This window comes from Brevibacillus laterosporus LMG 15441, assembly GCF_000219535.2.
GTDB lineage: Bacteria > Bacillota > Bacilli > Brevibacillales > Brevibacillaceae > Brevibacillus_B > Brevibacillus_B halotolerans.
This window is the reverse complement of sequence record NZ_CP007806.1, coordinates 3,942,501-4,173,186: the sequence shown is the minus strand read 5'-3', so window position 1 is coordinate 4,173,186 and position 230,686 is coordinate 3,942,501. Positions and strand designations below refer to the sequence as shown.

Here is a 230,686-nt window from a genome sequence, read left to right as displayed (position 1 = left end):
GTCGTCCTCATATTGCTTATTTTGATTCCGTTGTTTACATATGCGCAATACCAATCAGTAGAGGTGGCCCGGGCACAAATTGGTACCGATGACTGGCGCACCATTCTTCAACAAAAGATAGTAGATACCCAAAATAGATTGGCTTCCACTCGCATCCCTCCCGAATGGAAGGATTTTCTGAAAACCCAATTACAGTTGCAACAGTATTATTTAGATCATGATATTGATCCGTCAGCGCCAGGGGCCGTTACATTTGCACGTGGATTTATGGATCAAGCTGTTGGACTGTTTCTACCGATGATTATTGTGATTTTAGCAGTTGATCTCGTATCTTCAGAATTTAGTGAAGGGACAATTAAACTGTTGCTGACAAGGCCAGTCAAACGTTGGAAGATCCTAACGAGTAAATATATAACACTCCTTTTGTTCACTTCCTTGACCTTATTGTTATCTCTGGTACTAGCGTATCTTATCTCAGGAGTTGTCTTTGGTTATGGAGGGTGGACGATGCCCGTTTTAACCGGCTTTAAAGCGACAGGAGAAGTCTTACAAACCTCACAGGTATTTGTATTAGATCAATGGAAATATATTTTGATGCAATATGGATTAGGCTGGTTCGTTTGTGTAGTGGTAGGTACAATATCGTTGATGATCTCTGTCTTGGTGAGAAGCACAGCGGCTGGCATGGGGATTATGATGGCTGCTCTTATTAGTGGGGCTATTTTAACTCAAATGGCCTCTACGTGGGAACAAGCGAAGTACTTGTTTAATGTAAATTTACAGCTTACGACGTATTTAGCGGGGAGCTTGCCACCTATTAAAGGCATGAGCCTACCCTTTTCTCTTGGAGTATTATCTGTTTGGGGAGTTGCTTCTTTAGTGATTGCCTATGTAGTGTTTACTAGACAAGATGTTACGTAATGTAAGATATAATCAAAAACCCTCTAACCATCGTTTTATCTTTGGCTAGAGGGTTTTTGATTGTTTTGGGTAGACAGCATCAAGCTATGACCAATTCATAGTTTTTACAGTATCCATTAAATCCTGTAAGCTCATTCCTTTTGCTGTTGCAATTACATAGAGCTGTTGGGAGGATTTCGTGGTAATAAGGTGAACTGCATGCTGCATTGTATTTTTTTCTTGAGAGTCGAAAGTTACTCCGATTGCTTTATCAGTACCGACATAGAAAATTTGTGGAGATCCAGCAAAGGTTCCTGGAATGGACAAAGTACGTTTTTGCGTGTCATTGCGCAGTACCTCTAGCTTAAGCTGAGCATCACCATGTCGATAGATAGCTGTTTGAGAAGTGACATGTTTACTTGTTTCTGATTCGTAATGAATAGCAACAGAAGCAAGCTTAAAATCTGCTTTAACTATACCTGCGAGCGGCATATCCGAGGCTTGTTTTGCCTTTTCCAAGGAGGTAAAGCTGGAGAAGGTTTGAGGTTTCTCTTTTTCCTTCTCTGTCTCTTGGGTGAACATTTCGCTTGTTGCTTCACCAATTGACTCTACCTCGGATTCGTCTACGGATGGTGTTTCAGTCGCCGTTAAGGATTTATTTAGACTTGCTGCGCCTCCTTGATTTTCAGAGGGTGCCACTGCTATGTCATGTAATTTTTCGGATTGATCAGAGGATGTAGACTTTGAGCCTGAATCTTGATCAGCTTTGTTCTCTGTTGTCCCAGAAGCTGTTACCGTATGCTCCTTGGATGCTGCTTGCATTGGAGATAGCGAGCGTGAAGCGAGCAGAGAAGGCGAAGCTGGCTTATTATTTTGTGCTTGTTGAACGGGTTGTTTACCATTATCAAGCATAGCGATTGTTGAGTCTGCGGAAGGGGCTTGGGATTTCTTTGCTTGAGCTACCGCAGTATCTTTGTCGCTTCTAGCTGGCTTGGTGTCTTGTCTCTCAGGTGTTCCTTCGGCTTTTTTCATGCTAGGTGGAGTTGCTTGTAATTTTTCTTGAGATGCAGCTTTTGGCTCGGCTGCTTGTGCTTGAGTCTCAGGTGATCCGCTCTCGATAGGAGCTTGCTTATCGTTACTTTGAGGTGTCTTTGCCATGTAGGAGGTTGACCCCTCAGACATTGGTGCATAAGCTACCTGTGGAGAAGGCAATTGCTCCGTACCAGTATTATCAGCGCTACCTGTAAAACCTCCATTTAGAGCCTGAACGCCTACAAGTCCCATGACCAAAAGGACACTAGCGGCTCCCAAGACAGGATACGAAAAGAATCGAAAGCGTTTTGCTTTGGACGGTTTGCTACTTTCTGGTATTTCATTAGCTACTGCAAGCGGAATGATCCCCGGCTCTGTTTTTTCAGATTGACTAGAACCTCCATGGTGTTGGGGAGCGGCATATATTTTATTCATAATGTTATCTTCTAGGTCAATGGAAGGTTGTGGAATCTCTTTTAGGAACAGGTTTTCCTCTATAGATGACCATTCATTCTCTAGCCAAGCCAAGCATTCATCACAGGTTTCTAAATGGGAAAGAGCGATATCGTCGTCAACAGTGTTAGTCCATTTTGCCTTAAATTCCTGGCAATTCATGTACGAGTCCTCCTTCCATTTTCGTTAACACTTTGGCAAATTCTTGCCTTGCTCGTAAATATCGAACCCGTGCTGTAGACTCTGCTACCCCAAGCAGGGAAGCTATTTTATCAAAGGGATATTCGTGCGTACAACGAAGCACAATAACTTCTTTATAGGAGTCAGATAGCTGTTCGAAAGCTTCGGCGATGGTCTTCTGTTGTTCTTTTCGCAAAAGCGATTCCTGTGGTAATTCATTCTGTACTCCTGAAGGGACGAAAGCCAATTGTTCATCCGTATCATGGAACTTCCGGCGCCGGAGAAAGTCAATGGTACGATTCCTTGCTAAAGTATGGAGCCATGTTGATAGTTGACTTTCACCTCGATAGGTGTTCAGCTTTTCGTAGGCTTTGATAAATACCTCTTGGGTCAGGTCTTCAGCGTCTGCCTTGTTGTTTACCATCTTATATATGAAGATATAGATCATATGCTGGTATTTTTGAATAATGTCACGAAAAGCTTCGACGTCCCCTTGCAAAACCTGTTGTACAATTTCACTGTCGGCTTGCATCGAAGTATTGCCTCCCTTCACTTCATCTGACGATACGTTGTTTTCAAACGTTTCAGTTAGTCTTTTTGAATTTTATCCATAAATATTTCCAGTGTTCTTCCATGATTAAACGGTATGGATAGTCATAGTAAAAAGCTGATGCATGTAAAGATTCCATCCCATTCTAACATTTTTTAAAGAAAAAAAACGTTACAAAAACTAGGAAAGGATTGGGACATATCTTACGCTTTACCCTCCAAGATTTTCAGGCTCTTCATCAGATTCTATGATTTGATAGTGATAACCTTGTTCTAATAGAAACATTTGGCGTTTACTCGCAAATTCCTGTTCACGGGTATCCCGTGACACCAGTGTATAAAAATAGGCTTGGTTGGTTGCCTTAGGACGCAAGATACGACCCAATCGCTGAGCTTCCTCCTGTCTAGAACCAAATGTACCTGAGATTTGAATCGCAACATTAGCATCAGGTAAGTCTACAGCAAAGTTGGCGACTTTAGATATCACTAGCTGTTTGATTTCTCCACGCTTAAACATCTCATAATAACGACCCCGGTCTTCCTCAGGTGTTTTACCTGTAATGAGCGGTAAGCCTAGCGTGTTGGCCACCAATTCTAATTGTTTGATGTACTGACCAATAATGAGGATATGATCGTCTTTATGCTGCCTCAGCAATTTTTGCACCCAGTTCACCTTAATCGGATTCTCTGCTGCTAGTCGATATTTCTCACGTGTGCCAGAAAAGGCGTAGGCCTCGCGATAAATAGAAGGAAGTGGTAGTCTGACTTCCTTACAGAAGGCCGTTGCGATCCAGCCCTGAGCTTCTAACGCTTTCCATGGCATTTCGTATTTTTTGGGGCCGATCAGGGAAAAGACTTCATCTTCTTTTCCATCCTCACGTACTAGAGTAGCGGTTAATCCTAACCTCCGTTTGGCCTGAATGCTTGAGGTCATCTTGAAAATAGGAGCAGGGAGCATGTGAACCTCGTCGTAAATGATTAGTCCCCAGTTATAATCCGTAAATAAATTCATATGGGGAAACTCTTCTGAGCCACGCTGTCTTGAAGTCACCATTTGATAGGTGGTAACGGTAACAGGTCGCACCTCTTTTTGTTCACCAGTATATTCGCCTACCATGTCAGCGGTCAGAGTGGTTTTCGTTATGATTTCGTTGATCCATTGTCGGACAGATGTTGTACTTGTTGTTAAGATGAGAGTCGCCGTCTCAAAGCGTGACATGGTACCAATTCCAATAATGGTTTTCCCGGCTCCACAGGGCAAGCACAAAACACCACTGCCACCGTAAGCAGTACCATTGGCATAAAAGGCATCCACGGCAGCTAGCTGATAGTCTCGCAGGGCAAAAGGAGTTCCTGTGTTATCGCAGGGGACAAGCTCCATCGGGCACGGTTCGCCCTCCTGATAGCCGGCTAAATCCTGCACGGGATAGCCAAGCTTAATAAGAGCCTGTTTTACTAGTCCACGTGAGTACGGCTTCAGTATATACAGACTCTCCGAACGTTTTTCTTCTATATAAGGCTGCATAGATTGATAGCCCATAACTTCTGCCAGAATAAGAGGGTCTACACTTGTCAGTCCGATTTGATCCTCGTAGGTATGCATCTGGATCAATCCGTATCTCGAAAAGGCTCTTTTAACCTCATCTGCAACAGAAGGGGGCAGTCCATATTTACTGTAGCGGCTGAGTGTTTCAAGGATTTGCTCTGCTTGTAGCTGACTTGCCGCTGCATTCCACAAAGAAAGTGGAGTTAGACGGTAAGTATGTATATATTCTGGGCTTTTAATAAGCTCAGCAAAGCCACTAATCGCTTGTCTTGCTTCATCAAATAAGGGATTCTCCACTTCTACTAAAATGCTCCGATCACTTTGTACAATTAGTGGTAAATGGGGTTGAAAAGACACGGTCGTCACCTCATAGCGGTATCAATATTGCCAATGGTACCATATTTGGGGACGAAAGGGAAAAGCAGGGGAGAGCTATCATTTTGATTCAAAATCAGGGGCTCAGGTTACAATAGAAATACCTTTATAGAGAGAGGAGGGAAGAATGTGGCATCAGGTAGCATTCTTGGGACAAGCATTAATTTATTGTTTGTTCTATTTCTTGTTTTCCTTAATGGGTTCTTTGTAGCCACCGAATTCGCTCTGGTAAAAATACGTGAATCTCGAATTACTCAGCTTGTAGCAGAAGGCAATGTAAAGGCTAGATTAGTTGATACATTATTACATCAGCTAGATGCTTATTTATCCGCAACTCAATTGGGAATTACGCTTGCTTCTCTAGGGTTAGGCTGGATTGGAGAGCCAGCGATCGCGCACTTATTGCATCCCGTTTTTTCATATGCAGGGATTACAGAGCCATGGAAGAGCTCGATTTCCGTTGTGATTGGATTTTTGATCATTACATTCTTACATATCGTATTAGGAGAGCTGGCACCTAAATCATTGGCTATACAACGTCCTGAACAAATTTCTTTATTTGTAGCACGTCCCATGCAGTTGTTTTATAAGGTAATGTTTCCCTTTATTAAGCTGTTAAATGGAGCAGCCTCCAAAATTTTACGTTTGTTTGGTATTGAACCGGTATCTGAGCATGAAGCGGCACATACAGAAGAAGAAATTCGGATTTTAGTCAATGAAAGCCACAAAAGTGGGTTAATTGATAACACCGAATTAATGCTAGTAGACAATATCTTTGAATTCTCGGAAACAACAGCTCGCGAAATCATGGTACCTCGAACAGATATGGTTGTTCTCGATATTAGAGACAGCTTTGAGGATAATTTAGATATTGTGAGTACAGGGAGATTTACCCGTTATCCAGTGGTAAATGGGGATAAGGATCATGTGGTTGGAATTTTGCATATTAAAGACATTTTAACCTATGCTTTAAAGGAAATAGAGAAGGAACGCCATTTGAGTGATTTATTACGTCCTGTTTTATCTGTACCAGAGACCATTTCTATTAGTCATTTGTTAACCATGCTACAAAAACAACGGAGTCAAGTCGCCATCCTAATAGATGAATATGGTGGGACTGCTGGATTACTTACACTTGAAGACATTGTGGAGGAAATTGTTGGAGACATTCAGGATGAATTTGATGATGAGCGACCTGAGATCGAGCAATTTAAACAGAAGGAGGAAAGCATCGTTTCTTTTGATGGGCGTATGTTGCTCGAAGAAGTAAACGCATATCTCAACATACAGCTAGATACCGCAGAAGTAGATACGATCGCTGGTTGGATTTACACAAAAATCACCCATCCTCCGACCTTAGGCATGAAAGTGATAGAGGAAGGGTATGAATTTGAAGTTGGAGAAGTGAATCATTTACGTATTACTCGTGTCTTTGTTAAAAAAATGATAAAAGATAACAAAGAAGCATAAGCCATCAAGCAGGTCCCTGCATAGGATATCAAATAGACATGATATTCGTGGAGGGGCTTTTGTGTATAAGATTATTTCATTTCCCAAAACGCTTGGTTATAGTATCTGTGCCAAAAAATTAAAAGAAAATCAATCCATCATGCCCTCAGTTAGGCATTGTGAATCTGTTGGTTGCTTCTTAGTGGCGCAGGACGAGTTTGAAAAATTAACCAAATTAATTGGCCGTGAAGGATATACCGTATCAAATGAAGTCCAGGTGCGCTTACACAGTAAGGAAAGTAAGAAAAGTAAGAAAAACAAGGAAAGCAAGGAAAGCAAGGAAAGCAAGGAAAGCAAGGAAAGTAAGGAAAGTAAGGAAAGTAATAGGAGTAAGGTAAGTAAGAAAAGTAAGGAGAATAAGGAGAATAAGGATCATAAGGAGAATAAGGATCATAAAGAAGAAATTCCATGGGGGGTAGAGCATATAGGGGCTCCTGCCCTGTGGCATGTAACAAAGGGTAAGGGAATTAAAGTTGCCGTGATTGATACTGGTATTTCATCGTCCCATCCAGATTTGAAGGGACAGATAAAAGGAAAAGTGTCAGTGATAGCTGGGGCGGAACGGTTTAATATGGGAGGACACGGTACGCATGTGGCGGGAACTATAGCGGCTGTAGCCAATAATCGGGGGATTGTTGGCATTGCTCCCGAGGTTGATCTTTATGATGTGCAAGCGTTTGGAGCGGAAGGAACAGCTAATATCAGTGACATCATAGCCGGGATCAATTGGGCTATCGAGCAGAAGGTGGATATTATTAACATGAGCTTTGGAACGAGTGAGGATCATCCTGCTTTCCATCAAGCCTTACGTGTAGCCTCCAGAAATGGAATCATACTCGTAGCGTCCGCAGGGAATAATGGTAGGGGCCTGGAATATCCCGCTGCCTATCGTGAAGTAATCGCGGTAGGTGCGATCAACCAACAAGCAAAGCTAGCTGAATTTAGCGCGAGAGGCAGAGGAATGAATACAGTTGCCCCTGGTGTTGGCATTAAATCTACTTGGCTCAATAAAGGATATCGTACGTTGGACGGTACTTCTATGGCGGCTGCTCATATTTCGGGACTATATGCTCTACGTCTAGCGCAACAACGTACCAGAGCCATGAATCGCTTCAACAAAAGAGCGAATAATCGTTCGAATAAGCAAATAACTTATCCGGGAGAAGGAATTGAAAAAAATCACGTAAAGAAACATAAAAAGAACCTTGAAAAGAACTTTGAAAAAGACCATGAAAAGAACCATGAAAAGAACCATGAAAAGAACCAAGCACATACCTTCGAGAATGAATCTGCACCCATCCGTCAAAACAGATTCGATCTTCTTTCTCTGTTTAAGAGACGCTGATATGCAAGGAAGGGATGGAAAAAATGAATGCATTATGCGCTTGATTATTATGTAAAAACAGCTCCTTCTTATCAAACAGCAACTTCTATTTTTAAAGATGAGTGGATTAGTATTTTTCCTGCACAATATCAGATTGAGGGGGGCTTTGCTCCTTTATTTGAAGATGCTCGTGCTATCTGGGCGATTGATAAATTAGGAGGAGTAGCAGGTAAATCGGTACTGGAGTTAGGACCGATGGAGGGGGCACATAGTTATCTGCTGGAAAAAAAGGGGGATGCCGCTAGCATTCTTGGAATTGAAGCCAATACGAAGTGCTTTTTACGTTGCTTGGTAACAAAAGAAGTAACTAATTTGCAACGTGTGCGTTACCTATGCGGAGATTTTGTAGAATTTTTAAAACAGACAGATCAGACTTTTGATGTTTGCTTTGCCTCTGGTGTCTTGTACCATATGGTCAATCCGATTATGGTGCTGGGGCTATTAAAGGAACGATGCAAGAAAATGTACTTATGGACGCACTATTTTGATGAAAATATCTTACAGCATTCAGTTGATTATCGTCTGCGATTTAGCGGGAGCCAATCTGCTTCAGAATATGGCTTTGCTCACACATTATATCAACATAATTATTTGCAAGCACTCGATAGCAAACTGTTTATTGGGGGCACACTTCCTTTTAGCAACTGGCTCAGTAGACAGGATTTACTTGCAGGCTTAAACCATGTTGGTTTCCAGATAGACGCAATCAGCTTTGACGATCCGATCTATCCTAACGGGCCGGCTCTTGCCATAGTGGCAAGTGTTCGGGAGTAACGAAATGAATGAACAATTCAAATTAATAACCGGGGAAAATAGCATAACTCGTATGGTAGTAAGGCATCATACGAGAGGGCTTACTTCCTCGGTTTTTTATATGAATGAAAGCAGGGAGGAGAGGTGAAACTTTCCAGTCGTTTTGTTACAATTACTAGATCAGATGGTTAAAGGAGATTGGTATCATGCGTATTCTACTTACAAATGACGATGGCATTGAAGCATTAGGTATACGAACCCTTGCGGAAGCCCTTCTTCCTTTACAGGACCTTGAAATTTATGTGGTTGCCCCAAGCGAAGAGAGAAGCGGAGTGGGTCACGGTGTTACATTTCGTGAAGCATTAGCTCCTGCACCGCATGATTTTTATGGGTTACCAGTAAAGGCCTGGAGCGTAAATGGCAATCCTGCCGATTGTGTAAAGGCGGCCTATTACCTCTTATTTAAAGATCAGGAGCGTCCTGATCTTGTGTTATCAGGAATTAATGTAGGGGCTAATTTAGGAAAAGATGTTTACTATTCAGGGACATGTAGTGCAGCTCGTGAGGCAGTAATTTTAGGCATCCCGGCTGTTGCTTTGTCCTATGATAATTATCATAACCCGACAAGCTTTGGAGAAGTGGGAAAGATTATTGAACCTCTGCTAAAGCAATTTATGGAGCAAACGAAGCAAAAACAAATGCCTCCGAAAGTGTTCTGGAATGTAAATGTACCTGATTTGCCTAAAAGCCAGATAAAAGGCATCACTCCCGCTGTGTTAGCCTTTGATTTTTATCACGACGTCTACAGTCCTTCAGATTCTGGTTATTTTCTGGGGAGAGAGTATCCCGAACGCTTGGAAAAACAAAGTACAGAAGAGGATTTTCAACTAGTAAAACAAGGATATACGACAGTTACTCCTATTCATATTGATTCCACGGATCGTAAATTATTGGAGCAAATGAAAGAGTGGCCACTTTTAAAAAATAACCTAAGGGGAGAGTAAAACATGGCAGAAATGCAGATGCAATCCTTACTTTCTTTCCCTGGACCGTCTCCTGATGCTCAAACATCAGGGGAGGTTCTCTCTACAGATTTTTATGTTTCCCTATATCAAGTTGTTCATGAGGAAGGCTATCCCTGTTTCGGGCGATTAAATGATCAGGGGGTAGCAGAGCTTTATCTGGTGTTTGAAGATATTGACGCTTTTAGTCAAGCGGTGGAGGGACTTAGTACGGTCGAGTTTCGCACGTATAAGGAGCAATTGCTTCTGATCGTATGGACAAAATATGATGAAAGTACTCCACTAGGATTCCCGCTTTCGTTTCTTCCGCATGTACCTGTTGAACGTACTTGGATTCATACATTGCTAGAGCAGCCCGATCTGGAGCTGTTTTTTTTAGCAAGGGAACAAGATCTGCTGGTTCACATCTTCACGGAAGTACTTACTCTTTCATCTACTGAAAGATCAGATGTGTATCAAATGCTACAGGAGCTAGATGCGCGCACTCACAACCCCCTTATATTAGAAGGAGCAGATGAACAAGAAGGTAGGCATGAGATAATTTCAAAATCTGCACTAGAGTTACCAGATGATCTATTGCTACAACAGGGAGAAGCATATGATTTTCTTTATCAGATTCATCTGCAAAAGCATCAGGATCAAGCAGAGCATGTCTTAATGGAGAGCTTGTATCAGGCCCTGCATATGCTAAGTCGGCATCCTGTCAGTCATATTCGAGAAGCGGACCTTCTTGTTTGGGTCTATGGGAATGAGCAAACGTTCTCGATCTATACAAGCCCTTCCTTACGTTCCATGTACCATACGCAGCAGGATGATCCGTTTTTGGAATTATTTCGTCGGTTTCCTGCTTTTCAAAGCATTCGGGAAATATCTCCATTAAAAGAGGGCGCGTTTCCGATTTTTCAACGAGAAGCGGGATGCTTTTACCATCTGGAATTAAATCATGAGATGCAAAATAAGCTTGCTCGACTTTTTTCTCATATAGATCAAACAAGCGCGAATCCATTTGTCTAAACATACAGAAAACTAGACATGTTTCAACAAAGGATTAGACAAGCCAAAATGCGAAAAAGAGAAAGATAAAAAGTGATGGGGGTGTAGGTAGTGAATTCTTCCCAACAAGGTAGTATCGCACTTATTTCCTTTCAGGGTCTACAAAAAGAGGTGGAGCAAATCGCTCAAGCCTTGTCTCTTCGCACAGAGGGAGGAGTACGACTTTCTATGCCAGGAGAGACGTTTGCAAATACCTTTTGTGCTGACTTTACTCTTTGGGATTTGGCTGGCGTCATTACGCTGAAAAGCAAGCCGGGTAGATATGGTTTCAATCGTGACAATAGGCAAGACATTCCGCTAATTATGAGATTTTCAATCTCTTACAATTCGCCTAGGGATGCAGAAACCATTAAACAGAGGATTAACGAATATTTCTCATATGAAGCAGAGGTTCACTGGAATGTCGCTTCGACCGAGCAAACGAAGCAGATGGATTTAGCGGTTCATTTCGAGTATCAACCGCAACATGATATTATAGATGCATATATTCGTTATGTGTTGGGCATGATAACGGGACGAAATACGGCTGCCTAATTGTGGGCTGGAAAAAAGGGCGCTCTCTGAGAGGGTCCTCTTTTTTACGGATAGGAATAAGAAAGGACTGAATCTATTGGTAAAACGCCTATTTATTGCCTTGCATGTTCCGACCGATGTAATTTCATATATTGAGGCTGCTCAACAACAGGTGAAGCAGGAGCTTAAAGCTGAGCGATGGCAGCCTTTACATAATTTACATTTAACCTTGCATTTTCTCGGAGATGTTGATGAACAAAAAATTCCGGAGCTTAAGAAGGATATCCAGATTGTTAGTTCCATTATCCGTCCTTTTTCCTTGTCTATTGATCATTTTGGTTCGTTCCCCAAGGGAGGAAAGCCACGAGTATTGTGGCTAGGACTGCAAGGGGATATAGAATCCTTGCAACAGATGCATCTCCTGCTGGGAAAACGCCTAGATCGTCATGAAAGCCTTCCGTATGACAAACGACCATATGAGCCACATGTAACCATAGCCCGCAAGCCAAAGTTGCATGAAGAGCGTTCCCTTCCATTAGCAGATTGGTCACAACGTTTTTTACCTCATCCCAAGCCTAGCTGGAAGGTAGAGGGAATTACCCTATTTCAATCGGAGTTACGCCCAGAAGGAGCTATTCATACTCCACTATTCACCAGTTTATTAGGCGAAACAACGAATTTATAGAAAAAAACGCCGTTTTGCCGTTCAAATTTTCTCACCATCTGAATAAACTTAATAAAAACAGAAGATCACGAATGTGTGCGATCACAATGAGATGTCAGATGCTGAGAAAGCGGTGGAAATTCAAAATGAGTGAGTTTACTACCGGGGTGTTATATCCAAGACGATACGAAAGCAAACTGATTAAACAACTACCTGACTCAAAGCAACCGTATTTTCATAAGCGGCTAAACGATGAATGGAATGTATTTTTTCTGGAAGATGAGTGGGTACAGACGGCGGAAACCCTTCAATACCTATTGGATTTATCCAAGCTTGGAGTGGCTCTGCTGTGGTTTCATGATGCGGAGGACAGCGGTTGGGGCTTCCGATTATTTGAAGGCGGCTACGAGGTATCGTCTGCTACGATTAGCTATATTTTAGATATGGAATTAGCGGAGATAGAAATGAAGCGGAGATATCCAGATCTAATAGATCCAGATGATTATATGAAAGAAGAAGACCTACGCAAAGAGTACGATGAACTAATTGATACAATTATTACCTCACAGATATATCGCCAGGAAGTGCAGAAGGGATTATCTCGCTGTAAGCCACAGTTGTTCCGTTCCTTCTTGTCTCCCAAGCAAATTCAGCAACTCCATTCATTGTTTGACACAAACATTCTAGTCGAAATCGATTATGAAACGGGTAGCAGTCTACTGTATGATTCAGTGGATTTGTTTAAGGAAATCTTAGGGATTGAAGAAATGATGTGGGTTAATTATTCGTATTTAGCAAGCGGCGGAAGAGATAGTGGGTTGGCATGATGCTGTGTAAAAAAATAGGGATGAAGCTGATAATCTACCCAGTAAAAAGCAAGGAACAAGAGGCTTTGCCGAGCAATGATGCAGGCAAGGCCTTTGTTGCGTTCACGTTTAACAACTACGGCGACCCATTGATGAACAAATGAGCCGCCGATAATCGTTTACGCCTCTGATGCAACAGGTTGAATCCATTGGGCAAAAATAGTAGGCAGATTAAGCATGAGGAGTAGACGTTCTCCTTCTTGGGCAATTCCAGCTAAATTGGAACCATCTAAGCCTGCAACTACTGGTGGAGCCGCTTTTATGGAGGAAGGTGCAATTTTGGCTACTTCTGATACACCATCCACAACGATACCTGCTTCAAAGCCGTCTATTTTAAGTACGATAAAACGACTATCTTCAGTAAGCTGAATGGATGGTAGTCCAAACATTTTACGGATTTGTAAGATAGCAAGGATATTCCCACGTAGATTAATGACACCTTCTACATACTCTGGTGATTTAGGAACCTTTGTAATAGGCATTGGCTTAACAATTTCGAGGACATTCTCCAATGGAAAACCGAACGTTTCATTACCCATGGTAAATAAGATATAAGAAAGGGCCTCGACATCGCTCTGAGATTGGTTGAGGCCTAGTTGATCTTGATTTAATTCCATGAGGCTTCCCCCTTTCTATTTTTCCTTCTAAAAGTATGTTTATTATATCATCTCAGATGGAATCTGGAATCGTTGCTTTTAGAAAAGCACAGTTTCATGGGCCGTGTATGATGTTCGATTCCATTAGAATTAATATTTGTAGGATTGATTAAATAAATAATAATAAATATATATAAATATTTTTTAACGCAATGAAAAAGTTGGTTTTCCGGTCTACGAAAAGATTGTCGTGAAATAGCCAAATCCAATGTTTTTGTGGATTTCAGATAGAGAAATTACCGAAAAATACATTATTTTCCTAATCCATTGAAAATGGCATGGAGTTTTTTTACAAGCATCAAAAGTTGCGAGATTCTGGCTGAAAAAGATACTAGTAGCTATTTTTCGCCGATCATTATTGTCGAAATATTTAAATATAAATAAAAGTTAATAAAGAATAAGCAAATCCCATTTTTTTGAATTACAATATATGTATAATTAAATTATAAGATGATTGAAAAGTTAAAAGTGTTAGTTTTATTCTAGCGTAAAAATAAGGAGGGGAATTATGAGAAAATCGTAGCATTTTGTCTATTTTGCAAACAATGAATTGGAAAGCCCCGAACAAACAATCATGAGTGAAACGTTCAAAATTGATTTAGGAGGGACTACTAGAATGTTTATAAAAAAGAATTACGTGCGAGGAGAGAGGGAGCAACATTCACCTGACCAACAAGCCCTTGAGCTAACGAATGCAGAAAAATCTCTTTGGATCGCACATCAGATGAATCCAGCGTCATGCAATGAACCGCTTGGAGTTAAATTGAAAGGGGAAGTTTCTCTAATCCTCTTGCAGGAAGCTTTAGATCGAATTGTTCAACGCCATCCGGCTTTGCGAATGATCTTTATTTGTCAGGATGGAGAGAATCCTCAAAAACTAATTTTACCTCAAGTGAATGTTCCAATCACTCCGCACGATTTTACAGCGATTTCACCGATAGAGAAAGAAAATATGATTCAGGACACGTTAGAACTTTTACGTATAGAGCCATTTTCGTTGGAGGAAGGACCATTATTACGCCCTCATTTACTTAAAATAAGTGATGAAGAATATCTATTTTATGTTGTTTTCCACCATATCATTTATGATGGCTGGAGCTCAGGTATTTTCTTGCGAGAACTATCCGCCTTCTATACAGCTTTAAAAAAGAAGGAACAAATTGCTCAAGCCAAGCAGGAAGATACAGGAATTGCTAAACTGATACAAGCTACTGAAATAGGAGCATTAGCTCATCATGAATCCGATACATACTGGGCAAATAAGATGCAAGGCTCTATTCCTTATGTGGGATTTTCCTCAGATCAATCTCCTGCTAAAGGCTTGACCTATCAAGGAGATTACATAAGCTGTATCATTGACTCGGCATTGATGCGGAAGGTTGAAAAATTTTCAACAGACATGCAAATAAGTGTCTATCGTGTTATGCTAACGGCTTATTTTATCCTTTTGCATCAAATGACTTTGGAAGAAGATATCGTGGTTGGTATGCCTGTGAATCTGAGACCGAGAAAAGGCTTTGGGGAAATTTTTGGCTATTATATTAATACTCTTCCTATCCGTCTTTCTTTAGCTGATGTACAAGGTTATAATCAATTGCTCAAGCAAGTTGATCAACATGTTAGAGAGGCCTTGCAGCATCAACATTATCGAAGTGAATCTCTGATCGAAAACACCGATTCAACCGAAAAGGGAGATAGACGAATCGTTTCTACGGTATTTAATATGGTAGGTCTTCCTACAATTGAATTTGAAGGACTTGAAGCAGAGGTAACTTATCAATTTAAACGTACCACTCTTTTTGATATTGTATGGCGAGTAGTTAAAAGCGAAGAGAAGCAATATATGATAGAGATAGATTTTAATACGGATTTATATCATTCGAATACAATTGAAAACTTACTTCAACGCTATATTCATGTATTAGAAACCTTGCTTCAAAATCCCGAAGCATCACTACATACATTGCCATTTCTTATTGAAGAGGATTATGAAATTTATAAGAAAATAAATCGCAATTATTTGGATTTTCCGACTGCAAAAACGTTGGATCAGCTTATCGATGATCAAGCTTCTCAATTCCCAGACCGCCTAGCCATTACTATGGGAGAGGAAGCTATTACCTATAAACAATTGCAGGATCGGACTAATCAGCTTGCTCATTATCTTCTTCAACATCATCTGAAGAAAAGTGAGCGGGTTGCGTTATTAATGGATCGTCATATTGATACTATTATCGCCATGATAGCGATCTTAAAGGCAGGTGGAGCCTATGTTCCTATTGATCCAGATTTTCCTGCCGAGCGTATACAGTATATGGTTGCGGATAGCGAAGCAACCCATCTCATTACTAGAAAGAAATGGGCTCATAAGCTTCCGAATGATTTTGGATGCTGTTTATTGTGGGAAGAGATTCCAACAGATCTTCCTGTTGATTCAGTTGAAGCGTGCCATACTCCCGAGGATATTGCTTATATGATCTATACCTCAGGCTCAACCGGTAATCCAAAGGGTGTATTATTGTCCCATATTGGGGTTGTAAACTTAATTTATTCCTTAAAGGATAAGTATAAATATACAGAAAAAGATGTTTATTTACAGTTTGCTTCCCTTATTTTTGATGCCTCTGTGTGGGAAATTTACTCTAGCCTATTATGTGGTGGAAGACTTCACCTGCTTTCAGACCTAGATCGAACATCTCCAGAAAATTTTGTCCAGACCGTAAACAGCACCAAAGCAAATTATTGTGTACTTCCTGTCATTTACTTTAAACAGCTATCGCAACTGCCTGAGGAGACTTTAGAGCAATTACATTCGCTTAAGGCTATTTTTATTGGCGGTGAAACCTTATCCCCAGAAGCAGTACGTATGTGGCAGCGTAAGGTAGGAACGAGGATTCTAATAGCTAACGCTTATGGACCTACAGAGGCTACCGTTTGTAAAACGATCTATGATATTACAGAATTGTTGCCAGAGGAGCAACAAAGCATCCCAATAGGTAAGCCTTTGGCAAACAGTGAAATCTTTATTTTGAATAAACATGGCATGCTCTGCCCGCTAAATGTCCCAGGAGAAATCATTCTTGGAGGTGTAGGACTAGCAAAAGGGTATTTAAATCAAGCCGAACAAACAAAGACGGCTTTTGTTTCACTTGCTCTTCCTAACCAACCTGAGAAAAGGTTTTATCGCACCGGGGATATAGGGCGTATTCTACCAGATGGTAACTTGGAATTTATGGGGCGCATAGATCATCAGGTAAAAATTAGAGGCTATCGAATAGAACTAGACGAAATTGAAACCGTCTTATTACAACATCCTAAGGTAAAGGATTCGGCTATTGTTGTCTACAAGGATGATCATGATCGTTCCAGATTAGTAGCCTTTTATATGACTGCTGATTCTGATGGAGACGTACCTGTGGATGAATTAGTGACCTATCTGAATCAAAGGCTACCTGTATATATGGTACCGGAGCATTTCTATACTCTGTCATCAATGCCTCTCTCACCTAGTGGAAAAGTGGATCGTAAGTCATTAGCTCAACAAGCTAGATCACTTATGACCACGGAGAGTAGAATATATCTCTCACCCAATACGCCTACAGAAAAAGCTGTAGTAAAAATATGGGCGAAAGTGCTTCAAATAGAAGAAGCGAGAATCAGCATTAATGATGACTTTTTTGCACTGGGAGGTCACTCATTAATAGCTATTAAGGTAATCAATCAGGTACAAAAGCAATTAGAAGCGAAAATCGAGCTTAAGGATTTATTCCAGTATCGTACGGTAGAACGCTTGGCAGTATTTATCGACGAGCAGGCTACTACAAATACTGCTTATCAAGTAAGTAAGGATATAGATAAATTGCCGCACGTTATTGAACAGGAGCATTATACATTATCGAATGCTCAGAAAAGGCTATGGTTCTTGGAAAAATGGAATAATAGTGTAGGCGTGTACCATGTTCCGTTACAGATGAAAATCAAACCAGGCCTTGATCCTGATTTGTTCAGACAAGCTCTAGAAATATTGATCAATCGACATGAGATTCTGCGTACTACATTTGTGGAATTTCAGGGCGAACCTAGACAGGTTATACACAATTCTTTTGAGTTAGCACTTTATCATAAGGACTTGTCTCATTTACACGAAGAACAACAGAAAGCCTTAATCGAAGAAGAGATAAGAAATGATATGAAAGAGCCATTTGATTTGTCTAATGGACCTTTATTTAGAATCTCGTTATATTCGCTTTCGGATGAGCTAAGCCATCTCTATTTAAATTTTCATCATCTCATCACGGATGAATGGAGTATACAGCTACTCCTGCAAGAGTGCATGGAGGTTTATCAGGCTCAGGAACAAGGGAAGAAACCAAGCTTACAGCCTATTGAGCGTCGATATATTGATTATGCAGAATGGCAGGAACAAAAGCTTAGAGAGGGCTATTGGAAAGCGGAAGAGGCATACTGGCTTGAACAGCTAAAAGGACCTTTGCCGGTTCTAGAACTGCCTTTGGATTTCATTCGACCTAAGGAACAGACCTTTGAGGGCGAAACCGTTGATTTTCCTCTTACTAAAAAGCTCACTCAGCAGTTAAAAGAAGTAGGGAAAGCTGAAAGTGTTACGATGAATATGCTATTATTGTCTGCTTATTTCAAACTATTAAGCCATTTCTCTGGACAAGAGGATATTATTGTTGGTACCCCTATCGCTGGGCGAATACATGAAGCGGTAGAGCATATTCAAGGCTTTTTTGTAAATACATTAGCTATCCGGATGAATTTCCAAGGTGTGGATACTTTACACCAGCTTATCCAAAAGGTAAAGGAGACCACCTTAGCGGCTTATCATCACCAGGCGTATCCTTTTGATAGTCTAATAGAGCTAATCAATCCTGATCGAATGGAAAATCAAACACCTATCTTTTCAACGTTGTTTACCTACGAAAATGATCTGAATCTACAGCAGAGTGACTATCAATTAGAAGTGCTTCCATGCGATATCAATACGAGTAAATTTGATCTTTCTCTTGCCGTATATGAGAAGAATCAGCAATTACATCTAGCGTTTGAATATAACAAGGATTTATTTACACAAGATACCATTTCTCGATTTGCTGGTAGTTTGGAAAAAATCCTAGAAGCATTCATCAACCAGCGTCTGTCTGCTCCACATCTGCTGGATTTATTGACAGATGAGGAGAAACAACTGTATCAGGAAGTAAACGGTACAAAAGCTGCATACCCTTTTGAGCAAACGATTCAGGAACGATTTTATGAACAAGCAAGCAAGTATCCTAGTAAAATCGCAATTTCAATGGGAGAGCAGTCTCTCACTTATGAAGAGGTAAACCACGCATCCAATCAGGTAGCTCATTATTTACGTTTTACCGGGATGAGACCGCAAGAGAAGGTAGCTATATTACTTGATAGAAGCATCGAGAGCATTATTGCTATGTTAGGTATCTTAAAGGCAGGAGGAGCTTATGTTCCAATTGATACGGGCTATCCAAAGGATCGTATTGAATATATCTTAGAGGATAGTCAAACCTCATACATGATTACAAGAGATGCTCACATGAAGGGATTATCACGTTATACAGGTGTCATCGTGCGCATGGAAGATGTGTATGAGCTTGGACAAACCAATCATGTGGAAACCTTAAATACCGCAGAGGATATAGCTTACGTCATTTATACATCTGGCTCGACAGGGAAACCAAAGGGCACATTACTGCGTCATCGTGGGGTTCTTAATCTGATTCAATGGAGGAAGGATCAATTTCAGGTAAATTGCGAGGATACTTTTGTTCAGTTTGCTTCCTTTAGCTTTGACACCTCTGTTTCTGAGATCTTTTCAGCCTTGTTGCATGGAGCTAGATTACACATTTTATCTGAAGATGAGAGATATTCTGTCAGTGCCTATGCTCTTGCAGTTCAAAAGGTTCAGGCTACAATCACGGATGTGCCAATTGTATTTTTCCATAACGTAATTGCTTCCCTGAGTAATACAGAAGCAGAAATGGTAAAAACGCTGCGTATGATGATGGTTGGAGGAGAAGCTCTGCCTGCTGAATCTGTACGAGCATGGCATAATAGATTTGGTCAGCAGACGTTGATTATCAACGAGTACGGCCCGACTGAGGCTACTGTTTCTGCAACGTTTTATCCAATTCATCGGATCGAGCCTGAGCAAAAAAATGTTCCGATTGGAAAGCCGCTTGCCAATACCAAGATTCACATTCTCCATTCTCAAAAAACGCCGTGCCCGATTGGAGCAATTGGTGAGATTTATATCGAGAGTGTTGGACTTTCACCAGGCTATTGGAATCAAGAGAAGAAAAATGAAGAAGTATTTATCTCAAATCCATTTACTCATCAGTTTGCAGATAGACTATATCGCACAGGTGATTTAGCTAGATGGTTACCTGACGGCAATATTGAATTCGTGGGTAGAAGAGATGATCAAATTAAAATTAGAGGTTACCGTGTAGAATTAGGTGAAATAGAAGAAACGCTTTTACAGCATCCATTGATCCATCAATCTGTTGTGCTGGCAGTAGATTCTGGAGCAGAGAAAGTTCTTGTATCCTATTACACTACGAATAGTCAACAAGAAATCCAAGCCAGCGAGTTAAATTCCTATTTATCTGGAACGCTTCCAGAATACATGCTTCCAAGGCATTATATTTATCTGGAGGAACTACCGTTAACTCCAAATGGTAAAGTCGATCGAAAAAGCTTGATGCAGAACTCCCCGCATTTCGTGAAAAAAGAAAGAAGCTTTACTAAGCCTGAGACGGAGTTGCAAATAGAAATTGCGCAAATTTGGGAGCAGGTATTGGATGTGAAGCCTGTTGGACTAGAGGATGATTTTTTTGAGTTAGGTGGACACTCCTTAAAAATCATGCCAGTTCTGGTACAATTAAAGCCTAAATATCCGATGATTCGAATTCAGGATTTTTTCAAATTCCGTACAGTTGCTAAGCTTGCTCAGTATTTAGAAGAAAAGCAAGAACAAAGCACCAAAAGCACACAAAGCACAGAACAATCTCCAATAGCTACCAAACCTGTAACGAATCAGATACAGAAGAAACGCGAAAAAGTGTCTAACATCACTGTAAATGTACCAAAAGGAGTTTTCCTTACAGGTGCTACTGGTTTCTTAGGTGCCTATATTCTAAAGGAATTGCTTGAAATACCTTCAATTCCTATCCACTGTCTCGTACGTAAAACGGGCGATGCCTCGATTGATAGAAAACTAGAGGACAAAATGGTGTTCTATTTTGGACAAGACGTTCTATCACAAATGAAGGGTAGAGTTTTCACGGTGGAAGGTGACCTAAGTAGCAAGGGCCTAGGGATGGATTCTTTGGTATGGGATCATATAGCTGGAAAGATTGATTCGGTTATTCACTGTGGAGGAGAGGTAAGACATTATGGAGATCGTGAGCATTTTCATAAAGTAAATCTTGAGTCTACAAATGAACTAATTCAACTATCGAAAAAATTAAAAGCGCGGTTCCATTACATTTCCACATTAAGCGTGGTTGGGCATTCTATCCACGATCCAGCAGAATTTATGTTTTATGAAACAGATTTTGACCGTGGTCAAGAGATAGAAAATGTCTATGTCGAAAGTAAGTTTTTATCAGAGAAAAGTGTAAGACAAGCGATGGAAGAGGGATTGGATGCAACCATTTACCGAGTAGGTAATCTGGTTGGACATTCTGTGACAGGTAAGTTTCAATATAACATTCATGAAAATGCATTTTACCGATTGCTGAAAGCCATCTTCTTATTACGAGTTGCGCCCTCAATATCTGGCTACATGGATTTAACGCCTATTGATTATGGAAGCAAGGCTATTGTACAACTTTCGTGCCAGCTAGAGACAATCGGTGAGACGCTGCACATATGTAATCCAGCTCAAATTACCTGGGAGGATTTTATCCGTAATATACAACAAGCTGGATATCCGGTTTCTCTCATTCAGGCGGAGGAGTATATTCAAACTCTTTATCAGGGAGATCTTTCTGACGAGCAACAGCAGGCATTAGAGTTGATTCTGCCTTCCTTGGAAGCTAGTGAAGGCATGTCTATTTCGATACCTGACTGTGCGCTTGTACAAGAATTTTTACAAAATACCGCCGTTGTTTGTCCAAAACCGACAGAACAACTTATAAGAAGTATGATCGAATATGCTGTAGAAGTAGACTTTTTTCCTGCAATACAGGAGACTATCTTAAAGTAGCAGTAGCAGTAACATAGTCACTTTTTGGCCAATAAAAAGCGTGTAGACCTTTTTATCTGAGGGTGTCTACACGCTAAAGGCTTATCCATTTTTAGAAAAAGGATAAGCCTTTTCTTTTTCTCTATAAATAGAGATTAGGCTCCACGGCAAAATCGAAGTCCTCAATATCATAAAATTGAATCGGAATCACATATTCCAGCAAACGATCCTGCCATTCGGTTTGATCAGTAATCAGAGGAACGTCCCATTTCATTGCTGTTAAAATTAATTCTGTTTCAATGGGGTCAAAAATCTCTCCCCACATGGCGGTATCCTCCGCTTTTACAACGGTAAAGTGAACAGTATCACTATGTTCAAAGGTAACAGTAGACCATGGTGCTACCAATGATTTTTCCATCATTTTACGTCGAAACGGATTGCTGAAATATTGGAGCATGTCACCAATAATTTCCCTTACCCGTTGCTCTTCTTCCGGGTCATGCATGATGGGACTAGAATTTCCGATAAATTCGTCCAGTTCACGGAGAGTAGAAGAAGGGATGAGATATTCGACAGGCTCGCTTGGCACTAGTAAATTGCCATATATAGCTAGCATGATGGCTTCAATCACAAATGGTTTCTTCACTTTTGTCTCCTCCTCCTTACTCATCCATCATACTGAAAAGGATGCTTGACAACAAGTGGAGTTACTCGTATGATGACAATATAAAACTTAAAAGAACGCAACTCTCAGTCAAAGGGGAGTAGCTTTTACAGCAAAGTCGTCATTACAGGATGTATATCCTCGGCTTTGTTGGCAACTGATCGTTGTTAGCAAGACCTTTGCCTATGTACAGGATATGTACGTAGGTAAAGGTCTTTTTTGTTGTCAATCATGACGTTTTCATGAAGAACCAGCAAAAGATCAAAGTAAGGCGTTCAAGGGTAAGATGAGCCCACGTGAAGGGCAGGGAGGGAAGAAATTATGTTTGAGACAGAATTTATTATTCAGTTACTGATGATCATTGCTATTGACATTTTGCTTGGTGGAGACAATGCAGTAGTCATTGCCATGGCAAGCCGAAACCTGCCGTTGGAGCAAAAGAAAAAGGCGATTTTCTGGGGAACAGGGTTAGCTGTAGTTGTTCGTGTAATTGCAACGATTGCAGCAGCTTATTTGTTACAAATTCCATTCTTATTTGTTATCGGAGGTCTCTTGCTGGTTTGGATTTCTTATAATCTATTGGTGGAAGATGGGCATGAAAAGGATATCAAAGCTGGAAATTCGTTAATGGCAGCGATTCGAACGATTGTGATCGCTGATGTAACAATGGGAATTGATAACGTTGTAGCAATTGCCGGCACTGCTCATGGTAATATGTTGCTCATTATTATTGGCTTACTAATTAGTGTACCAATCATGGTATGGGGAAGCACATTAATCCTCAAGGCGATGGATCGCTATGCATGGATTCCTTATGTAGGGGCAGGAATTCTAGCCTTAGCAGCAGCTAAAATGATTACGCATGAGGCTCATCTACAACCGTTCTTCGATGCGAATCCTTGGATAAGCTATCTACTGAAAGGCGTAATTATTGTAGGGGTAATCGTAGCTGGTTACTGGCAACGTAATCGGATGGCGAAAAAAGCCAGGGCCAACCAAATTATGCATGAAGAAAAGAGTTCTCATCATGAAGTAAATATCGGATCGTAAAAAGAATGCCGGATCGTAAAAAGTAGCCACAGGAGCAGTCATGCTCCGTGGCTCTTCTATTTTTTGAAAAAGGGAGTGTTGTCTAGGGGGTCCGAGCCTGCCATTCACTGCGTAACATCCCCATTTTGATAGAATCATAATATGCACCACGGACGATTCTTGCTTGTCGTATTCGCCCTTCCTCTTGCATCCCGCATTTTTGGGCTAGACGCATCATCCGTTCGTTGCCTGACCATGTCGAGATTCCGAGACGAACCACATCCATTTCGGTAAACAAATAATCAATCCACGATTGAAAAGCAACGGTTCCGTAACCGCCAGACCAATAAGATGAATCATAAATGACAATGCCTATCTCGCACCAATTAGTCGCTTTGTCTACCCAGTAACGACCTACCGTACCTTTTAGCTCTCCATTGATTTCAATCACTAGATTCCTGCGGGGAATAGTTGTGTTTACTAGGAGTAAATCCTCATGATACCGTTTTTCGTATTCCTCTACAGGTACATAGTCAACAGGCTGATAAGGCCCATTCCAATTTTGAAACTCCCGGTCAATAGCCGCATAGTTATAGTGCCAGATGAGGGGGATATCCTCTGGTTGAAGATCGCGAAGAATCATATTTTGGAGGGCAGGATTTTTTATTTGTACATACATGTTTGTTCCTCCTATCCAGCATTCGGAAAAATATTTTTGCAAAAGTGATAATCTTTTATCATTATAAGATAGAGAGCTAATAGAGCAAAGTCAAAAAAAATACCGGCTTATGCCGGACCTGAATAAAGACAAGGGTCTCTACTCTGAAATGACACTATGGTTGTTACTGCGGGTAAACCAGCGAAAAGGATTAAGTGACCATCTGCTTTCATAGCGGTTGGAGCGTTGCTTACGACGTGTCAGGCGCTGATGCATGAGATCCATTTCAAACGTCACACGGCGCATTTCCAAACGAAGAGCCTCTTGTTTCTCTTCAATTTCAGCGATTTTTTCTAATATAGAAGCCTGCAGCTGTGGCAGCGTGGATAGTTGACTTATTTCTTTTTGGAATTGAAGAAGTGTATCTTGTACGGTTATTTCAACCTCTCGAAGGGCATTTGTAAGAGGCTGACTAGGTAATGCTTTCGATCCGCTAACCTGTGTCTCCCCGTTTGCTGCTACTTCATTATCTAAGATTTCAACAGGAAGGATGCCTTCCTCCAGCATGTCCCGCTGAATCTCTTTTAGGGAGCTGTTCCCGGAATCTTTGCGTTTTTTTGCTTCTTGCAGCAGCGTGAAACCATCTGTGCTAATTAAATAATGTCCCTGTGGATTTTTTTGTCGTTGGCTTGTCGGTACGAATAAGTCTAGCCAATTACGCAAGGTGCGAACATGCAGGTCTAACTTTTCCGCTACTTCTTTAGAAGCCATCCAAGTATGCAGCATTTGCTTCATGTGATCACTCTCCAATCGTAATTCCTCAAAGCAGATTTTAGACATTTGTGACCAGCCAAAATACAACAGGACAAAGACGTGCTGAATAGGTGTTGGTTCCATTTTCTACAGGTATTATAGCACCTATTTTTCCCGGAAAAAGGCAATCGACAAAGGTTCTAAAAACTAGTGATCTTTCGGCGAATTTGGACAAGTATAGGGATGGATGTCTAGCTTTGACAAGAACAGAGGAGCATAACTATCTATCAGTAAGCGTAAAATGAATCAGATCAACAGTTTGTCCGATTGTGGATAAGGAAGGCAGGGCATGAAATAATGTGGCATCCTCCAATATCAATTCTGTTGTTACTGGTTTGCGCTGCTAGTTTGCTTGGCAGTTTTACCATCTGTTTTCGCAAACAGTGGTCCGAGCAGGCATTATTTGTGATGATTAGCCTAGGAGGCGGCATTTTACTTAGTTTAACCGTTTTGGATCTTCTGCCACATGCAATGGTAGAAGATGCACATCAATTTCTGCCACTGGTATTGGTAGGCTTTATGCTACTATTCCTACTAGAAAGCATTCGACACGACCAAGGAAGGCCACATACGAATAACCTGATCGGCATAAGCTTTGGATTTTTTATGCATGCCTTTTTTGAAGGTTTTTCGATCGCAGCAGGATTGGATAAGGATGCAGGTCTTGCTTTTCCATTACTCATAGCGCTTATCCTGCACCGATTGCCTGATGGAATTACAGTATCCTCACTATTGCTAGCAGCTACAGGTAAACGTGGAATGGCCTTGCTTGGGGGACTTGGTTTATGTGGGGCTACCATTCTTGGAGCTATGACCTTGCGTCTGGCCGGACATTGGATTTCCGAAGCATGGACGAGTGCAGGACTAGCTTTGTCAGCTGGGGTATTTTTATATGTAGCAGCGAGTCACCTAGTCCCTCTAATACAAAACCGAAATTATCCTAAATTAAGCCTTTATTTTTGTGTATCTATGCTACTTTACATGGTTTTTTCACTTTTTTTTCATACACATCCTCACTAAATGACGAATCAAACTACTAGCGAGAACTCGTAGAACAAGCTAATATAAGTTATAATGTTTGGAGTATGTTGGGAAAGAAAGGGGTTTTTACATATGAATTTATTGCAAGGTAAAAATATTTTGGTTATGGGTGTAGCGAATCATCGCAGTATCGCGTGGGGAATTGCCCAGTCCTTGTCGAAAGCGGGAGCGAACCTGATTTTCACATATCAGGGAGAGCGATTGAAAAAGAATGTAGAGGATTTGGCTGCAACGTTGGATCAGCCTGAGCAGCTATTGTACAACTGCGATGTGACCAAGGATGAAGAGGTAGCAGCATTATTCCAATCTATTAAAGAAAAAGTAGGAGTATTGCATGGCATCGCTCACTGTATCGCATTTGCTAAAGGGGAAGATCTAAGCGGTGAATTCGTTGATACCTCCCGTGACGGATTTGCGTTAGCACATGACATCAGTGCGTATTCTCTGGTAGCGGTAGCTCGCGAAGCTCGTCCGTTAATGACAGAGGGCGGTAGTATTGTTACGTTGACATATCTTGGCGGTGAGCGTGTAATCTCCAATTACAACGTGATGGGTGTAGCTAAAGCGGCTCTCGATATGAGTGTACGTTATTTGGCAAGTGATCTTGGCAAAGATAACATTCGCGTAAATGCGATCTCTGCTGGTCCAATCCGTACATTAGCTGCAAAAGGGATTAGCGGCTTTAATGCGATCATCAAAGAAATTGAAGAAAAGGCTCCTTTACGTCGTACGATTGATCAAACAGATGTAGGCGACACTGCTTTATTCTTAATGAGCCATATGTCTCGTGGTATTACTGGTGAAGTACTACATGTTGACGCTGGCTACAATATCATCGGTCGTTAAGCTAGACTACTAAAGAACCCCCTACGGATTGCCGTGAAAATAAAGTTCAGTTCTGCGCTTAGAACAAAACCTTATGCCGGCAAGCATAGGGGGTTTTCTTTATCGTACATGGTTCTATTCTGGTTCTTTTTTTCCTCGCCCCATCTCCGAAACAAAGCGGGACATACGTGTTTTACGACCGAATCTCTCAGTAGGTACACCAATAAATAAATCATGTCTTGCACGTGTAACAGCTACGTACATGAGGCGACGCTCTTCCTCAATAGCGTCCTTGTTCCCTTGGCGTGCTTGATCCATAGCAAAATCATGAGGGATTGCCCCTTCTACCACATCCACTAAGAAGACAGTATCGAATTCTAAGCCCTTTGCTCGATGAATACTTAACATCTGTACGGCATTGTGATTGTTTTGTGGCTGCTTGCGCCATTCAGCTTCCTTTTTTATCATCTCATCAATATAAATGAGGAAATCTTGAATGCTAGTATGACGTTTCGCTGACACCAATAACTGACGCAATTCATCTGTGGAGCGTTCCTGATCCCGTTCTGGACGATCTTTATCACGCTTTTTTACGTAATCACGTAGCTTAAGGTCCTCATAAATCGTTTCAAGTGCATGAACGGGAGTAGCGTTATATAAGCTATGTAACGTATCTATTACTTTACGCATTTGCGCCCGTTGAAAGGTTTTTAGATGGGTTAATTCGGGAAGCACGGTTAACTGCGAACAATTATTTAAGATCGATTGACTTCGAATATCGTTCCAAACGGTTGGTGATAGATAAAGCGTAGGCAATATTTCTCGCAGCGCCGATTCATTTTCACGATCTACCACCAGTCGCAGGTAACCGAGTGCCCAGCGAACCACTTGTTTGTTATAGAAAGGCTCATCCTCTCGTGTAAAGGAGAATGGAATATCTGCCTCGCTCAGACGTTCTAGTAAAGGGCGTGTAGACTCGTAGGTACGAAACAACAGCGCAAATTGGTGAGGCTCAGCTCCATTTTCTATGCGCAGCTTAATTTCATCCACGATCCGGGATGCTTGTTCCTCTTCATCCGCTGGCTGGAAGAGGTAGCAAGAGCCTTCTTCTCTGTGAAATGACTTTAGTTCCTTTTTCCAGCGAGTACGATTGTTCCCGATCAGGGAGTAGCCAAGACCCACGATAGAAGAGCGAGAACGATAGTTTACTTCTAATGAAATGGTCTTTGCATTAGGATAGTCAGCGGTAAAACCAAGAATATAGCGTGGATCACTGCCCCGAAAGCCATAAATAGACTGATCATCGTCTCCAATTACGCAGAGATTGTTTTCAGGAGCAGCCAGTAACTTTACTGTTTCATATTGAACGCGGTTAATATCTTGGAACTCATCAATCATAATGTATCGGATGCGCCCCTGATACAACGACAAGATATGCGGATCGTCTTTTAGCATTTCATAACAGCCAATTAGCATATCATCAAAGTCAAACCAACCGTGCTGTTTTTTTAGCTTTTCGTAGAGAGGGTATAGTTCCTGTGCTTGCTTTTCTTCCGGACTGTCCGCTAACAATAGCTGGGCATCGGAAGTGGTGATATATTCATTTTTCCAACGGCTTATGATACTCAAGACTGCCTCAAAATCCGACTCCTTGACTATCGGATTCTCCATCTGTGCAATAGCGCCAGTTTCACGTAAAAATTTACGCTTTTGCCATTCTTGCTTTAACAAACGTTGCTGGTCCCAGCGTTCAGGCTGATGAAATAATAGCATTCGGTAAAATAAGCTATGGAAGGTACCTGCAATCAAAGCTGATGCCTGATGGGAAGGCAAAGATTTCATTAAACGATGTTTAATTTCTCCGGCTGCTTTGGTAGTAAAGGTGACCACCATGATAGAGCGTGGGTCAATATTCAGCTTTGTAATTAAATGGGCAGTACGGGCAGTCATAACACGAGTTTTGCCACTGCCAGCACCTGCGAGAATTAATAAGGGCCCCTCGGTACAAGTAACAGCCTGCTCTTGTGCGGGATGTAGATCTGAATGATAATGTTCTTCCAATACCTGCGTGCGTTGTTTTGGTGCAATCAGGGTACGGAAGCTTTTAACAGGTGTAGTGGGTGCCTGTGTCACAGCCGTTGCTGGAGGTGTAATGCTGCGTCCTTTAGGTAAGCGAAAACCACCGACTATTGAATCATTGGATTGATCATGATTAGCAGAGGCTTGTACAGATTCCAGACCTGATGCTGATGTAGACTGTTTTGCTTTAGCTGTACTATTGCTGCTCGCAGATGCTAATTCTGTCGTGACCAACGCTTGTTGTAAGTAGCTATCCAGTTCGTCTAGTGAACAGGGAGCAGTATGTACATGAGTAAAAAATGGCTTACGGCTTATGCCAGCAACGATCTGAACAGGTTGTCCACAAACAGGGCATGAGAGTTCCCCTTGCTTCGCATACATGCGCCAAGTGGGAATTTTTGCATAGTTGTCTTTGCGTAACAAAAGCAACTCATCATTGTACTTGGCAATATTCAATATAGATTCACTCCTATACAAACGGAAATGTCCCTCAATGATAGAGGGACATTCCAGTTATCAGGCTTGCAATAGGATATCGCCAGACGAATCTTCTTGTGCTGGCTCTACTTCAAGCTGTTCAATGGCAATTCTATTTATTCGGTGGTTATCGAATTCTGTAATCGTAAACTTAAAGTTATTATAGAGAACAGACTTTCCAGCCGTCACTTCTTCACTTAATTGGCTGTATACCCAACCTGCAATTGTATCCACATCATCGGAAACCAGCTCGATCGGCAAGATATCATTCAAGTCGGTGAGCAATGTTTTACCAGATACCGATAAAATATTTTCCGCTTTGGTTTCGATTTCAGGACGCTCAAATGCATCAAATTCATCCTGAATTTCGCCTACGATCTCTTCTAGGATATCTTCCATGGTAATGAATCCGGCAGTACCACCATATTCATCAATGACGATCGCGATCTGTGAACGGCGCTTTTGCATCAGTCGCAGAACGTGGCTCACTTCCATGGACTCTGGTACCGTTAAGATAGGACGCAAAAAGTCATGCAAATTAGCTTTTCCTTCTGTGAGAGCTGCTAGATAGAAGTCTGAAGTATGCACAAAACCAATGATTCTGTCTTTGTCGTTATGAGCGACAGGAAAACGCGTATGACGTTGATCACGAATCATTTGCAGGTTTTCCTCAAAGGTATTGTCATCATATAAGCAGATCATGTCAATTCGTGGAATCATGATTTCACGTGCAAGACGTTCGGAGAAATCAAAAACATTATCCACAAGCTCCATTTCTTCGACATCAATGTGACCGCTTTTGTGACTTTCATTTACCAACAAACGAATTTCTTCTTCTGTATGGGCCGTCTCATTTTCAGAAACTGGCTGAATGCCCAAACGGCGCAATAAAAAAGTTGCTGCACCATTCAGTACCCAAATGATTGGATAACTGATTTTGTAGAAGAACATGAGCGGAGCAGCCACCAGTAGTGAGGTTGATTCCGCTTTTTGGATGGCGACCGACTTTGGTGCCAATTCTCCAAGAACGATGTGCAAAAAGGTAATAATACCGAATGCAATCGCAATGGAAATAGAGTGTAAAAGAGCCTCAGACGCAATCCAGTGACCAAGGAGTGGTTTGACAATCAGATTGCCAATCACTGGTTCCCCGACCCAGCCAAGTGCCAAGGATGCGAGTGTAATCCCCAATTGGCAAGCGGATAAATAAGCGTCTAGTTGTTGTGTTACCTTTTGCGCGTAAACGGCGCTTTTGCTACCTTCGTTAACCAATTGGGTTAAGCGCGTTTGACGCACTTTTACCAAGGAAAACTCGGCTGCAACGAAAAATCCGTTTAAAAGAACCAACAGGATAGCTACAAATACTTGGCCTGCTATTAACAGTAGGTTCGACGGATCTATCGGTATACTGTCCAAATGGTTTCTCCACCTTCTAGCTTGTAGAAAGGGAGAACTCACCTCCATCTTTCGTTGAATTTATATATGATGTTGTAGATTATGAACGTTTGGACAAAAGATGACATATTTAAATGCCAAGGAAAATAGAAAGTTTATATAAATTGTTTACACATTAGTATACCAGCAGGTGAATTGGATAGTCAAAACCAGATATCTCTAATCTTGGCAGGAAAAAGCTGCAAGCATCGCTGTGGCTCCTTTTTTCTGGAAATCATGCATGTATTCATTCATTCTGCCCCATTTTTATGCATGGAAAGCAAATGCTCCAGCTATGGTGAGCAAACACCCTAAATGCCTGTAGAGTGTATTAGCATTGGCACCATGATAGCAGGGAACAGATCAGGACTGACTGATGTAGTCTTGGATATACTATGGTAAAAAAGCAAAGAAAGGGTTGGACGAATTGTCGCAGCCCTTGTATGGCATTATACAAACATATTCACATGCAGCTCAATTTGGGGCAAGCATGATTGGCAGCAATGCCCTCATTTAATATTGTCGACTTCAGCTTTATAAAGGAGCTATTATTCGAAAACGAACGGTTAGAATCTATTTACCTACAGATAGGGTCAATTGCATACCTGAACTGTGTAAGAAATGAAAGAGGTTACCTACAGATTTGTGAAAAGGAAGATTACCATACAAAATAAGTCTACCTAGGTACTTCGTATGACTTTCTGGAGACTGGACGGGTCTTTTATCCACAGGGAAGGCTTGAGTATTCTTTCGTAGGAAATCAATTTGGTATATTACTTCAAAATGGATACATATTTGCTTGCTAAAATAGATGTGAAATGTGCTAAAAATCACCCCGCCTATGTAGAGTGAAATTCGTTTATGTTATGATAAAAGAGCTGGTTGAATGCCTTATTTACCAGTTTGTTGATGAGGTTTGCTTAAATAATCGGCGATTTCAGCTAATTTATGTTCCGCTGCCGCCTTTATTGCCCGGGGAATCAAGAGATCTTCTTGGGATGTTCGTAAGGCCGTCTTCAATTTTAAATAGGGGGAACCAATTTTTATCGTTTCCTCGTTTTCACATTCCTTGGGGACTGTATGGCGGGTGGGAATCTGGAGATTATAGGTCATCCCTGTTGATGAATCGTAGATCCTTGCGTTATAGGTGGGTGAATCTTGGCTCTTGCTCCGATGAAAACCTTGCTCTAAAAGCGTCTTTTCTACATACCACAATGGCTGGATCATACCTACTAGAGTGTTACATTCAAGTTGCACGAAGACTCCCTCCTTGCTTACTTTCCGGTTATAACTTCAGTTATATGTAAGCGCTCATTTTTTCAGACTGCTTTTTCTATAGATTAGGAGCCATTTGGGATTTTATCTATAGAAGTAAGTAAAACCAAGTTTAAGTTTTCTAAAATTGGGGTGATTGATGATGGAGATTTCATGTGATTTACATACCCATACGTTGGCATCTGATGGAACAACGACACCAGCGGAAAATGTTCAGCTCGCGAAAGAGGCAGGCCTTAACGCCGTTGCTATTACAGACCACGATACAATAGCAGGAATAGCAGAAGCGATTCAAAAAGGGATGGAGCTAGGAGTAGAAGTGGTGCCCGGTGTTGAAATTAGTACTGCTCACGAGGGAAAAGACATTCATATCCTTGGCTATTTTATTCCGTTTGAAGACCCAGCCTTCCATGAAGCATTAGCACAGCTACGTGATGTGCGTCATCTGCGTAATCTGAAATTGATTGCGCGTCTTCAGGAGATTGGAGTAGATATTACGGTAGAGGATGTCTATCGACGCAAAACCTCTGATGATAAAAATATAGGTCGTCCGCACATTGCAGAGGAATTGGTCATAAAAGGGCTTGCTACATCCATTGATGATGCATTTCGGAAGTATTTGGGAGAAGGTGGCGCCGCTTATGTAAATGTAGAGCGGATCGAACCATTGGAAGCAATCAACATGATTAAGAAAGTTGGTGGTGTGGCAGTTATTGCTCATCCTGGCTTATATCAGAACAACGATTTGGTAGAAGAGCTAATTGTGTATGGGCTAGATGGCATCGAGATCAACCACCCTGACAATTCAGAAGAAGATAAGGCAGTGTATCGACAATTTGCAGAGGAATATGGATTGATTGTGACGGGTGGCTCTGATTTTCATGGATACCGTGGGAATCAGACATTTCATGCACCACTGGGAGCCTATGGCACATCTAGTGATGCTGTTGATAAAATGCGAAGACTAGCAGCGTTACGACAACAAAAATAAATCATATCCGCTATGAAAATAAAAACACGCAGGAGAACAGAGGATTGTCCCGCGTGTTTTTTGTTTGGATAGTTCACTATCTATTCAACTGTTTCTTCATCATGATATGATCGATGCCGGCGTCATCAAAAATTTCACCGTAACCCTCATACCCCAATTTCTCATAAAATGGCTGGGCTTGTAACTGAGCCGAAAGCTTGAGCGTTGAGTTCCCTTGCTGGACAGCGATTTTTTCCAGGTGAAGCATTAGTTCACGACCCAGGCCTGTCCCGCGGGTATCTTGTTTAACAGCAACACGTTCAATTTTTCCCACTCCTTGTTCAGGAGAACGAAGGCGTCCGGTAGCTGCCGGTTCGATATCTCGGTAGGCTATAACGTGTATGGTTGGATCAGAGAGCTGGTCGTGCTCATCAATTTCCAGATCCTCTGGTACCTGTTGTTCTTCTATAAAAACAACACGGCGCACATGCAATGCATCTTGCAATTCTTTGTCTGTGGTTACTTGGCGAATGGTATACATCTGACTTTCCTCCAAAATATAGTAAGAATAATCTATTGTCTATAGATGAGTAGATGATGTCAACATCTCAAATCTGTTTATAAAAGCAAACAAGGCCATAACGAGCAAGGCCTTGTTTATCCAATTTCATTTGAAAATAACAAGTTAGGCTAATGGAAAGCTTCTTACAATCGACCACTTACCATCAACTTCTTCTTTTAGTACATGTAGATTTGTTATTTCAGAAGGAAGATCGAATTTCATCATGCCCAACTGATCGACAACATCCTTTAATTCAGACTCACTTAAATCACGTCCTATGGTCAGATGAGGGACGAAGGCAAACTCTTCCTGATGATCACCGAAGTATCTCATAATGCTGGCATGCAAGTTTTCAACAGCTTCTTTGTTCTGAAAGGATAGAAAAATAACGTTGGTAGTAGGATGGAACGTAGAAGCCCTGTGGAAATTAATAGAAAAAGATGAGGTTGATTTTGCGATGTCTTCCAATTGAGCGGACAAGGCAGCAATCTGCGTATCATCCGCTTCAAATGCCTCTTTTAACCGGATATATGGCTGAACCAAGGCATAGGCAGGGTCGTACCGTTTACGGTATGAGTTAGCGACTTCTTGCACTTCTTTTGATGGGAAAAGTACGATACTATATTTCATGGAAAACCCTCCTCCTCATATAAAATGCCCATTAAACGCCTTTTCTCTATTTTAACAGAAAATTCTTTCGGTGTATAATGTTGCAGTTGTCTTGTATATACTTGCCTTTTTCAGGAAACCCTACTGGAAAAGGGGGTGATACATATGAAAAGTGCTGTTTTGATGACGTATGCTTTTTTAGGAATTACCATGCTACTTGTACTGCTCTTTACGATGCTTTGGGTTATTCTTAAAAGTGACAAAACCGTTATAACCAATGGATCTGCCCGCTCTCAATTACGTGACCCGACAGATCCTGCCACTAGAGAATAGAGCTATCATTTGGGCTTATCTATCTTCTTTGCTACGAGTAAAAATAACGAATAATCTGGGGCAGATGGGCTTGCCAATGCTCCCATGCATGGTCGCCTTCGCTTATTTCTAAGTGAAAGGTGGCCTTTTTTTGTTGCAATAATTCTACAAAGCGTTGGTGTGGGGTAAATAGATCAATCGTTCCGTAGCTTGTAGAGACAGCCGTTTCTTTGGTACCAATCTCCAGATAAAGAGATAATTGCTCAAAGGACTGGCTATTTGCCGCTAAGTTATAAAAGGATTCATACAGGGCCCCTGACTGAGAGGCTACATTACCAAATGTATGAGGATAACGGATAGCGGCCGCTAAGGAAACCGTACCACCTAGTGAGTCACCGATCAGTGTCCGTCCACCACTTAATGGCTCTGTAGCAAAATGCTGATCCATATACGGCGCTACTTCTTCTGCCATGAAGCGTATATAGGCATCAAATTCCTCGCCATCAGGATGATAGCGTGAGCGTCTTTTTTCCTTTTCAACGGGAATAAACACAACGATGAGATTCTGAATCTCCCTTTTATCCAGCATACGGTCAAGCAAACCTGGCAGGCGTCCCAAGCTTAAGTAATCCCGTCCGTCCTGAGCGTATAAGACTGGATAAGAATACAGCGGTGAATAAAAGGGTGGTGTATAAATAAGTAGCGTTTCCGTAGTGCCCAGATATTGACTAGCGAGAGTCACTTCTGACAAGCTACCTTTTGGAGTCTGAGAAGTAGACATGGGATAACCTCCTTTGCTAGATAATCGTATTTTACTGTATAGGGGAGGGGGACGGCAAAAGGGAAATGGGCTTAAACTTTTAGAAAAGCATGCTGTATGAAGCCAAAAAAACAGCGATTTGCTTGAACCGGGTAACCAATGAGGGCAATACGGTCTGATCGAACAGTGCAGAGAGTCGCAACCCACACAGAATGTGATACTATATAAGATGTATTCATTATTTTGCCACTCATGTGTGTAAGGAGGTTGGCTGTATGAAAATCAAAAGGGTACACAGTAAACAAGTTAGAGATGCAGCTTTAGCCAGCTTGACAGAACGAGGAGTATCCATTGAGGCTATTGCAGAAATCGTACACGCGATGCAATCGCCCTATTACCCTACTTTGGCCATGGAGGCTTGCATAGAAAGCGTTCAGGCTGTTTTAGAAAAACGTGAAATCCAACACGCCATTTTAGTGGGCATCGAACTGGATAAATTGGCTGAAAAAGGTTTGCTTTCTGAACCTTTGCAATCCATAATCGCAGGTGACGAGGGTCTTTTTGGTTGTGATGAAACATTGGCACTTGGTTCCGTTTTTGGCTATGGCAGTATTGCTGTAACAACGTTTGGGCATCTAGATAAACAAAAAATTGGCATTATTAAACAACTGGATAATAAAACAGAAGGGAAAGTAAATACCTTTCTGGACGACATGGTGTGTAGCATAGCCGCTAACGCATCAAGTCGAATGGCGCACCGCCTGCGCGATGAAGAAGAAACAGAGGCAGCGAGAAAGCAAGAAGAAGAATCCGATCAATTGCGGATCAACATTGGAATGGCAGGTCAGCAAGCAACTTCCGATCAGGCTGGATAAGCCATTACGTATTATTTTTTGAAGAGCGTAGAGATTATGAAATTTCTCCCATGAAGGATAAAAGTAGAAAGCACCTGAGCCAGTTTTTTTGGCAGGGTGCTTTTTGTTGTGAGGGCTGGCTTATTTGTTATTTTTAAGGAAGGCAGCATGGAGGTGGAAAAGGTAGATGTAAAATGATTCTTAGAAGGTAAAGCAGGATGTTTTATTTACGTAAAGCTTGTAAACATAATATTTTTTCTATGAAAGAAAAAAGAGGTTATACGAGAAAACATGAATAAAAAATAAAGAGCATGAATTTTTGATTAAATATTCAAAAAATAATTGACAATTGCACGTAAAAGGGAGAATATGTAAATTAAGGTGATATTATGAATGAGGAGTGAAAATTAATGCGCATATCTAAGCTGTATCATGCTGTAATTTGTATTACTCTAACTTCTAGTTTACTACTACCTATCCCTATGTTTTCTACCAAAGCCTTAGCCGCCGCCCCTGCTCCTACTCTGCATGACGAGAATCCCCATGGTGCTTTTGGTGATTGGTATACGGGAGCTATTCCGCCTAACGCTTCGCTGGACAAGCCTGTCATTTTATTTGTTCAAGGACTTCACGCTACCTACAAAAAGTTTTATCGAGACGGCGGCTTATATGAAGCAGCCTACAACTCGGGGTACCGCACTGCTTTTGTGCAATTAAGAGATGCTGATGGTGATGGCGGCAACATGTATACCAATGGAGAAAAGCTGGCTGAAGTGATTAAAAAAGTAGCCGATTATTACAACGTAAAACAAATCGCAATTGTAGCTCATTCTAAAGGCGGCGTTGATACACAAGCAGCCCTCATTCATTATGGTGCGGCCCCTTATGTTCATACGGTTCATCAGCTTGCTACTCCTAATAAAGGCTCTGAGCTGGCAGACTTAGCCTATTCCTCGTGGTTCTCCTGGCTCGCCGAGATTTTAGGCAAAAAAGATGATGCCGTATACTCCTTACAAACCTCCTACATGGCTAATTTCCGCAAGCAAACAGATAATCATAGGGATATCAACAAAACCAGAACCTATATGGCAGCAGGTACAGGGGATGATGGCATATTTACAAAGTATTGGTTTGCCCATGCTGTTTTACCAGGTGAAGACGATGGAGCCGTTACCGTTGATTCTGCTTTTGGCTTACCCTATGGAATTAAAACCTTTAAGAAAAATATCTCTCATACTGCTATTACCGATGCTAAACACGTATGGTCAGAGGTAGAATCCAATATACGTAAAAGCTCGAAAGAATTACAACCCAATTTTGCGCCGGAATTAGACAGAGAATATCAATTGGACGAGGAAGAAAACACTCCAGCCTCAATCGTGAGCAATACAATTGTAAGAGGCGGTAAAATTAAAGGAAAAACGCAGGATACCTTCTTGCTGGAAAGCGGAGTTAGTCAGATGATGGTAGATGTTATGACAGCGAATGAAAAGACAAAAGTTAAGCTGATTAGCCCATCAGGCAAGGAGTATACGCCAAAGAGACTAGAAGATAGTGACTTTGACTCTGAGACTGACGTGGATGGGGACGAGACTCAGGAACTATTTGCAAGTGCGATCCATCATGGATTTAAAATTGATGATCCAGAAAAAGGAAAATGGAAGCTTGTTGCGTCTGGGAAAAACGATGCCTACTTTATGTTTGCTCAGGTAGAAAGTGACCAACCAATGGAAGTAGTAAGTGAGAAAAAAATCTATGAACCAGGTGAGCGAGGAGAAATCCGAGTTGAATTACCTGAAGCTACTATTAAGAAACAGGCAATTGCTAATGTTAGCATGGTTGAAACAAAGAATCGACAGCTTTTGGCCGCGGAAGATTATCTGAAAATTAAGGAAAAAGACGATGAGATTCAAGGAACTTTTAAAGCTCCACGGGAACCAGGGGTTTACAACATTTGCTTAGAAATCACTGGGGTAAATGAATTTGGGGAAGAGTTTTCACGGTCGGTCTGGTATAATTTTGCAGTCATAGATGAGGATGCAGAGGAAGAGCTATAGGTATATTTTGTAATACATTTTTCATATTACATTGCAAAAATAGATGAATGGCACAATTATGATATTATTATTAAAAAATTAAATTCTTTATTGTATGCGTTTACATTGTGTGGTATCATTCATTATACAAAAATGAAAATCAGTTATACGGCGTGTTACTAGTACGACTAGGCATGAGCTAAAGGGTGAGTAGAGAATTCTTTCTGCTACCTGTTTAGTTCATGCTTTTTTGCTAGCCATTTTCCTTATGCATGAGGAGGATCGTGCAAAGCCGTGCTTCTGATTAACCTAACAACATAGAGCTGCTCATAAGGAGGAATTTTTTATGATGTTACGCAACAAAAAATTACTAGCTAGTGTAATTCTAGCAGCATCCCTGGTAACAACGTCTAGTGTATTCGCGAACCCAAGTACGACTACTGTAAAAAATGATGAGCCTACAAGCTACCGTATTAACCAGCTAAAAGAAACAGCGATGTACTATTACTGGCACGGTGGTGATTTAAAGAAAGCAGAAGCGGAGATTTTTAAGGGAATTACCTTAAAAGGAAAATACGATGTTGTTGAAAACGCTTACCTAGAAGCAACTATGCTTGACCCTTTTGATAATGACCTGAAATTCGGACTAGCTTCTACTCAAATCATTCAAAAGAAGCTTCCGGAAGCATTAGAGACCTATAAGCAAATTCTGAATCTTGACCCTACTAATTTTAATGCTAATTTGTTATACGGTGTTTATTCCAAGGTTAATGGTGATACAAAAACGTATGATGCTCAAATGGCCAAATTAAAGAAATTAGATGAGCAAAAAGCAAACGAGTACGCAGCAAAGCTTGCCTCTGCTGAAGCGTATATGCAGACTGTTTTTAACAAGGACGTACCAAAAGGCTTGCCACAAAAAGATCATGCCATCGTCATTCTAGGCTATGCGCTAGCAGAGGATGGAACCATGCGAGAGCCATTAATTGAACGTCTAAAAGCAGGACTTGCTCTAGCAAAGCAGTATCCAAATTCTAAAATCATCGTAAGCGGTGGTGTACCGAAAAAAGGTGTAACGGAAGCGGACGCTATGAGCAAATGGCTCATGGAGCAAGGGATTGATAAGAACCGTATTCTATTAGATAACAAAGCAACCGATACCGTTGAAAATGCGCTTTTTTCCATTGCAATCATGGAGCGTGAAGGCTTAAAGGATATGACACTGGTATCCAGTGCGAGTCATATGCGTCGTGGATTAAGTGTGTTTAAAGAAGCGAGTGAGCATTATGCGAAGCAATTGGGTAAAAAGAACGATCGCAACATCACTAATATGGTATATCTAGATTATAAATCCATGGAAGAAGCCCATAAAGTAACAAAGGATGAGCAGTTAGTTATTTACCGCGATTTATTGAGAACAAGCGGAATTTGGGCGTACCCTGGTATGCAGCGCTAGGCGTTATTTTTTACTTATTGTAAGCTATTCAGTATGATCTGAGGCTTTTGTTAGTAGAATAATGCTGATGTTACAAAACAGAATTGGACATTAAGATAGATGTAACTAGCAGAGAGCGCACGCGTTATTTTATTTCTTCAAGTAAAAAAGTCAAAAGGCTGTGGAGCCGTCTTGTCTGTAGGTTTATCTGTGGATGAGACGGTTCTTTTTACGTGTATTTTTTAGTGGGATTTCATATAATTAACTTTAATTACATACAGAGGTATATACTCACAATAATGTTTTTTAAAAGAATTTTCCTAAATAGTTACATAAAGGCTGAAAAAAACCGATGTAAGTAATAGATATAAAGTCCTAGTCAGCTATACTGTCAGGCTGATTTACTATCAAGGGAGGGCATAGGCTAATGAAATGGCTAGACATACGAAATAGTATATTTAATCGAAAGACCTTGCGGAGTAGGCTGATGTTCCTGATTATTGTTGTCCTAATATTACAGGGAATCCTCATCGGCTATTCCTCCTACTACATTTCGAAATGGCAATTGGAACAAAAATTAGAGGAAACAGCTAAATCGAATGTAAGCTTATTGAACCAAGCAATTGACCAGATTATCCAATTAGAGATTGCTAATCTCGATACTCTGGTCCTACAAATTACCTCTAGTCAAATCGACACGCAGAGTCCTGAGCTTCGAAAAATAATGGAGGACTTTGCAAAACAACATCCTGAGATCGAAATCGTAACAGTCGGGAATCAAAATGGTGCATGGATGAAAGCTCCTAACCCAGGTAAACAAGACTATGATCCACGAACGCGAGATTGGTATAAACAGGTCATGAAGGATCCGAGCGCCATCGCTATCCATAATCCTGTCATTTCGATGACAACAAAAAATTATGTATTGAATATCGGTAAAGCGCTTCCAGATGGACAGGGTGCCGTAAGTATTAGTTTAAGCATTAATAAACTTCACGAGTTAGTGGGAAGTGTAAAATTTGGTTCTGAAGGATATGCGTATCTGCTAGATCGTACGAACAAATTCATGTCCCATCCTACACAAGCCATGGGACATCAGGTAGATGGTGAGCAATACACATACATACAACAAAACGATAAGGGCTCGATCGGCTATGATTCCCCTGAGAACGGTAAAAAATTAAAAGCGGTATTTGAGACCAACCCTTTAACAGGCTGGAAGATCGCAGGGGTCCTTTCAAATGAAGAATATGCAAAGGCTTCTGCCCCGATTCTGAACCAAACGGCCTTCATTTTAGTTGTCTTTCTCGTAGCCGCTTCGATCTTAATATTTATCTGGACAAGTAAAATTACAAAACCAGTAGAACTACTGGCTGTCGCTGCTAAACGAGTAAGCGATGGTTATTTAGACGAAAAGGTGAATATTAATCAGAACGATGAGATTGGTCAATTAGCCACCAACTTCAATGAAATGGTAGGTTCTCTGAGAGGGATTGTCACAGAGATGAAGGAAACATCTAATCAATTGGCGGCGTCAAGTCAACAAATGACAGCTAGTACACTCCAAAATTCTAAAGCGGTTGAATATGTAACTGAGCTAATAGAGGAGTCGGCAAACGGATCAAAAGCACAAGCAGTAGCTACATCTGAAAGCGCTCGGACCATGGAAGAAATGTCATCGGGTATTTTTAAAATCGCCGAATCAGCAAATGCCATTGTAGATTCATCGGCTAAAACCTCAGAGGATGTACAGAATGGTAATCAAAAAGTAATAGTAGTGACAGAACAAATGGAAGCGATTCGTCAATCTGTAGAAGAATCCGCAGGTATTATGGAACAATTGCAAAAGCATAGCGGACAAATCGCTGAGATGAGTACAGCTATCGTTGATATTGCGGAGCAGACGAACTTGCTATCGTTAAATGCAGCGATTGAAGCAGCACGGGCAGGAGAGCAGGGAAGAGGCTTTGCTGTCGTTGCGAATGAAGTCAGAAAGCTTGCAGATCAATCTAAACAAACGGCAGATCGCATCCAAGAGATTATCATACAGGTAACGAGCTTGACCCAGAATGCATCAGAAGTCATGAAAAAGAAAGTTCATGCAGATGTCCAAAAGGGTATTGTGGTGACAACAGAAGCTAGAGAGGCTTTTACTAACATTCAAGCATCGACACAGCATATCGTTGAACAAATTCATGACGTATCAGCCATTACAGAACAAATGTCGGCAAGTGCACAAGAAGTCTCTGCCTCCATGCGCGAGATTGCCCAGATTGCCCAAGGCATGGCGACCTCTTCACAGAGTGTTACCGGAGCATCTGAGGAACAGCTCGCATCAATGGAGGAGATTACTTCATCTGCAACTGCACTGACTAAGATGGCAGAAGGAATGCGGCGTGCTGTCGAAAGATTTAAGATAAACGAATAAGAGAAAAGTAGAAAAGATAGAGGAGCAATATGGAGTGCCTACCTAGCAGGAAAGTCCTGTTAAGTAGGCACTATTCATGTAAAGATACCTTTTATTACCAAAAATAGGCCTAGAGTATAATGTGAGAATGAACAAAACCAGCAAAACCAGCCGAACCAACAGTGCTGGTAGAATTGGCGGATCTTGGTAGGGAAAAGCTTAGCTTAGTAAAGAAAATTGATGTGCGTAAATATTCTGATAGAAAATAAGCTATTGGGGAAAATTCACAAAAAAAAGCAGAAAAAGTTTTATTTAACTATTGAATCTTAAATGAAAATGAGTTATACTTATTTTTGTCAACAAACAATGCTTATATATGTTATACATAACCTTTTAAGCATAAGGGCCCTTAGCTCAGTTGGTCAGAGCGGTCGGCTCATAACCGATTGGTCGTAGGTTCGAGTCCTACAGGGCCCACCAAATTACATATTTCATTCCCAGAAAAATTTGATCCGGTAGCTCAGCTGGGAGAGCACCATCTTGACAGGGTGGGGGTCGCTGGTTCGAACCCAGTCCGGATCACCATATATAAGACGTGTAAACCCCTTGGGAATCAAGGGGTTTTTGTTATTTGTAGATAAACTTGTCCATATGCTTTTTGGTGCGAAAAGAAAATTTGGCGCGAATTTGGCGCGAATGAAATTTCTATTTAGCTTCTTTGTTTTCAAAGAATACTTTACCAAATGTTTCAGCAGTTTCCTTTTGAATGTTAGGTAAAACGTGAGCATAGCGGTCTATCATCTTCATATCAGACCACCCCATACGTTCAACAACAACCTTTGGATTAACGTTTGCTTTTAATAGCATGGTGGCATGTGAATGTCGAAGATCATGAATTTTTATTTTTTTTACCTGCGCTTTTTCAATCAAACGGTAAAATGACCTCATTAAATTTCTTGGAGTTACTGGAGTTCCTACAATAGTGCAAATAACTAGTCCGTTATCTTCATACATACCTGGATCAGCTTTTAATTTTTCAGCTTTGTATCTTTTTTCAACTTCCCTCATCTCTTTTACTGTTTCTGCATCAATAGCTATAGTTCTATTTCCAGAATTAGTTTTAGCTCCAATCTGTACCTCTTTTCCGTCATGACGGAAGCTACATTCTTAGGGAGCATTTTCCAACTAACTTTAATGATTCATTGATAATTGTATGTAACTTTTGAATATTTTCGTCTGAAAGTCTACCTGATTCAAACAAGGAAATTCTCTAGCCAGCTTTAATCATGCTCTTACAATTTTATCATGTGGACAAGAAAGCTCTAGAATGAAGAATCTAGGGTAAAGGTGAAACACTATCTACTCACTGAAAAATAGATTGTAACTGGTTTGCCTAAAGGGGAGTTTAAATTTGAGTGAAGTAAGGATGATTACTTCCTCGGTGCATGTGACAACCCAAATATTTTTTAAAATGAGGCTTATTTCCATATGATACAAAAGGATTAGGTACTAAAAATACTTTTGACAACAGTAATTTTTTCTATTTTTATTCTGTACAATCTATCATACAATTTCAATTGCCCTCAAGAACCGGGAACCTCACTTTAAATAACAGCTTCTATAGTTATGAAAGAGAGAAACATCTCAAGGGTGCAGACATTTGGATCTTTGTCTATAAGCTGAAACCCGGACGTGGATCAGGGGTATTTTTTATTGTTTAAAATGTCAAATAGTTTATCTCATTTTTGGGTTAAGTGATCAATTTGATGTGTCATCATTCGTAGCTTTTACTGAAGCTTAGTACTGATGTAAAGGTCGGAGTAGCATTGCAGTTAGTGAAGACCTAGCAAAAAGGGGAGCCAGACAAAACAGTTCGTCCAACCAACACAGTAACATATGTGAAAGCATCTACTTGGGTGAGCTAGACATCAAGAAACAAACAGCTTCAGAAGTACTTCCAGATGTTTATGGTTAAATGCTAGATTAGCGGCCTAAGGTCTCTTATCTTTCTAAAACATATATGTTATGTAAACAAGGGAATGAAATACTTCAATATACGATATTTGGAGGGGTTGTAAGTGAATAAAAAAGTAATCCTATCAGTGCTATCTGCAGCACTAGTAACTAGTATGGCTACTTCTGCTTATGCAGCAGATGGCGGTGTATATATTGGTGGAAAAGTAGACAGATACTATTCTGACAAAGCACTAATTAAACAAACCCATAAATTTGTAGCAGATTTATATGATTCTGGTTTAGAGAATGTTGAAAACAACGTTCTTTATGTAAATTGGGATGGGAAAGTAGCTACTTTACAAGAACTGATGGTTGCTAAATTAGCGGGAAAAGAAGTTGAATACAAAACAATAACTAGCAAAGATTTCGAAAAAATCGGTGGAGAAAAAGGTTTCTACGCTGTAGATGCTAAAGGTAACGTTTCTACTGTAAAAGAAATGCAACCTGAGCAAAAATTACTTACCACAGAAGTTATTGTTACTAATGCTACTGAGTTTAATATCGCATTACAAAATCCAAATGTGAAAACCATTATTTTGGGAACAGATATTCAAGGAGATATTACTGTAGCTCGTAGCATCATCATTAAAGGTTTAGGCAAAAAGATTATTGGCGATCTGAAGATTACGAATGTGGACAAAAATAATGTGGAGTTAAGCGATGTTACTGTTGAAGGAAAAACAATTGTAGGGTAGGTATAGATCCACAATGCTTTTTTGGAATATTAGGGAGATCGATACATTCTTTTATCGTCCTCTCCTTACATATATGAGGGAGTGAATAGTAATGAGTAAGTTTAATTTCAAAAAATTATCGGTATTAGCTGTTCTTTCTACTGCTGCATTTAGCATGATTGTAACACCTTCATTTGCAAAGGTGACGGTAACGAATTCTACATTTAATGAGGTAGTTGTCAATAAAGCTACCGAAATTGAGTTTGATAATAAAGTTAACGTTTCTAAAATACTATTTAATACATCTGATGTAACGGTCATAGGATTACCTTCTACTACAAATATCCAAGTAGGAGAGTATGTGGATACAGAAAAAATAGGTGGTTTATCGAAAGAGCAGAAAGCTAAAGCAAAACGAGTAGCTCCTCCTATCACTAATCATGTAGTAGCCCCTGTAATCGGTAAAGTTGAAAAAATTACGATCACTAGCAAAGCTAAAGGTAGTGTCGCTAGGAGTGTAAAATTAGAATTGCCAAATGTCGGTGGCAATAGCTATAAAATTTTAAAACAAAATCAGGTATTTGATACACCAAATAAAGGTACTAAGGCACCTAATAAGGCAGTAGCTTATATTTCTGGAAATGATATTACAGATGCACAAGCTAATGAATATATTGGTGTCTATGAAGTAGACGGATCGAATCACATTGTGAAGTTCATATCTGTTCAGTTGGAAGCCGGGGATATCAAAGTTGCTCCGATTGTTGCTCCGGCTATTAGTGGTCATAAGGTAGAGGCAGGTAGTGCATCTGAGACCACAAAAGTAACCTATACTGTAGGCAACGGAAATAGCCTGAAATATAAACTAGCAGATAGTGTAATCACGACACCAAAAGTAGGAGAAGCGCTTCCTGGTGGCGAGCAAGACTATATCTCTGGTAACGACATCAAGGCTACGGCAGGAAAAAATCTAGGTCTGTATGAAGTAGACGGATCGAATCACATTGTGAAGTTCATATCTGTTCAGTTGGAAGCCGGGGATATCAAAGCTGCACCGATTGCTGTTCCGACTATTAGTGGTCATAACGTAGAGGTAGGTAGTGCTACCGGGACAACAAAAGTCACTTATGTTGTAGGCAATAAAAACAGCTTAAAATACAAACTAGAAGATCATGAATTCACGAAACCAAATGTAGGTGATGTTCTTAGTGGAGGGACTAGCTACACTTCTGGTGACGACATCAAGGCAACGGCAGGACAATATCTTGGTCTCTATGAAGTAGATGGGTCGAATAACATTGTGAAGTTTGTATCTATTCAGTTGAAAGCTGGGGATATCAAAGCTGCACCGATTGCTGTTCCGACTATTAGTGGTCATAACGTAGAGGTAGGTAGTGCTACCGGGACAACAAAAGTCACTTATGTTGTAGGCAATAAAAACAGCTTAAAATACAAACTAGAAGATCATGAATTCACGAAACCAAATGTAGGTGATGTTCTTAGTGGAGGGACTAGCTACACTTCTGGTGACGACATCCAGGCAACGGCAGGACAATATCTTGGTCTTTATGAAGTAGACGGGTCGAATAACATTGTGAAGTTTGTATCTATTCAGTTGCAAGCCGGGGATATCAAAGCTGCACCGATTGCTGTTACGGCTATTAGTGGTCATAACCTAGAGGCAGGTAGTGCTACTGGGACAACAAAAGTAACCTATACTGTAGGCGAAGAGAACAGCTTGAAATACAAACTAGAAGATCATGAATTCACGAAACCAAATGTAGGTGATGTTCTTAGTGGAGGGACTAGCTACACTTCTGGTGACGACATCCAGGCAACGGCAGGACAATATCTTGGTCTCTATGAAGTAGACGGGTCGAATAACATTGTGAAGTTTGTATCTATTCAGTTGCAAGCTGGGGATATCAAAGTTGCTCCGATTGTTGCTCCGGCTATTAGTGGTCATAACGTAGAGGCAGGTAGTGCTACTGGGACAACAAAAGTAACCTATACTGTAGGCGAAGAAAACAGCTTGAAATACAAACTAGAAGATCATGAATTCACGAAACCAAATGTAGGTGATGTTCTTAGTGGAGGGACTAGCTACACTTCTGGTGACGACATCCAGGCAACGGCAGGACAATATCTTGGTCTCTATGAAGTAGACGGGTCGAATAACATTGTGAAGTTTGTATCTATTAAGTTGGAATCTGGGAATATTTCGAAGTAGACAATGGCGATAAAATTGGTAATTAAAGATTAAAGAAGAATTAAGTTTATCCGCTCAGAGTTTGTCTCTCTGAGCGGATAATTTTCTATGTGCCCAGCATGAGAAATACACGTCCAAAGTTTTGCTACAGGCACATGTCATGTTATGGGGAAACGCCTATACTTGATTAATTGAGGATGGGATGGCAGACATAAAAATCAAAAATGTTGAGGCCAATCAGAAACAACCTTTAAAAGCAAAAATTCAACTAAAAAAGGATAAAAAAGAATTTTATTCGAAATCAGAAAGTTTTGATAGAAAAAATTCGATTCAATCAATATTCAAAACGCTATTATAAGTAAATACACACTTATTTCATATGATAATAAGTATCAAGGTGCGAGGTATGCTTTAATGCTGAAACAAGAAGAACCAATCACTACAGTGACGATTGATTATTCCTATTTGGGGATAAAATGTACGGCTGTTTCATTTACTAGTACAGGCTCTTAAATACTAACTTAGAGATGGATTGGGGACGAAATTTTTTTGTTCTCTTTTTTTGTTTCCAAAAATTTGAGTTTTTTCTTCAGTAAAATATATGTGGAAAGTATTATATTTTTAAAAGATTTTCTCACTAAAGGCATTTTCATCTCTGTAAAAAGACACAAGCCGGATATCCTATCTCAGGGATTGTCTGTTTTACTTAAGTAATAGGTATAATTTAAACATAGGAATATCCTGATAGCTTAGGATAAAAAATGCCCGGAATTTTAAAACAGCTCTCTTACTAACAAGAACATATATTTATGTAATCATCATATCCTTTGCCCAAAGAAAAAGACGCCCTTTTATTTAAGAGCGTCTTTTTACGTTTATAAAGTGAAAGCTTGAGCTCTTTAAAGATTCCATTTTTATGTAGTAGTGAATGCATTTATATATGATGATTTACAATCGCTTCATTCATTAGATTTTTTGAAAAAATATATTGTTATCTAATTTGATGTATTATGTTTTATAAATGTAATAAAATGCGATATACAGGGGGCATGAAAATGAAAAAAGAGTGTTCAAAGGCTTGATAGCCGCAATGATGGTATTCGCATTAGTTCCTTCTGCACAAGCAGAGCCTAGTAAATCAGTTGAGGCTGGTCAACAACAGAAAGTGCAGCCACATGAAAATTATTTGTTTAATTTTTGCTAATAGCTATTGTAAAGATGCACCGATAAGGGCGACAGTTGGTTCTACTTTTGTGGGACGCTCAATGTTAATCAAACAACATCCGATCCTCAAAGAAGAGGCTCTTTTAGCACCTCTGTTAATATAATAGGGGACAATGGACAGATTTATTTTTTTGATGGGATATATTCAAGGGGAACCACTTCAAAACAATTTTGTCTGCAACCTGGAACATACACTGTAAAGTATATAAATAACGCAGGTTTTTCAATCAATCTTCTTGGATATTTTACCTATTGAGAATCTGATCTTTTGGCTCTGATAGGCATCTCAAAAAGTGATTCCAATGATGAGGAAAGTCCCTTTTTGAGGGCTTTTTCTTTGTATCGAGGCTAGATCCTCATCCTTGGGAGAGAAAATGGTTATTCTCCTAGCAAATTGAAATGTTCTCTATCTAAGCTCTATTCTTCCCCCGCATAAATACGTAAAATTTCCCGTGCCTGCAATCGCAATTTGTCTATTAAATCCCTTGGTTCTTTTATTTGTGCATGACCCCCCAATCTATAAAATAGCGGAGCGATATAAGAGATTTCACTTTCCTCTATCAATGAATCAATATATCCAGTTCCGTCTTCCTGTGTTGTTACATAGCCTTCTAGCTCAGGGGCACTTTTACATTGACGTACTCCTTCTCTTGAAAGGAGAACATGTAAGCGAATCGGATTTTTTACTTGATTAGAAATAAACCATTCTTCTAAATTCATAAAATCTGCTTCATTTTCATCTGTGGACAAAATAGAAAGAATACGGTCGATACGAAATAATAATATTTTTTGTTTGTTGTAATCATAAGCAGGGAGATACCATAATCCATTATGAGCATATACTCCAATGGGGTGTATGTATTTTGTCGTGGTACCCGACTTCGATTCATACTGAATATGTACATTTTTATTTGCAATAGAGGCTTCTAGCATATCGGTTAGATAGGGGGCCTCTATGCTTCTTTTGGGATTCCAAAAAGTGATATAGGAGCGAATTTTATCTACTTTTACTTTCGAATCACTGGAAAGCGAATGATAGAGCTTATGTGCAACCGAATTGATTTCAGTATCAAATGGAAGGTTACGATAATAATGGAAAGATTGAAAGGCAAAAAAAATGGAGACGGCTTCTTCCTCTGTAAATAAAACAGGGGGGAGAATGCGATCCGTTAATACTGTATATCCGCCGTTTCGTCCTTGTTCTGCATAGATTGATAGCCCCATATCACTTAAATCTAACAAATACCTATGAATGGTTCGGACTGATATGTTAAATTCGTCAGCTAATTCTTGTGCTGTAAATTTTCTTTTCGTAGTTACAAACATAAGGATATCTAATAAACGCTTGGCTTTTGACATATATCTCACCCTTCTTGTTTTACGTGTCAGAAATTGTCATGTTTTAAGGTTAGTATAAAACCTGCCTTACGTGTTTTAAGGGGAAGGACATTTTGAAAAAAGGGGACTAACGATGCCAAGGGACATTATTTTGTTTATTGCAGCAAGCTTAGATGGGTTTATTGCTAAGGAAGATGATGATTTACAATGGTTATTCGAAACAGAGGGAGAAGGTGACAATGGTTATTTGGAAATGTATCAATCGATTGATACAACGATTATGGGGAAAAACACCTATGAGTATGTAAGAAAAATAACGGAAGTGTTCCCATATTCGGATAAAAAGTGTTATGTGTTTTCAACTTCAGAACAAGGTTCAAATGAGTATGTCGAATTTGTAAACGAAAATGTAGTTGATTTCACTAAAAAGCTAAAGGAACAGGAAGGGGCTAACATATGGATGATCGGTGGAGCTGCAATTCTTGATACTTTTATGAAAGAAAATCTAATTGACGAGTACATGATTACAGTTACACCTCATATTTTGGGCTCTGGCATTCCTTTATTTACAGAAAAAAATCCACAAATAGATTTACTCTTACAGGGAACAAAACGCTATGGGCAATTTGTCCAGATCCATTATAAGGTGAAACACAAAAAAAGCTAAAATAAACGATGCATCTGGGAAGAAAATGAAATACCAGCAAGGCCCTCTTTCGGCAGTTGATAGTCGTCGGAGGGCTTTTTCTCAACTTCTTAAAGGCTTGGGGCTTTCTTGTTTTATTGAATCTTCCGAATGACAGGGGTAACAACTATGTTCAACGTATTAAACAATAGCTCCATCAGGATGCTGGACAGTCATGCTTTTTCCTGTAGGCACCTGTTTAGGCTCTGGAATAAATGAAAGACCGTTTTCTTTAAAATCGGCTGCAAATTCATCCAGAGAATCTACAACAAAGGTAGCTATTGTAGCTTTAAAAGGAGCAAGGGCTTTCTCCGATCCGGAAAGTAATAAAAAGTTCCCTACTGAAGCAATTTCCAAATTCATTTCGGGATATGTAAATCGGAGGTTACCCCTTTTACAAGAAGGATGAGTCAGCGAAGATATTGTTATTGTCCGTGCCTGGGCTTTCAGATAAGAATGAAAATGGAATGAGCAAGTGGGTCATGAAATTTTTTGCCAAGAAATAGACAAACAGTGTGTAATAATGATACAAGAGGGATTAGAATTTTGTCCGTCGTGCAATGGGGTGTGAGAGACGGGCAAAGAGAGACATGATTGGTGACGTGAGATTTGAGATTGATCGTTTTTGAGGAGGTAGGAAGAGTGAAGGCAATTACGATACATCAGCCATGGGCCACGCTTATTGCCCTAGGAGAAAAGGAATTCGAGACCCGGGGCTGGCGCACGAATTATCGAGGAGAATTAGCAATCCATGCTGGCAAGAAGGTGGATAAGGACGCATGTAAGCAGGAGCCATTTCGATCTGTTTTAGCCAAATATGGATTAACCGCGGATGACCTACCGACTGGAGCAATTGTTGGGACATGTCTGCTTACAGAGTGCTTGCAAGTGAAAGAACATACCGGCTTTTATGCTTTAGCTGGAGATTCAAAGCACCGGATAGAGGGAAATGAATACGCTTTTGGATGGTATGAACTAGGGCGATTCGCTTGGAAATTAACGAATGTAAAGCAAATAGAACGAATCTCAGTGAGAGGAAGACAAGGATTGTGGAATTGGAATGAATAAAAAAGCTTCCTTCTAATACATACTATTTAGCGGCAATAAGATGTTAAGTTCTAGTTTTTGAAAAGTCATCAAGAGAGGTGTAGCAGGTGGTTTTTTCGTTTTTTATTTCGAAAGAACCAATTTTGAAGCTGGAGTGTAACAAAATCTGTTTTGCTGAATTAATAGGGGAATAAAGACGGCACATTATAAGTGAAAAATCCAACCGCTTACATGAGGGGGAAATGGAGTTTTACTTCTTATCATAATAGATGAAAACAAGAAAGCTCTCTTTACATGTAAGAGAGCTTTTTCTATCTGACTACTGATCATACTTAATATTTCTGGAATAACTCTTATTTCCCCACCAGTACCATTCATCCTCAAACAACTGTTGATCAACAGGATCACCGTTTGCAACCGTTTGACTGTAAACCTCATTTGCATACGCATAGAAAAGATTTTTCTTATTCGTTAGAGCCGCTCCGCCTATGTTTGCCTTCTTATTTTTCACATCATACGTAACATATAAGACTCGATTATAGTTCCCTTTTGCAAAAGTGCTTATTGCATCTGAAGTAGCTTTATGATCCATATGATCCCCAGGATTATACTTACTATCGTTATCCGCCACATTTACCCAAGGATGCTTGGCTCCGACTGCATTTGTTTCATAGTCCATGATTTCCTTTAACGTAGAGGTAAAGTCTGACCAGCTAGTGTATGTGGTTGATTTATCCACTGCTGTTATTGATTTATTGCTGTCTCGTAGCTTACTTAACGATTCGTTATTATATTCTTTAGACCCAGACCCATCCATTCCATCTGGTACTCGTAAAAAGTAGCTTACGGAATTGCCGGATGTATAGCGGACGATAGGATGATCGTTAAATTGGGCGATATCTATTGTTAATGGAGTTGGCTTAAGTGCTTTTCTAATAGATGCGACTGCCCCGCGTTCACGGGCTTCCCACCAACCTTTTACAGAACCAGCGTCACCTGCTGTGGTATAAATAAATACTACTTTGGTTTGTGAGGCATGCAAATCGTTATAAGCATAATCACCGCGGAATAACTGCCAGTCATCAGGATGAGCTTGTAAATAAAAGGATATCGATTTGTAATCAGAGGCTGCAAAGGAAGCCTGATGTGGTAATACCGTGCAGATAAGAGCGAACAAAAAGAAAACTTTTAAAACGAGCTTTGACTTAACAAATCTTTTTGAATTCCGCATATAGCAATTCCCCTCCCACTAACGATTGGTAAATTGATGTATTTTTTACCATTATTTTACTCTACATAATATCATTACTTATTTTATAGGACAACAAGTATTTATATCTAATGCTCCCAACTCAGTACGGAAGAAACACCTATCTATACCGATTGATACGCACAGGTCTAAATTTTTTGAGTGTAGGCCTATTGAGATTTTCAGTCTATGGTATTTTTTTATATTGTAGTGTCACAAATCGACTGCCTCAGGGTTTATACATAGTGAGAGGAGGCAAACAAGTGGACAAAGTAGAGCTAGAGAATCTGATCGTAGAGATCAAAAACGGTTCTCTTGATAAATTCGAAATCATCATTGATCATTTTCAACAGCCCATTTTTACTTACTGCTATCATATGCTTGGTCACAAACAGGAAGCAGAAGATGCTGTACAGGATGTTTTGTTCAGGGCATATAAGAATTTGGATCGGTATACATACTCCTTGTCCTTTTCGGCATGGCTGTACAAAATCGCCTATAACTATTGTGCGAAGCAATTGAGGCGCAGGAAGCTAATTCGCTTGCTACCTTTTTTCTACAACAGGGATCAGGAAGGCCGCAACTATGTGGAGGAAGAGATCGATCATCATTACCTTGGCGAACCATTATCTAGCATCTGGAGAAGGCTATCTACGGAAGAGCGAACCCTTCTGATTCTGAGGGTGTTGGAGGAAAAGGATTATAAGGAGATTGCGGAATTGATGAACAAGAATCCTGCAACCTTACGCAAGCAATTTGAGCGGGCTTTGAAGAAATGCAAGCATTACTTTGTCAAAAAAGGAGGGATGCTCGATGAAGGACAGAGATCCATATGAGCAAATACAGGAACTGCTTACATCGCAGCCAGTCCCCAAAATTGATGTTAAAAAGAAGCTAATGAAGGCGATATATGCAGATCAAAGACAGGAGGAAAAGAAAGTGAAAAAGAAATTAGGCCTATTATTGACTGTAGGATTGCTGGTAGGAGCATCATCTGTGTGGGCGGGCATCCAGACGATTGAGCTGAAAAACGAGAAGGGTGAAGTAGTGTCCCAAGTCACAAAACGAAGTGAATATCAGCAAGAACAAATGATGAAAAATTTGCAACCAGAGGTTAAGGAAAAACTCCACAATAGATCTGAAGAGTTATATAGACAGCTTGACACTGGCAACGAGATTCTCACGAAAATGAAACCTGGATCGGCTGTTGCCATCTATTGGCCTATTACAGAACTTCAAAAGCAAAACGAGTTGAACCCACGTCCTTTTATTGACGTGAAGTCCAAACCATTCACCTTTACCACATGGGAGAACATGGAAAAAAAAGTAGGGAATCTGTTCAAGCTACCCTCCGAGCTAGGTAATGGTTTTCTTTTCACAAAGGGGGAAGCAGTCTATGATCCGAGCGATAAATATGATCAAGCATGGATGAAAGCAGAACAAGAGAAAACGAAAAAAGAATATATCGCTCAAGAAATCCCAATAACAGATAAGCTTCGTAATGCAGAGGCGGAGTATAAAGGAGAAAAAGGGAGTGTATATGTACAGGTAGATATTAGAAAGGAAGGGAAATCTAAAGTCGGAACTTTTGCCAATACTTTGGAAAAAGGAAAGGTGGAGGATAATGAAGCGGTTTACTCCGTCTTTTCCTCGAAAAATGGGGACAGCAATCACAGCCTACACTGGGTAAAAAATGGAACAAAGGTGGAATACTCTCTTAGAGCTAAGATGAATCTAGTTACGAAAGAAGAGTTGTTCAAAATGGCAAAACAGGTGAATCAGGCGAAGTAATAAGAGCAAAGTTCATCATTATCTAGCTTTCCTCAGAGGGACTTACTTACCATGCAGGGTTTGCAACATTAGAAAAGTAGAAGAAAGGGCGAAACTTGTCGTTTCGTCTTTTTTCTTTTCATTTTGTCAGCAAAAAATGTCGTAGGATGAAGGAATATGTAGATGGAACGAGAACTTCTATTCCATAGGCTGAATTTACCAGTCATAATGAATCAAATAGAGAGGAACGAGGTTCTTGTTTTTACGTGTACATACCATCTTGATAGCTGTTTGTTTCCTGCTTTTACTAATGCCTCAATCGCATGCTCAGGCGGCCACTCATGTGGAGGTAACTGTTGATAAACTAAATATTCGCAGTGCTCCAGGTACAACTAACCAGATAGTCGGAACCATCAACAGAGCTGCACGGCTACCGATCCTTACGCAGAAGAATGATTGGATACAGGTGAAGCTCGCCAATGGAAAACCAGGCTGGGTACTAAATAAATATGTGAAAAAGATTGAGATTCCGCAGGTGAAATATGTAAAAAGTAATGTAGATATGCTGAATGTTCGGGCTGAGCCGAATGCGACTGCCCAAATATTGCAGATCATCGATCAAAACGGTGTATTTTTACAAATGAAAAAACAAGGGGATTGGACTCAGATCAAGCTGTCTAATCAGGTTAGCGGCTGGGTAAATGCACGTTTCTTGACGGAAACGGCTGCCCCAACGGCCAAAACGATTCCTGATCCAGTCCCTAATCCGATAGCTGTTTCAGCTCCAGCTTCATCCTTAGCACCTTCTGAACCGATTGTTCCTTTACAGCCTTCCGTTGCAGAGGTTGGACGAGTGGCAGGGACAATTGTGTTATCGGAAAGCTATGAGGTTTATGCTGAGCCAAATGTTTTAAGCACAGTCATTGGTCAGTTACCTGTCAATACAACAATTACCCATTATGGATATGAAAATGATTGGTACAAGATCAGCTTCAACGGCACAGACGGATTTATTTTTAAACCAGCTTCACAGGAGATGGCGGTTCAGGTACAGCCTAGTGATATACCGTTTCAGGTACAACAGCTAACTGATATACCGGGGGCGCCTACTCCTAGTACAGCACAAGCTACTGAAGCAATGATACGTGTACGAAATTCCGATACTAATCTGCGATCTGGGCCTGGAACCAATTACGCGGTTGTCGGAAATATTCAGCCAGGGCAAATCTACCCGGTTGTCCAGAACGAAGGAGACTGGTATGTCATTCGATTGGCAGACAACTCGACTGCCTATATTGCTAGCTGGATAGTAGATCTTGTCCAGCCAGGCACCAATCAGCCAGTAAATGTACCTAATACTTCTGGAATAGAGTATAACACTGGCATGGTCGGGAATGAAAAAGTCTATATCTATCACACGCATAACCGTGAGTCGTGGCGAAATGTCGCCAGAAACACAAGCGGTAGCTCAGTAGATGATCCCGAAATCAATATTACATTGGTCGGAAAACGGCTAGGTGAGCTGTTGCAAGCACAAGGTATTCAGGCGATGGTGAATCAGGACGACTTTGCCAAAAGGCTAGCGGAGCAAAAGAAAAGCTATTCGCTTTCCTATGCGGAATCATACAAAGCAGTAAGCGCAGCGGCAGCAATGAATCCAAACCTACAATATATTTTTGATATCCATCGGGACAGTAACGAGCCTCGCAGTAAGGTAGCCTTGACCTTACATGACAAGTCGTATTCACGAATGTTGTTTGTCATTGGCACAGCTCACCCGAACTATTTGCAGAACAAGAAGTTCGCGGAAAATCTGCATGCCCGTTTGGAAGCGGCGTATCCTGGCTTATCCCGGGGGCTTATCCTGAAAGGTAAGAACCAAGGGAATGGCGTGTATAATCAGTCAATCTCTGAGGGAAGCCTGTTGCTCGAATTTGGCGGCACTAACAATACCTTGGAGGAATGCTACAATACGGCAGAAGCATTTGCTAATGTGCTTGTGAATTATATGTTTGAATCGCAAATGGCAGTAAAGTAAAAGAATAATGCTTACAGGGCAATGGGTAAAGAAGCCTGTTTTATGAGATATGTACCGATCAGCGGTATGATATACAGGGAGTAAGGGACTGTATCCTGTGAAAAGGTATTCATTGTCTCGTAGATATCAGAGAAATCACAAGAAAAAATCCTCCATAGTGAGGATTTTTTCATTTTTTGTTCGCTATTGCCAAAAAATTTTTAAAAAGGTGTGACACGAACCGTAGCTCATGGATCAATATAGGTGAGCGGACAAGGAGTAACGCCATGGAATTGGAATTGCATGAAACCAACGAAGCCATCATGGAAAGAATTATGAACGAATATGGAAGGAGAGTCGTACATCTTGTTTATTTAATTGTAAAAAATCGGACATCTGCTGAGGATATTGCGCAGGAGGTATTCGTAAAAGTATATCGTCACCTGCCTTCTTTTCGAGGGGAATCAAGCATTCAAACATGGATTTATCGAATCGCCATAAACGAAGCCAAGAAGCATGTCCGATCCTGGTACGTTAGAAATATCTTCCCATCTTTGTTTGGGGAAAATCTGCATACACAAAAAGAGCAGGATGAGACAGAGCCACTGGTCATGAAGCAAGTGGAACGGAAGGAATTCGTACAGCTTGTACTGAAATTGCCGCTCTCCTACCGTCAAGTCATCATTCTTCATTATTATCAGGACTTATCCATTGAAGAAGTATCCCATGTTCTGGAAACCTCTCAAGGTGCAGTGCGAAACAAGCTTTACCGAGGACGAAAAAAACTGAAACAAATGCTTGAGCGGGAGGGATTGTCATGGACATCGATCAAGAATTAAAGGAATTTCAATATAGTGATAAAGGTCCAATCCTTTCCGAGTTAACATTTACCCAGGAAATGAAAAATCATGTACGGGAGAAAATGATCATGACATCAAAACCAAAGCGTAGAATCTGGTACTGGACGACCTCCATTGCTGGATTCTTGATTATCCTGCTGGCAATAACGGGAATGCCTAGTGCGGACACCATAAAAAATCTGTTTCCCACACTTACCAATACTCCGCGTATCAGTGCCTTTGTGGCATATGGTGATGAAGAGCTGAAAGCCTTTCATGAAAAAGGGTTGACTGTTCCTTATCATGTAAGCAAAACCGATCAAGGAGTGACCGTCACAATAACCGATTTGTTCTTTGACGGACACCTATTGACCATTGGGTATCTGGTTCAAATGCCGCCGGAGAAAGATCTCAATAGGGATTTGTTTTCTGATTATCTTGCTGATTTTAAGGAACTTACTTTGAATGGAAATGGAGAATCTTTTCTTAACGGTGGAGGTGAAGACGTAACACGAATCGGGGACCATTTGTATGCAGGGATTAGCTCTACTTATTTAAAAGCAGGGGCACCCAATGATTTTAAACTTCACGCACAGATAGAACGAGTAGGTTTAGTAGGAGGAAGTGGGAAATGGCAGTGGGATCTTGAATTTAAAATGCCCGATTCTCTAAAAGCCTTCCAACGAACAGCTCCTCCACATTTTGAAAAGGATCGGAACGGATTACAATTCACAGTTGAAAACATCAGGAGGTATGCTACAGGAACAACCTTACGAATTATAGTCAATGGTCCTAGAGAGAAGCTGAAGAATCTTCATATCACCTTCTATGACCAATATATGAATAGACGACCACGTTCTTTCACGGGTCACTTTTTAAATGACAATACCAAAGAATACGAGCTTATACTTTCTAAACTAAATGGAGAAGAACCATTTATTTACATGATTCCCCGTGTAGTAGAGAAAGAGACAGAGCTGGAGAAGTCAAAAACAAAAGAAAATCCTCCAAAGGATGCAGAGATAGATCTATCACAGCCATTACCTTATGTATTGTCCGAACAACAAGGAGACTTTATTCTAAAAAAGGTAGATTTTCTTTCAACAAAAACGGTTATTCATTATGAGATTAAAAATCCCTTTAATCAATCCCGTTTTTTAAAAATAAAGGATGAAAAGAATAACGAATATTACAGTTCAACTGAAATTAGAGAGTTTACTGACACCTATTCGTTCATGGAAGAATTTCCACCCTTTCCATCTTCAAAAAATTTGAAGCTAGTCGTTCCTACAGATATTATGAACAAAGAAGAGCAAAAGATACGTGAACAGAATTTAATCAAGATTCCTTTGCTTTAAATGGTACTAGGCATGGTGAAGAGGAATTGTCATTCTAATTGGATCAGTACAGCTTGCTGGAAGAACCAGAGGGAAATTCCCACATTGTCCATACTACTAAAAATGTAAAAACAATTTGACATTTATTGTTTCTGGATTACAATGATAATGTAAAAGGTTTTTGACATTTAGAAAAAGAGTCATGGAAAATATGAATCTCGATAACAAGAAAAGCTACAGTGGTGCTTTCCTGAAAAAAAGCAGAGGAAAAAAAGCGTAATAACCTAGCTGTTGTATATAAGTGTTGAAGGAATTTATTACACGCTTGGGTTATTTCCTTTTATGAGGAGGAAAAAATATGAGAAAAGCAGATGAAATGGAAAAATCACATAATGAGAAATCAGCAAGAAATACCTTTATGTTTTATACGGTAGCTTTATTAATATGGTCTTTATATGATCTTGTTAAGACTGGAAGTACTGGAATTCAATTTACAATTTTACTTATTGGAACGGCCATATTTTATTGGACAAGAGTGTACTTAAATCGTAAAGTTCAAGAGTAGAACAGGTCATTATTGCAAATAACCTTTCAATGTTTACGTCTATCGTCTGACCGTAAGGATGCTGTAGCATCTTACGGTCTTTTTTGTTAGAGCTATAAGAGAAATCTTCACGGAAAGGCATCAAGATGCGGATACTTATGATAGGTAGTGATTAGATGAGGAAAATATTTACTTTAAATGTAAAAATTTATATAATTCAAATTGTAAGCTATGTATAGGAATAATGAGACACTATATATTTCTTTTCAGAGCTTACACATACAATGGTAAAGGGGTAGTTAGCGTGAGTAGAGCACTATTATGCAAAGCTTTCATGGCAGCAGTATTAACAATTCCACTTGCATCTTCTGTACAAGCAGCACCAGTAGAGCCTGTGAAGCAAGTAAAGCAACAAGATTTGAGATATATCGGATGGTTTAAATTTGAGAAACTCACGAGTATTATAGGATTGGAGGACTATTTAAAATTTTCAGTCAGTTCTGGTCAAACAGTCAGAATTGTACTCAACCAAACGAACCATTCTTCAAACGAGCCACTTGTTGAGTATAGATTTTACGAAATAAACGCTCAGGTTTCACCAGACAAGATTTTTGAGATATCCGGTAATGGAAGTCATCAACGATCTATTACTTTGCAACCTGGTACGTATAGCATCGCAGCTAAATTGCATCCTCTTGACCCTTCTCGAAACCCAGTTGATATCTCAGGGTCTATTTATTTTGAATAATTAAATAAATGCAAAGAGAAACAAGTCTAACATCTGCAAGTAAGTGTTAGACTTGTTTTATTTTATCTTATCTGACCTAATGATAGCTTACTAGGATACGTGTAATTGTTAGCTAAACACTGTCTGATTAGATTATAAACTGACATGGTAGCTTTTTTTATTTTTTCGAAGCTGGGGAACTTGCCAATACGTAACGATACGCCATACCCATTCCATCGGTCCCATTGTAAAAAAGTTCATCCAAATTACACTAAAGAAAATTTGAATGACATAGACAAGGACACAGAGGTACAAGGTTTGTATATAGGTAATCTGCGCAAATAAATGACATAGATGTCCAATAGCCAAAAGTATAAAGGTTTGCCCCAGATAGTTTGTTAATGCCATACGTCCATAAAGCTTCAGGGGATGAAGCAAAACCTGAGCGAATTTACTTTGCAGCGATAAGATCAGGACACCGACATAGACACTGGAGATAATTGGTCCAATCATAATGCCTATCTGTAAGAAATGATTTGTTTGTTCGATATCAGGATCTCCTGTACCACCTAAAATTATAGGGGGAAAAGGGAGGGCAGGTACCTGTGAGTATTGATACAGAATGCCAGCTATACTTATAAGCAACAAAATACCTGTACCTATAGCGATTTGCTTCGTTTTTTCTGTAAGGCGTTCAAAAAAGCGGTATTGACCGGCTGCCAAACCCAGTAGCATAAGCGGCAGAGTGATCAATGCCTTTATGGCAAAAAAACAGGAAATAGCCAATCCTATCAGCCCGATAACGATGTTTATCTGTTTCTTTACCTTGAAACAAAATAATAAAATGAATCCGTAGATGGCATATTCTCTTAATACTTCTCCACCTAGAAACAGTCCATGAACATATCCAATAGCAAATAAGGCTAGAAGTCGTCGGAAAAATAAGAGATATCCATTGTTACCTTTAGCATTTGCCCTTGTCATAAACAGATAAAAGCCAACACCAAATAAAAATGAGAAGATGGTAAAAAATCTACCTTCTACAAATAAGAATAGAAATCGTTGGTAGGAAGCATCTTTCGTGTTTGCAATCGGATCGCCAATCGTAAGTACAGCAATAATGTTAATAAGCAAAATACCTACTAAAGCAAACCCACGTACATAATCTAAAGTATCAATTCTCTTGTAGCTTTGTAGTTGCTTCATTTCTCTGTCTTTCTCCTTTGTACATAATGATCTTTATTAGCGTACAAAAAATATGCAGTGCTTAGTATCACATTACCTAACAAAAAGCTTACAGTATTGTAAGATTCCCCGAAAATTACATACCAAGAGAAGCACGAATCCACTGAATGAATGTGAACTGAGTGGTAAGTTGAAGGAGTAAAAATGAATAATGAAAATTGCTGGGGAAAAATTATTATTATTTTTGGTATCAAACAAAGATTTGGACTTTATTTGCCGGATAGAATTGCGATCAGAACTTATGGTAATTCGAGGACTATGTAGAGTCTAATTTGTTTCTGTTCTAGAAAAAGAATTTTTACAAATAAAAGGCTACATAAGATTACCAGGAACAGATGTGCAATCGAATGGATAAAGCCCGCTCACAGTGAGGAAGAGCGGGCATAGATTTTGCTTTATTTTGTTTCAATGTCTAGCGATACGAAAACATCCATTCAGCTACCATCTCAGCATTAGGCGGTGTAGAATATTCAAAGCCATAATATTTTCCGTATTTTGGTCGAAGGGTGTCGGTGGCTTGTTTAGACACAGCGTTTAACCAGGCTGGTAAGAAGGCAGAATGAGCACCTTTTTTCGGGTCAACAAAATCGCCAAATTTCTGGGTTTGTATAGCATCTCCTACGGCTTTCTTAAGATCTTTGATAAAGGCTAGATCAAAGTCAAAGTCTTTCTTTTCTCCAACGTTTCCATGACCCCCATTAACCCATTTCCATGGTAGCTTGCGTGCATCTTGAAGATTTTGCTCATGGTAAAGGAAGGTATCTGAGCCTGCAAATCTCCAAAATGGAGGTTGATCTGGGTTTATTAGGTCAGGTGCGTGAAGCACACCCTCGTCTTTAAGCAGCCAAACCGAATGATCATCCGAATGACCTGCTCGCTGGAATCCATGTAATTGAACAGTTAGATCCTCGAATTTAAATGACCCCTGTGGCCAAGAGATGACCTCTGTCGGGCGAGGAAGCTTACTCTTTAAATAGACTTGTTTGTCGAATGTAGCCTTACTTGCAATAATGCGCGGTTTTGCGCCTGATTTCTTTAATGCAGCAAGCATCTTAGAAGCATCACCTATGTGATCCGCATGGTCATGAGAATAAACAACGCTGGTAATAGGTAATTTGGTCACCTTGCGAACAGCAGCTAAGAGTTGATCTGTACGATCTTCTAATGGATCGAACAGTAATACTCCCTTTTTACCAACAAAGAAGGTTGTACTGTAAAAATTACTCTGAACCCAATAGGTACGAGAAGTAAGCCGCTGCAAGATATATTTATCTTTTAAATTTCGATTATATAGCCGATTTATTTTCTCACCAGAATGCAGTACTTTTTTTTCCGATGGCTCCACGTACCGTGCATTTACTGTTGAAGGAGCTTCCTTAATGGTTGTAGCCTTGGTAGCTCCCTTGCTCATTTGACGTACATTCGAGTGGGGATTCACTATTTTTTTGTTTTGGGTTGTCTGGTTACGTCCTACACCTTGATTTGTACCTGCGTTGTTAGAACAAGCTGTTGCAAATAATGCGATACTAATTCCTATACTCAAGATCTGAAATTTGTTCATGGTGCACCTCCTGTGAGTAGTATAGCCACTAGAAATTTCTATTATGTAGAGGCAGAGGTATGTGGCAGGGGAGTGAGCATGGAGGATGTTATGTATGGATTTTTTTATTGTCTAAGTAACTTTTTTTAATACTTGGAATAAGATAACCACGCATAAAGCGAATGAACAATGGTGCTGTCGATATGTAAAAAGATCGGCGTGATTTTGCTTATGCCAAATAAAGAATGCCAGGCTTTATTTGTAAAACAAAAAGTTCTTCAGCAGTTCATCTGTTGGGGGCTTTTTGTTCTCTTTGTGAATTTATTTGGGACAATGAGGCTATCGCTTTTAAGATAAAACCCTTTTGATCGTGTTGTTTAAGAATTGTTGCTAAAAAACTAAAAATCTTTCACCTCCTGGCACACACGCTGTAAAAACCAAAGAATAGACATTGGAAAAAAACGTGAGGTTAGCCGATGAACTTTAGAGGGTGTATTTTTTATGACAGCATACAAGGTAAAGCTTTAGCTAGTATTTTTCGAATCATTTGGAGGTGTACGTGTTGAAAAGAAACATCTTGCTAGTCATTATCATGGCTATGTTTATTCTACCCATGGGCTTGTCTGAAGCGCATCCTGGTAAGACAGATGCCAATGGTGGGCATATTTGCAAAACGAACTGCAATAAATGGGGATTAAAGGATGGAGAGTATCATATTCATCGGGATGGTAAGGTAATCCGTCCAAATCAATCGAAGCAAGCTCCAGTGTCACAAATCAAAACACAAGCTGTCCCTGCTGGTAAGCAAGCACCTGCTTCGATCGTTCCAGTATCATCAGCTACAAATGATCTAAAAGTCTACTTCCTCGATGTCGGTCAAGGCGATGCTACTTACATAAAAACACCAAAAGGTGACGATATTCTAATTGATGGTGGGAATACGGACAAGGGCGATTTAATGGTCAAATACTTAAAGGACCTCAAGGTCGATGACATCGAGGTTCTCATCATGACTCATCCAGATGCAGATCATATTGGTGGCTTGCACAAAGTCATGCAGAACTTTAAGGTTAAATCTGTATATGCACCCAAAGTAGCTCATACAACCGAGACATACGTAACCCTGTTGAAGCAAATAAAAGGACAAGGCTTATCCATTAAACCAGCAACAGCAGGCACAACGATACCCCTACAGGGCGTTTCTGCTAAATTCGTTGCTCCGGTTGGTACATACGAGAAGGAGTTAAATGAATGGAGTGCTGTTTTACACCTTACTTATGGAGCAACCTCATTTTTATTTACTGGCGATGCTGAGCACAAATCAGAGGCAGATATGCTTAAGAGCAAGCAAGTTCTCAAGGCAGACGTGTTAAAGGTTGGTCATCATGGATCAAATTCATCTACATCACCTGCTTTTCTGAAAGCCGTAGCCCCTAAATACGCAGTGATCAGCTCCGGGAAGGACAATAAATACGGGCATCCAACCCAAGGCACGCTACAAAAATTACAACAATCAAAAATCATTACATACCGTACAGATCAAAAAGGAACAATTTTAGCTGTCAGTAACGGAAAGACGATCACATGTAAAACGGCGAGGTAGAGAGGGGGAAAAATCGGCAGAATGCTAATCTATTGTTCTGCCGATATTGTAGGAGATTATCTATTGCTTTTTGCAAGTGCTAGAGTTAAAGACCTTACACCAATCGCCCTTTTTAAAAATCCATATCATTACATTCGACGTTTCTATGGTTTTGCTACTATTGACTTATAATGAATGCAAAGTCTTACTGTTACACCCCATAGTAAGACTAGTATATAAAGACTGAGAGGTAGCGAGTATGAAAACAACAAAAGGAATTATCGATCGCTTTGAAGAGAGCATGGTTGTTGTGGAGATTGATGGTCAGACGTATGATCTTCCTAGAGCTATTTTTCAGGCCGATGTGCAGGTTGGTCAAGTGATACATATTTCTACTGAAGTAGATCAAGCGGAAACGGAGGCTAGAGAAAAAGAAGCTACTGATTTGATGGATGATTTGTTTGAATAAGATATACAGGCAATATGAAGAAATACTAGGCTATAGAGCTATATTTCAGAAATTCCTTACCAAGAATGATTGAATTTAAAAAAATGTAGCAGAGGATAGTTTATAACCTAGAAGCCTTAGCACCCTATTTGCGGTGCTTTTTTTCTTGTCCAAATTACATATCAAAATAGGGAGTGGAAAGTCATAAAAAAAATGTCCCAACAGCAGTCGGGACATTCGCGTACTAATCTGGTTTTACTCGAAGAATCTTTCAGGATCGGCCGCACCTGCGAATGCGGATACAATTCGCTCGCCCACAGCCATATCGTATGTGCCTTGATCAGATTGGAATAAGGTACGTCCATGATGACTAATCTTGCATTGATGAAAGGACAGAAGCAATATCTTGCCTTCTTGACGAACGATTTCTTCCAATCTTCCTTCTACTGTGATTCCGCCTTCAAGCGTCAGCTTCACGTGTTCATTCATTCTGATGCCATGTGCTTCTAAGTCTCCATCTGTAAACAGCTCCAGTGGAAGTGACACACCTTGCAGGCGGCCAATTGGAGAAGAAAAACCATCAGCATGTGTAGATTTTCCATGTCCGTTCAATTCCTGATTATTCCAGGCAAGAGCAGTCGGACCCTCCATGCGGAAGAAAACAATCTCACTATTTTCAGCGTATACCATTGACTCTAAGGTTCCTGTTACCTGTAAACCAGAGCTGTACACTACTGTGGAGGTAGCACCTGAACGAAGGGCTTTTTCCATAGCAACCCTCCCACCTGTATGAAAGGCCATGCGATGCTTGAAACGTTCAACAGAATCAAGCAACTGGTCAAAGCTTTCACAAACAAATAGCTGCGGCTGCATTTTGGTTATGTCAAATGCTGTGTGGATGGTTTCCTCTAAAGAGAATGGCCGCTTGATTACAGCATCGGTTAAACAGTGTCTGCTCTCCTCAATAGAAGAAAGTAATCCAGCACCGTATAGCAATGGCTGTTCTAGTTTGCCGAATAATCCGTATTCTACAGTCCACCAGTATAATCGAGCAATCTCTTCTGCTTCTGATACACCTGTTACTGCGCTCTGCTTGGCATCGAGAATTTCTTTGGCTAGCTGAACCTCTTCTTGTGTCGCCAGCGGGTCCTCCATTAATTTGGAGTAGGCACGAATCGCTTCAAAAACCTCATGCTCTTCTCTAGTAGCAAATGCTTTAGCGCCAATTTGGCCAAAACGTTTAACATAATCGGCATACCACTTATCGCTTAGGATAGGAGCATGACCGGCCGCCTCATGGATAATGTCAGGTGCCGGAGTGTAGTCGATATGTTCAGGCTTACGGATATCAGTAGCGATCGGAAGAATCCCACGCGATTGAAAATCAAAGAAAACCACGGCAGGTATAAATCCGTCTATCGTAACAGCCCCCCAGCCAGATGGCTGTAAGCATTGGTTCATTTCTTCCACACGAGGAATATGATCTAGGCTTATCCCTGTTTTACGTAATCCATCTACATATGCAGGATGAGCCACATCCTTTAAAAAATTGTAATTCCGGTGCAAGACATGACGCCACACTTGTTGGTCAACTTCTGTATATTTATCATAATTTTGTTCAACGACGTAGGGTTGAAGATGTTTGGGGATAACGAATTTTGGTTTAGTAGTAGCTTGCATAATAATGTCCTCCTGTCCCATCCTAGCTCTTGTCAGCTTAAGAGTGGGTTGCTTCACTTTTTTGCTTTTAAGCTGTTATGCTTTTAAGCTTTTAAACTGTTATGCTTTTAAGTGATAAAGTATAGGGATAAGTATATGCTTGGAAAATAAGATCGTCAATATGGCTGGAAATATTCATGCAATTTAGTTAATTTGTGGTTTGTACATGCATTCGTTTGTAAAAGGCTAACGAAGGTAACCATCGCGTGGGAATTTACCGCCGATTGTGGGGAATGATATTTCGTTACATCAAGGCATGAATGACAGTAATGATGGGAAGTCATAATGCGCAAATTTATGTCATACATTATTTGATGAAAAAAGTCCCATGCTTGTAGCAGCTAAGTGAGAGGAGCGAGTGTTTATGGTAAACAGACATTTAGATGCGGATCAAGGCTCATGTGAAGGTATACCGCAGCCCATCAGAAAAGATGGTGCTGGAGCGACTGATCCCGGTCCTCGTGACATTATGCGCGATATTGAAAATCCCGATTTGCTTGTCCCGCCAATTACAGATGCAGGATTAATTCCCAATTTAAAATTTTCTTTCTCCGATACACATATGCAATTAAATCATGGTGGCTGGTCGAGAGAGGTGACTGTTAGGGAACTCCCGATTGCAACAACACTTGCTGGGGTAAATATGCGGTTAACGCCTGGCGGAGTGCGTGAGTTACATTGGCATCAGCAGGCAGAATGGTCTTATATGATAGTAGGGAGAGCGCGGATAACCTCAGTCGATCAAGATGGAAGAAACTTTATCGCCGATGTTGGACCGGGTGATCTTTGGTATTTTCCCCCAGGAATTCCTCATTCCATTCAGGGGCTAGAAGAGGGCTGTGAGTTTTTGCTTGTATTTGATGACGGAAGCTTCTCTGATCTGAATACTTTATCCATCACGGATTGGTTTGCGCATACTCCCAAGGATGTTTTATCAGCCAATTTTGGTGTACCAGAGGATGCCTTTGCTAACATTCCTTCTGATCAGGTTTATATCTATCAGGATAAGGTTCCAGGTCCACTAGACAGTCAAAAGGTCCGCTCCCCTTATGGGACCGTTCCTAAAAGCTTTACATATCGGTTGCTAGCTCAAAAGCCAATTCGTACACCTGGGGGAAGCGTTAGAATTGTGGATTCCTCTAATTTTCCGGCTTCAAAAACAGTTGCTGCTGCTTTGGTAGAAATTAAACCGGGAGCAATGAGAGAATTGCATTGGCATCCGAATAATGACGAGTGGCAGTATTATTTATCCGGTGAAGGAAGAATGACTGTGTTTGCAGGAGACGGTGCAGCACGTACATTTGATTACAGAGCTGGGGATGTTGGTTACGTGCCATTTGCCTACGGACATTATGTTCAGAATACTGGTGACCAAACATTGTGGTTCTTAGAAATGTTTAAAAGTGATCGATTTGCCGATATGTCTTTAAATCAATGGATGGCACTTACTCCCCGTGATCTGGTGAAGGATAATGTACAGGCTGATTCTGAGCTATTGAATGTATTACGCAAGGAAAAATGGCCGGTTGTTTCGTATCCGGGCTTTACTTATAATCCTAAATGATAACCTGATGCAAAATTGTAAAATAGATAAATAGATAGGTAAATAGGTAAATAGGCAAAGGTTTCCCACCGGGGGTAAATGTAACGCGGTTGGAAGCCTTTTTTTGTGTCAAGGGTGAAAACGAATTAGGGGTTTGATTTACTGTGTAAGAATGGTAAACATACACGTACAGACCTTTCAACCTTTTGAGAGCGCAAACAAATAAGTGTAATTTCCTCCAAAACTTCTTTGATATAAAATGTGAATTCTTGTATGATTAAGAACAATTCGAGAAAGAAAGAGATGGAGAAACATGCAGAAAGAACAGAGAGCAGGAATCCTTTATGCTATAGTGGCGTATGCCATGTGGGGATTCCTGCCGATTTATTGGAAAAGTGTCAGTTTTATACCACCAGGAGAGATTTTAGCTCATCGTATTTTGTGGTCACTGATTTTTTCAATTGTGTTAGTAGGATTAAGTAAGAAGTGGAGCCGAGTTTTGGAATTTATGAAAAAGCCCAAGAGTCTATTGCTATTTTTACTGGCTTCCGTCTTAATTAGTGCGAACTGGATGATTTACATATGGGCTGTCAACGCCGGTCATATTGTAGAGACGAGTTTAGGCTATTATATTAATCCTCTGCTTAATGTCGCGTTAGGTATGCTATTTTTTCGAGAACGGTTAGATTTCTGGCAACTTATCTCCTTACTTTTTGCGGCAGTAGGTGTATGCTGGATGGCGATTAATTTTGGACAACTTCCGTGGATTTCCCTTTCTTTAGCCTTGTCATTTGGGATTTATGGGGTTGTAAAAAAACTGATTCAAACAGACTCGATTACCTCATTAACATTAGAGACGGTTCCGGTTGCCTTGATTTCGTTTGTCTATATCTGCTGGTTGCAAAGCCAAGGTGTTGGGTCGTTTGGAGCGGCGGACTGGGGAACAGATTTATTGCTGATTGGATCGGGAGTAGCTACCGCTATGCCGCTTCTTGCATTTGCTTCAGCAGCGCAACGCATTTCTCTTTCTACATTAGGCTTTATCCAATACCTAGCTCCTACGATACAATTGGCGATCGCTGTATTTTTGTATAAAGAATCGTTTACAGATAGCCATCTTTTAAGCTTCGTTTGCATTTGGGTAGCGCTTATCCTATACACACTGTCCCGAACTCCGATCATGCAAGCTTGGCAACCAGCGTTTTTTAAACAGCGGATTGAAAAGCGGACATAAAAATTGTTCGCTTTCTCTACTTCCCTACTATTTATGAAGATAACAATGCAATATGACGAATCATGTAAAATATTAGGAGGGGTATTTTTGAAAAAGTATATAGCTTTGTTGGCAGTATTGTTTGGCGTAATTGGACTAGCGGTTTTCGGAAATAACGAAGAGACGAATGCTTCCATTGAAAAAAAGAATCTGTCGCTTTCTACTAGTCCGCAGTCAAATTTGAAACAAGAGGAAAGAAAAGAAGCGGGTACATTTACACATATGACCACAGACGAGTACCTCAGTCGTTATAACAAATTGAAAGCAGAGTTAGCCAGTCAAAACATTGATATTTTGCCATTTACTCTCGAAGTAGAAAAGAAGACGAATTTTTATCGATTCTATTATCCCAAACAAGAGAAGTACACAAAGGACGAAGCTAAATGGGTAAGTGTAATGCTACAGAGTGATGGAAAAACGATAGATGGGTTGATGTTTCAGGGGACTCCCGATTTACATACCACCAAGGCGATGATTCAAGCCACTGGCATCGTCTGGTCAAATCAGCTAGATCAATTGCTTACAGGTGGAAGCACTGCTAAGGCTTTTGAAGAAATAAAGGTTGGGGGAGTGAAAATTTCGATAAAAAGAGATTCTAGTGATATCACTGTGATGATTGATCCAGTTAGATTAGACCCTCCCAAAAAATTGTAGAATCAGCTAGGTCAGTTTGGAAGCTTAATAGGAGCTATTCCTATGGGGGCTGTTAAATAAATAGACTCTCTAAGAAGATGCGGAAGGACAATATCCCATTCACGTTAATCTGCCTGATAGGACAGCAATTTGTCAGCATGAACATCTGCAAGGGGGGTAGCTCATTACGGCTGATGTATGCATTTCATCACTTTTAATTTAGTTAGGATTGAAATTTTTAACATAATGTAAAATTAAGTCATAATTGCAGTTTAGTTAACTTTTTTGTAGTAGATCGGGAACGGTTATTATATAATATCTTTCGATCAGAAACTTCGATAAGGGGTGTGGTACATATTAACATTTACACCGAACCTCCGAAAAGATGCTCCATATGTAGAAACCAAAAGTTTCACAAAACAGAATCCCGCATACAGATATTCGATGATATTATAGACGGTGAACCAAGAAAAATAGAGGTAAAGCGTCAACGATATAGATGCCCGAATTGTCTGGCTAAGATATGGGATAAGGTTCAAGGAGCGTGTTCATATCGAAGGAAATCTTATGTCTTTATGGAAATGGAAAGGGAGCAATTGTCCCAAATAAGCGCAGAAAAATCGTAAATAAAGAGAGATTGTTGCGTTTATAACCCTCTAAATGATATTTAGAGGGTTTCGTTTTTTATTTGCTGCATGTTCCATTTTCTTATGCTGGAATTTGTTCCAAAACAAAATCGACATGGATTGGGAATTCATCATTGACTAGAATATGTACACTTAAGCTTTGCTCTTGCTGAGGTAAGGTATCGCCCGAATAAATATTTTTAAGTAGGCCAACATTCGTAAACTCAACTTGAGCATCGATTGCTTGATAGCTGGTAATGGCATGTCCTCGTACCATATCTGCGAATTCTTCAAGTACACTTCTTCTCATTTCGTCATCAACCATGTCTAGCGGGATACTGAAGGATTGAAGTAAAACACGAAGAGCATCCTCTTCCATGCCAATAATAATGTCCCCTGTAACATCACCCGTTATTTGGGAAACAACTCGATGGGACTGACTGTAGGTATAAGGTGATTTTTGTAGCTGCACATCTTGGCGCTGTATATTAATTCCTAATGAACCTAGTACAGTTGTCAGTCCTTTGAGATACGCATTTAATATTTTTACATCCACAATTCTCATCCTTTTCCGGTTTGTGAGTTCTTCCTTTATATATCGGTATTTTTGTGAAAAGATTAACAGCTACTTACCAAACAAAATTGCTGACCCATTTCCCAATCTTCCATTTCGCCTTCTCCTTTTTCTCTGAAGCAAGTAAGCTAGTTTTCAGATTTTTCTACGGGGTAATTTTTTCCACTAATTAGATAGCTCCGTTTCTACGATATTTATAAGGATAGAGTGAATGGCGATTGTAGGAAAAAAACATCCATTTTGTCATATGAGAAAGTCCCTAAAGGAGGAGAGACTGTGAAAATTCAAATCGCTTCTTTAAGAGCCAAGCTTACGATTTTATGCTTAACCATCTTACTAGTACCTACCTTGCTTATTGGAATCACTACCTATGGGTCTACAAAGCAGGAGCTAGATCAGGCAGGTCAGGCAGCCCTACAAAAAAATGTAAAAATGGTAATTGGTATGATTGACCTAATGAATGAGCGAGTTGAGGCAGGACAGCTAACCTTAGAAGAAGCTCAGGAAAAGGTACGTCAGGAGCTACTAGGTACAAAAAATTCTGAGAACAAGCGTCCGACTAAAAAGGAGTACACGACAGGCGAAACCGGCTATGTCTGGGCAATCAATGAGAAAGCTGTGTCTGTCATGAATCCAGCCAATGAAGGTCAAGATCTTTCCGATGTCATCACACAGGACGGTGTTTTATTGGCGAAAGAGTTAGTTGAAAAAGGAACTTCCGGCGGCGGATTTGTGAGGTACAAATGGCAGATCGCCAATTCTGATGAGGTTGAGACTAAAGTGTCTTATGTCGAGTTAGAGCCCCATTGGGGATGGATTGTGGGGTCAGGAGCCTATCTTACCGAGTTTAATAAAGGAGCTAATAACATTTTGACCTTGGTAGCTCTGATTGGTTCCGTTTCTACGGTTGTTGGGATAATTATGGTTAACTTTTTCTCAAGGCTATTTACGAAACCAATTGTTTTGGTGGCCCAGCAGTTGAACAGGGTAGCCGATGGTGATCTTACAATAGAAGAATTGAAGATTACCTCCAAGGATGAAATAGGCAATTTGGCAAAAGATTTTAATTACATGATCAATAATATACGCCATCTGATTAGTGAAGTGGACTTATCAGCACAACGAGTAGCTGGTTCCGCAAAGGAATTAACAGCTAGTGCAGAAGAGACAAGCAAGGCAAATGAACAAATTACGCTTGCTATTCAGGAAGCAGCGAGTGGTGCTGAGGAGCAACAAAATGCTCTTTATAAAACAACAAGCTCCATTGAGGAAATCTCAGTTGGTATGCAACGAATAGCAGAAAGCTCGTCCTCTATTGCAGAAACGTCTACAGAAACGAGAGAAACGGCAGAGGATGGTGGACTAGCCGTACAAAAAACAGTTCAGCAGATGAATTCCATCCATAAATCGGTTAATGAATCAGATGCTGTGATTAAGCTTCTTGATAAGCGTACAAATGATATTTCCGGAATGTTAAGTGTCATTACAGATATATCTGCTCAAACCAATCTACTAGCCTTAAATGCTGCGATTGAGGCTGCAAGAGCTGGCGAACATGGTAGAGGCTTTGCAGTAGTTGCCGAAGAGGTTAGAAAGCTGGCAGATCAGTCCACGCAGTCCTCGAACCAAATTACGCAGCTACTAGAAGAGATACAGCAAGATATGAATCAATCCATTCAGACTATGAGCAAGGTCAAAGAGGAAGTTCAGACGGGGATTGAAATTGCAAACGATACGGATCAGAAGTTTAAGAACATTCTTTCTTCAACGGGCTATATTTCTCAGCAGATCGAAGAATTAGCTAGCATTAGTCAACAGATATCAGCGAGCTTGCACGAAATTTCAGCCAGTGGAGAAAATGTGTCTCGTATTGCCCAACAGGCAACGGATCATTCGCAAAATATTGCTTCTTCAGCAGAGGAACAGCTTGCTTCGATGGAAGAGGTAACTGCATTGGCAAACTCTCTGTCTATCATGGCTGAAGAGCTGCAAAAGCTTACGCGTACTTTTACGTATTAAGCTAGGTATTCAAAATAAAAAAACACCTTCACAGTTGTGGAGGTGTCGGGCTGCCGAGAAACCTCGGCGGCTTATTTTGTTATCAGATTGATGTGCTGGCGGGTGCTACATTGCCTCTATCTTGCTAAAAAGGCTCAGAGAAAGTGAACAAAGAGAGTGCTTTCTCTAAGCCTTTTTCAATAAAGCGATCTCACTGGCTCAAGGGGTAATCTGTTAGGCCGTAATTCTCCAGCCATTCGTTTTGGTCTGAAGCTCCCACAGCTTCGCATATAACCCCGCGTTTTGGATAAGCTCCTCATGCTGCCCTTCTTCGACGATTTTGCCTTTGTCCAGCACGATAATTTTGTCTGCGTTGACCACGGTTTTCAATCGGTGAGCGATCATGATGACGGTACGTTTTTTAATCAGGCGATTGATTGCTCTTTGCATTTCCACCTCGTTTTCTGGATCGAGCGAGGAGGTGGCCTCATCAAGCAGGATCACGGGGGCATTTTTGAGTATGGCTCTGGCGATGGAAATGCGTTGACGTTCGCCACCAGAGAGCGTAGAACCACCTTCCCCGATCATGGTGTCATAACCCTGAGGCAGCTTCATGATAAAATCATGGCAGCAAGCTTCTTTAGCAGCTTCCTCAATTTCTGCTTGCGTAGCGTTCTCGCGTCCATAGCGGATATTGTTGCCGATTGTGTCCTGGAACAAGTAAACGTCCTGAAATACCATGGAGATTTTTTTCATAAGCTTTTCTGGGTCCATTTCACTTACATCGCTACCGCCAAACAGCACTTTCCCTTGTTGAGGGTCGTAAAATCGTGCAATCAGGCGCAGCAGTGTGCTTTTTCCACTTCCTGAAGGGCCAACGATCGCGGTAAGCGTCCCTTCCTTCATTTCCATAGAAACATTGTCTAGTACGATGTTCTTGTCGTAGCTAAAGGTCACGCTGTCAAAGCGGATATCATGAGCTTCGGGAGGTTCGTTTTCACCCTTCATGACAGGCTCATTTAATAGACTAACGATGCGTTCTCCAGCCATGGCATCATATTTGAACGCTGGCAGGCGCATGATAGCAACCGATAGTGGATCAAAAACACGAGTACCCACTAACAAGAATGTAGCAAACAGAGGAACTGAAATTTCTCCGCCCAATATGAGATAAACTCCCACGATGGTCATTAAAGACACGCCAGTTTGCATAAAGGCCATGGCAACTAAAAAGAATGGCCCTAGCGCACCCTCCAGCTTAATGCTTTCCTTCATATAACGATAAAAAGACTGTTTTAATCTTGTAAAGTTCTCACCGCGCAGATTGTATGCCTTGATTACTTTCATCCCTAACAGGTATTCCTGCAAACAATTTGCCAAAACGATCTTGGCAGCGGAGTGACTCTTGCCAAGTTTTCGTTCTAAACCGGAAATACTCCATAGCAACAGCACAGCTACGGGTAACCCTGCAAGCATAGCTACAGCCATTCGCCAGTCTATAAACAGCAGACCAAAGAAGGTCAAAATGGGGATAATCGCACCGCTTACAAGCTGAGGTAGAATATTTGTCGCGGCATTTTCTAAATGAGTAAAATCATTCATCATCATATGGCCAAGTTCTCCGGGGTCCTTTTTCATGAGGAATCCTAAAGGGAGCTTGCGCATATGCTCTGCTAGCTGTGTCCGTCCATCAGCAGAAGATTCGTACGCACTGCGGTAGGTAGAACGGTAAGACATCCGCTCACATAGAAACACAAGGACAAGGAAAAATAGCATGCCTCCCCATATGAGCCAGAGAGTTTGCATGTTCAAAGAGGATTGTCCTGTCGCATAGTAGGCATAAATCATACTTACTGCTGCGGCCAGGCATCCGAATGGAAATATATTGACTAAGTTGGCCAAAACAGTCCAAAGGATGGGCTTCCATATTTTCTTTGGTTCACCCGTAGTAATGTTGTAAAGCTGTTCCCTTATCACACGAATTCCCCCTCCTTCTGCGAAATGTCGATTTTCCATTCTGCTGAGGATGTATAGGCGTCCCACATGCTTTTATATAAACCATTATGAGCAAGAAGCTCGCTATGGGTTCCGAGATCGTCGATTTGCCCTTCCTTTAGGACAATGATCTGATCTGCTTCGCATATAGTTGTCAAACGATGGGCAATGATCAATACCGTTTTGTCCTTGATAAGCTCGCGTAGCGCAAGCTGCATCTGGTATTCATTTTCCGGATCTGCATAAGCGGTAGCTTCATCGAGTACAAGAATAGGGGAATTCTTCAGGATGGCTCTTGCCACAGATACTCGCTGTTCCTCGCCGCCTGACAGATAAACCCCGCCCTCGCCAATTAGCGTATCGTAACCATTTGGCAAACGCTCAATAAATTCATGACATTGCGCTGCCCTCGCTGCTTCATAGACCTCATCCTGCGTTGCAGTTGGCCTGCCCGCCAAAATATTATTGTAGAGTGTATCGGAAAACAGAAACGTATCCTGAAAGACAAAGGACAGGGTGTCCATTAGCTCATTCATTTTCATGTCGCGGATATCCACGCCGCCAATGGTGATGCTTCCTTTTTGCACGTCCCAAAACCGTGGGATTAACTGGGCGACAGTGGATTTTCCCGAACCGGATGGGCCGACCAGCGCAGTGATTTTGCCCTGGGGCGCCATAAAGCTGATTCCCTGCAAAACCTCTGGGCTGCCTTCATCTCCGTATGAAAAGGAAACCTCATGGAAGCCGATGTCATAAGACGATGGCTTTTTGCCGATTTCAGGTTCTTTGATGGTTGTTTCCTTGAACATACCGTCAATGCGGTTAACCCCTTCAACAATCGTGTTAAGGGTGGAGGCAAAGCTGTTTAATTTGAAAATCGGCGTGGAAATACCTGGTGACAAAACGAGAAAAAACAGCAATGTTGCGGCAAAGGCGATGTTATGTGGATCTGTGCTGATAAAAAACAGTCCGACAGGTAAAAAGAAAGTTGCTAATGATAAAAGGATGACTTTAAAGGAAACATAGCCGTTTTGAAAATTATCTGTATAAGTCACACTAAAATTACGGTAATGCAACATGTCTTCATGGAATTTTCGAAAAGAGTGAACGGTTTGCCCAAAGATTTTGATAGAAGGCATCCCCCGTACGTACTGGATGGATGAAGTATTAATGTTTTCTAGCGCGTCAAAATACTCCTTCAATCCCTGCTTTGCTTTTTTGCCGGCCATCATGGAGAATTGGGCGGCAAATCCAATCAGCATGGGGATGATGCAAGCCAGTGCAAGCCAAATATTAAGTGAAAACATCGTGACAATAATTGCTATGATCATGACGATCGTGTTAATCAAATCGGGTAGCTGATGGGCGATGAACAGTTCGATTTTTTCTACATCCAGCTCAACGATTTTTTTGATTTTACCTGTAGCATTTTTAGTAAAGTAGCCAAGAGGGAGCGCCCCGATATGATCTGACAGCTTGACTCTAATGCCATAGAGGATGCGAAAAGCGGCAATGTGCGAAAGCATTCCGCCGACATACATGAAGAAATAACCCAGTAGCATACCTACAATGCCCCAAATAGCCCACTGTAGGATGTACGCAGCGTTCACAGAGGAAATATCAGAAGCATGTGTTAAAAGCTCAGTCATCACATAGTAGACTGAGAGATACGGAACCAGCATCAAAAACACGCTTACGGTAGACAGAATTGCTGACCACACCATAAGTGACTTTTTTTCACCGGCAAGCTCGATTAGCCTTGAAATTCCCTTTTTTTCCTTAGCTTTCAACAGTTATCACTTCTTTCTGCCGATTCTTCAGTTCAATGACTTGATCGCAGGCTAATTCGGAAAGGATGTTGTCGTGCGTAATGATGAGGACGATTTTGCCAGCCTGCGCTAATTTTTTTACCCATGCAACAACCTTGAGTACGCTGTCGCCGTCAAGTCCGCTGGTCGGCTCGTCGAGTATGATTAATTCCGCATCTGAACAATAAGCCGCGGCCATGGTTACTCGCTGCTTTTCTCCGCCGGAAAGGGAGGCAGGGTGCCGATCTCGAAGCTCTCCTAAGCCAAAGGCATCCAATGCCTCATAGGCCTTCAAACGAAGCGAATCATCCACACGTCTGCCTAAAACAATCTCATTGCCTACACTGTCTGCATAGAGCTGATAGTCGGCATCCTGCATGACAAGATAGCTGGAGGCGCGTCGTTGGCTTGCCGATAATCGGCTTCCTTGACTGAAAATCACCCCTTTTTGCTGGCGCAGAAGACCGCACAGAACTTTGCTTAGGGTGGTTTTTCCCGTTCCGTTTTCCCCTGTCAGTGCGGTAACCTCTCCTTTCAAAAGCGTGATGTCAACGTCTGTAATCCCATCACCTTTTCTTTTGTATCGATAGGTAAGCTTCCGACCCTCCAGAGCAGGGAGGGACTTCGGCACTTCAGTTGATTTGTGTTCCGATAGGCATGTAATCATATCAGGGTGGCGCAGACCATATGGACGTACGTCTTCATAGGAAAGCTGAGCAAATTTTTCTTTCGTCCATGTTCGTGCGATCTTTCCTTTATCCATGCAGACAAATAGATCGGCAACAGGCAAGAATGGGTGTAACCGATGCTCGCTGATGAAGAGGGTAGTGCCGTTTTTCTTAAGCCTACTCAGGATTTCAATCAGATTCTGCGTAGAGTGATGATCTAGATTGGCAGTAGGCTCGTCAAGCATCAGAAGTGGTGGTGAAAGAACAGACACTGCCGCAATGGCCACCCGTTGTTTCTGTCCACTAGATAGCATATGAAGAGGACGGTCGAGCAAATGAAAGATATCTAGCTCTTTCGCTTGTTTTTCTATTCGGTTCATAATCTCTTGTGGCGAAACGCCGAGGTTTTCGGCTGAAAACGCCAGCTCGTCCCGCACGGTTTCCATGAAAAACTGGCTACGGGGGTCTTGAAACACAACACCCATGAGTCTGGTTCGTTCCTCTGGACTAAGAGAGGCAGGACTTCTTCCGCCAACATGTACCTGTCCAGTGAGGCTACCAGCATAAAAGCTGGGTGCAAGTCCGTTGATCAGGCGCATGATCGTACTTTTACCGCAGCCTGAACGGCCGCAAAGCACAACGCATTGCCCAGCCTTTACAGCTAAATTGATTTGCTTTACACCGTTTTCGTTCTCGGCTTCTCCGCCTTCATGTTCATAGCGGAAGGTGACGCTGTTTAACTCAATCACAAGTTCAGACCTCCTGTCCAATAAATCGCTGTCCCGGTCAGCGTATAAAGCACCACCGCCATGCCGTCTATGGCCCGAAAGCCTACTGGATGGATAGAGGTTCTGGCGCAGCCGCACTCAATGCCCCGCAGTTCTGCGGACGAGGCTAATTCAGTCGATAGCTTAAGGCAACGGACGATCAACGGCATAAAAAAGCACTCGTAGGCCATGGCTGGATGTAAGAGAGCGCTATACCACTGGGGAAAAATGCCTCTGGCCCTGATGCCATTTCGAATTGCTTTCATTTCAAGCCAAACAACCGGAAAAAAGCGGTTCAGAATGCAGACCATGATAAGCACAGCTTTTGGGATGCGTAACCGTTCAAAGGCACACATGATACTGCTTGGAGTCGAAATCATCAGCATTGTCCCGATCATGACCATCGGAACCGTTCTGGCAAACGTATAGAGAATAATAATGATTGTTCCTGCACCTTCTGGCAGAATTGTTAAAATCGTCATTAGAGCGATATATGACAGCACAAAAAACAGCGCCTTTCTGGGCTGTTTGTTGCAAATCAAATACAGTGCGCAAGCAAGCACCATCAAATGTGCCTGCAATGAACTGCTCACAAGCGTGGAGAGGATACTTGTTAAAATCAGCACCAATAAATGCGTTTTGGGACCAAGAATGCTCATACCAGCTTTGCCTTTTTCACATGTTTTTTCATCAGCAAATTCCCGATAAAGCAACCAACTAGCCCACCGATAGCAGAGATTGTGCACATGATCAGAATCATGCTTGGCGTATCAAAATAATAAAGCATGGCTTCAAGCTGTTCTGGAGAGTAGCTTTTCTTCAAAATAGCTAAATATTGCTCGCGGAAGAAAATAAGCGGTACAACGCCGCAAAGAGACCAGCCAACATAAAAAATAGCGTATCCAATGGCATTGCGGGCAGTGCTCTTATAGGCAGCGCCTCCCCAAAGAATTAATTCGCAGATAATTCCGATCACAGCTAGTGTAAGCAGATAATAAGCATAACCAAAAGCTACGAAATACAAGCCTGTAATGATGCACGTAAAGAACAGTACACCGCGTTTGTTAATTTTGTTGGACATAACCATATAGATCGGCCCATTAAACAGTGCAGCGGCTCCTCCTACAACCAGATAAGAAACAACCGTAAAGATTGGACAAATCGTCATAATAATGAGCATCACCACATTGAAAATGGCAAGTGTAATGAAATCACGCATTTTCCATCTGTTTTGAGAGATTTCTGTCTGTGTTTGCATGTTAAATCCTCCTGTTTTTTCACATGTAGTCGATCGGCATCCGCTGAGGCTGTTAGGCGGGATTTCCTGTACTGCCGAATTGTTTTCTTTTGCCTCCTGTCTGTTGACATGAGCCTTTATTTCAACTCAAATCGTACCCTTCAAATCAATAAAAGCCCCCTCTATTCCCTTTTTTGAAATGCAAGTGAAACAATTATGTAGCCAGTCTCACGTAAAACGTAATAAAACTGGTATAGAATTACAATATTGATAATGAGAATCATCGTCAAAGTGGAAAAGCCTATATTTTGGCAGATATTCCTGCTATTTTCGCCAAATATCTCGATGTTTCTTCGTATTTCTTGATCAATCCCCAAAATTTGGACTCCAGAAACTGGAATTTAGAAAAAGGGAGACGATAGTCGAGCCAGTAGCATGAAGCGAGAAGACAAAGAAATGACGCCCTTTTGACCCGATCATGCTTGGCGACAATCAACGTCGTTACTCAAGAAACTGGCATAATCTGCAAAAAAGTCAATCTGATGGACCTAGGACGAGATAATGGAGGAAAACTAGGTAAATTTACAAAAAATAGATCAAATGCAGATTTTGTAAATTTAGCGTTAATATGATTATGATAATCATTATCAAATGAATATTCATATCCACTATGGTCGAAGGTCGAAGTAGCACAGATCCAGTGACGCTCTCCTAAAAGAGCTTGTTAAAAAACATGGTGGAGCTTAGCGCCCGACTCGACTGATGGAAAGAATGGGGGAGTTATGTTGGAAACTGATCAAGCAGCCACTCCATGGCTGATTTCTCATCCTGAAGCGAAAGACACTATTCGTCTTTTCTGCTTGCCCTATGCAGGAGGAGGGGCATCAGCTTACCGAGGCTGGGCAAATACGCTGCCCCGGGATATTGGAGTGTACCCTATCCAGCTTCCAGGAAGGGAGAACAGGATTGGGGAACAGGCTCTATGTGACATGGAGGCGCTAGTGGAAGCAATCTCTCAGGCAATTTATCCGTATTTGGATCGCCCATTTCTCTTTTTTGGTCATAGCTTAGGAGCGCGAATTGCTTTTGAGCTTGCACGAGCTGTTCGAAGAAAATGGAAGCTCCAGCCTTGCCGCCTGATTGTTTCAGGTAGTCGAGCTCCAAACATACCAGAGCCACATCCTTTGCACCATTTGCCTGATGATGAATTTGTCAGTGAACTGCGCCGTTTTTCCGGTACTCCCGAGGCAATTTTGCAAAACAGGGAGCTCATGAACCTGTTTCTCCCGGTATTGCGAGCGGATTTTGCTGTAGACGAAACGTACGTGTATGCAGAGGAAGCACTCCTCAAATGCCCGATTTCTGCATTTTGCGGGACTGAGGATACGGAGGCGAATCGAGAGGAGATGGAAGCTTGGGAGGGTCATACCAGCTCTGATTTTACGCTTGAGATGATTGAAGGGGATCATTTCTTTTTGACAGCAAAAAGGGAGAGGCTTATGCAATCCGTTACAAAAATCATTTCACAGCAAAAAGAACGAACGCTTTCAAGAAGGGACAGCTAATGGATGGGGATCAATCGATCCAGCTAGAGAAATAAGGCGCCTTTTTTCGCCATTGGGAATAACGAAATGGCAGGGATTACAACTAACATTGTTTCAACAGATCGGGAATGGGCGGGAAGGCAAATAGCCATAAAAGCGGGATATGGGAGTGTGTACGGACTACTTTCGCGCATCTTGTTGGTATAGTGGTGCCTTTTTGTCCAGAGCGCTATCACATGCATCCCGACTGGAGAGTGTTCAAATGTCATTGAAGGAATCTTCTCAGTACTCTGGTAATACAAATGCCCGACGAACATGAAATGTAAGCCAAAAACCTGGTGGAATGAACGAAGGAAAAAGTGAGAAATTGGAAGGGAATTCAGCACCTTTTTACCAATATCAAGAAAATTTGTGGTTGAAAACTATTGACAATGATTATCATTATCAATATCGTATTGTTAGACAAACCATCACGATCTTGCAACCAGATTGACAGTACCCTGCATAATCCCGCTTTGGGTGCACAATGATTGACCCGCAGGTATTCAAGAGGAGGACATAATGAAAGCGACTACAGAATGGTTTGAGGATACTGCAAAAAATTACGAACAACTCGGATTTTGGGAGCCAAAAACGCTTGGTCAGCAATTGCGCATGTGGGCCCAACAATACCAGAATCGAGAAGCGCTAGTGGAAGGAGATAGCAGACTCACCTACAAAGAGCTTGACAGTCAGGTTGATGAGCTAGCTTCTGGTTTCATTCAGATGGGAATCAAGAAAGGGGACAATGTGGCTGTACAGCTTCCGAATCGGATTTCTTTCGTACTCACATGCTTTGCTCTCTTTCGCATTGGTGCTTTGCCGATATTGGTCTTACCTGCTCATAGAGAGGCTGAACTAGACGGAATTTTTACACTCGCCAAACCGGTTGCTTATATAATACCAACTACGTTTCTTGGCTTTGACTACACCAAAATGGCGCAACAATTGGTTAAAAAGCATCCGTCCGTCAAATTTGTCATGACTGATGGAGAAAGTGACATCGGCATCAATCTTGCTGATATCAGCGGGACACCAGCAGAGCTGGATGTGCCATCATACAAGGACACGGCTCTGTTGCTCTTATCCGGTGGAACGACCGGTACTCCAAAGCTCATCCCAAGAACCCATGCCGATTACGCATACAATGCAAAAGCAGCCGCAACGCGCTGCAAACTGACTCCGCAAAGCGTCTATCTTGCTGTTTTACCGATTGCGCATAACTTTCCTCTCTGCTGCCCCGGAATTCTTGGCACACTGTCTGCTGGAGGGAAAGTCGTGCTGTGTCAAACAACAAGTGGCGACGAAGCTTTTCCCCTTATTGAAAAAGAGCGGGTGACCATCACTGCCCTTGTACCTTCTATTGTCCATGTATGGCTTGAAGTGCTGGAATGGGATACCTCCAACGATCTCTCAAGCCTTGAAGTTCTACAGGTAGGCGGCTCCATGTTAGATGAAAATCTCGCAAAACGCGTCATTCATGAAATGAAATGTAAGCTCCAGCAGGTGTTTGGAATGGCAGAGGGTCTCATCTGCTGCACATCCCTTGATGATCCAGAGTCTGTCATCATCAGTTGTCAGGGACGTCCACTCTCCGATGCGGATGAGGTTCGAATCGTTGATGAATATGGAAATGACGTTGAGGCAGGTGCATATGGGGAACTTATCGTTCGAGGCCCCTATACAATAAGCGGGTACTACAGAGCCCCGGAGCAGAACCGCGAGAGCTTCACTCCTGATGGCTTTTATCGTTCTGGAGACAAGGCAAGGATCACACCGGAGGGAAATTTCCAGATCGGGGGACGAATCAAGGAGCAAATCAACCGAGCGGGGGAAAAAATTATGCCTGCTGAAGTAGAGGCGTACCTGCGTATGCATCCAGATATCAAGGATGCCGCTCTGATTACTCTGCCAGACCCAACACTTGGTGAAAAAAGCTGCGCTTATGTCATTACTGACAATCAGGACATCACCCTTGCTGACATTCATGCCTTTTTCCATGAAAAGGGAGTGGCGCGTTATAAGATGCCCGATCAAATCGAATTCATCGATTACTGGCCGCTTACTAGCGTCGGTAAAGTAAATAAAGCCAAACTCAAAGAATTAGCGACAGCACCAAAGAGCCATGCAACGACGTGCGAGGTCTCCTATCTGGAGGAAACGATTGCTTTTGAGGGAGACGTTCATTTGGCAGCTTCACAAATTGTTGAGCAAGGTCTTTATGAAAACTATCTGCTTTATGAAAACGGTGATGAGCTGTCGTTGGGGATGGGGATTCATGCTCTTCTAACTGTAGATGAGCAACATACAACCCTAGCCTATGACAACCAAACAATCCGTTTTGAAAATAATTTGCTAAGTGCAACCATTGACAAAGCATTTGCTTCTATACCGCTAAAAAACTGGCGTGCTTATGGAACGGTTAACTTTGGAATGGCCCGTTATTATCAGAATCTGCCATTACTGTCTGAAGCCGGTCGTCTTATTAAGCTGTTTATTCCAGAGGTGGAGATTCGTTTTACCAAAGGCTCTATTCTGTTAAGAGCTCTACGTGAAGAAAAACGAAATGAATTCGCTGATTTACTGCGAAAGCTTCGAGAGAATGGAATCGAAGACGAGAAAAATGCGCTTGTACAAAGAGTGGCCAGTCAAAAATTGGATGTTCCTGAGGCGGATACGTATGGCGCTGAAGCCTACATGCAAGGGGTAGCGGAGGCTGTTCGAGAGATTAAGGAGCACAAATACCACAAGGTGATCCTATCTAGAAAAATTCCGATCCACCAAGAGCTTGATATGGTGGCTAGCTATATCGCAGGCAGAAGAGTCAACACTCCTGCTCGTTCCTTTTTGCTCAGCCTCGATGGTTTGCACGTGGCTGGCTTTAGTCCAGAAACGGTGGTTGAGGTTGATAGCAATGGATGGGTAAGTACCTTCCCGCTTGCAGGAACGCGGTCGCGTGGACGCAACGAGGACGAGGGAGACAAGCTTAAAGATGAGCTTTTAAATGATCCTAAGGAAATCGCGGAGCATGCGGTATCTGTAAAACTTGCCTTTGAAGAGCTAAAAAGCGTCTGCGATTCTACGACGATCCTTTTAAGTGATTTCATGTCTGTTGCCAGCCGGGGAACCGTTCAGCATATTGCTTCAAGATTGAAAGGGAAAATAAAGCCTGAGTTTAACTCATGGGATGCGTTCCGTGCCCTGTTCCCTGCTGTCACTGCTTCTGGTATTCCCAAAAAAGAATCGATCGATGCCATAGGCAGACTTGAGTCTGAGCCGAGAAATCTCTACAGTGGTTGCGTCATGACCTTTGACAGCGATGGTGCAATGGACGCAGCGCTGGTGCTACGAACAATCTATCAACAAAACAACAGTGCATGGCTGCATGCCGGAGCAGGCGTGGTAGAGATGTCTTTACCAACCAGAGAGCTGGAAGAAACACGTGAAAAATTGAGCAGTTTTTCCAGGCAGCTAGTTGTATCCAGCCGTGAAGCAGAAAAAGTAAAACCAGTATAGGCATTGCCTGGGAAGGTGGTAACTCTGATGAAACATCTGCGCATTGACAGCCAATCCACAAGCCCTGCCTCCTCATTAAGCTATGAGGAGGTGCGGATGCAGATTCAGGCTATGCTGCCTGCGCCTGTCGAGTTTCATGATGATCAGAATCTGATCGAGCTAGGGTTGGATTCGTTACAAATGATGAGAATGGTCAACAAATGGCGAAAGGAAGGCGTGAAGGTTACGTTTGCTGAGCTGATCGCTTCCCCTCACCTGAGTGATTGGTGGGCGCTTCTGCAAAAAAACAGTCCAGCGCCTTCTTCCTTAATTGACAATAATATAGCAGTCCAAGAACAAACAGTCCAAGCACAAGAGGAGACGAATAGTCCTTTTGCGCTCACGGATGTGCAATATGCCTATTGGATTGGACGTCAAGATGATCAGCCGCTGGGCGGAGTTGGATGCCATGCCTATCTTGAGATTGATGGCACAGGCGTAGAGCATGGACGTCTGCAAGTCGCATGGGAACAGCTTTTCAGGCATCATCCGATGCTTCGAGTAAGATTTTTGGCTGATGGATTGCAAGAGGTGCTGAACACTCCTTATACAACAACAGTGCCTGTACATGACCTGCGTTTATATGCCGAGGATGAGCTCGCTCTGAAACTGGAGAGTATACGTGGCCGTCTGTCACATCGTCGTCTGGCGGTGGAGAAGGGAGAGGTAGCGGGTCTAGAGCTGAGTTTGTTGCCAGAGGGGCGTACCCGGCTGCATTTTGATATTGATTTGCTTGTTGCTGACGTGCAAAGCCTGCACATTCTGTTACGTGATCTAGCAGCGGCATATGCACGTGGCTGCCAACCAGCGGCACCTGCTCATTGGAGCTTTGCCAGCTATCTTCAGCATGAAATACAGCACCGGACTTCAGATAGAAAGCAAGCCGCCCACTATTGGCAGGAGAGGCTGTCCACGCTACCAGGGGCGCCGGGCTTACCACTGAAGGAAAAACCGGAAATGATTAAGGTACCTGTTTTTACCAGAAGGAACTATTTCATGAAAGCTGAGGACTGGAAGCTTTTACAAAAACGATCTGCAGCCAAACGAGTCACACCGGCGATGGTACTGTTAACGGCATATGCAGAAATTCTTGATCGCTGGAGCACCCATTCGCAGTTTCTCATTAATATACCATTGTTTGATCGTCAAACCGGTGACGCTGGCATTGAAGAGGTTGTTGCCGATTTTACCAACCTGCTTTTGCTTGCGGTTGACCTACGTACCCGTCAATCATTTTTGGACCGTGTTCATGCGGTGCAAGCACAGTTTCATCAGGATGTCGCTCACGCAGCTTATTCGGGTGTACAGCTTCAACGTGATTTGGCGAGAGTTCGCCCGGGAGAGCGGGATTTTGCTCCTGTTGTTTTCGCGTGCAATTTAGGTACACCGCTCATCAATGAGGAATGCCGTCAGACTTTAGGACAGCTCTCCTATATGATTTCGCAAACGCCGCAGGTATGGCTTGATTTCCAGTCCTATGAAATGGATGGGGGCTTATTGCTGGCGTGGGATTCCGTCGATCAGCTATTCCCGGACGGCATGATTGACCAAATGTTTGCTGCTTTTGGCCAACTTATGGACTGGCTAGTTGTCCATGACAATGATTGGCAAGCTAGGCCAAAGCTTCTCCCTAATCTGGAGCAGCAAAGGCAGAACCAGGACAGTGAATTGTTACTTGCACAACCGGGTCAATGCTTGCACAGTGCATTCTTTGCGCATGCTGCTACGAATCCGCAAGAAACGGCGCTGATTGATAGTCATACAGATACAAATATTTCGTATGGCGAACTATCTAGGTACGCGTTGCAGGTGGCGGCTTTTCTTAAGGAACAGGGGATAAAATCGGGCGATCCTGTTGCCGTTACCATGCCGAGGGGAATCAATCAAATCGCTGCGGTGCTTGGCATTATGGCACTTGGTGGCTGCTATGTTCCGATTGGCACCGGACAGCCGGCTACTCGTCGCGAGCGAATTCATAAAAAAGCAGACATTCGATACGTTCTAACCGATGATGAATGGGCTCAAGCTTTGGATTGGCCAGAGGATGCCGTTGTCTTGTCAATCACGAACGCGGTGAGCATAGCTCCTTTGAGTGAGCCTGTCTCAATTTCTGGGGATAGTCCAGCTTATATCATCTTTACTTCAGGCTCTACTGGTGAGCCAAAAGGGGTAGAAATCAGTCATTTTGGAGCATGGAATACGGTTGCTGACATTAACACGCGCTATCAGGTTGGTTCCACTGATCGTATCTTAGCGGTTTCCGCTCTTGATTTTGACCTTTCTGTCTATGACATATTTGGACTATTGAGCGTGGGCGGCTCTCTTGTGCTGATTACCGAGGAGACACGCCGTGATGCTGGCCATTGGGCTAAGCTGGTTGACAAGTATCAGATTACACTCTGGAATTCGGTCCCAGTACTACTCGATATGCTATTAATCGCCGCGGAAAGCGGACAGTACGACAGCTTGCCGATTCGCTTAACGATGCTGTCCGGTGACTGGATTGGCCTAGATTTGCCACCGCGTCTGAAACGTGTAGCCCCGCATAGCGAGCTGGTAGCGATGGGGGGAGCTACAGAAGCATCCATCTGGTCTAATTTCTTCCAGGTTACATTGCCGCTGCCAGCACATTGGACATCGATTCCTTATGGGCGTCCGCTGACCAATCAGGCGTATCGAGTGGTGGATATCAAAGGAAGAGATTGCCCCGACTGGGTAGCAGGCGAACTCTGGATTGGAGGAACCGGTGTCGCATTAGGCTATCGGGGTGATTCGGTGCTTACCGAAGAACGCTTTGTTAATTGGAATGGTTCCCGTTGGTATCGAACCGGTGATCTAGGACGATATTGGCCTGACGGAACAATTGAATTTCTCGGACGCCAGGATTTTCAGGTCAAAATCAGAGGACATCGCATTGAGCTGGGTGAGATCGAAACGGCCATGAAACAGCATCCAGGTGTACGCGATGCAGTCGTCACAGCAGTAGGTGATTCTAGGGAAAACAAGCATCTGATCGGCTATTTGGTTCCAGAACAGGCAAATGAATCATCCTTGTATGACAGTGTAAGCGCTGATCTGAAACAGACCGAGGTACTCTGGGACAATGTAATGAAGGCAGGATGCGAACAAGAATGGCTCAATGAGATTAGTCCAACAGATTTTCCTGTGTTTTGGGCCGATATGGAGCGTCTTGGTGTTCGCTATATTTGCCGCGCGCTGAAACAAGCAGGGGTAGATTTGCAGACAAATCAAAGCTACACACTCGATTCTCTGATGCAGTATTGTAGCATTCAGCCTCGTTACCGCGAGTTGATCAGACAGTGGCTTCAGATATTGGCCGACGAGGGCATTGTCAGAACAGAAGCACCGGACACATTCGTGATCGTTCAGACCATATCGGAAGAACGGCTTGAGGAGACATTGGAAAGCCATTTGCCTCCTGCATGGGAGCAGCATGCACAAGCACTTTTACGTTATCTTCAGCAAATGGACAACGCCAATGCTGCGCTTTTGACAGGAGAGCTTGATCCGCTGGCTTATTTCTTTTCAGATGAGCTGGGTTTGACCCCAAATGATCTGATGCAAGCACTTCCTGGCACAAAGCACAGAAACAGCATTGCACAATCAATCATGGAAGATATTCAACATGGCCTGCAAAACAGATCTGAACCGCTGCGTATTTTAGAAATTGGCGCAAGGAGCGGAGCGTTAACCGAATCGTTACTAGCTTTACTGCGCTCTGATGCAGCTCTTTATACATGCACGGACAACTCGACCTTCTTTACAAGTGCGGCTAAAAACAGATTCAAGGAGTATTCGTTTGTGCATTATCAGTTGTTGGATATCGATCAGAATCCACTGGATCAGGGCTATGATGCGCATCAGTATGACGTCATTATTGCCTCGGATTCTCTGCATCGTGCACGTAATATTGATACGGCTCTTTTACATATGCAATCCCTTCTTGCTCCTGGAGGCTTGCTGATTTTGCTGGAAATGACGCGCAATAGTCGTTTACAGCAAGTAAGTACAGGGTTCCTTGAGGACGGATTTATCCATTTTGAAGACGAAAGACACGCAGAACAGCGACCGCTTTTATCTGTTGAAAAGTGGCAACAATTATTGCAGGAACAAACCTTCGCGCAGGTTGCCTCCTTCCCAGAACAGAATGATCCGGCAAGTGTCTTTGGCCAGCATGTAATCGTTGCGCAGGCACCGCTTCATGTTACACAATTCAGCCCGGTTAAGCTTTCTGGTTTTTTGAGCCAAAAGCTGCCTGATTACATGGTACCATCAGCTTTCATATTATTGAGCGAAATGCCACTAACATCCAATGGTAAGGTGGATCGACAAGCATTGCCGACCCCTGACAAGCTGATCAAGGCTAAGGCGGAAAAGACTTATACAGCTCCAAGGACGCCAATTGAAACAGACCTTGCGGCGATCTGGTGCCAGCTTTTTGATATGGATCGTGTTGGTATTACGGATAACTATTTTGAATTAGGTGGAGATTCTCTTTTGGCTACCAAATTAAGTGCTCTGGTACGCAGTAGGTTTGAGATAGAGCTGTCACTGGGGCGGATTTTTGAAAAGCCTACGATTGCAGGGATGGCAGAGCAAGTCCAGACGCTTATGGACCAGAGAGGGCTGCATGACGATTCGGCGGAAGCCCTACCACAAATCGTACCGATACCACAGGATCGGAACCAGCCTTTCCCATTGACCGATATCCAGCAGGCGTATTGGGTGGGGCGAAGCGGTCTTTACGCATTGGGCAATGTTTCCACTCATTGTTATTTTGAGATTGAAGGGCGAAATTTAGATCTTGAGCAGATTAATCGTGCTTGGCAGAGACTGATTGATCACCACGAAATGATGCGGGCTGTTATCATGCCGGATGGCTGGCAGCAACGAATTTTAGAGGATGTTCCAGCCTATCTGATTCATGTCAATGACTTACGCGGCAAGGCCCCTGAAGAGGTCGAAGCCGAATTGGAGCAGATTCGGGAAGAAATGTCGCATCAGGTGCTTTCTACAGACGTGTGGCCTTTGTTTGACGTAAGGGCTTCCCGCTTTGGAGTAGAGTGCGTTCGTTTGCATATCAGCTTTGACAACCTGATTTTTGACGGGTGGAGCATGTTTCATCTTCTGAGCGAATGGACTAGGCTCTATCATGAGCCGGATGCATCGTTGGCGACATTAGAATTGTCATTTAGGGATTATGTTCTTGCCTTGGAAGAGCTTAAGGCATCTGAGCTGTATCAACGCGATCTCGATTATTGGATTGCTCGATTGCCTGATTTGCCTCCTGCTCCTCAGCTACCTTTGGCTCAAAGTCCAGAATCTCTTACTGAACAACGATTTAGTCGTTTGGAAGCAAAGCTGTCTAAACAAGCGTGGCAAAAGCTTAAAAAACGGACGGCGGAGGTTGGACTTACACCGTCAGGAATTCTACTGACAGCTTATGCTGAAACGCTTGGGGCTTGGAGCAAGAGCTCCCGCTTTACAATTAATCTGACACAATTCAACCGACTGCCGCTTCACGCACAGGTTAACGATATCGTAGGAGATTTCACTACATTAACCTTGCTGGCTGTGGAGCTTTCCAAAGGTAAGACATTGTTGGAGCGGGGACGGAATTTGCAGCAGCAGCTTTGGAGCGATTTGGATCATCCGTATGTTGGAGGAGTTCAGGTACAACGCGAATTGGCAAAGCAAACGGGTGAGCATCATGGTGTCACGATGCCGGTAGTCTTTACAAGTGCTCTTGGGGTTAACCAGTGGAGCGGTAGCGAGACAGATGGAAAGTGGCTGGGCAAGCTCATGTATAACATTACGCAAACACCGCAGGTATGGCTCGACCATCAGGTGGTGGAGCAAGATGAGGAACTGCTCCTGATTTGGGATGCGGTAGAAGGGCTGTTCCCTGAGGGAATGCTTGCTGATATGTTCAGTGCTTATTGCCAATTGCTACAGCGTCTGACTGACGATGAGGCGATCTGGCAGAAAGAGACGTCTAGTCTTATTTCTGTTCCACGTTTAGAGGCAAGGGTTGAGGCCAACGATACAGATGCGCCTGTATCTTCAGAAACACTCACTGGACGATTTGCAAAACAAGCGGTTCAGCAATCGAACCATCCAGCCGTCATTTCTGCCAATCGGACTTTGACGTATGAGGAGTTATCCCTCTCTGCCGATAAAATTGCTAATTTGTTGCAGGCAAAGGGAGCCAAGCCCAACACACTGGTTGCCGTTGTGATGGAGAAAGGCTGGGAGCAGGTTGTGGCAACGCTTGGGATTCTGAAGTCTGGTGCGGCGTATCTGCCTATCGATCCAGCGCATCCTGACGAGCGTCGTTCACAGCTATTGCGTGACGGACAAGTTCACATTGTGCTTACTCAGTCTTGGCTGGATGAGCAATTGAGCTGGCCTGAGGACGTTGAACGATTATTAGTAGATCAGATGCCAGCAAGGGTTGAGGCAATGAGCCTACTGCCGTTTGCAGGGCAGCCGGAGGATTTAGCCTACGTGATTTACACCTCAGGGTCAACAGGTTTGCCAAAAGGGGTTATGATCGACCATCGAGGCGTTGTTAACACGATTAAAGATGTGAATCAACGTTTTTCTGTAGGACCACAAGATCGAGTACTGGCCCTTTCCAATCTGAATTTTGACCTATCGGTGTACGACATTTTCGGCATGCTGGCAGCGGGTGGAACGATCATCATGCCAGAAGCAGACAAGGCCAAAGATCCTGCCCACTGGATTGAATGGATGAAGCAGGAGCAGGTGACAGTCTGGAACACGGTTCCGGCACTGATGCAGATGCTGATCGAGTATGCTTCCGGAAGAAATTTAGAACTGCCGCAAACCCTGCGTCTGGTTCTGTTGAGCGGTGACTGGATTCCATTAGATTTGCCAGACAAGATTAAGGCTTATTTCCCACAAGTACAGGTGATCGGCTTGGGTGGAGCCACAGAGGCGTCGATTTGGTCGAATCTGTATCCGATCAAAGACATTGACCCAAGCTGGAAGAGTATTCCTTATGGTCGTCCGATGATCAATCAGCGCTTTTATGTGCTTAACGAATGGATGGAAAATTGTCCGGTATGGGTGCCAGGACAGCTCTATATCGGTGGAGTCGGCCTTGCAAAAGGCTATTGGCAGGATGAAAGCAAGACGAATGACAAGTTCATCAATCATCCGCATACAGGTGAACGTCTCTATCGTACAGGCGATTTGGGTCGTTACTTACCTGATGGCAATCTAGAGTTTCTTGGTCGGGAAGACTTTCAGGTGAAAATCCGCGGTCATCGGATTGAACTAGGAGAGATTGAAACGGCTCTGAACCGTCATGACGGAGTGAAGAACGCTATCGTTGCAGTACCGGACGAATCAGGCGAGGAGAAACGCTTGGTGGGGTATGTGGTACTTGATCAGCTAAGAGGAGCGGAGTTGTTGGAAACCGAGCAGGCAGATTCGGCTGATTGTGAATCACGTTGGCAGGAAATCAGCAGTGCTGGCAAGCTACAGGCCGCCCAAGTTCCTGATTCTATGGATGCTGAGGAAATCGCGCGGTTCCTCCATGAGGCCGACCGTGTAAGCTCTGCCTTCATCTGCCGCACGCTAGATGAGATGGGGATGTTCCGAAGTCAAGGAGAGCGTTATTTTATTGATGATCTGGTGCGCCAATGCAAGGTTCATCCGCGTTACAAGACCCTGCTGCTTCACTGGCTTACTGTGCTTGTGGAAGAAGGGCTACTCGTTAAAAATGAGGACGGAACATACCAAAGTCTCCGTTCATTACGCGAGGGGCTAGCTACATTCACTCAGGATAACGCGTTGTCGGTATCACCTGTAGGTATGGAAGCAGTACAGGCTCTAGAAGATCATTTTTCGCGAGACTCTTCCTTGTTTATGAATCTTTTAACAGGCAAGCTTGATCCACTTGAGCTTTTCTTTACAGAAGATGCTTCGTTGACACCAGCAGGCCTGAAGAGGTTTGACTTTACGCGCGAGTATTACAGCAATCTTGCTAAAGAGGTGTTTTGCACCATATTGAACAGCTACCCAGCTGACAAAGAGCTACGGATGCTAGAAATCGGTACACGGGTCGGAGATTTGACACAAACGCTTGTTTCCGCTCTGCCTGTGGAGCGTACTCGATATGTCTACGCTGACGAGTCTGCCTTTTTTACAGATAGGGCAAAACAGGAGTGGGGAGAGCAGGCGCCACTTGAATACGGGTTGTTTGACATGAATACAGCGCCGCTATGGCAAGGCTATGAACCGCATTCTTTCGATGTCATTGTCGCAGATAATACTCTCCATCGCTCACGAAACCTGGATTTGACACTTGAGTACCTGAGAGGAATGCTGGCACCGGGTGGAGTTCTGCTCCTAGTAGAGTCCACTCGTAATAGCCGACTTATGCTGACCACTGTCGGGTTCTTCGAAGATGGATTCAGTCATCTAGAGGATGAGCGTAAGGGGAATTATCTTCCTTTATTAGCGCCAGATCAATGGTGCACGAGACTGGAGAGACAGGGCTTTTCACATGTACGGGCATTCCCGCAAACCAATCAGGTCGCAGCAAAATTCGATCGACATCTCATCGTGGCACAGGCACCTGAAACAGTTAAGGTGTTTAGACCAGAAAAATTGTCCGATTGGATGCAGAAGATGTTACCTGACTACATGGTGCCAACCGAGTATGTGCTGCTTGATAAGCTACCCCTTTCAGCTAATGGAAAAGTAGATCGTAAAGCACTTGCGAAGCTCGGCGGGAAGAAGGAAAGCTTGCCGAAAAAAGCACATGTTGCACCTTCCACACAGACAGAAATCAGCATAGCTAGTGTTTGGGAAGAGGTGTTGAATTGTAGCCCGATTGGGATACACGACAGTTTCTTCGCACGGGGCGGGGATTCGTTACGTGCCATTCAATGCATCAATCTCCTAAAAGAGCGATATCAAATTGAATTGTCGATGCAAACTCTTTTTGAGTATTCCACGATTTGCATGCTTGCAAAGTTCATTGACACAAGTGCTTCAGCGACGGAACAGCTTGCGGCAAATTATGACGAGGGAACTATTTGATTAACTAAAACTGACCTGCGTTGTCTTCAGGGAGAATGAACAAGGAAACAGTGACTTTTTGCCAATCGTCAGCCTTGTCTTCTCTTTGAAGGCTAGCGCACAGAGTCAGGCTGGAAAGGGAGAGAGACCATTGGATAAAAAAACGATTGGCATCCTGGGAGCTAGTGGAACCGTAGGCAAAGAAGCCGTACAGACCATTCTTGCCTTTACGAACCATCATGTTGTGTTAGGAGGCAGAAATCCTGCAAAGCTTGGTGAGCTTTTTAAGGGGATGGAAGAGAGGATCGAATGCCTGCAAGTAGATGTTTTTAACGAGGAACAGCTTCATCGCTTTTGTAGCCCATGCGATATCGTCATCAATTGTGCGGGGCCTTCCAAGCAAATTGTCGATACAGTCGCTTCTGTGTGCATAGAACATGCCGTCCATTATGTAGATGTTTCAGGAGATGAGCATCTCTATCGTCAATTGCTAAAGAGACAGAATGAGATCACTGAGAAGGGACTGCTGTTTATCATTTCAGCAGGGGTTTACCCCGGGTTATCAGAAATTTTCCCGGCCTACATCGCTGAAAACGATTTTGAAGAAGTCGATTTTCTAGAATTGTTTTTTGCGGGTCAGGGCGATTTTTCCTTGAATGCGGCCTACGACATTGTGTGTAGCATTGAGGAAGATACCGGGTTGGGTATGACCTATTGCAAGCAGGGAAAAGCGCAAAAAATAGATGGCTCGTTTCATCGAAATTATGAATTGCCACTCCCGGCAGGCAAACGTGACACTTATCCGATCTTAACTCAGGAATTCAGCCAAATGGCTAAACAAAAGAATATATCATCCGCCTATTTTTACAATAGCTTTCAAAATAATTCTGTCTTGAATCAATTTGTGATGATCAAGGCTTTGCAGCAATACACAACAGAAGAACAGAAAAAGGCTTCAGCCCAACTGTTAGTTGAGCAGTTCAATACAAAGAAACAGGGTGTTGAGGACTTCACTATGTTTCATCTGAATGCCACCGGTAACCGTAGCGGTAAAAAAATGCGGCTGGTTTCAACCCTTTTGTATTCGGGAGATTGGAATCGGTTATCGGGCATCATTGCCGGAACGGTAGCTCGTTTGATTGCAAAAGATAAGAGTGCCAACTCAGGTTGCTTCTTTGTGGCAGAAGGCGTATCGGCGACAAGTCTGATCGATGCTTTACGCGAGCAGACGATTGACCTTACGCATTCATTAATCGAAATAAAGTAGAGGTGGCATATGATAGAGAATCGTAGGTTGCGTACCGTGGTATGTGGTTCCCGATTTGGACAGTTCTATCTGGAGGCTGTTAAAGCATTGCCAGAACAGTTTGAATTGGTAGGTTTATTGGCAAAGGGCAGCGAGCGCTCCCGAAGTTGCGCAGAACGTTACGGTATTGAGTTATATACAGATATTGAGCAACTTCCTGACGATATTGATCTTGCTTGCGTCGTAGTACGCTCCACAGTCATGGGCGGCAATGGCACTGAAATGTCGCTTAAACTGCTTGCTCGCAACATTCACGTCATTTCTGAACAGCCGATCCATCACAAAGACTTAGCTCTTTGCCTCAAGGTAGCGCGACAGCATGGCGTACATTTCAAGACAGGAGATCTCTATGTACATTTGCCTGCTGTGCGCCGTTTTATTGCATGCGCCCAGACAATGCTACAACAACAACCAGCCCTATACATTGATGCTGTGTGTTCCACTCAGGTTTCTTTCCCGCTGATGCACATCCTGCAAGAAGCATTGCCGACCATTCGTCCATGGAAAATCAGTCATGTCATCAAGGATGAGGGACCGTTTCAAGTGTTAACCGGCCTGCTTGGAAAAATTCCGATTACCCTGCGGGCCCATAATGAGGTTGATCCGCATGATCCGGACAACCACCTTCATTTACTGCATCGGGTAACAATTGGCGTGGCAGGTGGCAGTTTGTCACTTACAGATACGCATGGTCCTGTTGTGTGGCAGCCGCGTTTGCATGTTCCGGATCTTCCGAACATTCATGAGCAACTGTCAGCGGAACCACCCGCACACCTACTTGGAAATAGCACGCAAATATTGGGACCAGCAGAGCCTATCAGCTATAAGGACATTCTATTGACGCAGTGGCCCCGGGCCATCGGTAGGGATTTATTAGCAATGCGGGAGATGATCTTCGGGCAGGTTGACAAGTCTGTAATGGATACACAGGCGCAACAGGAGCTTTTATGCTCCCGTCAGTGGCAGGATTGGACTCAGGCATTGGGATATCCAGTGCTACGCTCCAACAGCAGTCATCAACCGTTGTCGATAGAGTCTTTACAGGAAGCTGCCTTTCGTATTGCGGAAGATGCAGGTGATCATACCGAGTCATCAGTCGATCCTTTGACTAAAAATGATGTATTTTCTTGCACAGCATATGCTGAGAAAGAATGGAGAGGGATTGACGCTGAACAAGTGAGAATCTGCATTGAACGACTAGATGAAGCAGCTTTATCTTCCATGCTGTTTGCCTTGCAATCGCAAGGAGCGCTTATAACAGCCGAACAGGAATATAGAATGGAAGACATTTTCTCTGTCGCAAAGGTAGCATCACGTCATCAGCCTGTCATTATGCGTTGGTTACAGATATTGACGGATCGCGGTTATATAACGCAGTCCGATAAAAAGTATCAATGCTCGATTCAGATGACAGCAGATGAGGTGCAGTATCGTTGGGAGTTAGTTAAGGAAGCATGGAACGGAAAACTTGGCTCTCCGATGGTCATCGACTATCTCATGGCTAATGCCGATAAACTCCCGGAGCTGATGAATGATAGTCAACAGGCCGCATTGCTATTATTTCCCAAGGGACGCATGAATGTTGCTAATGCTCTGTATCGGGATACGCTTATAGCGCGGTATTTAAATAAATCGGTAGCAGAAGCGGTGATGCGAATCGCTGCTATCAAACAGGCTACGTCCTCTTCTTTGTCTACGTCCTCTTCTTTGTCTACTGCCTCTAAGGCTTCTCTACGCATTCTGGAGGTAGGTGCAGGGACGGGAGCAACCACGGATGTAGTTGTGGAGCGGCTGAATGCATCTGTTTCCAAACAGTTGAATCTGGATTATCTGTATACAGATGTGTCTCACTTTTTCTTATCAACAGCTCGTGAACGCTTCAAAGATTACCCTTGGATGCGATTCCAGACTGTCGATATTGACAAAGATCTGTTTGAGCAGGGATTGACACCTGAAAGCATCGATATCGTTATTGCGGCAGGCATGCTGAACAATGCTCGCGACACGGATCAGGTCATCCGCAATCTCATGCAAAGTCTTGTTCCGGGAGGATGGTTGGTCATTACAGAGCCTACTCGGGAATTTGTGGAGATGCTGATTTCACAGGCCTTTATGATGACTCCTCCTGAGGACGATCGGAAAAACACGCAATCAACCTTCATGTCTGTTCAGCAGTGGACTGATGTTATACAGGGCGCAGGTGCCAAGGAGTTTGTCATACTGCCGAATGAAGAGCATCCGCTCGCTCCCCTGGGACAAAAGCTATTTGTTGTCAGGAAGGAAGCGGATGCTGACGTATAGCAGCATTGCTGTAGCGTCATCCATCTATACCGAAATGGTCAAGCTCAAAAAATAGGAGTGTGTACATATGCCCCAAAACCTCAAGACGAATTGTGCCGAGTTGCTGACGCGCCTTCGCAATGAAGGAATTTTTCTATGGGAAGAAAATGGAAGCCTGCGCTACAGAGCACCCAAAGGAACGCTTGCAGCCGGCGATTTACAAGCGCTAAAAGAGCATAAAGAAGATATTTTGGCTCTATTGCGTGCCGAAAAACGACCAGTGACGGTCATATCTGATCCTCAAGCCCGGTTTGAACCTTTCCCGCTGACAGATGTGCAGTCAGCTTATTTGCTGGGACGCCATGATCTGTTTGGTTACGGAGGTGTGGCATGCCACATCTATTTGGAACTAGACTATCCCAAGCTCGATCATAAACGAACACAGGAAGCTTGGAATCTGCTCATAGCTCGCCATGATATGCTACGGGCAACGATCGATCAAAATGGAGAGCAGCGCGTTCTGGAGAGTGTACCGCACTTCGAAGTGGCTTATACCGACACCAGCGGCTTGACTGAACAGGAGGCAGCAGCCAGACTTGGGGACATTCGTGAAAAAATGGGGCATCGTATTTACGATACAGCTCGTTGGCCCTTGTTTGATATTGGCGTGACCAAAATGAGTGATAATACCGTGCTTCATGTATCCATGGAATTTCTCATCGCCGATTGGGCAAGTATCTGGCTACTATTGGCGGAATTTGAGATGCTCTACAAAGAGTCAGAACGAACGTTGCCTGAGCTATCCCTTACATTCCGTGATTATCTACTCGCCGAGCGCAGCTTAAAGGAAACAACGGCGTACGTCAGGGATAAAGAATATTGGCAGCAACGAATGGATACTTTGCCCCAAGCTCCAGACCTACCTTTAACTAGACAGCACGAAAACGCAGGAGAGGCCCGCTTCCAACGCCGATTCATCCGATTGGACAAAACGGCCTGGGACACGTTCAAGCAACGAGCTCAAAAACGTGGATTGACACCAACAACTGCTGTGATGACTGCCTATGCCGCTGTGATTGAGCGATGGAGTCGAAACAGTGCTTTTTGTCTGAATCTGACGTTATTAAACCGGCAGCCCTTACATGAGCAAGTCCATGATATTGTCGGCGATTTTACATCGGTCAATTTGCTTGCCGTAGATTTGGATGCGGAGCTCTCCTTCCAAGAACGAGCGCGTACCATTCAAAAACAACTATTTGAAGATTTGGATCATCGCTTGTTTTCTGGTGTAGAGGTTATGCGAGAAATGGCACGCAGACACGGACGTGAAGCTGCTTTGATGCCTGTAGTGTTTACAAGTGCGATCGGGCTTGTTGAACCCTCGGAAGGCAGCCAGCTAACAGGTAAAATCTCAGGGTACGGTATCAGCCAAACGCCGCAGGTTTTCATCGATTGTCAGGCTATGGATAGCTCAGCAGGGCTACAGGTCAACTGGGACGTGCGAGAGGGTGTCTTCCCAGATCAAATGATTGACGACATGTTTGATGCGTTTGCAGAATTGCTCCATGCGCTGGCTAGAACCGAGCAAGTCTGGGAGACAGGGGATGTGATTACGTTGCCTGTCTGGCAGATTGCAGAACGCAACAGTGTCAACGCAACAGCGGCTCCCTTGCCGGACTATTGCCTGCACGAGCAAATAGTAAAGCAAGCATTGGCAAATCCAGACCGTCCTGCCGTGTTTGATAGCGAAGGTCACATGACATACGAAGAGCTGGTGAAACGTGCTTATGCTGTGGCCAACAAATTAAAAGAGCTTGGCTGCAAAGATCAGGATCGCGTTGCTATCGTGATGGACAAATGCGCGCATCAGGTTACAGCTGTGCTGGGTGCTTTACTAGCTGGGGCTGTTTACGTTCCATTTGACATAAAGCAGCCAGAATTACGTCGTCAGGCTATGCTGGAGCAAGCGAATGTCCGCTTTGTCTTAACGATGTCCACAATACAACTGCCATTGCCAAGCAACCTGCAAACAATTGAAGTGGATAACGTTGAGCCATCTCAGGATAAGCTGATCCACTCACCAGCAAATCCAGACTTACCAGCTTATATCATCTACACCTCTGGTTCCACTGGTCAGCCGAAAGGGGTTGTCATTAGTCACCGCGCAGCAGCCAATACCATTGCGGACATCAATCGCCGCTTTACTGTCAACAATGAAGATCGCGTGCTGGGTCTTGCTCAACTAAGCTTTGATCTGTCCGTCTATGATATCTTTGGCCCGCTGTCCGTTGGTGGTGCATTAGTTTATCCGAATGCCGATCGACAGACCGACCCATCTCATTGGGCCGAGCTAATGGTTGAGCATGGGATTACCGTGTGGAATTCGGTACCAGCCTTAATGCAAATGCTGGTCACTTATTTAGATTCTGAACCTAGCATACATGTACCAGCATTGCGTCTGGCCCTGCTTTCCGGTGACTGGATTCCTCTGACGCTACCTGACATGATGCAAAAACGAATGCCTTCTGTACAAATCGTCAGTCTGGGTGGGGCTACAGAGGCCTCCATTTGGTCCAATTACCATATATATAAAGGTCTTGAAGCTGACTGGAGCAGTATTCCTTACGGTCTGCCGCTCGCAAATCAGGGATTCCGTGTGTTAGATTCACAAATGCGTGATTGCCCGGTGTGGGTGACGGGAGAGCTGTATATTACTGGACATGGCTTGGCCGAGGGCTATGCGGGTGATCCGGCACTTACTCAGGAGCGATTTTTGCTACACCATGCAGATGGAGAGCGGCTTTATCGTACCGGAGATTTAGGGCGCTACACCCCCGGCGGTGAAATCGAGTTTCTGGGCCGCGAGGATAACCAAGTCAAAATCAGAGGACATCGGATTGAGCTAGGTGAAATTGAGTCCGCTCTACTTAAGCATCCTGCCGTCGCCGTAGCTGGCGTTGTGCTAGATAGTACGAGCGATGAACAAGTATTGCTGGGTGTTGTGGAAGCCGATCGCCAAAAAGACCGGAATCCTGAAGCAGAAAATGCCGAATTTACAATGCTGGTAAACGGGATCGGCGAGCAAGCCAGCGCTGTAGCAGATCGACTGAGTAAAGCAGAAATCGAGTCGGCGATGGCTGACCTTGATCAGGCCGTGCTCCATTCCATGCTAGCCGCGCTGCAAAAGCTAGGGTTCTTTACCAATAATGAAAAATATTCAATGGAAGACATTCTGCAATCTGACGGAATCCTTCCCCGTTATCAGTGGATTGTGCGACGCTGGATCGCAAAGCTGACAGAAGCTGGCATGCTGCTTGAGCACCCTGAAAAACAATTCAGTTGCTCAATACTGCAAAACGCTAAGACGGTAGATGAGTATTGGACACAGGCAGAGACAGCGTGGACAAATATGCTTCAAACAGCGGGCTTTACCGCCTATGTGCGAAAAAATGCAGAAAAGCTGCCGGAGCTACTAAGTGGTCAGCAGGATGCGGTTTCCTTGCTATTCCCCGAGGGTAAGCTCGACCACGTACGCTCCTTGTATGTTGAGCATGTCATGGCTACCTATCTCAATCAGTGCATGTGCGCACTTTTACAACGCATCGCCCAACAGCAGACCGGCAAGACCTTGCGGGTTTTGGAAGTCGGAGCGGGTACCGGTGCAACAACAGAGAACGTCTTAAAAGCGCTAGAAGGCTTTAATGTCGAATATGTATTTACAGATGTTGCTGCCTTTTTCATTCCGGGAGCTAAAGCCCGTTTTGGACAATACCCAAATGTCCGCTTTGGAGTTTTTGATGTAGACAAGGATTATCGAGCACAGGGGTTGGCTCCTAACAGCTTTGATGTGGTGCTGGCTGCTGGGGTATTGGAAAACGCACGTGACATTCCGGCAAGCATGAACAGGCTGAAAGAACTCATTTGCCCTGGAGGCTGGCTCGTATTCACGGAACCAACTGTGGAGCACTTATGGATACTAGCTTCGCAGGCGTTTATGATGATGGAGCCGGGCGATCTGTTACGAGCCGAGACTTCTTATCTGGACCATGAAGGATGGATGCAACTGCTACAGGAGGAAGGGGACGAAAATGTTCTATCGTTACCTGAAGAAAATAACAAGCTCTCTTCTCTAGGCTTCCATCTGTTTGCCAAACGTTTTAAACAGGACAGATTGCCAGTGAGAGCGGATGAGTTGGAAAGCTTCCTTTCCTTGCATCTTCCCGCCTATATGCTTCCTTCCCATCTGCAAATTGTAGATGCACTTCCACTTACCGGAAACGGCAAGATAGATCGGCGTGAATTGGCAAAATGGCGGCCTGCATCGAATGTACAAAACACCATAGCAGAAACAGAAGAGGCTGGTCTGGACATGCTGGAAGAACAGCTTGCTCAAGTCTGGGCGGAAGCATTGGGTATTTCTAGAATCGGCAGAACGCAAAGCTTTTACAAACACGGTGCTGATTCACTCATCATGGCGCAAGTCGCAGGAAAGCTACGTGACAAATTGGCTGAGGACCCAACACACGGGGAAATTCCTTTTGATGCCCTGCTCAGACAAATGCTGAACTATCCGACCGTGGCTGCATTGGCGGAATTCATACGCTCACGCAGTTCAGAAGGAAAACAAAGTCATAATCAGGAAGTGTCTTGGCTAAAAAATCAGGGAAATTCAAGCAATGCAGTCATTATTCCATTTGGGGGCAAGGAGACAGGCCCACTGAGAGTTGTGTTCCACGCTGTCTTGGGTACAATGGACAGTTTCCGTCCACTTCTGGAACAACTAAAAGAACAGAATTTGGGGAACGTAGTGGGAATCGCCATCGCGGATATCGAGCGATATTGCGCGCTTGATCCGTCCGAACTCATCGAGGCAGTTGCGGACGATTATGCGGAGTGCCTGCTACAAAGCGGTCAAAAGCAGATGCAGCTCATTGGTTATTCCCTAGGCGGTTTAATTGCAATCGAAGTAGCCAGACGCCTTGTTGAACGGGGAATTCATCTCGCAGACCTAGTTCTAATTGACATTCCGCCGATTATCACGGAATTCGATGATGATCTGCTGGTTGAAACACTCTTCGTCCCAAATCTGAATATCACGCTTGAACAAGCTGGTTTTGGCGGAGTTCAACAGGATGATTTGGCCCGAGGTATCATGCAGCTTATTGAGAAGCACGGACATTTTATTCCACAAGGCTCTGGATGCACTATCGGCGGGGATGACGGACTTGACAAGGTGGGTGAGCTATTCCAACGATTGTCTACACTCGACAGGAGAGAACGCTTTACGGCTTATGTTGAAGCAATTGCCAAAGCTACTGGAGAGCAAATGCCTGTTGAAATGGCGGAAGGCTTGTGCAAGGTCTTTCATCAAAGCTTTAAGGCTGCCCGCTTCACACCTCCACCGTACATGGGGGACATCCGTTTGTTGTTGGCAAACGAGCCGTTTCTATTTTTACCGCGCACCAATGAGACGACCGTTGATTTCTGGACAGACATTTGTCTGGGTGAACTAGAAGTAATAGCAATCGGCGGGAACCATTTTAGTTGCATAGCGGAACCGAACGTAAGGGATCTGGCACGTCTGTTAGCAGTACCACTTGGTTAAAAATAAGCACTCCGAGGAACTAAATAGGGGAAGAAAGTATAAGAGGGATGTCTTAGGTGTACCTATTAAAGCGGGTTCACCAGTGAGGGCATCCCTCTTCTTTTGCCTTGCCATACGAAAAAACAGCCTTGGGACTGAAGCCATCCAAGTTATCCAAGCTAAATACCCTTGCAGAATCCATCTCTCTAAATAAAAACTCACAAAAGCTCTGACATTTTCGCTTTTGTGGAGTTTTTTTGCTCTTTTACATAGAAGAGTAGCTTTAATCTGAAAGCACATCCAACAATAAATAAATATTGAAAAAAATTCCTTTTCTGTCTATAATGATGACTGTAGTCATAAAATGACTGTAGTCATTTAATCAGAATGGATGGTGATGGTTACCTTGTTAAGGGATGTAAGGAAACAAGAGCTTAAGGAACACATTTTCATGCAGGCATTACAATTATTTAAAGAAAAAGGCTTCGAGAATGTGACGGTTGAGGAAATTACAAAGGCATGCGGCATCGCGAAAGGCACGTTTTATAATTATTTTCCCAAAAAAGAAGCCATTCTACTTCATCTAGGCAAAACACAACTGGAATCATTTTATCAAGGGGTAATACGCTACGCTGATGAGCCAGATTTAAAGAAAAAGCTCACGCTGCTCTTTCACAATTTGTTTGCACGTTATAGAGAGCATTCCGATTTGATTCGACTCGTTATTTTAGAATTGATGCGTTCTACCTTACATATTCAAGAGGAAATGGGTGTCGTACAAAAATTTCTAGAAGCCATTATGTCCATACTTGATGATGCCAAAAAAAGCGGTCAGCTTTCCGAGCACATGAATACGGAGGATGTTGCTGCTGTGCTTATGGGCATTTATTTTAATTCGCTGATGGTTTGGTTATCTCAAGAAGCGGACGTTGCGGAGATAGAAAACATTTTTCAGCGCCAATTTGAGATTGTCTGGCAAGGTATTTGTCATTTGGAGGATTGAGGAATAAATGGATATTCTTCTTGGGATGTCTGTCCTACTTTTGGTGAGTATTAGCTGCATGCACGTATATTGGGCGTTTGGCGGAAAGTGGGGAGGAAGTGTTGTTATACCTACCGATGAATCCCAACAGCCTACATTTGTCCCAGGCACCTTAGCTACCTTGCTTGTTGCTTTCCTGTTGCTTGGAGCGGCACTGCTTCTGATGGCACGTGCTGGGAGTTTCTTATCCATTTCCTCTCATCCAATTGTAAAGTGGGGATGCTGGATTTGTATGGCCGTATTTGGACTTAGAAGCGTGGGCGATGGTAGATACGTGGGGTTATTTAAGAGGATGAAGCATACACGTTTTTCTGCGTATGATACTTATCTGTTTACACCGATTTGTTTATGGCTATGTTTCAGCTTTTTATATGCAATCAGTCGATAGGAGGAGAAGAGATGAAAAATAAATCTTTTCTGATTATAGGTGGAGGCATTGCTGGCCTGACAGCTGCTATTGCGCTACAGCAATTAGGACTTGATGTAAAAGTGTATGAACGCTTTCCAGAGATTCGCCCTGCTGGAGCTGGAATAATGATCGCTCCTAATGCTTTAAGAGCCCTAGCACGCTTAGGCTTAGACAAAGCAGTGCAAAAGCAAGGCTATGTAAGTCCTAGAGGCATTGCTATTCTAAACAAACAAGGTTCTGTATTATCTGAAATTTCTACAAGCTCACAGCAGTATTCTACGGTATCCATTCATCGAGCGGAATTGCATCAAATCCTACTCTCAGCGCTACGACCAGGCACTGTTATTTTTGGAAAGGCATGCTCTGATACTAACCAGGATGAGGATGGTGTAACCGTTACCTTTGCAGATCAGACTGAGGTTTCGGGAGATTATTTACTTGCGGCAGACGGTATCCATTCGGTTGTAAGGAAGAAGCTGTTTCCTTCCATTAAGCTTCGATACTCGGGCTATACTTGCTGGCGTGGTGTTGCTCCATGCTGGCCAGATTCCGGGGAAAATTCGCAATTTACTGAAACGTGGGCTGCACAGGGACGTTTTGGCGTCATACCATTAACAAATGAACGAACCTATTGGTATGCCTTGGTCAATGGACCATCTGGGGATAAGCGGTATGCAGAGTATCGGATTAAGGATATTATCCAAATATTTGAGGGATATCATTCTCCAGTTGCGCAGGTATTATCAAGAACCCCTGATGATAAGATGATTCATAACGATATATTTGATTTAGAGACTCCTGAGCAATTTATTTCCGGTCGCTCGCTCCTCCTCGGTGATGCGGGACATGCGATAACGCCGAATTTGGGACAAGGGGCTTGCCAGGCAATCGAGGATGCCTTAGAGCTTGCACGTTGTTTCATACAGCATTCAACTGTCGAGTTAGCCTATCGAGCATTCGAGATGCGACGAATAGAAAGAGTAAGAGCAATCTCTCAGCTATCTCTTAAAGTAGGTAAAATTGCCCAATTAGATAACCCACTTCTTTGCGGGTTGCGAAATAGTGTCATGAGACTCACGCCAGCTTCTCTACAAAATAAACAAGTAAGCAATCTATTTCATGTAGAATTTTAAGCAAGCCGATAGAAGCAAGCTTCTCTAGCAGTACAACTAGAGAGGTTTGCTTTCTATTTTTTTATGTCTATTTCTACATTAGAAATATTCATATAATTATTATTTAATTTTATCCCAGGTTTATCCATTTTTATTGATTTAATGGTAAATTATATACAGGTAAAACAAATATATTACTTGGGAGGAAACAATTGTGTTTAAAAACCAAATGAGAAGAGTTATGGCTGTTGGAATGTTGAGTTTTGCTGTTCTGTCAGTAGGGTCCGTAGTTAGTGCTGCACCTATCTCAATAGATCACAGTAAGTACTCTATTGCTCCCGCAAGTGATTATTTACAAGGGATACTACCAAAAGAAGATTTCCCTACTATTGAAAGTATTCCGACTGAAAAAATGAGCGGAGGTTGTTATGCCCTTACTAAGTATGTTTTAGAGAAGGTCGAAGATGAGGGTGATAATTGGCTAGTTACGTATAAAAAAGTTGATGAATAAACTAAAAGATATAAATTCTTTTCTATATATCGCTGTTTATAAAAAGGCGCTTCTAGCGTCTTTTTATGTTGTTATAGCAAAAAAAAATCTGAGATTCTACGACAAGTCACTGTAGTGCCATGCATAAAAAAACGTAAAACCAGAAAGTTATGTCAAAATTTCATCCAACAATCCCAATTTTTACCCAATAATATTGCTGTTAATGCCCGTATACCCTACATTGAGACTTTCTGCCCTTGTGGTAGTAATTCATATTTTGTTATACCATGTATAGTTCTTCCTTATTAAAAGGAATACCTTTCCAATCCGGGAAGGAATGCTAGAAGAAAGGATGTGCTATGGAGCCTATGATGACCATGAAGCCCACGATGGAAACGTTGTATGAAACCGAGCTAAAAGCCCTAGTAGCTAATGACAAAGGTTCTAAACCTCCAAATTGGCTATTGTCCCCGAAATCTGTCAGAGATTTTATTCTGGGTGCAGAGGCTCCGCTAAAGCTAGGTGAGGAAGAAATCACCATCACGAAGAAATTTTACGGCGATGACGTGCTAATTGAAAGAGCCATTGTCTCATTAGCTGGTAATCGAGGGCTAATGCTAGTGGGTGAACCAGGGACGGCAAAAACAATGCTAAGTGAACTATTATCAGCGGCGATATCAGGAATAAGTACCAATACGATTCAAGGTACTGCTGGGACGACGGAGGACATGATTAAGTATTCCTGGAATTATGCCATGCTATTAGATAAAGGTCCTAGTTTTGAGGCTTTAGTTCCTTCTCCTTTATATACAGGGATGAAAAAAGGCATCATTACCCGTTTTGAAGAGATTACACGATGCCCGTTTGAAGTCCAGGATGTATTAATTAGCATTTTAAGCGACAAGGTGATGAACATACCTGAAATTGAAGATGGGATTTTGTTTGCAAAACCAGGCTTTAATATCATTGCGACGGCAAACATCCGTGATAAAGGCGTAAATGAAATGAGCAGTGCCTTAAAACGTAGATTTAATTTTGAAACGATTTTCCCTATCAACCATGTGAAAATGGAGGCGCAAATCATTGAATCCCAATCTAGGAACATGCTGCAACAAAGTGGGATTGATATTGCTGTTGACTCTTCCATTGTAGAAGTTCTCGCCACCACGTTTTTAGAATTGCGAACAGGAGAAACGCTGGAAGGCTATAAAATTGATAGTCCACAAGCCGTCATGAGTACTGCTGAAGCTGTTTCGGTCTATGTTCAGAGTGCGATGACCTCTTATTTTTATGATCATAAGCCTATTACTTTAGAACGATTGGTTCAAAATATGCTGGGTGCTGTAGCGAAGGAGAATCATAAGGATATTCATATTCTGCAAACCTATTTTTCAAAGGTTGTGAAACAACGGGCAAAGGAAGAGGGCTTATGGGGAGATTTTTACAATCAGAAGAAATGGATCAGATAACCGAGCTATGTGAGAAAAAAATTTATAATCTTGCCAATCAGGTTGTCTATTTCCCGATTCGTCATCACAGCCCTGCTTGTTCTTTTCACCTTAAAAAAACGATTGAGGCCTATAAACCAGAAATTATACTGTTGGAAGGGCCGGAGAATAGCAATCATATGATTGAAATACTGACACATGAGGATACAACGCCACCCGTCAGTATCTATTATGCCTACAGGAAAGAAGAGCATAGCTATGCCTGCTATTTTCCCCTGCTAGATTATTCACCTGAATATGTAGCTTTAAAGGAAGCGAAACGAAGAGGAATTCCCGCCCAATTCATTGATATAAGCTACGGAAGTCAGCAAGAAAGTAAAGAACATGGGCATGATGATGAGCAAGAATCCCGAAAAATCTCTTATCATGACGAAACTTTGCTTGCCAGTTCAATTTTTATTAAACAACTTTGCCAAAAACTGAACTGTCGGCATTTTAATGAGCTTTGGGAAAAGGTTTTTGAAGTGGAAGGACTCAAGAAATCTACTAAGGATTTCGTGAAGGAAGTATATACATACTGTTATTTCTCCAGAATGTGCTATGAGGAAGAGATGCTAGAGACAGAAGGGCACCTCATCCGTGAAGCACATATGAAGAACAATATTGTAAAAGCACAAAAAGAATATGCGAGAATCCTTGTCGTTACAGGAGGATTCCATACCTATGGATTACTAGAGGATAGAGATGCAATCTATAAAATCAAACAAGTAAAAAATGAAAAAGTATATCCGATGGTATATACCTTCCGTGAAGCGGATCACGTAAATGGGTATGCAAGCGGAATGCCCTATGTGAATTACTATGACACGGTCTGGAGGGCAATTCAGAAGAAGCGGGCCCAGCCTTATAACAAAAGTGCGGTTCTGTTCTTGGCCCAATTAATAAAGAGCTTGCGAGAAAAAGGAGAAACGGCGTCAGTTTCAGACGCTATTGAAGCCTATCATTTAGTACAGGGGCTTACTAGTTTTCGTTCCAAATCGGAGGGCGGGGCCTACGAGCTACTTGATGCTGTTACCTCTGCATTTGTAAAAGGCGAGTTCTCACTTGCCACATCACGGCCCTTAGATACATTACGAGAGCTACTCACGGGCGATAAAATTGGGAAAATTGCCAAGAATGATTTAGATGTGCCGATTGTACGCGATTTTAAAGAAAGAGGCAAAACATATAAGGTAAAGCTACATACAACCAGTAAAAATAAGAAAACAGTAGACCTGTATGCTAAACCGCTGCATCGAGAGACTAGTTACTTTTTTCACTGTCTACAGTTTTTAGTACCAGAGTTCTGTCAAAAAATCACGGGGCCTGATTGGCTCGAAAATCGCAATATTAATTTAGGAAGAGAAACCTGGGCCTACAGCTATTCCTCCTACATAGAAGCGAGGCTCATCGAAAATTCGATTCACGGAGGAAGCGTTCGAGAAGCGGCGATTCATAAAATCGAGGAGTGTATGAAGGAGCTTCCGGATCATCATAGCAGAGTGGCAGCTAAATGGCTTTTGAAGTCAATGCTCATGGGACTAGAGGAATTGAGCAGCAAGCTTTTCGATCTGGTTGAACAGTTTGTCAAGAAAGATGGAAGCTTTGTCTCATTGTGTCAAACTCTTCAAACACTTACAGTTCTTTCGGAACAAAAACGCTTATTTGCGCTGAAGGAAACGGACCGATTGCAAAAACTCATAGAGGAAACCTATTACCATGCAGTAACAAAAATCTATGAGATCACAAAGCCTAACCCAGATGAAATAAACCACATCGTAGAATACCTGAAATTTCTTTACATGCTTTCCTCCAAGGAGAGCTGGGGGCTTTCCGTTGATATTTTTAGAGATCAACTTGCTAGCCTCCTTGCCGTCAATGATATTTTACCTCGGCTTAAAGGCGTTATCATCGCTATTTTATGCAATCTAGACGTATTGGATCGAGAGGAAATCGCGTTAAAAGCAAGGGCGTACATGCTTGGTACTCCTGAAAACATGTTGCATACTGCAGCGTATTTACAAGGGGTATTTACAATAGCTAGTGATGTGCTTTTACACGATAAACAGTTGCTAGAGGATTTGAACAATCTAATTGGCAAGCTGTCCTATGAGGAGTTTTTGCAGATCGCACCAGAGCTGCGTTTAGCCTTTACTTATTTTACACCTATGGAGATCATGCTTATTTCAGAGAAAGTGGCCGCTATATTCCAAACTACCGCGGAGGATGTGCAAGCTCCAGTCATTGAGGAACGACTACTGCAACAGGCGAGGAAGATGGATCAGGCTATTGAGAAGGAGTTTGCAAAATGGAACCTCATATAAACAAAGAGAATCTCAATCGCTGGAGGTTATTATTGGGTGAGAATTCCAAAGAATCATTAAACCGTATTGATGGATATAAAGAGGCCGATTTTACCTACTCTGAAATAGATGACATCCTGGGCTACCTCTACAATCGAGAGTATAAAGAAGAGCAAGGGTATCGCGTAAAAGGCGGACAGGGAGGCTCCCAGCTTACTGTTCCTACCTGGATACGTAAAATCCGGACCATTTTTCCGAAGAAAACGGTTGAGATTCTTGAAAAGCAAGCGATTGAAAAGTACAACATGACCGAGCTACTCACGGACAAAAAAGTGCTTGAAAAGCTTGAGCCTAATATGACATTGCTAAAAAATATTCTTCAATTTAAAGGATATATGAAGGGCGAAGTGGTCAAAACCGCCAAGGACATGGTGCGAAGAGTGGTAGAGGAATTAAAAAAAACACTGGAATTTCAAATAAAAGCGAGTGTTGTGGGCAAGCGTAATTATCATCGCAGGGGATACATAAAGTCAATTAAAAATCTGGATTATAAGAGAACAATCAGAAAAAATCTGAAGAATTACGATAAACAAAAAAAACGACTATTTTTAGATGAAGTATATTTTCATAGCAATACCCAGCAACAAAATAAATGGAACATTATTATAGCTGTAGATGAGAGTGGGAGTATGCTGGACTCGGTAATATACAGCTCTGTCATGGCAAGCATTTTTCATCAACTGTCTTCTCTTAAAACAAACCTCATCATTTTTGATACACAGGTAGTAGATTTGACAGATCAATTAGAAGACCCTGTTGATCTATTGATGAGTGTTCAGTTAGGAGGAGGGACACATATCGCAAAGGCGCTGAAATATGGGAAGACTTTGCTTGAAAACCCCAACAAGACAATATTTATTTTAGTGAGCGATTTGGAGGAAGGCTACCCTATTAATGACATGTATCGTACAAGTAAAGAGATTATTGATACGGGCTGTAGATTCTTGGTTTTGACTGCATTGGATTTTGAAGGAAACGGAGTATATAACCAGCATGCCGCACGCACCTTGGCCGATATGGGAGCGCATGTTGCCGCCATTACGCCAGATGAGCTTGCGCGTTGGATTGGTAAGATTATCACCTCATAACCTTATTAGAGGGCATATTAAGGAGGGTTTTCGATGGTTTTAAAAAAAGTAGGAAGTAATCCGTTAATCACTCAATTTGCTGATAAATTTGTGAAAGACTACCCTGGACATTACTCCAGACATAATCCACAAAGCTATTCCATTGACTCCAATCAGTATAATCAGATCATTGCTTATGTATCTGGTGAGTCGGACAAGTTTCCTAGTATTCTCGTCCATCCAAAAGTATATGCCTACGGTTGCATGTCTCACCTAGAAAAGATGGGGAAAAACGGGACAGACGAAGCCTTCTTTAGAGCAGCAGCTATCCTCTTTAAAACGAGTGCAAATGAAAGCCATAAAAGTAATGTACTTCGTATTTGCATTGAGAATTTTATGAAAACGATCATGCTGTCACAAACCAACAAGGATGTAGAGGAACAAAAACAGATCGTCGTCCGCCAACTGTGTGATACGAAGAAATATATAGGAGATGCAGCGATTTCCTTTTATGTCGACACGCTCATGAAGAGTTATACATCAAGTATAAAAAACTCATATTCCGTCACAGAATCTGCTGTTCCTCTGTTGCTAACCCTCCATTATCTGTCTCTTATTGATAGCAGCTATCTTGAAGAGATGAAGGAGCAAATTCAACCCTTTATGTACTACCTGCTTACTGAGAATGTAGAGGGATTACAGCAAGAGATTTCGACAGCAATCAAAGCATTAGCTTCTAGTACCTTGGCGAAAAAAGATTGTGTATCTGCTATTTATTTGGATAAACAAATCCACAAGGAGAAGATAGAGGCTGTTCAAAAGCAGCTTCAACTGATTCCTGAGTCTCAACCAGAGAAAACACTCAGCCGTTCTGAGTTTAATCTATATGCAATGCTAGTTCCGGCGGCTCTGCTCTACCGAGTAAATGTACGAGGCAGCAAAGCCAATTTCTTAGAGCAACAAAATGAACTAGATCGAAAGCTATTAGGTGCAATGACCTTGCTCTATGAAATTGTCCCGCTTGATGTAATCAATTCCTTATCTTCCGGGCATCGAGAGCAGGAAGCGGACCTGTATGAAATGCTTGAAGGGATTATACCATTGACAGAACCCTATGAATTAATTATCTACGCAATTAGGGAAATGCGTGGTTATCGAGTGGAGTGGCAGACGGTAGAAAAAAGATTCCTTGTGAATACCGAGAGAGCAAAAAGAGCGATGGTACTTGTGTCGGATTGGTTAATGAAGGGATATATATTCAAGACACTTCAGGATCATGGGATTGATATGTCAAATCAGAATATCACATTACATGATATGGTGCTTGCTTCTCTCAAGGAAAATAACAGAACTCATAAGCTCTATCGCTACCTTACCGAAAAGATGTCCCTGCAAGAAATCTTGGATGAATTTACGCAACCAGCTTCATCTGCTACTAAATTTAATTCCTATGATATAAAGGATCAATTATTTTTATTCACGTTCCTACCCGTGGAGAATCCGATCATTGAACGATTTGTCGCTTTTCTCAGTCATTATGGGACCCAACAAGAGAACATGTCCCTTATTCATATGCTGTTCTCCTCATCAGCATTTGACCCTGAGAAATGGATAGCTGCGTATGTGGATCATCCACAGGTGAATATTGATCGTTTTTTACTTCATATCCTTAATTATAAAGGTTCAGTTGATTACTATAGCGAGCTGTCAGAGGATTCTTACCAAAGAATTGTTTTAGGGAATATCGAAAAAAGTCTACAATTGTATAGCCAATTAGGTGCCGAAGCAAGAACGTCCATTTTAGAAAATATTTTTGAGAAAAAGAATGAGCTAAGCCAAGATTACTACTATCAAGCCATTCAGCTAGGTCTGCAAGATACTTCTAAAAAAGCAAGCAGCATAGCGCAAGCAGAGTTTACGAATATAAAAAACAAAGACCTGTATATTCGTATCTATCAAACGGAAAAGAAAGCTAAGCTAAAAGAGCTGGCCTTAGACGCCCTGCGCGGAGTAGAGGACTATCAAAGCATTTATCAGGAGCTACTATCAAATGAGACGAGTGCTAAGTTCAAAACGTTACTGCAAAATGTAATCGATGCTGCTAACCAAAGTCCAGATAAGGCACATGCAACATTTGGAACCGTAGTAGACAAAAGAAAGCTAGCACGGTTGAAATGGCTGGTGATTGAACAATTGCCAGTACTGCTAGATAAAGAAGGCAGGGAGCTAGATGCAGAAGTAAAAGAATACATTTTGACACAATCTGTTGATTTTACGACAGCACCCAACCCTCATGTTTTAAAGGTGAAGGACTATGCTGCTCCCCATTCATTAGCTGATTTTGCAATGGAATTATACACGCTATGGCTGGCTAATCAGGCCCCTGCTAAGGAAAAATGGGTTTTGTTTGTATGCACCTCTTTAGGAGATCGAAGAATCATAGATGAGTTAAGCAAACAGATCAAGGTATGGGCGGAAGCAGGACGAGGGGCACTTGCATCAGATGCCGTTAAAGCCCTGTCCTTTATGCAAGAAATAGTGGCGTTTGTGACCATTGATCAGATGAAACGGACTGTGAAAAATAGACAGGTGAAGGCAGCGGCGGCAGAAGCCCTAACCATGGCAGCACACAACTTAAACATAACGCCTGAGGAATTAGAGGATCGATTAGTTACGACACTAGGCTTCGATCAACGTGGAAAGCGTATTTTTAGCTACGGACAGAGAACGTTTACCGTAAAAGTAAATAATGACCGTCAATTACATGTAACCAATGATGAAACGGGAAAGGTAGTTAAAAATTTACCTGCACCTGCACAAAAGGATGATGCTACGTTAGCTGAGCAAGCTAAATTGGAGTTCGCCCAATTGAAGAAGGATGTAAAAAACCTCGTTACGATTCAATCCTTACGACTTGAAGAATCGCTCTCTAAACAAAGGCTGTGGAGCACAACAGCTTGGAAAAATCTCTTTGTAGAAAACGTGATGATGCAAAAATTTGCGATTGGTCTTATCTGGGGTGTGTATGAGGATGGCAAACTAACAGATACCTTCCGTTACATGGAAGATGGTACTTTCAATACGGTAGATGAAGAAGAGTATGAATGCAAGGAAGATGCGCTTATTGGATTGGTGCATCCAATCGAGCTTACAAAAGACGATCTGCAAGCATGGCAAACACAGCTTGAGGATTATGAAATGAAGCAGCCATTTCCTCAGTTGGATCGAAAGCTTTACTTTCCAACCGAAGAACATCTAAAAACGAATAGAGTTACCGATCTGCCAGCAGAAGAATATTCACCAACTGCCTTTCCTAAAACAATAGAGAAGTATGGCTGGTATAAAGGAATGGCACAGGATGCAGGCTTCTACCATGAGTTCTATAAAGAATATGGGGATATGATTGTAGAGCTAAAATTCAGTGGTGCTAGTATTTCTTATTATGATGGCATGGATGATATTTCTTTAGAAAGCTTAGCTTTTTATACTAATAAATTTGATCGTTATTATTACTATGAAAAGTGCCAGCCCTTACCGATTTCTACTATTTCACCGCGTTTATTTAGTGAAACGATTTTCGATATCATGCGAGCTACAGGAAAATAATAGGCTACGTACTGAGGTGGGAGAAATCTCACCTCGGTGCTGAAGCTATTTTTCAATAAAGAGGTGCGTATGACAGATTTTTCAATTCAATTTGAGCAACTTATAGCGCGTTGTACAGAAGAATTTTTGATCAAGCATGCGAACAAAGGCTTATATAATCGTGCCGTGAAGGATATGGAAAAAGGGTTACAGGTGGCATTTACGTTTGAAGCTGATCAGGTGGTCTGTAAGCTAGAAGACGATATTGTATGTCATGTAAAAGCTGATATGAATAGCCATGTCTGTAGCTGTCCCTCAGAGAAAATCTGTAAACATATCATAATGGCTCTCTTATCCTATAAGCAAAATTATGAGACGAAGGTAGAAGCGAAGCCTGCCGATTTTTCGTGGCTTTTTACCAAGCCCTTGGGTGAAATATACGATCAGTTTACGGAAGCACAGGTGGAGGAGGTTCTGTTTCGGATTTCCTATGCAGAGGAGCTAGAGATAGGAGAGAGTTCGTTCCTTACCATAAAAATGAGCTGGCAGGACGTAGAGGTTTCTTTTATGGATGAGGCAGATATACGGAAGAGCATTTGTAGCTGTAAACAAAAAGAAAGCTGTATTCATAGATTAGAAGCGATTCTTAGGTATAGAGCAATACATCAGGTGATTGATGATTCGTGGTATCAAACAAATAAACAAATCAATTACTCGTTGGACGTGGTGCAGGATAGCAAGCAGATCATAACGGAAATCATTAGTCTGGGCTTGGCTAAATTACCTGAGACGATTTGTGCAAGATTAGAAGTTTTAGCCATTGCAGCGCATAATGGGCAGTTAGCACAATTGGAAAAGGATATGAGAAATATCCATGGACAAGTAACGCTGTTTTTTCAGCGGCATATCCGTTTTTCTCAAAAAGCATTTCTCGAAAAGCTAACAAGTACCTATTTACGTACGGTTGCCTTAGAAAAAGAACAAAGTCAGGAGCAACTACGACAGGTAATTGGGCGTTTTAAAAGTAGATATTACATAATTCCCAGATTGCGACTATATGCGCTGGGAGCGAATCCGTGGGCGACCCGATCCTCCTATAAAGGGATTACCTATTACTTTTACTGCACAGATGATAAAAAGATATATAGCTATACGGATTCGAGACCTGTTTATTATGAAGGAATCGAATTTCACTTTAAAGAACAGTATGGGCAGAGATCTCCTTGGGGAAGAGAGTGGAGGATGAATGATTTATCTCGATCTCAGCTTGAGCTACGAGCATGTAAAGTAAATCGGGAGCAACGCATCTCTTCAAGTGAGGAAACGCTGTTAGCATTAAAATCAAGAGAATCCATTGAGAATGTGGATTTGGGGGATTTCCTTATTCATAATTGGAACGAAAGGCACGCTAGAGATCAGCATATGGCTTTATTTCAGGGCAGACAGGAGCAATTGGCTATCATACAAGTAAGCAAGGTAAACGGCTCGACCTATGAACAAGGAACGCAAAATTTTATCTTTACTGTCAATGATCAGAAGGGCAATGAGCTTGTGATGACGATCCCCTATAACCAGGAATGGGAAAAGACGATTCCTTTTTTAGAGAAGGATAAGAAATTTTTAGAGCTTCGTGATTTTTATATATTTGCTCACGTTTATGAACAGCATATCTATCCAATCAGCTTTTTAAAAGGCGAGGCAGTGACCAATCTGAAGCTGGATTTTTAGGGGCGTGATACATGATGAATGCGCTGGAGCAGCTTGTTGATCGAATAAATCCGTGGAGTGAACGGCTTTTGTTAAAGGGTTTAGCGAAAATAAACGAGCAAGACATACAGGAAGTAAATCAATTTATCATGGCTGCAAGGCAATTGGACATGAACTTTTTGATACAGTTGCTAGAGAGAATAGAGGCGCAGGGGAGGGCATATGTGCGGAGTAGCAGAGCAGATATAGCGGATGTAACAGAAAGCTATTTTTATCTTTGTCAGTATATGGAGTTTATTAACAAAGATACCTCTCTATAATAGAATGATTTTTAGGCTTTGAAAAAACGCAGAGTCGGGTAAAATACATGAAAAGCTGTTCAGATATGTTTCGGGTGCACCTATGAATAGGGGCACTTTTTTTGTGCAAAACGAGCCAATCGTTTGGATGCTGTACATTTCCCTATGTTGTCTAGGATGTTATTCATTATTATGTTTTTGATAAAATTTATGCCCCAATTTCTGGATATTCTGCATACTTCCTTTGTTTTTTACATACTCTTGTTCAAAAGAGGTAAGACTTCCTTGAATATCAGTAATTTTTTATTGACTTCTGTATAACAAGTATTCTTCCTACATAACCATTTTAAAGAATGGGTATTCGCCTAACACAATTCATTTCCGTTTATCATTCAATATCTAGAGGGATTGATAGGAGGTGTAAATGTTATGTCTGGACACATATGTAGGTCAGATGAAAAAATTACTTATGTTACAAATGACTTTCTTCCACAAGTGATTCGTCCTGCTAACATAGTGCCTGTAGTCATCAATTTGAATAGCGCCTCAAATGCATTTGGCATTATATTTGAGCCAACAACCGACACCATTACGATTATCAAGACTGCAATTTATCTCACGCAATTTAGCATACAAATCTCTACTATTTCTTCTCCTCCCCCAGCAAATCCTACTTCTCTTCTTACATTCGAGTTACTTCAAAATGGGGACACGATTATTCCATCTCAAACAAGCTTTCATGCCAATCATCTCGATACAACTTATGTAACCTCCACTTTATTACCCCAACTCTTTCATAAAGGGGATAAAATTCAGATGGTACTGTCCTCACCAAATCCTATACCTGCTGACACATTGCTCCAGATTGATTTTGCTAGCATCACGATTTTCGATATTGATCTGTAATTTTTGCTGATCATGCTAAGATTGAAAGCGTTCACTTTTCTTCATACACCCTAAAGGGGATTCCTAGGTAGCTTGCCTTGGGAATCCCCTTGAATTTTATAGATTCCTTTTTGGATTTTCGCTATTGAGAAGTAAACATCCATGAATTCCTGTCTGAATAAAAAATATATTTTCTGGAAAACGAAAAATGGTATCATTTTTACTATCTAGCGGTAAGCCAAACAGCATGATTTGTTAAAATAGAAAATTCTAGCTTCATTTGGTAAAGTGGATGTTATGAAAAATAAAACCTGCCTTTTTCGCAATGATCAGTGTATATGCATGGAAAGCTGTAGGTAAATGATGGATATTGGTGGTGTACATAGGATGGACAACAGGATATGCCGTAGCACTGATAAATGTATGCTTGATGAGTTATCCTTCAGACTTCGATCCATTGAGGCTGTGAAGGGTGGGGCTCTTTGCCAATTGAAGCAACAACTTGCTTTTTCCTATGCCCTTATTGTCATGACCAGTGGAGAAGTGCAGCTCGTACTGGATCATCAGCAATGGGAACTGGATAAAAATTCAGTGTACGTATGTAGACCAGGACAAACCTTTGGAACACTCGCATTGAGTGAGGAGATGGAGCTCTATGTGTTATATTTCGATGTATTTAGGCACGAGCCCAATCATGTAAGCTGTATGACGATAAGCAAGGATGAACAGTTGTTTCCTTATAAGGGGAAAATCTCTGTTTACCCTTCTGATAAATTGGCATCCATGTGTGAGGATTTGAATCGTCGTTGGCAAAGCAAAGCTCGTACAGGCCGTTTTCGTTGTCAGATCGATTTTCAGGAAATCCTGTTCTATATCAATCAGAATTGTCGGACGAAGCCGGAAAACGCATATTCAGCACTCGAATATGTAAAGCAATACATGGAGGAACACTATACCGATTCATTAACGATCGATAAGCTGGCACAGGTGGCCGAAATCAGTCCGAAATATTTTGTTGATTTGTTCAAAAAAAAATACGGGATAAGCGCGATGGAGTATGTTGCTAAGCTACGAATACAGCAAGCGAAGCGACTGATGGCGCAATCAGATGCTAGGCTGCGCGATATCGCTCATCAGGTAGGCTACGCGGATGAATTCTATTTTAGCCGTAAGTTTAAGAAGGAGATAGGCGTTTCACCTAATGTTTATATGAAAAGTCGCCGTCGAAAGCTGGTGGCATACAGCCCGGCGCATGTAGGCTATTTATTACCGCTACATATTATGCCGTTTGCTGCTCCACTTCATCCCAAGTGGACGGAATATTATTATCGAGAATATCGCAATGAAATCCCTGTTCATATCAGCGCGTATCGTCAAAACCAGAACTGGCAGGAAAATATAGAGCTGCTTAAGCAGATATCAGCAGACGTCATCATTGCCAATGATAATCTTCCGAAAATAGAAAAGCAGGCCTTAGAAAAAATAGCTCCCGTGTTCTATCTCTCTGTGTCGCAAATGGAATGGCGTCAGCAGTTTCGCCTTCTAGCGGAGTTTTTGGGAGAGTCTTGGCAAGCAGAGAAGTGGCTTGAGGAATACGATCGGAAACTTCAAATGGTAAAAGAGCGATTGCAGCCTGGGCTGGAGAAGGAATCGGTTGTTGTAATCCGATTAGTACAGCAAAATATGTTTATACAAAATAATCGTGGGACCTCAGGCTTGCTGTTTGATGATTTGCAATTGAAACCAGTTAGTGTGAATAAAGCATTAGATGCTACTAAGCCCATTTCTATAAAGGAGCTGAAAGCATTGAATGCTGATCGCCTTTTCATGATGATTCGTCAGGAAAGCGAAACATTGGCTATCTGGGAAAAAATCCAAAATGAACCGCAGTGGCAAACCATGTCAGCCGTTCAGCAGAACAGAATTCATATGCTTACTTCTGATCCGTGGTTGGAATATTCCCCGCATGCCCATCTCCGAATGCTTGATCATCTTACGGAGCTATTAGCTGTAAATCGTCCATAATTGTTCTGGATATTGTCTATGGTACTGCGATGGCTAATTCGCTATGATCAATGTTGATAATGGTTATCAGTTGGGTAATTTGTGCAGGCAGCGGTGAGGAGAGGGTGAATTTGGCGATGAAACAAACAGAAAAACGTTCAGCCTTCGCCATTCCGGGGGCAGAGCAATGGACAGTAATAAGCAATCGTGGTGCATCATACCGAATTATGGTGTACAAACCAGAAGTACCAGCACCCGAGACTGGTTTTCCGGTTATATATATGCTGGATGCAAATTCAGCGTTTGGCTCGATGGCGGAGACTGTTCGCCTACAGACGCGTGGACCGCACATGCTGGAGCCAGCAGTAGTAGTTGGTATTGGATATGATACTGACCAACCCTTTGAAACGAATCGACGGTTTTATGATTACACCGTGTATGCTGATAAAACAGAGCTCCCTAATCGCAAGGACGGCTCTGAATGGCCGACAACTGGCGGAGCAGATGTATTTTTGACATTCATTGAAGAAGAGTTGAAGCCGTTGATTGAACAGGAGATTTCCATTGACCGTAATCGTCAGACGTTATTTGGTCATTCCTTGGGCGGACTGTTTACATTATATACGATGTTTACAAAGCGTCAGGCTTTTCAGGTTTATGCTGCCGGAAGTCCATCTATTTGGTGGAAAAATCAATTTCTGTTTCCATTAGCAGAACGTTTTGCTAAGGAAGCGAAGGAATCAACAGCAGAGCCTATGCAAACTAGTCTTTTGATAGGGATAGGCAGTGAGGAAAAGGCTGAGATGGTCGTGGATGCCAAAGAGATGTACGAACGTCTATCCTCCAGTAACATTCCTGGCTTGCAGGTTCAATATCGTTGCTTTGATGATGAGGGCCATCTATCCGTTCTTCTCCCATACATCGGACTCGTTATTCGATCTGCATTGGCTTGGAAATAATCGCATCGTGTGAAAAGGTACATATAACAAAAACGCATGCTTTGTTCTAACAGACAGGTGCATGCGTTTTTGTTATTGTGTTTATGAAGTTACGAATGCTGGTGCTAGTGGTTTTGTCATTTCTAAACTGGCATTGTACTCTGGAGCCAAGACAATATTGGTATAGGTACCGCTGCCAGATACTTATTTATACGTATGCTGTAAGCCGGCTGGTATAAATATAGAGGCTGGACTTCGGACCTGCTGGACCTCCCCCTCCATTTCCACTTCACATTGCAAGCCTGATCCATCCGGTTCGGTTCCCCAGAAAATAAAAGCTCCGATGCGCCTTTTATAAAAGGGTGGCCTACACGTAGAAAGTGAGATAGCTTTGGGTTTTTTCTTGAAGACATTGCTCCATCAATTCCAAGCGTTCTTGTGATGATACGAAGGACAGATGACGTTCATTTTGTAGTATGGAATCTAGCGAATTTACTCTATGACAATGTCGTACTCCATCTGTTTCGCTGTCTTTTCGGCGGTTTCTTTTCCTAGTAATCGTTTGACTAAGTAAAATGACATGTTAATGCCAGCGGAAATGCCCCCTGATGTTACGATTTTTCCTTCATCCACAAATTTTACGTCCCTCTTCACCTTTAGCTTCGGATAATCTTTTTCAAGTCGATCATATGAATTCCAATGGGTGGTCACTGTTTTGCCATTTAGCAATTCTGCTTCTGCTAGAATTAATGCTCCTGTGCATACGGAAGCCATAATATCAACGGTTTTCATTCGCTCTTGCACCCATTTGATAATGTGTTTGTTATACATTTCCGTACGGCTGCCAGGTCCTCCTGGAACGATGAGAATGTCAAAGGAGGGAGCATTGTCAAAGCTGTAATCAGGCTGAACCTTCAATCCATTTCGTGCTGTAATCATTTTTCCATCCTCTGAAACGGTTTTAACATGAAAAGGCTTACCTGACGTATCCTGTTCGGCAACAGCAAAAACTTCGAAAGGACCTGCAAAATCCAATACTTCCACATCGTTGTACAGCAAAATTCCTACCGTCCACTCGTTTTTTTCTGATTTTCCTTCTGAAGACTTGGGAGAATCGGGTACGGATGATTGTCCCCATGCACTTGTACCAAAAGTGGCAAGGAACATTGCTACCATGAGGATATAACTACACAATTTTTTCAATTTACTCAGCTCCTTTTTATTGGGAATTATTTCTTTCGCAAAAATAATATCCCAAATCTACAAACGTAAGCATGACTAATAAGGGCTAGAAAATTATGAAAATTGCAATTTGAATATTTATAAAAAACACATGCTTTGTCTGTATAGACAGTTGGTGCGTTTCGAACCCCAACAACTGTCGGGGTTCTTTTTATAAGGGAAAAAATGTTTGAGAAAAATCAAGCCTTAGATGAAAGGCTTAAAGTTGAACATGCTTTGTAGCGATATTTTTGCAAAATTCCCTGTCATGCTCCACAAACAGGATGGTTGGAGCGTATTCAAGCAATAGCTCTTCAATTTGCATGCGGGAAATCACATCGATAAAATTAAGCGGCTCATCCCAAATATACAAATGCACTTTCTCACAAAGACTTTTTGCAATCAGCACTTTCTTTTTTTGACCGCCGCTAAAAGCTGAAATATCCTTTTCAAATTGAACTCTGGAAAAACCAAGTTTTCTTAAAATAGATTTAAACAGGCTTTCATCAATCCCATTGTTTCTAGCGTAGTCCGTTAAATTTCCCTGTAAATGGGAGGTGTCTTGTGAAACATAGGATATTTTGAGCTGACTGCCCTTGTCAAAAGTCCCCGTAAAGTTGAGATGCTCACCGCAAATAAGCTTGATAATACTTGATTTTCCAGAGCCGTTTTTACCACAAAGCGCTATTCGCTCCCCTTGCTCAATTGTAAAGCTTATATCCGTGCAGACCATTTTCTCCCCATAATAAATGGAAACATTTTTAAGTTCAGCAAGCTGGTTTTTATGAAAAGCAAGCTGTGAAATTTTTAAGCTTTCAGCGTTTTCGATGTTTTTAAGGAGCTTAGACCTTTCCTCAATAGCAGATTGCTGTCTCTGCTCAATTGTTTTCGAGCGTTTCATCATTTTAGCGGCCTTGTGACCAATATACCCTTTATCTACCTTGGAACCGGAATTTCTTGTGCCATTTTTCGTTTTTTCCACTTCGTGCGACCAGTTGCTCGTTCGTTTAGCAGAATCCGACAAGCGTTTAATATCTTTTTTTAGCCGTTCGTTCTCTGCAAGCTCGAAGTTATCTTGTCTCTGCTTATTTTCCCACCAATCGGAGAAATTGCCTTTTTGTATTTCGATGTTGGTTCTATTGATTGAAAGGATATGATCTACACAGTTATCAAGGAATGACCTGTCGTGAGAGACAAGAATAAATCCGCTTTTAGTTTTGAGATAATCACTGACAAGTTTTCTTGCATGCATGTCGAGATGATTGGTTGGTTCATCAATTAACAAAAAATGATTTTCCTTGAGAAATAATGTAGCTAACAGCACTTTCGTTTGCTCCCCGTTGGACAATGAATCAAAGGGGCGATATAAAACATCCTCAGAAACCTGTAGCAATGAAAGCTCACGCATCAATTTCCAGTGAACATAGTCTGGATCAATGTCGCTGATTACATCAAGGGTATTATTTGCCTTATTTTCGACAGGGAAAGGAAAATATTCAAAGCTGACCGTAGCAGAAATATTTCCGCTGTATTCATATTTACCAAGCAATAGGTTAAGAAATGTTGTCTTCCCTTTGCCGTTTCTTCCGGTAAATCCCAATTTCCAATCCGTATCGATTTGGAAGCTTACGTTTTCAAATATGTTATCGAAACTGCCATCATAGGCAAACGTCAAGTTTGTAACATTGATTAATGACATAAGATATCCTCCTGTATAAAAAAATAAAAGCTACAAGAAAGTTACTTTCTTGTAGCTCAAATAAATACAGCAAATCCAACCCGCGATGGAGTCAGATAAGGATATATTGCTTGAGTGAAAGATGTAGTAACCTTCTTGCATATAAAGAATAAAACATACGAAAAATATCGCTTTTGTAGTTTTATTAATTTATATATTCGCAAGAAAAATTACTCCATGTTTTCAACTCCAATCATTAATTTTACACGTATCTTATCATACTCGTTTTTTGATTTCAACATATTAAATTCCGGACAAGCGAGGTTACCAATACTCGACATGTAGTCCTGTAGTCCGACTTCCGCTATGTAGTACCGCAAGGCGTGTTGGGAGAGGGATACGTTTTAGCTATTTATTTTCAGAGAACAAAAAACGCATTGATTTACCGATAGAACGGTGCTATCATTCTATTAAACAATGTTTAAAACGATGTTTAAAATCCTTGTTAAAAACCGTGATGAGGAGGTAGAAAATGACATATTCTGAAACAAATCAGGGCACCAAAGAAAAAATTCTTAAAACAACATTGGAATTGATTAAAAAAGAGGGCTTTGAGAGTGTGACCATCAGGAAAATTGCAACGAAATCAGAAACCAATATCGCGCTTATTAATTACTATTTTGGATCAAAAGAAAGACTGATAAGCGAGACTATTAAAGTTCTGCTAAACAGCTTTCAAGATACCTTTACTATTTTAGATGACCTCAGCTTATCACCAAAGGACCGTTTACAATCCTTCCTCATCCATTACGTTCGAGTCATCTTGCAATACCCAGAGCTTGTATCAAGGATTATTGCGATGGGGACTGCACCGTTTGCTTCACAGCAGGAATATGGAGAATTTCTACAAACAATGGGCTTTCAAAAGGTTCTGGCGACATTACAAGAGATCACGCAGGAAAGCGACCCAAATCAATTAATGATGATGACGACGCAGCTATTTGGTGCAATCTTTTTGCCGGCGTTAATGAAGCCAATACTGGTATCAGGAGCAGGGGTAACCTTTGCGCCAATCGAAGAGCAAGTGAAATTCCTATTTGATCACTATTTTTCTTGCAAATAAGAGAATAGAGGAGAAGTAGATATGAACTTCTTACGGAAATATTGGCAGGATTTAGGTATAGCTGTTGCTCTGATCGTCGGGCTTTCTTTGTATGTGGAATGGCAGAATATCACGGAAATACGCGCTATTTTATGGCTTAGCTTTGTGGCAATTCTTCTCCACCAATTTGAAGAATATCGCTGGCCAGGATATTTCGGAGGATTGTTCAATGTGCTGATTTTTAAGAGTGAATATCCGCAACGCTATCCATTAAACCCTCAATCGGCTATGATCATCAATCTAGTTATCGCTTATGTTTTTTATCTGCTCCCAGTGCTATTTCCAGATGTGATTTGGCTTGGTCTTGCTCCTATTCTGATGGGCTTCTTTCAATTTATCTGGCACGGCATTTTTGCCAATATAAAAGGAAAAACACTGTATAATCCGGGCTTGTTTGCTGTTATCTTGCTTCACATTCCGATTGGATGCTGGTATATCGATCATATTGTTAGTCATAGCTTAGTGACTACAGTTGATTGGGTAGCTGGTACGATTTATTTTATCGTCGCTGTGTATGTTCTGATTATTAAAGGTAATATGTGGTTGAAGGATAAAGGGGCGCGGTATAGCTTTTCTAAGCAGCAGATGAGGCCTTATGGTAAGGGGATATAGTTAGGGGAGAATAGGGACTGGGTGGCTCTATAGAAGATATATGGTACATAAGGAAAGAACGATGTTAAGCACTGGCATTTAGGTCGGTGCTTTTTGTTTTTATGGAATATCTTATCTATTACGTTCAATTATTGTAAACTTATTAGGAGGGAAAGAAATCCCAAAAAGAGAGGTTTATAAAAAATGGCGGAGAAACATGGTTTTTATGAAGAAAAACTATATGTACAGAAGACGGCCTATCCTAATAATCATAGAATTTACCCAATTGCACCAAACGAGTATGTAAACGCACTTACTAACCATCTATCAAAAAAAGTGGGGGATACCCTTACCAAATTAGCAGAAAAAGAGCAGTATGAAGAGATGCTTCAGTTAGTTATGAATTTAGAAAAAAAGTTACAAACAGGAAATCTCAGTGACAGTGCATGTAAAGAAAAAGATTTACAGATTGATACCATACATAACATATTTCCATATGATCTAGCTAGACCATTATCTAGTATTCATTATCGTTACGGTGATGATGAGAAACATATTCCGCTCATTTATCCAGAGCTATTCTTTAGTGTTCCTCATCTTGTAACTAACCAAAATAATAGAGGTCAGAATTTCTTTAATATACTACGAACAGAACTCATAACTGCTGACAGCGTGTCCTTTATGGTAAGTTTTATTCGTTGGTCAGGACTACAGCTTTTGCTTAGCTCTTTTGACGAATTGAGGAGAAAAGGTAAGCAAATTAACATTTTGACTTCTACGTATATGAATATTACTGAACCAAAGGCGCTGCGTAGATTATTAGAGATTGAAAATGTACAGGTAAAGATCTTTGATTCAGGCCATACATCTTTTCATACAAAAGCGTATTTATTTACCCGTAATTCACAGTTAAATAGTGTCATTATTGGATCATCTAATTTATCTCATTCAGCCATCCAAAAAGGGTTTGAATGGAATGTGAAACTCCCTGACGCCCCACATATCCCGATCTATAAAAATGCATCACAATTATTCTTAGAACTGTGGAATGACCAAAGAGCGGTTGATATCACTCCAGAGATGATAGATGAATATGAACGTAAGCAAAATCAAAGGAAGATAGAAAGAATAGATTCGTTTAAACCCTTAGAAATTAGGGTTGCTGAAACTCAATCTGGTTATTTTGAAAAAAATAATGAAACGGCTCTTATTCCTAACTCCATGCAAAAGTCAGCTCTTGATGCATTAAAAGAAACGCGAGAGAGAGGGAATAAAAAAGGTATAGTCATAGCGGCTACAGGTACGGGTAAAACCTATTTGTCTGCCTTTGATGCTGTCCAGATGGGGGCTAAGACAGTATTATTTCTTGCACATCGGGACGAATTACTTGAAAATGCCAAGAAAACATTCGTGGCTGTCTTGGGTTCAGAGGAGCAAATTGGCAAGGTGACAGGTCACGAAAAAGAGTGGGACAAACCATATTTGTTTTCTACTGTTCAGACTCTACACCGAGAGGATTCGCTTAAAAGGTTTGATCCAGCTTATTTCGACTATATTGTCGTAGATGAGTTTCATCATGCCGAGGCGGAGACATACCGCAAAATTATTGACTATTTCACACCAGCGTTCTTACTAGGTGTTACGGCTACTCCTGAACGTATGGATGGGAGAGATGTACTAGCATTATGTGACAATAATGTGGTGTATGAAATTAGATTACACCAAGCATTGGAGGCTGGATTATTAGCTCCGTTTCATTATTTTGGATTGGGAGATACGGTGGACTATGATAAAGTTATTCTTCAAAATGGTCAATTTGATGAAGGTGCTTTATTAAAAGCCTTAAAAACCAATGAACGTGTTGATTACATTCTTGAGATGATTGAGAAGTTTGGCTATGATGGACGGAAGAGAAGAGCTCTTGGATTCTGTGCAACTGTCGAACATGCTAGATATATGGCTGATCAATTTACGATGCGAGGATATTGTGCGAGATGTTTAACGGGGGAGGATGATCCCGTTGTGCGCAGAGAAATGATCGAAAGCCTAGAGAGCTCTACCGATCCATTAGAATTTATTTTTACTGTGAATATATTTAACGAAGGCATTGATATACCCTCTTTAAATTTGGTGTTATTTTTAAGGCCAACAGAGTCTGCTACGGTTTTTATTCAGCAATTAGGTCGTGGTTTACGTAAATCAAAGGAAAAAGAGTTTGTAACCATTTTAGATTTCATTGGTAATAATCAACGTTCTTTTATTGTTCCATTAGCTTTGTCTGGACAAAAAAATCACAAAGCGTTTGATCGAGATGCCTTACGAGTGATTGTAGAAACAGATTTTGCTCAGTTACCAGATGGGTGCTTTGTTGAATTGGAAGAGATATCAAGGCAAAAAATATTAGACAAAATTAATCTTATTCGGATGAACGACCATCAGATGCTAACTGGATTATATAAAGAGTTTCAACAAGAGCTGGGGTATTCTCCAGAAATTGAGGACTTCTTATACTCGGCTGTTGCTCCAAGCTTACATTATTTTATCCAGAAATATGGTTCTTGGGTGGAGACGAAGAAAAAGATGAAGGATACGAATTCTTTTGATCAGGATCTTTTAGCTCACCCTATGGTGCTAGAAATGGTACAGCGACTAGAACAGGCTCTTCCAATCAAATGGCCATATGAGTTTGCTGTGCTATCATTAATAACCACCCTACATAAAGTAACTTCAGCAGATGTGATTACGTTTCTTACAGACAAATTTGGGATCAATATGAAGGAAGGGTACCATGAAGCTCATATTGTGCGAGCTATGGAACGCCTAGCAAGCTCTTATAAAAAACAAAAATGGGCTTTTGGTAACTTTATAAACAATGAATTTATTTATTCATTAGATGTAAAAAATATTTGGGAGGATAAAAAATGGAAAGCCTATCTGAAAGCAAGAATAGAATACGGGATAACAGAATTTAGAAGAACCTATAATACTAGTGCTTTTCTGAATGGAGAACAAAAGGTTCAATTGTATCAAAATTACACAAGAAACGATCTGATGTATCTATTTCAGGCTAAAGCCAAAGAGGGTTCATGGCGTGAAGGGATTTATCGTGTAGACAACCACTATATATTTTTCGTCACACTAAAAAAGGATGTCAAGAATACAGCAGAACATCTGCTATACCATGATTATTTCATGGACAAAAATCATTTTCACTGGCAAAGTGCTAATCAAAACTCTCATCATACTAATAGAGGGCAGGATTATGTTAATCATCGTGAAAGAGATATTCACATTCATTTGTTTGTGCGCAAATTTAAGGAAATGCATGGGAAAACCCTTCCATTTACATATTTAGGAGAATTAGATTATGTAAGCAGTGTGGGCGACAATCCTATGAATATCACATGGAAATTACACAACGCTCTACCAGATGATTTGTATCTTGATCTGGTTCGTTAAACGAAGGAGGACGTTATGAAGCAGGTAGATGTAGTAGGAGCTGTAATTATAAATGATAATCAAAAAATCTTGAGTGCTCTACGCTCCCAACAGATGTCATTACCGGGGATGTGGGAATTTCCGGGAGGGAAGATTGAAAAAGGTGAGAAGCCTCAAGAGTCCCTTATCCGGGAGATCGAAGAAGAATTGGGATGTCAGATCGAAGTGGGAGAATTGATAAGTGATTCAGTGTACGAGTATCCTACTGTAAAGGTAAGACTAATTACATACTTTGCTAAGGTAGTGAGTGGTGAACCAATGGCTAGTGAGCATGAAGAGTTAAGATGGATAACGGCTAACGAACTACACTCACTAGAATGGGCACCAGCCGATTTGCCAACAATAGAGAAACTCTCAAAAGAACATATATTACAGTTTCGCTAAAAACATGACCCGAGTAACGGATAGACCATATGTCCGTGGCTCGGGTTTTTACTTGTATCCATATCCCTATCCTTCATTTATCAAATTCTCTACTCCCCCGCCCCACTGTAAAAAATATTTTCGTGGAACATCTTTTCCTAATTTTGTTATAATTCTACTGGGAATAAATGTTTGTTTGTGAATAAACCAAAAAAAGGGAGAAACCTGATGCAAAAAACCTATGCGCTATCGAATCCCCAAAAGAGAATTTGGTATACGGAAATGATGCATCCTGACACGGCGGTTAACATCATGGCAGGTTTTATAAAAATCACAGGGCAGTCTTCTGATTATTCAAAGCTATGTCAGGCGATAAACGCAGCTATTTATGCCCATGATGCCCTTCGAATTCGTTTAACAGATGAAGGACAAGCAGAACCACGGCAATATCTAGTAGATTATCAGGAGCGGCAGTTTCCTGTCAGGGATCACAGCAAAAGGGTAGCGCATCCTAAGCTTGCGGACGATGTATCGATCATACAAGAGTGTGAAGCAAAGTCAATGATCAATAAAGTAGTAGAATGGGCCGAAAATCAGGCAAAGACCCCTATGGAGTTGTTCCACTCTGACTTGTACGATATTTCCATTCATTTGATTGATGATGAGCAAATGTGGGTGTATTGCCGATTCCATCATTTGATTGCAGATGGTGTGTCGATTGATATGTTTTGCAATCAGTTTATGGATAACTATGTTCACTTGCTTGCAGGAAAGACAATCAAGCTGAAAGGACAACCCTCCTATCTCTCTTATTTGGACAGTGAAAGGGAATATGAGTCATCTGTTCGCTTCCAGAAGGATAAGAGCTTTTGGCAGGAGGCTTTCTCCAGTCTCCCGGACGTAAATGGAATCAAACAAGTGCCTAGCTATCAGTCGAGTACCTTGGCAAAGAGAGAATCTGTTTCTATTCCAGAGGAGCTTCAAGCATCGGTTCATTCCTTTTGTAAAAAATATCAGGTCAGCGTGAATGCCTTATTCCTAGCTGCCCTTTCCATTTATATTCAGAAAGTAACCCTGTCAGATGATAGTACGCTTGGTACGCTTTATGGTAATCGGACGAACCGCACGGATGCTAACATGTTTGGCATGCTCGTAAGCACTCAGCCGTTTCGCACACAGGTGAATGCTCAGCTAGATTTTGCCGCCTATGTCCGCCATATTACTCAGAAACAGGTCTCTATCCTACGCCATCAGAAGTATCCTTATAATTTACTCATGCAGGAATTACGGACGAAGCATCGTGGAATGGATGAGCTTTTTACGATTGTACTGGAGTATCAGCCGATGAAATGGGGAGAAAGGGGACAGCTTACATATAGCATGGAATGGCTCTTTAATGGTCATGCTGGCTACCCGTTGTATGTACACGTAAAAGAGAATCTGGACAGTGGACAGATCATGCTTACCTTGGATTATCAAATTGAAATGTTTGATAAGTCAGAAATAATGAGGGTGGCAGAGCAGCTTTTGCTTCTGTTACAGGATGGTGTAAAGGAGCCTAGCAAAAAAATCGGTGAACTACAGCTTCTATCTGAGCAGGAAAGACAACTACTCCTATCCTTTCATGATACGACAAATACGTTTCCCTTGGACAAAACGGTGCATCAATTGTTTGAGGAGCAGGTTGAAAGGACCCCTGAGCATATAGCAGTGATTTTTGAGAAGAAGCACCTCACTTATCGTGAAGTAAATGAGCAGGCAAACCTTCTGGCAAGAAGACTAAGAAAAAAAGGAGTAAGACCCGATCAGGCTGTTGCCATCATTACGGAACGATCCCCAGAAATGCTAATCGGTATTTTTTCCATTATGAAAGCAGGCGGGGCCTATTTACCCATCGATCCTGAATTTCCGGCAGAACGAATTCAGTATATGCTACAGGATAGTGGGGCGTCTTTATTGCTTGTGCATCCTTCTTTTGCTGGGCATTTCCCATTTGAGGGGGAGGAGCTTGTCATACAATCCGAGCTTTATGCGGATGAGGATGGGGCAAATCTAGAACCACTGGCAAAAGCAGATCATCTTGCGTATATCATCTACACATCTGGCTCGACGGGAAACCCAAAAGGGGTCATGATCGAACACCGATCTGTTGTCAGTCGCAATGATTGGTCGCAAAGAAGGTATCCGCTTACGGAGCAAGATACGATTTTACAAAAAACACCGTACACATTTGATGTCTCCGTTTATGAATTATTTGGCTGGTCTTTTGTAGGGGCCAAGGTCTGTTTGTTACAGCCTGGAGCAGAAAAAGACCCAGCGATGATTATTCAGACCATCCAAGAGCATCACATAACAATCATACATTTTGTCCCCTCTATGCTTCATATTTTCCTTACCTATCTTACGGAGACAGGGATAGTAGAGCAGGTCAAAAATCTCCGACGGATATTTGCTAGCGGGGAAGCGCTCAAGGCCCAGCATGTTGCCAAATTCCATGACATTCTGCAACCGTATGGCATTTCCCTCCATAATTTATATGGTCCTACAGAGACAACCATTCAAGTAACCTACTATGACTGTGATACAGCTAGCATGCCATTTGTCCCGATAGGTCGGCCTGTCGATAATGTTCAAATTTATATCGTTGGACTGTATGGTGAGCAACAGCCGGTGGGAGTGACAGGCGAACTATGTGTGTCTGGTGTAGGTTTGGCAAGGGGGTATCTCAATCTACCAGAGATGACGGCAAGTCGTTTTGTCGCGAATCCCTTTACAAATAAAGGTGAACTGATGTATAAGACAGGAGATTATGCTAGGTGGATGCCCAATGGACAATTGGAGTATCTAGGTCGCATTGATCATCAGGTGAAAATCCGGGGATATCGTATCGAGCCAGAGGAAATAGAAGCGCAGCTAGTCAAAATCGACGGCTTAAAAGAAGCAGTTGTGGTCGCGGTTGAGAATGAGTCGGGAGTGCAAGAGCTGTGTGCGTATATTGTGGCGGAGCGAGAGTATCGGATTGGGGCGTTGAGAGAGGAATTAGCAAATGTATTACCGACTTATATGATCCCTGCTTATTTCATCCCTCTTCAGAAGATACCGTTAACACCAAATGGCAAGGTTGATCGCAAAAGTCTTCCATTACCTAAGCGAGGTACAGACACACTTGGCACAGATGAGGTTTATATTGAGCCAAAAAATGAAAGAGAAAGGCTATTGGCAACGATATGGGAAGATGTGCTACGAGTGGAGAGAGTAGGAGCGAGGGATCATTTTTTCTATCTGGGCGGAGACTCTATTAAGGCCATACAAGTGATGTCTCGTCTTCGTGCCAAGGGCATGTCCTTAGAAATGAAGCGCCTGTTTCAATTCCCTATTCTATCGGATGCGGCACGAGAAATTTCCTTATTGGAACAAAAGCTAGAGCCTCGACTGTCAAAAGCTTCAGCTTCCTTAGTCTCGTTTCCAGTAGAGGAGCTTTCTTTATTGCAAAAACAAATAGAAGAGGATATTCCAATGGGGAGCATGGAACAGGCCTATCCCTTAACACCATCTCAAGAATGGATGTATGCTCACAGCTCGATGAATCAGCCCTCCTCCTTTTTTATTCAATTGGAGCTGGTACTAAAAGGGCGGGTAGACGTTGATTTGCTAGCAACTAGCCTACAGTGTGTAGTGGAGCGCCACGATGCTCTTCGTACGATTTATCGTGATACGAAAAGAGAAGTTCCTGTGCAATGTGTTCTGAAAAATCGAGATATTCCAGTGTTGCAGGCAGATGTAACTCACTTAGACGACCCAGAACAACGTCACTATTTACAAAACCTGCGGATGGCCGATCGTGAACGTGGATTTGATCTTACACAAGATGTGATGCGCTTAGCTGTGGTTACGTTATCTGCCAACTCTTATCATATTCTGGTGAGTACCCATCATATTCAACTCGATGGGTGGAGCTTGCAGATTATGCTACAGGAATGGATGGAGCATTACCGTGCTATGCTCCACAACGCCCCGGTGGACTTCGAAGAGGCTGTACCGTTTTCTACCTATATGAGATGGATTGAACAGCAGGATCAGGAGGAATCGCTTCGTTTCTGGAGCCAGTATCTTCACGGATTCGAAGACCCTACCCCTCTCCCGAACATGATGGTTAGAGGCAGGAAAAAGGAAGAAAAGGATATAGAGCCAAGAATTGATCACAGACAGGAGAGTATAGGGTACGAGCAAGCTGAGACGATCATGTACATCGAAAAAACACTCACATCACAGCTACAACGTATCGCCCGGGAATATCACTCTACGATAGGAGCTATCCTGCAAACGGCATGGGGTATCCTGTTAGGTAAATATAATGACAAGCGAGATGTTGTATTCGGAAGGACAGTTTCCGGAAGACCGTCTGAGGTGGAAGGTGTAGAACAGATCATTGGTTTATTCATCAACACCAATCCTATCAGGGTAAGCTGGGATGAGCAGAGTACGTTTTTGAAGCTGTTGAAAATAGTCAGTGAGCAGGCTGTTGAGGCTAAGGCCTATGAATATTGTTCCTTCTCAGATATCCAAGCACAAAGCCCAGTTAAGCAAGGGCTAATTGACCATCTGTTTATTTTTCAGAACTACCCATTGGATGTAGCGGGGCTCGCTCAAACGACCCAATCCCTAGGGTACACAATGGATTTGCATGCTTATTTTGAACAGACACACTATGACTTTACCGTAAAGGTGACTCCAGAGGATGGCTTGCAGTTCCACTTTATTTACAATAGAGAACGCTATGCCAAAAAGTACGTAAAACGTTTGATGGAGCATTTTCTTACGCTGTTGCAGGGGATTGTTGAGAACGTAGATAAACCGATAGATCAGCTAGAATTAACCTCGCCAAAAGAAAAACGGGAACTGCTAGAACGCTTCAATGATCCAAGAGTGACGTTTCCAAAGGATAAAACATTTACGCAGTTGTTCGAGGAGCAGGTGGTAGCTACACCTAATGAATGTGCCATCGTGTGGAAGGATCAAACAATAAGCTATCGGGACTTAAACAAGAAAGCGAATCAATTGGCGAGAACGTTGCGAGAAAAAGGCGTGATGGCAGAGGCTATTGTGGGTATTCTCATGGATCGTTCTCTTGAAATGTTCGTTAGCGTGCTTGCGGTATTAAAAGCAGGTGGAGCTTATGTGCCAATTGATCCTAGTTATCCTAGCGAGCGAATTTACTACCTGCTCAGGGATAGCGATTCCATAATTTTACTGACAACGAGAGCGACAGAGACGCATATTCAGCTAGAGAAGGAAGCATTTACGAAAAAAATCGTGTATGTCGAGGATGAATCGAATTATCACCCAGATAACTCTAATGTAGTCGCTGTGACTAAGCCCGATAACATGGCCTACCTGATTTACACCTCAGGCTCAACTGGAAATCCTAAAGGCGTAATGATTGAACACCGAGGCTACGTAAATGCGGCCTATGCCTGGATGCAGGAATACGATCTGAAGCAATCTCCTTGTCGTTTGTTGCAAATGGCTAGCTTTTCCTTTGATGTATTTGCTGGGGATATGGCAAAGGCGCTTCTTACAGGCGGTCAGCTCATTATTTGTCCAGAAGACATTCGGATTCATCCCCCCGCTTTATATGAATTCATGTGCAAGCATCAAATCAGCTTGGTTGATACAACTCCAGCTCTATTTGTACCCATTATGCGATATGTTGCAGAGGAGGGCTTGGAGCTTCCCGATCTGAAGCTAATCCTGCTTGGAGCAGACACTGTGTCGATGAATGATTTCACTTATTTATTACAGAAATTTGGATCAACCATACGTATTCTAAATACCTACGGAGTAACAGAGGCAAGTATTGAATCCAGCTATTTTGAAGAGGAAGCGGATTGGTTACATGGAAAAAGTCAGGTCCCCATTGGAAAGCCGTTACAAAATACCAGCTACTATATTGTCAATCAACAGAATCAACTATTGCCCGTAGGAATTGCTGGGGAATTGTGCATAGGAGGGGTTGGTGTAGCGCGTGGCTATTACAAGCAGCAGGAATTAACTCTGCAAAAATTTGTCCCAAACCCGTATGCGCCTGGTGAAATGATGTATAAAACCGGAGATAAAGCTAGATGGCTGCCAGATGGAAATGTAGAGTTTTTAGGGCGTCTGGACCATCAGGTAAAGGTACGCGGATATCGTATTGAAACAGGGGAGATAGAGGCGAAAATCAGGAAGCTTGAATATGTCAGAGAAGTCGTGGTTTTTGTGTGGACAAACTCTCAGGGGGAGCAAGAGCTTTGCGCTTATCTCGTCTCGGATGAAGCGTTGTCGTTTGCTAGGGTACAAGAGGAGCTAGCGGCTTTTTTACCAAGATATATGATCCCTACACATATGTGCCAGATCGATCAAATTCCTCTTACACCTAATGGCAAGATTGATCGAAAATCATTAACCATTCCTGACAGAAATGAGCTTCTCAGGCAAGAATATGTGGCTCCACGCAATGAGCTGGAAGCTAGATTGGCAATCATATGGCAGGACCTACTAGGAATCAGTCCGATTAGTATCTATGATGATTTTTTTGAATTGGGCGGACATTCTTTAAAAGTAATGATGCTGGTCGCAAAGGTCCATAAGGAGTGGCATGTTCTATTGCCAATTGAAAAAGTCTTCCAAAATCCCACAGTAGCATCGTTGGCAAAACTTCTTCCTGAAATGGAGAAAAGCGTGCAGATGAGGATTCAGCCTGCACCAAAGAGCGAATATTATCCGCTTTCCTCTGCACAAAAAAGATTGTTCCTGCTTCATCAATTAGACAAGGCTACTCTAAGCTACAATATTCCGGCTGTCATGATGTTGGAGGGAGCTGTCGATCGCGATCGCATGGAAATGGCTTTGCAGCATTTGATTCAAAGGCATGTTACATTGCGAACCTCCTTTGAAATGGTTCACGGGGCACCGATGCAACAGGTACATGATAGGGCGGATTTTACGATCCAATATGAAGATCTAAGAAATAACAACACGACAGAGCAGGATATCCAGTCACTGATTCAAGCATTTATTCAGCCGTTTGATCTAGAGACACCGCCATTACTTCGAGTTGCTCTCATTTTGCTTGCGACAGATCGTCACCTTTTACTTGTGGACATTCATCACATTATTTCAGATGCCGTTTCCATGGCTACCTTTACGGCTGAATTTGTACGGCTGTATCAAGGGGAAGAGCTACCTGCACTACACCTACAATATAAGGATTACGCTGTATGGCAACAGGCTTGGAAACAAACCTCCTCCTATTTAAAGCAGGAAGAATATTGGCTCCATCAGCTAGCAGGAGAGCTTCCTGTTTTACAGCTTCCGCTTGATTACAAGCGTCCTGAAGCTCTCACATTTGAAGGTGATCAAGTATTGATTCTCCTTGATCAAAAAACATCTCGTCTTGTGCACCAAGTAGCAGAGGAAACAAAAACAACACCCTTTATGCTGCTACTTTCGACGTACAGCTTATTACTCGCCCAATATAGTGGTCAGCAAGAAATCTTGATAGGATCACCGATTGCGGGCAGGAGAGATGACGATCTTCAACGGATCATTGGAATGTTTGTTAATACATTGGTACTACGAATGCATCCGGCGGGGAGTAAATCGTTTGCAGCTTATGTAGATGAGGTCAAAATGACTTCATTAGCGGCTTTTGAAAACCAAGACTATCAATTTGAGGAGCTAATCGAAAAGGTAAAGGCTGAGCGAGCTCCTAATCGCAATCCTCTTTTTGATGCAGTATTTGTCCTTCAAAATACAGATAGGCAAGCAGACCAAGTAGGTGAACTAACGCTAACACCCTATCCGTATACTCATCAAACAGCAAAATTCGACCTTACTTTACAGGCGATAGAGCAAGGAGACGAGTTTCATTTTACCTTCGAGTACCGAACAGCGTTATTTAAACGAGACACCATTGAGCAGATGGGACAGAACTACGTGGAGCTTCTTCGGATGGTTACAGCGAACAAGGACATGCTCATACATGAGATTCCCTTCCTTCGCACGAAAAAAATGGAGAGTGCCATAACGGAGGACTTTACGTTTACATTTTAATAGCTAAGATTTTTCTCTGATATAAAAGGGAGGGATACCTCTCTCCCTACCCGATCAGATAAGGAGAGAAAAAGGATGCGCGACACATTGAGTCAATCAGATACAATGACGACTGGAAAATGGCAAGAGGAACAGCAATACTGGCTAGACAAATTACAAGGAAATGTAGTCGCGAGTGGATTTTTAGAGGATTTGATCAGAACAGGCAAGGAGAATACTAGATGTGTCTATAAAGCGATTTTCCCTACCGAACTGTCTGAAAAAGTGAGAGCGACCAGCAATGGATCACCGTTTGGAATGTATGTTTTACTTGTGAGCGGTGTGAAGCTGTTGCTTAGCCATTATACAGGCAGTGAGGATATTCTAGTTGGCATGCCACCTTTTCATCTGAAAAGCAGGGAGGAGACAGCCAACCATCTTCTAGCTCTGCGAACCGTTGGGACGAAGAAGGACAGCTTTGCTGAATGGGCAGGAAAAATCAAACAAACAGTCATGGAGGCAGACCAGCATCCCAATCTTTCTTTTGCAGAAATTGTACGGATGCTACATCCAGAGATAGACGATTCTTCTCAGTTGAATATGCAGACGGTCGTTCTACTTGATAGCGTTCATGACGTGAAAGAGATTGATACCATACAGACTAACACGCTCTTTTTATTCCGGGATAGGGGAAACAGTCTGGAATTAGAGCTGCATTACGATTCAGAATGCTATCTGGAGGGCACGATTCAGCGAATTATTCAGCATATGCTACGGTTACTTCAGCAGGCTCTGTCTAATCCGATACAATCCAGTCAGGAGATCGAATTCTTGTCTGAGCAGGAAAAGCACCAGCTCGTCTTCGGTTTTAATCAAACGCAGTCCGGTTTTCCGCAGGACAAAACAATCGTTCAGCTATTCGAGGAGCAGGTCAAGAGGCATTCGGCACGAGAAGCCTTGGTATGTGATGAACAGCGTATGACATACGAGGAATTGAATAAACGTGCTAATCAGGTAGCGAGAGCACTGATAGATCGTCAGGTTCAGCCTACCGATATCGTTGGGATCATGGTTGAACGTTCCCTAGAAATGATTGTGGGTATACTTGGCATTTTAAAAGCGGGAGCAGCCTACCTTCCTATTGACCCGATTTATCCACAGGATCGAATTACTTATATGCTAGAAGATAGCGGGGCGAAGCTTCTGCTTACCGATAGACACGAAGCAACGGCTTCCACCTATTCGGTGGGAACAATCCTTCCTTTCTATGATGAAACCCTGCAAACGTATGCTAGTGAAAACCTGTCTGTTGAGATTTCCCCACAAGCCCTAGCGTACATTATCTATACATCAGGGACGACTGGTCATCCCAAGGGGGTCATGATTGAACACAGACATGTCGTGCGTTTATTCGTTCCAGATACTCCGTTATTTTCCTTCACCCATCAAGATGTCTGGACGTTATTTCACTCCTTTAGCTTTGATTTTTCGGTATGGGAAATTTTTGGAGCCCTGCTGTTTGGCGCAAAGCTGGTAGTGGTTCCTAAGCTGGTGGCTCAAGATACCAAGGTCTTTTTACAAGTATTACAGCGTGAGCAAGTAACGATACTTAATCAAACACCCACCGCTTTTTATCAGCTCATCAATGAAGAACTAAAATCCGCTGATCAGAAATTATATCTGAGGTACGTCATTTTTGGTGGGGAAGCCTTAACGCCAAGACAGCTACAGCCATGGCAAGCAAAATATCCTCAGACCAAACTAATCAATATGTATGGCATTACTGAAATCACAGTCCATGCTACCTTCCGTGAGCTGACCGAGGAGGATTTTCATCAGCACGCAAGCAACATAGGCCAACCGATTCCGACTCTGTCCATCTATGTCTTGGATCAGGATAGAAAGCTGCTGCCAATCGGGGTACCAGGCGAAATGTATGTATCAGGCGCAGGCGTTGCCAGAGGATATCTGAACAGACGGGAGCTGACGCAGGAGCGCTTTATCGAAAATCCTTATATAACGGGGGAACGCATGTATAAGACAGGCGACCTGGCCAGATGGCTGGCAGACGGTACCCTTGAATATAGAGGACGACTGGATCATCAGGTGAAAATTAGAGGGCATCGCATTGAATTGGGCGAGATTGAAGGGCAACTGCTGTTACTTGGCTTTGTGCAGGAAGCAGTAGTAGTAGCTAGACAGAACAAGGATGGAATCAATGAGCTATGCGCCTATTTGGTGGCTACAGAAGACATAGATGACATAGATGTACGAAAAGCGTTATCTGTTTCTTTGCCTGACTATATGCTTCCTACGTATTTTATACAGATAGAAAAAATGCCGCTAACTCCTAATGGGAAAATCGATCGAAAAGCTCTGCCTAAGCCAGAGAACAGCCTGCGCTCCAAGCAAGAGTATGTAGCACCCAGAACGTCTCTTGAAGCTAGCTTGGTTAGCATCTGGGAGGATGTTCTGGAAAGTAAGCCGATCGGAATTAAGGACAATTTCTTCGAGCTAGGCGGATATTCGCTAAAAATGCTCAAGATGATTAATCAGGTGGCGCAGGAATTAAACGTTGAGATTCCCTTAAAATTACTGTATGAAAATCCAACGATTGAATATATGGCAGAACGGGCCTTTGCTGTCTATATGGAGGAGAGTAACCATCATATGACGCTATTAAATCGAGCCGGTGATCTCAAAGTGATTTGTTTTCCTCCCATAAATGGCTTCATCTTTATCTATAAACGAATTGCGGAATTACTAGCTCAGGAAGCTACGTTTTATGGATTCGAATATATAGAACAGGAAAACCGCATCGAGCTATATGTCCAACAGATTTTGGATGCGGAGGCAGAAGGACCGTACATTTTCCTAGGTTATTCAGCCGGTGGAAATCTTGCATTCGAAGTGGCAAAAGCAATGGAAGAGAAGGGGCACACTGTATCCGATATCATCATGTTTGACACCTATATGAAAACAGAACAGATGAAAATGACTCCCGAGGAGCAAGAGGACGAGATCGAGCGCTTCCTGCAACTAGAGAATATCAGAGAAATCTTAGACTTTAGTCATGGTGATGAGGTTGTCAAAGAGCGGGTTCTCAAAAAAACGAGGGCTTATGTTGCTTACTTCCTTCAGTTGGCTCATGTAGGTCATGTACATGCGGACATTCACTTTGTACAGGCAGAGCCAGATGAGGCCAATATTGCACAGCCTGCCGATTTGCAAATGTGGGGAAAATTTACAAAAGGGGCATATAGAGAATATCAAGGTGCAGGCATGCATTACAGTATGTTCAATGGGGATTTTCTACCAAGGAACGCTACACTGATTCAACATATTTTACACCAGATGAAAAGAAAGGATAGATAGCTATGGCTCAGATCGTACCTGTGTTGAAACAAAGCAAATCGCGTGTTATTTCATTTCGTTCACCGACAGCAAAGGATGCTTCGAGGATTCGCAAGCATTACGAGCGAGTCTTTCATGACAATCCCTTTATGCTCACCTCTGGAGAGGAATTTATCGCAAATGATGAGCAAGTCGCCGCTGGTATTGATACCTTCTGGAATGATCCTAACAAAGTGGCCTTTATCGCAGAATGTGAGAAGGATTTAATAGGAATTATGACCGTCACGCCAAGAGAAACGAAGAGAGTACAGCATGTAGGCATGATTGCTTTAACAATTAAAGAAGAGTGGCGGGGGCAAAGAATTGGCGGTCTTTTTTTTGAAGTCATGCTAGAGTGGGCAGAGGCACATCCTGTAATTGAAAAGCTTTCGGGTGAAGCATTTGCACATAATGAAAGATCCCTTCGTTTACTCAAGAGCTTTGGGTTTGTAGAAGAGGGAAGGAAGATCGCAGAAGTCAAATATCCTGATGGTACATATGTAGACACGATTTTTATCGCGAAATCGGTAAAAGGCAATGAGAAAGAGTTGTGCTGTGAATCCAGTGTTGCATCATCGAAAAATCCTGTTACAATGATGCATGATAGTTTTTGATACAGGATGTGAAGTGTTTACATGGATTTTTTACATCAGAAAGTGTTGCCGGCAGTTCGGCAGATGAAGGACTTCGAGGCACTGCTTAAAAGTCGTTTTGAATATTTAGTATTGTTGGATAGCCATGTGGGGCAATTAAAGCATATCGTCCAGATGTCGAAAAAGCATCATAAAAAAATGCTTGTACATGTTGATCTTATCAATGGCTTACGAAATGATGAATATGCAACTGAATTTTTATGTCAGGAAATTCGACCAGCCGGTGTGATTTCCACGCGCAAGAGTGCCGTATTAACCGCCAAGAAAAATAAAGTCCTAGCAATCCAACGATTATTTTTGCTGGACACTACAGCGCTTGAAACAAGCTACCGTCTTTTGGAACAGACACAGCCTGATTATATCGAGGTATTACCTGGCATTATGCCGCATATTATTGCCGAAGTATATGAGCGTGTGAAAATTCCTGTGCTTGCGGGTGGGTTAATCAGAACTGTGGAGGATGCTGAGTGTGCCTTTAGTGGTGGGGCTGTTGCGGTAACAACATCGCGGAAAGAGATTTGGCACCATTATGAGAATAAATAAAACTTTTCCGATTACCTGACAATTCATTGTTGACAGAATTATCTTTTGTTTGCTTAAATGGGTTATAAAGTTAATCAGGTGATGGAGAATCGGAGACCCACAGAGGCTTCCCTATCGTATAATAGGGATTGTTTCCTGTGGGTTTTTTTGTTGTCTGTCAAGCATAAAGGGGGATACAGAGAATGTCGCCATTTGTAGGTGAATTAGTTGGGACTATGCTTTTAATTATTTTGGGGGGCGGTGTCGTAGGAGGGGTTGTCCTTAATAAATCAAAAGCTCAGCATTCAGGATGGATTGTCATCACGATTGGCTGGGGGTTGGCAGTTACGATGGGAGCGTATGCTGTTGGGGGAATAAGTGGTGCCCATCTGAATCCAGCCCTTACGATTGCGTTGGCCACCATTGACAGATTTGCATGGGCGGACGTACCGTTGTATATCGTGGCACAAATGATCGGAGCTTTCTTAGGAGCCGTGATTGTTTGGCTGCACTATCTGCCTCACTGGAAGCAAACGGAGGACAAGGGTGCGAAACTGGCTGTTTTTGCAACTGATCCGGCCATTCCAAATACGCTAGGGAACCTGTTAAGTGAAATCATAGGTACTTTTATTTTAGTTTTTGGTATTCTTGCGATTGGAGCGAATAAATTTGTAGATGGATTAAATCCGTTTGTCGTAGGACTTTTAATCATTAGCATCGGGGTATCCCTTGGTGGCACGACAGGGTATGCCATTAACCCGGCAAGAGATTTAGGACCACGTTTGGCCCACTTTCTGTTACCGATTGCTGGGAAAGGATCATCCAACTGGAGTTATGCTTGGATTCCGGTTTTCGGGCCTATTATAGGAGGAGTATTGGCAGCGCTGTTCTATAAAATCGTATTTCTTGCTTAGACTAGATTAGACTAGAGAAAAAAACTTCAATAACAGGGAAAAGGGATGAGTTTCATATGGAGAAAAAATATATTTTGTCATTAGATCAAGGCACATCTAGCTCACGTGCCATTCTGTTTAATAAGCAAGGACAGATTGTTGCCATGGCACAGCGAGAATTTCCGCAGCATTTTCCACAGCCAGGGTGGGTAGAGCATAATGGTTTTGAAATATGGGGTTCTATTTTAGCTGTCATTGCAGAGGTTCTATCCACCTCCAATATTAGCCCGAAGGAAGTAGCGGCTATTGGAATCACGAATCAACGTGAAACTACGATTGTTTGGGATAAGCATACAGGCAAGCCAGTATATAATGCGATTGTTTGGCAATCCCGTCAAACATCCGAGATATGCGAAGAGTTAAAGGCCCAGGGCTATTCAGATTTAGTACGGGATAAAACAGGCTTAGTGATCGATGCTTACTTCTCAGGGACGAAATTAAAATGGATTTTAGATCATGTAGAAGGAGCCCGTGAGAAGGCAGAGAAGGGTGACTTGCTGTTTGGAACCATTGATACATGGCTGATTTGGCGCCTATCAGGTGGGGAGAGTCATGTGACTGATTATTCGAACGCTTCCCGAACACTTCTATATAATATCTATGAGCAACAATGGGATGATGAGTTATTAGCCATGCTCGATATTCCTAAGTGCATGCTACCTGAGGTTCGACCATCATCAGAAGTGTATGCGCTTACAGCGTCGTATCATTTCTTTGGCGAACAGGTACCTATTGCTGGTGCGGCGGGAGATCAGCAGGCGGCTTTATTTGGGCAGGCATGCTACGAGATGGGGATGGCAAAAAACACCTATGGAACAGGCTGCTTCATGCTTATGAACACAGGAGACAAGGCAGTTAAATCGGAAAGTGGACTACTAACGACCCTCGCATGGGGCATCGATGGTAAAGTCGAGTATGCGCTAGAGGGCAGTATTTTTGTTGCCGGCTCGGCTATTCAATGGCTACGTGATGGGCTTCGGATGTTAAAGTCAGCGGCTGAGAGTGAGCAATATGCACAACGAGTAGAATCGACAGAAGGGGTATATATGGTTCCAGCCTTTGTTGGATTAGGTACACCCTATTGGAAGAGTGACGTGCGAGGAGCTGTATTTGGATTGACGCGCGGGACAGAAAAGGAGCATTTTATCCGGGCTATTCTTGAATCGCTTGCGTATCAAACAAAAGATGTCCTTTCTGCCATGGAGGCGGATTCAGGGATTATTTTAAAAGCCTTGCGTGTAGACGGTGGGGCCGTGAGAAATAATTTCTTGATGCAATTCCAAAGCGATATCCTTGGCGTTCCAGTAGAGCGACCTACTAATAGCGAAACGACAGCATTAGGAGCGGCTTATCTAGCTGGTCTAGCTGTTGGATTCTGGGAAAGTCGTGAGGAGATTGCCTCTGTTTGGCAGATTGATCAGCGCTTTGAGGTACAGATGGGGGAAGAGGAGAGAAGGAAATTATATCGTGGATGGAAAAAAGCAGTAGAAGCAACAATGGGCTTCCAAGTATCGTCTATCGGTTGAAGCAGGTAGCAATCTACGCTATACTTTTATTAACAAATGGAACAAGTTAATATCGGTCGGAGAATTGGAGTAGACCACAGCAGGTCCTTTTAAATAAGAAAGGATCTTGTTGTGGTCTTTTTTTATTCACCTGACGAAAAAATACATTCGTTATTATGCACAGGAGAGTGAATGAGATGACAAAGCCATTTTCAAGCTTATCTAAGAGACAAATATTGCGTGATATACAGGCGCAGGAATATGATCTGCTGGTGATCGGGGGCGGAATTACGGGAGCTGGAATAGCGCTGGATGCACAAGTACGTGGGATCAATACTGTTTTGATTGAAATGCAGGATTTTGCTGCTGGGACCTCTAGCCGTTCGACAAAGCTCGTTCATGGAGGCTTGCGTTATTTAAAACAACTAGAATTGAAGCTGGTTGCCGAGGTAGGGCGAGAACGAGCAATCGTGTATGAAAATGCGCCCCATGTCACCACGCCAGAATGGATGTTGCTTCCCATGATAGAAGGGGGAACATATGGTAAATTTGCTACATCAATCGGCTTACGAGTTTATGACGCACTAGCAGGGGTCAGGAAAAGTGAGCGCCGTATCATGCTCAACAAGGAGCAGACGCTGGCCAAAGAGCCGCTACTAGCCAAGGAAAAGCTAAAAGGTGGAGGTTATTACGTAGAATACCGGACAGATGATGCTCGCCTTACGATGGAAGTAATGAAGGAAGCGGTGCGACGGGGAGCAACAGCTATCAATTATATGAAAGCAGAGGACTTGTTGTATGAGAATGGCAGGGTATATGGAGTGATAGCTATAGATCAGTTCAGCGGTGAGAAAATTACGATTCGTGCTAAGAAAATCATTAATGCGGCGGGTCCATGGGTAGATACCATTCGAGAAATTGACGGCTCGAAAAAAGGGAAGAGACTGCATATCACAAAGGGTGTTCATCTTGTCATAGACAAAAAAAGATTTCCATTAAACCAAGCGATTTATTTTGACACACCTGATGGCCGCATGGTGTTTGCCATTCCCCGAGATAATAAGACCTACGTAGGAACAACCGATACGAACTATCAGGAAGACATTGCTAATCCCAAAATGACTGTAGAGGATCGTGACTACATTCTTCGTGCGGCTAATTTTATGTTCCCATCGCTTAAACTAACAGGAGCAGATGTAGAATCCAGTTGGGCAGGCTTACGTCCATTGATACACGAGGATGGCAAATCCCCGTCTGAGCTTTCGCGTAAGGACGAGATTTTTCTGTCTGAATCAGGTCTATTAACAATTGCAGGCGGGAAGCTGACTGGGTATCGCAAAATGGCTGAGAGAATTGTTGATCTACTAGTGGAGCAATTCAAAACAGACGGGCAAGGCAATTATCCATGTTGTACAACCGATAAAATTCGTTTATCTGGCGGCGACGTAGGCGGAGCTGACAAGTTTAAGTTATTCAAGACGGAAAAGATAAAAGAAGGCGTCTCAATCGGTCTATCTGAGGGGGAAGCAGAGCAGTTAGTTGCTCGCTATGGGTCAAATGTATCTCAGATTTTCTCACGAATAAGCGAATGTGAGGCAGAAAGAGCGGAAGCGGGATTGCCTGCACAGGTTTTTGGCCCTCTTATGTATGCGATAGAAGAAGAGATGGCAATGACTCCAGAGGACTTCTTTGTTCGTCGTACAGGAGAACTTTATTTTCATATACAAGGGGTTAGAGATTGGAAGGAGCCTGTTATTGCTTATATGGCTAAAAAGCTAGGGTGGAGCACAGAGGAAACAGCTACTCACAAAAAACGTTTAGAGCAAGTAATCCATGATGCCGTTATTCCACTCAGTGAATGACAGCAGGGCTTCGTTTTGAGTAGAAAGAGCTTAGGTAGCAACCGATTCGTTCTTTTGTCATCTCTGTGTAACATAAGATTGGTAGAGTAATAGAGAAAGGGGTGGGAATATGCTTGGAGAAATCCTTTCGCTAACCATCGTCAAATATAGCCTCTCTATTTTACTTATACTAATCATCTTAGGCGTAGCTGGTTTGATATACGCTGCATACGTGGAGCCCAAGTCCATGGTGATAACTCGTCATCAGTTAGAAATTTCAAGATTGCTCGATAAGAAGCAGGGGCTTACAATCATCCAATTTAGCGATACACACGTAGGCCCCCACTTTTCGCTAGCCCAATTAAAAGAGGTTGTTACCCTCATTAATGAACAGAAGCCTGATCTGATTGTGTTCACAGGTGATCTTTTGGATCGGGTCAGGAGCTTTAAAGAAAGCAAGGACGAATTGATAGCCATTCTAGCAGAATTGAATGCTCCCCTTGGTAAATTCGCAGTGTATGGAAACCATGATCATGGCGGTGGTGGGAGTAAATATTACCGACAAGTGATGGAGCAAGCTAACTTTGATTTACTTGTCAATGATGTGAAAACGATTGCGTTGGTAAATAAAAAAGTGATTACCATCGCTGGCTTAGATGACTTTTTACTTGGCAAACCAAAGATAGAGGAGACATTAGGACGGCTTGATCAAACAGAGCGGCTTACTTATCAGAAAGAACAGACTTTATCCACTCAATTGCCCAGTTCTACTTCACCTCTTGCAGAGAATTTCGTCATATGTCTCGTTCATGAGCCTGATGTTGCTGATCGGATCGTTAGCTATCCGGTTGATCTGCAATTATCAGGGCATAGCCATGGCGGACAAGTGCAGATTCCTCTGCTGGGGCCTGTGATCACTCCTTCTTTAGCTCGAAAGTATAAAGAGGGTCTATACCAGCTTCGCCAAGGGAATCACACGATGCAAGTATACGTGAATCGAGGCATTGGGACGACAAGATTACCAATTCGTATGGGAAGTAGACCAGAGATTGCTATTTTCAACTTGGAAATATAGCACAAATTTTTATGGGGCGCCGGGAAGAGAGCCGTGTTAGAATCAGGAATAGATATTTTCTTACTGATTCCTGAGGAGCTGTTACAATGAAGACAATACAGGTTTATCACTATGATGCCTTTAGCACGCAACCTGATAAAGGAAATCCAGCAGGTGTAGTCTTTACAGGTAATGAACTGACGGAAAAAGAAATGCAAGAGGTAGCACAAAAGGTAGGGTTTAATGAAACGGCTTTTGTACTGGCTTCAGACGTAGCTGACCTTAGAATTCGTTATTTTACACCAGGACATGAAAATAATCTCTGCGGTCACGCAACCATTGCTACGATTTATGCGCTAAAGTCTACAGGACAATTAGAGGATAAAAATCATCTAACCATTGAAACAAAAGCAGGAATATTACCAATAACAATGGAGATGGGCACAGATGATGAACGGTATATTACGATGAAGCAGGCAACTCCGCAGTTTGAGGATTTTACAGGGTCTCAGGAGGAGCTAGCAGACTCAATCGGTCTTACAATCGACGATATCGAATCTGATTTACCGATCAAATACGGAAGTACAGGTATTTGGACCCTGCTAGTACCTATAAAAAAGCTGAGTGCCTTTACAAAAATGAAGCCTGCTAATGCACGCTTTCCAGGTGTGTTACAGGAAATGCCAAAAGCATCTGTTCATCCATTTTGTCTGGAAACGTATGATTCTCAAGCACACATGCATGGACGCCATTTCTCCTCGCCGTTTTCAGGTACAAGGGAGGACCCTGTGACAGGCACGGCTTCAGGCGTGATGGGAGCCTATTATGCTCAATATATAAGCGATGATTTTGATACAAAACTACGTCTCGTGATCGAACAAGGTCAGGAAATCCAAAAGGACGGTAGGGTAGAGGTAACCATTCGTAAACATCATGAAACGTATGATGTTGAGATTACGGGTACGGCCGTTTATGTGAAAGCATTCGAAATCTCTATCTAAGACAGAGCAGTCGGGGAAGGATTATTCTCTCCCCCGACTGCTTTTTTGTGTGCATGTACGAATGTTAAGACAGCGTGAATACATACAAAGTAATCATCTGTATGGAAGTAAGCAGATGGTAACGAATCTATTAAGTACTTTTTTTGACATTACGTAAGGCGGTTGAAAAACGAGAGACAGCTTCATGAATCTGGTCATCCATCACGCGACCAAAAGTAAAGCGAACATAGCCCTTTTGTGTACCGAATACACTTCCTGGAACATACACAATCCCTTGTCTGATAGCTTCCTTGACTAATTGCTGCTCGTTAACATTCTCCTTTATTCTGCACCAAATGTGAATCCCGCCCTCAGGTGCCAGAAACTCTACCTGATCCTCAAGCTGATCATATAAGGAAAACGTCATTTTATCCTTGTTAATCGCGAGTGAGTTCCGAAGCTTGTGTAAATGGGCAGGGAAATCCTCAGACGATAAAAACTTGGTTGCAAGCCATTCCGGTATAATACTATGTCCAAAATCGATTTGCTGTTTGGCGTCTGCTAAACGTTCAATAACCGTTTGCGGGCCAAATATCCAGCCAATGCGCAGACCAGATGCAACAATTTTGCTTAGAGAACTGACATAGAGAACCGTACCGTTTTCATCAAGCGATTTTAGTGTTGTAGCTTGTGTGTTATCAAAGGCTGTTAGACTGTATGGGTCATCCTCAATGATCGGTATGCCTAAGTCAGAGGAGATTTCTAGAACCCGCTTTCGACGCTCTACGCTTAAATATGACCCATTCGGATTTTGAAAATTGGGGTTAAGAAAGACCATCTTTATACGATGCTGTTTATGTAACTCTACAATATCATCTGGATTAATCCCGCTATCATCAACAGGCAGTAGGAAGGTTCTTAGTCCTGCTGATCTAAATAACGGCAAAGAATAACAATAGGAGGGGTCTTCAATTGCAACTGCATCGCCTGGTTGCAATAAGCACTGAACAATCAAGTATAGAGCTTGCTGGGCCCCGGAAGTAATTAATATAGATGATGGTGTTGCAGAGATATTCCGCGATTCCTTTAAGTGTAAAGCGATGGTTTCACGTAGCTTCAGGTTACCCTGTGGATGGTCGTAACCTACGTGATAAGTGAAAGTTTCATTGGACATGATGCTTTGAAAATAGGAGGAAGCAGATAAATCAGGTGATAGCTCCCCGCTTGCCAGATCGATCAAATCAAGACCAAAAGTCTCTTTTCGTATCGAACGCATCATTGCTGTGTTTGGAAGAAAGGACCCTGTTTCAATCAGTTTCTCCCAGTTTGGAATGCGCTTGCGAGATGCTCCCCAGATATCCCGGCTTACAATCGTCCCTTTTCCCCGTAAGCTTTCCACAATACCGGAGGCACGCAATTCTTCATAAGCAGCTACAATGGTCGAACGATTTACATCTAATTCCTTGGAAAGTAAACGTTCGGAAGGAAGGATTGTACCTGAAGGATATTCTCCATTCGTAATACGCTGTTCAAGATATTGTGAAATTTGCTTATATATAGGGATTCGACTTTTACGATTGGGTTGCCATTCCATACAAGATTTCACTTCCTTTCAAGTCATTTAGGCGTGTGGATGGTCATAATAGGCTGGGACTGGACGGTTCCTTTCAGATCATACGTTTTTATAATGAAAAAATAGCTCTTTATGTTACTAAAACATATTATACCTATTCTTACAATTATCAGGCATGCTGAGAGGAGAGAAGATTATGAAATATCGCAAGTTTCCGAGTACAGATTCTCTAGTATCTGAGATAGGCTTTGGGGTATGGACGGTAGCAACCAAATGGTGGGGTGTAACCGATCGAGGTGTGGGAGAGAGACTTCTCCAGTCTGCCTACCACGATTATGGAATTACCTTTTTTGATACGGCGGATGTCTATGGCGATGGCTATGGTGAGGAAATCATTGCAAAGACATTAGGGAATGTGCGTGATAGGCTATTTATAGCTACGAAATTTGGATATGATATCTACCAAAACAGGGGGGAGAGAAAAGGGCACGCAGAGCTTCCCCAAAACTGGTCTACAAAGCATATTATGCTAGCCTGTGAACAGAGCTTGAAACGGCTTCACACAGATTATATTGATTATTACCAGCTTCACAATCCTCGGATGGAGGCCATCCAAAACGATGAGATCATAGAAGCTCTGGAACAATTAAAAGCTCAAGGGAAAATTCGTCATTATGGAGCGGCGATGGGACCCGATCTAGGCTGGAAAAATGAATCCGTGGAGGCATGGAAAAGAGGGTATGAAGCGGTGCAGGTCATCAACAATATAGTCGAGCAGGAGCCGGCTAGGGATTTATTACAGGTAGCAGCAGAAGAGGCACGAGCATTAATCATACGCATCCCGCATGCCTCCGGACTGTTGGATGGTACGTATGAACCTAATCAGCATTTCAGTAAATCAGACCACAGAGCCCATCGTCCTGTGGAGTGGATGAGAGCGGGCAATGAGGTAGTGAATGAAGTAAAGGCTAAAGGGATATTTGATTCTGAAAAGCGTACATTGGGACAGTTGGCGATCCAGTTTTCGCTCTATCACTCCTCTGTTCTCTCTGTAATACCGAATATGACGAGTGAAGAGCAGCTAAGAGAGTTTGCGCTAGCTTCAAAGACAACTCCTCTTTCCAAGGAAGAATACGAGCAATTGGAGCTACTCTGGGTAAACGGATATGGTGAGCGTTTACGTCAACCTCTATCCGATTCTAGTAGTAAACCGGCTCCTAAATAGTAGTAGGATACTTCATTTTTTGAACGTCTGCCTCTTCTGGTACCCGTTGTGGCGCTACATGGCGGTGGTCAGACTATCGTTATCAAAAGGATCATATAGCTTTAAAAAAAAAGTCTCAAAGATTGACGAGAGCTCTCCTCTGTCTATCTTTGAGGCTTCTTTGTCTTGTTATTGTGTTGTGAAGTAAGGGTTAGTAACGTTAAAGGTTAATTTTGTGACTATTTCTTGTCGGTATTGTTGCAAAGTATTGAACATGGATGAGGGAAATGGTTTCAGATTGGATGGCGACTTTTTAGGGTTCGTTCATTAGGATAGGAATGTGGATTGGTGGTTATCAATTTTAAAAATCAACAGGAAAGGGGTATTCGATAAAAAATGAAATGGGCTCTTTATACTTTCATTTTCGCTGCGATTTCATTGCTTACAGGCTGTGGTAACAGACTACTGGTTTTAGACCCAAAAGGACCTCAAGCCCAAACACAAGCCGACGTAATTATGATCTCCATTTGGACGATGTCGTTTATTGTTGTTGTAGTTATTGCTCTTTTCGTATTTATGGTCACAAAATATCGGGCCTCTAAACAAAAAGAAGAATATGAGCCTCCCTATATAGAAGGGAATCTGGTTGTAGAAATGGTTTGCGTGGGGATTCCAGTACTCATCGTCATTATTCTTTCTGTGATCTCTGTGAAAAGCAATTATATTGTGGAGTCAAGACCACAGGGATATGAGGATAAAAAACCGTTAGTTATTTATGCTTCAAGCTCCAATTGGAAGTGGCACTTTAGTTATCCACAAGAAAATATCGAAACGGTCAATTACCTACGTATCCCTATAAATCGACCTATTGAATTTAAGCTTTATTCCTATGGACCGATTACTAGTTTTTGGGTTCCGCAATTAGGAGGACAAAAATATGCCATGGCAGACATGGTTACAACTTTACATCTAGCCGCAGATGTACCAGGCGATTATATGGGACGAAATGCAAATTTTAGTGGAAAAGGCTTTGCTGAAAATACATTCAATGTTGAGGCAATAACGGAAGCGAAATATACGAAATGGGTGGAAGAGGTGAAAAAAACGGCTGAACCTCTTACGGAACAAAAATTCAATACATTGCTAGAGCCGGGGCATGTTGGACAATCCACCTATACGGGAACACATTTAGAGTTTAGACCAGCTCCAGAAGGTGCAAATGGCGGGCATCACCACCATCATGGTACAGCTCGGGACGAGTAGTTTCCTACGTTTTTCCACAAGACAATTATTTTCAAAAAGGAGCCACAATAGTATGGATTACTTTACGAAATTCGCTGTTCCTCATCCCAGCCCTGCGATTTATGCATCGATGGTTGCCATTATTCTGACTATGCTCGGGATCATCGGAGCACTGACCTATTATAAAAAATGGGGCTATCTCTGGCGGGAGTGGTTAACGACGGTGGACCACAAACGGATCGGGATTATGTATCTCATATCAGCTCTGTTGATGCTATTTAGAGGTGGCGCTGATGCGATCATGATGCGCGCTCAGACAGCCGTACCAGAGAATACCTTGCTCGATGCTCAGCACTATAATGAAATATTTACAACACATGGGACTGTGATGCTCATCTTTATGGCAATGCCATTCATTTATGCATTAATGAACTTTGTCGTCCCCTTGCAAATCGGGGCTCGTGATGTAGCGTTCCCAAGGTTGAATGCACTAAGCTTTTGGTTGTTTTTTATGGGTGCGATGCTATTTAACATTTCGTTTGTCATTGGAGGTTCCCCGGATGCAGGCTGGTCTGCTTATTTCCCGCTGGCAGGCAATGAATTTAGTCCATCGGTCGGTACCAACTATTATGCGCTAGCTCTCCAAATCTCTGGACTTGGTACCTTGATATCCGGTATTAACTTTATCGCTACGATTCTTAAAATGAGAGCACCTGGTATAACACTGATGAAAATGCCTATGTTTACATGGTCTGCTCTCGTCACGAACGTAATCGTAGTTTTTGCATTTCCTGTATTAACAGTGGCACTGATCATGATGACGATGGATCGGCTATTCGGAACACACTTCTTCGCATCGACGAATGGCGGTATGGATATGCTTTGGGCGAATTTATTTTGGGTGTGGGGACATCCTGAAGTTTATATCTTAGTGCTTCCTGCTTTCGGTGTATATAGTGAGATTATTTCAACCTTTGCACGCCGCAATCTGTATGGTTATAAATCAATGGTTGCTTCTATGGTGATCATTTCACTGCTTTCCTTTTTAGTTTGGACACACCATTTCTTCACAATGGGACAGGGAGCGTTAACAAACAGTATCTTCTCCATTACAACAATGGCCATAGCTGTTCCTACGGGGATTAAAATATTTAACTGGCTGTTCACTCTTTGGAGGGGCAAAATTGTTTTCACTGTTCCGATGCTGTATTCTTTAGGCTTTATTCCGATTTTCTTAATTGGCGGGGTAACTGGGGTTATGCTTGGAATGTCAGCAGCCGACTACCAATATCATAATACGATGTTTTTAGTAGCTCACTTCCATTATGTCATCATACCTGGTGTTGTATTTGCCATGATTGCTGGCCTTACTTACTGGTGGCCAAAAATGTTTGGTTTTATGCTGAATGAAAGAATTGGCAAGTGGGCGTTCTGGGTTATTGCCATTAGCTTTAACGTGGCATTTTTCCCGATGTTTCTCTCTGGTTTAGACGGACAGGCTCGACGTATGTACACCTATTCTGAATCAACAGGCTTTGGACCATTGAACTTTATTTCGTTCATTGGAGCACTTGGCCTGCTAGTGGGCTTTGTGCTACTTGTTTATAACATGTACTGGAGTATTCGCTTTGCTCCAAGAAATATAGAGGCCGACCCATGGGATGCACGTTCTCTTGAATGGGCAACTCATAATCCCGTACCAGCGTATAACTTTGCTATTACACCGCAAGCTCAGTCAATAGAAGCATTCTGGGATGCTAAGAAAAAAGGCCATCCCCTGTTTCAGGGTACCTATAAAAAGATTCATATGCCAAATAACAGTGGTGCCCCGTTTCTTTTGAGCTGTATCTTTTTTGTATGGGGCTTTGCCTTTGTATTTTCTATGTGGAATGTTGTAATCCTTGCAACCATTGGAATTTTTATTTGCCTGACTCACCGATCATTTGAGCAGGACGACGGTTATTACATCTCGGTTGAAGAAATAGAAGAGACCGAAAATAGATTGCGAGGTGCAATGAAATGAAAATAGATCACTCGCTACCGCTTGAGTACAGTACAGAACAAAACTCCTTAAACATTCTAGGATTTTGGATTTTCCTGGGGGCTGAGATTGTACTGTTTGGAACGCTGTTTGCTTCTTATTTCACCCTGGTCGATCGTACTGGCAACGGACCTACTGGAGCCGAAATTTTCGAAATTACTCCTGTGCTGGTTGAAACGATTCTGCTTTTAACAAGTAGCTTTATCATTGGCCTTGGCATTCATGCCATGCGTATCGGCAACAAAAAAGCAATGCTTACATTCTTTGCGATCACATTGCTGCTTGGGCTTGGATTTTTAGGTGTCGAAATCTATGAGTTTCTTCATTACAACCACATTGGAGCGGGCTTGCAAACTAGCGCATTTACAGCGATTCTGTTAACAACATTGGGAACCCATGGAGCCCACGTTTCCTTTGGATTAATTTGGGGCTTCTATATCATCATGCAGGTTAGGAAGCGAGGATTGACTCCTCAAACAGCGAATAAATCATTCATTTTCTCACTGTACTGGCATTTCTTAGACATTGTGTGGATCTTTATTTTTAGCTTCGTCTATCTGAAAGGAATGATGGTAACATGAGAGAATTATTCCCTCGCAAACAGGTAATCGGCTTTAGTTTCTCGCTGATTCTTACTGCATTGGCCCTGACCGTTTATTTCTTTACTATGTCATTTGCAGTTGGGATGACGATTCTGCTTGTAACGGCGTTCATTCAAGCTGCCGTTCAGCTCGTTGTCTTTATGCACACAGGTGAGACAGGAGACAAAATATCCATCTATACCAATCTCTATTACGCATTATTTATAGCGCTTGTTACAGTCTTTGGAACTCTGCTATGCATGATCTGGGGGTACCAGTGATCTGTTCGTAATCAAAACATAAAAAAGGAGCCTAATCTTGCTGGATCGGGCTCCTTTTTTCTCCTTGAACACGAGGTTGGTTGATCTGTATTGCCTTACTGCTTTTCCTTCAATCGATAGGTCTCGAAAAACTCTTGTTTAGCGATGCGATATACTTCTGAATAGTCCAATGGCGATACGAGATAGTCGCCTTCCTTAACGATCATTTTCTCTTCCCAAGCCGCAAGAAAATAAAATTCCTTGGTCGGGATGTTGGCTTCTTTTAGCAGGTCAGAGGTTACTTCAATCGCTTTAATTTCTCCGATTGCTTGATACTCTTTAAATCCATCTTTTGCTTCTCCGATTTGTTTATATCTTTTCGTGAACTTGTCCGGTTTTAAGATGTACATCTCTTTAGCTTCGGTTTGATTTTTCACAATCATATCCTTAGCTGCGGCGGTATTTTCTGTTTCGACACCATCTTTTGTGATGGTTGCAATTTTTTCGCCTCCTACTGCTTCTTTGGCAAAAACGCGAGTGAATTTTTCATAGGTAGGGGCTTTTTCTAGTTTAGGCTGTAAAAGAGAAATCATGTCCTGTTGTGAAATAGGGTCATTTTCGGTAGAACGGAGGGGGTCACAAGCAGTTAACAGAAGCATAAGGGCAAATAAGGCAACTATCATTTTTTTCATAGATGTACCTCCTAGGGTTATGATTTGTCATTTCAAGACTATCGTACCTATAAGGAATAAACAATAAGTATCGCGTACTATATTGCTACTTCTTTCCTTGCGATGTGTTCATACAGAAAGTACAATAGGTAATAACTGATAATTCTGATAAAATATAGTAGATTTTTTAGAAAAAGGAGGAGAGCCGATGCTACATCAGGCATGCACCAAATTAGAAGAACTGTATTCAGAAATGGTTGACTTACGCCGGGATTTTCATATGTATCCGGAGCTGTCTTTTCAAGAGATGGAGACACCGAGAAAAATTGCAGCTTATTTGAGAAAGCTTGGTATTGAAGTACAAGAAGGGGTTGGCGGCCGAGGAATTGTTGCTAAGATTTATGGGAAAAAACAGAAGAGCCCAGAAGAGCAAGATAAAACGGTGGCGTTTCGAGCCGATTTTGATGGGCTCCCGATTCAGGATGAGAAGCAGGTGGAATATAAATCAAGGGTCCCTGGAGTCATGCATGCATGTGGTCATGATATCCATACAGCGGCTTTGTTGGGAACAGCTACGATCATAAAAGAGTATGAGCAAGAATTTAGTGGAACAGTGGTTCTGATCTTTCAGCATGCTGAGGAATTAGTCCCAGGTGGAGCGATCTCGATGATAGAGGATGGCTGCCTGAATGGGGTGGATGTTATTTATGGGGCCCATGTATTCTCAGGGCTACCACTGGGAGTGATTGGCGTACAGGAAGGATATATGCTGGCCGCGGGCGATGAATTTCAAATTGAAATTCGGGGCAAAGGAGGACACGGTGCAAGTCCTCATGAGTCTATTGACCCCATAGTGATTGGTAGCCAGCTTATTTTGAATTTGCAGCAAGTGGTAAGCAGACGTGTAGATCCTCTGCAACCGGCCGTATTAACGATAGGCTCCTTTCAAAGCGGCGCTACTTACAATGTAATTCCAGACACTGCACAGATTCTGGGAACAGTGCGAACATTTAGTGAGGAAACCCGTACTGGTATCGAGCAAGCTATGCAGAAGATCGTCCAGCATACGGCTGAGGGCGCAGGCGCGACTGCGCAATTTACGTACCGCAGAGGCTATCCGTCTGTCTGGAATGATCCTGTAGAGACCAAGAGAGTGGAGGCGATCGCGAAGCAGCTAGTCGGGAATGAGCGAGTGATCCGTGTTCCACCACAGATGGGTGGGGAGGACTTCGCTTATTATTTACAAAAAACATCAGGTAATTTTATTGGTGTAGGAGGCGGGAATAGTGAAATAAATGCTACATATCCGCACCATCATCCGATGTTTGATGTGGATGAACGCTCAATGCTACAGATCGGCAAGCTATTTTTGGGCTTACTTGCTGAGCATTTCGTTCTTTCTGATGAAGCCTAAGGAATAGTCGCAACAACCTGAACAGCACGAAGGGACCAGAGAAAAAGTGTAGGAGGAGTCTCTGATGGCATGGGTAACGGTAGTGTTTCTATTTGTTTTATACATGATTAACTATCTGGATAAATCGATTGCTGGATATTCCGCTACCCAAATTATTCAGGAGATGACGCTTAGCCCAACAGAATGGGGATTGGTAGGTAGCAGTTTTTTCTGGTTTTTTGCTATTGCTGGTGTCATTGGGGCGGGGATATCTGACAGGATAGGCACGAAAAAAATGCTGATGATCCTAGCGATTTGCTGGACGGTTGTACAGGCTGGCTCACTTGTCATTACAAGCTTACCTATCTTAATAATGGCGAGAGTTTTGCTAGGAATCGGAGAAGGACCTACATGGCCAGTTATTGTTAGTCATCTTAGCAAGTGGTTTCCAGCCGAGCGGCGAGGTTTTATTTTTGCCTTGTTAACGCTGGGGGCGTCCATTGGTTCTAGTTTGTTTACTCCCGCTTTGGTATCGTCTATAGAACACTGGGGATGGAGATGGGCTTGGGCTGCACTGGGAGCTGTAAGCTTCGTCTGGGTCATTTTCTGGCTGGTAGGTGGAAAGGAACATCCAGATCAGATAGATGTGTCTAAAAATCCGGTATCCTCAAAGAACCATTCTGTACAAATTCCAACAATCCAGTCTGTCAGGAAAGCCCCCTCATTGCATTGGTCTGATGTTCGTCACACCCTATTATCAAAAGATTTCTTATTTTCCTTCCTGCTCTACTTTGCACAGATGTGGGGTGTGACCTTTGTCTTGGTTTGGTTACCAACGTATCTAGTGAATGTAATGAAGCTGACCTCTACTCAGATGAGCACATCTATTGCCGTGATTGGTTTACTCTCTGGACTAATCACGTTGTTAGCTTGTATGCTGGCAGACCGTTTGTTTCAAAGAACGAAGCTAATACGCCGTTCCTATGTGACAGTCGGAGGTATTTCTGTTCTGACAGGAGGTATTCTATTTAGCTTGGTTCCGTTGTTTCAATCTCCGACCATTCTTATTGCCCTTTTTTGTCTTGGAATAGGATTAACGACAACAGCAGGCAGTCTAGCTTCTGTGATTGGAAGTACGCTGTTACCTGAGCGAACAGGTTTAATCATGGGAGTCATGTCTGGACTAGTCACGTTGGCAGGAATGATTTCTCCGCTTGTGATAGGAGCCATCGTTGAAGCTGCTGGAGCTAATCTAACGACTGGATTTCATCAGGTCCTACTTCTGAATGCTTTTATTTATGCTACTAGTGGTTGTCTGTTCCTTTTATTTGTAAAACGTAAGGAGCAGGTCAAATTATCTCATAGCGCTAATGGGGAGGGAAAGTATTCGTGAATTCTATCATGACCTTCGTAGCTACAGGGGATTATCTTCAAACAAGACGGGTGCCGAGTTATCAGGAGCATAGCTTTCAGGAGATTGCAAAGCTGATTGGTCAGGCAGATGTGCGCCTGACTAATTTAGAGATGCACGTTTCTTACAATGAGGGTACCCCTAATGCGATTTCTGGCGGTACTCATGTGCAATCAACTCCTGATCGATTAAAGGACCTAGTCGCATATGGCTTTAATTTAGTGGGAACGGCCAATAACCACTCCATGGATTTTAGTCACGATGGCCTGCTACTAACCAACAAATATTTGCGAGAGGCAGAAATATTGCACGCAGGAATGGGGGCAAATTTGTTTGAAGCAGGTCGACCTGCTTATTTGGATACCCCTGCTGGTCGAGCTGCGCTCATCTCAGTGACCTCCTCCTTTCATCAAACCCATCTTGCTTCCGAACAGCGCCGTGACGGGAAAGGTCGTCCTGGTGTAAATGGACTTAGGCATGTGAAAAAACATTTAGTTTCGCAGGCTGATTTTGAGGTGTTGAAACGAATCGCTAGTCAGACTGAGGTAAATGCTTTATACGAAATGCTAGTAGAAGAGGCATTTCTGTCCCCCTTGCCAAAGGGAGTTTTACCATTTGGCTATGATATGTATGGATATCCGGCTATTTTTTATGCAGGAGAAAAAGAGAATTTGCTCACAATGCCGCATGAGCAGGATATGAAACGCTTGGAGTCTAGCATTGATGATGCCTCACGTCAATCGGATTATGTTATCGTAAGCTTTCACGCTCATGAAATGAAAGGGACAAATAAGCAGCTTCCGGCTGATTTTGTAGAGATCGCTTGTCGCAGGTTCATTGATGCAGGGGCCCACGCGGTAGTCGGGCATGGTCCGCATACGCTGCGAGGTATCGAGATTTACCAAAATCGACCGATTTTTTATAGCCTAAGCAATTTTATTTTTCAGGATGAAACACTGGAGGTTTTACCACAGGAATTTTATGATGCTAACTCACTCCCGCATGATATGACCATTATGCAGGCCATGGATTCGAAAACCGACCAAGGGACAAAAGGCTTGCTGACGATTCCTGAGGTTATGGAGTCGGTCATCGCCTCATGGAGCATGGAGAATGGACAAATAAAAGAAATCATCTTGCACCCCATTGAACTCGGATGTGGTAAAAAACGCCATCAGAATGGGTTTCCCAAGCTAAGCAGGAATGAAGCTATTGTAAAACGAGTAGCAGAACTATCAAAGCCATATGGAACAGAGATTCAAGTTTCGGATGGGATTGGAGTTGTACATATCACACCAAAAAAATTGGAATAAAAGTGTAAAGTTTTACAGAAGGATTCAAAAACATGTATTTTATATTTATAATGAAAATGGAGAGGATCATAACTCCTATGCTATGATAATTTTATCTAAAACACCGAATAAGGAGAACGATTATGGAAAAAACACTAATTTTTGGACATAAAAACCCAGACACAGATACGATTTGTTCAGCTTTGATTTATGCAGATTTAAAAACAAAAGTAGGAGAAAACGTGGAGCCTGTTCGTTTAGGAAACATGAACGGAGAAACAGAATTTGTGCTCAAATACTTTAATGTGGAGGCTCCTCGCTTAGTAGAAACAGTAGCGACAGAAGCTCAAGATGTAATCCTAGTAGACCACAATGAGCGTCAACAAAGTGCCAACGACATCGATCAGGTTCGCGTGGTTGAGGTTATTGATCATCACCGTATCGCTAATTTTGAGACAAACCACCCATTGTATTTCCGTGCTGAGCCGGTTGGATGCACGACTACTATTTTAAATAAAATGTATAAAGAAAACGGTGTAGAGGTAACGAAAACGATTGCTGGTCTTATGCTTTCTGCAATCATTTCTGACACTCTATTGCTTAAATCCCCAACTTGCACAGAACAAGATGTGAAAGCTGCACATGAACTAGCTGAGATTGCTGGCGTTGATTTGCAAAGCTATGGCTTGGAAATGTTAAAAGCAGGTGCAGACCTTAGCGATAAAACCATTAGCGAATTAATTTCTCTCGATTCAAAAGAGTTTGCTATGGGTAATTCCAAAGTGGAAATCGCTCAGGTAAACGCAGTTGATGTAAACGATGTGTTAGCTAATCAGGCTGAAATTGAAGCGCATCTAACTTCTATCATTGAGAAAAAAGGGTTAGATATGTTCCTATTTGTCGTAACAGATATCCTAAATAATGATTCCGTTGGTCTTGCGGTAGGCCGTGCAGCAAAAGCTGTCGAGCAGGCATTCAATGCGACATTGGAAGATAACAAAGTGCTTCTAAAAGGTGTTGTGTCCCGTAAGAAGCAAATTGTACCAGTATTAACAGAAGCATTCAGCAAGATGTAATTCCAAAAAACTCATTTCATCAATAAAATCAAGGCTTCCTTCGCGGTGTGATCGGCTGATCTCACAGAAAGGAAGTCTTCTTTCATTTGTCGAAAAATATAAAATTTTACATTTTTTGAGATTTTAGTAGCGAATTCTCTGAAATAAATGTAAAATATAGTAAAATATTGATATTTCGTTAAAAAGGAGTGTTTACATGGTCGGGAGTAATCATGTGATGGTGCGATCGATACGGTCGGAAATTGAATATCGCATCAAATCATATAACTACACGCTTAGTAAACTCAGTGAATTGACTAATATCAATGCCGGGCACTTGAGTGGGTTCTTGAAAGGAAACCCTATTCGGGCATTAACTATTGATCAATTAAATGCGATTGGACGAGCTTTTGGAGAACCTACCGGATGGCTGTACGAATTATATGTAGAGGAATGCTTTCAAAGAGGGAAGGTCTCAAAGCGACGAGTAAGACCCTATCTGGTGCAATGTGCAGAGCTAGGGAGACATGACTGTATACAGATGGTAATCCCGCAATTGTTGGAGGACCCTAAAAACATCGAGGTTCTCTTTGCTGTAGCAGAACAGCTTTTCTATAAGGGAAAACAGAAGGAATCCGCTTATTTTTACCAGTTGGTGGTTGATAACGAAAAAAATAGCCATTCAGAAAGGGCAGTTATCAGTCAATATCGTTTATTTCGAGCCTTACTTGGAAACAATGCCGAGGAGAATGGGAAAGCTGTTATTCGTTTCGAACCGTTTCGAAGGCGGCTCTCGGAAGGTCACCAATTAGATGCGTTATTGCATCTAGCCAATGTGAGCTTTACTTTGCATAAATGGAAAGAAGTAGAGAAATATGCAGACGAACTAAGAGAATTAGCTACCTTAGTATACGAAAATGAACGAAATAAGCAGAAAAATAATAGAAAAGGTGAGCCTCTTAAAACAGAGCGACATTTGGTTGTTTATTATGGACAAGCCTATTTATTAAAGTCAGAAGCTTTAGAAAAGCAAGGCTTATACAAAAAAGCAAATGAGTACGCTGCTGGTTATGCTGATTTAGGCTGGTTTGATAATCTTGATGAAGTGGGTCAAAAGGAGGTACAGAAGTTCCGCTTATGGGCCCGCGCAAACAGATATACCTTTGACCTGCTCATGGGACAATTAGATATTCTTCCAGATTATATTGCTTTTCTGGAGGTAAACCCAACGGAGCTTCTTGCCGGTCTAGTGACCATTGTTGAATCTGCAAATAAATATCATTTTACAATAGATAGCATCATAGAGAAATTTTCAATAGAGATAAGCTGCTTCGATGGATACAAAGACACGATTAATGTCGAACGTCATCTGCGGTTCAGGTATCAGTTAGCGATTTACCAGTTCAAAAATGAACGTTTCCATAGTGGAATAGTCGAAACTCTACGATGTCTCACTTTATCTACAGCTACGAACGATCACAAGAATTTTATACGCTGCGTAACACTTTTTGAAGCACATAGATACCACGCAACAGAGCAACAGGAACAAGAGTACAAAAAAATTATGGAGGAGGTAAGGAATGATGAAAGTCTTTTTGCTTTCGCTGGTAATGATCTTTGGGTTGTGTAGTCAGGTGACAGTAGCAGAAGCAATGGCAAAAGATAGAGTGATTCAATACGATCATGGGATTGGTGGATAAAAAATATCCATTGACCTATTTCTACAAAGCACACCTTCTATCAGTGATATTATCCCCTTTTAGTAGACAGTAAGAAGCAAGACCCCTTACTGTATTAACTAGGAGGGGAATTTTTTATGGGGAAAATTAGAAAAACATATTCAAAGAATTTTAAGCTAAAAGCCGTACAGCTTTATTTGAGCGGTGAACAAGGGTACAAAACACTTACAAGGGATCTCGGCATTAGTGACCCTTCTATTTTAAGAAGATGGGTTGATCATTATAGAAAGGAAGGTATACAGGGACTAGATGAAAAACGCGGGAGAACAAAAAATCCTCTTAGAGGAAGACCACGAACAAGGCCAGAGAGTACGGAGGAAGAGATAGTTCGATTACGTGCAGAGAACGAATTCTTAAAAAAGTGGCTAGGTCTAGAAAAGAGGTGAAACCGAAAGATAAACGCTGTTTTTTCGAGCTTATTAAAGAATTGTCTAAAAAGTATTCTATTACTTTATTGTGTAAAATTACGAAAGTATCTCGTAGTGGTTTTTACAAGTGGCTTTCTCATGAGAAACACCCCACCTCAAAACAATTGGTAAATGAAAAATTAAGAGGAATGATCATGGAGTGTTATCAAGAGGTCAAAGGCATTTACGGGTATCCCCGAATAAAAGTGTGGTTATTTAGAAGGTACGGACTAAAAGTCAATCATAAACGTGTGTATCGCATCATGAAGGAACTTGGGATACAAGCGCTAATCCGTAAAAAACGAAAATTCTTTGGGCGCAAAGAGAAGGTTGTTATCTCCGAAAACAAGCTGAATCGAAATTTTTACGCCTCACGGCCAAATGAGAAATGGGCTACAGATATTACCTACATACTATTTAATGGTCGCCGTCTTTATCTGTCGGTCATATACGACATGTATAACAACGAAGTTGTTGCCTACAAAACAAGCAAACGTAATGATTTACAGCTTGTAATGGATACCGTAAAATTAGCGCTTAAAAAGCGGGATGTAAACGGAGTCCTCCTACACAGTGATCAAGGATATCAGTACACCTCAAAGCAGTATAACCAGTTCCTTCAGAAATATAAAATCGTAGCAAGTATGTCTAGAAAAGGTAACTGTTTAGATAACGCCTGTATTGAGGGATTCTTTGGGCATTTAAAAACAGAGTGTTTGTATCTTCATTCGTTTCAAACAGATAAAGAAGTGGAAGAAGCTCTCCACGGTTACATTAATTTCTATAATCAGCAACGGTTTCAATCTCGATTAAAAAACCTGAGTCCGATAGAATACCGAACTCAGGCTGCCTAGATGGGGCTTGTTTAAAGTTGTCTACTTGACAGGGGTAAGATCAATCGAGGGAGTCTGTTCTTTTATTTGATTCATGATTACTGTTACTAGGTAAAGCTACTGAAGTAAGAGTCTAAGTCTAATTGCTCTTGGCAAAGCTATATTTTTTTAGTCCCAATCTTTTATCTTCCATTAGCGGGGTTCGGACGCAAAAATCTCACTTGAATCCTTGACTGTGATGTTATGATGTTGGGTGCCTAGCCCGTTCAATGTTTCGTTATGGTGGTCAATAATAGAGATGGCGTTCAGGGTCGGGGTATTGGCTGTCGAATGGCAATCGCCAACCAAGGTTACCTCATAGCCGTGTGAGACCGCGCTTCGGCAAGCTGTATCAATACAAAACTGAGTTTGAAAGCCAACAATAATGAGATGCTCGATACCTCGATTTAAAAGCTCCTGATGCAGAGTTGTTTCATAGAATGCGTCGCATGCTGTCTTTTTAATCACGATCTCACCCTCAAGAGGTGCAATGTTAGGATGAATCTCAGTCATATGCGCTCCTTCTTCAAAAGGAGAGCCGGCTGGACCAATATGCTGAATAAACAGAACAGGGACGTTGAGCTGACGAGCTTTTGCTTGTAATGAACTAATTTTGTCAACGATTTCTTCCCCATGATAAGAATGATAGGTAATGATGCTCTGGGTGTCTACAATAACCAGTGCTGTTTTATCAATCATATAGGTGATCATCCTTCCTTATTTTGGCTTATATAAAGTATACAACAATTAAAAGTAGCGAAATACATTTATTGCGACAAAAAAAGGAAAACAGAGAGAGCGTGACGGAAAAGGATGCTTTTACGTCAAACGATGAGAAGAGTGTAAAGGAAAAGTAGCTGGAAGCTTTCCTTTTACAAGAATAAAGGATGGGAAAAGCTTATGACTACAATCATGATTATTGAAGATGACCCGAAAATTGCAGAATTGCTGCGAGAACATATAGAGAGATATAAATACCGAGGGGTTGTCATCCGAAATTTTGATCTCATTATGGAGAGCTTTTTAGAATGGAAGCCAGATTTGGTCTTGCTAGACATTAATTTGCCCAGCTTTGATGGCTACTACTGGTGTCGTCAGCTTCGAACGATCTCCACGTGCCCCATCGTGTTTATATCAGCTCGTAGTACAGAGATGGATCAGGTAATAGCACTTGAGTATGGTGCAGATGATTTTATTACGAAACCCTTTCATTATGAGCTAGTAATAGCCAAAATTCGTAGTCAGCTACGCAGAGCCTATGGAGATTATGCCCCTAAGATGGAGGAGCGCATGGTCGAGCAAAAAGGCTTATGCCTTTATCCAGAGAGATTAGAAGTGAAATTGCAAGAAGAGAGTAGCTTACTGACTAAAAAGGAAGCGATCTTACTGGAGGCCTTGCTCACTTCTTATCCGCGCGTGTCGAGTCGGGCTAAGCTCTTAGACAAACTGTGGGATGATCAGGCATTTGTAGATGATAATACATTGAGTGTGAATATCACTCGCTTGCGAAAGAAGCTTGCTGAGTTAGGAATAGAAGATGCAATTGAGACGGTCAGGGGAGCCGGCTATCGATTACAGATCACGTGGAATCATGCAGGAGGTACAAGCTGAATGGACAGAGAGCGCAACACGAGTACCTTTGAAGGGAAATCGAAGGTACGATCAGCTAGAAATAAGTCTTTTAAAATGGATTCATCCGGCAACAAGCAGCATGTATGGCTCTTTTTGCGTGAGCATGTCCCGCTTATCTTATATTCCTACATCTTAATGCTATTTCTCTTGCTTGTTTTTTGGTTCGATGGCTATGATCATGTGCTGACAGCCTTGTATGCTATTTTTTTAGGAACTTTTCTTTTACTGATATATCTTACGTACCGATATGTGAGTCATCGTGCTTTTTATTTGCGCCTATCCCAGCCGCTTGAGGCTATGCATGAGTTCATGTCAGAATTCAACCACTCGCCGCTTCCAGAAGCTTTAGCAACCTTATTGGAAGCGCAATATAAAAGATATCAGGAGCAGATAAAGAGCTGGGAACGTCAGCATCAAGATCATATTACCTTTATGAATCAGTGGGTACATCAGATGAAAACACCGTTATCCGTCATCGAATTAATTACCCAAAAGGAAGATGACGAGCGATTTGAAAGCATTGCGGAGGAGACAGATAAGCTGCGCAAGGGCTTAGAAATGGCGTTATATATCTCAAGGCTGGAGACATTTGAACAGGATTTTAGCGTGGATCATGTCCGTTTATTACCGATTGTAAATAAGGTTGTTCATGACAATAAGAGGTTTTTTATCCGAAATTACGTTTATCCTGAGGTAAAAATGGAGTCGACATTAACAGTAGAAACGGATGCAAAATGGCTGGTCTTTATGCTGGATCAGTTATTATCGAATGCCATTAAATATTCCGCCGGCACACATGAAAAAGTAACGATTGCAGCTTTTAGGCAGGGTGAGTCTGTTGTTTTAGAAGTACAGGATAAAGGAGTAGGCATACCAACAGCCGATCTTCCCCGTGTGTTTCGTGCCTTTTTTACCGGAGAAAATGGAAGGGAGTTCAAGGAATCCACGGGAATGGGTCTGTATTTGGCTAAGGAAGTGGCAGAAAAGCTGAATCATTCGGTCGAAATTCAGTCTGAGGAGGGCAAAGGAACGATCGTACAGATTATTTTTCCATATGCTTCTCGTCGTTTCTAGCATGGGGATGGACTACATGAAATCTTACAAATTTGTAAGCAAAATGAAAGAGTGTTTTATATGAACATTCTCCCCAGTTGATTACACTAAGATAACAGAAATGAAAGGAAAGGGGAGTATGCATAATGGATATCGTAAAAGCTCGTGCACTTAGCAAAATCTATCAGGGAAAAATTTCTTATGAAGCGCTGTCCAATATTGATTTGACAATTAAAGAGGGGGAGTTTGTCGGGATCATGGGTCCGTCGGGAAGTGGTAAAACTACCCTGCTGAACATGATTTCTACCATTGATTCGCCTACATCAGGAGAAGTGCTGATTAACAATCAAAACCCGCACCTCCTTTCACCGGATCAATTGGCGCTATTTCGAAGACAAGAACTGGGATTTGTGTTTCAATCATTTAACCTTTTACACACGCTGACAGTTAAAGAAAATATTCTATTGCCGTTAACTCTTGATGGTACTAGCTTAGAGATCATGAATGAAAAAGTAGCCGCTATTGCTGACAGATTAGGCATTACTCCTATTTTACATAAACGTACGTATGAGATCTCAGGAGGACAAGCCCAGCGAACAGCGATTGCAAGGGCAATGATTCATAAACCGAAATTACTGCTTGCCGATGAACCAACAGGTAATTTGGACTCGAAGGCAGCCCGAGATGTCATGCAATTGTTATCATCCTACAATACGGTAGATCAGACTACCATGATGTTAGTTACGCATGATGCTTTCGCAGCTAGCTATTGCAATCGAGTTGTATTCATTAAAGATGGAAAGCTCTTTAATGAAGTATACTGTGGGGATAATCGTCAAGCATTCTATCAGAAAATCATGAATGTATTGTCTTTATTAGGGGGAGAAGCACATGACTTTTCAACAATACGCTCGTAATAATGTAATGCGCAACAAACGAGCCTATGCTGCCCATTTTTTAAGCTGTGCCTTCTCTGTGATGATGTTTTTCACCTATGCCCTGATCGCCTTTCATCCTCAATTACAAGGAGATTTGACAGGCTGGAGCTTAACAATGAATTCGCTTGGAAAAATGGCGATGAAATTGCCTCCCTATTTTATCTTCATCTTTTCTTTTTTCTTTGTGCTGTATTCTGTTAGTGCTTTTTTGCAAACTCGGAAAAAAGAATTTGGTATTTTGCTTATCCATGGGATGACAAACAAGCAGCTAAACAAGCTTGTTTTTATGGAGAATATGATTATTGGTGTCCTTTCAATGGTGTCAGGAATATTGGTTGGTCTGGTATTCGCTAAGCTTGTACTGCTGGTTAGTGCAGATATGCTAGCTATTGCAAAAGGGCTACCCTTTTATTTACCTTATAAAGCCATTGGAATTACCTTGCTGGCCTTTTTCGTCTTGTTTTTAGCGATTTCTTTCTTTACTTCCAAAACTATGAGAGTAAACAAGCTGGTTGAATTATTGCAAGCGGGTGAGAAACCGAAGCCGGAGCCTAAGGCTTCTATTGGGTTATCCATCCTTGCTGTGATTTTGATTGGAGCAGGCTATTTTTGTGTTTTCTGTTTTGCGACGGGCATCTATTTGTTTTCGCTATTATTTAGCGGGGTCGCACTAGTTGTCGTTGGAACCTACTTTTTCTTTACCCAGTGCAGTGTATATACCATTCGTTTTTTACAGAAGAAAGACAGCTTATTTTTTAAAAGAACCAATATCCTCACGATGTCTGAATTGGTTTACCGCATGCGAGATAATGCAAACATGTTTTTTATGGTAGCGGTTGTTTCAGCAGTAGCCTTTGTGGCAATCGGCACCTGCGCCGCTATGGGAAATCAGGGGCTGGCTAAAATAAAAAATCCATATGCATTTACCTATGTTTCCTATGCAAAAAATCCGCAGGAGAAGGAGCATGTTTCGCTAATTGGAAAAGAGCTAACAGATGCGGGCTTCTCTTATCAGCAAGCCTATGCGGAATTATTCTGGACTGACAATAATATGATCATGTCCCTTACTCACTATAACCATTTAGCGCAAGCTCTTGGCTATCCAATAGAGACTTTACATGAAGGAGAATTTCTGTGGATACCAGGGAAATATGCCCATGAGCGAGGAAGCAGTAAGCAGGATAGAGAAAGTCAGCTTCAGATTATACATGGAAATGTAAAGCTGGATTTATCAATGAAAAAAGTGGTTGATCATATGGTTATCCCACAAAGTTTTTCCGATGATTACTATGTGGCAGTAACAGATCAGGCGTACGAAAAAATCCTAGCTAGCCGTTTGACAGCCAATGCAGACTCGACCACAGAGGGGGGGCAAAGAGACGGCGACCAATCTAGTACGTCTGAGCAAGCCCTAGCCCAGAATACGCAAGAATCCTCTGAAGCAGAAACCGAATCTCATCCTATGAGAATCAATGTTTTTACGGTAGATAACTGGGAAAACACGGTAGACGTAGCAAATCATTTGAGTGATAGGTTGCTAAACTATGAATCATCATATATGTTTTCTGCTTTAAGCTTGGAGTGGAAAGAAGCAAAGCAAGAGAATGGATTATTACTGATATCAAGCGTTATGATTGGTATTGTGTTCTTCACATTTGCTTCTAGCTTTCTTTACTTCCGATTATATACAGATTTGGACAGGGAGCATGCCCAATATCAGCTCATCGGAAAGCTAGGCTTAACTGGGAAAGAATTAAGAAAAACGGTCACAAGGCAGTTGCTGATTATGTTCTTTTTACCTATCGTAATAGCGATTGTCCACAGCGGGGTTGCATTTACTGCTCTGCAACAATTGCTTCCATATTCTGTTGTAGCAAGCTCTGTGATTGTTCTAGGTTGCTTTGTGGCGGCCCAGTTTCTGTATTTCTGGCTGATTCGTTGGCGGTATCTTAAATTGCTGCACAGAGGTATAGTCTAAAACAGGAAATTCCGAGGTCCACATGAGAAAGCATAGTTTCATACATCAAATAATAGAAGAAATAAAATATAAGGCATAGGGAAGTAGGTTTCCTTATGCCTTTTCCTATGTGATGAAAAAACTAGATCGTCAAAATAAGCTTTATGGCCTGCTAGGTTGGTATATCAAATCATTTGGACTTTGCCCGCTTTTCCTTCATTCTTCGAAAAAGCTCCAAGCTTTCCTTTAGGTATTCAGCCTCTTCTGCTGTTAAAGAGTCTCCACCTGTGATAAAGGCAAGTCCGGTAGCATCTTCTGTTTCATCTGAGGAGAAGTGAGGTTCTTCTTTTGTCTGTTTGTTGAGCAAATAGTCGGTAGAGGTTTGATATATTTCAGCTAATTCCTTAAGCGAAGTAGCATCCGGCTCATAGGTATTTGATTCCCATTTTGAGACAGTGGTGTTGTCGACGCCTAGTTTGTCTGCAATCTCTTTTTGGGTCCATTTATATTCTTTGCGTTTTTCCTTTAATCGTTCTCCAAGTGTCATTCTATCACCGCCTTGTCTACCTTATGATCCATACCTAGCTTGTTTACCTCTATTATATCTATTTAGTTGAGGTATTAGCAAGTTTCGGTTGACTTTTGAGGTTTAATCAACTAATATAAAGTTATAAGTTGATTAATGCTCAAGTTTTGCGTATTCAATCAAATTGCTTCAGAAGGTTTCAGAGGAGGAAGATGAGAATGCGGTCTACAGAGATGAAACTAACACTGGACATGAATCAGGTGACAATTCCGGTCGGTAGGGAAGCTAGCATGGTTCTCATCGACCCTGTTCAAGGGAAGATTAAAATAGTGCCTCTGGTTCACCACGGTGAGACTGTAGTCAAATCTAGCCAAGGAAAGATAGCAAAAATAGCATTTCTAGAAAATGAATTATTTTAACAACTACATATTAGCCTGATACCGAGATGCGGGAGGGCGCTGGATATTTCCACGATGAGTGGGAGTTTCTAGCGTCCTTTTTTCATTTGGAAAAATAATCAAATCTGTATCGACAGCAAATCAATGAAAAAGGAGGGAGAACATGAGCAAGCCCAATCAAAAACAAAGAAGCCCACATCAAACGAGGAAAGCTTCAGTAAGACAGAAAAAACCTAGAGCAATCTCAGAGTATGAATGGAGACGCTTGATGGGTGATACCACAAGCATTCAATTTCTGAAGGATAGAGCGGCAAGCAGACGGTGAGCTTACATCAATCAGGCAGATAAGGCAATGAGCATATAGGAGAAAGCGACGATTTTGTACCGGAATGGAAAGATGCACATGTAAAAAAGTATGTAAAATCAAGGGGGATAAAAGCATGGCAAAAAGTATAAAAAAACTAATTACTTCCTACAAAGCAACCAAAAAACAACTGAAGAACATGTTAGCTGAAATAGAGAATTCCGACCAAGAAGCTAGTGCTGGCGGTGTACATGGTACAGATCAAAAAGCATTGCGCAGTAGTCTGGCCGAAAGCATTCGCGATGTGGAGTATGCGATTAAATGGCTGGAAACAGGCAGACAACCTGATAATCAACGAGGTATTCAGAGACGATCAAAGGAACAGCGAGAGATTTTATTAGACCCTTTTAAAATGCAAAGCTATGTGAGTCCGGGAACAGGAGGATGCCGTGTCGGTTTGAGTGATGCAGAACGGCAGCTAATAGATTTTTATCTTCAGTTTGTTACAGAAAAAGAAAGAGAGTGCTATCTGATGGTGCATGGGAGCGGCTTTACTCATGAGAAGGCTGCTGAAATGCTCTTTATATCCCGAGGAAACGTATCCACCTTGCTGTCTCGTGCCCAACAAAAAATTGAGTTTGCCAAGAATGTAACAGCTATCCTTGTGATGGCTGTTTTCTTTTTACTCATCGGATGCGTCAAAATCCACTTTTACGAACGTTTGTTTGTGTGGGGCAGAAGCCACCTATAAGTGTAAGGACCATTTGGCGAGGCAGTAACGGTTGAGCAAGGAGGTACGCACCAGAATGATCCTGCATCCAAGATTACTAGGAGCTGTCAGAGAACAACTGGCTCATGAAAGAAAGCCATTTATACACAAGCAGCTAGCATCTGTAAAACGATCGGCAGAACAAAAGGTCAACCAGACTAGGAAGCAAGCAACAACCTATGAGGGAAGATCACCTCCCCTAGCCACAAAGCAATGAGCAAAAGCCTTGAAAGGAGGTGCAAATAGAGATGGACAGGGATTTGTCCACGCTAATTGATTTGGTTGAGGAGGCATATCCTCAAATATCGATCATTTCCCAATTAGGAGAGTGGATGAAGGGGACGTTTCCATTACCATCCGCTTTTGTCATGACCCAAACGATCAGTGAAAAGGGAAATAGCCTGACCAGCTACAAAGTGATTTGTGAAGCAACTATTATGCTGCACTATCCCTTGGAGCAAGAAAAGCAAGTTCCGCTTTCGACAGGTGTCTTGCGAGATTTGTTACGAAAGCAACGTTATAGTTACCGAGGCAAAAATAAGCTCTTGCTTGATATCGACCCGAATACTTTTTCTGTGAATACCGAAAAAAAGGAACGGGCCGAAATAATATTTCGCTATGAGTACCTCATGCCTGTACGAAGAGAGCAGGTTGAGAAAATTGCTATCTTTGATGTGAAGGAGGATGGACATGGCTAAATCAATAGGCCAAACCAATGAAGGTGCAGTGAAAAAAACACTGCTAAAAAAGAACAACGAGCGAGCAGAGTCACAACCCCTCAACACTACTGCTCAGGAGAACAAGCGCACTCGTCTGGAATGGATTGAGAGTGCACCTCTGTTCCAAGCTGAGCGGTTTGAGGTAGCAGGAGCGTTACATGCATTTACAGATCAGCAGGTAATTAATGAAGAACAAGTACGACAATACGTATCTACATTTCGAGGAGGTAAATAGTATGACAATCCAACGTGAACGACCAGGTGTAAACGTAGAATTAAAGGCGAAAGCACAGGAGCGAGTCCTACCGAAAAGTGGTGTGGTACTAGTACCATATCTAGCTGAATGGGGAGCCCCTGATCAGGTCATTACAATGAAGGGTTATGAAGAGCGCGTAGCAGAAACCTTTGGGCAAATCGATATTTTGGAGTTGGCCGCAGAAGGTGGCGCTACGGTAGTTGGCTATCGTATGACGAACGGTAAGAGTGTTGCGGCCAGCTATTCACAAGAAGGTTCGATTGCTATTCAAGCACGTTATCCAGGCTTAGTTGGTAATGAGCTGCAAATTTCGATCAAGGATTCCACAGCAGAATTAGGTAAAAAGGAATTACAGGTCAAAGGTCCAATAAAAACAGAGAAGTTCTCGTTTGCAAATATGGACGAGCTAGTAACCAAAGCAGAACAATCCATCTATATCAAGGTGAAAAAGCTGGGTGACAAAGCAGTAGAAGAAACAGCAATGACGGCACTCTCGGGGGGAACAAGCGGCATTGCTACTTTATCGGCTACGGACTTTACTACTCTATTTAACTCCATCTCTGGTGTTGATTTCGACGCGATGTATTTACCGTCGGCTGATGCGGGAATCCAGGCAGCAGCTAAACAATTCATGGTCGATCGCGAGCTTTTTAGCAAAAAACGTAGCACGCTAGTAATCGGAGGTTTGCCAGAAAAAGATAGCAACATGAACGAGCATGTGGATCGTTCTGCCGCCAACAACTCTCGACGTGTCGTAAACTGCGCCATTGCAGGTCAGCATGTAAACGGCAAGACCTATGGAAGCCTGGAATGGGCGGCATGGCTAGCAGGTATGATCGCTGCTACGCCAGCTCACATTTCTCTGAGTGCACAGCTAGTGCCGATGAAAAAGGCGGCAAAGGATTGGGGACACACTGAAATTCAAAACGCGCTTAACTCTGGTTCATTGATTGCCGTTCGTGATGGTGATGTGTACCTGATTGAAAGTGCGGTCAACACCTTAACGACATTAAAAGCAGCAGAGCGTGAGGATTTTGGCAAAATTCGCGTCTCTATGACCCTTGACCAAATTGTTAATGACATTACCTCTGTTGGCAAAAAATATAAAGGCAAATTGGACAATAACGATATTGGCGGTGCGACGTTCGTTGGAGCGGTTAAGACCTATCTCGAAGTGCGTGAAGCGCAAGGAGCTATTGATAAAGGTTGGATTTTTGAAGATAAGAAAAATGGAATTGGTGACAAACGCGGATTCCGCTTAGCCGCCAAGCCACTAGATGCTATTGAGCTTTTCGATATTGAATGGGAGGTGCTGTAAGCATGCGTCAAAGCGATATTAAATTAAAAAATTGTCAGGTATATGATGAAAATGGTGATCCAATCTACGGTACATTGGAAGGAAAGGCCGTCTTAAAAACAGAGTATGGCGATGTAAAGCGTCTGCAAAAGGGCTCGGTGCAAACGATTGACTCTTGGCATGTAGAGGTTACTTTAAAGGTATCATCTGTTAACGCTCTGCTCAAATATTTTTGCGTGGACCAAATTACAGAGGGTAAAACTCCTGTCATTCCACAGCTTTTGGGCGAAATGGTCGATAAGGAAAACGGCAATACAGAACGCGTTCGTTTAACGGATATTTATTTAAACCCAGAAGAAATCACATTATGGGAAGCAAAGGCAGATGGAACCGATAACGCAACTTATGAAATTAAAGGCCGCAGTAACAAGAAGCCAGATTATCTTGATAAATTACCAGAATATACAGAAGAATAGGAGGTCTTTTCATGGGTAAATTAGAAAAATTCTTAGCGCAAGCAAATGAAACAACACCACGTCATGAGGTAGAAGTCAGCATTGATGGCGAAGTATGGAAGGTACGTCAGCTAACCTTAATGGAAAGTCGGATTTGTGAGCGTGAAGCTGATAAAGGTGATAAATTCGACTGGTATCGCTACAATGACGCTCGCATTGTGAAGGCGACTGAACATGATTTTAATTGGAACGATCCAGAGCTAAAGAAAGCCTACAAAGCAGGGGACAAATTCGAGCTTCCTGGCAAATTATTTGATCGCAACCCAGACGCATATGCGCTCCTTATAGAAACCGTGCGCAAAGCAAATCAGGGTCAGACAGAAGAAGAAGCGATTGAAGAAGCAAAAAACTAATTCAATCCGACGCGGAGGCTTGGCATGTAGCGAAGGCTTATCTGCATGGCAGAGGTCTCCCGGCGGAAATCGTAGAGTACGAAGTAGATCGTTATAAGCAAAAATTATTTATTATCGCATGTCAGATCATTGAATTAGAGGCGGAGGAGAAATGATATCCTCCGCCGTTTTTTTGATGAAGAAAAGATATAGCATGAACGGAGGTGAATGCAATGGGCAACGAGATGGTTGTTGAGCTACTTTCTGTCCAGAAAGAGATGTTTAAGGTAAGGCAGGGCATGCTGGAATGGAAAAGAGACTCGGCTTCGTTGCAAGTAGCTCTGGGACAACTGGGACGCGGATTTTTACAAGAAGCTGATAGGATGGAGCGGCGCATTAAAGAGGTACGTTCTCAATTACAGCAACTGGGAACCTCCGTACAAGCCAAGCTCCGTGTAGAAATAGACGATCAGGCGACACAAAAAATTTCGCAAATGCGCAGTCAATTTAGTCAACCCGTGGTGGTGAGTGGCGGAGGAGATGACGGCGGCTCTGCTAACCCCTTTGTTGACCTCGCAGGGCAGGGGGTGAGCTGGTACAAAAACTCAATCCCTGAATCCCAAGCTGCGGCAAAAGAACGCGGATTATTTATTGCCAAAGGAAAAACGGATGCCGAGGTCCAAGATTTAGATCGTAGCGTTGGAAAAATCATCCAAATCAACCCGGAACTAAGCAAGACAGAAGCTATAAACATCTATAACAAAAGTGACGATGTAAATTCAAAGGATAAGGCTGCATTTGCCGAATATGCTACCAAATTAAGTATGACTACAGGGTTTTCTGCTGACCAGAGCTTAAAAATGATGGCTCTATTACGCGACAGCACAGGAGTTACTGATCCTGAGCGACTGGCAAATTCTCTTCAATATATGAGTAACAATATGAAGGATTTTAGCGATGATTTTGTACCCTCTATGATCAAATATACCTCCCAGCTAGGGATGGTAATGGATACACCAGAGAAAATGGCGATGATGGTCGGCGAAATTGGCAACATGGGTATTCCATCAAATGACATGCCGCTAGGCGCGTTAAAAGATATTGCCTTAAAAATGTCTTCTCAGGGTGAGCTGAGTAAAGTATTACAAAAAGGCTATGAGGCGGACGGGAAAAGTCCTGAGGAAGCCAAACGGCTAGCTGACATAGAGGCCATTCAAGTAACCCAGCTCTTGCATTCAGATAATAAAAGCGATAATCAGCAGGCGATGGGACGTATTTTTATGAATCTTGCTTCTATTAAAGATGATAATGTACGTCAAGAGATGCTAAATGCAGTAGGCTCAGGCTCTGGTAAGGAGCTATTACAGCATCTAGTGCCGCTGATGGAGAAAACGGGTAAAATTTCTGCTGGCGAAGTGGAAAATAAAGTGGCTAATAACGAAGCAAATAAATCCTATAAGGCTGCAATTAACCAAAATCCTTGGTTTGAATATATGCAAGCCCAAAGTGAAGCCAAGGCAGCCATGGTGGACTTAACAGCTACAGTAGCCAAGGATTTAACACCGGTCATAAAAACGTTAGCTGGTATATTGACTTTCTGTATCAAAACTTTTAATGAATTACCAGAGTTGGCTAGATATACCATAGAGGCGATAGGTATCTATACTCTTGCTAAAATGGCGAAGGGAAAGTCAGAGGAAGAAGAAGATCCAGATGACAGTCCAGATGCAGGTGGGGAAGAACGTAAGAAGCGTAAGGGCTCGAAGAAAAAAAGAGGAGGCAAAAAGGGGAAAAGAAAGCTAGGGCCCTTTACTTTCGGTGGAAAAAACACGGGAGGACCCAGCAAATCAACCAAAAATAATCCAAGTAGCCCAAGTAATAAGAAAAAAACTACGAAACCAAAAGCTAAACCCAAGCCAGCCAAGCCAGTTACTCCTAAATCTAAACCTCCTACTACAGTCCCCAAAAAAGCTGGCAAGCCCACTACCGGATTCGGCAAATTAAAGGACATTGGTGGTAAAGCTTTTGAAAGGATAAAAAGCTTTGGTGGTGCCGCGTGGGACGGATTAAAGAATCTGGGCGGCAAAGGTTTTGGTGGGGTTAAATCCTTTGGAAAAGGTCTGTTGAAAAAAATTCCTTTTGTAGGAGAAGCAATGGGCCTCGCCTCATTGGTTACCTCTGACAACAAACCGATGGAGCTATTAAAGCTTGGTGGAAGTGCCGGGATGAAAGCGGCAGGTACTATGATTGGTGCTACAGTTGGCTCGATTGTGCCAGGATTAGGCACAGCGGTTGGCGGAGTAGTGGGTGGATTTTTAGGTTCGGTTGGTGGAGACTTCCTCATGGAAAAATTGCCTGATTGGTTCGGATGGGGCAAAGAAAAGCCAGAGACACCACCCGCACCAGTACCTCCAGCACCCGCACCGACTCCAGCTAGTAGTGATGCTAGCCCTAGTCAAATCAAGCCTGCGAGCAGTAAGCCACAAGATACGTTAACGACGACACCAGCACCACAAGTAACGCCGGCAGCTACTAATGCCGCAAATAAGAAGGATACAGCTCAAAATCTATCGGTAACGGTCTCTTCCATGCCTATCACGTTACATGCAGATGGTGTGCTTCAGGATGTTGTAGGGATGATTCGATTATTGAAGGACCCTACTGTTACCAATGAAATTAAACGTATCATCGAGACTGCTTTCGTCAATGCATTAGAGACTAGAGGTGGAAAAGCATGATTCGTATGCAGGGAAAGTATCGGCTGACGTTTCCCGTAACCCCAGCAGAGGTGCAAATAAAAGGCTACGGAAATGATGCAGAAACATCTACCAGTATTTCACTTGTTACCAAAAACAGACTATCTGCTAATCGAGCGAAGTCAATTTCCTTTGAGTTTTGGCTTCCAGGCGATATAGAATCTCCTTTAATCGAAGTGCAAGGCTATCAGGGACCACGTGAATGGTTAGCCGGTCTAGATCGTATCTCAGGGAAAGAGGTTCTGCTCACAATTGACGAGTTAAATTTAGCATGGAATGTCTTAATCGGCCCTGTGGATGGCACGTTTAAAGGAATGAATGTAGATTATTACGGGTCCATTGAATTACCGATTTTTATTAAAGATGAGTTCGTAGAGTGGTCTAGTAATAAGGAGCTTCTACAGCCGCCTGTGATCATGGCTAAGCAACAAAAGGCTCGTGCCAATACGACAGGAAAAACCGCAAAGAAACAGCAATCATCCCCATATCTTTTAACACCGGCCAAAAACATGATTCATCAGGATAGAGAGATGCGTAGCAAACAGCTTACTCGTATCCAAAAGAAAAATGCTGAATATAAAAGCAAAGCCTAGGAGGGAGCGGCTATGCGTGTGATTTATGGAAAAGATGCTACCCGACTTGATGTAACACCTGCCGTGACGGATGTTTCTTGGTCCTCATCCAGAGGACAGATTGCCCAGGTGTGTCAGATTCAGCTACGTAATCCTCCTGTATTAGCTGCTGCTGGCTATCTCATGATGTTTCCTAATGAAGCCAAGGAAAGCGAACAGCTCTTTCACGGCCCCTTAGTCGAATGGAATCGGGACGAAAAAACGAAGGAGCTGAGCGGAACTGCTTACGAGCTGTCATGGTATTTACAAAAAAATGATTGCTCAAGGCCCTATTTGAAAGGGGATGCAGGGAAGGAGCTGGAGAGGATTATCCAGGGAGCAGGCATTTCGTTTCAATGCCCTGCCTTTGGATTTACGGTAAAGGAACGGCACCCTTCCCAGCCGTACACCTCGTTGTTTACAGATATAGCGGAGAGAGCCTTTGAACGGACAGGACTTCGCTATTTTATCCAGCACCAACGGGATAAACTGATTGTGCTAGCAGAGGGAAATAATCCCTATGTCCCCGTGTTTCAGGCTACTATGCTGGAGGCTAGCTCTACCGGGGAAAGCTTGGAGGAGGTGTACACGGCTGTAACAGTAGAACGCTATGAAGGAGATCGGGTAGCAGGCAGAGTCACGAGGGAACATCATGATTTGATGAAAAAGATCGGACGGATGCAAAAAATCATTGATGCAGGCGAGGAGAAGAATCTCGCCTCTTTGGCGTCCAAACAGCTTGTTACGTTAGCTAAAATACCGCGAACACGCTCCATAACCGTTCGTCACACAAATTCACTCATTGCTAGATTGCGGGCAGGCTGGCTGGTGAAAATTCAGGAGATAAATGGTCAACAAAGCAGTTGGATCGTGACCTCCTGCAATACCCGATGGAAAAACAGGGAATTTGTGATGGACTTACAATTGGAATGGAGAGGATAGGATGCAACAAGCGATTAATAGATTGTTTACCCAAGCAAGAAGTGGCATTAGTGATACGCAGATCGAATTTGGCACGCTACAAAATTATGCCCCGGTGGTCATTAAACTAGATCAGGACCCAACGCCCCTAAAAGAGGTAGAGGATGATCTAGTATTCTTTAAAAATGAACTATTCACAGAGCCTCAACTAGGGGCTACCTATGCTCTAATGAGATGTTCTTCGGGGCAATATCTGGTGCTGGGTGAGGTGAAATAAATGTTTCCTACTTTAGAAAGTAATCGAGAGTTAACAGATACTCCTTCCCCGATACCCTGGACTTATAAAGTGGATTGGACTACGTTTCAATTTATCAAAGGAACAGATGGCCGACATGTAAAGACTAGTAATTATGCTGAGTATTTGGAAGAGATTGCGAAAAAAATCCTGCATACCAAACGATTTCAATATGCGATTTACAGTGATCGGATTGGGGTAGATTTTTTTGAGCATATTGGAAAGCTCCCTAAGCATGTACCGTTAGCCCTGATTAAGCGGGATATGGAGGATGCGCTGGAGGCTCATTCAGAGATTGAGCGAGCAGAGGTTATGGATATTCGATATCAGGAGAATCGAATAGGTCTGAGACTAGAGATTGAAGGGGTACGGGGAAAGACTAAGGTGGTGGTAGATATATGGCAGAGATAAAAAAACCAGACATGCCGCTGTTACGCGAAACAGCCGAAGAGATTTACCAACGGATGTATAATCGAGCGAGTGAACTTGCTCAGGCCCGTGGTGAGACGCCCCCTTCCCCAGAAGAAGGCGAAATTTTTTACGATTTTCACTACCCACTCGCACTAGAAATATCCGAGCAACAACAATTGGATGAATATCGCTTTTTGCAATGGTATCTACCCTGGGCAGACGGGGAATTTTTGGACGCCTGGGGAGTGTTTTTAGGTGTGAAGAGAAAAACGGATGAGCCAGATGACCTGTATCGCCAACGCTTGATTGCTAAGGCGGGGGAAGAGGAAGGTTCAGGGGCTGAGTACGATTACAGGCGCTGGGTAAAAGAAGTGCCCAATGTAGGAGAGTTGTTTATCTGGGGGGAGGCACCAAACACAGTGCATATTGCATTAACCGACCAAAAAGGGCAACCAGCCGATGAAGCTTTAGTAGAAGCTGTAACAAAGCATCTAGCACAGCCGAATAAGCATAGTTTAAACGACAAGCTAGTGGTTCAGGCAGCGAAAGCATTGGAAGTAACAGTCAGCGGAGATTTGCTGGAGTGGGAGTTCTCTGCATCTGTAGACGAAATAAAACAGCAAATACAAGCTGACATTGTGGAATATATTAATAAGCAGGGCAAGAAGATCCTTTATTCTGAAATCTATCGCTTGTTTAAGGTAGCTGGTGTAATAGATTATCGGAATGTTTTGCTAAATAATGCACAGGAAAATATTGATCTCACCTTTTCAACCATACCGATTGTGAAAAATGTGAAGGTGAGTACGCCATGATGATGATTCCAGAAAAATATCGGACGATGCTGCCACCCTATTGGTATGAGAATCAGGCGGCGGTGCATCATTTTGAGGCAGGAGAAGCTGAGAGAGAGTACCAACAGGCTCGCAAGCTAGACTTAGAGCGGCAAATGATAATCACAACAGCTACATGGGGACTGCCGTATTGGGAGGATATGTTTCAGGTTACTCCCAAGCAAGGTGATTCCTATGAGACGCGACGTGCACGTGTCATGGCAAAGTATCGGGAGCGTTTGCCCTTTACGCCAGCGTTGGCAGAGAGTATTACCAGACTTTTTATCAAAGAACAGGCAACTGATCACGTTCTCATAGAGGAAAACCCAGATACAGGCTATTTCTATATCTCGGTTCCCCTATGGTCAATTTATGACGTAGCCTCGTGGGTCCATGATATTCATAAGCGAAAGCGAGTCCCACATGTGTTTATGCCGCAGTTGGCAGTGTCGGACGAGATTGTGTTTCATGAAAGAATTACAATCAATCAGAAACGTTACCACAGTGTACATGAGTTTCGAGCTGGTATGACTCCTCTTAAAGATCAAGATAAGGTGGTGATTTAATGGATAAAGCTTATTTAGCACGAGTTGCGGAGGACTTAGCAACTCGTGCCGCAAGTCTGATCGTCAACAATCAAACGGTGCAATTGAGGTCTGCCAAAAGAAATGGAAGAAAGCTTGTAGTCATAACGGAGCCTGTTAGCGGAATCACGAAGGTATCTTCCTTAAAACTACTAGATGAGGCAGGCAATCTTATTACGGAAAGAACGACTAATGTAGATGTCTTAAGTGATCAAACCTTAGAATTTCGATTTGAATTTGAAGTGAGAGGAGCCAACGACTGATGCCCTATAATCCTAAACTAGATTGGAACTATGACGATCCTGTCACGGAAACGGATATCAATAGGTGGGAAAAAGGAATAGACGATTCGCACAAGCTACTGGAACACCACACAGTGGCTATTTCGGCTTTGCAGATTGATGTGAAGACGATAAAAGATGCGGTGTTTAATAATTTTACGGACAATGTGTTTTTTGAGAATTTTGCAACACTAGACGACATCATGCTTACAGAGGGTTGGTATGACGAGGCTAATAAAAGGCTGGTGGTTTTGTAGATGGTAATTAAAAGAATGCTTATAAACCTGAGTAACGGACATCGTCAGAAGGAAGGTGTAATCGTTTGAGTACAGGTATGGTGATATTTTGCGATGGTGAAGCAGTTCGTAGTGATACTGGAGGTATTAAGCAGTATGCAAATGGATTTACGGTTAATAAGGACTTTATTCTACATACAGTAGAAGCAAAAATAAGTAATCCCTTCTCCTCTTCTGAAAATGCAACAATTACCTTATGGGACGACACTGGTAATTTAATAGCCCAAAAAACAAAGTTGATATCTGAAAATCTCTCGCCCGCATGGGTTAGCTTCGAGTTTACACCTGTAAAGTTAATTGCGGGAAGAGAATATGTTGTTGGTATGACTTCCTTAGGAGTTCGTCTTTGGCTTGACAATGAAAATCTCCCTAAAATCATAAAATCCAATACTGTCGGATTTGACTTTACTATAAAAAATCATAGGAACAGGTTTTCAGACACATATACATCAGCACCACCAGTGGATAAATATCAGCATATTAATGATTTTAAATTAATAGGAGATTTTAACTCTGCACCAACTATGACCCTTACAGCAAACAATCAGTCCTTAACCGAGAACCAACACATCAACATCGGCACTAACGATTTCACCGTAAATATCACAGCAAATGACGCCGATCCAGACGATACGTTGCAATACCAAGTCAAACTAAACAACGTCGTCAAACAGGCTTGGACAGCATTAGGTAAGAACCAGCCCGTCAGCTATACGTTTAAAAACGCCGATATTACGGCAGGAGTAATCCCTTTTACGGTTTCTGTTCGCGACGATAAAGGTAATCAGACGAATTTTAACGTCGAATTGACGAAAGGGAAAATTGGTAAGGATGCTCAAGGACGTACTACTTACACGTTTGAGTATACGGGTAAGCCTGAGGCGTTTATGGTTCCGCCTAATGTGAATAAAATCCTGATTGAATGTTGGGGAGCTCAAGGTGGTTTAGGATATCGAACACCGGGAGGAAAAGGTGGATATGCTAAAGGTAGTTTAGGAGTTTCATCAGGGGAAGTCCTCCAAGTTAATGTTGGAGGAATGGGGAAACAACCAGCAGGGGGATGGAACGGGGGTGGATCAGGAAAAGGTAGAGAAGATTGGAATTCTGGTGGTGGCGGCGGTGCAACAGATGTGAGAAAGTCCGGCGTAAACCTAGAACACAGAGTTATAGTTGCCGGTGGTGGTGGCGGAACATTCTATAATAGAGAAGATGAAAATATAAGTATTTTAGTTGGGGGATACGGGGGTGGTTTAGAAGGCGGTCAAGGTGAGAGGAATAAACCCGATCCTAGTTATGCGAAAGGCGGTACTCAGACAGCAGGAGGGGCATTAGACGGTCAGATCGGAATTGGTGGAGATGCGACAACTCCGGGAATCTATATGGGTGGTGGTGGCGGTGGTGGCTATTACGGCGGTGGGTCCGGAGCCGGACCGTATGACGCAAGTGTTTACGGTAAAACTGGGGCAGGCGGTGGTGGTTCATCCTACCACGGCAATTTAGCCAACAGTTCCACGACCGCAGGTGTACGTGAAGGGAACGGTCTCGTTGTAATCACGATCCTCAATGAACCACCAAAATTCACTCTTACATCACCATCCGACAACCAAACCCTAACCGAAAACGCTACGTTAAACATCCAAGGCACCGCCTCCGACACCGACAAAGACAACGTAGTCACCATAAAATACCGCATCAACAACGGCACCACAAGGGCGTTGCAATCCGGAGTATCCAACGGTAGCACGCCTATTTCTTTTGCCAAAACGCTAACATTCCGAGCCAAACGTCTCTATGACGGCACCACCGATCTCACAGGCTCTAACCTAGCCGAAAACACCGATCATACCCTAACCATCTGGGCAGAGGACGACCAAGGTGGCAAATCAACCGAGATTACCCTCAAGTTCCGAGCCGTTCACAATCGCCCGCCCGTTATTAACGGTCAAAACGTAGACCTTGGTGTGTTAAGCACCATTCTGTCAAAAACGTACACCGTCACAGAACCAGAGGGTGACGCATTTACCATCACAGAAAAAATCAACGGCAAGGTGATCCGCACGTTCGCTGGAACTGACAGCAAAGAAAACACTGCAACAATCCCACTGGACACATGGTTACGCCTCTCCTTGACAGCGGTACACACCCTTACAATCGAAGCAACCGACAGCAAAGGGATGACCTCGACTCGATCGTATACCTTCCGGCGATCAGCCGACAAGATAGCGTTTGCTCTAAGGAACCCATTTGGTACCGACATAGCTGCCAAACGCATCCTAGTGACAATCGATGCGACGATTCCTGCCGGTGCCGATTACAAAGCCGAGGTATGTAACAACGCATTCGACGAGTTGCCGACATGGGAAGACGCGAGCAACCATGTCAAATTCAACCGAGGCTTCATCTTCACCAACAAGGAAAAAACAGCAAAAAAATGGGGCGTTAGCGTACGCTTTTCATTCACCAAAGGAACAGCAACTGAGCCAGTTATCGTAAGAGGATTCGGAGGTGCATTCGATTGATCCTGACTAAACCAAAAGCATTATCTAAGATCCAAGCTGACCGTGAGCAAAAGGAAATGTCTTTAGAGCTGGTAATAGCCTATGAAGCGATTGCACAGCTTTATGAAAAAATGACCGCTCTTGAGCAAGCGCTTGAAGAATGGAAAGGGGGTGAATAGAAATGGTCAGAGAATACATGATTCCCGTTTATGGCTTGCTTGTTAAAGCGAAACGACGTACCATCGACTCGCTCCCAAAAGATTATCAAATTCCTGTAGCCGAGTATCTAGCGAAACAAAACGAGGAATAAAGGAACGCCTGCTCATGTTGAGTGAGGCGTTTTTGTTTTCATCATTTAGAAAAAACTCACACATTCCGGGCTTCTTCGGGCATCTTCAATCATGAAGATGCCTTTTCTTTTACAAAAACCTGCCAAGGAGGGAAAAATGGCATGGAAGAGAGCGTAATGAACGCGTTGCTTCAGCAAGGTCCGTTTGCTGCTCTATTTGTCTGGCTGTTATTCTCTACCAAAAAAGAGGGGAGAGATCGCGAGGCTCTTTTGGTTAAACAAGCTCAAACACGGGAAGCAAAGCTGATGGAACACAATGAACGCATGGTGATTCAATTGGAGCGAAATACGTCAACCCTACAGCAGATTGAACGAAGTCTATCGGGGTTGGAAATGGAACTGCAAGAATTAAAAGAAAAGGTAGAATAAAAGGAGGATAGGCATATGGCAAAGCCGATTTTAATAATTGATGCAGGGCATGGGGGAGCTGATCCGGGAGCAATTGGGAATCAGATGCAGGAGAAGGATCTGACGCTACAAATTAGCTTGTACCAGCTACAAAGGTGCAGAGAGTTAAACCTTCCTGCTGCGATCACTCGGACGACAGATACCACACTTACCCCATCTCAGCGCACTACGCTCGTCAAACAAAGCGAGGCCACCTACTGTATTTCCAACCACATCAACTCAGGTGGCGGGGAAGGTGTGGAAGCGATTCATTCTATCTTTACTACCAATAGGCTAGCAAATGCTCTAGTACAAGCCGTAGTTGCCGAGGGACAAAAATTCCGTAGAGTCTACACACGAGTAGGTGCTGATGGGCGAGACTATTATTTTATGCATCGTGAAACAGGTGCAGTAGACACGATCATTATGGAATATGGATTTATTGATCATGCTTTAGATTCACAAAAACTAAAAAATAATTGGAAACGCTATGCTGAAGCAGTGATCAAGGCTTTTTGCGGTCATATTGGCCATCCGTACTCTCCTGCTGTAGAAGCGCCTAACGACGATTTTGAATTAGCTGTGGATGCTCTTGTTCAGGCAAAGATCATTTCCTCCCCTGACTATTGGAAACAGAATGCCGTCTCTACTAGAACGGTGGCAGGTGAGTATGCTGCTCAATTGATTAAAAATATGGCAAAGTATCTGAAAGCAGGTACGTGAGTGAAGGAACAGGGAAATATACCACTACTAGTTGCTGGAATAATTGGTTCTATAAAGCTGCTAGCCGATACACTAGGCTACCAAATCATTACAGACGATCAGGTGAATGCCATTGCGAACGGGGTTTCGGCTGTCGTGACTATCCTTGCTGTGCTTTTAAATAATAGACAAGCAAAGCAACAATAGTATTTATACACTCTATCATAATTTTTTTATCATCATGAATTGAGTTAACCTAAGCCTTCCAGCATTTTTGTAAGCTGGGAGGTTTTTTTGTTTTGTTACAGGTACGATTAGTACTAAAAGTAAGTATGTTTTTTTCAGGACGAAAGAAGTTAGCCCTTCTGAAAAACTTGCATCTATGCTTTATCTTTTGTAAAATAAAAATAAGAACATACATTCTGTTGTGTCATATCATCCACTATCGAGAGGTACTTATGCACATAAGACAAGCACATCCCTTAATGACTCAAGAAATTGTACAATTCTTCCAAAAATATATTACTGAAAATTCCGATTCAATTGCTAATCGTGAATACATCTGTCCAGATGGTACTAGAGCTGCAGTCCGTAGAAATCAAATACTTGTGGCGCTTGATGGAGATGTGATTGTAGCAGCACTTCGATTTTATCCTAAAAAGTCTACACAAACCATCTCACTTTATCAATTTGCAGTGGCCAAGAATTATCGGGGCAAGGGTGTATTGTATACCATGCTACAATACCTCGGTGAGTATCCTATCGAGGTGCTTTGTCCAATTCATGCCAGTTTAAATACCTACTTTTCTAAGACAGGTTGGCAGCATACAGGTCAGTTTAAAGGCTGTAACCGTTGAGAGTGGAGCGTGGGAGACAGATGAAGATAGGATGCTAAAAGCACTCTGCTTGTCCAGGTTTTATCACTGTAGATTTATTGTATAACTGCTTCCTAATTTTATACCGAAACATATTTGCCATGCTTGATAGCAGTAACAGCTATGGCCTACTTCCCCATCCTTTTCGCGAAGAATTTTCTAAGCGATTATGCTAGTCATTCCACCAGTCAATCCGCAAATTCAATATACTGTAATAGCAAAGTTATGTTCATTTACCTTCCACATTTCAACTACATGAGACACATAAATTATTTCTTCGATTCTACTCGTCTTTTCTTTCACCCAACAGATCCAGTACGATTTGCCACTTTCCAAGCTTGTCCTGCATGTTTTTTATGTAACGACTAGGTGTAGGGCTTGTTGAAGGCAATGTCAAATAGAGACGACCGTCAGAAAATCCACGATATTTTTTATAGCTTTGATATGCTTTTGTTCCATTAAATAAAATAGCTTGGATAGCTGGATAGTGTTCATATAAGCTGTCAAAATCATTAATCTTCTCATATTTGATCGCTGAGTCGAGACTGCCTTCCCGCTCGCAATTTTGTATAACATCCCAGAGGGCGATCCTTTTATTTAATAAAAATGCTAGACGTTGTTCATATGATTCTGCAATAGGCTCATGAAATAGTTCATACATAATGGGCCAAAAATGATTACGTAGATTTCCGTAATACTCATGTTTACGTAATGAGACGGCGCCGGGCATACTGCCAAGGATTAAGATTGTACAGGATTTGTTAATAACAGGTGGAAATGATTGAAGCATGAGACAAAATCCTTTCTGTAGGAATGTAAAAAAATCAGTCTTCTTTTTCCTATTATAAATTAATTCAGGATCTAACTTCTAAGAGACAAGAAAAACCTCGGTTTCTATATTGTAAATGAAAAGTACCAAAATAATCGTTTCCCTACCATGATTATTGCTTCTACATAGAAAAATTACATAGGAAATAGTTGGACATCCAGAATGATCGTCTTCAAAGTAGCCTCTCAGAAAGATGCTGTTGAAAATAAAGATCAAATAGCCATGCTAGATTTTCCTGTTGATTAAGGGGGGACATCGATCCGCGGTTGATTCGTGGAGAGCTTTTATCAAAGAAACTCAGTTGTTAAATGGAGTAAACCAGATCAATGCTCCTTTGCTCAAACAGTTACTATCCTGAAGGTTTCCTTTTTCTAGCTTTTAGTTTTGAAGAAGAGTACCCCTAGTGTGGCTTTTTTACAATCTACAAGGAGATGACACACCGAGCATTAGGAGGAGTAATAAATCACATAAAAAAATCTTAAAGCGTCAAAAGCATTTAAATTCCACAAAAGGATAAAATTAATTTTTATGCAAATAAAATCTCCAGTAAACAACTATTTACAAGTGAAGAAAAAATCTACATAATCAATTCTTGGGGTTTCTTGTCACTTGTCGAATTGTTAGGGGAATACTCTGTTTTTATTTCCGTTTTGAGGAAAAAACACTGCATTTGTAAAAATGTAAAATCGTAAATTTTTTGTAACGATTTACTGGTAAGAGCGTCTTATAATCATGGTAGTTATTGTTGTTTGATCAGGAGGGAATGGGGCATCAGAATAGCGTAGGCCCATCATATAGAGAACTATTTTTTTGTTGGTTTTTGGCTGTTTGTTTGTCTACATATGAGTGCTGTTTTTGTCTACATAAGGCGAATGAAGACGCTGAATACAACGAACGAAATGAAGTAAGAGATCAGAAACCAGTATGATTTGGATATTGAAAGGGTAGTGTGCATCATGGGCATCTGGACAGGTAAGATCGTAGACAGAAGTAGAGAATGGATAGAAAAAGCGAATAACATAACGCCAAAAACAACACAAATCAACACATCCGCAATGAAGGAAAAACAGTACGGCATTGGGGGTGGATGTAATGCCTAAACCGCTTCAAGGTCATGGCCGTTATATGCCGGGACTAGATGGCTTACGCGCCCTTGCCGTATTTGCTGTCATTCTTTATCACCTCAATGTCAATTGGGCACCAGGAGGATTGCTAGGTGTTGGAGTTTTTTTCGTACTATCTGGATACCTGATTACGGATATATTGATATCACAGTGGAAACAGAGAGGAAAAATTGATTTAAAGGATTTTTGGATCCGTCGAGCGAAACGATTGCTACCGGCTATGATAGTCATGCTGATAGCAGTAGTGGTTTGGTTAGCGCTATTTGATCGAGCTCAGCTACAGGCATTGCGAGGAGAAATTGTAGCAGCGCTTCTCTATGTAAGCAACTGGTGGTTGGTTTTTCACGAGGTGTCTTACTTTGAAAGCTTTGGTCCAGCTTCACCTTTTGGTCATTTCTGGTCTTTGGCAGTTGAGGAGCAGTTTTATCTTATTTGGCCCTTATTATTACTCTTGGGGCTGCGCAATACGCCACGTCGAGGCAAGCTGCTAGGTTTAACGTTAGCTGGAGTGGTTGTATCCGCTTTCGCAATGGCTCTATTATATGAGCCAGGTGTTGACCCGAGTCGTATTTATTATGGAACAGATACGAGAGCGTTTGGTCTATTGATTGGAGCGGCACTTGCAATGGTCTGGCCCAGCTCTAGGCTTTCTGAAACGGTTTCACTTCCTGCACGCATTACGCTTGAGGTTTTAGGGATAGCAGGACTGGCAACCATTCTTTGGATGATTTGGTATACCAATCAATATGAGGACTTTTTGTATCAAGGCGGTCTTGTATTGTTGTCGATTGCTACAGCAGTAGTCGTAGCAGTGATTGCTCATCCAGCGAGTAGTTTTGGTAAGCTGATGGGAGCTAAGCCCCTGCGTTGGATCGGTGTTCGTTCGTATGGAATGTATTTATGGCACTACCCGATTATTGTCCTAAGTACGCCCGCCATACATACCAATGGAACTGACATTCCTAAGGCCATATTTCAAATAGGAGCAACCATTGCGCTTGCTGGTTTATCCTTGCGCTTGGTTGAGGAACCAATTCGTCGCGGTTCATTTGCAAAGCCTGCAAAATACCGCAGAATGCAAGATGGGCGCTGGAGATTTGTTTTGTTTGGTCGTTGGGTTGTTTCTATGGTTGCTATTTTGGTTTTTAGCTCCACTTGCATTGCGATAGCAGGATGGGGAGGGAATGTGACAGCCAGCTCTATTCCAGTAGCTAGTACGGTAAATACTGAGTCGAAGCAGCAGATTGAACAACCGAATGCTGAGGAAGCTAATTTGTTTATACCGAAAAAAGAAGATGCCGCTTTAGGAGAAACGCCTGATAGAACTGAGGAAAAGATAAAAGAAGCAGACAAAACAAAAACAACAGCATCATCAACACTAAAAAATAACCCTTCACAGCAGGAGCTGGCAAAACAAGACACAAGCGGAAAACATAATGCTGCACAATCTGCTGCTGATGGAGAGCAGAAGCCGGCAAAGTCAGAGGAAAAACAATCTGAAACCACAACAGAGGGCGATGAAGCTGAGCAAACAAAATCCTCTAAGGAAAACGAAAGCGGCTCCTCTGCTCGAGAAACAGATAAAGATGATTCTACTGCTCATCAATCGAAAGAAAACAGCTCAAAAGCAGAGAAGCCTTCTAAGACAGATACAGAAGAAAAGGCCACTCCTTCTACGAAAGCTGGTAAAGGCATCACCGTGTTTGGAGATTCCATTATGCTAGACGTAGCTCCACACCTGCAAAAGCTACTGCCAGGGATCACGATCGACGCCAAAGTTGGTAGACAATTGCGTCAAACTCCTGAGCTAGTAGCCCAATATAAAAAGAGAGGGAAGCTTGGAAATCGGGTTGTTCTTGAGCTTGGGACAAACGGAGCGTTTACCAAGATACAATTGGAGAGCTTATTAAAAGCGCTTGGAGATGAAAAACAGATTATTCTCGTCAATACTCGTGTTCCACGTCCGTGGGAGAGTGTAGTAAACGCTACACTGGCAGAGGTAGCGAACAGTCATCCCAATACTCTACTAGTAGATTGGTACACGGCAAGCGCTGGGAAAGACTCTTATTTCTCACGAGATGGTGTTCATCTGGAGCCAGAAGGAGCAAAGGCATTTGCCGCTTTACTCTCTGGTGTACTCAAATAAATCTTTATAAGGCAAAAAAGCCTCTTTTTCTAAACGGGAATCAAAGAGTTGTTACCGGTAGATGAAAGGAGGCTTTTTTGTACCATCCAGAATTTTGCATGAGCAGAAGGAGTGTTGTGCGACTGGAAAAAAACTTTCTATGGGTAGGAAGGCTTTTGTACAACCGGAAAAACTTCTATGATTTAGAAAGGCTTTTGTGCGATGGAGAAACTTCTATGATTAGAAAGGCTTTTGTGCGATGGAGAAACTTCTATGATTAGAAAGGCTTTTGTGCGATGGAAAAACTTCTATGATTTAGAAAGGCTTTTGTGCGATGGAAAAAACTCCTATGATTAGAAGGGCTTTTGTACGATGGAAAAAACTTCTATGATTAGAAAGGCTTTTGTGCGATGGAAAAACTTCTATGATTTGGAAAGGTTTTTGTACGATGGAAAAAACTTTCTATGATTAGAAAGGCTTTTATACGACCGGAAAAACTTCTATGATTTAGAAAGGCTTTTATACGACCGAAAAAACCTTCATGAGCAGGAAGGCTTTTGTACAATCAGGACAATTCCTACATGTATTAACCTGTATTGAATAAAGAATCTTTCACAAATAGAAAGGGAGCAATGCTATCCTCCGACAAGGAATTTTATCCGCTGTCCTACTAGGATGGATGTAATCAATTTTATGCCGGTAGATTTATTTTCCTCCTTTTAAACAGGAAAACAAGGTTATGACTTCTAATAAGTATTGTGACTATCACTTTTACCTTTGCGCAAATGGAGGCGAAGCAGTGGAGACGATCTATAGTCAGCTACACAAGCTGGGATTTTCCCAATATGAGAGCAAGGCCTACGTTAGTTTGATACAGCAAGCGCCGGCTACTGGATATGAAGTGAGCAAACGTTCAGGGGTTCCGCGTTCGATGATTTATGAAGTATTAGGTAAATTAATCGACAGAGGAGCCGCTTATTTGGTGCCGACTGACCCAGTTAAATATGCGCCTGTTCCTGCTAAACAGATGCTGGAGCGTTTAAGAAATAATATGGAGGAAACGATTCATTATCTGGAGCATTCGTTAGAAACATTGGAGAAAGACCCTGCTATTGATGTGATTATGCATCTGAGTGGGTATGATCACGTGATACAAGAGCTGTCAGATACGATATATCAGGCGAAAAGTGAGCTGTGGTTGTCCATTTGGGAGCCACAGGTAGGAGAATTATATGAGCAAATTCAACAGGCAGTCAATCGGAATATTTCGGTATTTTCGATAGTGTTTGGTGCTGAGGGAGTTAGTCTTGGCTACACCTTTCCCCATAACTATATGTCACCAGAGGTTGTACAAGAGCGAATGGGAGGACAATTAACGATTGCAGCAAGAGATGGGGAAGAGGTTATTATAGCCAACTTTAATGAACGTGGTGTGCCATGGGCTATTAAAACAAGGAACCCAGCACTTGTACTCGTAGCCACCGAATATGTAAGACACGACATCATGATTGAAGAGGTCACGCGAGAATACGGGGCTGATAAGGTAGAGCGGCTCTGGCGTAATCGGCCTGACCTGTCTCATGTAGTAACAGGCTATAAAGGAGGAGGTACGCTATGAAACCAGGAGATATATTAACATGGACAAGAACCTTTACAGAGGAAGAAACGCTCCATTTTGCAGAGATTACGGGGGATAAAGGCAGGCATCATATGGAGCGTGATGAACAAGGTAGACTTATGGTGCATGGTTTATTAACTGCAAGCATTGGAACCAAAATAGGCGGCGATCTCCATTACATTGCGAGGGAGTTTAACAACGAATTTTTGCGTCCGGTGTTTACGGGGGATACGATCACCTGTGAGGTAACCATTAAAGAGATTACACCCATGGAGGGCTTTGACAAGGTAGCGTTATCGTTTGTCTATTACAATCAAGCAGGGAAAGAGGTATTAATCGGAACTAGTCACGGCATTATTCGAAAGGAGGCAGAATGAGACCAAAGTAAAAAAGCAGGCACGAATGAGCAGGAAAGCTACTCACGTGTCTGCTTGAGCTTTTATTGGCCAGGAGCCTCAACTGCTATATATATTTCAACAATGGCGTCATTGGGATTGCTAGCTCGCTCCTCGTAGTGTTCAAAATCGCCTGTGAAGGTGCGGGAAAGCTCACTATTCATAGACCATGTCCAGATGAATTGCCAAGCCTCTATGACCACCTCAGATAAAGGACCACGTCTGGAAGTGAAGACAGCGTATTGAGCGGCGGGTAGCTTGATTGTGGTGATGCTTGGACTAGCAATCGCCGACTTGTCCGCTACTCTATTCCCAATGAAACTGGTATATTCCCCAATGGCTCCATTCTCGTACTCTGCATATACACCATAGATCTTCTGGGATAGACTATGCTGAGCTAGCTGTTTCGCAATATTTTCAGAGAAATACCGATTCCACAGCCCACTGATGACACCATTTCCAGAAAGCTCACGAGCATTGGTTGTACGGGCAGAAATTCCCGCAATCGTGAACTCTTCAAGACGAACGAGTCTAGGTTCCTCAAGGGGGGGATGGGAACTAGCTGTGTGATTTTCCTGTGCCCAACGTTTTAATTGAGGGAATAGTCCTGTTAACATGGTACGGGCCTGTTGCTCACTCATTCCATCTCCTACCATGTGAGGAATACATATTTCTATCATTTGTTCCATTGTGCAGTCGGGTGCAGTAAACGCTCCCTGATCATAGCAATATGAACAATATTCCTGTGATTTGCTGTTGTCCTTCTCTGTACCTAGCACTTCTTCATGAAGCGGCATGCTACAGCTTTGGCAAAAGGTAATGGTCATTTCTATCACTCCTTCTTGGTTTACTAACAGTATAAGAAGCAAAACCTGACAACTCTCTGTCAGGTTTCCAAGAATCATTTTTATACATATTTTTCAACAATGGCGGCTGCTAATGTTTTTATTTTAGCTTTAATCGACTCGGGCTCTATTACCTCTACGGAGGGCCCAAAACTAAGAATAAAACCGTAAAGCCAATTATCCTCGGGAAAACTGGCGGATACGGTTACATATCCTCCCTCTTGCTCAAACAATTCCTCTACACCAAACCACTCTTCCGCTATATGACGAGAATCTGGGGCAAAACGTAAGACCAGATGAACCATCGTAGCAGAATCATTCCATTTCTGTACCCATGGAAGCTCGTCAGCTTGAATATTTCGCCTGATAAAAGTTGTATCAAGCACAGTAAGCTTCTTCATGCGATATAGCTTAAACAAGCGAAAATCGAGCTTGTTTTGACAGAACCCGTACAAGTACCAGGAACGCCCCTTTACAAGCAGAATATGAGGCTCAACAATTCGGTCACTCTGTTCCCCTCGTGCATTAGAATAGACGAAGCGTAGCAATTTATTTGCTTCAATAGCCTGTTTAACCGTTAAAATGGATTCTTCCAATCTTTCATTTTGCCCCCAAGGGGAGAGATCAACGAGAAATTGTTGCGTTTTCCATTGAAATTGTTCCTTTTGAGCATGTGGAATAATGCTATTAATTTTTTCCACTAAAAACTGATGACTCTCACTTTTATCCATGGTCGAGATACTTTGTAACGAGGTGACGATCGTGGCGAGCTCATTATTCGTCAGCAATTGACGATCGAGTCGATACCCTTCAGCAAGACCGATACCTCCGTTTGCACCCTGATAGGTAACGATCGGAATACCCGCTTGATTAATCGTTTCAATATCACGATAAATGGTCCGAATAGACACCTCAAATTGCTCAGCTAAGTCCTTCGCTTGTACGAGATTACGGTTTAGCAAAATAATAATGATGGAAAGTAAGCGGTCTATTTTCAATGTACATTCTCCATTTCTACAAAAAATGATAGGTGGAAAAAATTTATGTGTACTGTCTGAGGAAGGGAAATCCTTCCTAGCCAATTGATTTCTTACTCATGTTCGGTATGCAAAGAAACGCTTTCCTTGTAGCTTTTTCCTATAATCAGCTTACCATAGTGCCATATGAAGAGGAAAAAGCATGCTCACAGCTTACGAGTAAGAGTGAACATGCTTTTTCATATAGAGATTATTTCATTTTTCGTACCAATAGAAACGATACCTAGACTAGATTTGTCTTTGTAAATCAGCAAGCCGCACTTCTTCGGCTATTGCTTTCTTTTCTTCCTCTGATAGCACAAGGCTTACCAATGGAAAAATATAATGATCTTCTTTCTCAATATGCTTTTTCAATAGGTAAGCTAAGAAGTTCATTTTTTGCAGTAACAATTCACTGCATTCCTTTGCTTGCTCTTGCTCAAACAGCTCCTTCGCTTCGTTATAATGTTTACGAATGATCACATGGTCCTGTACTAATTTTGCGATAGGGCCTACTTCTGTTTCAGCGATATGGTTCTGTAGCTTGCCTAAAATGAATGTTTCCTCATATAAAAAGTGATGCTCTAGCTCCTCTTTTATCTCTTGTAGAGCGAGGCGATATACTTCTAAATCGTAACCTTCTCGTACCTTATCCATCAGATTTTCCAGCATGGCATGCTCAGCAACAAAAGAGTGTAGATGTGGATCGATGATCGAGGTCAGCTTGTTGTATTTATCCTGATCTGATTTAGTCCAATCTGTCATGTCCAACTGTGGTTTGTATATAGGAGTAGTCATAAGCGTATCAACTCATCTTTCGTTCTGATTTCCTACAATAGTAAATCTATCGAAACAAATGGACGAAAGGTGTGATTCAGATCACGTATTTTTCAAAAAATTCGAGAAGATAACGTCGCTGAGTGGTAAATCATGTAGAAATAGTGCCGGAACTAGACTATTTGATCTTACGTAAGTAGCCTGTTTTTACACAAATAACGCTGTTTTTTTATTATTTGCAGAAAATTTGTTACAATAGAAATGTTTACAGGTTCGGATTTGTAAGTGAGCAAGATTTTAATCGATGGAAAGAGGGCTGAATCGAATGAATAACGAGTACATAGTAGGGTGGGGAACGCTCGCTCTCATTAATGCTGGGCTTGCACAAGGGAAAAATCGATCGGGACTTATCTGGTTTCTCTTGTCCTTGCTAGGAGGGCCGATTGCTACGTTCATTCTAGTTGTTTTACCAAAGGAATAAGGCATGCATCATTTTCTGAAAAGCAAAGGAGACAGCTAACATGGAAATCAAAATGGCATCAAAAGAGGATATGACATTTTTATATGAAAAGACACCCCAGGCACTACAGGAAGGAACCCTGGGCTATATTAACGTGGATTTCGAAAGCATTGAGGAACCCATTCACAAATTGCTGGAGAAAGGGGCTTGGTATCTGGTAGGCAAGCAGAACGAGCAAATCGTTGGCTGGGTACTAGCGGGTAGCATCACCGAGCAGTTTACGAATAAAGAGCTCGGTTATATTTTCGAGCTATATGTCATGCCCGAGTGGCGTGGAAAGGGATATGCGAAACCACTAATGGAAGGGGCTATTCAGAGGCTAAAAGAACAGGGATATGCTGAAATCAGACTAAATGTTTATGTAGCTAATCGAGCAAAGGCGCTATATGAAAAGCTTGGGTTTCAGGAACGCAATGTGATTATGAGCTTGAAGTAAACAGCAAAAAGTATCAAATTTTTTTATTTCCTCCTCGCTATAATGACAATACATCACATGTTACATATGAGGAGGAAATGTTATGCAAACCAGACAAGGCTACTTCACGTATCTAGAAGGTACAAATAAAGAGGTTGGTGAGCAGCAAGCTGAGATGCTACGCCATATCCCGTACTTGTATCAGGTTTATTTTGTAGAGGAGACAGATGCAATTTCAGATCAGCGCCTTTGGAGTCAGCAGCAGATGCTTCAGCAGTATTCCCCGGGTATTTGGGAGGAGCTTGAAGCCTTTTGTAGCCAAGCGAAGATGCCGATGAATCGTTTGCGCTATCTACATGAAAGCTGTATTGTGTCGGGATGCAGTCACTCTGTCGTACTTCCTAATAAGATGCGGGATGGGCATCTGTATGTTTTGCGAAATTACGAATTTACCCCTGACCTAGACGACATGACACTATGCTCAACTCGCGTACAGGGAACGTATGCACATACGGGCTTTAGCGGCTTATCATTTGGACGACATGAGGGTATGAACGATCAGGGACTCTGCATCACAATGTCATCCTGCGGTCTGCCAGTAGGAATTCATCCAGGCTTGCGTTCTCCAAAGGGAGAGGGTCTGCAATTCTGGACGGCGATTCGAGCCATATTGGAGCATTGTCGCAATGTAGACGAAGCGTTACAGCGATTGCGTGAAATGCCCATCGTATCAAACGTGAACCTGTTAGTAGCAGATCCCAGTGAAGACGCGGCTTTAGTCGAAATGATGGATGGTGAAATCGCGAGTACGAAAATAGGAAAGAAGAGCGACACTTCTTACCTGATTGCTACCAACCATGTGTTATTTTCAGAATTGGAGCATCTATCTACACACCGCATGCATAACTCGCTCATTCGTCAACAGCTAGTAGAGAGTGTACTTCAAGGCGATGAGCGATTAGAGAAAGCAGATTTGCTCGCTTTAATGAACCGGGAATATCCACAGGGCTTAAGCACGCATTACTATCAGGAGTATTTTGGAACGCTGCGCTCCATGCTCTTTGACGTAACAGCAAAAACGATAGAGGTCTGCTATGGCTCCCCGCTTCACAACGGCTGGCATACGTTGTCTGTGGGGGGAAAGCTTGCTTTTTCAGACATTGAGGTAGCTCTTCCGCAAGGGATTGTTCCCGCTCAATTTTGGTAGAAAAAATAATGTGATTGAGAGGAGAACGAGGCTTGGCATCCTATGGCAAAGAAATTGAAACGGCCATTGACTACATAGAACAGCATCTCGATAAATCTTTACAGGCAGATGAGGTGGCCCTCCTAGTAAACTTCTCGTACTATCACTTTCATCGAATTTTTTACGAATGCACGGGTGAGACAATCGGTGATTATATTCGGAAGAGAAGACTTACAGAAGCGGCCATCCGCCTTTTACAAACAGAGCGATCTATTTTCGAAATTTCACTAGACTACCAGTTTGATTCTCAGGCTTCATTTAGTCGTTCCTTTAAGAAGCAGTTTGGCATGTCACCGTATTTTTTTCGCAAACAAAGGCGACAGCCGATTTCCCTACAAAAAATGCCACTTGTCGATAAGCGCTTAAAGCATCGCTTGCAACAGATCAGTCTACAGCCCAGCTTTGAACGAATTGAGACAGAGCGTTTCGTTATTGGTGTGAAAGATAGTAATAATCTGCATCAAAATCAGTTTACACAAATATGGCAACGCTATTTCCTAAGAGAAAGGGAGATAGGGGAAAAGCAAATGATTTGCAATCCTGATATAAGATACGGAATTTGCACGGCTGAGATGCCCCTTTCCCTCCAGCAGTTGACAGAGCTAACTGCCTTTTATGGAATAGCAGCTATAGAGGTAAAGGAGATTGTAGAGGTTCCAAAAGGGATGGTTGCTCACACGATTCAGCCTGGAGAGTATGCTGTTTTTCGTCATCAAGGGACCGGCAGTGAGCTTAGAACCACCTACGACTATATCTGGGGGACATGGTTTGCTAGTGTTGACTATGAGCTTGATGCACGAGACAATTTTGAGGTATATGGGACGGAATTTACTCATATAGCAGACAAAGACTCTATCATTTTGATTTATATTCCGATTAAAAAAAGATAAAGTCCCCTATGACAAAAGAAGAAAACAATCCAATGATGGAAATCGCAGGCAGTTGCTTGCGATTTTTTTGTTGGGAAAATACTAGGGCTGGCAGAATGATGGAGCGTTTTACTAGTTTTACGCAAAATGAAAGTCATTGCATTTTAGTAAAAATCAAGCATAATTCACCTGTTTCATCCATAATTTGTTAGTAATCATGACGAATCATCAGTTGATGAGTCAGCATTATTTTCGATAACAGGCAAGTTACCTCGTAAGTATCAGAATAAACAGTCTGTTTGATCAGCATGTTTAAATCTGAACAGACTTGCAAGCTAATTTTGATCAGGAAAAATATCTGAACCTTTTGGACAATGAAAGAGGAGGTTTAACATAGCAGGTGGTGAAAGGAGCAGATCGCATGCTAAAAATCAAAAAATGGGTAGTGGATAAAAGCGAAAGCTGGATAAAGCTAATTCTAATGGGAGTGGTACTAATCTCGCTTGTAGGTTGTTCTTCTCAAGCAGGGACAGATGCTTCGGCTCCAACAAGGGGGGCGGTGACAAAGCAGGGCTCCCAACAGCAGCTAGTAATTTACACGGGACGGGATAAGAACGTTGTAGACTACGTTATTCCGAAATTTGAAGCTACTCATCCTGATGTAAAAGTGGATGTTTTAACAATTGGGGCACAGGAAATCCTGGAGCGAATTCGAGGAGAAAAGAGCAATCCTCAGGCCGATTTTTGGTGGGGAGGCACACAATCGAGCTTACGGACTGCCGCTTTGGAAGGATTGCTGGAGAGCTACAAACCTTCCTTTGGTGATCAGATTCCAGCCATATATAAAGACGCACAAGATCGCTGGTATGGGGAAATGCTACTGCCTGAGGTCATTATGTACAATCCACAGATGCTCCCAAAAGCAGAAGCGCCAAAGGACTGGGACGATCTACTTGATCCGAAATATAAGGATAAAATTATTATTCGTGGCGTTTTAAAATCAGGTACAATGCGCACAATCTATTCGGCTATGATGTATCGACAGGGGGCAGCAGCTCCGGAAAAGGGTTATGAATGGCTGGCGAAATTAGACGCCAATACAAAGGAATATGCACAAGACCCTACCAGCTTATATATAAAGCTAGCCCGACAAGAGGCAGCCATTTCTTTATGGAATTTACAGGATATCCTGATTCAAAAGGAAGCCAAAAAGCAACCGTTTGACTATATTTATCCTGCCAGCGGCGCCCCCATTCTAGTAGATGGCGTGGCGATTGTAAAGGGTACGAAAAACATAGCCCCGGCTAAGAAATTCTATGACTTCTTATTTGATGAAAAACTCCGAATTGAACTGGCGGAGAAGTTCTATCAAATTCCCGCCCTCTCCACTAGTAGCAAAGAAAATCTACCGAACTGGCTACAAGCTATTGAGATAAAACCATTGGAGATGAATTGGCAGGTTCTAGCAGATAAAGAAAAAGAGTGGATGCAATATTGGGATGAAAATATAAAAGGAAAGGGCTACAAATCGTTACTAGAAGTAATACAGAAATGAGTGACGACCTTTTGTTCTGCATGTTGTATGACATGAGAGGAGGAACAGAGTTGACTGGGGTCACGTTAGAGCATGTAACGAAATCTTTTGGTAGCTCAAAAGGGGTCGAAAACGTTCACATTGAGATTAAACAGGGGGAATTTTTCACATTCCTTGGACCAAGCGGATGCGGGAAAACTACTATTTTACGCATGATCGCGGGTTTTTACTATCCCACCAAGGGGCGTATTTTATTTATGAATGCTGATATGACATACGTTCCGCCACACAAACGAAATACAGGTATGGTGTTTCAAAATTATGCTCTTTTCCCTCATATGACAGTGTTTGAAAATATAGCCTTTGGTTTGCAGGTACGCAAGCTTACTAAAGCGCAGATCAAAGAAAAAGTAGAGCAGACACAGAGACTTCTACGTTTGGACGGATTTGGAAATAGGCGAATGGATCAATTATCTGGGGGACAACAACAGCGTGTGGCTCTGGCAAGAGCTTTAGTTATAGAACCCTCCATTCTCTTATTAGACGAACCATTGTCCAACCTGGATGCGAAGTTGCGAGAAGAGACACGTATCGAGATAAAACGGCTGCAATTGGAACTGGGTATTACCACCATCTATGTGACCCATGATCAGGCTGAAGCAATGTCGATGTCCGATCGCATCATGGTGATGCAAAATGGAGAAGTGCAACAGATCGGTATACCAGAAGATATTTATAATCGACCGTCTACTCCGTTTGTGGCTTCTTTTATCGGAGAAACAAATGTATGGGAGGGCGAGGTTGTCCAGATAAATGGAGAGGAAGCTACTGTGCAAGTTGAGTCTGATTTACTTGTAATAGGGTATCGTGATTATGCATCAAATAGCGAGGGGATCAAAGTGGGTGCCAAGGTCTCTCTCTGTATTCGTCCAGAAGCTGTACAGATTGTAAATGATCAGCAAAGAGCTCGGGATATCAATCCTGAACAACGACATGTCTACGAACCGAACCAATGGCATGGTCAAATCAGCCTCTCTGAATTTACTGGGGCTAGTGTGACATATGTTTGTAAAGTCGGTGATAAACAAACGTTGAGAGTCTTGTCTATCCATGCGGGCAATCCAATCAAACAGCGCAAAGAAATGGTTACATTAGTTATTCCGAAAGCCAATGTTTATTTTATTTCTAAAAGAGATCCTGACTAATGGATTCGTGCCGTTTTACAGGCACCACGAGCAAGCGGTTTAGCTTTTCACCTAGTTTTCTTGACGGATAGGGGAGGTACTAGATGGATACTCGACCGAAAGCATCGCAAACTGAGCATGTACCCCAAATCACTACACATCGCCACCTTAAGCTTTTGAACTCCAACTCTTTTGTCTACGTGCTAGTTTCTCCTTTATTTCTTATCCTGCTTGCCTATGTTATTTATCCGTTATGGCAGACCTTTCTGCAAAGTATGAGAATAGATAAACAGTTTACACTTGCTAATTATGCTCATTTTTTTAGCTTGGAGCATACGGCAAATCTGGAAGCTCTTTGGACCAGCTTATACATCTCAGTGCTTAGTGTGATTACATGTGGAATCGTTGGAGTAAGTCTAGCATTTCTATTAGAACGCTATGATTTTCCAGGGCGTAAAATTCTGTCTGTACTAGCCATGGTTCCGATGGCACTCCCCCCTTTGATTGGGGTGCTTTCCTTTACTTTTTTATATGGAGAAAGCGGAATTATTCCCCGAGGCTTACAAGCATTCTTTCAGCTTCAGCAGGTACCTTTTTCATTAAAAGGAATTTGGGGCGTACTGATTGTTCATACTTTTACGATGTACACGTATTTTTATATGACCATCACGGCTGCATTGAAAGGATTAGATCCTTCTCTTGAAGAAGCAGCAGCCAATCTTGGCGCCACTCGATTCGTCGTCTGGAAGCGTGTCATTTTGCCTATGCTAACGCCAGCCATTGTAGCGTCATCCTTGCTTGTATTTATGATTGCGATGGCCTCCTATACGGCTCCGCTTATCTTTGGAATTGATCGCACTATGACGATGCAAATCTATTTATCTCGCACCAACGGCAATCTGGAGATGGCAGCAACACAATCTACGATATTATCGATCGTCTCCATCTTGTTTTTGTTATTGATGCGCTGGTATCAAGGTGTGCGTAATTATCAGAATCAGAGCAAAGGGATTAGCGTACGTCGTACAGAGGTCAAAAGTAAGGCAGGTCGGTATACAGCAATGATGGTCTCTACGATTGGTGTTGTTATTCTTCTGCTGCCGATCCTTGTGCTTGTGCTCTTATCCTTCTCAGTAGATGCTAGCTGGACAGTACAGATATTGCCGCCAGCTTATACGTTTTCTCATTATCTTGACTTGTTTACAGATAGTAAGACATGGAGGCCGATTTTTACAAGTTTTGAGATGAGTTTTTTTGCTACCCTTGGCAATGTGATCTTTGGAGTAGCGGCAGCTTATGCTATGATTCGTCTGAAATTCAGAGGGAAAGCTTTACTAGATATCCTGATTATGCTGCCATGGGCATTGCCTGGCACCGTTGTGGGTGTTAACCTATTGGCTGCTTTTAGCCAGCCGCATCTATTTGGTTTTAATCAGGTTTTGGTGGGAACGATCTGGATTTTACCCTTGGCTTATTTTGTACGTCACCTACCGTTAGTCTTTCGATCTACTTCAGCTACATTGATGCAGACTGATCATTCAGTAGAGGAAGCGGCACGTAATCTAGGAGCTTCCTGGTGGTATAGCTTTCGACGTGTCGTATTTCCTATGGCGTTACGTGGTATTTTAGCAGGGACGTTACTTGCCTTTGTGCAAGGAATCGGGGAATTTGTGGCTTCTATCCTGCTGTTTACGACCAACAGCACGCCAATTTCTGTAGAGATATATAAGCGCATGTATTCTTTTGAATTTGGTACAGCTTGTGCATATGGTGTTTTGCAGATCGTTTTAATTATCATCGTTTTGTTTCTTACTACTAAATGGACGAAGGATCAAGCTGGCTCAGCAGTTTAGGGCTAAGGAGACGGATGAGAAGCAATAATAGCCAATAGGAGGCCGTTTTGAAGAATGGAAATCCACATAGGCTTTCATGAAAAAGCATCCTTAGCGTGTTTCTTTTCCGTAAACATGACCTCATATAAGGGGGAAATCCAGTGAGAAATAGAATGCTATCTCATCGAATGTTCGTTACATGCTGTGCAGGACTCACCAGCCTAGCTGTGATTACCTCATTCGTAATGCTGTCTGCTGTACAGACCGTCCATGCTGATCGGGGGATTGTTGACTTATGGAAAGCAATTCTGCCGGTAACTACAGTGGCTAGTGCAATGAATACGGGCGCACATCCAGATGACGAGCACAGTGCTACGCTTGCCTATCTTAGTTTAGGCAGAGGAATAGAGACAACCAGCCTTATCGCTAATCGTGGAGAAGGTGGGCAAAATGAGATTGGCGACGAGCTTGGTCATTCGTTAGGAATCATTCGTACGCGGGAATTACAAGAGGCATCCAAAATTAGCAACGTAAATCTAATCAATCTCAGTGAACAAATCAATGATCCTATTTATGACTTTGGCTTCTCGAAAAGTCCTGATGAAACCTTAGAAAAATGGGGTGAACAACACACCTATGAACGCTTGATTCGCCATATCCGTCAGGTACGTCCAGACATCGTGATTCCTGCCTTTCTCAATGAAGAGTCTACTCACGGTCATCATCGGGCGATGAATGTGATTACAGTGAGAGCGTTTGAAGATGCCGCCAACCCATCTGTATTTCCTGAACAAATAAAAGCAGGATTATCACCCTGGCAGGTGAAAAAGCTATATGTACCAGCAAATGCTAAGGATTATACGGTTCGAATTCCAATAGGGGATTACGATCAACGATACGGAGCTTCTTACAAGCAGTTGGGAGAAGAATCACGTTTCATGCACAAAAGCCAGGGCATGGGTCGACACTATGACGAAGGGCCGGACTTTGTGTACTACAAGCTAGCAAAATCAGTTGGGCCCATCAAGCAAAAGGAAGCAGACCTGTTTGAGGGAATCTCCTTTACCTTTGAGGAGTGGGCAAAAGAGCTGGCTCGGCAGAAGCAAGCAGGTCGTTTATCTCAAAAAATTCACCAACTACAAAACGATGCAGCACAGATTCTCCATGCCTATCCAGATTTTTTACAGGTAGCGAAGAGCATTCATCGTATGAAAAAGAATGTAACAGACACGATCAGGGAGGCTAAGTCCGCTGATCTAACTGCAGAAAGCAGGGTGGATGTGCTTCACCGATTACAGATAAAAGAGCATCAATTAGATAAAGCGAGTGCAAAGGCCTTGTCACTCGTGGGTAAAGTAACATCCTCTGGCAATGAGCTGATCCCCGGGCAAACAGCCAAAGTAACAGTCACAGCATATAATGGCAGCCAGGTCGCTATTAAAAATGTAAGGATAACGCTGAGGACACCAGATGGATGGAAGGTAAAACCCACAGGACCTACAACGTTTGGGCAGGTCGGCTACAATCAGAGAGTATCAGTGACATATGACGTACATATCCCAAAAGATACGGACAAATTCCATCCGTACCGCTTACCCATCCTCTCTAGCGATATCACCTACAATGCTTTTGGAGAGGACGCGACATTACATGCTGTACCGCAAGCTACAGTGGGGATTTTGCCACCATTTTCCCTATCGCTTAATCCGAATGCTACCGTGTTAAACACCCTACAGCAAAACCAAGAGATTCCCATTCAAGTTACGGTAAAAAACTATACACCAGGTGCTAGCGAGCCAACGATTTCGCTTATGTTGCCAGCTGGTTGGACTGTTAAGCCAGCTTCAAGTAAACTCAGCTTTGCTCAGAAAGGGGAAACGAGAAGCATTTCGTTTCGCGTAACCCCGTCCCCAAAAGTAAAAAACGGTACCTACGAGATTACAGCAAAAGCTAGTGCAACAGGATTAGGGAGTCATGAAAATGTGCAGGTCATTACATATCCACACATTGGAACCACCTATTACATCCATCCTGCTACCCTTGCCATTCAAGCTTTTGATCTAAGGATAGAAAAAAATAGAAAGGTAGGATATATTTCTAGTGGCTTTGATCAAATCGACCACTATCTGCGGCAAGTAGGGATAAACGTGGTTAATTTGGATGCAAAGGCAGTAGAATCAGGTGATTTACAGCAATATGACACAATTGTGCTGGGGATACGTGCGTACGGATTCCGGCCAGAGCTGATCCCAAGTAATAAACGTCTACTCCAATACGTTGAAAATGGCGGTAATCTAATCGTTCAGTACCATAAACCGGAGGATAAATGGACACCTGATCTGGCTCCTTATCCCATTACCATTGGGCAACCGCTGATAAAGTGGCGTGTTACTGATGAAAATTCCAAGGTGACCATGTTACAACCCGCGCACCCTTTATTTACAACTCCCAACAAAATAACTGCACAGGACTGGAAGGACTGGGTTCAGGATCGTTCTGCCTACAATCCGTCTGCTTGGGGGAAGGAGTACACAGAGCTGATAAGCCATGGTGATCCTAATGAGAAGGAGTTCACAGGTACCTATTTAACTGCCAAATATGGCAAAGGATCCTACACGTACAGCTCCTTGGTCTGGTATCGACAAATACCCAATTTAGTACCAGGAGCCATTCGCATGTTTGTTAATATGATCAGTTTGAAGCAATAAGGCAGTCTATTTAGCTACATCCGTGAAGGGTCTCCATCTTACAGGGACCCTCTGCACGGATGTATGGAAGGCAAGGTCCATAAAAATAGACAAGGAGGCATCCCGCATGAAATTTCAAGCTCGACAAGCGAGAATGTACAATCAGGAAGGAACAAGCTTCCCAGGGAAAACCTATGCCAAGGTGGTTTTGGAGCCAGCTTATGAAGAGGCAAAGGCCCACCTATTAGCTCCCATGCTGGCTATCAATAAGGCCCACCTAATCATGTTAAAAGAGCAGGGATTGCTTTCTAAGGAGGAAGCAAGACAAATCGCAGATGCATTACAGAAGCTAGATATAGACGCTTTGCGAAAGTCTGGTTACACAGGTGAATATGAGGACTTATTTTTTCAGGTAGAAAATCAATTGCTAGAGCAAGCAGGTGACATTGCCGGCAATTTACACTTGGCTCGTAGCCGCAATGATATGGGTATTTGCATGTATCGAATGGTGCTAAGGGAGAAGCTACTTGCGACTTATTCAACGGGAGTGCTTCTGCATGAATATTTACTGCAAGTAGCCGAAGAGCACATCGATACTATCATGCTTGGTTACACACATACTCAACAGGCACAACCCACCACCCTTGCTCACTATGTAATGGCGATGGCAGATTCTCTGGAACGCGATCTGCGCCGAATACGCTCTGCTTATGACAATTGTAATAAAAGTCCAATGGGCGCGGCGGCACTGACCACCTCGGGCTTTACGATCAGTCGTGCTCACATGCAAGAATTATTAGGCTTTGATGAAATGGTGGAAAATTCCTACGATGCCATTAGCGGTGCAGATTATCTTGGCGAGGCGATGCTGGCAGTTCAATTAGCTGCGATTAATCTTGGGCGATCGGTGCAGGATTTTCTGCTGTGGTGCACGCAAGAATGTAACGCTGTGAGAGTGGCCGATCCCTATGTGCAAGTCAGCTCTATTATGCCGCAAAAGCGCAATCCCGTTTCCTTGGAGCATATGCGTTCCTTATTATCCAGCTGCGTAGGCACGACTAATACAGTGCTTTCGATGATGCATAACACACCGTTTGGTGATATTGTGGATACAGAAGATGACATGCAGCCGTATGTATGGAAAAGCTTGTCCATTTTAGATAACATGTATCATTTACTAATTGCTGTCATTACAACGATGCAAATCAATAAAGAGGTGCTCTCGGCACGTGTTAAGGGAAGCTTTGCCACAGTGACAGAATTAGCGGATACATTAGTACGTACAGATAAGCTATCTTTTAGAACCTCGCATCGTATTGTCAGCGATGTGGTACAACAGGCGATCAAGCAGAAAATAACAGCCGATCAAATAACACTTCACATGGTAAATGAGGCAGCCCAACATGTGATTCATAGAGAAGTGGTACTTACTGAGGCAGAGCTTGCTGAAGCGCTTGATCCTGTACATTTTGTCACCATCCGTTCTTTACCGGGTGGCCCTAGCCCCAGAGAAATGATGCGCATGATTGAAACGCGAAAATCAACACAGGAGCTGATGCACAACTGGTGGCAGACAGCAGCATTGCGTTGTCAATCCGCCTTGTCACAATTGGATGAAATCTTGTCAACATGGAGTGATAACACATGAACCAATGGCATATTCCTCTTCTTGCGGTAGATGGAGGAGGCACAAAAAGCTTGGCGATGTTCGTGAATTACAACCAGCAGGTACTGGGAACAGGAATGGCTGGATCATGTAACTATCATGGAAAAGGTGTGGAGTCAGCTACATATGAGTTGAAATTGGCGATTCAAAGAGCAATCAATGAAGCCATGCCTACACAGGTACAGAATCATTCTCAAATAAATGCTCCACTACAAGTAGACTGCGCTGTTTTTGGCATAGCTGGTCTAGATACTTCCTATGATCGAGCTATCATAGTAAAGCTAGTGAACCAAGTGCTATTTGATTTGAACATTCAAATAAAGAAGCTAATTGTTGAAAACGATTGTGTTGCTGCCCTTCTAGGTGCCACACGTGGTAAGCCTGGCATATTGGCCATTGCCGGCACGGGGTCCATTGTTTGTGGGATAGGTAAGGATGGAAAGAGAAGCAGAGTTGGCGGCTGGGGACATCTAGTAGGTGATGAAGGTAGTGGTTATTGGATCGGCAAACAAGCGTTAACGGCTATATTTCAAGCATCAGATGGACGCTCGGATGCTACATTGCTTGCAGAGGAAGTCCTTACCTATTTGCAAATAGAAGATGTAGAACAGCTTTTTCACTGGGTCTATAATGAAAAAACGTATTCAGTGGACAGAGTAGGTGAACTATCCCGCCTTGTAAGTAGAGCAGCGCACAAAGGAGATCAAACAGCACACCGGATTTTAGAAAGAGCTGCAGATGAATTGTTTGCAGGTATAAAAACAGTCATGGATCAGCTTGACTTACAAGAGTTAGCTTGTCAGGTTATTTTACAAGGAGGCGTGCTGAAGCATGAGCCACTCGTAAGACAAAGGCTTATTCAATCAATTAGTGAATATGCTCCGCAAGCAATCGTGGACGAGAATGAGCAAGAACCCATTCAAGGAGTAATTGCTATGGGGCTTGTTGCCATGAGTAGTTCTTAAGCCTCTACTGTCAACCTAATAAATTCAGGGCACAAAGGGAGGGAGTAGCATGAGGAAAGCAAGCGAGAATGCTCAAGTAAGGCGTCTGCTGTTTCTTTTTCCACATCCCGATGATGAATCGTTTGCCTGCGCAGGAACCATGGCAAAATACAGCGAATTAGGACAGCTAATTTATTTGGTGACAGCTACTTCAGGAGATAAAGGAAAGTGCGGACCCTATTCGATCACCTGTCAAAAGCAGCTGGCTGTCTTGCGTGAGCGCGAATTAAGCAGTGCCCTCAGCGTCTTGGGAGTAGCCGAATTGCTGTTATATCGCTTTCCAGACGGCGGGCTGGCCCAGATGGACCAAAGCGTGCTCACCGAACGCGTACTTCAGACGCTCCTGTCTATTAACCCTCAGATCATCATCACCTTTCCACCAGATGGCGTTACAGGTCATCCCGATCATATTGCGCTTTCTCATGCGGTAGAAACAGCGGTGAAACGTTATGAAGAACAACTACCCCAACAGGAATATCCTGATTTGTATTATGTCTCCATTCCCCATTATTACGATCATTGTAAGGAGCGTCCTCCACAAGCAACGTTCCCTATAACAGCAAAAGTTGATATTTCAAACTATAAGGCTCACAAGGGGAAGGCATTGCAGGCCTACAAGAGCCAGGAATATTCAGTTAATAAAGCATTCCCTGGAGTGCTACAGGGTGATTTTTCCGTAATAAACCCTTATGAATATTACACACGGGTTCGTTCAAGGGGACGAAATGAGTTTCAAGATGAGCATGGTCGCAAGCTACAGGATGCGAATATCCCGACTTTTTGCTTTTTAGAAGGGTTGGAGTAAGCCGGCACTGCTACTATTGTAATCGGGGATGACATCTAAAAAGTCTGCTTGTATGCTTCTTTTGTTGGTATTTTTGTTTTGAGAAAGTTACCTCTTTTCTGAATAAACCTTGTCACCCTCTTCTAGCTCATGTAAGGTAATACAATGGAAACAAAAACTCCCCATACCGTAGACAGATAAAGGAAGTGAGACAGCATGAAACGTACACTGGTAATGAGCGATATTCATGGAGAATTGGATAAAATGGAACAATTATTAGCAAAAGCGAATTACCATGCAGACAAGGATCAGCTCATCTTGTTAGGCGATTACGTAGATCGTGGCCCCAATTCCAAGGGAGTTATCGCGAAAGTAAAGGAACTGACTCAGGCAGGAGCTATTGCCTTAAAAGGAAATCATGAGGATATGATGATCAAGGCCTTAACTATTGCCAATAAATTTTGGATGGGCAGGTGGATGCGTAACAATGCGCCTACAACATTGCGCCTCTATGGATTGGAATTGCCTTTAACAGAAGAAGAAGCCTTTCAACAGGTGATCAGACCAGAACCAGGCTCAAATGAACCACCTAAAATATTACCTAAGAAGGATGCGCCGGGGATTAAGCTGGAATTACCCGCCCAGCTCCTAGAGGACATTCGATTTTTAGAACAATTACCGCTCTATTATGAGACAGAGGAATACATCTTCATTCATGCAGGGGTGCATCCAGACAAATCTTTGGACGAAATGGACGAGCAGGAAATGCTCTGGATACGTGAAGAATTTCATAATGGATATGCGGGAGAAAAGACAGTCATTTTTGGACATACATCTACAAACTATTTACATGCAGATGGCAGTACAGATGTTTATTTTGGTAAAAATAAAATTATCGGCATTGACGGAGGCTGTGTTTACGGAGGTAAATTACACTGTCTGGAGTTACCAAGTCGAAAGGTTTATACAATTTAATCGCTCTGTGACAATAGAGAGGCTGTTTTCCTAAGCGGGAGAGCAGCCTTTTTTTGATGAAAAACCCTCGAACTATCAGCTTCCGCAAGCCATTTAGGGAAGAAGTTTAATCCAAGTAGACAGCTAATCCTCATACTCTAGCCTCTTCTTTTAGACTTAGCTTCTGGAAAGGAAAAAATTTGAAAATGACGAATATGTATCCAGAGAACGTAATAGAAGTAGGTTTCCTATTACAGTGGAGGTGTCGAGTAATTGGAGGAACGAAAGCAAGACCTACTTGAGTGGCAAAAAGAGAATCGCAAAAAGCTAAATGAGCATTTCCCGAGCTTGTTTCATCAAGGAATTCTGGTAAGGAGTGAATGGTTAAAGCTGTTTGGCGAGGATACCTTACACGATGATAGATACGGGTTGTTTTGGCCGAGTAAGAGGACTGCAATACAGGAGGCATCATTGAAACCAGCGTTCCCCACTCCCACACTTAATGTAGCATGTTCTAAAAATGCCAGTGAAACAGAAAATCTGTATATAGAAGGGGACAATTTAGATGGATTGCGACTTCTATGTAGCACACATACAGGTAAAATACAATGCATCTACATAGACCCACCTTATAATACCGGTAAAAACTTCATTTATAAAGATAACTACCACAGTAAAATGAAGAGCAAAATCCTGCATAAACACTCTTCTGCATTTGATCAGCAATGGCGAGAAAACATGCATAACGATTGGCTTACGATGATGTATCCCCGCTTGGCAATTGCACGACAGCTACTGACAGAGGATGGCGTTATCCTCATTAGTATTGATTCAAAGGAATTTGCAAATCTGCGCCTTATCTGTGATGAGCTTTATGGTGAGCAAAATTATGTAGGTGAGTTTATTTGGAGCGGAGGCAGAAAAAATGACGCCAAGTTTATATCGATCTCGCATGAATTTATTTTGGTATATGGAAAAAATGTAAGCTATCTGCAACAACACCGAAAAGTTTGGCGTGAGAAAAAAACAGGCCTGGCGGAAATTTACAAGCAAGGTAAGCATCTTGCCAAAAAATATAACGGACAATATCGTGAGGCGAGTCGGGAATTAAAAAAATGGTTTCGCACATTGCCAGAGAACCACGCCTCTAAGCAGCACAGCCATTATGCCGCAATTGATGAAAAAGGAGTTTACTTTCCAGGAGACATCTCTTGGCCGGGCGGTGGGGGACCTGTCTATGATGTCTTGCATCCCGTTACTAAAAAGCCTGTTAAGGTTCCGGCGAGAGGCTGGGCTTATACCGAACAACGCATGAAAGAATTCCTACAGGCAGATTTGATCCATTTTGGTATAGATGAAACAACGATCCCCTGTATAAAACGATATCTCCATGACACAGAGCATCAGGTTCCATACAGCGTGTTTTATCATGATGGCAGAAGGGCGATGAAACGCTTGCGAAAGCTCATGGATGGTCAACTTTTTCCCTTTCCAAAGGACGAACGCTTAATGAAAAAGGTGCTGGAGATTGTCACGCAAAAAGAATCCATTGTTTTAGATTTTTTTGCAGGGTCTTCTACTACCGCCCATGCTGTTATGCAGCTTAATGCAGAAGATGGGGGAAAACGTAAATTTATCATGATTCAGCTACCAGAAGCCATACCAGCTACTTCTACAGCTTATCATCAAGGCTACCGAACCATTTGTGAGCTAGGCCAGGAACGAATCAGACGAGCGGGAGAACAGATTTTCCAGGAAACAGGAAGCCAGCAGACTGATTATGGATTTCGGGTCATTACGCTTAGCGATGCTGATAAAGATACAGCAGTCGATTAAGGGACTCTTGCTTGCCCTGTGGATGGTAATCGCCATAGCAGATGAGACTGTGCAAATAACTTTGTTCTGCTTGCAAAAACTTACCTAACTGCTGATAATATTGACCTAGTAAACGATAAAAATGACCGTAGCTTCTTTTTTCAAGATAAGTTTCGGGTTGGATGCTCCAAAGATCTTTATCCTCAAGTAAAGAGGAAATATTCGAAATGTGGCCATAATCTAAGTATATCTCCATGAGCTGATTGACCACTGCGAGAATGGTTTTACGGCTAGCATGCGTTAGACATTTTTTAAACTGCCGAATAGCGGTTGCTTTATTACCTATTCGATACTCAAGCAATGCTCTCATTAGTCTGTAATGCTCAGAAGAGGAAGTGCGGGAGATTTGACTATAGCAAATAAAAGCCTCTTTTGCTCCCTGGAAATCCTCCAATGCATACGATGAATAAAATAAGGTGCGGTAAGCCTCAATCGTGTCAGTAGGCTTGCGTTGAGCAATCTGCAATAGCTCCTTACTATACAAGATGGATTCGTCGTAGCGGCCTAATAGATAGGCATGCATGCTAATGTGCTGGTATAGCTGGATTTGTTGCTCAGCAGGCAGGAGATCAGCATAAAATAAAACGTTTTTTCCTAGGTAAAAGGCGGATTCGAAGTCCGCTTCTTTTTGTTGTGCCATTACATATAATTGGAGAAAAAGTTGAGCCAAATGCTGTAGCAAGCCGTGGTCTCTCGCATACTGAGCCATGAGATCGTACAGCGTTTGTTTTAACACACTGTCTTTTACTAGTTGAGTTTGTTCATATAACCTATTGAGCAGGCGGTCGGTCTCTTCCTGAGGAGACTTTAAATAACTAAGTGCAACTTTGCGCACGAGCTGTATATTGCCAATGAGGAGGGCATCCTCCAACAGCTCCTCAACTATTTCAAGCCGTGGTTCCACCAATAAATACGCTTCGATAATTTCTGCATAGGGGATGTGCAGGTGTTCGACGAGGGGTTTTAATGTTTTTAATTCTGGACGCTTCGTATCAGCATTTTCAATTTTGGAGATGACGCCCTTACTAATCCCAGTCATGTAGGCAAGCTGTGTGATTGAAAGGTTGGCTTGCTGCCGATAATTGCGAATGATTTCGCCGATAGTGACGTAATGCATACTATCTTGAAATAAAGTGCTCATGAGTTGACCCCTTCTTTCCTCACAGATTTTTACCAAAAAGTAGCCCAAATAAGGTATACAATCCTTAAATTTGTTTATAACAAGGCTATGAAGTAGTTAGAGGAGGTATGAAAACGTTGCGTGGATTCTGGATAAAGCTAATTCTGACTCCTTTTTTATTCCTGTTACTAGATAATGTGTATGGTGGCATTTATTATCCTTATTGGTGGGAACCTGTAGTAGCAGGTGTAGTGGTAGCACTCCTTGGTCAGTTAATGGAAGTAATGTTTTTGCAGCCAGGTACATTATGGTTAACGACTTTTCTTGATATGCTCATGTGTTTGGTTGTCGTCTTCTTTACTAAATTTATCTTTAGTGGAACAAAAATGGGGATGGATGGTATTTTCTTTTTCGCTGTTTTTTTCGGTCTAACCGAGTATTTCTTGCATCTGTGGCTTATACGCAGTGGCCGCGTGGAGAAAGTATGAGTTAAAAACCGAGGCGCGTAGTACTCGGTAGCGATCTTGTGCTAGCCAGCCAAGATCGCTTTTTTTCATTGTGAAAGAGGATAGGAATATACGTTCTATTAGGTGATAAAAGAAAGGCCTGACAAACATCAGGCAATAACAAGGTATGGCTACGAACCAAAGGCCACTAATAAAGTTCCAACGGCAATTAGTCCAATGCCGATACCGCCAATGAGGCTAACGCGTTCGCCAAGAAATACAAAAGCTAAACCAACAGCCAGCACGACACTTAATTTATCAATGGGCCCAACCTGAGCGACCTTTCCATATTTTAAGGCCACAAAGTAAAATAACCATGATAATGCTCCAGCTACACCGCTTAGCACGATGAAGGAAAGAGCCTTTTTGTTGGCAATAACTTCGCCAAAGGCACTCCATTTTCCTTCAAAAAGAACCACACCAAGTAAAAATAAAGCCATAATAACAGCTCGAATAGCAGTTGCCGTATTTGCATCCACTTGACTTAACCCAATTTTTCCGAAAATAGATACCAATGCTGCCATCAGGGCAGATAATAATGCAAAAAGCAACCAAGCCTGCATGGAAAGAACCACCTTTGTATGTAAGAAATGTGTATTACTTATAGATAGCACTTAGGTTGTTTGACGTTCAAAGGTCTGAAGCATGTGCTCTAAAAGGTAAATAAATTCTGCTTTTTTACAATAATAGCATTGATCGAGCCAAAATGGATGAAGATTATGCCAAACTGTTGGCTCCGCTACATGACGAAAGCGTCCAAATAGCTGACGCGGGTAGGATGCATGCGTAAATGATATTTCATATTGATCATTTGCATAACGGGTTTGTTCTTTGGTTGATTCACGTACGAATCCGCGAGCTGCCAAAGGTGGATCTGCAATCTCGATCAAGAGATCACGGGATGAAAATAACTCCAGATTTCCATCGATTTGCTGGAAGAAAGCGGGACCATATTCCAAAAATAAATGGAGTACCTCATATAAACATTCCGACAGCTCTTGTTCATCTGCATAGCTTTTCCATTGGGCTACGCCGTGTGTGCGACCCCATTTCTCTTCAGACCAGGTCCATAGATCAATACTGCCGTAACTCTCATGCTGCAATGAAGCAGTGAACCTTCGTTGCCTTTTATGAAACGATAAGAGCAAGCCGGTATTCGTGATAGCAGGAGTTGTACAATAAAAAGCAAACTGTTCGAGGGCTCTGCTACCTGTTTTTGCAACTGCTTCAGTTGGGGGAAAGACGGCTTCAGACAGAATAAAACCAGCTTTAAGCAATTGCTCCTGCAAGCAAGCCCTGACCATTTTATTTACTCGAACAGGTGAACGCCGGCACTTATTTACAAGGATGCGATGCTGTTGCAGAAATTGAGCTGTTTGGCTAGATAAGAATGCGTAGGAACAGCCTTCCACACCAGTTATATCGAAGGCTTGAAGAAAGAGTGTCCTAGCTTTTTCATGTGTGTTCTGGTCTTGTTCATGTAATAGCATGTAGTTCAGAAACCTCTCAAAGCTTGTCGAGCATGCCACCCAATCAGACAAAGCCGATAAGGTACCTTCCAAATGCCTCTCAGGAGTGAAATCATTATAAGGAACGAACAAAGAAACCAAAGCTTCACCGTTCACATAGCTGGAAAATCCCCAAGCGTGATCGGGCAAATGAACCACATAGATACTGAGTTGCCCCGTAATTTCCGAGATGTAAGCAGCGAATTCATCACTTCCCTCTTCTTCCTCAGCTAGCATGACTGCGGTCCAATTTTGGTTGATTGGATAAAGAAAGGATTTGATGTTATGTTGCTTTACAATCGTTTGCACATGATCTTTATCTATCTGATAAAGCAATGTGGCATAAGTAGTGTAACCCATGCCGTCATTCCCTCCTGTCTTTTTACACAAGTTCTCTATCGGAAATCGTACCATATGAAATCATGTGGTTTCCAGCTAACAATTCCTTTTAGAGAATGGGTTCATTAAGCGCATTTGCTTGTTTTTTAATTTCGGATTGCGTTACACTACAAAATGAAAGAACATCCATGAATCATGGAAATGAGACATTGCTCAATTATGATGCGGTAAGAGGGAAAGGAGATTGTCATGACAAGATATCAAGTAGCGGAACGAAAAGTAGACGATTACATAACATATGTCCTAACTGATGCAGAATATCCAGCGGAAGCTCATCTAGTGCCAGGGCTTGGAAATAATTTATTTCGTTTTTCAGTGAATAATCATGAGGTATTTGTATCACCTGAAAAAATTTCCATGATCAGGGATGCTTCTGCCCGTTTTGGAAATCCGATTTTGTTTCCGCCCAATAAAATTAGACATGGAAGCTTTTCCTTTAACGGAAAGAAATATCAACTCGGATTAAACAAAGGGGAGCATCATTCTCACGGAGAATTACGTGTACGCGCTTGGAACGTGATAGCTCGCGGTGCAAAAGCTGATCGTGGTGCGTTCGTCGAATCCGAGTTTGATTTTGCCGATCACCCTGATTTATTGGAGGCATTTCAGGCACGTCTGGTGTTTCGCTTTACCTATGTTTTACAAGATGGCGTTCTACGTCTGGAGGGGGAAGTGAAGAACGAGAGCGAAGTGGCGGCTCCGTTTATGTTAGGATTCCATCCTTATTTCCATGTGAAGCAGGGGCACGAACAGCAAACAATCATGCAGGTTTCTTCAAAACTAGAGTGGCCCGTAAATAAGGAAGGGTTCGTAGATGGTTCACCGACCTCAACTGATTTGTGTCAGCAATTAACCAAGGGGCTAGCCTATCCTGATATGCCAAAAGGACGAGATCATGCTTTTGTTACAGTAGAGGATGGAACCACCAGTTGCGAACTGATTGATGAGCAAGAAAGTCATAAAATTGTTTATGAATTTGGAGATCAATTCCCATTCATGCTAGTCTTCCAACCTAGCTGGAATAACAGTGTGTCTCTTGAGCCATACACGGCTGTCACAGATGCTTTTAATTTAGATGTAGCAGCAGAGCAGACAGGGGCTCGTGGTCTGGAGCCGGGGGAGCAATTTGTCTTTACACATACTTTCCGTGTAGAAAAGCTGTAAGCCGAAAATAACGATAGCGCAGTATTCCTTGCTTTTATAGCAGACGGGAAGTAACAACAAAAAGGGGGAATAAACATGCCTCAATTATTATTGCGTGGGATTTCCACCGAACAGGCATGCAACATGAGCGAGTCTTTGCTTTGCGAGCTAGCAGAGATTTGTGACTGTGGAACAGATAATTTTATCATGGAGTGCATACCAACGATCTCTATCTTTGAAGGGAAGCAAGTAGAGACCTATCCTTTTATCCACGTGTATTGGTTTGAGCGAGGAGCAGAGGTAAGGGATCGTTTTGCGGAATGTGTGTCCAGACACGTTTTGGCGCAGGGTATACCGGAAGTAGAGATAGCTTTTAGTGTGTTTGAGACGAATAGCTATTATGTCAATGGAAAAAGATGCTTTGATTAAGCACTATAGTCAAAAGCCTGTGGAATATGATATTCCCCAGGCTTTTTGATTTGTAGAGCAATCGTTATGTAACGAACTATTTCTGTAGTATTCGCATCAAAAATCCATTCTGCTCACCTATATTCATAAGATCAGCTCCGAAATATCCAATGACCATAGCAAGCCCCGTCCATGCAACAAGACTAATACCAATCCACAACAACATTTGTTGTCGGGTTGCCCCAAAAGACATTCCCATTATCGCAGTAAGATGACTTCCGACTAGAGCAGGGCCTAAAATGCTTAGCCCAGGCAATCCATACTTTTTAAAGAGCTGCCTTGCACGCTGCTGACGTTTGCTTGGTTCCTTGTCACCGCGTTTTTTCTGTAACCATATTTGTACTTTTTCCATTAGTAAAATAAGTAGAAAAACAGTAATGGCATTACCCACTAGCGCTACCAAGGAAACGAAAATGGGATTCAGCCCAGCAAAAATTCCAATTGGAATCATTGCTATAACCTCAAACATGGGAGTAGCGGCAAACAGGAAAATGATCAAATAAGGCCAAAGTAGATTCATAGTTGAGAGTTCCTCCTGAGTTTGTTCATCATCTGATGTTTCGTGCTTTGTCTGATCTTACCATCAATACCGATAAGGCTTCATTTTTGCTTTACATAAAACACGACAACAGCCAAATTCTGCTGAGACCGTCTTAGACGACACGATGACCCCAAGTCTTTTTTTAATGTTCAGAAAGTCGCTTCTGTTTGAAATCTTATGTTTAAAGTAAATAATCTATCGCATGATGTCAACGATCAGTTACAGATTGGTTATGTTTTCTTGTCATAAGAAGTCAGATATCCACTTAAAAGGAAAACGGGATTTGATACGCATGAGACGTACTACATGTTACGATGAATGCTTTCATGCTGGTGAGGTATATGTAGGCAGCAAAGGATTGCTTTCTATGGTTGGATGCTATTATTGGAATAAATATGGAAGATAAAAGTTTTTCTCTGTCAAAAATAAAGCTAAAAACCTTAATATTTACAACGTTCTTACCGATATAAAGAAATGGGTATGTTTTTCTTTGAGGAGAAACACACAGTAAAATTAGAGGAGGGGAACGAATGACCAGAAGGATATTGCATGCACTGTTGGCCTTAGTCATGATGCTGACCGTGATCCCGTTTTATCCGATGGGCGCAGGTGCAGCTGGTAGCGGGAATAACTTTATATTTGAAAATCTCCCTGAGATTGTTAATGACAAATATCTATCTCTTGAGGGATCTTTAAATCAGGTTTCTTCCATAGGCATTAGTTATACGGTAACACCGAAAAACGGAAAAGAAGGTCCACAGAAGACAACGGGAGTTATCGTTTCAGATGACGGAAGACGGATTCGTGTTGCAAACATTGAATTGTTCCCAGGTGAAAATACAATTACGTTTCGCGGGAAGAATGGTGCTTCCGAGATAACTTCTTCGTTTAAAGTGAACTATATTGATACGCCGCTTTTGTATAACCTACAGTTCAAATCAGGTGCACAAAAGCTACCTTTGAATGAACAAAGTGCAACAGTTGTAACACAGCGTTTTACAAGTGGTAATGGCATTTTTACAATTGAGGGGAACGCTCCTAACGTTACAAAGGTAATCGTGGAAAGCGACGGAGAGTCACGTTCAGCATTTGTAAATGAATCAGCAGATAACTACTTTATTATCAGTCAGTTGAATTTGAAAAAAGGAAAGAACGTCCTTACATTCAAATTGACCAATAAAGATCAGGTTATTGAATCCAAACGAGAAGTTATTTACTTTGACGGAACGGCTACTTTTTTTGATACAAAGGTATCCGTAAATGGCTCAGCAACTGAGTATGATTTAAAAGATTTTCCAATGCTCTTGTCTAAAGGTACACCAAATGCTGCTGACTTTACCTTCTCAGGTGATTTGATGATCCCTGTGGACAGTAATTTTACCCCAGCTGCAAGTACAGTAGAAATCATGAAGGTTCGCTTCTTTGAAGGTAGCCTATCTGGTACTGCAAAGGCGAATATCACGTTCAAGCATGCAGAGTTAACCAAGCAGCCAGACGGTGCTGAGTATCATCATTACCGCTATAGCTTTAAAGGTGATAAGTTACTTGATGGAAATCCACCTGATGATCCAGGAGCACCAAAGCCAGGAGCACCAGCAGTATTCCCATTTGAGATTGGGAAACGCTATACGGTGGCGATGGATGGATTTAATCCAGTGCAGTCAACTAAAGAAGCTTCTAGCGTATACGATACAAACAGCGATTTTGGCTACACCATCAAGGATGACAGCAAGTTCCAAATTACAGGTGCAGAGTATATCCAATCGGACAAAATACCGGCTGGAAATGAAGAAGGCAATAAATTTGATGCGAATACTACCATTAATAAATTGCCATTCTCTATCGCTCTGCTAACGAAAAATACAGGTACTGTAAACAAAATCACCGTTCATGCGATTGGACAAGGCGGTGGCAAGATTCCTGTTACCGTTAGTCCTGCTACTGGAACCGTTCGCGGTGAACGTCTCTGGTTCACCATTAGGGAACTTCCAGTTAATGGAACGCAAAAGCTAGAGTTTGAGGTTGAGAGCTCAAATGGTAAAGATGAATATTCTCTACAAATTACATCAGCTTCTGGACCAGTTCAAGAATTTGCCAAGATCAAAGACGGTCAGGTTTTTGATTATGATCCAACGATTACTGACTACGAGAAAAAGCTTGTTACTAGCATGGGAGAATTTGAGGGTACTGTTAGCAATGTGGAGCTTGAGGCAGCTAGCTATACAAACGGTACGATCAAGCTGACTTTGAATAACAGCGATATTCCATTAGAGCCAAAAGGTGACAACTATCACTTTAAAATGAAACCCGGTACAAAGGTTAATTTTATTGAAGGTCAAAACACCTTGGTTTTCAGATACAAAAAAGGTAACGTTCTGTACGAAAAAACGTACAAAATTTCGTTACTATCCAACAACTACCCTGAAGTTCCAAAAGGCGGCACAGAAGGAATTTATCCTTATGCAACAGAGAAGCCTTCTAAGGACAACCGCTTTACTGGAAAAGACGGAGTGTATACAACCAAAGAAAAGAAAATGAATGTCTTTGGTACCTTTGATTTTATTGATCTGCCAGATTCAACTTCCGCTATCGAAGGAAGACTTAACGATATGAAGAATGATATTGAGGCTGGTAATGAGCCGAAATATGTACTTGAAATCAAGTCTTCTGATGATAAGTATGATAAAAAATGGATTTTAGGTAAAAACAAATTGTTAATTGATGGAAAAGACACTTGGGGAAGCCAAGAGGTCGACAATTTGGAAGTGAAGTATCTGAAGGACAAAAAATACTTTACCTTCATTCTTTCCGACATTGAATTACCTAAAGATGGTTCAAAACTAGTTTATACCTTTACCGTTTACAATAACGGGGTAAACGGCTCTTCCAAATCAACTTCTCGTTTGGAAGTTCGTGCGCCAGGCTTAATGTACGACATTGTTCGTCCTATTTTGCCGCGTCAAGCTACCTTGAATCAAAACTTTGTTGAAGTAATCATTGATGCACCAGGTGCGGACAGCATTACATTCGGCAAAAATAATGTTGCGACAAAAGTAGACTACGACGGCGATATGGACGGGAAAATTGATTACCCGAACGCCTTTAGAGCGGTCATTACAGATCTAAAACCTAACAAGGCGAACAAAATTAGCTTTACGGTGAAGAGTGCTAATGGCGATGTCGTAAATGATTCGTTCGAGGTATTCTATGCACTAAGTACTATCCCAGGCGCGCAACATATGGCACCAATGACTGCGAAAACGAATATTTTCGAAAAGCAGTTAAACCTGACATTCCCGAAAGATACGTATCTGGTTCGCTACGATTATAACGTACCAGAGAATTTGAGAGGTCAAGTTTTCAAGGCCCATAACATCCTATACGGAATTGCTAACAAAGAGGATGGCGTTGTTGACCGTTTTGATTATCTACAAGAAAGACCGAAAAACTTTGATGATGTGATTAAGGACTTGGGTCGTGATTTCGAGCATTCCTTTGATACACATTTTGTAAAAGCATCGAATGTATTCTGGATGGATGCAGGTTTAGCTGATGATCCAGGTACAAAGGAAGACTATGATCCGTATCCATATGGTATGCTGCCAATCATGCCACGTGCGTTAACAGATAGTCTGAAGCTGTATAACTTTAACGATGTTCCTGTGAATCGCGTGCTTGTACCAAACAAACGCGGTACGCTAGAGCTTGCATACGATGCGAATGTTGTTTCGGATGCAGCTAATCATCTAACCGTAATGAGATATGACCCGAACAAGTTCTTCTGGGAAAATCTTGGCGGTAAGGTGAATGTGAGCAAGAAAACGATCACTGTTCCATTTGACAAGTTTGGCTATTATGTAGTAGCTAAGCTAAACGATTCCTTTGTAGATGTTGTGACTCATCAATATGCACGCAACCAAGTAGAAGCAATGTTTGCTAAAGGAGTTATTAAAGCGGATAACGAAGTGGAATTTAAGCCAGATACAGAAACGACACGTGGTGAATTTACAGCGATGATCGTGCGTGCCTTGCAGCTTCCATTAGTAGAAAAGCCGCCAAGTCAATCGTTTGTGGATGTACCGTTTGATTACAATGGTACTCAGAAGTACGACTACCGTCACATTGAAACAGCAGCGCGTTTGGGAATCGTTCGCGGTAAAGAACCAAAGATTTTCGAACCAAATAGTAAAATTACTCGTGAAGAGGTTGCCGTTATTTTAGCGCGTGCGTTGAAATTAAAAACGGAAACCAATGCAGCAAAAACAACTGCAAACTTAACAAAATTGTTCAAGGATGCACCATTGGTTGATCGATATGCAGCTCCTGCTGTAGTGGAAATCGCCAAGAAAAAACTGATCATCGGTTCTCCAGTAGATCCGAATGACCCGAAACAAGGCTATATCTTTGAGCCAAAAGCTAACATGCTTCGCGGTGATGCAGCGATCTTAATGGCTCGTGTCATGGCAATGCAAAAACTGATTCCAGCTGTTGCTGAAGTCAAGTAGGAACTGGATGAAATAAAAGCGAAAACCTTCCTGGCCATTCTGGTTACAAGGAAGGTTTTCTGCTAATCACAGGGGAGGACGTTGTATGAAAGGATTGAAGTTAGTCGCCTTATCTGCCGCATTGCTTGCGATTGGAGGCACAACCGTTTTCGCGGCAACTCAAGTAGTGAGTCCATATGGGCAAGAGGGAAACTACCAAAAGGTAGCCTTGACGGTAGATCGTTCCCCCATTAACGAGCGTGGAATTGTAATAGACGGCAAGGTATATATTCCGGTTGAACCGTTGCAAAATTTGCGTAAATTAGCTTACATGAAGGATGATGCCTCTTTTGTCACACATCTGTTCTTTGGGGGAACAGGGGGTTCCTCGGCTCTTACTCAGGAAGCCCAACGCGTAATGGGGAATAAAGATGTTCTAAACACCTTAATGCAAAGCATTCCCTACGAATCAAAGAGTTATCATTCAGGCATGATGCTTCAGGATATACAGAACATTGCCTCGCTAGCATCCCAGATGAAAAAGACAACGGATACGTTAAATAAAGCGATCTACAGTAAATTAAATCAAAACGTCACTCCTAATGTGGGAATGCTAAAGCAGACGTACACGTATGCTACAGTTCCGATCGAAATTATGAGAGATCGGATGGAGGCTTTATCTGATGAAATTGGTGATAAAGTAAGCAAAAGTGACAGACGTAGAATGGATGACGTTATTGAACTGCTCAATGATGCAGTAAAATATAAACAAAAATCATTACGCACTTTTGAGGATTGGCTAGAAAGTTCTGATGAAGATGATTTAGAAGACATCCGTGATTATGAAAAGGATGCCAATAAATATATTGATGAAGCCATTAAGTATCTAAATGGGTTTGATGCGAAAAAGCCAGGCCAAAAATATACGAAAAACCTGCGAGATAGCGTACTGGAATGGATTCGAAAATCAAATAAATAAGCAACAAAGGCGCTTCTTTTAACGAGTAGCGCCTTTGTTATTATCACGTATGAAACTCATTTGCATGACCTCTTCTATATCCCCGACCTGAAGTACGAACTGTCTAATCTCCTGATGATCAACCCCATGCCGTTCAGCCTGTTCCTTCAAGGCTCTGAGATTAATCCCGAACTTTCCGGGCTTCTTAGGATGAACCATTAATTCTCCTAACGTGACTGTAAGCCCTAATAAGTCTGGATCGAAGTCTTCTGCATCCTTTCTTTGAAAAGGGGCTGTGATCGGTATATAAGCTCGCTCCTTGTTCCAATCAAGCTCGGTTTCCCGAAAGGTAATGACATACCAGAGGGGGGCTAACCGATTTTCCAAGTAGTCGTAATATACGTTGATTTTCATGATGTACCAATCATCCTTTCCCGGGAAAAGCTTCACATTTTTCCGCGTATACGTCTATCTTATGAGAGAAATCGCTTCTTTTATAAAGCTTAGAAGATAATACCCTTGCGTAGTGAACCACCCTGTTAACTAAAATGCATTTATCTGATGGGTTCAGTCGATGTTGAGTGAAAACGAACTGGTTTACTGGTGAGCTATATGAGAGCGTGATTTCATACTACACGATTTGTACATGCTGTAGATCAACTGCGATTAAAATGAACTATTTTTGCCTTAAAGGAGTAAGGAAGACAGGCATATCTGCTAAAACAAATCAGTGATCATTTATCACGTAAGGCACGGATTCCATTCCCCTTTAACTATATCACCCGGCTGTTAAAGAGCGTAGTGCATTCCTTTTCTGTGTTCATCATCGAACAGATTTCATTTACACCCAATAAAGAATTTCCGAAAAAACAGGCAAACTCTATAACAAAGAGGCAGTCTATATTCTTAAGAGTAATAGTTAGGCAGTCTTATCCTAAACTAATTGTAAAATTTATAAAAAATAAATTAGAATATTTTTACAATTATCTAATATAAGCTTTGTCTAAAATTCACATCAGTATTTTATACTAACAGTGAGAATGATCATAAAAGTTGCATTTCTTGAAAAAATCCTACTAAATGATCATGTAAAAAATGAAACTCTACCATATAGTGAAAATGCCAGAATACTTTTTCCTATTTTTCTGAAATAGGGAATATACTGGCAGGTCTCATTTTCGTTCTTTTTCAAAAAATTACGTAAAAAGGAGTGACTGAATTGTCGCAGCGAAAAAGGTATCTAAAATGGTTGAATGTCTTCATGATTCTCTGTATGGTATGTTCATTTAGCCTACCTGTAGTTGTACAAGCGGCAGAAACATCGGAAGTTCAAGAAGCATTAACGCCACAAGAAACATCAGCACCACAAGACGTGACTCAGCGTGTAAAACAAAAGAAGCTAAAAGTGCAGGACGTATCTGCGGTCAATGGGGAGGTAACCATTACGTTATCTGACATTCCAGAGGATACACCAGAACCAGAGGATTTTCAGCTTTCAGTCAAAGGGGGTCTATTAGAAGGATGGTCTTCACTAGAAGCAACTGATTTCGCTTGGGATGAATCAAGTAAAACCGCTCGTATCCAATTTGAACCAATCAAAGGTGGAGAGCTGGATAAACGGGTAACTGTACGCGTGGATGCGTACGGCTCGAAAAAAACAGCAAAATCTTTTCTGGTACAGGCTACTTCTAGCAAAGTGTTTGCTGTAAAGATAGAAAACCTAGCAGACGATAATATCCTAGAAATCGATTCTGCTTTAGATGGAAGCCTAACTTTGAAAGCGGTTGCATACGATATCCGCGGAAGAGAGGTGGAAGGTAAAGCCGTAAATTGGAGTTCTTCAGATAGACGAGTCGCTTCAGTGAATGAGGAGGGTGTTGTTACAGCTAAAGCAATTGGGCTAGCCATTATCCAAGCGGAAGTGGATCATCGGATAGCACTGTTCCCAGTCCTTGTAAAGAAGCCTGGCCCATCACTAAGCTTGTCTGCTAGTAGCTTACATGAATCGGATGCTAATGATGGGGGGATTTCTGACTCACTTCTAGTGGAACTTCATCATGCCAAGTTTTTGCCTCTGTTTTTGAAATCAAGCGTACAAGTCAAAGGATTACCAGAGGGACTCAGCTACACAGCTAAGCTGGAGAGCGAGGATCGACTTAGAATCACTTTCTTGGGAAAAGCAGTGAAACATGAAGCGAAAGACAGCGTTGATCATGTGTACGTAATCGTGAAGCATGATATGGTATTTGGCGCTCTTTCTCACTTAGTTTCACCAAAATTTTCCATAAATTTCAAAGATTCCAAAAACACGAAAGCACCTGTGTATTTGGATGCGAAGTTAGATGAAGACAATAAGCGAATTACCTTACGTTTTGATGACGAAATTACCTTGGCGGTTTCTGAAGAAGCACTACGCGACGCGATCCAAACAGCTAGGAACGGCAGTGACTTCATTTCTCTTACGGAAGGCGATCTTGTTTCCATTAAAGGACAGTCACTAATCGTTACATTGGCTCAAGGGCTGCGTGGAAACGATAATAAGATACGTTTACAAGCCAATACGATTCAAAATACAGCCGGTAACCTGTTAACAGAGACAGTTGTTTCGGAGTCATTAGCGGCTAGTATTGCTTCCATTGCAGACTTGAAACAACGAGTAAATGAAGTCGTAACGCTTCAAGGGATCGTCACGGCGGATAACGCCTCGCTTGGCGGTGGAAAGCTGTCTACGTATATACAGGATGAGACAGCAGGGATTAATTTGTTTGCAAGTAAATGGACCAGTTATCCAGATCTAAAAGAGGGAGATTTGGTTCAAGTAACAGGGAAGATTGTTGTTTATAAAAATTTGACAGAAATCATTCCGGAAACATCAGAAGATATCGTCGTGGTAAGTACGGGGAATCAGGTGCCTGAGGCAAAATCCTTGACAGTAGCTCAATTAAACCAAGCGGCACTAGCAGAAAAATATGAAGGAATGCTAATCTCCTCGCAGGCATTCTTACTATCTGTTCCAAACAGTGAATCAGGCGGTGGCTATAACCTACGGATGATTGATGAGCATTTCCAAGGCATGACAGTCCGTGTTATGAAAGAGAGCATTGACGTAGCACAGCTTACGGCAGGTAAGTGGTATCAGGTAGAGGGTGTTTTAGCACAATATAATGATCTGTATCAAATACTTCCGCGTAAACAAACGGATTTGCTCCTGTTACAGGATCAACTGCCAACACCTCAGCCAAAAGAAGCTTACCCTTCCATTGTGAAGGATGTGGTGGATGGAGATACGATTCATTTATCTCAGCCAGTTCTTGGGGTAGATACGGTTCGATTTGTCAATATGGATACGGCGGAAACCTATCATATAAAAGATCCTAATTTTGACTATACCCAGGTATACAACGGTACGGACAATAGCAGTAAAGATAAAAACCAAAAAGCTCATGGCGAACGTGCCAAACAGCATCTAAAAAAATTAATAGCTCCAGGAGATTCGATTACGATTAAACCAGCTTCCACACCTATTGATGCATACGGTCGCCTTTTAGCAGAAGTAATTCTTCCAGATGGCCGTAACGTTAATTTGGAAATGGTGAAAGACGGATATGCCAGCATGTATATCATCTGGCCAGTCAAGGATGAGACATTTAAGCAATACGCGAAAGCCGTCAAGGAAGCGAAGCAAGCAGGAATTGGAATTTGGAATGCCCAAGACCCATTGAGTGAATTGCCGTTTGAATTCCGGGCTCGTGAACAGAAAAAGGTACTAAGCCGTCCTGTTGGGGATGCTGGTACAAAATTCTATGTACAGCCTCTCGAATTTCAAAAGGTTGCTGTAGAAAATCGTGTGTTCTTTAACAGCACACAAGAGGCTGAGCAAGCTGGTTATACGTTAGCGCCTACTGAAGAAAAGCATGGCTTGTCAACCATACGGCAATTGCCAGACAAAACCCCGATCGTAACAGCTACAGGGGTAGTAAGTACAGTCTCAGACAGTCGGAATAGCTTTTATATTCAAGATGACAAAGCAGGTATTCTGGTATTCCAACCTACTACACAAACACAGGTGAAGCCAGGAGATGTGATTACCATTACAAAAGGCTTGAAAGATACGTACAACGGAGAAGTTGAAATTATGCAAGCCGAATTCTCGATCACAGGTACGGTCAATGAACCTCAAGCTATTTCTGTAGAGGCAAGCCAGCTAATCAAGAAGCAAGGAATGCTGATTCGCTTGGCGGAAGCAACGGTTTCAAGGTCACTCCTAGTAAGCTTGTAGTGGAGACCTCGACGGGCTCGATTGATGTTTTTTTAGGGAAGTATGGGGTTAGCCTGCCGGAATTACGTGAAAAAGATGCGGTGGATGTAACTGGAATAGCTTCTATTTTTAAAGGCTCGGCTCAGGTTTATCCACGATCTGTAAAAGATATTGTTATTTTACGCAGTGGACTTACCGATGCAGATCGGGTGGCAACAGATAAAGCAGCTCTTTTTGTAGGGGATGTGAGTGGCACAGCTCGGACTGATCTGACTTTGCCTACCAACGGTGCTTATGGCTCGACAATTACCTGGGTATCCGATCAATCAGCCATTATTTCGGAGCAGGGAAAAGTCATTCGTCCAGCAAAAGGTTTGGCAGATGCAAAAGTAACCTTAACAGCTACTCTGAAAAAGGGGACTAGCATGGATACGAAAGTGTTCTTGCTCACCGTACCTGCCCAAACAATCACGGACGAGGAAGCAGTAGAGGCAGTGAAAGCTAGCTTGAGGGTTACCTATGATGGTATTGCTACAAGCGTGTCTCTACCAAAAATGGGTGCAAACCATGTTGCGATCCAATGGAGTTTGCAGGACCAAGCCCATTCAGCCATAGTAGAGCTTGATAATGGACATGTAAACAGAGCTGCTGTTTCCAAGGTAACTGATGTAGTGCTAATCGCTTCAATCAAGTTAGGGTCTGCCCAGTCACAGAAAGCATTTTCGATTAGAGTACTTCCTTTGGGAGATGTACCTCTTGTTCATCCAATTACAGTGACAGACTCGCATATAAAAGGTACAGCTAAGCCTGGAACAGACATTCATGTTCGTACAGGATCGACGTTAGTAGGGACTGACAAGGCAGATCAGGTAGGAGCTTTCGGTGTAAAAATTCCAGCACAGTCAGTAGGAACTGTACTCGAAGTCATTGCTAGCAATCCAACGACTCATTATCAAAGTGAAGCAGCTTATGTATTGGTAACGGAATCAACAGGGGCACCAAGCATTATTAATGTTGGCGATATTACTGCTTCTGTGAGACAAGGAGCCAATTACACCTTACCTACAACTGTATTGGCTTCCATGAGCGATGGGACCAAACAGCAGGTACAAGTAGATAGCTGGAATCCGAATGTAGCAGATACAAGCAGTGAAGGTACATTCAGCTTTGAAGGAACAGTCGAAGGGTATGCGCAAAAAGTACGTTTAAGCTTGGAGGTAACCAAGGAGGGAGCGGGACTGACAGTAGCTCAAGCCCTAGCCCTGCCACAAGGAACGACAATTACACTCGAAGCTTATGTACAGACGGTAGAGCCAAATGCCCAATTTGCAGGCTATGGTATTTATCTTGCTGATCAGCCAGGGGACGAAACTACAGATGCGCTTATCGTAAAATTTGCGAATGCAGACCGCAATGGACCATATGCCGTAGCAAATGCCACCGGTAAAAAAGTGAAAATCACCGGTGTTTTGCATGATAAAGCGTATTTTAGCAAAAAAGGAATTGCCACCTATACACATATTCAACTTGTGCCATAAGAATAAGGAGGGGTCTACGATGTTTCGTTCATCTTATTTGATAGCTAAAAAGCTTTGGAAGGGCGCTCTTGTTGTAACACTAGCAGCTTCCACGTTATTCACGAACTCAGTCTGGGCTGAAGGTCCTCACGATCCGGCTCCGTTTATCTCTGCAAAAGGTACCCCTCTGGGTAAAAAGGTGTTATTTGACAATACGCATGGACAAACAGCAGGAGCGGCAGACTGGGTTATTGATGGAGGCTTCTCTGACTTTGCGAATGCGATCGCTCAAGCCGGCTATGATGTGAAGGAATTACGCAAATCAACACCGATTGTCTATGACGATCTGAAAGAATATACCGTGTTTGTAATTGGAGAGGCCAACATTCCTTATAAGGTATCTGAACAAGCAGCAATGATTGAATTTGTAAAAAATGGCGGTAGCATCTTTTTTATCGGGGATCACTACAATGCAGATCGTAACAAGAATCGTTGGGATGCCTCGGAAGTGATGAACGGATATCGTCGTGGAGCGTGGGCTGATCCAGCTAAGGGAATGAGCGAGGAGGAGCGTAACTCGGAAGCTATGCAAGGGGTAGCAAGCTCTGATTGGCTGGCTGACAACTTTGGTATCCGGTTCCGCTACAATGCGCTTGGAGACATAAATGCAACCAACATTGTGAGTCCTGCTCAGGCGTTGGGAATTACAGAGGGCGTATCTAGCGTGGCAATGCACGCGGGTAGCACACTTGCCATTGTTGAACCGAAAAAAGCAAAGGGAATCGTTTATTTGCCAAAAACAAATGCAAAATGGGCCCATTCTGTTGATAAAGGTGTATATAAAGGCGGTGGAGTGGAGGAAGGCCCGTATGTAGCTATCGCTAAGCTGGGGAAAGGAAAGGCTGCTTTTATCGGTGACTCTTCTCCGGTAGAAGATGCTACCCCGAAGTATTTGCGTGAAGAGAATGGCCAAAAGAAGAAAACCTATGACGGATTCAAAGAACAAGACGATGCTGTGCTACTTATTAACCTAATCAATTGGTTAGCAAAACAAGAGAATTACGAAAACCTTCAGCAGGTACAAGGCTTAAAGCTGGATACGGCGACTCCTCTCATTACAACTGGTCCAGAAAATGAAATTCCGTCCCAAACAATCGAACCACAAAAAGAGCCTTGGGCAGCTCCAGCCGCTGGTTATAAATGGTGGGACCCTAGTACATTTGCTAACGGTTCTTACGGAAAATAAAAAATGTCACAAAAAATCTCCTACTGTTGGTGGGAGATTTTTTGTACGATTAGAAGAGGAATAAAACACTGCTTGATGAGGCTCGACTTCCAACTGTTTTCTAACAATGGGTAACTTGAACAAAAAAACATCTAAGGAGATAAGCAAATGCTTCAATTTACTGAACAAGAAAAACAAGGCGTGTATAAAGCGATTGAAGGGAGACGGGATATTCGTAGTTTTTTGGATACACCATTGCCTGAAGATGCTATTCAACGAATTTTAGAAGCGGGGCATCATGCACCTTCTGTGGGTTTTATGCAACCATGGAATTTTATTATGGTCACAGATCAAGAAATAAAGGATAAGCTAGCTTATGCTGCAGACAAAGAACGACGCGCGCTGGCTATTCATTATGAAGGTACAGACCGCAGTGATCAATTTATGGGAATCAAGGTTCAAGGGCTAAAAGAAGCTCCTCTGACTATCTGTATTACAAATGATCCAACTAGGGGAGGGGCCCATGTCCTTGGTCGCAATTCGATTCCAGAGACAGATGTCTTGTCAGTGGCATGCGCGATTCAAAATATGTGGCTGGCTAGCTGTGCAGAAGGAATTGCCCTTGGATGGGTTAGCTTTTATAAGAAAGCGGATGTCCGTGAAATCTTGGGAATACCTCCGCACATTGAGCCAGTAGCCTTGCTTTCATTAGGCTATACAAATGAATATCCTGATCGTCCGCTATTGGAAGTTCTTCAATGGGAGAAACGGCGTAATTTGCAGGAATTAATTTTTCAAAATGAGTGGGGCATACAAAAATAAGAACACAGTGGCCGCCAAGTCTTTAGGTTGCTGGATCGCTCCTATGCAGGCTGTAAGTATGGTATCTACAAAAAAAGAAGTCAGAATTAAATCCTGACTTCTTTTTTGTCTTTATTTTTGCTTCTATTAATGAGGAACAGCGATTAGTTGAATAGCAAATAAAACGCCAAAGAGATAGACTAATGGATGCACCTGGCGCCATTTGCCTCTTAAAATTTTCATCAGTGGGTATGAAATAAACCCTAGTGAGATCCCAGTAGCGATACTGGAGGTAAGCGGCATGCTTAACAAAACCAGGAAAGCAGGAAAAGCTTCATCTGGTAGTTCCCAATTAATGTGGCGGACACTGCCAACCATCAAGGAGCCAACGATAATGAGCGAAGGAGCGGTGATGGCAGACAATCCTGATACGGCGCTAATTAGTGGACCAAAAAAAGCGCCAATTCCTAGCAACAGAGCAATAAACACGGCAGTAAGCCCGGTGCGACCGCCAGCAGCAACACCAGATGCAGATTCTACATAAGCAGAAGTTGGCGATGTTCCTAGCATGGAACCGAATAGAGTAGCGACAGAATCTGATAGTAGGGCACGTTCAGCTCTTGGAAGCTTGTTACCTTTCATCAGTCCTGCTTGTTCAGCTACGCCAAGTACTGTACCAGTCGTATCAAATAGCGTCACTAGTAAAAA

Annotated in this window: 177 protein-coding genes, 2 tRNA genes, 2 pseudogenes and 1 riboswitch (2 of these 182 only partly in view); of the genes and pseudogenes, 137 read left to right on the top strand and 44 right to left on the bottom strand. The window is 42.2% G+C overall.

Annotated features, from left to right (window positions below):
- Positions 1–921, top strand: partial view of an ABC transporter permease gene (locus BRLA_RS18245; protein WP_003338756.1) — the 3' portion only. The gene continues 60 nt to the left of window position 1, outside the view; only the last 921 of its 981 coding nucleotides appear in the window; its start codon lies off the left edge, out of view; its stop codon occupies positions 919–921.
- Positions 922–1,005: 84 nt separating this feature from the next.
- Here the strand turns inward: BRLA_RS18245 and BRLA_RS18240 are convergent, their stop codons facing one another.
- From BRLA_RS18240 to BRLA_RS18230, 3 genes are all read right to left on the bottom strand, one after another.
- On the bottom strand, positions 1,006–2,547 hold the full coding sequence (locus BRLA_RS18240; protein ID WP_003338757.1) for a hypothetical protein: 1,542 nt from the start codon (positions 2,545–2,547) through the stop codon (positions 1,006–1,008).
- On the bottom strand, positions 2,528–3,097 hold the full coding sequence (locus tag BRLA_RS18235) for an RNA polymerase sigma factor (protein ID WP_003338758.1): 570 nt from the start codon (positions 3,095–3,097) through the stop codon (positions 2,528–2,530). Before BRLA_RS18235 ends, BRLA_RS18240 begins: the two co-directional genes overlap by 20 nt.
- Positions 3,098–3,325: 228 nt before the next feature.
- Positions 3,326–5,017 carry a DNA repair helicase XPB gene (locus BRLA_RS18230; RefSeq protein WP_003338760.1) on the bottom strand — a complete coding sequence of 564 codons (1,692 nt, stop codon included), beginning with the start codon at positions 5,015–5,017 and terminating at the stop codon, positions 3,326–3,328.
- A 147-nt stretch (positions 5,018–5,164) separates the two neighbouring features.
- Between BRLA_RS18230 and BRLA_RS18225 the strand changes: the two genes are divergently transcribed.
- From BRLA_RS18225 to BRLA_RS18190, 8 genes are all read left to right on the top strand, one after another.
- Positions 5,165–6,505, top strand: coding sequence for a hemolysin family protein (locus BRLA_RS18225; protein WP_003338761.1), 1,341 nt, complete (start codon positions 5,165–5,167; stop codon positions 6,503–6,505).
- Positions 6,506–6,566: 61 nt separating this feature from the next.
- On the top strand, positions 6,567–7,889 hold the full coding sequence (locus BRLA_RS18220) for a S8 family peptidase (protein ID WP_003338762.1): 1,323 nt from the start codon (positions 6,567–6,569) through the stop codon (positions 7,887–7,889).
- 27 nt (positions 7,890–7,916) lie between these two features.
- Positions 7,917–8,702 carry a class I SAM-dependent methyltransferase gene (locus tag BRLA_RS18215; RefSeq protein ID WP_003338763.1) on the top strand — a complete coding sequence of 262 codons (786 nt, stop codon included), beginning with the start codon at positions 7,917–7,919 and terminating at the stop codon, positions 8,700–8,702.
- Between the two features lie 185 nt (positions 8,703–8,887).
- Positions 8,888–9,685, top strand: coding sequence for a 5'/3'-nucleotidase SurE (gene surE, locus BRLA_RS18210; RefSeq protein ID WP_003338764.1), 798 nt, complete (start codon positions 8,888–8,890; stop codon positions 9,683–9,685).
- A gap of 3 nt (positions 9,686–9,688) precedes the next feature.
- Positions 9,689–10,717 (top strand): hypothetical protein, encoded by a 1,029-nt coding sequence (locus tag BRLA_RS18205; protein WP_003338765.1) that lies wholly within the window; start codon positions 9,689–9,691, stop codon positions 10,715–10,717.
- Positions 10,718–10,807: 90 nt separating this feature from the next.
- Complete coding sequence (locus BRLA_RS18200; protein ID WP_003338766.1) at positions 10,808–11,290, top strand: hypothetical protein; 483 nt, start codon at positions 10,808–10,810, stop codon at positions 11,288–11,290.
- Between the two features lie 76 nt (positions 11,291–11,366).
- Positions 11,367–11,954 carry an RNA 2',3'-cyclic phosphodiesterase gene (thpR, locus tag BRLA_RS18195; RefSeq protein ID WP_003340032.1) on the top strand — a complete coding sequence of 196 codons (588 nt, stop codon included), beginning with the start codon at positions 11,367–11,369 and terminating at the stop codon, positions 11,952–11,954.
- A gap of 125 nt (positions 11,955–12,079) precedes the next feature.
- Positions 12,080–12,760 carry a hypothetical protein gene (locus BRLA_RS18190; RefSeq protein WP_003338768.1) on the top strand — a complete coding sequence of 227 codons (681 nt, stop codon included), beginning with the start codon at positions 12,080–12,082 and terminating at the stop codon, positions 12,758–12,760.
- A 158-nt stretch (positions 12,761–12,918) separates the two neighbouring features.
- On the opposite strand, the gene BRLA_RS18185 is transcribed toward BRLA_RS18190, so the two are convergent.
- On the bottom strand, positions 12,919–13,416 hold the full coding sequence (locus tag BRLA_RS18185) for a chemotaxis protein CheW (RefSeq protein WP_003338769.1): 498 nt from the start codon (positions 13,414–13,416) through the stop codon (positions 12,919–12,921).
- Between the two features lie 655 nt (positions 13,417–14,071).
- Between BRLA_RS18185 and BRLA_RS18180 the strand changes: the two genes are divergently transcribed.
- On the top strand, positions 14,072–21,706 hold the full coding sequence (locus BRLA_RS18180) for a non-ribosomal peptide synthetase (protein ID WP_003338770.1): 7,635 nt from the start codon (positions 14,072–14,074) through the stop codon (positions 21,704–21,706).
- A gap of 121 nt (positions 21,707–21,827) precedes the next feature.
- On the opposite strand, the gene BRLA_RS18175 is transcribed toward BRLA_RS18180, so the two are convergent.
- Positions 21,828–22,331 (bottom strand): hypothetical protein, encoded by a 504-nt coding sequence (locus BRLA_RS18175; RefSeq protein WP_003338771.1) that lies wholly within the window; start codon positions 22,329–22,331, stop codon positions 21,828–21,830.
- Between the two features lie 101 nt (positions 22,332–22,432).
- A riboswitch (yybP-ykoY riboswitch) is annotated at positions 22,433–22,576 on the top strand.
- A gap of 94 nt (positions 22,577–22,670) precedes the next feature.
- On the opposite strand from BRLA_RS18175, the gene BRLA_RS18170 reads away from it, so the two are divergent.
- On the top strand, positions 22,671–23,399 hold the full coding sequence (locus BRLA_RS18170; RefSeq protein WP_003338772.1) for a TerC family protein: 729 nt from the start codon (positions 22,671–22,673) through the stop codon (positions 23,397–23,399).
- An 82-nt stretch (positions 23,400–23,481) separates the two neighbouring features.
- Here BRLA_RS18170 and BRLA_RS18165 read toward each other — a convergent pair whose 3' ends face one another.
- Both BRLA_RS18165 and BRLA_RS18160 read right to left on the bottom strand, forming a co-directional pair.
- Positions 23,482–24,057 (bottom strand): GNAT family N-acetyltransferase, encoded by a 576-nt coding sequence (locus BRLA_RS18165; protein ID WP_003338773.1) that lies wholly within the window; start codon positions 24,055–24,057, stop codon positions 23,482–23,484.
- A gap of 138 nt (positions 24,058–24,195) precedes the next feature.
- A complete protein-coding gene (locus BRLA_RS18160; RefSeq protein ID WP_003338775.1) occupies positions 24,196–24,831 on the bottom strand; it encodes a hypothetical protein in 636 nt (211 codons plus the stop codon).
- A 315-nt stretch (positions 24,832–25,146) separates the two neighbouring features.
- On the opposite strand from BRLA_RS18160, the gene BRLA_RS18155 reads away from it, so the two are divergent.
- Together BRLA_RS18155 and fabI are read left to right on the top strand one after the other, a co-directional pair.
- A complete protein-coding gene (locus tag BRLA_RS18155; RefSeq protein ID WP_003338776.1) occupies positions 25,147–25,869 on the top strand; it encodes a ZIP family metal transporter in 723 nt (240 codons plus the stop codon).
- Positions 25,870–25,962: 93 nt separating this feature from the next.
- A complete protein-coding gene (gene fabI / locus BRLA_RS18150; RefSeq protein WP_003338777.1) occupies positions 25,963–26,736 on the top strand; it encodes an enoyl-ACP reductase FabI in 774 nt (257 codons plus the stop codon).
- A gap of 114 nt (positions 26,737–26,850) precedes the next feature.
- Here fabI and BRLA_RS18145 read toward each other — a convergent pair whose 3' ends face one another.
- The 3 genes from BRLA_RS18145 to BRLA_RS18135 form a co-directional block, all read right to left on the bottom strand.
- Complete coding sequence (locus BRLA_RS18145) at positions 26,851–29,250, bottom strand: UvrD-helicase domain-containing protein (RefSeq protein WP_003338778.1); 2,400 nt, start codon at positions 29,248–29,250, stop codon at positions 26,851–26,853.
- Between the two features lie 60 nt (positions 29,251–29,310).
- Positions 29,311–30,687: a hemolysin family protein gene (locus BRLA_RS18140; protein WP_003338779.1), complete on the bottom strand. Its 1,377-nt coding sequence runs from the start codon at positions 30,685–30,687 to the stop codon at positions 29,311–29,313.
- Between the two features lie 909 nt (positions 30,688–31,596).
- Positions 31,597–31,962 carry a hypothetical protein gene (locus BRLA_RS18135; protein ID WP_041752361.1) on the bottom strand — a complete coding sequence of 122 codons (366 nt, stop codon included), beginning with the start codon at positions 31,960–31,962 and terminating at the stop codon, positions 31,597–31,599.
- Positions 31,963–32,119: 157 nt separating this feature from the next.
- Between BRLA_RS18135 and BRLA_RS18130 the strand changes: the two genes are divergently transcribed.
- Positions 32,120–32,971, top strand: coding sequence for a PHP domain-containing protein (locus BRLA_RS18130; protein ID WP_003338782.1), 852 nt, complete (start codon positions 32,120–32,122; stop codon positions 32,969–32,971).
- A gap of 76 nt (positions 32,972–33,047) precedes the next feature.
- Here the strand turns inward: BRLA_RS18130 and BRLA_RS18125 are convergent, their stop codons facing one another.
- Both BRLA_RS18125 and BRLA_RS18120 read right to left on the bottom strand, forming a co-directional pair.
- Positions 33,048–33,491, bottom strand: coding sequence for a GNAT family N-acetyltransferase (locus BRLA_RS18125; RefSeq protein WP_041752357.1), 444 nt, complete (start codon positions 33,489–33,491; stop codon positions 33,048–33,050).
- A gap of 144 nt (positions 33,492–33,635) precedes the next feature.
- On the bottom strand, positions 33,636–34,142 hold the full coding sequence (locus BRLA_RS18120; RefSeq protein ID WP_003338785.1) for a 2'-5' RNA ligase family protein: 507 nt from the start codon (positions 34,140–34,142) through the stop codon (positions 33,636–33,638).
- Positions 34,143–34,286: 144 nt separating this feature from the next.
- Between BRLA_RS18120 and BRLA_RS24370 the strand changes: the two genes are divergently transcribed.
- The gene (locus BRLA_RS24370; RefSeq protein ID WP_003338786.1) at positions 34,287–34,454 is read left to right on the top strand and encodes a hypothetical protein; all 168 of its coding nucleotides are present in this window, start codon (positions 34,287–34,289) and stop codon (positions 34,452–34,454) included.
- 31 nt (positions 34,455–34,485) lie between these two features.
- Here BRLA_RS24370 and BRLA_RS18115 read toward each other — a convergent pair whose 3' ends face one another.
- Positions 34,486–35,214: an alpha/beta hydrolase gene (locus BRLA_RS18115; RefSeq protein WP_003338787.1), complete on the bottom strand. Its 729-nt coding sequence runs from the start codon at positions 35,212–35,214 to the stop codon at positions 34,486–34,488.
- 254 nt (positions 35,215–35,468) lie between these two features.
- Between BRLA_RS18115 and BRLA_RS18110 the strand changes: the two genes are divergently transcribed.
- From BRLA_RS18110 to BRLA_RS18085, 6 genes are all read left to right on the top strand, one after another.
- Positions 35,469–36,068 carry a phosphatidylglycerophosphatase A family protein gene (locus BRLA_RS18110; protein ID WP_003338788.1) on the top strand — a complete coding sequence of 200 codons (600 nt, stop codon included), beginning with the start codon at positions 35,469–35,471 and terminating at the stop codon, positions 36,066–36,068.
- A 389-nt stretch (positions 36,069–36,457) separates the two neighbouring features.
- Complete coding sequence (locus BRLA_RS18105; protein ID WP_003338790.1) at positions 36,458–38,104, top strand: esterase/lipase family protein; 1,647 nt, start codon at positions 36,458–36,460, stop codon at positions 38,102–38,104.
- Between the two features lie 325 nt (positions 38,105–38,429).
- On the top strand, positions 38,430–39,539 hold the full coding sequence (locus BRLA_RS18100; protein WP_003338791.1) for a YdcF family protein: 1,110 nt from the start codon (positions 38,430–38,432) through the stop codon (positions 39,537–39,539).
- Positions 39,540–39,945: 406 nt separating this feature from the next.
- Positions 39,946–41,946, top strand: coding sequence for a methyl-accepting chemotaxis protein (locus BRLA_RS18095; RefSeq protein ID WP_003338792.1), 2,001 nt, complete (start codon positions 39,946–39,948; stop codon positions 41,944–41,946).
- Between the two features lie 382 nt (positions 41,947–42,328).
- Positions 42,329–42,405: transfer RNA gene (locus BRLA_RS18090), tRNA-Ile, on the top strand.
- Between the two features lie 29 nt (positions 42,406–42,434).
- Positions 42,435–42,510 (top strand) — tRNA-Val (locus BRLA_RS18085).
- A gap of 120 nt (positions 42,511–42,630) precedes the next feature.
- Here BRLA_RS18085 and BRLA_RS18080 read toward each other — a convergent pair.
- Positions 42,631–43,059, bottom strand: a pseudogene (locus BRLA_RS18080) (tyrosine-type recombinase/integrase); the annotation flags it as partial.
- Positions 43,060–44,003: 944 nt separating this feature from the next.
- Between BRLA_RS18080 and BRLA_RS18075 the strand changes: the two are divergent.
- Both BRLA_RS18075 and BRLA_RS18070 read left to right on the top strand, forming a co-directional pair.
- On the top strand, positions 44,004–44,636 hold the full coding sequence (locus tag BRLA_RS18075; protein ID WP_003338794.1) for a hypothetical protein: 633 nt from the start codon (positions 44,004–44,006) through the stop codon (positions 44,634–44,636).
- A 91-nt stretch (positions 44,637–44,727) separates the two neighbouring features.
- Entirely contained in the window at positions 44,728–46,845 is a 2,118-nt protein-coding gene (locus tag BRLA_RS18070; RefSeq protein ID WP_041752356.1) for a hypothetical protein, read from the top strand.
- Positions 46,846–48,465: 1,620 nt separating this feature from the next.
- On the opposite strand, the gene BRLA_RS18060 is transcribed toward BRLA_RS18070, so the two are convergent.
- Positions 48,466–49,407: a helix-turn-helix transcriptional regulator gene (locus tag BRLA_RS18060; RefSeq protein ID WP_003336416.1), complete on the bottom strand. Its 942-nt coding sequence runs from the start codon at positions 49,405–49,407 to the stop codon at positions 48,466–48,468.
- A 112-nt stretch (positions 49,408–49,519) separates the two neighbouring features.
- Between BRLA_RS18060 and BRLA_RS18055 the strand changes: the two genes are divergently transcribed.
- Positions 49,520–50,053 carry a dihydrofolate reductase family protein gene (locus BRLA_RS18055; RefSeq protein ID WP_003336417.1) on the top strand — a complete coding sequence of 178 codons (534 nt, stop codon included), beginning with the start codon at positions 49,520–49,522 and terminating at the stop codon, positions 50,051–50,053.
- A 159-nt stretch (positions 50,054–50,212) separates the two neighbouring features.
- Here BRLA_RS18055 and BRLA_RS18050 read toward each other — a convergent pair whose 3' ends face one another.
- The gene (locus BRLA_RS18050) at positions 50,213–50,434 is read right to left on the bottom strand and encodes a VOC family protein (protein WP_003336418.1); all 222 of its coding nucleotides are present in this window, start codon (positions 50,432–50,434) and stop codon (positions 50,213–50,215) included.
- 279 nt (positions 50,435–50,713) lie between these two features.
- Here BRLA_RS18050 and BRLA_RS18045 point away from each other — a divergent pair, with 279 nt between their 5' ends.
- Entirely contained in the window at positions 50,714–51,139 is a 426-nt protein-coding gene (locus tag BRLA_RS18045) for an ASCH domain-containing protein (RefSeq protein WP_041752353.1), read from the top strand.
- A gap of 298 nt (positions 51,140–51,437) precedes the next feature.
- Here the strand turns inward: BRLA_RS18045 and BRLA_RS18040 are convergent, their stop codons facing one another.
- A complete protein-coding gene (locus BRLA_RS18040; protein WP_003336421.1) occupies positions 51,438–52,349 on the bottom strand; it encodes a PIG-L family deacetylase in 912 nt (303 codons plus the stop codon).
- A 281-nt stretch (positions 52,350–52,630) separates the two neighbouring features.
- Here BRLA_RS18040 and BRLA_RS18035 point away from each other — a divergent pair, with 281 nt between their 5' ends.
- From BRLA_RS18035 to BRLA_RS18005, 7 genes are all read left to right on the top strand, one after another.
- On the top strand, positions 52,631–53,203 hold the full coding sequence (locus BRLA_RS18035; RefSeq protein WP_041752351.1) for an RNA polymerase sigma factor: 573 nt from the start codon (positions 52,631–52,633) through the stop codon (positions 53,201–53,203).
- The gene (locus BRLA_RS18030; protein WP_003336424.1) at positions 53,181–54,158 is read left to right on the top strand and encodes a hypothetical protein; all 978 of its coding nucleotides are present in this window, start codon (positions 53,181–53,183) and stop codon (positions 54,156–54,158) included. The genes BRLA_RS18035 and BRLA_RS18030 overlap by 23 nt, the downstream gene beginning before the upstream one ends.
- A 235-nt stretch (positions 54,159–54,393) precedes the next feature.
- The gene (spoIIP, locus tag BRLA_RS18025) at positions 54,394–56,175 is read left to right on the top strand and encodes a stage II sporulation protein P (RefSeq protein ID WP_003336425.1); all 1,782 of its coding nucleotides are present in this window, start codon (positions 54,394–54,396) and stop codon (positions 56,173–56,175) included.
- Positions 56,176–56,441: 266 nt separating this feature from the next.
- Positions 56,442–56,993 (top strand): sigma-70 family RNA polymerase sigma factor, encoded by a 552-nt coding sequence (locus tag BRLA_RS18020; protein ID WP_003336426.1) that lies wholly within the window; start codon positions 56,442–56,444, stop codon positions 56,991–56,993.
- Entirely contained in the window at positions 56,972–58,351 is a 1,380-nt protein-coding gene (locus BRLA_RS18015; RefSeq protein WP_003336427.1) for a DUF4179 domain-containing protein, read from the top strand. Before BRLA_RS18020 ends, BRLA_RS18015 begins: the two co-directional genes overlap by 22 nt.
- A gap of 337 nt (positions 58,352–58,688) precedes the next feature.
- Positions 58,689–58,895, top strand: a complete 207-nt coding sequence (locus tag BRLA_RS18010; protein WP_003336428.1) for a hypothetical protein — start codon at positions 58,689–58,691, stop codon at positions 58,893–58,895.
- Positions 58,896–59,178: 283 nt separating this feature from the next.
- On the top strand, positions 59,179–59,622 hold the full coding sequence (locus BRLA_RS18005; RefSeq protein ID WP_003336429.1) for a hypothetical protein: 444 nt from the start codon (positions 59,179–59,181) through the stop codon (positions 59,620–59,622).
- A gap of 132 nt (positions 59,623–59,754) precedes the next feature.
- Here the strand turns inward: BRLA_RS18005 and BRLA_RS18000 are convergent, their stop codons facing one another.
- Positions 59,755–60,807: a DUF418 domain-containing protein gene (locus BRLA_RS18000; protein ID WP_003336430.1), complete on the bottom strand. Its 1,053-nt coding sequence runs from the start codon at positions 60,805–60,807 to the stop codon at positions 59,755–59,757.
- A 451-nt stretch (positions 60,808–61,258) separates the two neighbouring features.
- Complete coding sequence (locus BRLA_RS17995; protein ID WP_003336431.1) at positions 61,259–62,407, bottom strand: MBL fold metallo-hydrolase; 1,149 nt, start codon at positions 62,405–62,407, stop codon at positions 61,259–61,261.
- A 541-nt stretch (positions 62,408–62,948) separates the two neighbouring features.
- Between BRLA_RS17995 and BRLA_RS17990 the strand changes: the two genes are divergently transcribed.
- Entirely contained in the window at positions 62,949–63,989 is a 1,041-nt protein-coding gene (locus BRLA_RS17990; RefSeq protein ID WP_003336435.1) for an MBL fold metallo-hydrolase, read from the top strand.
- Positions 63,990–64,227: 238 nt separating this feature from the next.
- Positions 64,228–64,437 carry a DUF3006 domain-containing protein gene (locus tag BRLA_RS17985; protein WP_003336438.1) on the top strand — a complete coding sequence of 70 codons (210 nt, stop codon included), beginning with the start codon at positions 64,228–64,230 and terminating at the stop codon, positions 64,435–64,437.
- A gap of 234 nt (positions 64,438–64,671) precedes the next feature.
- Here BRLA_RS17985 and BRLA_RS17980 read toward each other — a convergent pair whose 3' ends face one another.
- Positions 64,672–66,096: an aromatic amino acid hydroxylase gene (locus tag BRLA_RS17980; protein WP_003336439.1), complete on the bottom strand. Its 1,425-nt coding sequence runs from the start codon at positions 66,094–66,096 to the stop codon at positions 64,672–64,674.
- 403 nt (positions 66,097–66,499) lie between these two features.
- Here BRLA_RS17980 and BRLA_RS17975 point away from each other — a divergent pair, with 403 nt between their 5' ends.
- The 3 genes from BRLA_RS17975 to BRLA_RS17960 all read left to right on the top strand — a co-directional run bounded on the left by BRLA_RS17975 (position 66,500) and on the right by BRLA_RS17960 (position 69,605).
- On the top strand, positions 66,500–67,699 hold the full coding sequence (locus BRLA_RS17975) for an oxalate decarboxylase family bicupin (RefSeq protein ID WP_003336440.1): 1,200 nt from the start codon (positions 66,500–66,502) through the stop codon (positions 67,697–67,699).
- A gap of 292 nt (positions 67,700–67,991) precedes the next feature.
- Positions 67,992–68,912, top strand: coding sequence for an EamA family transporter RarD (gene rarD, locus BRLA_RS17965; RefSeq protein ID WP_003336442.1), 921 nt, complete (start codon positions 67,992–67,994; stop codon positions 68,910–68,912).
- An 87-nt stretch (positions 68,913–68,999) separates the two neighbouring features.
- On the top strand, positions 69,000–69,605 hold the full coding sequence (locus BRLA_RS17960; RefSeq protein ID WP_003336443.1) for a hypothetical protein: 606 nt from the start codon (positions 69,000–69,002) through the stop codon (positions 69,603–69,605).
- A 687-nt stretch (positions 69,606–70,292) separates the two neighbouring features.
- On the opposite strand, the gene BRLA_RS17955 is transcribed toward BRLA_RS17960, so the two are convergent.
- Entirely contained in the window at positions 70,293–70,775 is a 483-nt protein-coding gene (locus BRLA_RS17955; RefSeq protein WP_220186232.1) for a hypothetical protein, read from the bottom strand.
- Between the two features lie 285 nt (positions 70,776–71,060).
- On the opposite strand from BRLA_RS17955, the gene BRLA_RS17950 reads away from it, so the two are divergent.
- Positions 71,061–72,803: a methyl-accepting chemotaxis protein gene (locus BRLA_RS17950; RefSeq protein WP_041752349.1), complete on the top strand. Its 1,743-nt coding sequence runs from the start codon at positions 71,061–71,063 to the stop codon at positions 72,801–72,803.
- Positions 72,804–73,016: 213 nt separating this feature from the next.
- Here the strand turns inward: BRLA_RS17950 and BRLA_RS17945 are convergent, their stop codons facing one another.
- The 5 genes from BRLA_RS17945 to BRLA_RS17925 are packed head-to-tail and all read right to left on the bottom strand — an operon-like array spanning position 73,017 to position 79,278.
- Positions 73,017–74,798, bottom strand: a complete 1,782-nt coding sequence (locus tag BRLA_RS17945; RefSeq protein ID WP_423752635.1) for an ABC transporter ATP-binding protein — start codon at positions 74,796–74,798, stop codon at positions 73,017–73,019.
- Positions 74,756–76,567, bottom strand: coding sequence for an ABC transporter ATP-binding protein (locus BRLA_RS17940; RefSeq protein ID WP_003336449.1), 1,812 nt, complete (start codon positions 76,565–76,567; stop codon positions 74,756–74,758). The genes BRLA_RS17945 and BRLA_RS17940 overlap by 43 nt, the downstream gene beginning before the upstream one ends.
- A complete protein-coding gene (locus BRLA_RS17935; RefSeq protein WP_041752346.1) occupies positions 76,557–78,002 on the bottom strand; it encodes an ABC transporter ATP-binding protein in 1,446 nt (481 codons plus the stop codon). Before BRLA_RS17935 ends, BRLA_RS17940 begins: the two co-directional genes overlap by 11 nt.
- Entirely contained in the window at positions 77,999–78,679 is a 681-nt protein-coding gene (locus tag BRLA_RS17930; RefSeq protein WP_041752673.1) for an energy-coupling factor transporter transmembrane component T family protein, read from the bottom strand. Before BRLA_RS17930 ends, BRLA_RS17935 begins: the two co-directional genes overlap by 4 nt.
- The gene (locus tag BRLA_RS17925; RefSeq protein WP_003336452.1) at positions 78,676–79,278 is read right to left on the bottom strand and encodes an MptD family putative ECF transporter S component; all 603 of its coding nucleotides are present in this window, start codon (positions 79,276–79,278) and stop codon (positions 78,676–78,678) included. The genes BRLA_RS17930 and BRLA_RS17925 overlap by 4 nt, the downstream gene beginning before the upstream one ends.
- 761 nt (positions 79,279–80,039) lie before the next feature.
- On the opposite strand from BRLA_RS17925, the gene BRLA_RS17915 reads away from it, so the two are divergent.
- From BRLA_RS17915 to BRLA_RS17825, 19 genes are all read left to right on the top strand, one after another.
- Complete coding sequence (locus BRLA_RS17915) at positions 80,040–80,822, top strand: thioesterase II family protein (protein WP_003336453.1); 783 nt, start codon at positions 80,040–80,042, stop codon at positions 80,820–80,822.
- Between the two features lie 540 nt (positions 80,823–81,362).
- On the top strand, positions 81,363–84,356 hold the full coding sequence (locus BRLA_RS17910; RefSeq protein WP_003336456.1) for a salicylate synthase: 2,994 nt from the start codon (positions 81,363–81,365) through the stop codon (positions 84,354–84,356).
- 27 nt (positions 84,357–84,383) lie between these two features.
- Entirely contained in the window at positions 84,384–93,491 is a 9,108-nt protein-coding gene (locus BRLA_RS17905; protein ID WP_003336457.1) for a non-ribosomal peptide synthetase, read from the top strand.
- 130 nt (positions 93,492–93,621) lie between these two features.
- Entirely contained in the window at positions 93,622–94,737 is a 1,116-nt protein-coding gene (locus BRLA_RS17900) for a saccharopine dehydrogenase family protein (protein WP_041752342.1), read from the top strand.
- 9 nt (positions 94,738–94,746) lie between these two features.
- Positions 94,747–97,077: a bifunctional Gfo/Idh/MocA family oxidoreductase/class I SAM-dependent methyltransferase gene (locus BRLA_RS17895; RefSeq protein WP_003336459.1), complete on the top strand. Its 2,331-nt coding sequence runs from the start codon at positions 94,747–94,749 to the stop codon at positions 97,075–97,077.
- Between the two features lie 67 nt (positions 97,078–97,144).
- Complete coding sequence (locus BRLA_RS17890; RefSeq protein ID WP_003336460.1) at positions 97,145–102,661, top strand: non-ribosomal peptide synthetase; 5,517 nt, start codon at positions 97,145–97,147, stop codon at positions 102,659–102,661.
- Positions 102,662–103,046: 385 nt separating this feature from the next.
- Entirely contained in the window at positions 103,047–103,643 is a 597-nt protein-coding gene (locus BRLA_RS17885; RefSeq protein ID WP_003336461.1) for a TetR/AcrR family transcriptional regulator, read from the top strand.
- A 7-nt stretch (positions 103,644–103,650) separates the two neighbouring features.
- Positions 103,651–104,070, top strand: coding sequence for a DUF3995 domain-containing protein (locus BRLA_RS17880; protein ID WP_041752338.1), 420 nt, complete (start codon positions 103,651–103,653; stop codon positions 104,068–104,070).
- Positions 104,071–104,081: 11 nt separating this feature from the next.
- On the top strand, positions 104,082–105,224 hold the full coding sequence (locus BRLA_RS17875; RefSeq protein ID WP_003336463.1) for an FAD-dependent monooxygenase: 1,143 nt from the start codon (positions 104,082–104,084) through the stop codon (positions 105,222–105,224).
- A gap of 193 nt (positions 105,225–105,417) precedes the next feature.
- A complete protein-coding gene (locus tag BRLA_RS17870; protein ID WP_003336465.1) occupies positions 105,418–105,714 on the top strand; it encodes a hypothetical protein in 297 nt (98 codons plus the stop codon).
- 347 nt (positions 105,715–106,061) lie between these two features.
- A complete protein-coding gene (locus tag BRLA_RS17865) occupies positions 106,062–107,162 on the top strand; it encodes an ATP-binding protein (protein WP_003339890.1) in 1,101 nt (366 codons plus the stop codon).
- Positions 107,123–109,504, top strand: a complete 2,382-nt coding sequence (locus BRLA_RS17860) for a DUF5682 family protein (protein WP_003336467.1) — start codon at positions 107,123–107,125, stop codon at positions 109,502–109,504. The genes BRLA_RS17865 and BRLA_RS17860 overlap by 40 nt, the downstream gene beginning before the upstream one ends.
- Positions 109,489–110,631, top strand: a complete 1,143-nt coding sequence (locus tag BRLA_RS17855; protein WP_041752337.1) for a VWA domain-containing protein — start codon at positions 109,489–109,491, stop codon at positions 110,629–110,631. Before BRLA_RS17860 ends, BRLA_RS17855 begins: the two co-directional genes overlap by 16 nt.
- A gap of 33 nt (positions 110,632–110,664) precedes the next feature.
- Positions 110,665–114,216, top strand: a complete 3,552-nt coding sequence (locus BRLA_RS17850) for a DUF4132 domain-containing protein (RefSeq protein WP_003336469.1) — start codon at positions 110,665–110,667, stop codon at positions 114,214–114,216.
- 69 nt (positions 114,217–114,285) lie between these two features.
- The gene (locus BRLA_RS17845) at positions 114,286–115,923 is read left to right on the top strand and encodes an SWIM zinc finger family protein (protein WP_041752672.1); all 1,638 of its coding nucleotides are present in this window, start codon (positions 114,286–114,288) and stop codon (positions 115,921–115,923) included.
- Between the two features lie 11 nt (positions 115,924–115,934).
- Complete coding sequence (locus BRLA_RS17840; protein ID WP_003336471.1) at positions 115,935–116,222, top strand: hypothetical protein; 288 nt, start codon at positions 115,935–115,937, stop codon at positions 116,220–116,222.
- A 408-nt stretch (positions 116,223–116,630) separates the two neighbouring features.
- Positions 116,631–117,107, top strand: a complete 477-nt coding sequence (locus BRLA_RS17835; RefSeq protein WP_003336472.1) for a hypothetical protein — start codon at positions 116,631–116,633, stop codon at positions 117,105–117,107.
- A gap of 366 nt (positions 117,108–117,473) precedes the next feature.
- Positions 117,474–119,111: an AraC family transcriptional regulator gene (locus BRLA_RS17830; RefSeq protein WP_041752335.1), complete on the top strand. Its 1,638-nt coding sequence runs from the start codon at positions 117,474–117,476 to the stop codon at positions 119,109–119,111.
- 116 nt (positions 119,112–119,227) lie between these two features.
- The gene (locus tag BRLA_RS17825; protein ID WP_003336477.1) at positions 119,228–120,049 is read left to right on the top strand and encodes an alpha/beta hydrolase; all 822 of its coding nucleotides are present in this window, start codon (positions 119,228–119,230) and stop codon (positions 120,047–120,049) included.
- A gap of 81 nt (positions 120,050–120,130) precedes the next feature.
- Here BRLA_RS17825 and BRLA_RS24840 read toward each other — a convergent pair.
- The 3 genes and pseudogenes from BRLA_RS24840 to BRLA_RS17815 all read right to left on the bottom strand — a co-directional run.
- Positions 120,131–120,367, bottom strand: a pseudogene (locus BRLA_RS24840) (hypothetical protein); the annotation flags it as partial.
- Between the two features lie 153 nt (positions 120,368–120,520).
- Positions 120,521–121,231, bottom strand: coding sequence for a DJ-1/PfpI family protein (locus BRLA_RS17820; RefSeq protein WP_003336479.1), 711 nt, complete (start codon positions 121,229–121,231; stop codon positions 120,521–120,523).
- A gap of 238 nt (positions 121,232–121,469) precedes the next feature.
- Complete coding sequence (locus BRLA_RS17815; protein ID WP_003336480.1) at positions 121,470–122,948, bottom strand: Lsa family ABC-F type ribosomal protection protein; 1,479 nt, start codon at positions 122,946–122,948, stop codon at positions 121,470–121,472.
- Between the two features lie 511 nt (positions 122,949–123,459).
- Here BRLA_RS17815 and BRLA_RS17810 point away from each other — a divergent pair.
- The 13 genes from BRLA_RS17810 to BRLA_RS17750 all read left to right on the top strand — a co-directional run bounded on the left by BRLA_RS17810 (position 123,460) and on the right by BRLA_RS17750 (position 147,536).
- Positions 123,460–124,050 (top strand): TetR/AcrR family transcriptional regulator, encoded by a 591-nt coding sequence (locus tag BRLA_RS17810; RefSeq protein WP_003336481.1) that lies wholly within the window; start codon positions 123,460–123,462, stop codon positions 124,048–124,050.
- A gap of 21 nt (positions 124,051–124,071) precedes the next feature.
- Positions 124,072–124,701 carry an HXXEE domain-containing protein gene (locus BRLA_RS17805; RefSeq protein ID WP_003336482.1) on the top strand — a complete coding sequence of 210 codons (630 nt, stop codon included), beginning with the start codon at positions 124,072–124,074 and terminating at the stop codon, positions 124,699–124,701.
- Positions 124,702–124,884: 183 nt separating this feature from the next.
- Positions 124,885–128,139: a DUF3427 domain-containing protein gene (locus BRLA_RS17800; protein ID WP_003336483.1), complete on the top strand. Its 3,255-nt coding sequence runs from the start codon at positions 124,885–124,887 to the stop codon at positions 128,137–128,139.
- Between the two features lie 15 nt (positions 128,140–128,154).
- Positions 128,155–128,562: an 8-oxo-dGTP diphosphatase MutT gene (gene mutT, locus BRLA_RS17795; protein ID WP_003336485.1), complete on the top strand. Its 408-nt coding sequence runs from the start codon at positions 128,155–128,157 to the stop codon at positions 128,560–128,562.
- 207 nt (positions 128,563–128,769) lie between these two features.
- Positions 128,770–136,635 carry an amino acid adenylation domain-containing protein gene (locus BRLA_RS17790; RefSeq protein ID WP_003336487.1) on the top strand — a complete coding sequence of 2,622 codons (7,866 nt, stop codon included), beginning with the start codon at positions 128,770–128,772 and terminating at the stop codon, positions 136,633–136,635.
- Between the two features lie 75 nt (positions 136,636–136,710).
- Positions 136,711–139,989: a non-ribosomal peptide synthetase gene (locus BRLA_RS17785; protein WP_003336488.1), complete on the top strand. Its 3,279-nt coding sequence runs from the start codon at positions 136,711–136,713 to the stop codon at positions 139,987–139,989.
- 2 nt (positions 139,990–139,991) lie between these two features.
- Positions 139,992–140,621 carry a GNAT family N-acetyltransferase gene (locus tag BRLA_RS17780; RefSeq protein WP_003336489.1) on the top strand — a complete coding sequence of 210 codons (630 nt, stop codon included), beginning with the start codon at positions 139,992–139,994 and terminating at the stop codon, positions 140,619–140,621.
- A gap of 21 nt (positions 140,622–140,642) precedes the next feature.
- Positions 140,643–141,203 (top strand): glycerol-3-phosphate responsive antiterminator, encoded by a 561-nt coding sequence (locus tag BRLA_RS17775; protein ID WP_003336490.1) that lies wholly within the window; start codon positions 140,643–140,645, stop codon positions 141,201–141,203.
- A gap of 182 nt (positions 141,204–141,385) precedes the next feature.
- Positions 141,386–142,096: an MIP/aquaporin family protein gene (locus tag BRLA_RS17770; RefSeq protein WP_003336491.1), complete on the top strand. Its 711-nt coding sequence runs from the start codon at positions 141,386–141,388 to the stop codon at positions 142,094–142,096.
- A gap of 56 nt (positions 142,097–142,152) precedes the next feature.
- The gene (gene glpK, locus BRLA_RS17765) at positions 142,153–143,661 is read left to right on the top strand and encodes a glycerol kinase GlpK (RefSeq protein ID WP_003336492.1); all 1,509 of its coding nucleotides are present in this window, start codon (positions 142,153–142,155) and stop codon (positions 143,659–143,661) included.
- A gap of 176 nt (positions 143,662–143,837) precedes the next feature.
- Positions 143,838–145,502, top strand: coding sequence for a glycerol-3-phosphate dehydrogenase/oxidase (locus BRLA_RS17760; protein WP_003336494.1), 1,665 nt, complete (start codon positions 143,838–143,840; stop codon positions 145,500–145,502).
- Between the two features lie 109 nt (positions 145,503–145,611).
- A complete protein-coding gene (locus BRLA_RS17755; RefSeq protein WP_003336495.1) occupies positions 145,612–146,556 on the top strand; it encodes a metallophosphoesterase in 945 nt (314 codons plus the stop codon).
- 86 nt (positions 146,557–146,642) lie between these two features.
- A complete protein-coding gene (locus BRLA_RS17750; protein ID WP_003336496.1) occupies positions 146,643–147,536 on the top strand; it encodes a PhzF family phenazine biosynthesis protein in 894 nt (297 codons plus the stop codon).
- Between the two features lie 130 nt (positions 147,537–147,666).
- On the opposite strand, the gene BRLA_RS17745 is transcribed toward BRLA_RS17750, so the two are convergent.
- Complete coding sequence (locus BRLA_RS17745; protein WP_003336497.1) at positions 147,667–149,109, bottom strand: MocR-like pyridoxine biosynthesis transcription factor PdxR; 1,443 nt, start codon at positions 149,107–149,109, stop codon at positions 147,667–147,669.
- A gap of 175 nt (positions 149,110–149,284) precedes the next feature.
- On the opposite strand from BRLA_RS17745, the gene BRLA_RS17740 reads away from it, so the two are divergent.
- The 5 genes from BRLA_RS17740 (at position 149,285) to qoxD (ending at position 154,437) form a co-directional block, all read left to right on the top strand.
- Positions 149,285–150,313, top strand: a complete 1,029-nt coding sequence (locus tag BRLA_RS17740; protein WP_003336498.1) for an aldo/keto reductase — start codon at positions 149,285–149,287, stop codon at positions 150,311–150,313.
- Positions 150,314–150,688: 375 nt separating this feature from the next.
- The gene (gene qoxA / locus BRLA_RS17735) at positions 150,689–151,555 is read left to right on the top strand and encodes a cytochrome aa3 quinol oxidase subunit II (RefSeq protein ID WP_003336499.1); all 867 of its coding nucleotides are present in this window, start codon (positions 150,689–150,691) and stop codon (positions 151,553–151,555) included.
- 52 nt (positions 151,556–151,607) lie between these two features.
- Positions 151,608–153,557, top strand: coding sequence for a cytochrome aa3 quinol oxidase subunit I (gene qoxB / locus BRLA_RS17730; protein WP_003336500.1), 1,950 nt, complete (start codon positions 151,608–151,610; stop codon positions 153,555–153,557).
- The gene (gene qoxC, locus BRLA_RS17725) at positions 153,554–154,156 is read left to right on the top strand and encodes a cytochrome aa3 quinol oxidase subunit III (protein ID WP_003336501.1); all 603 of its coding nucleotides are present in this window, start codon (positions 153,554–153,556) and stop codon (positions 154,154–154,156) included. Before qoxB ends, qoxC begins: the two co-directional genes overlap by 4 nt.
- Entirely contained in the window at positions 154,153–154,437 is a 285-nt protein-coding gene (gene qoxD, locus BRLA_RS17720) for a cytochrome aa3 quinol oxidase subunit IV (protein WP_003336502.1), read from the top strand. The genes qoxC and qoxD overlap by 4 nt, the downstream gene beginning before the upstream one ends.
- A 95-nt stretch (positions 154,438–154,532) precedes the next feature.
- Here qoxD and BRLA_RS17715 read toward each other — a convergent pair whose 3' ends face one another.
- A complete protein-coding gene (locus BRLA_RS17715) occupies positions 154,533–155,108 on the bottom strand; it encodes a hypothetical protein (protein WP_003336503.1) in 576 nt (191 codons plus the stop codon).
- 187 nt (positions 155,109–155,295) lie between these two features.
- Between BRLA_RS17715 and BRLA_RS17710 the strand changes: the two genes are divergently transcribed.
- From BRLA_RS17710 to BRLA_RS17680, 7 genes are all read left to right on the top strand, one after another.
- The gene (locus BRLA_RS17710; RefSeq protein ID WP_003336504.1) at positions 155,296–156,501 is read left to right on the top strand and encodes a M20 metallopeptidase family protein; all 1,206 of its coding nucleotides are present in this window, start codon (positions 155,296–155,298) and stop codon (positions 156,499–156,501) included.
- A 64-nt stretch (positions 156,502–156,565) separates the two neighbouring features.
- Entirely contained in the window at positions 156,566–157,873 is a 1,308-nt protein-coding gene (locus BRLA_RS17705; protein WP_003336505.1) for an MFS transporter, read from the top strand.
- A complete protein-coding gene (locus BRLA_RS17700; RefSeq protein WP_041752332.1) occupies positions 157,870–159,204 on the top strand; it encodes a CapA family protein in 1,335 nt (444 codons plus the stop codon). Before BRLA_RS17705 ends, BRLA_RS17700 begins: the two co-directional genes overlap by 4 nt.
- 122 nt (positions 159,205–159,326) lie before the next feature.
- Positions 159,327–160,259 (top strand): manganese-dependent inorganic pyrophosphatase, encoded by a 933-nt coding sequence (locus BRLA_RS17695; RefSeq protein ID WP_003336508.1) that lies wholly within the window; start codon positions 159,327–159,329, stop codon positions 160,257–160,259.
- 196 nt (positions 160,260–160,455) lie between these two features.
- The gene (locus BRLA_RS17690; protein WP_041752330.1) at positions 160,456–161,868 is read left to right on the top strand and encodes a hypothetical protein; all 1,413 of its coding nucleotides are present in this window, start codon (positions 160,456–160,458) and stop codon (positions 161,866–161,868) included.
- 186 nt (positions 161,869–162,054) lie between these two features.
- On the top strand, positions 162,055–162,363 hold the full coding sequence (locus tag BRLA_RS17685) for a transposase (RefSeq protein WP_003335353.1): 309 nt from the start codon (positions 162,055–162,057) through the stop codon (positions 162,361–162,363).
- Positions 162,339–163,238 carry an IS3 family transposase gene (locus tag BRLA_RS17680; RefSeq protein ID WP_003338835.1) on the top strand — a complete coding sequence of 300 codons (900 nt, stop codon included), beginning with the start codon at positions 162,339–162,341 and terminating at the stop codon, positions 163,236–163,238. The genes BRLA_RS17685 and BRLA_RS17680 overlap by 25 nt, the downstream gene beginning before the upstream one ends.
- Before the next feature lie 171 nt (positions 163,239–163,409).
- Here BRLA_RS17680 and BRLA_RS17675 read toward each other — a convergent pair whose 3' ends face one another.
- The gene (locus tag BRLA_RS17675) at positions 163,410–163,955 is read right to left on the bottom strand and encodes a cysteine hydrolase family protein (RefSeq protein WP_003336510.1); all 546 of its coding nucleotides are present in this window, start codon (positions 163,953–163,955) and stop codon (positions 163,410–163,412) included.
- A gap of 201 nt (positions 163,956–164,156) precedes the next feature.
- On the opposite strand from BRLA_RS17675, the gene BRLA_RS17670 reads away from it, so the two are divergent.
- From BRLA_RS17670 to BRLA_RS17655, 4 genes are all read left to right on the top strand, one after another.
- Positions 164,157–164,867, top strand: coding sequence for a response regulator transcription factor (locus BRLA_RS17670; RefSeq protein ID WP_003336511.1), 711 nt, complete (start codon positions 164,157–164,159; stop codon positions 164,865–164,867).
- A 156-nt stretch (positions 164,868–165,023) separates the two neighbouring features.
- Entirely contained in the window at positions 165,024–165,962 is a 939-nt protein-coding gene (locus BRLA_RS17665) for a sensor histidine kinase (protein ID WP_081870844.1), read from the top strand.
- Between the two features lie 125 nt (positions 165,963–166,087).
- Complete coding sequence (locus BRLA_RS17660) at positions 166,088–166,858, top strand: ABC transporter ATP-binding protein (RefSeq protein ID WP_003336513.1); 771 nt, start codon at positions 166,088–166,090, stop codon at positions 166,856–166,858.
- Positions 166,833–168,857: an ABC transporter permease gene (locus tag BRLA_RS17655; RefSeq protein WP_003336514.1), complete on the top strand. Its 2,025-nt coding sequence runs from the start codon at positions 166,833–166,835 to the stop codon at positions 168,855–168,857. The genes BRLA_RS17660 and BRLA_RS17655 overlap by 26 nt, the downstream gene beginning before the upstream one ends.
- A 169-nt stretch (positions 168,858–169,026) precedes the next feature.
- On the opposite strand, the gene BRLA_RS17650 is transcribed toward BRLA_RS17655, so the two are convergent.
- On the bottom strand, positions 169,027–169,383 hold the full coding sequence (locus BRLA_RS17650; RefSeq protein ID WP_003336515.1) for a helix-turn-helix domain-containing protein: 357 nt from the start codon (positions 169,381–169,383) through the stop codon (positions 169,027–169,029).
- A gap of 197 nt (positions 169,384–169,580) precedes the next feature.
- Here BRLA_RS17650 and BRLA_RS17645 point away from each other — a divergent pair, with 197 nt between their 5' ends.
- The 18 genes from BRLA_RS17645 (at position 169,581) to BRLA_RS17565 (ending at position 180,901) form a co-directional block, all read left to right on the top strand.
- Positions 169,581–169,781, top strand: coding sequence for an XtrA/YqaO family protein (locus BRLA_RS17645; protein WP_003339742.1), 201 nt, complete (start codon positions 169,581–169,583; stop codon positions 169,779–169,781).
- 142 nt (positions 169,782–169,923) lie between these two features.
- On the top strand, positions 169,924–170,085 hold the full coding sequence (locus tag BRLA_RS24365; protein WP_003336517.1) for a hypothetical protein: 162 nt from the start codon (positions 169,924–169,926) through the stop codon (positions 170,083–170,085).
- A gap of 115 nt (positions 170,086–170,200) precedes the next feature.
- The gene (locus tag BRLA_RS17640) at positions 170,201–170,815 is read left to right on the top strand and encodes a sigma factor-like helix-turn-helix DNA-binding protein (RefSeq protein WP_003336519.1); all 615 of its coding nucleotides are present in this window, start codon (positions 170,201–170,203) and stop codon (positions 170,813–170,815) included.
- A gap of 55 nt (positions 170,816–170,870) precedes the next feature.
- On the top strand, positions 170,871–171,050 hold the full coding sequence (locus BRLA_RS17635) for a hypothetical protein (protein WP_003336520.1): 180 nt from the start codon (positions 170,871–170,873) through the stop codon (positions 171,048–171,050).
- A 31-nt stretch (positions 171,051–171,081) separates the two neighbouring features.
- Complete coding sequence (locus tag BRLA_RS17630) at positions 171,082–171,531, top strand: hypothetical protein (RefSeq protein WP_003336521.1); 450 nt, start codon at positions 171,082–171,084, stop codon at positions 171,529–171,531.
- A complete protein-coding gene (locus tag BRLA_RS17625) occupies positions 171,524–171,787 on the top strand; it encodes a hypothetical protein (protein ID WP_003336522.1) in 264 nt (87 codons plus the stop codon). Before BRLA_RS17630 ends, BRLA_RS17625 begins: the two co-directional genes overlap by 8 nt.
- Position 171,788: 1 nt before the next feature.
- Entirely contained in the window at positions 171,789–173,126 is a 1,338-nt protein-coding gene (locus BRLA_RS17620; protein WP_003336523.1) for a phage tail sheath subtilisin-like domain-containing protein, read from the top strand.
- A gap of 2 nt (positions 173,127–173,128) precedes the next feature.
- Positions 173,129–173,581, top strand: a complete 453-nt coding sequence (locus tag BRLA_RS17615; RefSeq protein WP_003336524.1) for a hypothetical protein — start codon at positions 173,129–173,131, stop codon at positions 173,579–173,581.
- An 11-nt stretch (positions 173,582–173,592) separates the two neighbouring features.
- Positions 173,593–173,973 (top strand): hypothetical protein, encoded by a 381-nt coding sequence (locus BRLA_RS17610; protein WP_003336525.1) that lies wholly within the window; start codon positions 173,593–173,595, stop codon positions 173,971–173,973.
- A 212-nt stretch (positions 173,974–174,185) separates the two neighbouring features.
- Complete coding sequence (locus tag BRLA_RS17605) at positions 174,186–176,690, top strand: phage tail tape measure protein (protein ID WP_003336526.1); 2,505 nt, start codon at positions 174,186–174,188, stop codon at positions 176,688–176,690.
- Entirely contained in the window at positions 176,687–177,301 is a 615-nt protein-coding gene (locus BRLA_RS17600; RefSeq protein WP_003336528.1) for a hypothetical protein, read from the top strand. Before BRLA_RS17605 ends, BRLA_RS17600 begins: the two co-directional genes overlap by 4 nt.
- A 12-nt stretch (positions 177,302–177,313) precedes the next feature.
- Positions 177,314–178,261, top strand: coding sequence for an XkdQ/YqbQ family protein (locus BRLA_RS17595; protein WP_003336529.1), 948 nt, complete (start codon positions 177,314–177,316; stop codon positions 178,259–178,261).
- Between the two features lies 1 nt (position 178,262).
- Positions 178,263–178,517 (top strand): hypothetical protein, encoded by a 255-nt coding sequence (locus tag BRLA_RS17590; protein ID WP_003336530.1) that lies wholly within the window; start codon positions 178,263–178,265, stop codon positions 178,515–178,517.
- On the top strand, positions 178,518–178,946 hold the full coding sequence (locus BRLA_RS17585; protein ID WP_003336531.1) for a DUF2634 domain-containing protein: 429 nt from the start codon (positions 178,518–178,520) through the stop codon (positions 178,944–178,946).
- The gene (locus BRLA_RS17580) at positions 178,934–179,761 is read left to right on the top strand and encodes a baseplate J/gp47 family protein (RefSeq protein WP_003336532.1); all 828 of its coding nucleotides are present in this window, start codon (positions 178,934–178,936) and stop codon (positions 179,759–179,761) included. Before BRLA_RS17585 ends, BRLA_RS17580 begins: the two co-directional genes overlap by 13 nt.
- Entirely contained in the window at positions 179,758–180,345 is a 588-nt protein-coding gene (locus tag BRLA_RS17575; RefSeq protein ID WP_003336533.1) for a putative phage tail protein, read from the top strand. The genes BRLA_RS17580 and BRLA_RS17575 overlap by 4 nt, the downstream gene beginning before the upstream one ends.
- Positions 180,345–180,626 carry a hypothetical protein gene (locus BRLA_RS17570; RefSeq protein WP_003336534.1) on the top strand — a complete coding sequence of 94 codons (282 nt, stop codon included), beginning with the start codon at positions 180,345–180,347 and terminating at the stop codon, positions 180,624–180,626. The genes BRLA_RS17575 and BRLA_RS17570 overlap by 1 nt, the downstream gene beginning before the upstream one ends.
- Positions 180,626–180,901, top strand: a complete 276-nt coding sequence (locus tag BRLA_RS17565) for a hypothetical protein (protein ID WP_003336535.1) — start codon at positions 180,626–180,628, stop codon at positions 180,899–180,901. The genes BRLA_RS17570 and BRLA_RS17565 overlap by 1 nt, the downstream gene beginning before the upstream one ends.
- A 19-nt stretch (positions 180,902–180,920) precedes the next feature.
- Here the strand turns inward: BRLA_RS17565 and BRLA_RS24070 are convergent, their stop codons facing one another.
- Positions 180,921–181,298 carry a hypothetical protein gene (locus BRLA_RS24070; RefSeq protein ID WP_158332778.1) on the bottom strand — a complete coding sequence of 126 codons (378 nt, stop codon included), beginning with the start codon at positions 181,296–181,298 and terminating at the stop codon, positions 180,921–180,923.
- Positions 181,299–181,746: 448 nt separating this feature from the next.
- Between BRLA_RS24070 and BRLA_RS23415 the strand changes: the two genes are divergently transcribed.
- The 7 genes from BRLA_RS23415 (at position 181,747) to BRLA_RS17540 (ending at position 185,733) form a co-directional block, all read left to right on the top strand.
- Positions 181,747–183,459, top strand: coding sequence for a glycine rich domain-containing protein (locus BRLA_RS23415; protein WP_158332777.1), 1,713 nt, complete (start codon positions 181,747–181,749; stop codon positions 183,457–183,459).
- Positions 183,456–183,617 (top strand): hypothetical protein, encoded by a 162-nt coding sequence (locus BRLA_RS24360; protein ID WP_003336537.1) that lies wholly within the window; start codon positions 183,456–183,458, stop codon positions 183,615–183,617. Before BRLA_RS23415 ends, BRLA_RS24360 begins: the two co-directional genes overlap by 4 nt.
- 2 nt (positions 183,618–183,619) lie before the next feature.
- A complete protein-coding gene (locus BRLA_RS25050; RefSeq protein ID WP_003336538.1) occupies positions 183,620–183,748 on the top strand; it encodes a CD1375 family protein in 129 nt (42 codons plus the stop codon).
- 141 nt (positions 183,749–183,889) lie between these two features.
- Positions 183,890–184,156 (top strand): BhlA/UviB family holin-like peptide, encoded by a 267-nt coding sequence (locus BRLA_RS17555; RefSeq protein ID WP_003336539.1) that lies wholly within the window; start codon positions 183,890–183,892, stop codon positions 184,154–184,156.
- Positions 184,157–184,171: 15 nt separating this feature from the next.
- Positions 184,172–184,897 (top strand): N-acetylmuramoyl-L-alanine amidase, encoded by a 726-nt coding sequence (locus BRLA_RS17550; protein ID WP_003336541.1) that lies wholly within the window; start codon positions 184,172–184,174, stop codon positions 184,895–184,897.
- A complete protein-coding gene (locus tag BRLA_RS17545; protein ID WP_003336542.1) occupies positions 184,898–185,083 on the top strand; it encodes a hypothetical protein in 186 nt (61 codons plus the stop codon). It abuts the gene before it with no gap.
- A 92-nt stretch (positions 185,084–185,175) separates the two neighbouring features.
- Positions 185,176–185,733, top strand: coding sequence for a GNAT family N-acetyltransferase (locus BRLA_RS17540; protein WP_003336543.1), 558 nt, complete (start codon positions 185,176–185,178; stop codon positions 185,731–185,733).
- Positions 185,734–186,034: 301 nt separating this feature from the next.
- Here BRLA_RS17540 and BRLA_RS17535 read toward each other — a convergent pair whose 3' ends face one another.
- Positions 186,035–186,541, bottom strand: a complete 507-nt coding sequence (locus tag BRLA_RS17535; protein WP_041752322.1) for a DNA-deoxyinosine glycosylase — start codon at positions 186,539–186,541, stop codon at positions 186,035–186,037.
- A gap of 995 nt (positions 186,542–187,536) precedes the next feature.
- Between BRLA_RS17535 and BRLA_RS24355 the strand changes: the two genes are divergently transcribed.
- The 4 genes from BRLA_RS24355 (at position 187,537) to BRLA_RS17520 (ending at position 191,824) form a co-directional block, all read left to right on the top strand.
- Positions 187,537–187,680, top strand: a complete 144-nt coding sequence (locus tag BRLA_RS24355) for a hypothetical protein (RefSeq protein WP_003336545.1) — start codon at positions 187,537–187,539, stop codon at positions 187,678–187,680.
- A complete protein-coding gene (locus tag BRLA_RS17530) occupies positions 187,673–189,850 on the top strand; it encodes an acyltransferase family protein (RefSeq protein WP_003336546.1) in 2,178 nt (725 codons plus the stop codon). Before BRLA_RS24355 ends, BRLA_RS17530 begins: the two co-directional genes overlap by 8 nt.
- A gap of 778 nt (positions 189,851–190,628) precedes the next feature.
- Positions 190,629–191,447 (top strand): TrmB family transcriptional regulator, encoded by an 819-nt coding sequence (locus tag BRLA_RS17525; protein WP_003339696.1) that lies wholly within the window; start codon positions 190,629–190,631, stop codon positions 191,445–191,447.
- The gene (locus BRLA_RS17520; protein WP_003336549.1) at positions 191,444–191,824 is read left to right on the top strand and encodes a hotdog family protein; all 381 of its coding nucleotides are present in this window, start codon (positions 191,444–191,446) and stop codon (positions 191,822–191,824) included. Before BRLA_RS17525 ends, BRLA_RS17520 begins: the two co-directional genes overlap by 4 nt.
- A gap of 62 nt (positions 191,825–191,886) precedes the next feature.
- On the opposite strand, the gene BRLA_RS17515 is transcribed toward BRLA_RS17520, so the two are convergent.
- From BRLA_RS17515 to BRLA_RS17505, 3 genes are all read right to left on the bottom strand, one after another.
- Positions 191,887–192,669, bottom strand: coding sequence for a zinc ribbon domain-containing protein (locus BRLA_RS17515; protein WP_003336551.1), 783 nt, complete (start codon positions 192,667–192,669; stop codon positions 191,887–191,889).
- 80 nt (positions 192,670–192,749) lie between these two features.
- Complete coding sequence (locus BRLA_RS17510; RefSeq protein ID WP_003336552.1) at positions 192,750–193,685, bottom strand: helix-turn-helix transcriptional regulator; 936 nt, start codon at positions 193,683–193,685, stop codon at positions 192,750–192,752.
- A 267-nt stretch (positions 193,686–193,952) separates the two neighbouring features.
- Positions 193,953–194,501, bottom strand: coding sequence for a hemerythrin domain-containing protein (locus tag BRLA_RS17505; protein WP_003336553.1), 549 nt, complete (start codon positions 194,499–194,501; stop codon positions 193,953–193,955).
- A gap of 304 nt (positions 194,502–194,805) precedes the next feature.
- Here BRLA_RS17505 and BRLA_RS24350 point away from each other — a divergent pair, with 304 nt between their 5' ends.
- The 13 genes from BRLA_RS24350 to BRLA_RS17445 all read left to right on the top strand — a co-directional run bounded on the left by BRLA_RS24350 (position 194,806) and on the right by BRLA_RS17445 (position 211,011).
- Positions 194,806–194,961, top strand: coding sequence for a hypothetical protein (locus BRLA_RS24350; RefSeq protein WP_003339682.1), 156 nt, complete (start codon positions 194,806–194,808; stop codon positions 194,959–194,961).
- Positions 194,962–195,001: 40 nt separating this feature from the next.
- Complete coding sequence (locus BRLA_RS17500; protein ID WP_003336555.1) at positions 195,002–195,436, top strand: GNAT family N-acetyltransferase; 435 nt, start codon at positions 195,002–195,004, stop codon at positions 195,434–195,436.
- An 82-nt stretch (positions 195,437–195,518) separates the two neighbouring features.
- Positions 195,519–196,622: a C45 family autoproteolytic acyltransferase/hydrolase gene (locus BRLA_RS17495; RefSeq protein WP_003336556.1), complete on the top strand. Its 1,104-nt coding sequence runs from the start codon at positions 195,519–195,521 to the stop codon at positions 196,620–196,622.
- A 32-nt stretch (positions 196,623–196,654) separates the two neighbouring features.
- On the top strand, positions 196,655–197,551 hold the full coding sequence (locus BRLA_RS17490; protein WP_003336557.1) for a helix-turn-helix domain-containing protein: 897 nt from the start codon (positions 196,655–196,657) through the stop codon (positions 197,549–197,551).
- 400 nt (positions 197,552–197,951) lie between these two features.
- Positions 197,952–199,085 (top strand): extracellular solute-binding protein, encoded by a 1,134-nt coding sequence (locus tag BRLA_RS17485; RefSeq protein ID WP_041752667.1) that lies wholly within the window; start codon positions 197,952–197,954, stop codon positions 199,083–199,085.
- A gap of 50 nt (positions 199,086–199,135) precedes the next feature.
- Positions 199,136–200,269 (top strand): ABC transporter ATP-binding protein, encoded by a 1,134-nt coding sequence (locus BRLA_RS17480; protein ID WP_119912798.1) that lies wholly within the window; start codon positions 199,136–199,138, stop codon positions 200,267–200,269.
- A gap of 83 nt (positions 200,270–200,352) precedes the next feature.
- Positions 200,353–202,101, top strand: coding sequence for an ABC transporter permease (locus BRLA_RS17475; RefSeq protein WP_003336561.1), 1,749 nt, complete (start codon positions 200,353–200,355; stop codon positions 202,099–202,101).
- 152 nt (positions 202,102–202,253) lie between these two features.
- A complete protein-coding gene (locus BRLA_RS17470; RefSeq protein ID WP_423752637.1) occupies positions 202,254–204,788 on the top strand; it encodes an NEW3 domain-containing protein in 2,535 nt (844 codons plus the stop codon).
- 106 nt (positions 204,789–204,894) lie between these two features.
- A complete protein-coding gene (gene argH / locus BRLA_RS17465) occupies positions 204,895–206,415 on the top strand; it encodes an argininosuccinate lyase (RefSeq protein WP_003336563.1) in 1,521 nt (506 codons plus the stop codon).
- Positions 206,412–207,398: an N-acetylglucosamine kinase gene (locus BRLA_RS17460; RefSeq protein ID WP_041752320.1), complete on the top strand. Its 987-nt coding sequence runs from the start codon at positions 206,412–206,414 to the stop codon at positions 207,396–207,398. Before argH ends, BRLA_RS17460 begins: the two co-directional genes overlap by 4 nt.
- A gap of 49 nt (positions 207,399–207,447) precedes the next feature.
- Entirely contained in the window at positions 207,448–208,242 is a 795-nt protein-coding gene (locus tag BRLA_RS17455) for a PIG-L deacetylase family protein (protein WP_003336565.1), read from the top strand.
- 195 nt (positions 208,243–208,437) lie between these two features.
- Positions 208,438–209,196: a metallophosphoesterase family protein gene (locus BRLA_RS17450; protein WP_003336566.1), complete on the top strand. Its 759-nt coding sequence runs from the start codon at positions 208,438–208,440 to the stop codon at positions 209,194–209,196.
- A 252-nt stretch (positions 209,197–209,448) separates the two neighbouring features.
- On the top strand, positions 209,449–211,011 hold the full coding sequence (locus BRLA_RS17445; RefSeq protein WP_041752318.1) for a site-specific DNA-methyltransferase: 1,563 nt from the start codon (positions 209,449–209,451) through the stop codon (positions 211,009–211,011).
- Here the strand turns inward: BRLA_RS17445 and BRLA_RS17440 are convergent.
- Complete coding sequence (locus BRLA_RS17440) at positions 210,977–212,191, bottom strand: helix-turn-helix domain-containing protein (RefSeq protein ID WP_003336570.1); 1,215 nt, start codon at positions 212,189–212,191, stop codon at positions 210,977–210,979. The two genes, BRLA_RS17445 and BRLA_RS17440, sit on opposite strands and share 35 nt — an antisense overlap.
- 107 nt (positions 212,192–212,298) lie before the next feature.
- Between BRLA_RS17440 and BRLA_RS17435 the strand changes: the two genes are divergently transcribed.
- Positions 212,299–212,658: a hypothetical protein gene (locus BRLA_RS17435; RefSeq protein ID WP_003336571.1), complete on the top strand. Its 360-nt coding sequence runs from the start codon at positions 212,299–212,301 to the stop codon at positions 212,656–212,658.
- Positions 212,659–212,807: 149 nt separating this feature from the next.
- On the opposite strand, the gene BRLA_RS17430 is transcribed toward BRLA_RS17435, so the two are convergent.
- Together BRLA_RS17430 and BRLA_RS17425 are read right to left on the bottom strand one after the other, a co-directional pair.
- A complete protein-coding gene (locus BRLA_RS17430; RefSeq protein WP_003336572.1) occupies positions 212,808–213,239 on the bottom strand; it encodes an EamA family transporter in 432 nt (143 codons plus the stop codon).
- Between the two features lie 51 nt (positions 213,240–213,290).
- A complete protein-coding gene (locus BRLA_RS17425) occupies positions 213,291–214,544 on the bottom strand; it encodes a hypothetical protein (protein WP_003336573.1) in 1,254 nt (417 codons plus the stop codon).
- A 228-nt stretch (positions 214,545–214,772) separates the two neighbouring features.
- On the opposite strand from BRLA_RS17425, the gene BRLA_RS17420 reads away from it, so the two are divergent.
- Both BRLA_RS17420 and BRLA_RS17415 read left to right on the top strand, forming a co-directional pair.
- Positions 214,773–215,747, top strand: coding sequence for an aldose 1-epimerase (locus BRLA_RS17420; protein ID WP_003336575.1), 975 nt, complete (start codon positions 214,773–214,775; stop codon positions 215,745–215,747).
- A 75-nt stretch (positions 215,748–215,822) separates the two neighbouring features.
- Entirely contained in the window at positions 215,823–216,155 is a 333-nt protein-coding gene (locus BRLA_RS17415) for a DUF1904 family protein (RefSeq protein ID WP_003336576.1), read from the top strand.
- Between the two features lie 76 nt (positions 216,156–216,231).
- Here BRLA_RS17415 and BRLA_RS17410 read toward each other — a convergent pair whose 3' ends face one another.
- Entirely contained in the window at positions 216,232–216,714 is a 483-nt protein-coding gene (locus BRLA_RS17410) for a small multi-drug export protein (RefSeq protein WP_003336578.1), read from the bottom strand.
- A 551-nt stretch (positions 216,715–217,265) separates the two neighbouring features.
- Here BRLA_RS17410 and BRLA_RS17405 point away from each other — a divergent pair.
- Together BRLA_RS17405 and BRLA_RS17400 are read left to right on the top strand one after the other, a co-directional pair.
- Complete coding sequence (locus BRLA_RS17405) at positions 217,266–221,240, top strand: S-layer homology domain-containing protein (RefSeq protein WP_003336579.1); 3,975 nt, start codon at positions 217,266–217,268, stop codon at positions 221,238–221,240.
- Between the two features lie 85 nt (positions 221,241–221,325).
- On the top strand, positions 221,326–222,198 hold the full coding sequence (locus BRLA_RS17400; protein WP_003336580.1) for a hypothetical protein: 873 nt from the start codon (positions 221,326–221,328) through the stop codon (positions 222,196–222,198).
- Between the two features lie 18 nt (positions 222,199–222,216).
- On the opposite strand, the gene BRLA_RS17395 is transcribed toward BRLA_RS17400, so the two are convergent.
- Positions 222,217–222,591, bottom strand: coding sequence for a hypothetical protein (locus BRLA_RS17395; protein WP_236867766.1), 375 nt, complete (start codon positions 222,589–222,591; stop codon positions 222,217–222,219).
- A gap of 805 nt (positions 222,592–223,396) precedes the next feature.
- Here BRLA_RS17395 and BRLA_RS17390 point away from each other — a divergent pair.
- The 4 genes from BRLA_RS17390 to bluB all read left to right on the top strand — a co-directional run bounded on the left by BRLA_RS17390 (position 223,397) and on the right by bluB (position 229,999).
- On the top strand, positions 223,397–226,456 hold the full coding sequence (locus tag BRLA_RS17390; protein ID WP_003336582.1) for a thermonuclease family protein: 3,060 nt from the start codon (positions 223,397–223,399) through the stop codon (positions 226,454–226,456).
- Positions 226,456–227,973 (top strand): immunoglobulin-like domain-containing protein, encoded by a 1,518-nt coding sequence (locus BRLA_RS24835; protein WP_003336583.1) that lies wholly within the window; start codon positions 226,456–226,458, stop codon positions 227,971–227,973. Before BRLA_RS17390 ends, BRLA_RS24835 begins: the two co-directional genes overlap by 1 nt.
- A gap of 19 nt (positions 227,974–227,992) precedes the next feature.
- Positions 227,993–229,198 (top strand): hypothetical protein, encoded by a 1,206-nt coding sequence (locus tag BRLA_RS17385; RefSeq protein ID WP_003336584.1) that lies wholly within the window; start codon positions 227,993–227,995, stop codon positions 229,196–229,198.
- Positions 229,199–229,345: 147 nt separating this feature from the next.
- Positions 229,346–229,999, top strand: a complete 654-nt coding sequence (gene bluB / locus BRLA_RS17380; protein ID WP_003336585.1) for a 5,6-dimethylbenzimidazole synthase — start codon at positions 229,346–229,348, stop codon at positions 229,997–229,999.
- A 126-nt stretch (positions 230,000–230,125) separates the two neighbouring features.
- On the opposite strand, the gene BRLA_RS17375 is transcribed toward bluB, so the two are convergent.
- Positions 230,126–230,686: the 3' portion of an NCS2 family permease gene (locus tag BRLA_RS17375; RefSeq protein WP_003336586.1), read on the bottom strand. It continues 741 nt past the right edge of the window; the window shows 561 of its 1,302 coding nt (coding positions 742–1,302); the start codon falls outside the window, past its right edge — the gene reads right to left on this strand; the stop codon is at positions 230,126–230,128.

Bases quoted from the DNA above. Each gene is read 5' to 3' on its own strand.
- BRLA_RS18240 (WP_003338757.1), bottom strand. From the start codon at position 2,547: ATGAATTGCCAGGAATTTAAGGCAAAATGGACTAACACTGTTGACGAC.
- BRLA_RS18235 (WP_003338758.1), bottom strand. From the start codon at position 3,097: ATGCAAGCCGACAGTGAAATTGTACAACAGGTTTTGCAAGGGGACGTC.
- BRLA_RS18215 (WP_003338763.1), top strand. From the start codon at position 7,917: ATGCATTATGCGCTTGATTATTATGTAAAAACAGCTCCTTCTTATCAA.
- surE (WP_003338764.1), top strand. From the start codon at position 8,888: ATGCGTATTCTACTTACAAATGACGATGGCATTGAAGCATTAGGTATA.
- BRLA_RS18205 (WP_003338765.1), top strand. From the start codon at position 9,689: ATGGCAGAAATGCAGATGCAATCCTTACTTTCTTTCCCTGGACCGTCT.
- BRLA_RS18190 (WP_003338768.1), top strand. From the start codon at position 12,080: ATGAGTGAGTTTACTACCGGGGTGTTATATCCAAGACGATACGAAAGC.
- BRLA_RS18185 (WP_003338769.1), bottom strand. From the start codon at position 13,416: ATGGAATTAAATCAAGATCAACTAGGCCTCAACCAATCTCAGAGCGAT.
- BRLA_RS18180 (WP_003338770.1), top strand. From the start codon at position 14,072: ATGTTTATAAAAAAGAATTACGTGCGAGGAGAGAGGGAGCAACATTCA.
- BRLA_RS18170 (WP_003338772.1), top strand. From the start codon at position 22,671: ATGTTTGAGACAGAATTTATTATTCAGTTACTGATGATCATTGCTATT.
- BRLA_RS18165 (WP_003338773.1), bottom strand. From the start codon at position 24,057: ATGTATGTACAAATAAAAAATCCTGCCCTCCAAAATATGATTCTTCGC.
- BRLA_RS18160 (WP_003338775.1), bottom strand. From the start codon at position 24,831: ATGAAGCAAATGCTGCATACTTGGATGGCTTCTAAAGAAGTAGCGGAA.
- BRLA_RS18155 (WP_003338776.1), top strand. From the start codon at position 25,147: ATGTGGCATCCTCCAATATCAATTCTGTTGTTACTGGTTTGCGCTGCT.
- fabI (WP_003338777.1), top strand. From the start codon at position 25,963: ATGAATTTATTGCAAGGTAAAAATATTTTGGTTATGGGTGTAGCGAAT.
- BRLA_RS18130 (WP_003338782.1), top strand. From the start codon at position 32,120: ATGATGGAGATTTCATGTGATTTACATACCCATACGTTGGCATCTGAT.
- BRLA_RS18125 (WP_041752357.1), bottom strand. From the start codon at position 33,491: ATGTATACCATTCGCCAAGTAACCACAGACAAAGAATTGCAAGATGCA.
- BRLA_RS18120 (WP_003338785.1), bottom strand. From the start codon at position 34,142: ATGAAATATAGTATCGTACTTTTCCCATCAAAAGAAGTGCAAGAAGTC.
- BRLA_RS24370 (WP_003338786.1), top strand. From the start codon at position 34,287: ATGAAAAGTGCTGTTTTGATGACGTATGCTTTTTTAGGAATTACCATG.
- BRLA_RS18115 (WP_003338787.1), bottom strand. From the start codon at position 35,214: ATGTCTACTTCTCAGACTCCAAAAGGTAGCTTGTCAGAAGTGACTCTC.
- BRLA_RS18110 (WP_003338788.1), top strand. From the start codon at position 35,469: ATGAAAATCAAAAGGGTACACAGTAAACAAGTTAGAGATGCAGCTTTA.
- BRLA_RS18105 (WP_003338790.1), top strand. From the start codon at position 36,458: ATGCGCATATCTAAGCTGTATCATGCTGTAATTTGTATTACTCTAACT.
- BRLA_RS18100 (WP_003338791.1), top strand. From the start codon at position 38,430: ATGATGTTACGCAACAAAAAATTACTAGCTAGTGTAATTCTAGCAGCA.
- BRLA_RS18095 (WP_003338792.1), top strand. From the start codon at position 39,946: ATGAAATGGCTAGACATACGAAATAGTATATTTAATCGAAAGACCTTG.
- BRLA_RS18070 (WP_041752356.1), top strand. From the start codon at position 44,728: ATGAGTAAGTTTAATTTCAAAAAATTATCGGTATTAGCTGTTCTTTCT.
- BRLA_RS18060 (WP_003336416.1), bottom strand. From the start codon at position 49,407: ATGTCAAAAGCCAAGCGTTTATTAGATATCCTTATGTTTGTAACTACG.
- BRLA_RS18055 (WP_003336417.1), top strand. From the start codon at position 49,520: ATGCCAAGGGACATTATTTTGTTTATTGCAGCAAGCTTAGATGGGTTT.
- BRLA_RS18050 (WP_003336418.1), bottom strand. From the start codon at position 50,434: ATGAATTTGGAAATTGCTTCAGTAGGGAACTTTTTATTACTTTCCGGA.
- BRLA_RS18040 (WP_003336421.1), bottom strand. From the start codon at position 52,349: ATGCGGAATTCAAAAAGATTTGTTAAGTCAAAGCTCGTTTTAAAAGTT.
- BRLA_RS18030 (WP_003336424.1), top strand. From the start codon at position 53,181: ATGAAGGACAGAGATCCATATGAGCAAATACAGGAACTGCTTACATCG.
- BRLA_RS18020 (WP_003336426.1), top strand. From the start codon at position 56,442: ATGGAATTGGAATTGCATGAAACCAACGAAGCCATCATGGAAAGAATT.
- BRLA_RS18015 (WP_003336427.1), top strand. From the start codon at position 56,972: ATGGACATCGATCAAGAATTAAAGGAATTTCAATATAGTGATAAAGGT.
- BRLA_RS18010 (WP_003336428.1), top strand. From the start codon at position 58,689: ATGAGAAAAGCAGATGAAATGGAAAAATCACATAATGAGAAATCAGCA.
- BRLA_RS18000 (WP_003336430.1), bottom strand. From the start codon at position 60,807: ATGAAGCAACTACAAAGCTACAAGAGAATTGATACTTTAGATTATGTA.
- BRLA_RS17995 (WP_003336431.1), bottom strand. From the start codon at position 62,407: ATGAACAAATTTCAGATCTTGAGTATAGGAATTAGTATCGCATTATTT.
- BRLA_RS17985 (WP_003336438.1), top strand. From the start codon at position 64,228: ATGAAAACAACAAAAGGAATTATCGATCGCTTTGAAGAGAGCATGGTT.
- BRLA_RS17980 (WP_003336439.1), bottom strand. From the start codon at position 66,096: ATGCAAGCTACTACTAAACCAAAATTCGTTATCCCCAAACATCTTCAA.
- BRLA_RS17975 (WP_003336440.1), top strand. From the start codon at position 66,500: ATGGTAAACAGACATTTAGATGCGGATCAAGGCTCATGTGAAGGTATA.
- rarD (WP_003336442.1), top strand. From the start codon at position 67,992: ATGCAGAAAGAACAGAGAGCAGGAATCCTTTATGCTATAGTGGCGTAT.
- BRLA_RS17955 (WP_220186232.1), bottom strand. From the start codon at position 70,775: ATGAGAATTGTGGATGTAAAAATATTAAATGCGTATCTCAAAGGACTG.
- BRLA_RS17945 (WP_423752635.1), bottom strand. From the start codon at position 74,798: ATGGAAAATCGACATTTCGCAGAAGGAGGGGGAATTCGTGTGATAAGG.
- BRLA_RS17930 (WP_041752673.1), bottom strand. From the start codon at position 78,679: ATGAGCATTCTTGGTCCCAAAACGCATTTATTGGTGCTGATTTTAACA.
- BRLA_RS17925 (WP_003336452.1), bottom strand. From the start codon at position 79,278: ATGCAAACACAGACAGAAATCTCTCAAAACAGATGGAAAATGCGTGAT.
- BRLA_RS17915 (WP_003336453.1), top strand. From the start codon at position 80,040: ATGTTGGAAACTGATCAAGCAGCCACTCCATGGCTGATTTCTCATCCT.
- BRLA_RS17910 (WP_003336456.1), top strand. From the start codon at position 81,363: ATGAAAGCGACTACAGAATGGTTTGAGGATACTGCAAAAAATTACGAA.
- BRLA_RS17905 (WP_003336457.1), top strand. From the start codon at position 84,384: ATGAAACATCTGCGCATTGACAGCCAATCCACAAGCCCTGCCTCCTCA.
- BRLA_RS17895 (WP_003336459.1), top strand. From the start codon at position 94,747: ATGATAGAGAATCGTAGGTTGCGTACCGTGGTATGTGGTTCCCGATTT.
- BRLA_RS17890 (WP_003336460.1), top strand. From the start codon at position 97,145: ATGCCCCAAAACCTCAAGACGAATTGTGCCGAGTTGCTGACGCGCCTT.
- BRLA_RS17880 (WP_041752338.1), top strand. From the start codon at position 103,651: ATGGATATTCTTCTTGGGATGTCTGTCCTACTTTTGGTGAGTATTAGC.
- BRLA_RS17875 (WP_003336463.1), top strand. From the start codon at position 104,082: ATGAAAAATAAATCTTTTCTGATTATAGGTGGAGGCATTGCTGGCCTG.
- BRLA_RS17865 (WP_003339890.1), top strand. From the start codon at position 106,062: ATGATGACCATGAAGCCCACGATGGAAACGTTGTATGAAACCGAGCTA.
- BRLA_RS17860 (WP_003336467.1), top strand. From the start codon at position 107,123: ATGGGGAGATTTTTACAATCAGAAGAAATGGATCAGATAACCGAGCTA.
- BRLA_RS17855 (WP_041752337.1), top strand. From the start codon at position 109,489: ATGGAACCTCATATAAACAAAGAGAATCTCAATCGCTGGAGGTTATTA.
- BRLA_RS17850 (WP_003336469.1), top strand. From the start codon at position 110,665: ATGGTTTTAAAAAAAGTAGGAAGTAATCCGTTAATCACTCAATTTGCT.
- BRLA_RS17845 (WP_041752672.1), top strand. From the start codon at position 114,286: ATGACAGATTTTTCAATTCAATTTGAGCAACTTATAGCGCGTTGTACA.
- BRLA_RS17840 (WP_003336471.1), top strand. From the start codon at position 115,935: ATGATGAATGCGCTGGAGCAGCTTGTTGATCGAATAAATCCGTGGAGT.
- BRLA_RS17835 (WP_003336472.1), top strand. From the start codon at position 116,631: ATGTCTGGACACATATGTAGGTCAGATGAAAAAATTACTTATGTTACA.
- BRLA_RS17830 (WP_041752335.1), top strand. From the start codon at position 117,474: ATGGACAACAGGATATGCCGTAGCACTGATAAATGTATGCTTGATGAG.
- BRLA_RS17825 (WP_003336477.1), top strand. From the start codon at position 119,228: ATGAAACAAACAGAAAAACGTTCAGCCTTCGCCATTCCGGGGGCAGAG.
- BRLA_RS17815 (WP_003336480.1), bottom strand. From the start codon at position 122,948: ATGTCATTAATCAATGTTACAAACTTGACGTTTGCCTATGATGGCAGT.
- BRLA_RS17810 (WP_003336481.1), top strand. From the start codon at position 123,460: ATGACATATTCTGAAACAAATCAGGGCACCAAAGAAAAAATTCTTAAA.
- BRLA_RS17805 (WP_003336482.1), top strand. From the start codon at position 124,072: ATGAACTTCTTACGGAAATATTGGCAGGATTTAGGTATAGCTGTTGCT.
- BRLA_RS17800 (WP_003336483.1), top strand. From the start codon at position 124,885: ATGGCGGAGAAACATGGTTTTTATGAAGAAAAACTATATGTACAGAAG.
- mutT (WP_003336485.1), top strand. From the start codon at position 128,155: ATGAAGCAGGTAGATGTAGTAGGAGCTGTAATTATAAATGATAATCAA.
- BRLA_RS17790 (WP_003336487.1), top strand. From the start codon at position 128,770: ATGCAAAAAACCTATGCGCTATCGAATCCCCAAAAGAGAATTTGGTAT.
- BRLA_RS17785 (WP_003336488.1), top strand. From the start codon at position 136,711: ATGCGCGACACATTGAGTCAATCAGATACAATGACGACTGGAAAATGG.
- BRLA_RS17780 (WP_003336489.1), top strand. From the start codon at position 139,992: ATGGCTCAGATCGTACCTGTGTTGAAACAAAGCAAATCGCGTGTTATT.
- BRLA_RS17775 (WP_003336490.1), top strand. From the start codon at position 140,643: ATGGATTTTTTACATCAGAAAGTGTTGCCGGCAGTTCGGCAGATGAAG.
- BRLA_RS17770 (WP_003336491.1), top strand. From the start codon at position 141,386: ATGTCGCCATTTGTAGGTGAATTAGTTGGGACTATGCTTTTAATTATT.
- glpK (WP_003336492.1), top strand. From the start codon at position 142,153: ATGGAGAAAAAATATATTTTGTCATTAGATCAAGGCACATCTAGCTCA.
- BRLA_RS17760 (WP_003336494.1), top strand. From the start codon at position 143,838: ATGACAAAGCCATTTTCAAGCTTATCTAAGAGACAAATATTGCGTGAT.
- BRLA_RS17755 (WP_003336495.1), top strand. From the start codon at position 145,612: ATGCTTGGAGAAATCCTTTCGCTAACCATCGTCAAATATAGCCTCTCT.
- BRLA_RS17750 (WP_003336496.1), top strand. From the start codon at position 146,643: ATGAAGACAATACAGGTTTATCACTATGATGCCTTTAGCACGCAACCT.
- BRLA_RS17745 (WP_003336497.1), bottom strand. From the start codon at position 149,109: ATGGAATGGCAACCCAATCGTAAAAGTCGAATCCCTATATATAAGCAA.
- BRLA_RS17740 (WP_003336498.1), top strand. From the start codon at position 149,285: ATGAAATATCGCAAGTTTCCGAGTACAGATTCTCTAGTATCTGAGATA.
- qoxA (WP_003336499.1), top strand. From the start codon at position 150,689: ATGAAATGGGCTCTTTATACTTTCATTTTCGCTGCGATTTCATTGCTT.
- qoxB (WP_003336500.1), top strand. From the start codon at position 151,608: ATGGATTACTTTACGAAATTCGCTGTTCCTCATCCCAGCCCTGCGATT.
- qoxC (WP_003336501.1), top strand. From the start codon at position 153,554: ATGAAAATAGATCACTCGCTACCGCTTGAGTACAGTACAGAACAAAAC.
- qoxD (WP_003336502.1), top strand. From the start codon at position 154,153: ATGAGAGAATTATTCCCTCGCAAACAGGTAATCGGCTTTAGTTTCTCG.
- BRLA_RS17715 (WP_003336503.1), bottom strand. From the start codon at position 155,108: ATGAAAAAAATGATAGTTGCCTTATTTGCCCTTATGCTTCTGTTAACT.
- BRLA_RS17710 (WP_003336504.1), top strand. From the start codon at position 155,296: ATGCTACATCAGGCATGCACCAAATTAGAAGAACTGTATTCAGAAATG.
- BRLA_RS17705 (WP_003336505.1), top strand. From the start codon at position 156,566: ATGGCATGGGTAACGGTAGTGTTTCTATTTGTTTTATACATGATTAAC.
- BRLA_RS17695 (WP_003336508.1), top strand. From the start codon at position 159,327: ATGGAAAAAACACTAATTTTTGGACATAAAAACCCAGACACAGATACG.
- BRLA_RS17690 (WP_041752330.1), top strand. From the start codon at position 160,456: ATGGTCGGGAGTAATCATGTGATGGTGCGATCGATACGGTCGGAAATT.
- BRLA_RS17685 (WP_003335353.1), top strand. From the start codon at position 162,055: ATGGGGAAAATTAGAAAAACATATTCAAAGAATTTTAAGCTAAAAGCC.
- BRLA_RS17675 (WP_003336510.1), bottom strand. From the start codon at position 163,955: ATGATTGATAAAACAGCACTGGTTATTGTAGACACCCAGAGCATCATT.
- BRLA_RS17670 (WP_003336511.1), top strand. From the start codon at position 164,157: ATGACTACAATCATGATTATTGAAGATGACCCGAAAATTGCAGAATTG.
- BRLA_RS17665 (WP_081870844.1), top strand. From the start codon at position 165,024: ATGCTATTTCTCTTGCTTGTTTTTTGGTTCGATGGCTATGATCATGTG.
- BRLA_RS17660 (WP_003336513.1), top strand. From the start codon at position 166,088: ATGGATATCGTAAAAGCTCGTGCACTTAGCAAAATCTATCAGGGAAAA.
- BRLA_RS17655 (WP_003336514.1), top strand. From the start codon at position 166,833: ATGACTTTTCAACAATACGCTCGTAATAATGTAATGCGCAACAAACGA.
- BRLA_RS17650 (WP_003336515.1), bottom strand. From the start codon at position 169,383: ATGACACTTGGAGAACGATTAAAGGAAAAACGCAAAGAATATAAATGG.
- BRLA_RS17645 (WP_003339742.1), top strand. From the start codon at position 169,581: ATGCGGTCTACAGAGATGAAACTAACACTGGACATGAATCAGGTGACA.
- BRLA_RS24365 (WP_003336517.1), top strand. From the start codon at position 169,924: ATGAGCAAGCCCAATCAAAAACAAAGAAGCCCACATCAAACGAGGAAA.
- BRLA_RS17640 (WP_003336519.1), top strand. From the start codon at position 170,201: ATGGCAAAAAGTATAAAAAAACTAATTACTTCCTACAAAGCAACCAAA.
- BRLA_RS17635 (WP_003336520.1), top strand. From the start codon at position 170,871: ATGATCCTGCATCCAAGATTACTAGGAGCTGTCAGAGAACAACTGGCT.
- BRLA_RS17630 (WP_003336521.1), top strand. From the start codon at position 171,082: ATGGACAGGGATTTGTCCACGCTAATTGATTTGGTTGAGGAGGCATAT.
- BRLA_RS17625 (WP_003336522.1), top strand. From the start codon at position 171,524: ATGGCTAAATCAATAGGCCAAACCAATGAAGGTGCAGTGAAAAAAACA.
- BRLA_RS17620 (WP_003336523.1), top strand. From the start codon at position 171,789: ATGACAATCCAACGTGAACGACCAGGTGTAAACGTAGAATTAAAGGCG.
- BRLA_RS17615 (WP_003336524.1), top strand. From the start codon at position 173,129: ATGCGTCAAAGCGATATTAAATTAAAAAATTGTCAGGTATATGATGAA.
- BRLA_RS17610 (WP_003336525.1), top strand. From the start codon at position 173,593: ATGGGTAAATTAGAAAAATTCTTAGCGCAAGCAAATGAAACAACACCA.
- BRLA_RS17605 (WP_003336526.1), top strand. From the start codon at position 174,186: ATGGGCAACGAGATGGTTGTTGAGCTACTTTCTGTCCAGAAAGAGATG.
- BRLA_RS17600 (WP_003336528.1), top strand. From the start codon at position 176,687: ATGATTCGTATGCAGGGAAAGTATCGGCTGACGTTTCCCGTAACCCCA.
- BRLA_RS17595 (WP_003336529.1), top strand. From the start codon at position 177,314: ATGCGTGTGATTTATGGAAAAGATGCTACCCGACTTGATGTAACACCT.
- BRLA_RS17590 (WP_003336530.1), top strand. From the start codon at position 178,263: ATGCAACAAGCGATTAATAGATTGTTTACCCAAGCAAGAAGTGGCATT.
- BRLA_RS17585 (WP_003336531.1), top strand. From the start codon at position 178,518: ATGTTTCCTACTTTAGAAAGTAATCGAGAGTTAACAGATACTCCTTCC.
- BRLA_RS17580 (WP_003336532.1), top strand. From the start codon at position 178,934: ATGGCAGAGATAAAAAAACCAGACATGCCGCTGTTACGCGAAACAGCC.
- BRLA_RS17575 (WP_003336533.1), top strand. From the start codon at position 179,758: ATGATGATGATTCCAGAAAAATATCGGACGATGCTGCCACCCTATTGG.
- BRLA_RS17570 (WP_003336534.1), top strand. From the start codon at position 180,345: ATGGATAAAGCTTATTTAGCACGAGTTGCGGAGGACTTAGCAACTCGT.
- BRLA_RS17565 (WP_003336535.1), top strand. From the start codon at position 180,626: ATGCCCTATAATCCTAAACTAGATTGGAACTATGACGATCCTGTCACG.
- BRLA_RS25050 (WP_003336538.1), top strand. From the start codon at position 183,620: ATGGTCAGAGAATACATGATTCCCGTTTATGGCTTGCTTGTTAAAGCG.
- BRLA_RS17555 (WP_003336539.1), top strand. From the start codon at position 183,890: ATGGAAGAGAGCGTAATGAACGCGTTGCTTCAGCAAGGTCCGTTTGCT.
- BRLA_RS17550 (WP_003336541.1), top strand. From the start codon at position 184,172: ATGGCAAAGCCGATTTTAATAATTGATGCAGGGCATGGGGGAGCTGAT.
- BRLA_RS17535 (WP_041752322.1), bottom strand. From the start codon at position 186,541: ATGCTTCAATCATTTCCACCTGTTATTAACAAATCCTGTACAATCTTA.
- BRLA_RS24355 (WP_003336545.1), top strand. From the start codon at position 187,537: ATGGGCATCTGGACAGGTAAGATCGTAGACAGAAGTAGAGAATGGATA.
- BRLA_RS17530 (WP_003336546.1), top strand. From the start codon at position 187,673: ATGCCTAAACCGCTTCAAGGTCATGGCCGTTATATGCCGGGACTAGAT.
- BRLA_RS17520 (WP_003336549.1), top strand. From the start codon at position 191,444: ATGAAACCAGGAGATATATTAACATGGACAAGAACCTTTACAGAGGAA.
- BRLA_RS17515 (WP_003336551.1), bottom strand. From the start codon at position 192,669: ATGACCATTACCTTTTGCCAAAGCTGTAGCATGCCGCTTCATGAAGAA.
- BRLA_RS17505 (WP_003336553.1), bottom strand. From the start codon at position 194,501: ATGACTACTCCTATATACAAACCACAGTTGGACATGACAGATTGGACT.
- BRLA_RS24350 (WP_003339682.1), top strand. From the start codon at position 194,806: ATGAATAACGAGTACATAGTAGGGTGGGGAACGCTCGCTCTCATTAAT.
- BRLA_RS17500 (WP_003336555.1), top strand. From the start codon at position 195,002: ATGGAAATCAAAATGGCATCAAAAGAGGATATGACATTTTTATATGAA.
- BRLA_RS17495 (WP_003336556.1), top strand. From the start codon at position 195,519: ATGCAAACCAGACAAGGCTACTTCACGTATCTAGAAGGTACAAATAAA.
- BRLA_RS17485 (WP_041752667.1), top strand. From the start codon at position 197,952: ATGCTAAAAATCAAAAAATGGGTAGTGGATAAAAGCGAAAGCTGGATA.
- BRLA_RS17475 (WP_003336561.1), top strand. From the start codon at position 200,353: ATGGATACTCGACCGAAAGCATCGCAAACTGAGCATGTACCCCAAATC.
- BRLA_RS17470 (WP_423752637.1), top strand. From the start codon at position 202,254: ATGCTATCTCATCGAATGTTCGTTACATGCTGTGCAGGACTCACCAGC.
- argH (WP_003336563.1), top strand. From the start codon at position 204,895: ATGAAATTTCAAGCTCGACAAGCGAGAATGTACAATCAGGAAGGAACA.
- BRLA_RS17460 (WP_041752320.1), top strand. From the start codon at position 206,412: ATGAACCAATGGCATATTCCTCTTCTTGCGGTAGATGGAGGAGGCACA.
- BRLA_RS17455 (WP_003336565.1), top strand. From the start codon at position 207,448: ATGAGGAAAGCAAGCGAGAATGCTCAAGTAAGGCGTCTGCTGTTTCTT.
- BRLA_RS17450 (WP_003336566.1), top strand. From the start codon at position 208,438: ATGAAACGTACACTGGTAATGAGCGATATTCATGGAGAATTGGATAAA.
- BRLA_RS17440 (WP_003336570.1), bottom strand. From the start codon at position 212,191: ATGAGCACTTTATTTCAAGATAGTATGCATTACGTCACTATCGGCGAA.
- BRLA_RS17435 (WP_003336571.1), top strand. From the start codon at position 212,299: ATGAAAACGTTGCGTGGATTCTGGATAAAGCTAATTCTGACTCCTTTT.
- BRLA_RS17430 (WP_003336572.1), bottom strand. From the start codon at position 213,239: ATGCAGGCTTGGTTGCTTTTTGCATTATTATCTGCCCTGATGGCAGCA.
- BRLA_RS17425 (WP_003336573.1), bottom strand. From the start codon at position 214,544: ATGGGTTACACTACTTATGCCACATTGCTTTATCAGATAGATAAAGAT.
- BRLA_RS17420 (WP_003336575.1), top strand. From the start codon at position 214,773: ATGACAAGATATCAAGTAGCGGAACGAAAAGTAGACGATTACATAACA.
- BRLA_RS17415 (WP_003336576.1), top strand. From the start codon at position 215,823: ATGCCTCAATTATTATTGCGTGGGATTTCCACCGAACAGGCATGCAAC.
- BRLA_RS17410 (WP_003336578.1), bottom strand. From the start codon at position 216,714: ATGAATCTACTTTGGCCTTATTTGATCATTTTCCTGTTTGCCGCTACT.
- BRLA_RS17405 (WP_003336579.1), top strand. From the start codon at position 217,266: ATGACCAGAAGGATATTGCATGCACTGTTGGCCTTAGTCATGATGCTG.
- BRLA_RS17400 (WP_003336580.1), top strand. From the start codon at position 221,326: ATGAAAGGATTGAAGTTAGTCGCCTTATCTGCCGCATTGCTTGCGATT.
- BRLA_RS17395 (WP_236867766.1), bottom strand. From the start codon at position 222,591: ATGAAAATCAACGTATATTACGACTACTTGGAAAATCGGTTAGCCCCC.
- BRLA_RS17385 (WP_003336584.1), top strand. From the start codon at position 227,993: ATGTTTCGTTCATCTTATTTGATAGCTAAAAAGCTTTGGAAGGGCGCT.
- bluB (WP_003336585.1), top strand. From the start codon at position 229,346: ATGCTTCAATTTACTGAACAAGAAAAACAAGGCGTGTATAAAGCGATT.